This is a genomic window from Vibrio sp. Isolate34, assembly GCF_022397915.1.
Lineage (GTDB): Bacteria > Pseudomonadota > Gammaproteobacteria > Enterobacterales > Vibrionaceae > Vibrio.
In genome coordinates, this window is sequence record NZ_JAKEUO010000001.1 from 115,343 (window position 1) to 346,028 (window position 230,686).

At 44.4% G+C, this 230,686-nt stretch carries 197 protein-coding genes, 6 tRNA genes, 1 other RNA gene and 3 pseudogenes; 59 read left to right on the top strand and 148 right to left on the bottom strand.

Annotated elements, in window-relative coordinates:
- Positions 1-97: 97 nt before the first annotated feature.
- The 13 genes and pseudogenes from L1D22_RS00545 to L1D22_RS00600 form a co-directional block, all read right to left on the bottom strand.
- Complete coding sequence (locus L1D22_RS00545) at positions 98-475, bottom strand: hypothetical protein (RefSeq protein WP_239828357.1); 378 nt, start codon at positions 473-475, stop codon at positions 98-100.
- Positions 476-1,096: 621 nt separating this feature from the next.
- A pseudogene (locus L1D22_RS22365) lies at positions 1,097-1,206 on the bottom strand (endonuclease); the annotation flags it as partial.
- A gap of 416 nt (positions 1,207-1,622) precedes the next feature.
- Entirely contained in the window at positions 1,623-2,219 is a 597-nt protein-coding gene (locus tag L1D22_RS00550) for a hypothetical protein (protein WP_239828358.1), read from the bottom strand.
- 191 nt (positions 2,220-2,410) lie between these two features.
- Positions 2,411-2,719, bottom strand: a complete 309-nt coding sequence (locus tag L1D22_RS00555) for a hypothetical protein (RefSeq protein WP_102286390.1) — start codon at positions 2,717-2,719, stop codon at positions 2,411-2,413.
- A gap of 408 nt (positions 2,720-3,127) precedes the next feature.
- Entirely contained in the window at positions 3,128-3,733 is a 606-nt protein-coding gene (gene cas6f / locus L1D22_RS00560; RefSeq protein ID WP_239828359.1) for a type I-F CRISPR-associated endoribonuclease Cas6/Csy4, read from the bottom strand.
- 9 nt (positions 3,734-3,742) lie between these two features.
- Complete coding sequence (csy3, locus tag L1D22_RS00565) at positions 3,743-4,774, bottom strand: type I-F CRISPR-associated protein Csy3 (protein WP_239828360.1); 1,032 nt, start codon at positions 4,772-4,774, stop codon at positions 3,743-3,745.
- 6 nt (positions 4,775-4,780) lie between these two features.
- Entirely contained in the window at positions 4,781-6,868 is a 2,088-nt protein-coding gene (locus L1D22_RS00570; RefSeq protein WP_239828361.1) for a type I-F CRISPR-associated protein Csy2, read from the bottom strand.
- A 2-nt stretch (positions 6,869-6,870) separates the two neighbouring features.
- The gene (locus tag L1D22_RS00575; RefSeq protein ID WP_239828362.1) at positions 6,871-8,082 is read right to left on the bottom strand and encodes a TniQ family protein; all 1,212 of its coding nucleotides are present in this window, start codon (positions 8,080-8,082) and stop codon (positions 6,871-6,873) included.
- Positions 8,083-8,190: 108 nt separating this feature from the next.
- Positions 8,191-10,866, bottom strand: coding sequence for an SNF2-related protein (locus tag L1D22_RS00580; RefSeq protein ID WP_239828363.1), 2,676 nt, complete (start codon positions 10,864-10,866; stop codon positions 8,191-8,193).
- A 1-nt stretch (position 10,867) separates the two neighbouring features.
- A complete protein-coding gene (locus tag L1D22_RS00585) occupies positions 10,868-18,328 on the bottom strand; it encodes a hypothetical protein (protein WP_239828364.1) in 7,461 nt (2,486 codons plus the stop codon).
- A gap of 60 nt (positions 18,329-18,388) precedes the next feature.
- Positions 18,389-22,009 (bottom strand): DEAD/DEAH box helicase family protein, encoded by a 3,621-nt coding sequence (locus tag L1D22_RS00590; RefSeq protein ID WP_239828365.1) that lies wholly within the window; start codon positions 22,007-22,009, stop codon positions 18,389-18,391.
- Positions 22,010-22,057: 48 nt separating this feature from the next.
- Positions 22,058-23,230, bottom strand: a complete 1,173-nt coding sequence (locus L1D22_RS00595; RefSeq protein ID WP_239828366.1) for a restriction endonuclease subunit S — start codon at positions 23,228-23,230, stop codon at positions 22,058-22,060.
- Positions 23,230-24,837 carry a class I SAM-dependent DNA methyltransferase gene (locus L1D22_RS00600; RefSeq protein ID WP_239828367.1) on the bottom strand — a complete coding sequence of 536 codons (1,608 nt, stop codon included), beginning with the start codon at positions 24,835-24,837 and terminating at the stop codon, positions 23,230-23,232. Before L1D22_RS00600 ends, L1D22_RS00595 begins: the two co-directional genes overlap by 1 nt.
- A 201-nt stretch (positions 24,838-25,038) precedes the next feature.
- Between L1D22_RS00600 and L1D22_RS00605 the strand changes: the two genes are divergently transcribed.
- A complete protein-coding gene (locus L1D22_RS00605; protein WP_017100214.1) occupies positions 25,039-25,905 on the top strand; it encodes a GIY-YIG nuclease family protein in 867 nt (288 codons plus the stop codon).
- On the opposite strand, the gene L1D22_RS00610 is transcribed toward L1D22_RS00605, so the two are convergent.
- Both L1D22_RS00610 and L1D22_RS00615 read right to left on the bottom strand, forming a co-directional pair.
- Positions 25,902-27,284 carry a DEAD/DEAH box helicase family protein gene (locus L1D22_RS00610; RefSeq protein ID WP_239828368.1) on the bottom strand — a complete coding sequence of 461 codons (1,383 nt, stop codon included), beginning with the start codon at positions 27,282-27,284 and terminating at the stop codon, positions 25,902-25,904. The genes L1D22_RS00605 and L1D22_RS00610 overlap by 4 nt on opposite strands.
- On the bottom strand, positions 27,278-27,823 hold the full coding sequence (locus L1D22_RS00615; protein WP_239828369.1) for a hypothetical protein: 546 nt from the start codon (positions 27,821-27,823) through the stop codon (positions 27,278-27,280). The genes L1D22_RS00610 and L1D22_RS00615 overlap by 7 nt, the downstream gene beginning before the upstream one ends.
- Before the next feature lie 100 nt (positions 27,824-27,923).
- Between L1D22_RS00615 and L1D22_RS00620 the strand changes: the two genes are divergently transcribed.
- Positions 27,924-28,232: a helix-turn-helix transcriptional regulator gene (locus L1D22_RS00620; RefSeq protein ID WP_050634805.1), complete on the top strand. Its 309-nt coding sequence runs from the start codon at positions 27,924-27,926 to the stop codon at positions 28,230-28,232.
- A 3-nt stretch (positions 28,233-28,235) separates the two neighbouring features.
- Here L1D22_RS00620 and L1D22_RS00625 read toward each other — a convergent pair whose 3' ends face one another.
- The 5 genes from L1D22_RS00625 to L1D22_RS00645 form a co-directional block, all read right to left on the bottom strand.
- Positions 28,236-29,330: a TniB family NTP-binding protein gene (locus L1D22_RS00625; protein ID WP_239828605.1), complete on the bottom strand. Its 1,095-nt coding sequence runs from the start codon at positions 29,328-29,330 to the stop codon at positions 28,236-28,238.
- The gene (locus L1D22_RS00630; protein WP_239828370.1) at positions 29,299-31,164 is read right to left on the bottom strand and encodes a transposase family protein; all 1,866 of its coding nucleotides are present in this window, start codon (positions 31,162-31,164) and stop codon (positions 29,299-29,301) included. Before L1D22_RS00630 ends, L1D22_RS00625 begins: the two co-directional genes overlap by 32 nt.
- A 2-nt stretch (positions 31,165-31,166) precedes the next feature.
- Positions 31,167-31,790, bottom strand: a complete 624-nt coding sequence (locus tag L1D22_RS00635; RefSeq protein ID WP_019820394.1) for a TnsA endonuclease N-terminal domain-containing protein — start codon at positions 31,788-31,790, stop codon at positions 31,167-31,169.
- A gap of 138 nt (positions 31,791-31,928) precedes the next feature.
- An RNA gene (gene ffs, locus L1D22_RS00640) (signal recognition particle sRNA small type) lies at positions 31,929-32,025 on the bottom strand.
- A 250-nt stretch (positions 32,026-32,275) separates the two neighbouring features.
- Entirely contained in the window at positions 32,276-33,019 is a 744-nt protein-coding gene (locus L1D22_RS00645) for a hypothetical protein (protein WP_239828371.1), read from the bottom strand.
- A gap of 51 nt (positions 33,020-33,070) precedes the next feature.
- Here L1D22_RS00645 and L1D22_RS00650 point away from each other — a divergent pair, with 51 nt between their 5' ends.
- Complete coding sequence (locus tag L1D22_RS00650; RefSeq protein ID WP_017631048.1) at positions 33,071-33,373, top strand: MGMT family protein; 303 nt, start codon at positions 33,071-33,073, stop codon at positions 33,371-33,373.
- 59 nt (positions 33,374-33,432) lie between these two features.
- Here L1D22_RS00650 and L1D22_RS00655 read toward each other — a convergent pair whose 3' ends face one another.
- Positions 33,433-33,873, bottom strand: coding sequence for a YbaY family lipoprotein (locus L1D22_RS00655; RefSeq protein WP_239828372.1), 441 nt, complete (start codon positions 33,871-33,873; stop codon positions 33,433-33,435).
- A gap of 167 nt (positions 33,874-34,040) precedes the next feature.
- Here L1D22_RS00655 and tesB point away from each other — a divergent pair, with 167 nt between their 5' ends.
- Positions 34,041-34,901 (top strand): acyl-CoA thioesterase II, encoded by an 861-nt coding sequence (gene tesB / locus L1D22_RS00660; protein ID WP_026084268.1) that lies wholly within the window; start codon positions 34,041-34,043, stop codon positions 34,899-34,901.
- Positions 34,902-35,023: 122 nt separating this feature from the next.
- On the opposite strand, the gene L1D22_RS00665 is transcribed toward tesB, so the two are convergent.
- Positions 35,024-35,689, bottom strand: a complete 666-nt coding sequence (locus tag L1D22_RS00665) for a hypothetical protein (protein WP_048658196.1) — start codon at positions 35,687-35,689, stop codon at positions 35,024-35,026.
- Between the two features lie 65 nt (positions 35,690-35,754).
- Positions 35,755-36,228 (bottom strand): Lrp/AsnC family transcriptional regulator, encoded by a 474-nt coding sequence (locus L1D22_RS00670; protein WP_017631052.1) that lies wholly within the window; start codon positions 36,226-36,228, stop codon positions 35,755-35,757.
- A 129-nt stretch (positions 36,229-36,357) separates the two neighbouring features.
- On the opposite strand from L1D22_RS00670, the gene L1D22_RS00675 reads away from it, so the two are divergent.
- On the top strand, positions 36,358-37,425 hold the full coding sequence (locus tag L1D22_RS00675; RefSeq protein WP_239828373.1) for a PLP-dependent cysteine synthase family protein: 1,068 nt from the start codon (positions 36,358-36,360) through the stop codon (positions 37,423-37,425).
- An 84-nt stretch (positions 37,426-37,509) separates the two neighbouring features.
- Here L1D22_RS00675 and L1D22_RS00680 read toward each other — a convergent pair whose 3' ends face one another.
- The 7 genes from L1D22_RS00680 to L1D22_RS00710 all read right to left on the bottom strand — a co-directional run bounded on the left by L1D22_RS00680 (position 37,510) and on the right by L1D22_RS00710 (position 42,789).
- Positions 37,510-37,830 carry a DUF1244 domain-containing protein gene (locus L1D22_RS00680; RefSeq protein ID WP_239828374.1) on the bottom strand — a complete coding sequence of 107 codons (321 nt, stop codon included), beginning with the start codon at positions 37,828-37,830 and terminating at the stop codon, positions 37,510-37,512.
- A gap of 582 nt (positions 37,831-38,412) precedes the next feature.
- Entirely contained in the window at positions 38,413-38,811 is a 399-nt protein-coding gene (locus L1D22_RS00685) for a hypothetical protein (protein WP_239828375.1), read from the bottom strand.
- 464 nt (positions 38,812-39,275) lie between these two features.
- Positions 39,276-39,506 (bottom strand): hypothetical protein, encoded by a 231-nt coding sequence (locus L1D22_RS00690; protein WP_239828376.1) that lies wholly within the window; start codon positions 39,504-39,506, stop codon positions 39,276-39,278.
- Positions 39,507-39,539: 33 nt separating this feature from the next.
- Positions 39,540-39,785 (bottom strand): cyclic-phosphate processing receiver domain-containing protein, encoded by a 246-nt coding sequence (locus L1D22_RS00695; protein ID WP_239828377.1) that lies wholly within the window; start codon positions 39,783-39,785, stop codon positions 39,540-39,542.
- Positions 39,786-39,861: 76 nt separating this feature from the next.
- Complete coding sequence (locus L1D22_RS00700) at positions 39,862-40,584, bottom strand: Sir2 family NAD-dependent protein deacetylase (protein ID WP_239828378.1); 723 nt, start codon at positions 40,582-40,584, stop codon at positions 39,862-39,864.
- Positions 40,585-41,302: 718 nt separating this feature from the next.
- Positions 41,303-41,845, bottom strand: coding sequence for a hypothetical protein (locus tag L1D22_RS00705; protein WP_239828379.1), 543 nt, complete (start codon positions 41,843-41,845; stop codon positions 41,303-41,305).
- Positions 41,846-41,847: 2 nt separating this feature from the next.
- Positions 41,848-42,789, bottom strand: a complete 942-nt coding sequence (locus tag L1D22_RS00710; RefSeq protein WP_239828380.1) for a WYL domain-containing protein — start codon at positions 42,787-42,789, stop codon at positions 41,848-41,850.
- A 216-nt stretch (positions 42,790-43,005) separates the two neighbouring features.
- Here L1D22_RS00710 and L1D22_RS00715 point away from each other — a divergent pair, with 216 nt between their 5' ends.
- A complete protein-coding gene (locus L1D22_RS00715; RefSeq protein WP_239828381.1) occupies positions 43,006-43,317 on the top strand; it encodes a hypothetical protein in 312 nt (103 codons plus the stop codon).
- Positions 43,318-44,614: 1,297 nt separating this feature from the next.
- Here the strand turns inward: L1D22_RS00715 and ltrA are convergent.
- The 5 genes from ltrA to L1D22_RS00740 all read right to left on the bottom strand — a co-directional run bounded on the left by ltrA (position 44,615) and on the right by L1D22_RS00740 (position 50,291).
- Positions 44,615-46,087 (bottom strand): group II intron reverse transcriptase/maturase, encoded by a 1,473-nt coding sequence (gene ltrA / locus L1D22_RS00720; RefSeq protein WP_239828382.1) that lies wholly within the window; start codon positions 46,085-46,087, stop codon positions 44,615-44,617.
- Positions 46,088-46,751: 664 nt separating this feature from the next.
- Positions 46,752-46,994, bottom strand: a complete 243-nt coding sequence (locus L1D22_RS00725; RefSeq protein WP_239828383.1) for a hypothetical protein — start codon at positions 46,992-46,994, stop codon at positions 46,752-46,754.
- Positions 46,995-47,253: 259 nt separating this feature from the next.
- Positions 47,254-47,676, bottom strand: a complete 423-nt coding sequence (locus L1D22_RS00730; RefSeq protein WP_239828384.1) for a VOC family protein — start codon at positions 47,674-47,676, stop codon at positions 47,254-47,256.
- Between the two features lie 307 nt (positions 47,677-47,983).
- The gene (locus tag L1D22_RS00735; protein ID WP_239828385.1) at positions 47,984-48,613 is read right to left on the bottom strand and encodes a hypothetical protein; all 630 of its coding nucleotides are present in this window, start codon (positions 48,611-48,613) and stop codon (positions 47,984-47,986) included.
- On the bottom strand, positions 48,606-50,291 hold the full coding sequence (locus tag L1D22_RS00740) for a hypothetical protein (protein WP_239828386.1): 1,686 nt from the start codon (positions 50,289-50,291) through the stop codon (positions 48,606-48,608). Before L1D22_RS00740 ends, L1D22_RS00735 begins: the two co-directional genes overlap by 8 nt.
- A 1,731-nt stretch (positions 50,292-52,022) precedes the next feature.
- On the opposite strand from L1D22_RS00740, the gene L1D22_RS00745 reads away from it, so the two are divergent.
- Complete coding sequence (locus tag L1D22_RS00745) at positions 52,023-52,943, top strand: hypothetical protein (RefSeq protein WP_239828387.1); 921 nt, start codon at positions 52,023-52,025, stop codon at positions 52,941-52,943.
- Between the two features lie 850 nt (positions 52,944-53,793).
- The gene (locus L1D22_RS00750; RefSeq protein ID WP_239828388.1) at positions 53,794-54,180 is read left to right on the top strand and encodes a hypothetical protein; all 387 of its coding nucleotides are present in this window, start codon (positions 53,794-53,796) and stop codon (positions 54,178-54,180) included.
- 149 nt (positions 54,181-54,329) lie between these two features.
- On the opposite strand, the gene L1D22_RS00755 is transcribed toward L1D22_RS00750, so the two are convergent.
- Complete coding sequence (locus tag L1D22_RS00755) at positions 54,330-55,235, bottom strand: LysR family transcriptional regulator (RefSeq protein ID WP_239828389.1); 906 nt, start codon at positions 55,233-55,235, stop codon at positions 54,330-54,332.
- A 107-nt stretch (positions 55,236-55,342) separates the two neighbouring features.
- On the opposite strand from L1D22_RS00755, the gene dkgB reads away from it, so the two are divergent.
- Both dkgB and L1D22_RS00765 read left to right on the top strand, forming a co-directional pair.
- The gene (dkgB, locus tag L1D22_RS00760) at positions 55,343-56,143 is read left to right on the top strand and encodes a 2,5-didehydrogluconate reductase DkgB (RefSeq protein ID WP_239828390.1); all 801 of its coding nucleotides are present in this window, start codon (positions 55,343-55,345) and stop codon (positions 56,141-56,143) included.
- Between the two features lies 1 nt (position 56,144).
- The gene (locus L1D22_RS00765; RefSeq protein ID WP_239828391.1) at positions 56,145-56,729 is read left to right on the top strand and encodes an NAD(P)H-dependent oxidoreductase; all 585 of its coding nucleotides are present in this window, start codon (positions 56,145-56,147) and stop codon (positions 56,727-56,729) included.
- Positions 56,730-57,146: 417 nt separating this feature from the next.
- Here the strand turns inward: L1D22_RS00765 and L1D22_RS00770 are convergent, their stop codons facing one another.
- The 8 genes from L1D22_RS00770 to L1D22_RS00805 form a co-directional block, all read right to left on the bottom strand.
- Positions 57,147-58,517: a hypothetical protein gene (locus L1D22_RS00770; protein WP_239828392.1), complete on the bottom strand. Its 1,371-nt coding sequence runs from the start codon at positions 58,515-58,517 to the stop codon at positions 57,147-57,149.
- On the bottom strand, positions 58,514-60,163 hold the full coding sequence (locus L1D22_RS00775) for a VPA1262 family N-terminal domain-containing protein (protein ID WP_239828393.1): 1,650 nt from the start codon (positions 60,161-60,163) through the stop codon (positions 58,514-58,516). The genes L1D22_RS00770 and L1D22_RS00775 overlap by 4 nt, the downstream gene beginning before the upstream one ends.
- Positions 60,164-60,755: 592 nt before the next feature.
- The gene (locus tag L1D22_RS00780) at positions 60,756-61,163 is read right to left on the bottom strand and encodes a hypothetical protein (RefSeq protein ID WP_239828394.1); all 408 of its coding nucleotides are present in this window, start codon (positions 61,161-61,163) and stop codon (positions 60,756-60,758) included.
- A gap of 2 nt (positions 61,164-61,165) precedes the next feature.
- Positions 61,166-63,319, bottom strand: coding sequence for a site-specific integrase (locus tag L1D22_RS00785; protein WP_239828395.1), 2,154 nt, complete (start codon positions 63,317-63,319; stop codon positions 61,166-61,168).
- 2 nt (positions 63,320-63,321) lie between these two features.
- Complete coding sequence (locus tag L1D22_RS00790) at positions 63,322-65,061, bottom strand: hypothetical protein (RefSeq protein WP_239828396.1); 1,740 nt, start codon at positions 65,059-65,061, stop codon at positions 63,322-63,324.
- Positions 65,058-66,284 carry a site-specific integrase gene (locus L1D22_RS00795; RefSeq protein WP_239828397.1) on the bottom strand — a complete coding sequence of 409 codons (1,227 nt, stop codon included), beginning with the start codon at positions 66,282-66,284 and terminating at the stop codon, positions 65,058-65,060. Before L1D22_RS00795 ends, L1D22_RS00790 begins: the two co-directional genes overlap by 4 nt.
- A gap of 198 nt (positions 66,285-66,482) precedes the next feature.
- Positions 66,483-69,596, bottom strand: coding sequence for a vibriobactin export RND transporter permease subunit VexH (vexH, locus tag L1D22_RS00800; RefSeq protein WP_239828398.1), 3,114 nt, complete (start codon positions 69,594-69,596; stop codon positions 66,483-66,485).
- Positions 69,596-70,693 (bottom strand): efflux RND transporter periplasmic adaptor subunit, encoded by a 1,098-nt coding sequence (locus tag L1D22_RS00805; protein ID WP_239828399.1) that lies wholly within the window; start codon positions 70,691-70,693, stop codon positions 69,596-69,598. Before L1D22_RS00805 ends, vexH begins: the two co-directional genes overlap by 1 nt.
- Before the next feature lie 389 nt (positions 70,694-71,082).
- On the opposite strand from L1D22_RS00805, the gene L1D22_RS00810 reads away from it, so the two are divergent.
- From L1D22_RS00810 to L1D22_RS00835, 6 genes are all read left to right on the top strand, one after another.
- Positions 71,083-71,167 (top strand) — tRNA-Tyr (locus L1D22_RS00810).
- Positions 71,168-71,269: 102 nt separating this feature from the next.
- Positions 71,270-71,354: transfer RNA gene (locus L1D22_RS00815), tRNA-Tyr, on the top strand.
- Between the two features lie 103 nt (positions 71,355-71,457).
- Positions 71,458-71,542 (top strand) — tRNA-Tyr (locus L1D22_RS00820).
- Positions 71,543-71,644: 102 nt separating this feature from the next.
- Positions 71,645-71,729 (top strand) — tRNA-Tyr (locus L1D22_RS00825).
- Positions 71,730-71,831: 102 nt separating this feature from the next.
- Positions 71,832-71,916, top strand: a tRNA-Tyr gene (locus tag L1D22_RS00830).
- Positions 71,917-72,019: 103 nt separating this feature from the next.
- Positions 72,020-72,104: transfer RNA gene (locus L1D22_RS00835), tRNA-Tyr, on the top strand.
- 188 nt (positions 72,105-72,292) lie between these two features.
- Here L1D22_RS00835 and L1D22_RS00840 read toward each other — a convergent pair.
- Both L1D22_RS00840 and L1D22_RS00845 read right to left on the bottom strand, forming a co-directional pair.
- Positions 72,293-72,451 (bottom strand): hypothetical protein, encoded by a 159-nt coding sequence (locus L1D22_RS00840; protein WP_239828400.1) that lies wholly within the window; start codon positions 72,449-72,451, stop codon positions 72,293-72,295.
- A 211-nt stretch (positions 72,452-72,662) separates the two neighbouring features.
- Positions 72,663-73,574: a TIM44-like domain-containing protein gene (locus L1D22_RS00845; protein ID WP_239828401.1), complete on the bottom strand. Its 912-nt coding sequence runs from the start codon at positions 73,572-73,574 to the stop codon at positions 72,663-72,665.
- Between the two features lie 197 nt (positions 73,575-73,771).
- Here L1D22_RS00845 and L1D22_RS00850 point away from each other — a divergent pair, with 197 nt between their 5' ends.
- The 3 genes from L1D22_RS00850 (at position 73,772) to L1D22_RS00860 (ending at position 77,332) form a co-directional block, all read left to right on the top strand.
- A complete protein-coding gene (locus L1D22_RS00850; RefSeq protein ID WP_239828402.1) occupies positions 73,772-74,362 on the top strand; it encodes a TetR-like C-terminal domain-containing protein in 591 nt (196 codons plus the stop codon).
- Positions 74,363-74,379: 17 nt separating this feature from the next.
- Positions 74,380-76,254, top strand: coding sequence for an MFS transporter (locus L1D22_RS00855; RefSeq protein ID WP_239828403.1), 1,875 nt, complete (start codon positions 74,380-74,382; stop codon positions 76,252-76,254).
- Between the two features lie 157 nt (positions 76,255-76,411).
- Positions 76,412-77,332, top strand: a complete 921-nt coding sequence (locus L1D22_RS00860; protein ID WP_239828404.1) for a putative sulfate exporter family transporter — start codon at positions 76,412-76,414, stop codon at positions 77,330-77,332.
- 106 nt (positions 77,333-77,438) lie between these two features.
- Here the strand turns inward: L1D22_RS00860 and L1D22_RS00865 are convergent, their stop codons facing one another.
- Entirely contained in the window at positions 77,439-77,603 is a 165-nt protein-coding gene (locus L1D22_RS00865) for a hypothetical protein (RefSeq protein WP_008220662.1), read from the bottom strand.
- Between the two features lie 106 nt (positions 77,604-77,709).
- The gene (locus tag L1D22_RS00870; RefSeq protein ID WP_239828405.1) at positions 77,710-78,588 is read right to left on the bottom strand and encodes a LysR substrate-binding domain-containing protein; all 879 of its coding nucleotides are present in this window, start codon (positions 78,586-78,588) and stop codon (positions 77,710-77,712) included.
- A 194-nt stretch (positions 78,589-78,782) separates the two neighbouring features.
- Between L1D22_RS00870 and nagE the strand changes: the two genes are divergently transcribed.
- Positions 78,783-80,228 carry an N-acetylglucosamine-specific PTS transporter subunit IIBC gene (nagE, locus tag L1D22_RS00875; protein ID WP_239828606.1) on the top strand — a complete coding sequence of 482 codons (1,446 nt, stop codon included), beginning with the start codon at positions 78,783-78,785 and terminating at the stop codon, positions 80,226-80,228.
- Between the two features lie 110 nt (positions 80,229-80,338).
- Here nagE and menE read toward each other — a convergent pair whose 3' ends face one another.
- The 6 genes from menE to L1D22_RS00905 all read right to left on the bottom strand — a co-directional run bounded on the left by menE (position 80,339) and on the right by L1D22_RS00905 (position 87,710).
- Complete coding sequence (gene menE, locus L1D22_RS00880; RefSeq protein ID WP_239828406.1) at positions 80,339-81,769, bottom strand: o-succinylbenzoate--CoA ligase; 1,431 nt, start codon at positions 81,767-81,769, stop codon at positions 80,339-80,341.
- A 52-nt stretch (positions 81,770-81,821) separates the two neighbouring features.
- Positions 81,822-82,829: an o-succinylbenzoate synthase gene (gene menC, locus L1D22_RS00885; RefSeq protein WP_239828407.1), complete on the bottom strand. Its 1,008-nt coding sequence runs from the start codon at positions 82,827-82,829 to the stop codon at positions 81,822-81,824.
- Positions 82,830-82,902: 73 nt separating this feature from the next.
- Positions 82,903-83,769 carry a 1,4-dihydroxy-2-naphthoyl-CoA synthase gene (menB, locus tag L1D22_RS00890; protein ID WP_010439547.1) on the bottom strand — a complete coding sequence of 289 codons (867 nt, stop codon included), beginning with the start codon at positions 83,767-83,769 and terminating at the stop codon, positions 82,903-82,905.
- A gap of 102 nt (positions 83,770-83,871) precedes the next feature.
- The gene (menH, locus tag L1D22_RS00895; RefSeq protein WP_239828408.1) at positions 83,872-84,672 is read right to left on the bottom strand and encodes a 2-succinyl-6-hydroxy-2,4-cyclohexadiene-1-carboxylate synthase; all 801 of its coding nucleotides are present in this window, start codon (positions 84,670-84,672) and stop codon (positions 83,872-83,874) included.
- Positions 84,673-84,681: 9 nt separating this feature from the next.
- On the bottom strand, positions 84,682-86,406 hold the full coding sequence (gene menD / locus L1D22_RS00900; RefSeq protein ID WP_239828409.1) for a 2-succinyl-5-enolpyruvyl-6-hydroxy-3-cyclohexene-1-carboxylic-acid synthase: 1,725 nt from the start codon (positions 86,404-86,406) through the stop codon (positions 84,682-84,684).
- Positions 86,403-87,710, bottom strand: coding sequence for an isochorismate synthase MenF (locus tag L1D22_RS00905; protein WP_132762544.1), 1,308 nt, complete (start codon positions 87,708-87,710; stop codon positions 86,403-86,405). Before L1D22_RS00905 ends, menD begins: the two co-directional genes overlap by 4 nt.
- Positions 87,711-88,006: 296 nt before the next feature.
- Here L1D22_RS00905 and L1D22_RS00910 point away from each other — a divergent pair, with 296 nt between their 5' ends.
- The 3 genes from L1D22_RS00910 to L1D22_RS00920 all read left to right on the top strand — a co-directional run bounded on the left by L1D22_RS00910 (position 88,007) and on the right by L1D22_RS00920 (position 91,394).
- Positions 88,007-89,242: a pyridoxal phosphate-dependent aminotransferase gene (locus tag L1D22_RS00910; protein WP_107899290.1), complete on the top strand. Its 1,236-nt coding sequence runs from the start codon at positions 88,007-88,009 to the stop codon at positions 89,240-89,242.
- A gap of 168 nt (positions 89,243-89,410) precedes the next feature.
- Positions 89,411-89,995 carry a 5'-deoxynucleotidase gene (gene yfbR / locus L1D22_RS00915; RefSeq protein ID WP_017631686.1) on the top strand — a complete coding sequence of 195 codons (585 nt, stop codon included), beginning with the start codon at positions 89,411-89,413 and terminating at the stop codon, positions 89,993-89,995.
- A gap of 55 nt (positions 89,996-90,050) precedes the next feature.
- Positions 90,051-91,394 (top strand): anti-phage deoxyguanosine triphosphatase, encoded by a 1,344-nt coding sequence (locus tag L1D22_RS00920; RefSeq protein ID WP_239828410.1) that lies wholly within the window; start codon positions 90,051-90,053, stop codon positions 91,392-91,394.
- A gap of 26 nt (positions 91,395-91,420) precedes the next feature.
- Here L1D22_RS00920 and L1D22_RS00925 read toward each other — a convergent pair whose 3' ends face one another.
- A complete protein-coding gene (locus L1D22_RS00925) occupies positions 91,421-92,020 on the bottom strand; it encodes a DTW domain-containing protein (RefSeq protein ID WP_239828411.1) in 600 nt (199 codons plus the stop codon).
- A 9-nt stretch (positions 92,021-92,029) separates the two neighbouring features.
- On the opposite strand from L1D22_RS00925, the gene rrtA reads away from it, so the two are divergent.
- Positions 92,030-92,572, top strand: a complete 543-nt coding sequence (rrtA, locus tag L1D22_RS00930) for a rhombosortase (protein WP_239828412.1) — start codon at positions 92,030-92,032, stop codon at positions 92,570-92,572.
- On the opposite strand, the gene L1D22_RS00935 is transcribed toward rrtA, so the two are convergent.
- The 8 genes and pseudogenes from L1D22_RS00935 to L1D22_RS22370 all read right to left on the bottom strand — a co-directional run.
- The gene (locus tag L1D22_RS00935; RefSeq protein ID WP_239828413.1) at positions 92,569-92,868 is read right to left on the bottom strand and encodes a helix-hairpin-helix domain-containing protein; all 300 of its coding nucleotides are present in this window, start codon (positions 92,866-92,868) and stop codon (positions 92,569-92,571) included. The two genes, rrtA and L1D22_RS00935, sit on opposite strands and share 4 nt — an antisense overlap.
- A 180-nt stretch (positions 92,869-93,048) precedes the next feature.
- A complete protein-coding gene (ppiD, locus tag L1D22_RS00940; RefSeq protein ID WP_239828414.1) occupies positions 93,049-94,914 on the bottom strand; it encodes a peptidylprolyl isomerase in 1,866 nt (621 codons plus the stop codon).
- A gap of 219 nt (positions 94,915-95,133) precedes the next feature.
- The gene (locus L1D22_RS00945) at positions 95,134-95,427 is read right to left on the bottom strand and encodes an HU family DNA-binding protein (protein ID WP_012604504.1); all 294 of its coding nucleotides are present in this window, start codon (positions 95,425-95,427) and stop codon (positions 95,134-95,136) included.
- Between the two features lie 170 nt (positions 95,428-95,597).
- The gene (gene lon / locus L1D22_RS00950; protein WP_017060619.1) at positions 95,598-97,949 is read right to left on the bottom strand and encodes an endopeptidase La; all 2,352 of its coding nucleotides are present in this window, start codon (positions 97,947-97,949) and stop codon (positions 95,598-95,600) included.
- A 132-nt stretch (positions 97,950-98,081) separates the two neighbouring features.
- Entirely contained in the window at positions 98,082-99,362 is a 1,281-nt protein-coding gene (gene clpX, locus L1D22_RS00955) for an ATP-dependent protease ATP-binding subunit ClpX (RefSeq protein WP_239828415.1), read from the bottom strand.
- 81 nt (positions 99,363-99,443) lie between these two features.
- Complete coding sequence (gene clpP / locus L1D22_RS00960) at positions 99,444-100,070, bottom strand: ATP-dependent Clp endopeptidase proteolytic subunit ClpP (RefSeq protein ID WP_239828416.1); 627 nt, start codon at positions 100,068-100,070, stop codon at positions 99,444-99,446.
- Between the two features lie 105 nt (positions 100,071-100,175).
- Entirely contained in the window at positions 100,176-101,474 is a 1,299-nt protein-coding gene (gene tig / locus L1D22_RS00965; RefSeq protein WP_239828417.1) for a trigger factor, read from the bottom strand.
- Between the two features lie 294 nt (positions 101,475-101,768).
- Positions 101,769-101,951 (bottom strand): annotated as a pseudogene (locus L1D22_RS22370) (hypothetical protein); the annotation flags it as partial.
- A 162-nt stretch (positions 101,952-102,113) separates the two neighbouring features.
- Between L1D22_RS22370 and L1D22_RS00970 the strand changes: the two are divergent.
- The 3 genes from L1D22_RS00970 to L1D22_RS00980 all read left to right on the top strand — a co-directional run bounded on the left by L1D22_RS00970 (position 102,114) and on the right by L1D22_RS00980 (position 105,736).
- The gene (locus L1D22_RS00970; RefSeq protein ID WP_239828418.1) at positions 102,114-103,907 is read left to right on the top strand and encodes an ATP-binding protein; all 1,794 of its coding nucleotides are present in this window, start codon (positions 102,114-102,116) and stop codon (positions 103,905-103,907) included.
- Positions 103,908-104,056: 149 nt separating this feature from the next.
- Positions 104,057-105,403: a sigma-54 dependent transcriptional regulator gene (locus L1D22_RS00975; RefSeq protein ID WP_239828419.1), complete on the top strand. Its 1,347-nt coding sequence runs from the start codon at positions 104,057-104,059 to the stop codon at positions 105,401-105,403.
- A 150-nt stretch (positions 105,404-105,553) separates the two neighbouring features.
- Positions 105,554-105,736 (top strand): hypothetical protein, encoded by a 183-nt coding sequence (locus tag L1D22_RS00980; RefSeq protein ID WP_239828420.1) that lies wholly within the window; start codon positions 105,554-105,556, stop codon positions 105,734-105,736.
- 74 nt (positions 105,737-105,810) lie between these two features.
- Here the strand turns inward: L1D22_RS00980 and L1D22_RS00985 are convergent, their stop codons facing one another.
- The 13 genes from L1D22_RS00985 to prmB form a co-directional block, all read right to left on the bottom strand.
- Positions 105,811-107,172, bottom strand: coding sequence for a TRAP transporter large permease (locus L1D22_RS00985; protein ID WP_016767078.1), 1,362 nt, complete (start codon positions 107,170-107,172; stop codon positions 105,811-105,813).
- Between the two features lie 2 nt (positions 107,173-107,174).
- Positions 107,175-107,900, bottom strand: coding sequence for a TRAP transporter small permease (locus tag L1D22_RS00990; protein WP_029189592.1), 726 nt, complete (start codon positions 107,898-107,900; stop codon positions 107,175-107,177).
- 66 nt (positions 107,901-107,966) lie between these two features.
- Positions 107,967-108,962, bottom strand: coding sequence for a TRAP transporter substrate-binding protein (locus tag L1D22_RS00995; RefSeq protein WP_010439482.1), 996 nt, complete (start codon positions 108,960-108,962; stop codon positions 107,967-107,969).
- Between the two features lie 347 nt (positions 108,963-109,309).
- Entirely contained in the window at positions 109,310-110,677 is a 1,368-nt protein-coding gene (gene hflX / locus L1D22_RS01000) for a GTPase HflX (protein WP_239828421.1), read from the bottom strand.
- A 270-nt stretch (positions 110,678-110,947) separates the two neighbouring features.
- Entirely contained in the window at positions 110,948-112,060 is a 1,113-nt protein-coding gene (gene ugpC / locus L1D22_RS01005) for a sn-glycerol-3-phosphate ABC transporter ATP-binding protein UgpC (RefSeq protein WP_017066148.1), read from the bottom strand.
- Between the two features lie 6 nt (positions 112,061-112,066).
- Complete coding sequence (locus L1D22_RS01010; protein WP_048661487.1) at positions 112,067-112,924, bottom strand: carbohydrate ABC transporter permease; 858 nt, start codon at positions 112,922-112,924, stop codon at positions 112,067-112,069.
- Positions 112,921-113,859: a sugar ABC transporter permease gene (locus L1D22_RS01015; protein ID WP_239828422.1), complete on the bottom strand. Its 939-nt coding sequence runs from the start codon at positions 113,857-113,859 to the stop codon at positions 112,921-112,923. The genes L1D22_RS01010 and L1D22_RS01015 overlap by 4 nt, the downstream gene beginning before the upstream one ends.
- A 144-nt stretch (positions 113,860-114,003) precedes the next feature.
- Positions 114,004-115,251, bottom strand: a complete 1,248-nt coding sequence (locus L1D22_RS01020) for an ABC transporter substrate-binding protein (protein ID WP_239828423.1) — start codon at positions 115,249-115,251, stop codon at positions 114,004-114,006.
- A 110-nt stretch (positions 115,252-115,361) separates the two neighbouring features.
- Positions 115,362-116,807, bottom strand: coding sequence for an ATP-binding protein (locus L1D22_RS01025; protein ID WP_239828424.1), 1,446 nt, complete (start codon positions 116,805-116,807; stop codon positions 115,362-115,364).
- 13 nt (positions 116,808-116,820) lie between these two features.
- Positions 116,821-117,549 carry a response regulator transcription factor gene (locus tag L1D22_RS01030; RefSeq protein ID WP_239828425.1) on the bottom strand — a complete coding sequence of 243 codons (729 nt, stop codon included), beginning with the start codon at positions 117,547-117,549 and terminating at the stop codon, positions 116,821-116,823.
- Positions 117,550-117,700: 151 nt separating this feature from the next.
- Entirely contained in the window at positions 117,701-119,158 is a 1,458-nt protein-coding gene (locus tag L1D22_RS01035) for a YdiU family protein (RefSeq protein ID WP_239828426.1), read from the bottom strand.
- A 534-nt stretch (positions 119,159-119,692) separates the two neighbouring features.
- A complete protein-coding gene (locus L1D22_RS01040) occupies positions 119,693-120,334 on the bottom strand; it encodes a LysE family translocator (protein WP_239828427.1) in 642 nt (213 codons plus the stop codon).
- A gap of 225 nt (positions 120,335-120,559) precedes the next feature.
- Positions 120,560-121,492: a 50S ribosomal protein L3 N(5)-glutamine methyltransferase gene (gene prmB, locus L1D22_RS01045; protein WP_017633131.1), complete on the bottom strand. Its 933-nt coding sequence runs from the start codon at positions 121,490-121,492 to the stop codon at positions 120,560-120,562.
- Positions 121,493-121,554: 62 nt separating this feature from the next.
- On the opposite strand from prmB, the gene smrB reads away from it, so the two are divergent.
- Positions 121,555-122,085 carry an endonuclease SmrB gene (gene smrB, locus L1D22_RS01050; RefSeq protein ID WP_017633130.1) on the top strand — a complete coding sequence of 177 codons (531 nt, stop codon included), beginning with the start codon at positions 121,555-121,557 and terminating at the stop codon, positions 122,083-122,085.
- A 107-nt stretch (positions 122,086-122,192) separates the two neighbouring features.
- Here the strand turns inward: smrB and sixA are convergent, their stop codons facing one another.
- Entirely contained in the window at positions 122,193-122,657 is a 465-nt protein-coding gene (gene sixA, locus L1D22_RS01055) for a phosphohistidine phosphatase SixA (protein WP_239828428.1), read from the bottom strand.
- A 305-nt stretch (positions 122,658-122,962) separates the two neighbouring features.
- Here sixA and L1D22_RS01060 point away from each other — a divergent pair, with 305 nt between their 5' ends.
- A complete protein-coding gene (locus L1D22_RS01060) occupies positions 122,963-125,740 on the top strand; it encodes an insulinase family protein (protein WP_239828429.1) in 2,778 nt (925 codons plus the stop codon).
- A 194-nt stretch (positions 125,741-125,934) separates the two neighbouring features.
- Here L1D22_RS01060 and fadJ read toward each other — a convergent pair whose 3' ends face one another.
- Both fadJ and fadI read right to left on the bottom strand, forming a co-directional pair.
- The gene (fadJ, locus tag L1D22_RS01065) at positions 125,935-128,151 is read right to left on the bottom strand and encodes a fatty acid oxidation complex subunit alpha FadJ (protein WP_239828430.1); all 2,217 of its coding nucleotides are present in this window, start codon (positions 128,149-128,151) and stop codon (positions 125,935-125,937) included.
- Complete coding sequence (gene fadI / locus L1D22_RS01070) at positions 128,151-129,458, bottom strand: acetyl-CoA C-acyltransferase FadI (RefSeq protein WP_239828431.1); 1,308 nt, start codon at positions 129,456-129,458, stop codon at positions 128,151-128,153. Before fadI ends, fadJ begins: the two co-directional genes overlap by 1 nt.
- A gap of 559 nt (positions 129,459-130,017) precedes the next feature.
- Between fadI and L1D22_RS01075 the strand changes: the two genes are divergently transcribed.
- The 4 genes from L1D22_RS01075 to L1D22_RS01090 all read left to right on the top strand — a co-directional run bounded on the left by L1D22_RS01075 (position 130,018) and on the right by L1D22_RS01090 (position 134,500).
- The gene (locus tag L1D22_RS01075; RefSeq protein WP_239828607.1) at positions 130,018-130,566 is read left to right on the top strand and encodes a sigma-70 family RNA polymerase sigma factor; all 549 of its coding nucleotides are present in this window, start codon (positions 130,018-130,020) and stop codon (positions 130,564-130,566) included.
- Positions 130,559-131,287 carry a DUF3379 domain-containing protein gene (locus L1D22_RS01080; protein WP_239828432.1) on the top strand — a complete coding sequence of 243 codons (729 nt, stop codon included), beginning with the start codon at positions 130,559-130,561 and terminating at the stop codon, positions 131,285-131,287. Before L1D22_RS01075 ends, L1D22_RS01080 begins: the two co-directional genes overlap by 8 nt.
- A gap of 297 nt (positions 131,288-131,584) precedes the next feature.
- Positions 131,585-132,847, top strand: coding sequence for an outer membrane protein transport protein (locus L1D22_RS01085; RefSeq protein WP_239828433.1), 1,263 nt, complete (start codon positions 131,585-131,587; stop codon positions 132,845-132,847).
- Between the two features lie 324 nt (positions 132,848-133,171).
- A complete protein-coding gene (locus L1D22_RS01090) occupies positions 133,172-134,500 on the top strand; it encodes an outer membrane protein transport protein (protein ID WP_171349712.1) in 1,329 nt (442 codons plus the stop codon).
- Between the two features lie 96 nt (positions 134,501-134,596).
- On the opposite strand, the gene L1D22_RS01095 is transcribed toward L1D22_RS01090, so the two are convergent.
- The 61 genes and pseudogenes from L1D22_RS01095 to L1D22_RS01395 all read right to left on the bottom strand — a co-directional run bounded on the left by L1D22_RS01095 (position 134,597) and on the right by L1D22_RS01395 (position 195,777).
- Positions 134,597-135,379 (bottom strand): VacJ family lipoprotein, encoded by a 783-nt coding sequence (locus L1D22_RS01095; protein ID WP_239828434.1) that lies wholly within the window; start codon positions 135,377-135,379, stop codon positions 134,597-134,599.
- Positions 135,380-135,496: 117 nt separating this feature from the next.
- The gene (gene ccmI / locus L1D22_RS01100) at positions 135,497-136,717 is read right to left on the bottom strand and encodes a c-type cytochrome biogenesis protein CcmI (RefSeq protein WP_239828435.1); all 1,221 of its coding nucleotides are present in this window, start codon (positions 136,715-136,717) and stop codon (positions 135,497-135,499) included.
- The gene (locus L1D22_RS01105; protein ID WP_239828436.1) at positions 136,717-137,208 is read right to left on the bottom strand and encodes a cytochrome c-type biogenesis protein; all 492 of its coding nucleotides are present in this window, start codon (positions 137,206-137,208) and stop codon (positions 136,717-136,719) included. Before L1D22_RS01105 ends, ccmI begins: the two co-directional genes overlap by 1 nt.
- Positions 137,205-137,756, bottom strand: coding sequence for a DsbE family thiol:disulfide interchange protein (locus L1D22_RS01110; RefSeq protein ID WP_017631754.1), 552 nt, complete (start codon positions 137,754-137,756; stop codon positions 137,205-137,207). The genes L1D22_RS01105 and L1D22_RS01110 overlap by 4 nt, the downstream gene beginning before the upstream one ends.
- A 5-nt stretch (positions 137,757-137,761) precedes the next feature.
- Positions 137,762-139,732, bottom strand: a complete 1,971-nt coding sequence (locus L1D22_RS01115; protein WP_239828437.1) for a heme lyase CcmF/NrfE family subunit — start codon at positions 139,730-139,732, stop codon at positions 137,762-137,764.
- A complete protein-coding gene (ccmE, locus tag L1D22_RS01120) occupies positions 139,729-140,211 on the bottom strand; it encodes a cytochrome c maturation protein CcmE (protein ID WP_017060655.1) in 483 nt (160 codons plus the stop codon). The genes L1D22_RS01115 and ccmE overlap by 4 nt, the downstream gene beginning before the upstream one ends.
- Positions 140,208-140,414, bottom strand: a complete 207-nt coding sequence (ccmD, locus tag L1D22_RS01125; RefSeq protein ID WP_009848525.1) for a heme exporter protein CcmD — start codon at positions 140,412-140,414, stop codon at positions 140,208-140,210. The genes ccmE and ccmD overlap by 4 nt, the downstream gene beginning before the upstream one ends.
- A gap of 14 nt (positions 140,415-140,428) precedes the next feature.
- Positions 140,429-141,169: a heme ABC transporter permease gene (locus tag L1D22_RS01130; protein ID WP_017064107.1), complete on the bottom strand. Its 741-nt coding sequence runs from the start codon at positions 141,167-141,169 to the stop codon at positions 140,429-140,431.
- A gap of 148 nt (positions 141,170-141,317) precedes the next feature.
- Positions 141,318-141,986, bottom strand: coding sequence for a heme exporter protein CcmB (gene ccmB / locus L1D22_RS01135; RefSeq protein ID WP_004736228.1), 669 nt, complete (start codon positions 141,984-141,986; stop codon positions 141,318-141,320).
- Position 141,987: 1 nt separating this feature from the next.
- Positions 141,988-142,605 carry a cytochrome c biogenesis heme-transporting ATPase CcmA gene (gene ccmA, locus L1D22_RS01140; protein WP_171349718.1) on the bottom strand — a complete coding sequence of 206 codons (618 nt, stop codon included), beginning with the start codon at positions 142,603-142,605 and terminating at the stop codon, positions 141,988-141,990.
- Between the two features lie 278 nt (positions 142,606-142,883).
- On the bottom strand, positions 142,884-143,396 hold the full coding sequence (locus L1D22_RS01145) for a DUF2802 domain-containing protein (RefSeq protein ID WP_239828438.1): 513 nt from the start codon (positions 143,394-143,396) through the stop codon (positions 142,884-142,886).
- The gene (locus L1D22_RS01150; RefSeq protein WP_004739873.1) at positions 143,396-143,890 is read right to left on the bottom strand and encodes a chemotaxis protein CheW; all 495 of its coding nucleotides are present in this window, start codon (positions 143,888-143,890) and stop codon (positions 143,396-143,398) included. Before L1D22_RS01150 ends, L1D22_RS01145 begins: the two co-directional genes overlap by 1 nt.
- 70 nt (positions 143,891-143,960) lie before the next feature.
- Positions 143,961-145,107: pseudogene (locus L1D22_RS01155) on the bottom strand (chemotaxis protein CheW).
- The gene (locus tag L1D22_RS01160) at positions 145,094-145,876 is read right to left on the bottom strand and encodes a ParA family protein (RefSeq protein ID WP_239828439.1); all 783 of its coding nucleotides are present in this window, start codon (positions 145,874-145,876) and stop codon (positions 145,094-145,096) included. Before L1D22_RS01160 ends, L1D22_RS01155 begins: the two are co-directional and overlap by 14 nt.
- 10 nt (positions 145,877-145,886) lie before the next feature.
- A complete protein-coding gene (locus tag L1D22_RS01165) occupies positions 145,887-147,017 on the bottom strand; it encodes a chemotaxis response regulator protein-glutamate methylesterase (RefSeq protein ID WP_239828440.1) in 1,131 nt (376 codons plus the stop codon).
- Between the two features lie 13 nt (positions 147,018-147,030).
- On the bottom strand, positions 147,031-149,223 hold the full coding sequence (locus L1D22_RS01170; RefSeq protein WP_239828441.1) for a chemotaxis protein CheA: 2,193 nt from the start codon (positions 149,221-149,223) through the stop codon (positions 147,031-147,033).
- 9 nt (positions 149,224-149,232) lie between these two features.
- Positions 149,233-149,964: a protein phosphatase CheZ gene (locus tag L1D22_RS01175; RefSeq protein WP_239828442.1), complete on the bottom strand. Its 732-nt coding sequence runs from the start codon at positions 149,962-149,964 to the stop codon at positions 149,233-149,235.
- A 113-nt stretch (positions 149,965-150,077) separates the two neighbouring features.
- On the bottom strand, positions 150,078-150,446 hold the full coding sequence (cheY, locus tag L1D22_RS01180) for a chemotaxis response regulator CheY (protein ID WP_008218307.1): 369 nt from the start codon (positions 150,444-150,446) through the stop codon (positions 150,078-150,080).
- A 43-nt stretch (positions 150,447-150,489) separates the two neighbouring features.
- The gene (locus L1D22_RS01185) at positions 150,490-151,224 is read right to left on the bottom strand and encodes an RNA polymerase sigma factor FliA (protein WP_017631763.1); all 735 of its coding nucleotides are present in this window, start codon (positions 151,222-151,224) and stop codon (positions 150,490-150,492) included.
- Positions 151,217-152,104, bottom strand: coding sequence for a MinD/ParA family protein (locus L1D22_RS01190; RefSeq protein ID WP_017631764.1), 888 nt, complete (start codon positions 152,102-152,104; stop codon positions 151,217-151,219). The genes L1D22_RS01185 and L1D22_RS01190 overlap by 8 nt, the downstream gene beginning before the upstream one ends.
- A 13-nt stretch (positions 152,105-152,117) precedes the next feature.
- Complete coding sequence (gene flhF / locus L1D22_RS01195; RefSeq protein ID WP_239828443.1) at positions 152,118-153,629, bottom strand: flagellar biosynthesis protein FlhF; 1,512 nt, start codon at positions 153,627-153,629, stop codon at positions 152,118-152,120.
- 27 nt (positions 153,630-153,656) lie between these two features.
- On the bottom strand, positions 153,657-155,756 hold the full coding sequence (gene flhA, locus L1D22_RS01200) for a flagellar biosynthesis protein FlhA (RefSeq protein ID WP_239828444.1): 2,100 nt from the start codon (positions 155,754-155,756) through the stop codon (positions 153,657-153,659).
- A gap of 272 nt (positions 155,757-156,028) precedes the next feature.
- Positions 156,029-157,159 carry a flagellar biosynthesis protein FlhB gene (gene flhB, locus L1D22_RS01205; RefSeq protein WP_017631767.1) on the bottom strand — a complete coding sequence of 377 codons (1,131 nt, stop codon included), beginning with the start codon at positions 157,157-157,159 and terminating at the stop codon, positions 156,029-156,031.
- Between the two features lie 9 nt (positions 157,160-157,168).
- Positions 157,169-157,951: a flagellar biosynthetic protein FliR gene (gene fliR / locus L1D22_RS01210; protein WP_176681804.1), complete on the bottom strand. Its 783-nt coding sequence runs from the start codon at positions 157,949-157,951 to the stop codon at positions 157,169-157,171.
- Positions 157,952-157,957: 6 nt separating this feature from the next.
- Positions 157,958-158,227, bottom strand: coding sequence for a flagellar biosynthesis protein FliQ (gene fliQ, locus L1D22_RS01215; RefSeq protein ID WP_004739854.1), 270 nt, complete (start codon positions 158,225-158,227; stop codon positions 157,958-157,960).
- A 12-nt stretch (positions 158,228-158,239) separates the two neighbouring features.
- The gene (fliP, locus tag L1D22_RS01220; RefSeq protein ID WP_239828445.1) at positions 158,240-159,169 is read right to left on the bottom strand and encodes a flagellar type III secretion system pore protein FliP; all 930 of its coding nucleotides are present in this window, start codon (positions 159,167-159,169) and stop codon (positions 158,240-158,242) included.
- Positions 159,156-159,596 carry a flagellar biosynthetic protein FliO gene (fliO, locus tag L1D22_RS01225; protein ID WP_176681806.1) on the bottom strand — a complete coding sequence of 147 codons (441 nt, stop codon included), beginning with the start codon at positions 159,594-159,596 and terminating at the stop codon, positions 159,156-159,158. Before fliO ends, fliP begins: the two co-directional genes overlap by 14 nt.
- Entirely contained in the window at positions 159,596-160,006 is a 411-nt protein-coding gene (fliN, locus tag L1D22_RS01230) for a flagellar motor switch protein FliN (RefSeq protein ID WP_004739851.1), read from the bottom strand. The genes fliO and fliN overlap by 1 nt, the downstream gene beginning before the upstream one ends.
- Before the next feature lie 29 nt (positions 160,007-160,035).
- Positions 160,036-161,079 carry a flagellar motor switch protein FliM gene (gene fliM, locus L1D22_RS01235; protein ID WP_017631770.1) on the bottom strand — a complete coding sequence of 348 codons (1,044 nt, stop codon included), beginning with the start codon at positions 161,077-161,079 and terminating at the stop codon, positions 160,036-160,038.
- 7 nt (positions 161,080-161,086) lie between these two features.
- Complete coding sequence (gene fliL / locus L1D22_RS01240; RefSeq protein WP_239828446.1) at positions 161,087-161,575, bottom strand: flagellar basal body-associated protein FliL; 489 nt, start codon at positions 161,573-161,575, stop codon at positions 161,087-161,089.
- A gap of 53 nt (positions 161,576-161,628) precedes the next feature.
- Complete coding sequence (locus tag L1D22_RS01245) at positions 161,629-163,782, bottom strand: flagellar hook-length control protein FliK (RefSeq protein WP_239828447.1); 2,154 nt, start codon at positions 163,780-163,782, stop codon at positions 161,629-161,631.
- A gap of 184 nt (positions 163,783-163,966) precedes the next feature.
- On the bottom strand, positions 163,967-164,404 hold the full coding sequence (gene fliJ / locus L1D22_RS01250; protein WP_239828448.1) for a flagellar export protein FliJ: 438 nt from the start codon (positions 164,402-164,404) through the stop codon (positions 163,967-163,969).
- A 19-nt stretch (positions 164,405-164,423) separates the two neighbouring features.
- Positions 164,424-165,743, bottom strand: coding sequence for a flagellar protein export ATPase FliI (fliI, locus tag L1D22_RS01255; RefSeq protein ID WP_239828449.1), 1,320 nt, complete (start codon positions 165,741-165,743; stop codon positions 164,424-164,426).
- Complete coding sequence (gene fliH, locus L1D22_RS01260; RefSeq protein WP_239828450.1) at positions 165,743-166,543, bottom strand: flagellar assembly protein FliH; 801 nt, start codon at positions 166,541-166,543, stop codon at positions 165,743-165,745. The genes fliI and fliH overlap by 1 nt, the downstream gene beginning before the upstream one ends.
- Before the next feature lie 125 nt (positions 166,544-166,668).
- Positions 166,669-167,730 (bottom strand): flagellar motor switch protein FliG, encoded by a 1,062-nt coding sequence (gene fliG, locus L1D22_RS01265; protein ID WP_017060682.1) that lies wholly within the window; start codon positions 167,728-167,730, stop codon positions 166,669-166,671.
- Entirely contained in the window at positions 167,723-169,465 is a 1,743-nt protein-coding gene (gene fliF / locus L1D22_RS01270; RefSeq protein ID WP_239828451.1) for a flagellar basal-body MS-ring/collar protein FliF, read from the bottom strand. The genes fliG and fliF overlap by 8 nt, the downstream gene beginning before the upstream one ends.
- A 16-nt stretch (positions 169,466-169,481) precedes the next feature.
- Positions 169,482-169,793: a flagellar hook-basal body complex protein FliE gene (gene fliE, locus L1D22_RS01275; RefSeq protein WP_017060684.1), complete on the bottom strand. Its 312-nt coding sequence runs from the start codon at positions 169,791-169,793 to the stop codon at positions 169,482-169,484.
- Between the two features lie 132 nt (positions 169,794-169,925).
- A complete protein-coding gene (locus L1D22_RS01280; protein WP_176681814.1) occupies positions 169,926-171,335 on the bottom strand; it encodes a sigma-54 dependent transcriptional regulator in 1,410 nt (469 codons plus the stop codon).
- A gap of 33 nt (positions 171,336-171,368) precedes the next feature.
- Complete coding sequence (locus L1D22_RS01285) at positions 171,369-172,409, bottom strand: ATP-binding protein (RefSeq protein ID WP_017631777.1); 1,041 nt, start codon at positions 172,407-172,409, stop codon at positions 171,369-171,371.
- A 184-nt stretch (positions 172,410-172,593) separates the two neighbouring features.
- Positions 172,594-174,060 (bottom strand): sigma-54 dependent transcriptional regulator, encoded by a 1,467-nt coding sequence (locus L1D22_RS01290; protein ID WP_239828452.1) that lies wholly within the window; start codon positions 174,058-174,060, stop codon positions 172,594-172,596.
- A 228-nt stretch (positions 174,061-174,288) separates the two neighbouring features.
- Entirely contained in the window at positions 174,289-174,699 is a 411-nt protein-coding gene (gene fliS, locus L1D22_RS01295) for a flagellar export chaperone FliS (protein ID WP_004736194.1), read from the bottom strand.
- Between the two features lie 12 nt (positions 174,700-174,711).
- Complete coding sequence (locus tag L1D22_RS01300; RefSeq protein ID WP_132762574.1) at positions 174,712-175,017, bottom strand: flagellar protein FliT; 306 nt, start codon at positions 175,015-175,017, stop codon at positions 174,712-174,714.
- Between the two features lie 3 nt (positions 175,018-175,020).
- Positions 175,021-177,048, bottom strand: a complete 2,028-nt coding sequence (fliD, locus tag L1D22_RS01305) for a flagellar filament capping protein FliD (RefSeq protein WP_239828453.1) — start codon at positions 177,046-177,048, stop codon at positions 175,021-175,023.
- Between the two features lie 22 nt (positions 177,049-177,070).
- Complete coding sequence (flaG, locus tag L1D22_RS01310) at positions 177,071-177,496, bottom strand: flagellar protein FlaG (protein ID WP_239828454.1); 426 nt, start codon at positions 177,494-177,496, stop codon at positions 177,071-177,073.
- Positions 177,497-177,577: 81 nt separating this feature from the next.
- Positions 177,578-178,708, bottom strand: a complete 1,131-nt coding sequence (locus tag L1D22_RS01315; RefSeq protein ID WP_239828455.1) for a flagellin — start codon at positions 178,706-178,708, stop codon at positions 177,578-177,580.
- Between the two features lie 603 nt (positions 178,709-179,311).
- Positions 179,312-180,430 carry a flagellin gene (locus L1D22_RS01320; protein ID WP_239828456.1) on the bottom strand — a complete coding sequence of 373 codons (1,119 nt, stop codon included), beginning with the start codon at positions 180,428-180,430 and terminating at the stop codon, positions 179,312-179,314.
- The gene (locus L1D22_RS01325; protein ID WP_275664977.1) at positions 180,336-180,557 is read right to left on the bottom strand and encodes a hypothetical protein; all 222 of its coding nucleotides are present in this window, start codon (positions 180,555-180,557) and stop codon (positions 180,336-180,338) included. The genes L1D22_RS01320 and L1D22_RS01325 overlap by 95 nt, the downstream gene beginning before the upstream one ends.
- A gap of 662 nt (positions 180,558-181,219) precedes the next feature.
- A complete protein-coding gene (locus L1D22_RS01330) occupies positions 181,220-182,356 on the bottom strand; it encodes a flagellin (RefSeq protein ID WP_239828457.1) in 1,137 nt (378 codons plus the stop codon).
- A 421-nt stretch (positions 182,357-182,777) separates the two neighbouring features.
- Positions 182,778-183,968 carry a flagellar hook-associated protein FlgL gene (gene flgL, locus L1D22_RS01335; protein ID WP_239828458.1) on the bottom strand — a complete coding sequence of 397 codons (1,191 nt, stop codon included), beginning with the start codon at positions 183,966-183,968 and terminating at the stop codon, positions 182,778-182,780.
- Positions 183,969-183,977: 9 nt separating this feature from the next.
- Positions 183,978-185,858: a flagellar hook-associated protein FlgK gene (gene flgK / locus L1D22_RS01340; protein WP_239828459.1), complete on the bottom strand. Its 1,881-nt coding sequence runs from the start codon at positions 185,856-185,858 to the stop codon at positions 183,978-183,980.
- Positions 185,859-186,068: 210 nt separating this feature from the next.
- Positions 186,069-186,986 carry a flagellar assembly peptidoglycan hydrolase FlgJ gene (gene flgJ, locus L1D22_RS01345; protein WP_239828460.1) on the bottom strand — a complete coding sequence of 306 codons (918 nt, stop codon included), beginning with the start codon at positions 186,984-186,986 and terminating at the stop codon, positions 186,069-186,071.
- Positions 186,987-186,996: 10 nt separating this feature from the next.
- Entirely contained in the window at positions 186,997-188,088 is a 1,092-nt protein-coding gene (locus tag L1D22_RS01350) for a flagellar basal body P-ring protein FlgI (RefSeq protein ID WP_008218243.1), read from the bottom strand.
- A gap of 93 nt (positions 188,089-188,181) precedes the next feature.
- Entirely contained in the window at positions 188,182-188,958 is a 777-nt protein-coding gene (flgH, locus tag L1D22_RS01355) for a flagellar basal body L-ring protein FlgH (RefSeq protein WP_176681819.1), read from the bottom strand.
- An 88-nt stretch (positions 188,959-189,046) separates the two neighbouring features.
- Complete coding sequence (gene flgG, locus L1D22_RS01360) at positions 189,047-189,835, bottom strand: flagellar basal-body rod protein FlgG (protein ID WP_004739713.1); 789 nt, start codon at positions 189,833-189,835, stop codon at positions 189,047-189,049.
- 21 nt (positions 189,836-189,856) lie between these two features.
- Entirely contained in the window at positions 189,857-190,606 is a 750-nt protein-coding gene (flgF, locus tag L1D22_RS01365; RefSeq protein ID WP_017056855.1) for a flagellar basal-body rod protein FlgF, read from the bottom strand.
- A gap of 251 nt (positions 190,607-190,857) precedes the next feature.
- Complete coding sequence (gene flgE / locus L1D22_RS01370; RefSeq protein WP_176681820.1) at positions 190,858-192,162, bottom strand: flagellar hook protein FlgE; 1,305 nt, start codon at positions 192,160-192,162, stop codon at positions 190,858-190,860.
- A gap of 49 nt (positions 192,163-192,211) precedes the next feature.
- On the bottom strand, positions 192,212-192,925 hold the full coding sequence (flgD, locus tag L1D22_RS01375) for a flagellar hook assembly protein FlgD (RefSeq protein ID WP_010439286.1): 714 nt from the start codon (positions 192,923-192,925) through the stop codon (positions 192,212-192,214).
- A 17-nt stretch (positions 192,926-192,942) separates the two neighbouring features.
- A complete protein-coding gene (gene flgC / locus L1D22_RS01380) occupies positions 192,943-193,356 on the bottom strand; it encodes a flagellar basal body rod protein FlgC (RefSeq protein WP_017631739.1) in 414 nt (137 codons plus the stop codon).
- 4 nt (positions 193,357-193,360) lie between these two features.
- On the bottom strand, positions 193,361-193,756 hold the full coding sequence (flgB, locus tag L1D22_RS01385) for a flagellar basal body rod protein FlgB (protein ID WP_004736175.1): 396 nt from the start codon (positions 193,754-193,756) through the stop codon (positions 193,361-193,363).
- Positions 193,757-194,011: 255 nt separating this feature from the next.
- Positions 194,012-194,839, bottom strand: a complete 828-nt coding sequence (locus L1D22_RS01390) for a protein-glutamate O-methyltransferase (RefSeq protein WP_017631740.1) — start codon at positions 194,837-194,839, stop codon at positions 194,012-194,014.
- Between the two features lie 11 nt (positions 194,840-194,850).
- On the bottom strand, positions 194,851-195,777 hold the full coding sequence (locus L1D22_RS01395; RefSeq protein WP_017631741.1) for a chemotaxis protein CheV: 927 nt from the start codon (positions 195,775-195,777) through the stop codon (positions 194,851-194,853).
- 77 nt (positions 195,778-195,854) lie between these two features.
- Here L1D22_RS01395 and flgA point away from each other — a divergent pair, with 77 nt between their 5' ends.
- The 3 genes from flgA to flgN all read left to right on the top strand — a co-directional run bounded on the left by flgA (position 195,855) and on the right by flgN (position 197,589).
- Positions 195,855-196,601, top strand: a complete 747-nt coding sequence (gene flgA / locus L1D22_RS01400) for a flagellar basal body P-ring formation chaperone FlgA (protein ID WP_026084342.1) — start codon at positions 195,855-195,857, stop codon at positions 196,599-196,601.
- A 178-nt stretch (positions 196,602-196,779) separates the two neighbouring features.
- Positions 196,780-197,097, top strand: a complete 318-nt coding sequence (gene flgM, locus L1D22_RS01405) for a flagellar biosynthesis anti-sigma factor FlgM (protein WP_017631743.1) — start codon at positions 196,780-196,782, stop codon at positions 197,095-197,097.
- 66 nt (positions 197,098-197,163) lie between these two features.
- The gene (gene flgN / locus L1D22_RS01410; protein WP_017062264.1) at positions 197,164-197,589 is read left to right on the top strand and encodes a flagellar export chaperone FlgN; all 426 of its coding nucleotides are present in this window, start codon (positions 197,164-197,166) and stop codon (positions 197,587-197,589) included.
- Positions 197,590-197,848: 259 nt separating this feature from the next.
- Here the strand turns inward: flgN and flgP are convergent, their stop codons facing one another.
- A complete protein-coding gene (gene flgP, locus L1D22_RS01415; protein ID WP_016791311.1) occupies positions 197,849-198,280 on the bottom strand; it encodes a flagellar assembly lipoprotein FlgP in 432 nt (143 codons plus the stop codon).
- A 9-nt stretch (positions 198,281-198,289) separates the two neighbouring features.
- Positions 198,290-198,925: a FlgO family outer membrane protein gene (locus L1D22_RS01420; protein WP_017064137.1), complete on the bottom strand. Its 636-nt coding sequence runs from the start codon at positions 198,923-198,925 to the stop codon at positions 198,290-198,292.
- A 192-nt stretch (positions 198,926-199,117) separates the two neighbouring features.
- On the opposite strand from L1D22_RS01420, the gene L1D22_RS01425 reads away from it, so the two are divergent.
- Together L1D22_RS01425 and L1D22_RS01430 are read left to right on the top strand one after the other, a co-directional pair.
- Positions 199,118-200,251, top strand: a complete 1,134-nt coding sequence (locus tag L1D22_RS01425) for a flagellar assembly protein FlgT (RefSeq protein ID WP_239828461.1) — start codon at positions 199,118-199,120, stop codon at positions 200,249-200,251.
- Between the two features lie 139 nt (positions 200,252-200,390).
- Positions 200,391-200,897: a Fe3+-citrate ABC transporter substrate-binding protein gene (locus L1D22_RS01430; protein ID WP_239828462.1), complete on the top strand. Its 507-nt coding sequence runs from the start codon at positions 200,391-200,393 to the stop codon at positions 200,895-200,897.
- Positions 200,898-201,023: 126 nt separating this feature from the next.
- Here L1D22_RS01430 and L1D22_RS01435 read toward each other — a convergent pair whose 3' ends face one another.
- From L1D22_RS01435 to L1D22_RS01445, 3 genes are read right to left on the bottom strand one after another with little or no spacing between them, the layout of a single operon-like run.
- Positions 201,024-202,265, bottom strand: coding sequence for an NAD(P)/FAD-dependent oxidoreductase (locus tag L1D22_RS01435; protein ID WP_239828463.1), 1,242 nt, complete (start codon positions 202,263-202,265; stop codon positions 201,024-201,026).
- Between the two features lie 25 nt (positions 202,266-202,290).
- A complete protein-coding gene (locus tag L1D22_RS01440) occupies positions 202,291-203,364 on the bottom strand; it encodes a methyltransferase (RefSeq protein WP_239828464.1) in 1,074 nt (357 codons plus the stop codon).
- Positions 203,365-203,393: 29 nt separating this feature from the next.
- Positions 203,394-203,783, bottom strand: a complete 390-nt coding sequence (locus L1D22_RS01445) for a hypothetical protein (RefSeq protein ID WP_019824137.1) — start codon at positions 203,781-203,783, stop codon at positions 203,394-203,396.
- A gap of 72 nt (positions 203,784-203,855) precedes the next feature.
- On the opposite strand from L1D22_RS01445, the gene L1D22_RS01450 reads away from it, so the two are divergent.
- The 18 genes from L1D22_RS01450 to L1D22_RS01535 all read left to right on the top strand — a co-directional run bounded on the left by L1D22_RS01450 (position 203,856) and on the right by L1D22_RS01535 (position 220,025).
- Positions 203,856-204,602, top strand: a complete 747-nt coding sequence (locus tag L1D22_RS01450; protein WP_239828465.1) for a beta-ketoacyl synthase chain length factor — start codon at positions 203,856-203,858, stop codon at positions 204,600-204,602.
- The gene (locus L1D22_RS01455) at positions 204,602-205,372 is read left to right on the top strand and encodes a lysophospholipid acyltransferase family protein (protein WP_239828466.1); all 771 of its coding nucleotides are present in this window, start codon (positions 204,602-204,604) and stop codon (positions 205,370-205,372) included. The genes L1D22_RS01450 and L1D22_RS01455 overlap by 1 nt, the downstream gene beginning before the upstream one ends.
- Before the next feature lie 105 nt (positions 205,373-205,477).
- Positions 205,478-205,738, top strand: a complete 261-nt coding sequence (locus tag L1D22_RS01460) for a phosphopantetheine-binding protein (protein WP_239828467.1) — start codon at positions 205,478-205,480, stop codon at positions 205,736-205,738.
- Between the two features lie 10 nt (positions 205,739-205,748).
- Entirely contained in the window at positions 205,749-206,006 is a 258-nt protein-coding gene (locus tag L1D22_RS01465) for an acyl carrier protein (protein WP_004739745.1), read from the top strand.
- On the top strand, positions 206,006-206,563 hold the full coding sequence (locus L1D22_RS01470) for a septation protein IspZ (RefSeq protein WP_239828468.1): 558 nt from the start codon (positions 206,006-206,008) through the stop codon (positions 206,561-206,563). The genes L1D22_RS01465 and L1D22_RS01470 overlap by 1 nt, the downstream gene beginning before the upstream one ends.
- A gap of 6 nt (positions 206,564-206,569) precedes the next feature.
- Complete coding sequence (locus L1D22_RS01475; RefSeq protein WP_239828469.1) at positions 206,570-207,958, top strand: AMP-binding protein; 1,389 nt, start codon at positions 206,570-206,572, stop codon at positions 207,956-207,958.
- Between the two features lie 88 nt (positions 207,959-208,046).
- Positions 208,047-208,409, top strand: coding sequence for a 3-hydroxyacyl-ACP dehydratase (locus L1D22_RS01480; RefSeq protein ID WP_239828470.1), 363 nt, complete (start codon positions 208,047-208,049; stop codon positions 208,407-208,409).
- Positions 208,402-210,201: a glycosyltransferase family 2 protein gene (locus L1D22_RS01485; RefSeq protein ID WP_239828471.1), complete on the top strand. Its 1,800-nt coding sequence runs from the start codon at positions 208,402-208,404 to the stop codon at positions 210,199-210,201. The genes L1D22_RS01480 and L1D22_RS01485 overlap by 8 nt, the downstream gene beginning before the upstream one ends.
- On the top strand, positions 210,179-211,723 hold the full coding sequence (locus L1D22_RS01490) for an aromatic amino acid ammonia-lyase (protein WP_239828472.1): 1,545 nt from the start codon (positions 210,179-210,181) through the stop codon (positions 211,721-211,723). Before L1D22_RS01485 ends, L1D22_RS01490 begins: the two co-directional genes overlap by 23 nt.
- A 90-nt stretch (positions 211,724-211,813) precedes the next feature.
- The gene (locus L1D22_RS01495; protein ID WP_239828473.1) at positions 211,814-212,317 is read left to right on the top strand and encodes an acyl-CoA thioesterase; all 504 of its coding nucleotides are present in this window, start codon (positions 211,814-211,816) and stop codon (positions 212,315-212,317) included.
- A complete protein-coding gene (locus tag L1D22_RS01500; protein ID WP_239828474.1) occupies positions 212,304-212,984 on the top strand; it encodes an outer membrane lipoprotein carrier protein LolA in 681 nt (226 codons plus the stop codon). The genes L1D22_RS01495 and L1D22_RS01500 overlap by 14 nt, the downstream gene beginning before the upstream one ends.
- Positions 212,956-215,328, top strand: coding sequence for an MMPL family transporter (locus tag L1D22_RS01505; RefSeq protein WP_239828475.1), 2,373 nt, complete (start codon positions 212,956-212,958; stop codon positions 215,326-215,328). The genes L1D22_RS01500 and L1D22_RS01505 overlap by 29 nt, the downstream gene beginning before the upstream one ends.
- A complete protein-coding gene (locus tag L1D22_RS01510; RefSeq protein ID WP_239828476.1) occupies positions 215,325-215,948 on the top strand; it encodes a DUF3261 domain-containing protein in 624 nt (207 codons plus the stop codon). Before L1D22_RS01505 ends, L1D22_RS01510 begins: the two co-directional genes overlap by 4 nt.
- 5 nt (positions 215,949-215,953) lie before the next feature.
- Positions 215,954-217,153, top strand: a complete 1,200-nt coding sequence (locus L1D22_RS01515) for a beta-ketoacyl-[acyl-carrier-protein] synthase family protein (protein WP_239828477.1) — start codon at positions 215,954-215,956, stop codon at positions 217,151-217,153.
- A complete protein-coding gene (locus L1D22_RS01520) occupies positions 217,146-217,610 on the top strand; it encodes a hotdog family protein (protein WP_239828478.1) in 465 nt (154 codons plus the stop codon). Before L1D22_RS01515 ends, L1D22_RS01520 begins: the two co-directional genes overlap by 8 nt.
- Positions 217,607-218,332 (top strand): 3-ketoacyl-ACP reductase FabG2, encoded by a 726-nt coding sequence (locus tag L1D22_RS01525; RefSeq protein ID WP_239828479.1) that lies wholly within the window; start codon positions 217,607-217,609, stop codon positions 218,330-218,332. Before L1D22_RS01520 ends, L1D22_RS01525 begins: the two co-directional genes overlap by 4 nt.
- Entirely contained in the window at positions 218,329-219,552 is a 1,224-nt protein-coding gene (locus L1D22_RS01530; RefSeq protein ID WP_239828480.1) for a beta-ketoacyl-ACP synthase, read from the top strand. Before L1D22_RS01525 ends, L1D22_RS01530 begins: the two co-directional genes overlap by 4 nt.
- An 8-nt stretch (positions 219,553-219,560) precedes the next feature.
- On the top strand, positions 219,561-220,025 hold the full coding sequence (locus tag L1D22_RS01535; protein ID WP_102424520.1) for an Sbal_3080 family lipoprotein: 465 nt from the start codon (positions 219,561-219,563) through the stop codon (positions 220,023-220,025).
- A gap of 110 nt (positions 220,026-220,135) precedes the next feature.
- On the opposite strand, the gene gltX is transcribed toward L1D22_RS01535, so the two are convergent.
- The gene (gene gltX / locus L1D22_RS01540) at positions 220,136-221,563 is read right to left on the bottom strand and encodes a glutamate--tRNA ligase (protein ID WP_239828481.1); all 1,428 of its coding nucleotides are present in this window, start codon (positions 221,561-221,563) and stop codon (positions 220,136-220,138) included.
- Between the two features lie 301 nt (positions 221,564-221,864).
- Here gltX and L1D22_RS01545 point away from each other — a divergent pair, with 301 nt between their 5' ends.
- On the top strand, positions 221,865-224,678 hold the full coding sequence (locus tag L1D22_RS01545; RefSeq protein WP_239828482.1) for a heavy metal translocating P-type ATPase: 2,814 nt from the start codon (positions 221,865-221,867) through the stop codon (positions 224,676-224,678).
- Complete coding sequence (locus L1D22_RS01550; protein WP_017631063.1) at positions 224,668-225,108, top strand: DUF411 domain-containing protein; 441 nt, start codon at positions 224,668-224,670, stop codon at positions 225,106-225,108. Before L1D22_RS01545 ends, L1D22_RS01550 begins: the two co-directional genes overlap by 11 nt.
- 239 nt (positions 225,109-225,347) lie before the next feature.
- On the opposite strand, the gene L1D22_RS01555 is transcribed toward L1D22_RS01550, so the two are convergent.
- Both L1D22_RS01555 and L1D22_RS01560 read right to left on the bottom strand, forming a co-directional pair.
- On the bottom strand, positions 225,348-226,040 hold the full coding sequence (locus L1D22_RS01555; protein WP_239828483.1) for an oligogalacturonate-specific porin KdgM family protein: 693 nt from the start codon (positions 226,038-226,040) through the stop codon (positions 225,348-225,350).
- A gap of 536 nt (positions 226,041-226,576) precedes the next feature.
- On the bottom strand, positions 226,577-229,228 hold the full coding sequence (locus L1D22_RS01560) for a beta-N-acetylhexosaminidase (RefSeq protein WP_239828484.1): 2,652 nt from the start codon (positions 229,226-229,228) through the stop codon (positions 226,577-226,579).
- 404 nt (positions 229,229-229,632) lie between these two features.
- On the opposite strand from L1D22_RS01560, the gene L1D22_RS01565 reads away from it, so the two are divergent.
- Complete coding sequence (locus L1D22_RS01565; RefSeq protein WP_239828485.1) at positions 229,633-230,520, top strand: TraB/GumN family protein; 888 nt, start codon at positions 229,633-229,635, stop codon at positions 230,518-230,520.
- Positions 230,521-230,686: the final 166 nt, after the last annotated feature.

The window sequence follows — 230,686 nt, forward strand, 5'->3', positions numbered from 1 at the left end:
ATACGCCTGAGGTTTCCTTAAAGATCATTAATTAGCCGTAAATGATTATTTTCAGTATCATATTAAGAATATTATTTATGCCTTGATTTAATTTACTTTATTTTTCTAACAATGAAGCTACTTTGGAAAATGATGATTTATATTGAGGAAATCGTTCTATTCCAAATTTAACGAACTGCTCTTGAGTTATCATTCCATCCCAAAGTAAGAAAGCACGTGCTGTAAACCACTCTTGCTCTTCAGGAGTATCAATCGGTATACGTTGATATCCACTATCACTAGAGATAACGTCAACAACATGTTTGATTGATTGAGTAAAATTGGCTTGTTTCTGTGGATCCTCTAGATCTGCGAGGGCCTGTTCCATGTTCTGCACGCCAGTTACACTGGTTAAACTGTTTGAGGCAGGTAAGGAAGAACACGCTTGTAACGTCAAGAGTAATATAAATGCTATAGTTTTGTAAAATTTAACCATGAATAAATGTCTCTAGATAAGTTGGAGTTGTAAGTTAAAAGACCTACAAGCTTAAAATTGAGTTTTTACAATAATTGAAATTTAGTTAGCAATCTTTGTTCGCTCAACTTAGGAATAAATATAATCAAATAATTAAATAAAAAACACCGTTCAATTGTTATTATTAATGCAAACAAAATTCCCAAAAATATGAGCATACCGATTCTTTCCATGAATAGCTAGGCTGTATGATTCGTGTGGTAACACAGATGCTCTGGGTGAACAGTTGCCATAATACTACCTAATCACGGAGGCTGATTTATCAACTCAATCGGATGAGTTTGAGTAAGGTAAACTCAGGTTAACAGGATATAAATGAGTAAAAGATCTAACGTATAAAGGGGCATTTTTGATTCAGAATGATTTGTGCAGCAGCCTGTTGCACAAATAAATCTCATGATGGTTTCATGCGTTCTAAACACGTCTTGGGGCATTTCTTTGTTAAGGCTTTTCTAATCTAGCAATATTTGAATTACTTCTTATGTGACTCTTGCAGGCAATAAAACTTAGATTATCTAAAGATTGAAAAGAAATGTGTAAGTGCAAAAAAGCAACCCAATCCCACTGAGGCTCAAAGCTGTCAAAAGGTTGGGAGGTTAACTTTTTATGTTTAAGTTAGATGTGAGGTGAAAGCAGAAATCGAACGCCAAAATGGAGAAAATGCGAACAACAGCATCATTCTGTAAGCTCATGAACTTACAGATACTATGTCCGTGAGATGATTTCTTGGTTTGGTCGTACGTAGCATAAGCACTTTTGTTGTAAGCCTAAAATACAAATAGACTATGAGAGCTTTATAGTGCAGATAGCAAAAAGCCGCTCATTAAGAGCGGCTTTTTTAATGGTGATGCTTGCAACATAAGTCTGCATAGCTCAAACCGACAATCAATTACTTAAGATAATATTTGCAGCATAAGTTCGCATAACATTGCATCGAAAGTCTGCAAATTTGAACAACGACTATAATTCAACGTAGTAAATTTACCACGCTCCAATTAATCCTCTAGCGACATGATCGACATGTGTGTAACAAACTTTTAGACATTTATGAGTCAATAATGCATTCACCCTCAGAAGAGAATCAGCGAGATTTACACGAACGAAGGCATTAGTTGAACGAGCTATTTGTTAATAAAGCGATAAGCATTACATAGAATATAAACCGCAAAAAACGATTTCGTTTGGCCTTTTCATATTTTGTCATTGTATAACGATTTGGCTGAAAAGTTGGTGTTACCCAAGCCTTGAACTCGTTCTCTAAAGAAGATACAACTTCATCTGGCTCATCCAAGCCTTTACCTAAAAGATATTGTCGCCTCAGTAAGTCAGTTCTACAGTCGGCTATAGAATCTTGCGATGAATTTAACTCCTCTCTTTTTATAAATCTAAACTCTTCTACAACTACGTCCAAATATGGTCGCTTGAGGTCAGGGTGATTGACGAAAGAATCGCATGCAATGACATCCCCAAGAGTCATCCACTTCTCAAAATCGATACCATGGTTGTTCATATGAGCATCAATAATAGATTGGCGTAATCCTTTGTCAAAAGGTCTCAAATACCCTCGATTTTTTTTTGAAGAATCACCAAAACACAAGTCTATTTCGGCCAAACTATCTCTAAAAAATTCGCCTTCGTACTCTCGATCTCTCCACTTGAAAACAACATATTCGTCAGGGCGTTGTTGGTAACTTTTATTAGCCATACCTTTACTGCAAAGATTATTTTAGATAGTTACTCACTATACTTCTTCGAGGAAGGCAGGCCAGACTAGTATAATAAGCTTACAAAATTGGAAGGTGGCTCAAACACACAATGGGGCATTTTCGAGCTAGAAAATACCACGAGTTAAATGGCCAATAGACTCGCCTAAGGCTTTTCTGTGCTATAAATTCTTTAACTCTCATTCCAGTGAAACTCTGCATCAACAGTCATTGGGAGGCCATTTTTCATCGCGTCCCACAATACAGGAGCAAAGGTTTTAAGCGTTTCTATATTTGAGTCTTTATACTGATCACAGCTTGAGTCTTTACCAAGTTCTAGCCATTGCTTTACCGTATATGCATCAGCACCTTCATAGAGCCAGTCTCCTACATCTTTTTTGACTGACTCCTCTGTACCTGTTTTGATAAAGACATGCCGGCCTTCACCAGTTGCATGATAGTCAATCACTACAACCTTAAATAAGTTATGCTCTGCTTGCATGTTCTCTAAAAACTCCTGTTAAAAGAATCACTTTACCCATCAACACCAAGCCTATGTGTGAAGCAATTTAAAGTTTAGTATAACAAGATAAAGCTCTCACCAACTTTAAAAACAAAAAACCATCAAGCCTAAACATGATGGTTTTGATTATTAACTGCTTGTTCAGCAGGATGGTTGCTTTCTTCCTGGCCTATTCTTGGCTGCCTATGCGGCAGGACACTTGATTAGAAGCGACTAACGTTCTTCTTTCTTATTTCTAGCTGCCTATTCGGCAGGACACAGTAGAATATAGTCTCTAACCATCTGATTCTGCATGCTTAAAGTCACAATTCATCAAAATACCCTTTTTCTTATTGCGTCTATAAATCATTGCTTTTAAATGTCTAAAACATAACTTTCAAAAAAGGGTCAAAAACGTAACTCAGGTACCGTGCCTTTTCTTTCTTGATTGGTGGCTAAACCATAGCTATTAAAGTTTGCTGTACCGCGCTCACCGACAAACTCCTTTTGTACAAAAAAATTATAATCTTCCCCTGATGAACCGCTGGAGATTGGGATTCGATGAAAGCTGTCGATGATTCGCTCTTCATTAGTGACTGGTAATGATGATTCAACACCAGATAATTCGGATCTAGCCATGCTACGTTTGATTCGACGTTTCTTGGAGCCCAGAAAACTTTTCCCAATCGTTTGATTACGGGTAAACCTCACCTCAACCGCAATGTCAGGCACCTCACAAACACTGGAGATCTCAAACAAACCTTCATTTACCATCACAGAGAAATAGGGCTGAAAAGAGAGTCCAACCATCATCTCTTTATCTTCAGCAACAAAGGCAATGGTTTGGCCAACTGTAGATTCGTTCCAGTCCGGAAAACTCACACCTATTTTATTCATGGCTTGTCGGTTATTGACCATAAACAAGTGCATTTGGGATATACACCGTCCTGCCAATAATTCATGGTCGGCTTGTGCAGGCATGTAACGTATTAAGAAATAGTAACGCTTAGTCATATCTATCCCTTACTTCGCTTTAGAACAATTGAATAGGCCGCCTTTGATCAAGACAGATATGATGAAGTGCACATCATTTGGGATGGCTTGAGACGCTGTCATACTTTCAATCCAGTTCTCTGTATTTCTGAGTAGTTGATAGAAGTCATTTCCATGCGCTACATGTCGCCTTGCTATAACGTATTCTCGATCTGCCCCATATTCGTTCACTCTTAATGGTTTATCTGCGTTTTCATGCCACCAATCGTCAATCGATTGCAACGCTGCACCAATTTTCTGACCATGAAAAGCAGCAGTTTCTTTTCCGTTCAATAATTCTACGGTAGCTAACTGCTTAGTAGGAACACCATCTTCTCGGCTATCTAAAAACTCTTGGCTTGGGTAAACCTCATCTCCCCAACCAACTCCAATTTTAGCTTTTACATCCATATAGAAATATTCGGTTGGGTCAGAAAGGGCTCGCATCAAATAGGCTGTGAGTTTTTCTAGGCACGCAGTTGAAGTTTCATCCCAATGACCATACCAAGAAAGCTTCGTTGCGTTTTCTACAATCAGGGTTTCTGAATCACTGGTGGTCACTTCTATCGACAATTGTCGACACTCTCTGTTGCGCCAAAGCCAACTGCCAAGCAGGATATTCTTCGCGTATCGATGAGCTAACTCATGATATCCGTTAAGCTCTTTATAAGTTTTAGCCAGTAAAGAGAGTTTAGAGCGCACTTCATCATCACTGCAGATATCTGGAGTAAGAGAATTGGCTCGAATTCGAAGGGGGAATGCACAGTAGATATCATCGACACCTGGCTTTACGTAACACTCTTCGATGAACTGAGGATTGGAGTAAGCTAAATCTTGTGGAGCAACATTCTTTGCTACGAACTTGCCCCCTTTATACGCTTCTGCATAACCACCTTTTGGTGCGCGCAACCTAGTTCTATCAATTTCAAGGGGACACATCTCACCACTTTTAGATAGATAGTAGAAATATGCTTTGCCAGCAGAGAGTGATCGAACGTAATTCAGCTGAGTGCAAAGTTCCATAAACGATTAATCCCTATAGTTTTTTATAAGAATAGTTTCGCTGCTGCATTCTATCGACCAAAAGGCGTGGTTTAAAAAGTGATCTCTTCCACTAAAACGTACTTCTATTGGGTTTACTCGCTTAGCTAACCCTATCGCATTCTCTACATAGGCGTGACAACCGGTGATTGAGTTATACCGTTTAGTTGGACGCTCTAACAAATGGTAGCCGATGGAAACTGGCAAGTTATCAGCATCTTTAGTGATTAAACGTTCTAGATCATCAAAATCACTCGGCTGTTTTTCACTTGGATATAACCATAACCCGTATGCTGGTAACCCTTTTATGACATGGAAAAGCTCACTCCTGCTGGTAAACGTCTTAAGCCACTCAACCTGCGTCGAGAGCTGTGGTTGGTATAATGCCCCTCCGGCGAAAGCGACGGGAAGTGCCGTTTTAAGTGCGGACTTAAAATCTGAAATTCGGCTGTCACTATGGACTCTGATAACTAGGTCTATTTCTAGGTCTGCCAATCGTTCACTACGAATAGTTGGTCGCTTCGCGTTAGAAACCGTTCGTGCTTTAGCGACTGAGTTGGGTTCAGTAAGCTTGGCCGTCGGTTGAATGTTCTCACTTCGAACATAAAAAGAGAAACTCGAAAACTCAAACGGGGAATCACAATTAACTAGCTTATTAAACTCTCTTTGGTAATGGTGCATGAACCCCCAAATAGCCGCCAAAGAAGGAGCACCACACAGATATGGGCTACTCATTGCGACCGCGTCTTGCACTCTCATTGATGACAAATAGATATACTGCTCACCCGTTACCTTATCTTCATTGCCATTTGGTTTACTGAGCTGTTCAAGTATCCATACGATTTGGGCTTTGACGACCTGCATTAGCTTAGGATGATAGGCAAACTTGGCGGCATACTTGTTATTCTGAAACGCGAGATGTAAGCAACGGTTAAACTCACTAGCTAAAGAGCCCAGATCCGATTCTGGTTGGGTCAAAAAGGCTTGAGCTAAAGTGTCATCATGTTCCAATTGCTGTTGGTTGGGGTCAGCGTCAACGATATCTCTTAACTCAATTAATGGAAGCATCCACAGGGCAATCTGCTTTCGCAATATCTTACTTCTAACCTTACGAGCGCTCTCCCTTTGCTTCTGTGTTTTTGATGGCTCTGAACCAATTAGATGATTTAACACCTGACAGATTTTAGCGTTAGTTACCTGATAGTCATCAAAGTAATGGCCACTCTTTTTGCGACTTTCAGGTAACGTCCTACCCTGTGCTGATTTAACGTCTAGTGGATAGTTTAGGACTTTCATATGCCCACCTAAACTGCCACACAGATTCCCGATACTTGCCGGGTTTGGCAGTAACGAAGACACAAAGCTAAGCTTACTTTCTCGACTTCTCGATCTCACTTCTAACTCACTTTGGATGGCATGACTGACCACTGGGGTCACCGAAACATAATCATCCCCCCATGGAAACCGCAGTTGCTTGCTGTAAGTGCTGATGGTTTCGGGAAAACTATGTTCAGGAAGTTGTTCTTCTATTGTATGTTTTAAGCGAGCAAGTGACTTAGCACCTAAACCAAACTCTTTAAGTAAGTCGAGCCAAATAGGACTTTCTTGCAGGATAAGTGAAAGAATACATACGGGCTGTGATTGCCAACTAAAAGGATTCAATAACCACAATGTATGACGATACACCGCGGAGTTATGAGCCCACCCTAACCGTTGCTCTAATACTGCGCTTGAAATAAACGCATCGGTTGTAGCAAGAGGTTGTGCAACTATCCGCTGATTTTTAACTCGACAGTCTGGAAACTTGAGATTATGAGTGTGGAACCATTTGATCTCGTCAAGGGATGTGTCTAGGTTCTCAGCCGCTTTAAAATACCTTTTAGCTCGGGCAACATCCAACCAATCCGAGCATCTATCTAATTGATGGCTTGAACTGAGATTAAGCAAAATCGTTAACGCCTCTTTTTCAAACCCATCAACACAGACATCTTCCGTATAGGGCATGAACATCTTCTTTAGAGCAGCCTGCTTTACTGCCTCGTCTTCAATTGCTAATAAGTCACTTAATTTCGTCATAATTACCACTCAGGTAGATATACACTTAAACCATCACTTTCAGAGCTCATTCGAGTCAGCTTTGTTTCGATGACACTTCTTAAAGTAAACGCCGATTCATGACTCGCTATCTTTGTATGCATTCGCGGCCTGATCGCGGCTTTAATCTCACCAAACTCATACAACCGATACGCTTCATCCGTTGTGCAAGAAAGCAATGTAGAAGCTTCTAAGGGGCTGAGCAGTACATCACCGATATTTCCTTTCGCGCTTGAAGGCACTGTTGCCATCAGCTTTGTAAAGTAAGTTAACACCTGAGTAAGTACGATATTATGACTCAACTGCCGACTGGGTAACTGGCGACAATCTTTAAGCAGAGCACCAAAGGCTTCATTGAAAAACATTTTCTTCCAATCTTTTACTCGAACAAGTTCGGCCTTCTCTTTCAAGGCATCGAGGTCTTGCCACAATGCTGTTGGCCAAGCACCACAATATTCAATGAATAACTCAAAACTGAGGTCATCGATATCACCATAGCGATTTACATACCAGAGTAAAAAACCATAGCGCTCAGAGAGGGCCATTTCTGCCTTCAGCAATCCCAAGGGTTTTGAATCATTTCCTGACAACCATCGAGCGACCAAGGTCTCAGCCTCTGTAGCGTCTTCGACTGGCGAGTTTCGGAGTTCAAAACCACATTCACATTGGCTACTACTCTCGGTACTTTGGTATTCAAGCCTCGACTTACACTCAGGGCAGTGATGAATCAGTTTACAGCCATGATGCTCACAGGCTTGGTGAGAGATAAATTGCCACTGCTGATGAATGTAGGGAGCTTCGCCAATACATAGGGGGCAAATAGGCGTGAAGCGTTTGCGAAGAAAAGCATAAGGGTAGTCAACACCAAATCTATGAACAGCTTTGTATTGCGGAGAGAATTGAGCTTTTGAATGTGACAACGCTAGACGCAGTACACCAAAGTTGTTGAGCTTTAATTGGTTCTCAAGGTGGATAAGCACTCGCACCCGCATTTGGCTTGTGGTTTGAGCGTGGTAAATATTGACTCGGTTGAGCTCTAAGGGGAAAGCACCAGCAATCGCCTCATGCTGATCCATAGTGTCGAACCAGATGTCTTCGGCGAAATGAGAAAATCGCTCGTAACCTTGCTCTTGCGATAAACGCAACAAGAAGCTTTCGAGCGATTCGTCAGGGTAAAGTTGAATGTCCGTTTTCACATGCCACCGCTAAAACTTAGAATATCTAAGTTTTAGTATTGCCGAAAATCTCATTAGGTCAATTGAATCAGCGAAAAATTATCATTTAATTTGTTCAAAACATGAACATTACTCAACAAATGGCAAAAGCAAAGCTGTCAGCGTAAACGTAGGCTTTTCATAAGGTAAACTCATTGAAGCAAGTTGTTGTTCTAAATACGAATCATAACGGGGTATTTCCTCGTCAGCATCGAACACATAACTTGTATCCCAGCAAATCTCTCTCGTTGTTTTCGGCATATGGTCATACAACCCGATAAGCTGCAACATTAGAGCTTCATCTGAAAGAACCCTCAGGTCTTCGGTTCCAGTAACAGCTATCGCCGTAAATGACTGGTTACCATCATCACCAGTAATCAAGTCTTTTACCGTATAGACAAGCACTGGATTTTCAATCCCTTTAGCTACCGCAACACTTCCCTCAAACTCTTCTGCTTCGGCAATTGCTTTATTAAAGATCATGTGACCAATACCAAGAACATCAACATTCTTATCTTTGATTGAACGATCAAATGTCAGGCTCTCATAGCGTCTCTTTATACCATACTGGCTTCTCCAAGCACTCGGTGTTTTAAAGCTCATCAAACCGTCTTTATTTTCCAACAAATGCCCATTAAGCTTTAACATGCTCTCGAAAAATTGCTGCATATTGATTAGATCTAATTTTGGCACTTCGTCTAGGTTTTGGTATTCAAACTTATCAGCATTACCAACCAAATCTTTGACAACTTTAACAGCAGATTCCCCTCCAAACGTCCCAGACCTAGCATCGAACCATTCTCTCAACTGCCCAGAGCCTTGAGCAACACCTTCGGCAAACAGTTGATTGAAGAAACCTTTGTCTGTCATCCCCAGAATCAGTTGCAGAAGATCTTCAGGCTCATCCATAGCTGACCCTAATGAACGCATAACACTTTCGATCTTCGAGTTAAGCAAACTCCAAATTCGCGACTCTACAGTTTCAGGATTTCTAAGCGTATAAACTTCAACACCATGTTGTTGCCCATAACGGTTCAAACGACCCACTCGTTGATGCAAGCGCATTGGATTCCATGGAAGATCAACATGTACCATCGAAAAACAATTATCTTGCAAATCAATACCTTCGCCACCCGCTTCAGTACAGACGATGAATCTGACTTTCCCTTCTTTAAACTGACTTGCAGCCTCATACCTATCAAGTGACCAAGTGTAGGTATCTCCTTGTTCACTCAAAACATTATCTAAACGACCGTCTCCGTTAATAAAGCTACTGCAACCAAATCCAAATTTACTATTCAAGGTGTTGATAATGAGTGCTTGCGTAGATTTATATTCGGTAAAGAACACAACTGTTCTATCTTTAAACTCATCATCCAACAGTTCGATTAAAGTGCTGATCTTTGTCTCGGATTGAACCTTGCCAGACAACTCTTGCAACTCTTCTAGCATTGGGAGTTCATTTTCCATCAAAGAGACTTTAACTGATGTGCTAACGTACTCAGCTTCTAGCTCCACGTATCTATCATCAAGCTCAGGGGCTTCTAGATCTTCACCTAGATTAATCAGTTCCTGACCGATAACCTCTAAGAGCCGTTTGCTATCTCCAAGTCTATTAATACGCCTACTTATTGCAGAATGGATAGCAGATACGGAGCTCGCGGCCAATTTTTGCATCGCAATTAAAACAAGCTGCACAGCTCGCTGATCGACTTTTGCTAAAGATGACGCATAGGCTTGCCCAGTTAAAATAAAGTTTGTTAATTTGTCATAGAATGCTTGTTCTTCAGAAGAGTAGAAATAAGTCTTAGAGCTAACATTAACTGGCTTAAAAAGCGTATTACCATCCATGTCTGTCACAGACTGCTTATTATTTCTAATCACCACATCCTTAACGTATTGCTGTTGTAGATGAGCCTTTTTCTTCGGATCAAAACAATCTGGGCGCAGCAACTTTAATAGTGCAAAGAAACCATAATCTTTTCCTCGGTGAGGCGTCGCGGTAAAAAATAACTTTGACTGAAACTTGTTATGCTCGATTAGTGACTGAACGAAACGATAACCGAGTGTCGCACCAGAATCTTCTTGTGCATTGAGATGATGCGCTTCATCAACAATTAGCAAATCCCAATCTTCCGCCTTAAGCATCCTTTCATGCCTACCGTTAATATCCTTTCGCAGAGTTGGCAAAGAAGCTACGACAAAATCATGCGTATTCCAGTAATCTGAGCGCTCTGTATCCAGTTCTCCAGAGTACATCGTCAAACGAATATCAAACATGATTCGTAAACGCTCTTGCCACTGAGGAGCAAGAGAGGCCGGTGTTAATATCAGAATACGGCGCACTCGCTTCTTAGCAATTAACGGCCATAGAATCAGCCCAGCTTCAACGGTTTTACCCAAACCAACATCATCTGCGATAAGTTTATTAACCGGCCACTTTCTAAGTGTCTTATGGCAAACCCAAAGTTGGTGTGGTAGGAGGTTTATTCGGGATGTAGAAAATACTCCCCAGCTATCATTGATCGATCGAATTGCTAATGCCTGGCAACGGGCAACGACTTCTCTAAGATTATCCTTCTCCCCTTCAGACACGACATCAAGTGCTGTTTTCACTAGCTCTAGCTCTGTAATTGGCCGCTCTTCAAAGCCACTTTCAAATCGCACTAAAGCAGTATCGCCTCGTACCAGTTGTACTTCACCAATACCAAAGCGTTTGTGACGAACTGTGCTGCCATCTTTTAACTCAATATTTGATTCAATCATTTCAGTTCCACACACCAATTTCTAAGATGTTTTCAAGTAGCTTATCATCCCTCGCAAGCAAGCGAAGCGGTATATCAAACCCTCCATCGAAAGTGGCAAATTCTTCTCCCATGTGTAAACACAAGTAGCTATAAATCTTCTCTGAACTGTCCGCAGATGCCTTATCGAGATCTAAAGGATCATGTAATTTTTTACTCAAGATATCTCTCACACCTTGAGATGCAACAAAGCAATGTTTCTCAACCGATTCATCTGAATAGACACCATAGCGATATAGTTCTCGCAGTATAAAGTTAGCACCTATCCCCAATGTGGCTTTTAACTCTGGTGGAGCAAAACTACTACCGGCACCAGAGAGTTCAGCACTTGATGCTGGTTGTATTAGTGCTTTGATATTCGGCATTCCCTGTTCAGCCATCCAAAACAGTTCTATGTAATCCTCTAAGTGACTCGAGAATCGGTATAGAGGCAATATCTGAAGCCATGTTCTATACGTATCTGATGTAACGGCTTGTTCGAGATACTGATCCATAACATCAAACCATTTAGAGGGATCGTTCACATCTGAGAATACAGACCACCAACCTTTGTCCTCGAAGTGCTTAAGAGCTGCGCTATGTTGCTGTTCTGTAGTACGCCCAATCGTCTGACATGAACCCAAAAAGAATAATTTTAGCCATGCCGGCTTGTAAACATCTGGCTGCTCATCTAACTTAATCGACTCCCAATCAAAAACACCCGATGGGTAAAGTCGATTCTGGTAGTTGGTAAGTTCTACATCCCGGTTAGACACCCACCAATTATAGATCTTCATCAAGGCTTCTTTTGTCGATAAGCTCGATTGCCCCTCGGATTTCAACTGCTGGCTAACTCGACGTTCGACCTCTTTGTCTGAAACCAAACGTACGTTCCTAAACATATCTATTTGCTTTTTATTCCAACCCCATTTTTCGAGGTGCTTCACATCTATATCCCAGATCCAATTCGGTTTGGCGTGTGTCTTTATAAGCTCAGCGAGTTTGCCAGATAAATCTCCGCTTACAATGTACTCACAAAGCGCTCGTACCTTATTTGGGTTTTCCTTGAGATCATTACGACAGGCCCAGTCATGCAACATATCAACGTTGTATGGCGTGGTATCTCTACGACAGAATTCAAGCAGCTTCTTAGAGTTGGTGTATGACTCTGCTGCAATATATTCATCCGGAGTAAATTTGATTACTTTCTCCTCATCTGAATTTGCAGCTTGTTTATCAGTAAGTAATGTATGCTTTATCCCTCGATAAGAGCCATTGCGGGTTTGAATTTTTAACTCACCAAGCTTTTTACGGAAATCGTCCACCTGCTCATGTGTCGCCTTGTTATTTTTAAGAGCCTTTTCAAATTCAGGGTTAAAAACAGGCTGCAACTGCTCTGCTAAAGCTGGCGTAAGTTCACCATTATCAAGTGTCATGTCCAGCACTTGATTCAAGTCGAGCGTGGCTAATTCTACCTTAAGCTTATTAAGTTGCTTGCCGTAGGTGTTACAAACCAATTTATTTGTTTTGAGTAGTTCAGTAATAACCGGCAAGTGTTCTAAATGAGTTAAAACTTGTTCAAGTAAATCACTCGCTTCGTACTTGAGCGACTTGAGTGTCGTGAGCTTGGTTTTGTCTGAGTTTAGGCCTGTCGGAAAAACTGGGAACGAATAGTAGAAGTCCACAATTCCACCCTCGCCTTTAAAGAGGCGATAGGTATGATCAGCGGTTTTCTCTCCTTCGATCGGCAATGCCGGCCCACTGCCCCACATAGCCTTCCACAAACTGCCCCAGAAATCGATAAGGCTGACTCCTTCATCCAACTGGAGCTCAGTTCTCACAACTTGCCAGTTTGATTTTGTCTCTTGATATATCGCTTCTAATCTTGATTTTAATTCACGCCCCAACCTTTCAAACAAAGGGCCATTACTGGTTGAGGATACATGAAGATGGTTACGGCCCTTGTCGACTTGAAAATCTGCATTAATAGCGATTCCGATACCAAAATCCCCCATCAATGGTGCTAAATTCCAGAGCTTCGGAACTTTTTTACCTAGGGTAGTGAAGCCTTTCCCGCTAAGCCCAAAAACAAATCGTCCTGAATCAGTCTCAATTTGTAAAATTTTAATTAGTTGGTAGCCCTTCTTGGACGGAAGTTGAATATTACCTACTTTCAAACCTTTCATAGAAGACAGTTTGATCGGCTCCCAGGTAAATAACTCGCCATTAAAATCGATAGTATGAATTTTCTTGGCAAAAACAGAAACTAAACCCGCTCGTATCTTAAAGCTTTCGAGCACTCTGTTCGCATTAACTCCCTTATTCAAAGGAAGTGAAATGATAGTCGGTCGAATCGGCTTGTTTAGAGGCTCATTCCTGGCTTGCTCAAACAGTTCCTCGTGCTTAGGGCTCAGTACAGGTAGCAGTCCCCCTTCAATTTGCACAGCCAAGCGACCAGAAATAATATTAGGCGTATCAGAAATCAGTAGGCTGCTCTTGAAACCTAATCCAAATTTACCCGTCGCTGAGCCTTCTTTATCAGATTGATTTCTGACAAGCATCTTTTGCAAATCCATTTTGAAATTGCTACTTTTCGGCGATGACGAAATGTGTGATGAGCTATGCTGGTTAACCTCTCTCCCCCAATGCATAAAGGATAAAACTTCATCATTTACAGAAACCTTGAATACACCACGTCGATGTATTTCTTCCTTAGGATAACCAAGGTCTTCAAGCTCCAATACGGCATCATCGGCATTTTGGAATAGTTCAAATGGAACACTTGCTGGCTCGTACTGATCACCCAGTACCTTTTCTTTGATTGCTGTCAACAGCTCTGCTTTTGTACTCTCTTGTTCGATTTCCTCACCGATCTCAACTAAGACCCTATGTTTAGCATCTTGATCGTATAAGCAGTTACTTTCTGCACTTGCAACCAATAAGTCATTGTTTTCGGATAATAGGCTTTTAATTTTAGGAGCCTCTAAACGCAACTCTTTAAGTTGTTGCACAATCCCATCTAAAACAATCAACTTCGCAGCATGGATATCTAACTGCTCCGCACCGGAGAACTCATCCCAAATATGATCGAGAGTGATTCTTTGGAGGTAAATTTTCTCAAGAAATAGCTCTGCACTTCGTTTTAAGATTTTAAGTAGCTTTTCCTCGCTCATTTCATAAATGGACAATGTTCTCAATTGCACAGTTATCGGAGCAGAGTAAAACACTCGTGTTGCGCTCCAAACGAAGATTGAGTCAGCTTCTTCACTCAAGTGAACTTCAATGCGCTCTCCGAGAATAGAATCTTCCTCTATGGTCGACCCACTATCTGGTCGAATATCAAAATCGACCTTCGATACAAAGTTAGCTAGGGTGTCAGGTGTCCCTGCCTTTGGTCTCCAGTTTTCACCAATGGAGCCAATAAACTGCTCAATGCTTCTAGAGCCTATGTAACCCTCACACAGAGCTCTGATACCTGAATTCCCAGACATAAGAGCAAGAACCGAACCAATGGCGGTTTTGTTAGTGATGAAGGGTTCCCAGTCAGCGAAGTATCGCTTGATCTCCTCAAGAGAAGAAGTGTGATGACTAGTTTGATTTCTTGGCATATTGAAGTACTGCTCTAGCTCTTCCCCACTAATGCTAGACGGTTCAACGATCTTAAGTACATGCTTGATGGAAGCATAATCTTGTTCATGTAGCAGCGACGAATGAGTTATACCTTCCACACCAAAACACAACATTCGGCTTTCGACAAACTCATTGCTTTTTGAACGCAATGTGAGATTAGCAATAGATTTCAAAGGCTCAGCCTGGCGACAGATCATCGCTAATATAACCGCACGCAATTCCTGTATCGAATCAGGGCTTGAGATTGCCTTAACCAATGCCTCATGCAGAGCGACCAATTTAGTCGAATCGTCGACTGAGCTACTCAATTGACTTAACTCATCATCACTCAAGCTACCCTCTGGTGCGTTTTTAAAGCACTCAACAAGTAGTTCCCACCCTTTGTAGTCAAGCTGCCTAAATATTTGTGGATACTTACAAGCTTGTTGAAGCGCACTAGTAGTGACTCGGGCTTGACCTATAGCGTAGCCTTGTGAGCGACTGGCTGCCTTAATTGCTAGATTTGCAATATCAGCGTCACTCACTACCAACATATTTCGGATACTCTCAAAGCATGTTGAGCCATAAGTATCGAGTTCATCAACAAAACAAAACTCATTATTTACTTTGCTTAACACTGCAACCTTAGGCCAATCCTCTCGCTTAAAATCAAAAACCATACTTGGCGAAAGTACTTTGCCACCGCTGGTTAGCCATTTAGTTGTTGTAAGAGACTCTAACCTAGGATCGTTTGAGGCTAGCTTGCCAACCAAGGTCAAGATGTAGTCTTGAAATTGTGAAGGGTTTTCGTGTTTCAAAACCAACTCGATGATCTTTGAGTGGTCAAGCTTCTTAATATTATCTTTTTGTTGTCTCTGCACAGCTTGCGAGTGTGCAGAAACTATCCAGGTGATCTGATTTCTGATTTCGTCAGGGAGATCAATATTTGTTTCTAGGAAACAATTGTCATTGACTGAGTGATATTTTCCTTCCACGCAGCGATGAAGAGATAGTTTTCGCCATAACTCAGAATCTTCTATCTTCTCGAGGATAATCTCTGCGTCATGCTGGTCTAGCTTTAGCTCGTCAAATTCAAGGTATTGAATATCTTCACCTAATTCAGCAAGAACTGACTGGGCGTTCACTTCCTCTAGTTTGACAATTTTTTTCTCTTGCGGGGTAAGCTTTAAAGTCGCCGCCAACTCATGCGGGATAAGAGTCCAGCTTTGATCTAAACGCAATGAGTTTTTGTGAAGTCGCGACCACACCTCTTCATCTCCACCGATAGACCAAAGCTGCTTTGATAAGTTGTTATCACTCTTGCTACCGTGCATGAGGTATCGGATTGCAAGCTTTTGCTCAGAGCTAAGACTTTCCGAAACTTCCAGCTTTGAAATAAGATTCGAACGATACCTTGGAGCCTTCAATTCTGGCTTCGTAGCAAGCAACTCGAGTACAGGAACCGTGTTACAAGGCGCAACTCTCCCCTCGAATAGTTGTAGGTTTACTTTGCTATTGATGAATACAACTTTGCTATATTCCAACGCTTCAACGAGCACTCCTCCGAGGGAGAATGTTTTACCTGACGATAACGAGAATAATCGCTTTTGTTGAAATAGCTTTCTTAAGTTGGCAAGAGACTCTCGGTAAGGGCTTTGATTTCCAGCCACATACGCAGGGAACAGTTTCAACGAGTCGTGAAGCTGAAGAAGTCGAGCCTTCTCCTGCTCTCTGAAATTATTCAGAATAGAGTCTGTAGCCTTGGCTAACTGGTTATCATTTAACTCTTGCTTGCCAAGCTGGGTAAATACACTGTCTGCATCATCAAAGCTAAGAGAACCAGAGCTTCCGCTACTGTTGTCTAAAAATGACGGCAAAAACAACTTACTAGATTTGACCGATGCAAATACATTCCAAAGCGGCTGCTCTTCTTTATCTAGTTTCACAGCCCATCGTGACGAGCTACGGATATATCCGACAAACCTTCGAATAGCAGAACTATTTAGTGATAGCTTCGTGAGTGGTATTGACTTGAACGCAGACTGTGCTAGCTGAATCAGCACAGATTGACAGCGTTCTGAGTAAATCAATGTATCGCTTAATGTATGCATAAAGTCAGCCAGATAACCCAATAGCTTTTGAGATTCAAAGACTTCACTTTTCACTGACTCGAAAAGTCTAACGATCTCATGCTGTTGCCAGCAAGCATTCTTACTCGAGATAATGTTTGGCTTTTCATTTTCGACATATACGAAATCGTCAGCGCTTTCCATCAAGGCTGGCAAGGTTTGCCAGATACGCTCGTACTCACCAGCATTTGGTTTGGGTAGCTTTCGTACAGGGAGTGATATATCAACTAAATCCCAAGCTTTTGAACTACTCTGTAAACGGTAAACCCATTGGTATTTACTCGTTATCGGTCCGTGACAAGGGCTCCCCATACTATGTTGTAAAAATTGTTGGATCCCCCGAGTAAGGCTGTCAACTTGTTGTGTACTTAACTTCCACTTTGTGGCAGCTAGTGCGACAGTTGCAAGCAAAGACGGCAGGGTACCTTCGTTTGCAAGAAGGCGGTTCCACTCTTGAGTAATAGTTTTACTATCAATAATTGAAGGTTCTATCTGGCCTATCATTTTCCGGCCATGGATACCCACACGACCAGCATCGATAAAGAAATAGCCATGAAGTTGAACATCAAAGCTGATGTCACCCGCAATTTCCACTTCAAATATTTGCTTCTCTTTTGATGTATCTTCCTCACCAAGTGGCAAGAATACAGCCCAACCAACGGTTAGCATGGCGTGGTTGTCGCTAGGTTTACTGAGAATTACTGAAGCACAATGGGGCTCTGTTTTATCAGGCTTAACCATCTCCTCCCCTAACCTATTCCTTCCTCTACTTATAGGCCAAACTTCATTTTCTTTAAGGCTGTTAAACTTACTCGACTCTAGAACCGCCTCCGTACCAACAAAACTGACCTTAGACGCTGAATTATCTTCACCTAAATCTAGGTTTATCGAACCATTCCATTGAACGTTTCCTTTGATATTAGGGTACTGTATACGCCGTGAACTTGGGTCTAATCCTAAGGCACAATGAGTAGTAATAGATCTATCTGTCAGTGAAAAACTACACACTCTAATGGTATGTAAGCACTTCAGCATAGGTAGTAGCTTGCCAAGCTTCCTTGCTAACTTCGCATCTGTAAGAAAGCTAGGAACAGAATAGCCGTAATCTTCACTGCTACGAATGAAGTTAGTGACACTATCACCTCTTGCCTTAGAGATAGATGTGGAGCGCAAAGGGATCCATACAATGAAGTTCGAAGAGTCGTTGTCAAAACTATTGGTAATCACTTCAAGCTCTTTCTGAATCAATTTCACTTCATATTCAGAAAAGTCTTGCCATTGAGGTCTTTCATCATCCCAAGGGTTGAGTACATCTGCTTTGGGGTAAAGTCCAGTATATTCTTCCCAATCACTCCCAATAAAAAAGTACAACTCCCCAAAGTGAAATAGACTCTTCATACCTAAGCCAAATTTACCTACAGCATTGGCATCACTTGCCTTAGAACCTAATCCAAGAGTACGAATACCCTTTACATCTTTCTCTTCCAACTCAGCATCATTAACGAAAAAAATGGCGGGGTCTTTAAGTAGAGGATGAGTGGCATTGGTTATTCCTGGATGCCAACCCATAACCAAATTGCTAGCTTTCGCATCATCTGCATTTTGAACCATCTCTTTTAAAATGGGGAACCCACTTTCATATCGATCTCGCAGGTTGTCCGCAATTAAGTCAATATCAGCTAACGGATCATGTATAAGGTTTCTCATGTTGCCCCTGCTTACTAAGCTTTAAATTTTTAAGGTTCACCCACTTTTCGAGCTGTAGTTCTAAGCACTCTTACTCTCTTCAACTACTGCATTCGCATTCACCTTGCGAATCACTCCAAACAGCTCCACGACGGTGCCTTCATCGAAGAAGCCGTAGGCGCTTTCACCATGGTTATCAGTAAATGGTGGCTCGAAGAGTTGTGACATATCGAGAATGCCGTTATTAACTAAGTAGTCGATCACTTGATCGACGAATTGAATCTGTTCAGCGTTGTAAGACTCTGCATCAAGGAAGCTACTGAATGCTTCTTTGGCTGCATTCATGTCTAAACCTATGAGTTCACGGATAAATGTGCCTAGCGGCTTCTCTTGTAAGATCTTCTCACGGTAAGCTTCCACGTCACTCATACCGCTTGCATCCAGTAATAAGCCTTCTAGGACGTCTAAATCTGCTTGAGTGATGGATTTATTGCGCTTGAGCTTTTGAATCGTTAGCTGATCTTGGTGATCTTGAATATAGAGCTCAATTTTCTTGCGATACTGGGCTAAATCAACGCTTGGATTCTTGTACACGTTTGTCACGTCATGGACACCTTGAACTTCATCTTCAAAGTTGGTGTACACCATCTCTTTTTTATCTTTGTCCAACGCAAACATTAGATTTCGTAACTTACGACGTAGCTCTTCAAGCGTCACTAAGTGGATATCCTGCCAAAACTCTTGGGTCTGAATATCTTGAATAAGTTGCAGCTGCGCTTGTACTGCTGGAATCGTCGATTTCGCTTCAAGCTGCTCAGCAAATTCAACCACTCGTCCGCGGCTTGTTTCCGACAACATACCTTTCTCTAACAGATCCAATTGCATGGTTAACACCAAGCTATCGAAGCGGTGTGATAAGTGATTAAGTTGCTCATCAGAATTAAACGCTTCAGCTTCAGTTGGTAGCGCAGAGATTTGGCTCTCTAGCTCGGTAAACTTGGTGTCATCAATATTGTCCCAATGCTCTCTTTCTAAGAAGGGCTCTACCACTTGGCGCTTGGGTCTTACGATAAAGTTATCGAGATTCATGCCACTCACAAGGTGGTGCAACATGTCTAGTTGATAACGGTTTAGCTCTGTATAACGTTCACAGTCTTCTGGGTGTTGTTCGCGAAACACTTCATTAGTTAGCTTGTCATTGAGCAACGTACTAAGTAGAACGCGCTTCTCGAATACCTGTTGAGTCACGGGTTTTGCTACACCCACAGCTATGCCTTCGGGGTTAGCATCGAAATACTCAAAGTTCTGACAGTAATCGAAGACCTTGAAAGTCTTTTTGTCGTCATTAGGACCAAAGAGGTCTTTACACAAACGTGTGCCACGGCCAATCATCTGCGTGAATTTCACTTTAGAACGGATGACTTTGAAGAACACAAGGTTGACCACTTCTGGTACATCAATACCGGTATCCAACATATCTACAGAAATTGCGATACGGCAGGTTGGGTTCTTCGGGTCGAACTCATCAATTTTGTTTTCGTCGCCACCGAACTCATCGATTAGGCTTTGTGCGTAGGTTTCTTTGAAGGTGATGACGCGTGCGAGCTTGCCTGCCCATTTCGGATAGTTCTTGTTGAACATCTTCTCAAGGAAAACGGCGTGATCATTATTGGCTGCAAATACGATGGTTTTACCTATAACATCGCCACCTTCAACATGGATACCACCTCGATCATCTTTACTCATTAACTGAGCAAACATTTTTTCTGCGGTATCTTCGTTAAACAGAAACTTATTCACTTCTGATGGCAATACTTCGTCGCGATCTTCCAGTTCGGCTTTGTTTTCCCACTCTTCCTGTTCTTCGTCTGACAGATCTTTGTACTTCACGCCCTCACGTAAAAACTTAGTCGCAACAGAGATTTTGGTTGGTGGTACAAGGTAGCCTTGGTCATACGCTTTATCGTCTTCATAAGCGTAGGTTGGCATCCCTTTTTGTAGTTCGAAAATGCCATAGGTATCTTTTTCGACTTCATCTTTTGGTGTCGCGGTTAAGCCCACTAAGAAGCCGTCAAAATACTCAAAAATTTGGCGATACTTGGAATAGACTGAGCGGTGCGCTTCATCGACAATAATCAAATCAAAATGACCGACACCAAACGGACGTTCATCTGAACCACGGTCCAATAGATTCTTCATGGTTGGATAAGTAGAGAAGTACAAACGGCTGTCGATGTTGTTCTTACTTTGACCTGAATCCAAAATAGAGCAACTCACGCGAGGCAATAGCTTAACGAAGTTCTTCTTAGCTTGGGTAAGCAATGCGTTACGGTCAGCAAGGAACAGAACGTTCTTAACCCAATCGTTTTTCACCAACAAATCAACAAGGCTGATCACGGTACGCGTTTTACCCGTACCCGTTGCCATTACAAATAACCCTTTGCGCTCATGCTCTAGCTCAAAGTCTTGTAATAGTTTAGTAATGGCTGATTTTTGATAGTGACGGTTGGTGATCTCGTTATTAATAACAAGATTGCTGTTAGGCATACCATTTTCAAAGAAAGGTTTACGATCGGTACGGCGCTTCACCATAAGCTCAAGTTCGGCTTTGGTGTAAAAGCCTTGAACTTGACGCGGCGGGTAGAAATGATCATCCCACAAATGGGTATCATAGCCATTGGTGTAGAAGATAACTGGTCGCACACCACACGTTTTTTCTAAACAGTCAGCATAGAGCTTTGCTTGTTGTTGTCCGTCTTCTGCACGGCGATGAGTGCGTTTTGCTTCAACAACCGCTAACGCTGTACCGTCGTCTCCCCAGAGTACATAATCGACAAACCCAATCCCGTTAGGGTTAGCTTGCGAAATTGGTATACCTGATACAGGGTATTCACGGTCACGTTTATGTTCTAGCTTCCAGCCAGCTTCGTGTAGAAGTACATCGATAAGATAAGTTCGAGTTTCTTCCTCGTTATAGTCGTGCGCATCCGTGACTTTTTCAGCACTTTGCTTAGCTTGCTCTATCTGCTCAAGTAATGCTTGGTTTGCTGCTTTTAACGTTTCGTTCTCTTTAAGCTGCTGTAAGTAGGCTTCACGCTCGACTTTATCGTCTTGCTCTAGCTGCTTCTCTAGCTCTTTTACCCGTTTAATGCTGCTCAGTGCCTTGGTCGCTACGGTGGCATCAATCGACACTTGTTGTGGGATAAGCGCTTCATCAAATGGTTGAACGACAAATTGGTTACGATTCAACTCTCTGTTTGCAAAGGCGGGCGTATAGGTACGAATAAACCAATACAGCACATGGTGCAGCTCTTTCACCGCTTGTAGGGCATCACGCTGTGGCAGCGTGGTTTTACTGTGTACCGCTTCGTTACCCACTTGGATCACCAGCTTGAGCTTGGGAAACAAGTGAGTTTCTAAATTTTGCTTAAAGTCCTTATCATGAATAAGCGACATTAAAGTCGCATCATGACGTGGACGAGTAAGCCAATTATCAATATCAAATACGGATTCAACCATGAGTTCCAATGCATTGCGGGCATAGAAACCAGCAATGCGCGGATCAGTTTTGATGTTGCTTTCCGCATTTTGGGCACGAGTTTGAATCTCGGCACAACGCGTGGTGTACACATCGTTGCCATCGTTAAGGGCAACATCCATAAAGCCAAAGTTGCTAGTTGAACCGTTAACCGTATCTGACATTGAGTTTCCTTTTTACATCACAGCTCTTTAGGTAAAAGCTATTATTCGTTATAGGTTTAGCTCGCCTTTGAAGGCTTTTTGCATGAGGGCTTTAAAGTTAGATTCATGCAATGCTACTTCCGCTTTTTGATTTGCTAATAGCTCTCTAATGACTGTAATAGCCTTGGTGTACTCTTCTTGGCTTTTAAGGCTTGGTACGATAACTCTAATGTTCAACAAATCTGCCATATCGATTCGTTTTGTACCATGCGCAGCTGTCGAGATAATACCTAGTAAATGAGTATGCATGCTTGATAATGCCGCTAGCAAAAATTCACTGGTGATAGATTCAGACTTAACAGTTAACGCTTTTATATCTTGATTGATAGCAAGTTTTTTTCGAGTAATTGCCAACGGAACCGTATGTGCCAGAATCATTCCTCTAACGACAATAAGTATTGAATTTAAGGGGATACTTTTTAAATTAGTTTCAGTAAAAGTAATCTCATTAACATGATCAATGGCGTCATATAATTCTGGTACTTTCATATCCTTCGGAGAAACCCAAGGTACATCTCCAATCCAAAAGCTATCATTTGATTTAGATGGCGTAGCTCCACTCAGAACTGAAACAAGATCTTTGAGCTTCGTAACTTCAAAACCCTTCGGATTCATAACCGGATCACCAAACATATCGATAAACACTGACTGAGCGAGGCTGTTTAGCTCTTGCTCCATTTGCTGGCAGTCTTTACGTAGTTGATCGGCTTTTTCTAGCACCACTGCGATTTGCTTTTGGGTTTCTAGTGAGGGGAACGGAAAGTCAACTGTCTTAAGGTAGGTAGCTGAAATATTGGGTTGAGCACCGCCCACTCCATCTCTAATAAAGTCATTTTTCTTAGACTTCAAAAAGTAGTAAAGATAGTTAGTATCAACTTTTTCGTTCGGTACAAATGCAGCACATGCTTGGTTTGTTGCTGCTTCAATATCCAATATCGAACAAGCCCCAATAGTTGCACCATACATTGCCAGCAGCACAGTGTCCTTGGGAAACAGTTTTGCTGATGACTTATCCAAACCTAATTGAGTTATATACTCCGACGCTTGTTGAATTCTAACTTTGTGTAAATCGCCAGTTTTTATCCAAGGTATATCTCCATTATCGTAATAAGATTTTTCTCTACGACTGGGAGTACCGCCGGAGCTAATTTTGAACAAATCACCTAGAGTAACAATTTCCATTACAGTAATTTCTCCAACTCAACCACACCCTTAGCCATCTTATCCTGCAAGGCTTTAATACGCTTCAAGATGTCTTGCGGCGCATCGTATTGAACTTCCTCGTACACCACTTCTTTGTAGCGATTGAGGCTTAGGTCAAAGTCGTTACTAGTAATCGTATCGACAGGTACCATAAAGCTCTGTTCGGTCTTTTTGCGCAAGTATTCAGGGCTGTTGCTGTTTGGTGTGTTGTCTTCATTGGTGAGCGTGTTAAAGCGTTCAATAATATCGGCAATGTTGCTTTGCTCGTGAGTTGGTGTTTCGCCATCTTTAAAAAGCTGAGTACGCTTATCATCAAGTGAGTAACCATCCGCCTTCATGTCGTAGAACCAAACGTTATCTGTACCGCCACTGTTGGTTTTGGTGAAGATAAGAATCGCGGTACTTACCCCAGCGTAGGGCTTGAATACACCAGAAGGCAGTGAAATTACCGCTTCGAGTTTTTGTTTAGAAACGATTTGCTCACGAATCGCTTTATGCGCTTTAGTCGAACCAAATAGCACGCCATCAGGGATGATAACCGCCGCACGACCACCCACTTTGAGCATGCGAAGAATTAGGGCTAAGAACAGCAGTTCTGATTTCTCAGTTGGCTTTTTCTTTTTCACCTCGACTTTAATGTCGTTACCGTTTTCGTCTTTTTCAATTTTGTATGTAGGCTTAGGTTGTTTGACTACAGGGTTTTTACCTAACGCTCGCAGCAAATCTGGCGCGACAATGTCGAAATCAACAGAGCCTTTAAAAGGCGGGTTTGCAAGAATAAGGTTATAGGCTTCCGAGATATTCTCGTCACCTTGGTCTTGCAAACTGTCACGGTAATGGACGCTAGGGTTTTCAATACCGTGCAATAGCATGTTCATCGCACCAATACGAAGCATGTGTTTATCAAAGTCGAAGCCAGTAAACATTTCATTATTGAAGTGCTTGCGGTTATCAGGCTTGTTCACTTCTTTCGCGTGATGCTCTTCAACGTACTCTACCGCTGCCATCAAGAAGCCACACGTACCTGATGATGGGTCACAGATAGTGTCACCCACTTTTGGCTGCATCAACTCGACCATCATTTGGATGATGTTACGCGGGGTACGGAACTGACCGTTTACACCTGATTGTTGTAACTTGCTTAACAGATACTCGTACAGATCGCCTTTGGTGTCTTTGTCGTTCATGTCGATAGCACTAAGTAAATCCACTACCTGTGACAATAACTTCGAAGATGGGATCATAAAAATCGCATCTTTCATATGCTCGGCAAAGCTGCCTTCGTTTTGCAGGGCTTTAATCTTTGAGAACACACGATCGCGGACGATTTCCATCATCACGTCTGGATCTTTATCTTTGAAGCTGCTCCAGCGAAGGGCTTGCTCTTCAGGCAAGAAAGTTGGGTTGTTCAGCGGTAGACCTGTCGCTTGGCTACGACGTTCAGCCGTCTTTTGCAATTCATCTAAACGACGAATAAATAGCAGGTAGGAGATCTGCTCGATAACTGAGATTGGGTTAGCGACGCCGCCTGTCCAAAACATTTCCCAAACTTGGTCGATCTGATTACGAATTTTGCCTGTTAGCATGGTGATTCTCTTTGGTAAATTGTTACCTTCTTAACAAGAAGAAAACAACTTAGTGATGTGTAGGTCTATCGCGCGATTTTATCATACATAGCCAGCTATACGTTAATGTGCATCACATTGAATTGATCATAAATAAAAGTGCTATTTTTTATTCAGTTAGATAGTATCTAGCGCATCGATTGTTGTTAAAAGTGAATGATGATGACTAGAGGAACGCAACTCAAAATATACTTGGCGAACGGCTCTGTGACAGGTATTCGACATGCTGAAATTGTGAACTGGACGGGTCAGGCTATTGCGGTTCCTAGAGTACACATCAAAGAACTCTCTGAGTGGGAGGAAACTCAGCGGCCCGGAGTTTACTTTTTATTTGGTTACAACGCAGAGAGTGGCAATAGCCTTGTTTACGTTGGAGAAGCAGAACATATTCAAAAACGCTTATCACAACATTTAGCAGGAAAAGAGTTCTGGAATGAAGCCATTTGCTTTACCAATAAAGATGAAAACTTAACGAAAGCACACGTTAAGTATCTTGAAGCTCGTTTGATCGAAATTATCTTAGAGTCAAAACGATATGACCTCGATAATGAAAAGCAGCCACCGACATCTTCATTACCCAGAGGTGAAAGAGATGCCATGGAGACCTTTATTGACAACATTCGCACTGTTATCGGTTCTTTAGGGCACAAGCTGTTGGAATCGAAGGTGTCTCAAACGAATGCTCCCTTATCAAGCGAACCAGAGAGTATGGTGCTGCAGCTCAAGGTAAAAAAAGTCAATGCTAAGGCAATGCTTACGGATGAAGGCATTGTCGTTTTGAAAGGGTCTCAGGCACTAACAATAGCTCAGCCTAGTTTATCTAAAGGCTATACGAAGCTACGTAGTAACCTAGAAGATAAAGGGATTCTAGCGTCATCAGGAGACCGCCTAGTGGCAACCGAAGACATTCTATTTACTAGCGCCTCTCAAGCCGCCGCAGTGCTGCTTGGTTACCCTTGCAGCGGACCCGACTATTGGAGAAGTACTACGGGTAAAACACTGAAAGAAATTGAAGCGGAATCTATTTAGATAAATGCGGCGATAACTCGCTGTTTAAATTGGCCTAACCTCAGTTCATCAAATGCTAAAGTGAACCCTGCATTGTTTGAATTCATCATATCTGAAGTTTCTCCCCAACTGAGTAAGCTTGGTTGGGGTCGATTAGATTGAACGCTTTCCGATACAGGGCTTGATGGTAGGCGTTTTTCATCAATAGCACTCGGCACATTATTCTCTTGTTTAATGTACATGCAGCTATCAGGAATATCCTGCTCAATTCTTTCAGCAAACCCAATCAGACTTTCTTCAGCAAAGGTATACAACCACGCTTCTTGGTTGGGTGAATCATTGATTCTTAAAATTCGCCCGAGTACTTGCCTGAAGTAGAGTTCCGTTTTTACCGAACTCATATGGCAGCAAACCTGAAGCCTTGGAATATCCGTACCTTCACTTATCATCCCAACACTGACTATCCACTGAACCTTTGAGTGACGAAACGACTCAATTTCATTTAACGGATCATCATGGTGATAGGTCACTAAGCATGCTGATTGATTAAAGTGCTCAACCAGTCGCTTTTGAATGTCTTTAGCGTGCTTAATAGAAGATGCGACCACCAAGCCTCCAGCACTTGGGGAGTCTTGCCTTATCTGCGCTAGCTTTTGGCAACCACTATTCAATATGTAATTCATAGCGTCTTCGTTATGAATGACGCTTTGATAAGAGACATCGGATTGTTTCAGGCAATCAAGAATCGAAACGAAGTGTTGATTGTCACTACCAGCTTTAATGCTCAGGTGTTCATTATCTATCAAAACGATTTTAGGGCGGCGGCATACTTCGTCTTCAACAGCTTGTTGCAAACCGTATTGGTAATCGCAAACAACCTTACCCTCAGGGTCGGAATATTCAGCCATGACAATCGGTAGTCGATCAGAACGCCAAGGCGTGCCCGATAGCGCCAGAGTGTAACGAGCAAAGCCTTGGATCTTCGAGACAATTTCTAGCCCCCATGAGTTTGACCGCCCCTCATCATCAAACGAACAATGGTGGATCTCATCAAATACCACTAGTACTCGATACTTACTGACGGTGCTCCAAAAGTTTTCATCCAAAAAACGGATTGATTGGTAGGTGTAAGAGCCCCCAAGAGAACCCAAACCTCCATTAAAGGAACATTCGAGCTTCCATGAAAAGGTCTTTTGCATCCCTTCAGCAACAGTCAGAGAGGGCGAGAAGCACAGCACTAAGTCAATCATGCCTATTTCAAATAACCGACTCGCCACCTCGGCGGCCATAACGGTTTTACCCGCTCCAGGGGTTGCTTGACAGAAGAAGTGTGAATGCTTGTTTAAAGTGAATTTCTCGATAACTTGAGCTGCACACTCGGCTTGCCATGCTCTTAACATTGAGGAGCCTTGCTTTGCGCGACTTGCATCCAGTTGGTTAGTGCATTAATTCTGCCTAATAGCTTGGCTGAGCGTTCTCTTGCCGCATTAAATAGCGGCTGCATATCTTGCTTGTTGTTTGGGAAACGCGTTAACAACGATTGGTATTCCTCAATCTCGCCTAAAGTAATCGCCAACTCGCCTTCATGTTGCTTCTTCTCTTGCTCTAGTGCATTTAGAGAGCACTCTGGAGTTTGAGCAGCTATTGAATCGACTTTAGCTTTCCTATTTCTAGCCACTCTAGGCTCAATTGTGAGCGCTTTGAATTCGTTAGTTTGATGGTAGCGTTTGTCTCTACGAGCCCCGATGACAGAAAGCCAACCTTTCTCCTCAAGTGATAGAAGTTGCTTATAAACATACTTTCGAGCCTCGACCTTGCTCGGGAAGGTTGAAGCACTGTTTAGCAAAGCATCCCTAGCTTCTGTGACGGAGAAGTTATCCATCCCTTTCTCAATCAATAGGTTAAACATGTGAGGGTTAATTCTGGTTACTTTCTTCATGTGACTCTTACAGGCAATAAAACTTAGGATTGCTAAGTATACAAAAATCAGTAAAACTTAGACAATCTAAGTTATCTAAAGGTTGAAAAGAAATGTGTAAGTGCAAAAAGACAACCCCATCCCAGCGAGGCTCAAAGCTGCGCGTAAAAAAGCCAAGATCACCCAAAAAGATTTAGGGGTGAAAATTGGTATGGAGCAAAGTTCTGCTAGCGGTCGTATGAATCATTACGAGAAAGGCAGACATGTACCCGATATTGGTACGCTTGAACGTATGGCTGAAGAGTTAGATGTGCCGCTAAACTACTTTTTCTGTAGGAGCGAATTGAGCGCTGAGTTAGCGTGCGCCATTGATAAGATGAGTGATGAAGAGAAGGCGGTGTTGCTGGAGAACCTAAAGAGCGAGAAGTAATGCTTAAGCTTTAAGTCCATTTTTGCTCAATAACATGCTCAACGGAATTGCATCCGTAAATCGTGGGGCTAGTATCTTATCTTCTGAAGTAATGGCATTTAGGTTGTAAGACGATCCAGAGTCAATTTGATGAAGACGAAGCTCCTCTGCAGGACAATTAAAGGGATTATCCAAGTAGGGAAACTTAAATGAAAACGTGCGCGACAATATCTCTTTGTCTATCGTATCGACGTTCTCATTGAAACTCATAAGTAGTGCGTCTTTCAAGAAGTGCTTTAACGCTCGGCACTCCCCTCTACACATAATAAACAAAGGATATAACACTTCATTTGTTGTAAGCACTGGCGGTTCATCAAAGCCCATTCTCGCACTCAAACCAGCAATAAATTTAGCAAAGTGCTTTTTTTGCTCCAAGTCAAAATTATAAGATGTCGTTCCACTCGAATGGCTGTTAGCTTTCAACAGCTTGAAATAGTTAATCTTCCGTCTCCAACTTAATCGCGAATTCCATTGTGCCTCTGTCGCTATTACATCAGCATATGGCATACCAACCAGCACAAACGAGACTTTTGCTTCTTCACTTATATATTTGAACGTATTAGCAATAGCTTGCCTTTCTTCTGCTGTAGAAAACTCCACAAGCTCTTGAATTTCATTGACGATAATTAGCTCAACAGATTTACGTTTAAGTTGCTTTACAACAGCCTCACCAAGAGCAATTTCATTACGTCGTCGGGTACCTCTTCCACCTGACTTTCCATCTAAATCGACTAAAAACTGCGTAAGCGTGTTCTGTTCATTTATGCGGCTTGGCACTCTGGTGCTAAGAACAGGTTGTTTACTCCAAGTTGAACTAGGCGGGAAGCGTGATAGATAATTGTTAATCAAAGCCGTCTTTCCACTTCCGGCCTCACCAGTTAACAACAAAGACTCCGGTTCACCGCCAAGGGAGTGATTAAAACGAAGCTGATCGAAGATAGAGTAGATTTCAGTTATTGCAGGGTACTCGATAAAGCTGGTTTCAAAAGATCTTAGCTGCTCAAACTGGCTAGACGTTAAGTTCAAATTAATACCCCTCAATATCTTCAAAATCATCATCAGATAATTGCTCTGAGACATCGAACACTACCGTGGTTTCTTGTTTTACTGGAGTCGTATTGATTGAGCCTGGTCCGTCTGAGCCCACATCATTAAACTTTGCTAATTTCGAAGTATTGCCCGTTTTAGGCAAGCTAGCCTTATTGCTTTTTGCACCGCGGAATCTATCGGTTTCTTCCTGAATACGTTTCTTCATATACAGAAATGTATCCGCAAGCGCCTCATCATCAGCAAGCTGCTTAGTGTTAAGCCTGCGTACTTTTTGTATGCGCTCATGTTCAAAAAGGGACAGTCCTTTTGTATATCCACTGTTGTCTACCACTGGAACTTTTATGTACCTTTTTTCCGATTCTAGATAAACATGGATGTAGCTGATATCTGAAGGGTCTGTTTTGGTCTTAACAAACAGCTTTTTGCCATTGTTGGACGCCCAATATTTACGGTATTCAATAAGTTCGGAGGACTGATAGCGTAGGTTATGAAGCCTGATCCCTGCCACTCCAATAGTTCGGTGTCTAAGCAAACCTAGCTCAACTCTCAACTGCTCCTTCTCAGCACCAACGTAGTAGGAGGGAGTCCATTCCGATTGGTTCCACTTGTGGTATGGAATATCACGTTCTCTTGAATCTGGTGCCATGTGGTAATAATCGACAATCCATTTATGAAGTAATTCAAGAAATACAGAAACTCTAACCACCGCATCCTTCTTTGGGTTGTAATCTTGTAGTTGAGTAGGGTTGGTGAATGTTTTTCCAGGTAGTGAATTCACTAACCCTTTGTTCATCTGATCAAACAGTTTTTCTATCCCAGACTTTCGCCAAGGTTTAGCGGCTTGGCTGTATTGGATATCAGACACTAGAGGCCGTAACGAATCTTCCAAGCTTTGGCTCCAAAACTCGGCACCATTGTCGACAACTAAACAGTCAATCTTACCGTGGCAAGGCCATTCATTATCAATAGATGGATACCTTTGCTTTACCCAACTCTTATCTAGTAGCGAGTTCAATAGCGCCTTCCTGACAGAATCAAAACTAGGCTCTCTAAAGTTGATACTGCACCCAACGATACATTTACTGAAGCGGTCATATAGCATCGTCAGATAGGGTCGTCCCAAAGGAATATCTAGCTCGTCATCAATCAAAATTACTGGGACTGGTGTATGGTCAATTTCGACATACTCCATTGGTTTGGTCGAAACTACTTGCTGACCAACCGAGCGAAATTCTCGGTCTGCGTATCGTTTACCAAACCTTGCACTCGCTACCTCATAAGGAGGTAAGTCGTGTATTCGATTGTAAAAAGAACGTTCGGCAATTGGTTTTATTTTCCCCTCGACAATCCCACGATTTAATTGAATCACTCGACTCTTATAGTATCGATATGCTTCAGCAGCACTTAAGCGTTCACGAGTCAGGTATATGCTGTTAATTGCTTCATCAACTAAAGATTGAGAATCGAACTCTTTTTGTCGATTGCCTTTAAACGTATGCTTAGGAATAAGCGCACATGGGTCTTTACCCGCTTCAAAGTAAGATTTTTTCCAAGTTGCTAAAGTTCGCCAACTCGGGGGAATGAGTTGTAATTCCGATTCCACAAGAGTTAAGAGAGGGTTCAAGTTTTTCTCGGTCCATCCGCCTTTTAAACGCTTCTCTACGAACGCGATGATTTTGATACGACGGATAACTTCTTGCTGTACCTTCGGTGATTGAGAATCAATAGTTGAGGAGATTTCAATAGGTTCATGAATTAGCTCTATTGGAAGCGGCTGAGACTCACCTTCTGAAGCTTCAAACTCATCAAAGAACCCAAATATGTTATTAGAGTCCGATGGCATAGTTAGCACCAAACGTAAGTTTCGAGGCCAAAGCCAATATTGTTGACGTCTGTTTGAACTTGCCCCGAAGAGATCCAAGGAAGAGTAGAGATAAGTGTGTCCTGTTCCGATAATCCGAAATACAAAGACACCTCTTGTAGCTGCACCATTTGTTTACGTTGAATAAACGCTAACACTAACTTTTGAAACTCAGTAACAGTTCGCAATCCGGAATAACGATGCAGTAACTTAAAGTTATCTAACGTCGGTCCCATTCTAATTTGTTTCTCAGTAACCAAAACTAAGCGTCTGTTGAACTCATTCAACGCAACTCTTTGTTTCTCTTCAAATCTATTCCTGAAATCAGGTTTGAGAATCTGACTAGAGTGTTTTACTTCGAAGAGGGTTGACTGCTCGTTGTGATCTGTTACTAAAAAATCTGGGGTATATCGGCACTTACGACTATTGAATTGATAGTGGAAGCCAAAAGGTTGAGAGGTAAAACTTTTAATGTTTGCGTTATATTCGAGGTGAAAGCAGAAATCGAACTCCAAAATGGAGAGAGTGCGAACAACAGCATCATTCTTCAAGCTCATGAACTTACAGATGTTGTGTACGTGAGATGATTTCTTGGTTTGGTCGAACATAGCAAATCACTTTTGTTGTAAACCTACAACAAAAAATAGACTATGAAGACTTATGGTGCAAATATGAAGACTTATTATGCAGAAATGAAGAAAGCCTGCAATTTATGCGAACATATATTGCAGGCTTCATATGGGTGGAAGCCCCAGCCACATCCCGGCACACACATCGCCTGCTGCGGCTGCTCCCTTCCAGGCCTGACCGAGTTCACAAGTTAGTGTTGCGGGAGGACCAGAGCCTCCATAGATTCTTTTTCTAAGAGGCTTGCCTCAAAGAGTGATTGGATTATTAAGCATCGCAGCAACCATTGCAAGCACAAAGCGACTCTTTTTAAACAAATGTGGTTTAAGTGATTACCCTTTACCCAACACACAGCAAAACTGTCGGATAAAGCATCACCTTTGTCTTTGTTTCACAACACATTCATTCATTCAAGCTGCTAGTGCTTAGCTCTTCTCAGGAAAAACTAACCATTACCGAATCACAACTAGAGATCGGCGTCTTCGTTCTCTTCCGTGCGGATGATGTAGTCTGTCATCCATGCGGTGCCCAACAAACACAACCACACCACAAACACAGGGCTTGGCACTTCAATGCTTGGCGTTATCACCAGAGCAGCAAAGCCAACCGTGGGCAAAGTCCAACACAAGAGCTTGTTCCAGCGGAAAGTTTTCAATCGATTGAGCGTTTCCATCGATGCCATGATACCCGTGACACACAAGGCCACCAAAGCCGCATAAGGTAAGTCAGCTATCCATAATGGCAATATCAAACCCAATGACCACCAGCTATGTCGACTCGCGGGTTTCAGGTGATTCGCTGCCCACCAAATCACGACGATAGACAACGTCTGAAGTGTGGTGATCCAAGGTGCGCCATCAAGCTTTCCTGCCGATTGCGTGACCATAATCCCAACCTGTAAGGTGGTGACAATCAAACCTGAAATAATCACGACGGACAAACTGCTGCGTCTTGAGAAAACAACCATAAGCAGTGGGAATAGCACCCATGCACTGACTGAAAGCGTGATTGGCTGTAAAGGAAGGGTTAAACCGTAAGTCGTCATGGCAGCGAGCAAAGCTAAACCTGCAATACCACCCTGCGGCAGAATCCATAATGCAGGAATGACCATAGCAAGCACTGGGATGTCCCCTTCACTTAAACTGATTGCTCTAGCGCAAACAACGGCTAATAATGTTGTAATTAGAAATTGAAATGTCGAAAAAACCATAGCTCTCTCCTTCTACCGATCCGTGGTATTAATGAACTAGGAACATTTAGTATGGACCAATTTTTGAGCCAAATCTTTGCTGTGATTCACCAAATTCCATATGGGAAAGTAACAACTTATGGAGACATAGCACGTTTTTCAGGATTTCCGGGCTATGCACGGCATGTAGGAAAAGCGCTGGGGAATTTACCAGAAGGGAGCAAACTGCCTTGGTATCGTGTGATCAACAGTAAAGGCGAGATCTCTTTGAAGGGTGATTCGTTCGATCGTCAAAAGAAACATCTGGTTGAAGAAGGGATTGAAGTGAGTGACGCAGGAAAGGTCAAGCTCAGAATATACAAATGGCAGCCCTAGAGCTGCCATCTATCGAAAGACGTTAATTAAGATGCCTTAACAGTGGCATCCATTTCTAATTAACGAACACCAACCAAGCGTAGGTCTGCTTGTTGTGTATTTTCTACATCAGTAATTACTGACTTAATCGTGTCCGTTGTGAAACGCAGTTTACCATCAACATGAATCGATGCACGCATGTTGTAACGGTGGTTAAGTTGAATTTTGTTGTTGTCGTAGCTCAGCTCGAATGCGAACGGTACTTGCTTACCGTCAGTGGTGAATTCTTGAGTTGCGATAACTGTCGATGGTGCGTCAGCCAGTGAAATATCTTCTAGCGTTACGGTAACCACTGCATTCTCTGGCAATGCAATTCTTTCACGGTAGCTTACTGTTCCTGAAATCACTTGAGTGTTCTCTGCAGCCACTTCTTGAGAAGCGTTCGTTTCTGATGTTGCTTGGCAGCCAAAAAGTAGGCCAAACGATGCTAAAGACGTAATAAGAATTAGAGCCTTTTTCATATTCAATTTCTCTCAACATGTTTGCCGGACTCGGCAAATCTACCCACCAATTATAAGAGAGCTTTCATATTCTGTCTTGAAACCCTATGATTTATTGACAGATATCTGACTAATCTTAATGATTAACACCATAATCTGACATCCATTTACGAAGAGGAATGCTGGCGATGAGTCAACCTTTACAAGAATTACTAAGTTTACTTCAGCTAGAGAAACTGGAAGAAGGTTTATTCCGTGGGCAAAGTGAGAACCTTGGTCTGCCACAAGTTTACGGCGGTCAGGTATTGGGACAAGCGCTTTCGGCTGCTCGTTACACTGTTCAAGATGACCGTAGTGTTCACTCGTTCCACAGTTATTTTCTGTTTCCCGGCGATCCTGAAAAGCCAATTATTTACGATGTGGAAAATCTCAGAGATGGACGCAGCTTCAGCACACGCCGTGTTAAAGCGATTCAAAATGGCCGCCCTATTTTCTATCTCACGGCTTCTTACCATGGTGATGCACCAGGTTTTGAACACCAAAATGAAATGCCAAACATCCCTGGGCCAGAGAACTTTGCCTCTGAAACTGAGCTCGCGAGCCACATTGCGGAATTCTTACCAGAGAAACTACGTAAGACTTTCTGTGGCGAAAAGCCGATTGAGATGCGCCCAGTAACGGTTGTTAACCCACTGAAGCCTAAAAAGACCGAAGCAAAACAGTACCTTTGGGTGAGAGCGAATGGTGCGCTGCCAGATAACCAACTTATTCACCAATACCTGCTGGCTTACGCATCGGATTGGGGATTCTTGGTGACGGCGCTTCACCCACATGAAGTTTCTATCATGACGCCAAACTTCCAAGTCGCGACGATTGACCACTCAATCTGGTTCCACCGCCCATTCAAGATGGATGAGTGGTTGCTTTACGCGATTGAAAGCCCGACAGCAGCCAACACTCGCGGCCTAGTGCGCGGCGAGATCTATAACCAGAAAGGTGAGCTAGTAGCGACAGCCGTTCAAGAAGGTGTGATGCGCTTTACTAAGTAATGAGTAGGCGTTTTTTAGAGACACAACACACCCACACCAAATAATAAGGGGCTAGATATAATATCTAGCCCCTTTCTTTTAATGACATCAGCGGAGAACCGCTGTTCAAACGTCAATAAAGTCTATTCTGTTTCTAGCGTTGGCTCGAATTCACTTTGTACTCGCGTTTTAATGCCGTCTCCTGCGTCTCTAAGCAGGTTGAATGGTGACAGCACTACCCCTTTCACAGCACCTTCGGCTGCGCCCTGAGCGAGTGCTTTACTCTTGTCGGCCAGTAGATTTGCTTGATCCAAGATACCCGGCACTTCAGCTCTCAGCATTTCAGATTCAGCCACAACAACAGGGATAGTTTGTTCACGGTAAGACTTACTCTCCGCAAGCATTGGTGGCATCACATCGACACGATAGCGTTTCAATTCAGTCAGTGTTGGTGGGATAACCTCGGTTCTTACCTGCTCGACTTCGGTGCGAACGTTTTTCACTTCATCCAAAATCGCGGGAATTTTGCCATCAACAGACGAAACTGTTTGGTTAACTTGATCGATGGTCTTTCTCACTTCATCAACCGTGTCTAACACCTGAGGAGCCAACTCACTCACATGCTCAGCAAACGCTAACATCTCTTCGACTTTTAACCCTTTGGTGAGGCCCGATAAATCTTCGATAACTTGTGGGTAGGTGTCGACGATTTCACCGACTTTATTAGTGAATGAATAGATGGTGTAGCCCAAATAAAAAATGGAGACAGCTAACACCAATTGGATAGCGGTAGAGACTTTTGCAAACATGAATAACCCTTTTCTTTATCGCAGAGGCGATGTCTAAACTGAGACAAGATGTAGCGTAATGCTAACTATAGTGGCAATGCTGTTGTGTACTTTAATGGTTCCATCGCAAACGTCGAGGTCACATTTGAAATACCATCAATGCTATTCACCAAGCGCTTATAGAAATCATCAAAGCACTTCATGTCTTTAACCTGAACCTTCATCATATAATCATATTCGCCAGCCATGCGATAGAACTCCATCACTTCTGGAAAGTCCGACACAGTATTCACAAAGCGCCCATACCACTCATGAGAATGGTCGCTAGTTTTCACCAATACGAACGCGGTAAAGGAAAGATCTAACTTCTCAGGATTGAGCAACGCCACTCTCTTTTCGATGATGCCGTTCTCTTCAAGACGCTTGAGACGCTTCCAGCAAGGCGTTGTCGTGAGGTTAACGGCTTCAGAAATATCGTTCAGTGACAGCGTGCTGTCTTCCTGTAACAACCCTAATATTTTTTTATCTACGGCATCTATCACACTTTCACCAAATCGCATTTAAATAGAATAATTTTCTACATTTTAGTCAAAATAAAGCAAATATGGCAAAGTTTTTCTCTCCAGTTCTAGCTAAATTATAACCATACCAATTACAAAGAATTCCTACACAAGATCAGGAGAACGCTTATGTGCACTGACCATCAATGGATTAACAACGCGATTCGTAAAATTGAAGCCGACTACCAACGCTCAGCGGATACGCACCTTATCAAGCTAGACCTTCCAAGTATCGAAGGCATTGATGTTTACCTTAAAGATGAAAGCACACACCCTACCGGCTCTTTAAAGCACCGTTTAGCGCGTTCTCTGTTCTTATACGCTATCTGTAACGGTTGGGTTGGCCCAGAAACAACGATCATTGAATCTTCATCTGGTAGCACAGCGGTTTCTGAAGCTTACTTTGCTCGCCTACTTGGTCTTCCGTTTATTGCGGTAATGCCAAAATGCACAGCGAAGAAAAAAATTGAACAGATTGAATTCTACGGCGGCCAAGCACACCTTGTTAACCGCTCAGATGAAATTTACGATGAGTCTCGCCGCTTAGCCGAAGAGCTAAATGGTCACTACATGGATCAATTTACCTACGCTGAACGCGCAACTGACTGGCGTGGTAACAACAACATTGCGAACTCGATTTTCAATCAAATGCAGATGGAAGATCACCCCGTTCCTGCTTGGGTAGTAATGAGCCCAGGTACTGGCGGTACTTCGGCGACGATTGGCCGTTTCATTCGCTACCAACAACATGAAACTAAGCTTTGTGTCGTCGACCCTGAGAACTCTGTGTTTCATGAATACTTCCAAACAGGCAATGCGAATGTGAAAGGCAATACATTCAGCAAGATTGAAGGTATTGGTCGCCCACGAGCAGAGCCAAGCTTCATTCCTGCCGTGGTTGACGAAATGCGTAAAATCCCAGATGCAGCAAGTATTGCAACCACACATTGGTTATCTGATATTCTTGGCCGCAAGGTTGGCGCATCAACCGGTACCAACATGTACGGTGTACTTCAGCTAGCCAGTGAGATGAAAGCGCGTGGCGAGAAAGGTTCTATCGTGACTTTACTGTGTGACAGCGGTGAGCGTTACCTAGATACTTACTTCAATGACGAGTGGGTAAACCTGAATATCGGTGATCTACAACCTTATGTAGCGAAGCTAGAAGCTTTCTCACAAACAGGTGAGTTGGCTTAAATACAGAACAAGCACCCGTTCCAAATTAAAAAAGAGCCCTTGATGGGCTCTTTTTATATGTCATTCGTAACCAATGAAACAAGATTATTCTGGTTTTTGCTTCGCTTCAAATGCTGCCAGTTGTTCAGGCGTCGCTTTTGGCTGATGGTGTTGTTTCCACTCATCGTAAGTCATGCCATATACGCGCTCACGAGCGTCATCGATATCCAAATCTAAGCCTTGTTGCTCAGCTTCCGCTTTGTACCATTTGCTGAAACAGTTACGGCAGAAGCCAGCCAAGATCATCAGGTCGATGTTCTGCACATCTTTGTTGTTATCTAGGTGTGCTAACAGGCGACGAAAGGTTGCTGCATCCAGCTTATCTTGTTCTTCTTGAGAAAGATCTTTGTATTTAAATTCAGCCACTTTACTTTCCTTTATTCGATTTATTGTATTAATTAGTTGAGCTCTGTTTGTTATACAAAAAAAACACACTTAACTTAAAGTTAGACTTAAAAGTTAGAAACCCCTTACATAATGAGGGCTAGAAGCCATTTATCTAACTTTTACGTGTAGATCTAATTTTTCTGTAAGAGTTCAGGTGATAAATGAAAAAATTAGATCACCAAAAATTGGTGGTCTGTACTATATTTTTATCTAACTTTATATGTACTGGTTCATACTCAGTCTGACAAAATCGTGGTTCGATTTCACCTGTTCACACAATCATACACTAACCACTAAACTCATTTTTAGACAGTTCCGAGTTGCGTATTTACTAATTTAACAAAGCATAAATTAGATGAAGTATGGCAAAATTCGCTTAACCGACCGTCCAGTGCAAGTAGAGAAAATTGATAGTGTAGGTTACCTTGATACTTTGAATTGTTCATTCTAGCGTTCGAACCTTTTTCTGTAACTGTGGGCGATACACTCAGAAGCTTTATGAGTCCGTTTATTAAAGGGGATTAACTGATCCCCTTGCTCGCACTTTAACCAACAGCAGTATTACTCGATTTCCTCTAGCAATTTGTTTGCCGCAACTAAATCTCTAGAACCTTTAATAATTAAGCCACCAAAAAACATGAATATCGCACCTATATACATATAAAGGAATATTGTTCCAACGACAAAAAGCATGACACCCCAAGCCATGTAGTTTTTACTGGGATCACTCATCACAATATTCTTAGTGATATTTTTATAAGTTATCACCTTAAATACATTGTTTTTGATTTTTCCAACAGCTGCAAAGGTATCACCCTCTTCAATAAAAATGCTTTCTGACGATTTACACTCAATGTATTGTCCATTGATTGAAAATACAGCTATCTGATTTGAAGAATTTTCGCCTGAAGCTTCTGTTGAAAATCGTAAATTTTCCACGTTCCCTTTGATTGATTCCATTAGTTAAGCCTTTATGATTTAAATAGGTAGAGATTTTTAAGTTATTGATTAAATTATTTTTAACTCAAGAAAAAGAGCGAAAACCATACTCTTGTAACACTAACACCTTACCAACCTAAAACTGCAACGTAAACGTCCCGCGACCATTAATGCCTTTTCTCATATGGTTGGTCGGCTAACCGCTCATTCACTCAGACACTGCTTTGTCAGCATCACCTCGTAGCCGTTCAATTGACCTTGCGCGTCGCTAAGCACCTTCGAGATAGAACGTGCCAAAGGTAAAAATTCAATCTGTGAAGGTTTTGGACAATTATGAGTCAGTGATATTGCTAAATTAGCAATTCATGAATAACTACAGGTATGGAAAGTTGCTTAACTAATTGTCTAGTTTTTATGGTGCAGAACAAAGTTTGCGGATTCATCAACATTAATCGTAGCTATATTCCAACCGTTCAACCCTCGTTCTAATCACCGATACTGTAGCATCTCAGTTCCCATAGCATTTCAACCAAACAATCGGCTACAGAGTCAGAAAAGCCGACACTAAGAAATCGTTTGAAAGCTCGCCTTGTGTCATACGCTTTTGGGAAGCACTTCGCTATATAAAGCTCATGGGCACAAGCAGCCGCTTGCTCTCTGGTAAGGCCTGAAAGTTGTAACTTACGAATGGCTTGGTACAGTTCACTTCCGCGCATAATGCTTCTCGTATATTTAATACTAACCATACATTAGGTTTGTGCTTGAAATTCATTCAACTGGCTGTGAGCAGATGAAAGTAACTCTATGTTGACTATACCTAGTGACATCTTATGCCTCGCTGATGAGTTGGCGCTATGAACGTGAATAATTGGTGGTTTGAAACCTCGCAAAGCAACAGCTTCTTCGATCCACAACACTACATCATAACCAGTACCGTGCTCATCATCGCCTAAATCATGATCAAGACTGGCTTCAGTGACATCACCTTTATTCAAAAGCGCGATCGCCTCTTCTGACCAATAAACTCTATACCAACCTTCGGGGCCTGTCTCTCATCATCTAAATAGACCTTCATTTGCATCTACCACTGACTCCTAATTCTCGCCAGTTCTTGCATATAACTGGAACGATACTTGCCGCCTTGCCTCTCATGAACTTGTAACCAAAAGGAACTTTCCCCTTAATTTCAAGGGAAATAAGAATTTTCTCAGCCCTGAATGGCGCTTTATTGAGTAAGCTGGCGGCAGGCTGAACTGATAGAGAGCTTCCAACTCCAAGTACTTTGTAAGCAGACTTAATATGTTTCCTTGCCTCCTCTAAATACATCACTGGTTCGCCAAACCAAACAATATTAGGCCTCAATTGGCTATTTAATTCACAATGTTGACCAATCTCAATCTGCTTATCCCAGTCATAAGTAATTGAAGAATTAATGGTACTTTGGGCGCGATTTAACTGCCCATGTAGGTGAATAACTTTCGAACTGCCCGCTCTTTCATGCAAGTCATCGACATTCTGAGTAATGATGACCACGTCATAAACATCCTCTAACTCAGCTAGTGCTATGTGAGCTTTGTTAGGTTGTGCATTTTTGGCGGCAACCTTACGTTGATTGTAAAAGCTCAGCACTAGCTTAGGGTTACGCTCAAAGGCATCTTTCGTTGCTAGTTCATGAATAGGATAACTTTCCCACAAACCATCACCATCTCGAAAAGTGCGCAAACCACTTTCGGCACTTATACCTGCGCCTGTAAACACAACAATCTTTCTCTTTTCTGTGTTATTTACCATCATCTTCTCTCGTGATTAAACTGTTGAGACTAATAGTAAATAAGATATGCGACAGGTTTTGACGCATAGCGCAACAAAAAACAATAAACCATTGATATATTTGAATATAGTGAAAAATTTAGTTCACTTGCTTTGTACTCTTTTAGTACTTCAATCGTTTGATGTTGCGTATGCGCCCTCATCCAACCATTTAGTATGGCTCGACAACCATCAAGATAAACTTTCATAAAGTTATTCCTGAGAACTCAAAGTGTGTTTGCATCTGCGTATTTGGAAAATCTGAGTAAATCGTTCGTCCGACAACAGTTAACAAAACCTGCCATGTGGGAAATTGGTAAGAAGACACTTTGATCACCAAGCACTCATTAGACAGGTAGACTGCCTCACCATTAAAACACCTAGGCCCTTCTTTATGTATTGGGATGAGACCTAGTGGCTGAAACTGCGCTAATTCAAACTCCATAAGGTGGCTCATAAGCGCCAGCAAATTCTCTTTGCATGTGACTGATTCTAGTTTTTTGACCAAATGAGATAGAAATAAACACTCAATAACACAGTCACCTAGTTTTTCATAAAGCGAAATGATGCAATTGTGATCATGGACGATCTGATGCTGAATTGAACTGTAGTGTTCTGCTAAGCGAAAGGGGCAATTAGACATAAAACTCTCTCCTGTAAGTTAGAGAGAGTTTGCAGCAGGGATGCGACAAGAGTTGACGCTTTAAATGCTAGTCAGTTTTTTCGGGGGCAAAGGTAATGCTTGCTTACTATCAGAATAGAACTGCGTGCTTACTTCAGGTAGCAACAATGCTCTTCTGCCTGAATTGAACAGGCGAAATGGTTTTTCCGCAAAAGACGTCGATTTTAGGCTGGCACTATTATAGCTCGGTTGGTGCGCATAAATTAATAGTGATTCAATCGCTGATAACTTAATACTCTCTCCTTCGTAGTGGTCATATCGCTCTCTATTATCTTTGCTCCAAGCTTCCCACCCAGTAAAATTGCCACAAGAAGCAATGAAAATCTTGCATAGGTCAGCTTGGTTTTGAATCCAAGAATGCTCATTTAGTCGTTCGAAAATTGTTTTTCTATCTGACAACCCAATGTAAAGCAAACTATCAGTACCATAGACAGGATGACTGCCATAAACTTGGTAGAGACAATGCCCTTGAACCCCTTTAAGTTCCTCTAGTGCATTTGATGAGTATGGACCTTCCCAATAAGCATCAATAATAGGCACAGCTTTGTTTTCCGAATTACACATATTCAATCCTCATACCACGAGATACTATCTCTAAGGGTTTGTTTTATTTCTTCACGTAATGCCAAAGGCTCTACTACTGTTGCATGGTTACACACAGACAGCAGCCAATGGCGAAATTCATCGGTGTCATCCACGTTCGCATGGACGATAAAATCTTCACCTTTGGGTTCTATTAACTGGTCTTCACACAATGGTGTTTCATCTAGGATTTGTGCAAAAACTGGCGTTACCCATAGTTTAATCGCAAGTTTATTTGAGCGGCGGATGACTCCCATTTCACCCTGCTGAACGTATGTCTCTAGTGAGAAGTCTTCATCAACAATCGCAGGGAAGTAAGAGGACTCTGCACTGATTACGCGGTTGAACGACAATTGACGAATATCGCTGTAGCCATCAAATTTCCCGACCAAATAATTCCGCTCTCCACGCACGACAATACCAAATGGGTGAAACATGACTTGCTGCTCTTTGTTAGAAGACATGGAGCGATAAACAAGCCTGATACACTTCTCTTCAAACACGGCTTTATACATGACGTTTATCGTTTCAGCAGCTAGCTTAGAGGGTAGCAAAGGCATGCCTTTAGGGTGGATATATACTTTTTGCGGCCATAGCCCTCGAGACGTTTTGTTTTCATATCGAAGATAATATCTAGCACCGTTGAAGTGCGATTCCAAATTACTGAACAAGGATGGAGGAAAAACCTGCTCTAGATGCTTTTCAGCAAGGTTTAGGGTAATGGCGGTGCTTAAATCCATTCCCGTTAATCCTAAATCAAGTCCTTGCTCTCGCGACCATCCAATTGGTTTACCTGAGTCTGGTACAACTCCGTACTTATCAAGGCTTTTAAGAATGCGTTGAACGCTTCTTAGTGACAACATATTGCCTTCTGCTTCCAACTTTACTTGAATGTTCTGCGCTGTGACTTTTCCTTTCGTAGGCACTTTTGCGAGCACCGCTCTCTTGTTCTCAAAGCTTTCCATAAAAATTTAATTCAGTAATTACAAATGGATAAGGAATATATCCAATTATCCACCTGATGACGACAGAACCTGTCGTTACCGCTTTGTATATTATGAGCATCGTCACAAGCATTACTTTTTAAGCGATTCACCAGTTATGCGCTTTAATTCTAGAGATAAATTACGAGGAGATGCTTTATGAAGACTGCAGAGTTATTTGATGAGTGTGAACAAATTATGGCCTATGAACACTTTTATGGAACTTCAGATCACTTCTTTCGGGTTTTCGAGTTATCTAGCATGGTTGTTGGAGATGCGTATTATGGGCCATTTACCTTAAAACAGGTACAAAGATTATTGTGGGAGTTAAGTGAACTTAGCAATAGGTTTTCGATTATTCATAAGCCCCAAGAGTGCTACGGCTTTAAAGTGCTTGGCTTCTGTGTTGAGTTGGACAACGGGTTTTACGGGCAGGCCTTTTCGTATCGGATAGCACACTTCGCGAATTAAACTATAAAGCTGATTCAAACTAGTGTTTGTTCGTAGAATCGACACTATGTCATTTCGTCGAACACTCGATCTGACAAATTTGCTGATGAGTCACAACCAATCCATACACTGTGGCTTCTTCATATGTTGATGTTGTCATATGTTGATGTTGTCATATGTTGATGTTGAGAAGCTAGTCAGTTCTAACTTCGAATGGGGCAGAAACGAGTCAGACAAGCTTGAAGCTACAGTTATCACGTAAAATAGAAAATTGAGAATAATGTTTGCTGTCGGAAAGCCGCTTAGTAAAGCTTCCACCCCTGTTGGTTACCTGTCAATTTCACTGTGAAATCCGACAATAAAAAGCAACCTAAGTGTATGTTTTGTAATAATTAATCATAGGTGCAAAAGTTGTCGTTTTTTTTAGAAAACGCATTCCGAACTGAAGGCGGTCAATACCAGCTACTATTGACCGCTGGTCGCGCGTAATAGAGCTACTTTTTGTAGTTATGGTCGTGTCTGTGTTTTAGACAAGCTAAGCTAGATCCCTTTAGATTTACCACGTAAATGTATGGTTTATAAATACTTTAAGGGGAAGAGAAGTTCATTCCGCAGGNGTGCAAAAGTTGTCGTTTTTTTTAGAAAACGCATTCCGAACTGAAGGCGGTCAATACCAGCTACTATTGACCGCTGGTCGCGCGTAATAGAGCTACTTTTTGTAGTTATGGTCGTGTCTGTGTTTTAGACAAGCTAAGCTAGATCCCTTTAGATTTACCACGTAAATGTATGGTTTATAAATACTTTAAGGGGAAGAGAAGTTCATTCCGCAGGTTGCGATTCGCACACTGCGAAATGAGCGTCTAACTAGAAAAGGAGCAGATATGAGTTGTTGCAGAATCTGCAATCACTGAGCTTTCTCGTTGCTCGGGCAATTATTGCAACAGTTCAACTACCGAGGAATCCTCGATAGTTGCTTGATGAGCAATGTGCATATTTTGCACATTAGTTAGTTCTATTGCCGAAGCGACGAGATCAGAACCGGGTTGGAGCAGAGGTGATTTACGAAACAACCTGTTTCCGAAATTGTGCAAGACCCTCTTGCAGAATTGGTTACTAGAATTTGTCCAACAACCTGTTGGACAATTGGGAAACAGCTTGTTTCACAAATAAATCTCATGGTGGTTTCTTGCGCTCTAAACACATCTTGGTCGGGTAGACGACACTTGTTACCAAGTGCCGTCCCCCTAAGAACCCAGCGTGCAACTTTCACTGCACTAGGCTCAAGCCTTCACGAAGGCATCGTTTGATACCCAGCAACTTATAAAGCAGCGAGAGTAGGCTCCTTCCAAGAGTTGCGAGCTTGCCTTTTTGACTTTCTCTTAGCCAAGTATTCTTGGTGTTGAGGGTCATATGGTGTCGCTGCACTTCGGATTTTTACATGTCTCTCGATCGGTACTTTGGCTATTTGGAAGAGATTGAACTGGCAATCCATATCCATGATCTTCTGCCAACCATGAAAATGCCATTGGCCTTTTCGGTTGACGAAGTATTTAAGGGCCACCCAAGTTTTGGATTTTGTCGGATGACGCCTCACTGCCCAGTGCCATAATGCAAGAAATAGCTTATGACCAACATATCCGAATACCTGTTTAGCCACGCAATGGCGATAATAATTAGCCCAACCCCTTAATTTCGGATTTATCAGTTTGATAAGATCGTTTACAGAGGTTGTTGCATGCTTTTTGATGAGTTCGCGCAGATTACTCAAGAACAGCAATGTGTTAGATTTACTCGGTTTAATGAGCAATTTCCCTTTGTACTTTCTGTGATTGAACCCTAGAAAGTTAAAGCCGTTATCGATGTGTGTAATGTGCGTTTTTTCTTCGGATAATGTTAATCCTCTTTCCGCTAAAAAGTCAGCGATCAACGGTTTGATATCGCTCTCCAACACTTCCTTTGAAGCGCAGGTGACGACGAAATCGTCGGCGTATCCAATGAAATTGGCCCTACTACCCTTTTTGAGGGCCGTAGACTTAATATGCTGCTCAAGTCCAGCAAGAGTCATTAGCATCAAGGTTGGTGATATTATCCCACCTTGTGGTGTCCCCTCATCGGTGCGATAAAACAGACCTTTGTCCATAAAGCCAGATTTTAGCCATTGTTCCAACATTCTCTTATCAATAGCGATGTTATCAAGAAGCCATTGATGGCCGATCTTGTCGAAACAAGCTTTAATATCCCCTTCAAGTACCCATTTAGCTGATTTCTTTAATGCCAAACATTTGAAACACTGCCCAACTGCATCGGCAGTACTGCGATTTGGCCTAAATCCATAACTATTAGGGTCAGCAAGCATTTCCGATATAGGCTCTAATGCAAGAAGATGGAGGGCTTGTTGCGCTCTGTCAATCATGCATGGAATGCCTAATGGTCTGAGCTTGCCGTTCTTTTTAGGGATGTAGATACGCTTGAGCGGTTGGGCTTTGTACGCCTTTCGACTCAATTGATTAACTGCTTTTATGCGGCGTGCATCTGTGTTCCAGATGACACCATCTATTCCAGGCGTTTTACTACCTTTATTTTGAGATACTCGCCTGACTGCAAGAAGCTTAGCTGAGCGAGAATGAGTTAGTATCCACTGCAAGGCTTTCGCTTTACCGTGTTTATCTTCTCTAGTTGCCTTTGCGATACGCATCTGAAGCTTTAATACATGCGATTCAATAGGTTTCCAGTCGATAGACTGCCATTGAGCACTGTCAGGAGAGGCACTAATCTCTTTAGAAATCATCATTTGCGTTTCTCCTTAAATAAAGTTCTTCAAACTCTCTCGCAACGAAAGACCAGTCGGAAGTGGGCTCACTTTCGTGACCAGACACTAGTCTGTATCTGCATCGTTACAATGCAGCCTTCGCTTTCTCCGACCTCCTTTACCCGCATCGCTATCGGCCACAAAGGCTTTCCCATAGGGAGCGATACAGGCTTACCCTGTTCCGTATGTTACGTAAAATGTCAACTTAGATGCCCACTCTAGTGCGGAGAGTACTTTGATCACGAAAGGCCAATGCCCAACTCCTTTCCGACTCTCGTTGCCGTTTTGGCCACAGCGTATTAACCACTTCCGCTGCTTCATCATATGACGCACCTTTAATGGATTCACATACGTTCATCATATTGACTCCCTAGCACTTACCCGAATTGTGGTTTTCAGGAGGAACATCCTCTCACGATTTTGTTCCCACTCAGCCTAACGGCCAAGTTTCGTTACATTGTCAGATCCGCTACTTTATTCAGGATCTTAGGGTCATCTGGTGATACAGATGGTTCACTCTTGTCGTGGTGAACAACGCTTCATACGACTTCAGGTCGCACGGGCATTTATGTGCTAGTAGGTTACTTCCGCTAAAAAGAAAAGGCTCGAGCTTCGTTTCAGTGGCTATGGGGTGAAATGAGTTGGATCATTCCCAAGGTGCTTTTCGTTTGAAAAGCTTTTTGAAATCTTCTATTGCTGTTGGATCTGAGGCTGAATTCAGGAAGGCTACAAATCTTTCATAATCGGCATCTTTTAACACTATATGCTTTGCCTGATTGAGCATTTTCGTCCATTCTTCAGTATCGATATCACTCAGTTCATCTGCATGTGCAGTATAAGCTGTAAGGCCTTCTAATAGCTCTTCTTCGGTCAATTTTTTCTCGCTCATCGCATGCAGCCTTACTGAGGATTTAGGTTAGTTGCAGTATAGCAAAATCAGTCCGGATGCCGTTAGGTCGAATCGCTGAAACACACTTAATGGGGCAGAACCGAGCTAGGAGGCACTTTGTTAAAAAGTGCCACATTTAAAGCTTCAGCTATATGAAGCCTCTGGACAAAAACACGTTAGAGTATGAATTCTAACGTGCCAAATTGGATTAGAAAAAGTATCTTGAAAGCCTAAATGTTTTGTATGCGCTTTTCACAACTTACTCATACAAGTACATTTCATCTTCTACGTCAGACAAAAACTCTATTAATTCCCACTCGAAGCCAGCTTTGTCGAAAAAATACGCCCTTTTACGATATGTTTCTTCAGGAGCAAAAATACCTCTACGATATCCTTGTTCAACTAGGCGGCTCTCTGTAGCTTCAAGATCATCCACAACCAAGCCAATATGGTTTAGCCCGTAGTTTTTATACGTTTTTTGAAAATTTTGGGGAACAAGTGAGTCAAGATGAGGCTCTTGAAGCGCAAAATAGCTTTGCTTGTTGCCCACATGAACCCAACGATGTCTATCTGGAGGCTTAACATCTTTTCGTACATTAAAATCTGGAGCTACAATAACTAAAAATGCCAATGCAGCGTCAATATTTGGAACTGTAATATTTAAATGCTCGATCCTTGTCATATTCAAATATATCTTTTTTATCAATGAGCTAAAGTATCAACTCAAAACAACCTAACACCTCAACTTAACTTGAGGTCAAGCAAAAATTTACGCCATCGCATAACATTTAGTAGGGCAAAAGCACATTAACAGGATGTGAATGAGTGAAAGGTCTACCAAATAATGGGGCAGATCTGAGTTAAGGTGATCTACCCCGCCAGCACGAATTTGGACATAAGCTTGTCAGCGGACTTCCTAAATTAGTAAGTCATGGATAACTCATTGTATTGCAAAATTCGCTTACTAGAGTCCACCATCATTGTGCAGATCAATTAGGTTTTAGGATTACATGCAGGTTAGGGTTGAGGTTGTCAAACGTGGTTTTTGACCTGTATGTCTGGTACCCCTTTTGGCTAACACGTATATCGTATACACCATGCTCTAACGTAATCAGAGGAGCGTACTTATCTTTAATATTCATTATCTCAATTGTAGCGCTATGTGGTTGAGCTAGAATCTCGATTTGTACTCTGTTTGCGTCGAAGATATGAGGTACAGCTTTTTCATGAATACTTTCTACACCTCCAGGCACGTTAACGTATCTCACTGAAACAGCTTTACCATCTTTGTAGAACGCGAGGCCGTACTTGCCAGGAGTAAGGGGCATTGGCTTATGTGATGCTGGTAGTTTAACGTAGTTGAGGATGATGTATGTCTCATACTGCTTATCTATATCGGTCAGTACTAAATTAGTGGTCTTCTCATTCGGTAAAAACCTAATCGTATTAGCCTTTTGTGTTCTCTCGAAGTACCCAGTTGGTGCGGGTATGTATGAGGATACTTTCGAAACGACTTCGCTAACATAATCAGAGACAGTATCTCGTAATGTGGATGATTTAGCGTGACTAGCAGAGCTGAAAGAGCTAATTAAAATTAGTATGGTGATGTGCTTAGTCATTTTTAGCCCCTTCGCAAATTGCATTGATTACACCATCATTGAAGAACTCAGATAAGAACAATGTGAGGATTTCATTCGACAAGCCATCTGCTAGGCCAGCCGACATTAATAGGTCATTGTTAGACTTGAGGAAGTTCAGAATAAGTTCGGGATTCTTGCTCAAGAGAGCTTCGAATGTGGAAGAATTAAGCTCAGTTTGTATCTCGCCTTTTACTGCATCAGTTAGCTCGTTATAAGATTCTCGTATCCAATATTGGACGGCTGAGTTAGTTAGGCGTTTTTTCGGTCTTTGTAAGCAAGGTTTAATTGCTGGTGGCACAAAGCATTGCTCTAAAAGAGACATGGTCGCTGCAATATCCGTTGCCGATTCAACTAGTTTGTTATCAAAATCAGGGGACTTCGAACCACGGCGCTTTAGTTCTTTCGTCATTAATTGGTTTAGAACCTGAGCGGGTGGAACTGAATCCAGTTCATAGAAGAATTCGCGTTCTACTTGCTTTTTAAATAGGCACTTAATGATGACAAAGTATCGGTCATGGATCACCAGTCGAGAGTCTTCTTTCTTCTTGCGCTTTATTGAGTACGAGTAGCCATTATGCGTCGCAAGGTCATCGTTAGAATCTGAGTACGCCCAAGAAGGTAATCGGGCAAGATTAATCCCTATACGGCAGTCTTTTGCGAGTGATACTAATTCTAATGCATTATCGGGAATAAGTAGATTGAGTCTATTTTGTATCATCTTCTTGGTTTTATCTGCCATTGCCGAATTCTGTTCGTATATGCTTCTTCGTTCAATGAGAATATTATTAGAACTTAGGGCTTCTCTGTTATCGCGATCCAGCGAGGCGTGGATCTCGGTTGCTGAGAGTTTGCTATACAGGTGTGGTATCGCGTCGGTATCTACAAACTTGAGGTACTCTGGATATCTAGCCAAGTTGACAGTAGAAATTTTGATTGAGCAGTCCTTTGCGCCGTTTCTCATCCTTTCTCCAAGCCAAGATAAGACTGTATGCTCGTTGTTTGGGTTGGCAATATCCTTTGGATACCAATCTTTGAATTGGGGCAGATGAGTTATCTGCATATGCATAGCAAATGCTTCGGCGATGCGTTTTTGAAGCGTATCTTCCTTTTTTCGTAGTGCTACTAGCGTTTGTAGTGCCTTCTCTGAATCGGAGCTTTTTGGGAGGGTGCTTATCTTATGTCGAATGCCAATGATGGAATCAGACGACTTTAGCTTCTTCTCAAAGCGATCTCTAAATATAAGAAGTGATAGGGGGAACCAGATCCCTATAATGATGTAGAACAAGTATTGTCGGAAAGGGTTATCGGGCGTGTAAGGATACTGTGTATTTATTTGCTCTTTTGCTTGGTCTGTGAAATTTAGCTTAATGAATTCATTCTCAGAATTGGTATTGATTCCAACAATGTCAGTTCTAAAAGGAATTAGAGGATGTACCTCATGAGCAATAACGTATACCTGCTCTTGATGGATGAATCTAGCATCGCTGTGAAGAGAGTAGAGTGGGCTTCCAAAACTCCATGTTACATATGTTGCCAGAGCTAAGACCATAAGGTGGCTGCCATATTCGAGTTTTGACGATGTGCGTGGATGTCTCGATTTTATGCCTGTGGTGGCTAGTGCAAATCCAGTAAGTAACATGATTTTAATAGCGATCATTATCTATCCCTAATTATCCAGAATACATCTAGCTAACGTTTTCAGCTAACACCTTTTAATTACCTGCATAAAACCACAGTAATAATCCCTAATCAACTGTTACAAAAACCCATTGGTAACAATTTGTTCCTCCGTAGTGATGCGGAGAGTGTTACTGATCTACTTAGCAGTAATTTGCCCTCTGTTACTTGTTTTCGCATATTCAATTGACGGTCTTTGATTGTTTCCACTCTGACGAATACAATATCACTAATCGTTTTCACATCAAGGTAGTTCAGACTTGTATCACCACCTCTCTTAATGAATTGTCGTTGTCTTGCGCCTTCAGTGTAGTGGCTCAGGAAATTTGACTATATGGTTAAAGCTCTAGACATAGAAAAAGTAAGTTAAATTGTGAGTAACGAAGTCAGGTTCAATCCTGCTCTGGCTCACTTTGGGGCACAAACGAGTCAGACAAGCTTGAAGCTACAGTTATCACGTAAAATAGAAAATTGAGAATAATGTTTGCTGTCGGAAAGCCGCTTAGTAAAGCTTCCAACCCTGTTGGTTACCTGTCAATTTCACCGTGAAATCCGACAATAAAAAGTAACCTAAGTGTATGTTTTGTAATAATTAATCATAGGTGCAAAAGTTGTCGTTTTTTTTAGAAAACGCATTCCGAACTGAAGGCGGTCAATACCAGCTACTATTGACCGCTGGTCGCGCGTAATAGAGCTACTTTTTGTAGTTATGGTCGTGTCTGTGTTTTAGACAAGCTAAGCTAGATCCCTTTAGATTTACCACGTAAATGTATGGTTTATAAATACTTTAAGGGGAAGAGAAGTTCATTCCGCAGGNGTGCAAAAGTTGTCGTTTTTTTTAGAAAACGCATTCCGAACTGAAGGCGGTCAATACCAGCTACTATTGACCGCTGGTCGCGCGTAATAGAGCTACTTTTTGTAGTTATGGTCGTGTCTGTGTTTTAGACAAGCTAAGCTAGATCCCTTTAGATTTACCACGTAAATGTATGGTTTATAAATACTTTAAGGGGAAGAGAAGTTCATTCCGCAGGTTGCGATTCGCACACTGCGAAATGAGCGTCTAACTGGAAAAGGAGCAGATATGAGTTGTTGCAGAATCTGCAATCACTGAGCTTTCTCGTTGCTCGGGCAATTATTGCAACAGTTCAACTACCGAGGAATCCTCGATAGTTGCTTGATGAGCAATGTGCATATTTTGCACATTAGTTAGTTCTATTGCCGAAGCGACGAGATCAGAACCGGGTTGGAGCAGAGGTGATTTACGAAACAACCTGTTTCCGAAATTGTGCAAGGCCCTCTTGCATAATTGGTTACTAGAATTTGTCCAACAACCTGTTGGACAATTGGGAAACAGCTTGTTTCACAAATAAATCTCATGGTGGTTTCTTGCGCTCTAAACACATCTTGGGGCAGAAGTGCTTTAGAGTAGTTGCACTAAGGCGCTCTTGTCCCAAAACTACTTGAATGATGACAAGAGTTACCGTTTTCGTAACAAGGAATAGACTTGATCAATTAATGTTAGTCATATCGCCATCGTCATGATTACACTGAATCCCAAGGATGGTTCTATTCCCATCCTTGGGGTTCAGTCAGATCTTATACAGGTAGAGAGTCAAAAAGCTAAAAACCTCTGACATGAACAACACAACATCCATTTCGCATTTCTTGTATGATATGAGCCACTCTAACCGCCCCAAAAGATATACAGGAAATGACGAACCATAAGACCAAGCTTGCTTCTCTTTTGTTGTTACTACCAGCTTTGGCAATTGCTGAAACTGATATTATCGACATACCCTCAGAACAAAATTACCTATCGTCCTACATCTGGAAAATAGATGAGGATACAACATTTACCTTATCTCGATACTGTGACCCTAAATGGGAAAAGGGCATTTTCATTTCTTACAAAGAAAGCTACTGTAACAACTCCGTCTATGTTCGTAGCACTATGGCAAACGAGTCGAGAACTAGTTTTGGTCATAGCTATTCCGTGACGGTTTCTAATGGAAAACTTGGTGTGAGTACGAACACTGCTTTCAACAGGATTGATTACAAGAAAGAGAATGACTTAATTCGGTCCATGTTAGGTGAGTCGGATCCTATAGTTAGCGTTAGTGGTTATGGAAAGATACCTGATGATAAGCTGATTAAGCTTGAGGGGCTTAAACCTACTTACCACGGTGAGTACGATAAGTACCCAACATACAGAGTTAAAAAGTCCGTTAAGTTGGTTGGCTTCAATGATGCGTACAACGATATTCAAGGTGCAGCCAAAGCCGAGTTCGATGCTAAATACGATGCTCAAAACCAAGAAAGAGCGTTAATACTGATTCTGATAGCTATTGGGGCCTTTTGTGGTGTTTGGGGGATTTGGAAGTACATATTAAAGCCAAGTGTGAAAAAAGTTAGTAAAACAAGCAAAGAAGTGGCCGAAAAACTCGAGAAAAACAAGGTTAGTAAGATTGCCAAAGAAGAAGCAATTCGACAGACCGTTCGTACCACTATCGAGAACGACAATGCTGCGATTGCCGCACTGAAAACTCAGATAAAAGAAGCTCTAGATAACGACGACGCGAAGACCGCGAGGATTCTGATGGAAGCGCTAGAGAAGATGGAGTCTAAGGACTAATGTTTAGTAGATAGCCGCCAGATTTAGCGGCTATTTCTGATCTTAGAGCTTAAGCTTACAATTTGCGGGTGATGTCTTTCCGCTTGCCAGCAGGGATAAACATAACCAAATCTTCAGGTTTCGACCAAAGTGTTCTAGACCGATAGCGCCAAGGCGCTTTTGTCCCGAACCACTTTGAAACGAACAACAGAACATTTATTATAACTATTTATATTTGCAACACTTTCTTTTTGCCATCTTTCCTAAAAAAGCTTCAACTTCATTTGGATTTGTGACGTTCCCATGGAGGCTTCCAACACGATTTATATACTCATGTAGCCCACTACGGACTTGGTTAGCGGATAACTCAAATTTAGTTTCGGTAGCTTTCAACGCGTCTACCTTGTTCCATCCCCCCTTCATCAAAGTAACAACAAACTCAGCTATACGGTTATTCCGCATTGTCTGCTTCGACATCTTTTTACTCTGTGAACTGAAAGATGCAAATGACGATTTTTTTTCATTGTGTCGGCGTTTCGCCAAACTTGTACTCGCTGTGACCATGATTAACCATCGAATAAAATAAATTACAATATTATTACTTAACCCTTACGTATCCGTACGAAATCAAAACAAGATCATCGCTAGATAGACCTGTACCTTATCAATAATGATAAAGGAAACAACAGAGATCAAAAATATTCAAAGCAAGTAAAAGAATCGCTTAAGAAGATATCTAAATGGCTATTGTACCATAGCCATGAAACGCTCGACTAAAGTTGGGGGCAGCCCCTATAATCTAAACGGTCGCTGTATATCGCCTAGCAGCTTATATAGTACTGAATATTTGTATTAAGAGGGGCGTTTATAAATGTTTGAAAAAATTGAAGATCTGAAGTTTGTCAATTGGCAAGATTTTGGAGAGATTGCTGAGAGAAGTATCAACGATACTGCTTTTACTACGATCAAAGACTATGCACAAACTATAGGGTTCATATTAGGCACTCGTGCCACCCGAGCATCACAGGAACTAATGTCTTTGACTAAAATGTTTCCATTTTCAGTTATCAAAGGAAATCCAAATCAATACCCGTATAGAGTCCTTGAAGCTATCTTCTTTACTGTAATTGTTACGGCTGAAGAAAGGGACACTATACTCACTGCAACAGCTCAAAATGCAAGCCAGAAGGATAAACAGAAGGCATACAATATTTTAGAACCACTGCTCGTCGAACCACCAAAGTTCTTACTAAACTAAGTTGCTTTTGTCCCAAAGCATGGCGGCATAACACGTCTCTGGACATTTCTGTGTCAGTGACTTTTCTAAATTAGCAATTCATGAATAACTACAGATATGAAAAGTCACGTAATCTAATGTGTAGTTTTGGTGCAGCTGCTAAAGAACAGCTATATAAACTCATTATTCTCAATGTTAAGATGCCTTTTGAGAAACTCAATAAATGATGAAATGCGAAGAGATGTTACTGAGTTTTTGTAATAAATTGCATGAATAGGTTGATCAATTCTGAGAGATGCCCCCTTGAACAGTTCTACTAAACTGCCATTTTTCCTATCTCTATATGTCATAAAGTCAGATAAGCATGCTATACCTGCTCCACTTAAGGCTAAATGCCGAATTACTTCACCATTATCTGCTCGTAAGTTGCTCGTTGCTTTAAAGATCTTATCGTTTTCATCTATGAGAGGCCAATTTTTCAGAATTTCAGGCTTATTAAATCCCAATAGCCTATGGTTGGATAGCTCATCGATACGACTTGGTGTGCCAAATTCTTTCAGATACTCAGGACTGGCAACAATACGTATTCTGCTGCTGCCTATAAATACCGCTCTCAATGTTGAATCTTTAAGTTGGCCAATACGGATAGCGATATCCGTTTGTTTCCCGACCAAATCTATATTTTCTTCGCTTGTATTGAGTTCGATTTCAACTTCAGGATTAAGCGCTTGGTAGTGGTAAATGCAAGGAGCAAGTCCATGAATTGCGAAGGGAGTTGCTGCATTAATTCGTAAAAGACCTGAAGGCTTATCTTTTTGGACTCTCAATTTATCCTCAGCTAAATCAACTTCTTCGAGTATTCTTCGAACTCTTTTTAGGTACCCCCTTCCTTCCGATGTAACACTTACCTTACGTGTAGTACGACTCAACAAGGTCGTTTCTAGTTTTGTTTCTAACCTTGAAATAGTTCGGCTCACTGCAGCTGGTGTAATAGAAAGAATTTCTGATGCTCCCCGCACAGTTCCTGTATCTACAACAGCGACTAGTGCTTTCATCTCATCCAAAGTCGATTTCATTCATTACCTTTTGTAAATTCAAAATTGATTAATGTTAACTTTAGAGAATTAGTCATACCAAGTAAAGTTAGTACCAACAGCAACAACATAAATATTTTGGAGACGTTATGACTGTACCTTCGTTTGGTGTAGGCACTTTTCGCTTAGAGGGCGAAGTGGTAAAAAATTCAGTATTAAACTCATTAGAAGTTGGCTATCGTGTAATTGATACAGCTCAAATCTATGGTAATGAAGCTAGCATTGGAGAAGCATTAGTGGAGTCAACTATACCCAGAGAAGAGTTGTACATCACAACCAAAATCTGGGTAGACAACATGTCTAACGCTGAACTTATTCCAAGCCTCAAGGAAAGTCTAAAGAAGCTGAAAACGGACTATGTGGATTTAACACTCATTCACTGGCCTGGTGAAAATGAAAATATCGAAGAGTATATGCAGGCTCTGCTAGAGGCAATATCCCTTGGGCTAACCAAAGAAATTGGGGTGTCAAATTTCAATATTGAGCTGTTGCGCAAAGCCTTCGATGTGGTAGGCAAAGAAAATATTGCTACAAACCAAATTGAGCTAAGCCCGTACTTGCAAAACCCTAAATTAGTATCATATATGCAAGAAAACGGCATACAAGTGACCTCTTACATGACATTAGCCTATGGTGAAGTTTTAAAGGAACCTTTGATTATTGATATTGCAGGTAAGTATAAAGCGACACCAGCGCAAGTCGTGTTGGCGTGGGCACTTGCCAAGGAATTTGCCGTGATCCCTTCGTCAACCAAACGCGAAAATCTCATCAGCAACCTGCAAGCACAGCAACTCCGACTAACGATTGAAGACATGGATTTGATCGATGGTCTTGAACGCAATGGGCGTCAAGTGAACCCTGATGGTCTTGCACCAAAGTGGGACGACTAAAATGAGCAATGTATTGATCGTCAACGGCGGCAAAAAATTTGCTCACTCCGCAGGAGCACTCAACAATAGCTTAGTAGACGTCGCTGAAAGCTATTTGACCGAGTTGAACCATAACGTCAAAGTTACTGAGATTGACAATGGTTACGACATAGAAACTGAGATCGAAAAATGGTTATGGTCAGATGTTGTTATCCATCAAAATCCAGCATGGTGGATGGGGACACCATGGATTGTTAAAAAGTATATTGATGATGTTTTCACCCTTGGTCACGGTCGTTTGTATCAAAGCGATGGCAGAACAAGAAGTGATAGAAACAAACATTATGGCTCAGGAGGGTTGATTCAAGGCAAAAAGTATATGCTTTCGGTTACATGGAACGCTCCACAAGATGCGTTTACTGATCCTTCTCAGTTTTTTGAAGGAGTCGGCGTTGATGGTGTGTATTTACCATTACATAAAGCCCATCAATTTTTGGGAATGTCTCCTTTGAGTACCTTTATGTGTAATGATGTCATAAAAAACCCTCAGATCGAAAGCGACTTTGAAAGGTATAAAGCACACTTGAAGGAAGTATTTTCAGGCTAATTTCGCTCGATACTGTCATCTATTGGCTACGCAGGCTTAGCACGGGTTTATAAGCTACCCATCCTCTTATATGTCGAGAGGATGGGGGTGTTGGTAAATCAGAAAATTTGGTCAAATCACTAGATGTACTTTTGATAATAAAAAGTAGGTCAAACTTTAAGCCATATTCTGTGACAAATAGCGGTCGAAACACACTTCGGGGCAAAAACGTATTTGATATAGTCGATTCACATACCTTTGCAGAGTGAACAAGCAGAGGAAAATGACAAACTTTATTGTCCTCCGACAGCCCCGTGGGTTCATGGGGCGTTTACAGAACAGTAGGATAGGTAGAGTTTAGCAGGCATAAAAAGGCACCCAATTAACTAGCTGGATGCCATTGTATGGAGTGTGACCTTTAGAGCGGATTAACGTTGGTTAGTTAATGTAAGCCTGTATGTATTGATTGTTTTGGATTGTTTCTAGTGAATAGAACCGATCTACCATCAAATAAGGCTGAGATGGACTTCTGATTATTTCATTGGCTTGAAATACGGGTTGTAACAGAGACAGTTCTAAGTTCCAGTGACTTTTTAAATCTGTTTGGGATTCATACCATGCTTCTGAAATTATATTTAATCCCTCAAGTCTCTCATCAACGAACTTCTTTCTATCCTCAGTGGAGCAGCAGTCTAGAAAGTAGCGAACGATAGCATAATCTAAAGCAGATGCTTTTGTTTCAAATAAGTAAACATCGTCTTTCTTTGATATGTCAAACTTCCAATCAAACCAAATGTGGTATGCAGCTTTCCACGCAACCCTCTGATGCTCAATACTTGCGTTGTTGGCAAATGCTGTGAGGCATTGCGCAACGATTTTTCTGCATGGGTCGTTGAATTCAATACTGCGTAAGCCTATAGAACCTAAGTATTGAGTGATGGCATCAGAGTTCTTGCTCTTTGCTAGTGCTGAGCCAAGTAAATCTTGAATGTTGGGATATCTGGATGGGTATCTGGCCACAATATTCAAAACATGAGAGAAAAATTCTGAGCTTGCGGTTTTCTCTAGTAGAGAGGTAAAACTACAATCTTGATCTTGAGAAAAAGATTGCTCTTTGTGTTGAGAGAGAAGTGATGCGTAACAGCAAAATAGTAATGAATGGGACTTGGTTGAATGGGCTATATCAAGTGTTACATCAACACCTGCATGTGACATAAGCCCCCAAATCAAAGGTATATCTTTTTTATCTTCCAAACACTCTATAAGCTTTTCCTGTGAATGAACATAAAGAATAGCAAGTGCGTTAGAAAGAAGGTAGTTGATGGAATGTTTGAAATAAGGGGCACTGTGAAATGTCTTTTCATGCACTTTGGCCCAATCACCAGAGTTACCTAAACTCTGGAACTCCAAAATTAGTTTTTCTCTATGGTAATCGGAGATAAATGGTTCTTGAATATCACTTTTTAGTGACTGAATGATGTTCACTGAATCTTGAATCAGAGGTGCAATCTGTTTTGAGGTGCATAGTATGTTTCGCCAAAAACACATAGGACTAGATATTTTTTCAATTAGGAAAAAATATGATTCTAGCTTGTTTTTGGCTCGATTTTCATAGCTCAAAACAGAATCTGTCAACCACTTAATGAAGTCATTAGATGCTTGAGTTCTGACTTTATGTTGATGCCGACCTCTGCATAGCTCTCTTAAACCTAAGGGACACTCTGCTGCATTGAATTTATCGTATAAGTCGTAAGTATCGTTACTTTCAGCAATTAAAACATCACTTAGATAATTGTCGTATTCAATCATAATTTATCCGTGTTGCTCCAAATAAAACACTCTTCGGCCTCTAGGGACAACCAGAGCTCTTCAAACGCATCGGCAATCATTTGCCCATCGCTTACTTTTTGGAGAATATGATGTTCTTTGCCTAAGCTATTTACCGATGTGCCTAGGGACCAAGCTACAGGGCCATGCTCGTGGTTTGGAAAAATTATAAACCTATCATGGAATCGCCAACCAAACTCAGCATACGGTGTTCGTACTTGCAAATTAATACCACTTATAGTTTCTTTTGGTAGTTCATTAAAAAACTTATGCATGACTTTAGACTTGCTTTGTTGCTCTTTCTTTTGTGTACACACATCGGTGCTACAAATTGGGCATTTGGGAGAATCGGAGGACTCTTTTACCGATGATATAGCTCTCATAGGGGCATTTGAGCACTGGTTAAAGAATAAAGTATTAATAATATCCCATTCATCTAAGTAAGGGTCCCACAACCAGACACCTTCTGAACCATAGCTATTAATCAGGAATCGAATATCTTGTAATGCTCGATGTTGTTCTTGTAACTTGTTTATACCTTTGGGGTTATATTGGACAAATTCTTTTCTTCGTAGTAATTCTTTTTGCTCCGCTTGATAAAGTCTCCGATCTAACCATTTCGATTTTTTTGTTTTCTCACCAACCAAGTTTTTGTTAGTTGTATGAACAGGGATTTCGATAGGTTTGATACTGTCTTTTTGGGGGATTACCCTCGGATAGTTACTAGCGATTCTCATATCAAACATTGTTGAGCGAATAAATGATGACCAATGAGTGGCAAGTAGAATTAAATTATATTCTGAGTCCCAGACAGTTACTTTGTGAGGAGTTGCGTGTTTGAAAGGTATGATACTTTCAGAGCTCTTTTCATTTTTGTTATCGATAAAGTAGCTATCTATCGTTTTATCACGGCCTTTTTGCTCCGCTACAATAGTCAAAGCTCTAGGCGCAATATTGTCATGCCAAAAAAGGCTTACCTTTATATCTTCGCTGCCTTGTAATCCCTGAACATTGCCTTGAATACTTGTGACGGGTATCTGAATGATGATATTCCCTAATTTGTCCGACAATGTTGCAATTTTAATAGGGATAAATTTTTGAATTTTCTCAGATAACGTCTGTATTAATACAGGGTTGCTAACTAAGGGAATTAGTGCGTCTTTTGATTCATTTTTTAGTTCAATCAAGTAAGAGCCACTGTTGAAGTTATTTTTTATTATTGAGTTAAAAGGAATTGCTTCAAATGAATCGGCCGTAACAAACGTTGCTGGTGAATAACTATACTCTTCGGTAGGTACTGAATCCCCACAGCTATCCCAGCACCTTGATGTTAACACTCCCTCAACTACACTTTCAGCTTGCTCAATAGGAAGTAAATAACGCTTTATTCCGATGAACCAGCCTTGTAGTGTAGGCAGCTTTAGTTCCTTTCGATCACCTATATATGAAGGGGTGTTAAAGGTTGGTTCTTTTCGCTCCTCTGCAACTAGAATTGTATAAAGGTTTATGGGGGAAGCACATTTGTGAGTGATAGCAAAAACTTCTGTAACTTCCAAGCAATTATAGTTACCTAAAACTCCTTGTTTCAAAAGCTTTGCTAGCTCGTTAGTTGATGAACTGTCGAACATTTTATCTCACATATCTAAGGAAATTGCATACGGATTATGATTGTTTCACACATATGCAATCAGATTAAAGGCTTGTTAACCGAAATTGTGTTTAAAACCCGGTTAAATCCCTTATATTCAAGAAAAAGCCCTAGCAGATGATAACTGCTAGGGCTTTCACACTTATGCGAGCTTAGAATCGTTTACAGGCTGTTTTCGTTTTTAAGCGGTTTCTTGATTGACTGGGCTTCATTCAACTCACAAACCACATCAAACTCCATGCAGTGATAAAGGCTGGTCTGAATCTTTCCCCATAGGTCAGGGTGAATGTACGACTGGTAGCTAAAGAACTTAAGGCTATCTTTAAGCGTAAAACTGCGCTCGCCCAGAAACAGACCTCACCACTAGTCTTCCAAAGCCCCCCTCAGATAACTTTTGGTATGGCAACACAGATGAACAAGGTATAAACGACTTTCTACTCTAACGAAGAATGGGGCAGAAGCGTGTTAGCTAATTCACTCCTCCAGACCTGACATTACTCAAAACAGATCAGACTTTATTAAAACTGAGCAAAATTTATTGGCCGTCGACATTTGCCATTTCAGGCTTTTGATTACACCTTCAAATTCTTCACGCTCGTCGAATTTTTTCTTGTTTTGGTTTTGTAGCGATGTAACTCCCAAGTCATTTGGGCCACCTTATCAGCCATGACAACATGCTCCGACTCTAACTGCTCATTCTTAGTTTTGAGCCTTTCGTTTTGCTCCAACACTTCCTGATATTTATCCTTTGAAACCTTAGCTTTTGACTTATTTTCCTTCGCCTTAACCACACCTACTTTCTTTGGATCTGAAAGGTACTTTTCTTTTTCTTCAAGCACCCTCCCCAACAACTCAGCATGATTCTTCAAAGAGCCGTTAGACACACCCGCACGTTTTTCGACAGCGAACGGACTAATCTTTTTCCCTTCCTTCAAAAGTGCTTTAAAAGCGTTCTCTAGCTTTACAGCTACCGCTGCCATGCTTATACCTCTACTCTATATTTATCAAATTCAATGCCGTGATCTGACATCACCTTTTCAGCCGCCCTAATGTCACTAAGCTGAGTGGCTAAAGAGCTTTTATTAAACAAATTCATTTCTTTCATCTTTTCAATTTTAGCTATACAGCCCTCACGTCTTCTAACCCAATTCTCAGCTTCTCTTTTATTGACATTGAGGTTTTCACAATCTCGACCTACACACTTAGAAGACTCAAATAAGTGATTCATACTGCACGAGTCTCCTGCAAAGCAAGTACCAAAACCTGTTGATTTATTTGCGCCTTTTGTCTTACTGACCAGTTCATTAAACTCAGCAGAACTTTTCACTCCATCACCCTCAAAGGATTGTATGTATCCACCTGACTGCTCCTCAGGGTGCTCAATAATATCCTTCATGTAATCATGATGTTGTGCATTATATTGCTCTTCAATCTGCTTCTTGATTTCTGCTGGTTTTTGTATGCCCATGAGCGTCAAAACTTCTGAATGACTGGCATAAATGGCAGTCATAGATAAATTAATGTGCTTGAACTGGTGTTTTAATGATGCGAGTGATACCAAACCATGCCCAACAACAAAATGGGCAAATGTTCGTCTTAATGAGTGAGTTGAAAAGTGCCAATACAATTCTCCACTACCATTATCTTTGATAGGGTAATAGTTCTTTGGCACGACAGGATTTAATAAGTTATACAGCTCATCCATTTCATCTGGAACATAACGAATATCAATGTATTTGCTATAAAGCGCCCATAGACTCCTAAGGTTATTAGTATTCAATACTATATCTTTGTGCTGGCGCTTTATATTGTCACCCCTGCCACCTAAGCCATCAAATTTAAACCGAGGCGCGAGGTGAATATCCCCCGATTCTGAGCGATAGTGGTCATTGAGTACAGATAACACCAACAATGCTTTTTCACAAATTGGTGCACACGCCCACGTATCCTCACGCGCCAATTTTTCTAGCTTATTCGTCCATGACCGCATCGTACACAGTGTTATGCCATCAATATCGACCTCTTGGTATGAGGTACTGTCAATTTGTGTTAGTTCACTGTTTCTCATGCCTGTAAATGCTGAACACGCCCCAAAACATGCGCCTCGAATAACGTTAAACGCATTCACTGCCTGCCGTTCTGTAATGCCATTGCTTTTTGCATATTCCTTTACGTCAAACAACGGATTCTCTTTCTTATAAGCTTCTAGTACCGAGCGATGCGCTTGATTGCGATAAATCGCTTCAACCCCATCCTTTGCTTTTTCCATAAAATCATTAACGAGTTCACTTTCTGAGAGCTTGTTGAGTTGAGCCTTTTCTTTAATATCAACGCCAGTTGTCATCTCCTGATATAGCGCTTTTATTTCAGCGCCACTATCAATACTTGCCACCAATACGTTGTATTCACTCTCAACATCACCATCAAAATCACGGCCATTTAAGAGCTCTGTATACGCTGATTCCACGTCATTAATGATACGAGATAAATACTGCTCATAAATCACTGGAATTACTGTGGGGTGGTGCCCTTTGCCAGAGCCAGCAATTTTCTTTGCTAGACTTCTGGCTGTTTGCCCCTCTTGATATGGGATTTGAAAGCGATGAGATTCTGGAAAATACTGATTAACTTGTGTAAAGACACTCAAGGCATCGAGCTTATTTGTAATTGTTTTCTCTGCTTGGCCTTTCAGTGATTCGACCAATTGCGAAAAAACAATTTCATTGTTCAAGTAGCCAAAAGAGTCAATACTTGTGTCAAAAAACATTCTTAACGTGTGTTCAGTACAATGCTGTACTAGCCTTAAGCTCTCAATTTTACGAAAAGTATCAGCTCCTTCAACGTTCAATAACGCCCCTTTACCTCCCCATATTAACCAATACATTCTTTGTTTAAGTTCAATAAGTAATTTGGGATTATGCTTGGCACTTTGAAACGCTAGTTTGTAACTCCACTGACCTGCTTTTGTGGTATTAAATAAATCATTGAAATCCCACACATCATCCTCAAAGTAAGAGGCTGGGCTACCATCTTTGTTCACACTTACCACGGTACGGTTCGTCGGCATAGGGTAGTTTGTAGTGGTTGGTAACGAATACTTGTCAAATAAAGCGTGGTCGTGGCTAATACTGAACATAGTTACCCCTTAAAGACATCTGAAATGGAATCTTCATCCCACAGAGGATGACACCCTTGACGTTTGAGGTAGGCTTCTGCGGCCTTTAGGTTGCGTTTTTTAAAGCGTTTTTTGATTTCTACGATGGAAGATTGAACCTCACTGAAGTTTTTAATGAAATGCATTAAATCTTTATGAGCAATTAACGCCTCTTTGAACCTCAGTTCAAAGGAAAGAAAACGCCAAATATCATGAACCTCATCGACAACGGCGAAGTTACGACACATAAAGCATTTAATGACATATCCACATCCCAAATCCTTTACATCGTCTTCTTCTAGCAGCCCTACATCCACATTCGTCTTTTGGAATTCACGTTTCTGAGGTGTGTCCTCACCCTTACAGATACCACCATTGGATATATCATCAACAGTGTGCTTAGAAGCCGTTCGAAGTGCATCGGCCTCTTCAACGGATAAAACCTCACAATACTTAGCCTTTGTCTTTGCTATAGCAACCGTAGCGCCACCTGTCGGGTTTTGCGCGTAAGCGTATAATGTCGCGCCGCCTACCGCTAACTCTCTCCTTGCGATGGCCTTCGAGTTCTTGCCATATCTCGAATTATTCCAAGTGCTTTCTGATTGGTTACGTGAGCTTTCCATTGCTCCCATCCGACCGTATTGACTCTCTGCATACTGCTTAATCGAGGACTTTAACCGCTCACAATTCAGTTTAAAGTTTGGGTTGTTCGATACGGCTAGCTTCAACGTTGTAGAGCGCTCTATCAATCCTTTAGCGTATCGATACAAGCCCATGGAACTAGGTTTTTCACCGCTTCTGTGAACAAACAAGTAATGTTTATCCAACTTTAAATCTTCTGCGTTAAGTTTTGATAATTGAATGTGTTCTTCAAAAAAGGTTTTTGATGCAGCCCTTGGGGTAAATGAACGTGTTTCTTCTTTGTAACCACGAGTTTTCAAGCCCTTAACGGAGATGCGGTTTCCACCGATGTTATCGACTTTCCATTCATCTTCTAACACGAAGGTATTTAGAGCCTCTGTCTGACCTGCCGCCGTGTAATAGATGTATAGAAATACGGCATTACATATTAAGCTATCAAACGCCAACCTTCTTTGAAAATCGCTAATAGATTCGTCCAGATAACGCTTATTGAGCGCTTTTCTATCAGATAAAAGAGCGCGACCTATTTTTTTTAACTCTTTTTTGGTGTAGTTGCTCGAATCAAAAGAAGCAGAGTTAGTGTCAAGGTTTCGAAGTGCCTTGGGAATCACGCCCAAACCGAATTTCTTGAGCATCGAGCTGTATTTCGATGCCTCCCACCCGAGGGTTTTGGCCTTTTTAGGTTTGCCATGCAAGCCGACACCTGTTGTTCTTATTGAAAGCCACTGCGCTTGAATGTGGGCACTGGCGGATTCAGCGGATAACTCAACCTTTTGCTTTCCTTTCTTCTCATTAAAGGCGTGTGACAATATCGCTCTTATATCTCTAAAATACGCTACTTTCCCAGGCTCAGCCCATCCAGACTGGTCAAACTTGGAGATAAGAAAACGAACATGCTTCTTGGTGCTGTATTGCAGTAACTCTTCAAAATTACAGCTAGAATTAGTGCCGAGGCCATTTTTCCACACAAACTTCCATTGATGAATCGTTGCTAACGGGTTGTCCGATTGCATTTCATCCGTTGGGATAGAGCGATAAATGCGAGCATTTTCTGGCTTGTTAACATCTATATTATCGGTCATAAAATGTCATCCTCATCCAGTAAGTTCATCATTAATTCAGGCACTTGATTCTTAGTTGGATTGCCTTCCCAATGCGTTAAATAGTGCATGGTGACACTTAAATCTTTATGACCCGCTTCATCTTTGAGTAACTTCAATGCTTGGGAGGTTGTGATGTCATCCATGTTAACCAAAAGCTCAAACTTATTGGCGAGAAAAGTGACTCTTGTATCATGAAAAATATGGTCAAAATGCGGATTACTGTTCTCTTTTATCGCACTTCGCAATTTACTCCAGAGGGCGTCGATTGAGTTTGATTTTTCGTTTTCTTCTTTGAATCTATTGCCTTCTTTAGTGATGAAAATAGGGGCATCTTCATCACCGGTATTGTAAAAATACAACCTAGCACGCTCCTTATATCGCTCACTTTCACAGTATTTAGATAACTGCTCCATTAACCACACTGGCATTGAAATCACTCGGTTTGTACCAAACTTAGTTCGGCAACCGTGAGAATTACCAATCTTAATGTTGGTGAACGTTTTACCCCTAAACCCCTTGGGCACTTTCACATGGCGAGGTTTTAAGTCAGCAACTTCTATTGCTCTTAATCCTGAGTTGATAGCAGTTGCAACGAGTAACCTAAACTCACCTGAAACCCCTGCACGATGCCAGTTGTCTCTTATATGCTGAATATCCATGTCATTCATTGGTGTTAACGTGGTTTCCTGCTTCGGGCTGGTAATGGTTATGTCTGTAAGCATCTGACCATATTTGGTGTAACCAGTTACTTCAAAAGGGAGGTTTTCAACATAACCATGTCGCAGACAAAACACATAGAATCTTCGAATTACGGACAAGGTTGTTGAACCTACACTGCGCCTCATATTGCCGCTGTCAATTTGCTTATTTAAGTAAGCTCGGAACAGATAAATGGGATAACGTTCAAGCTCTTGATTTTCATCATTCCAGTTGAGATTGTTCTTCCCTAGAAACCTAAAGAAACGAAGTAAAGCATAAGAGGTAGGTTCAGTGTTCTTTATACCTTCAACGATACGACGACTCAGAATATAAGCGTTAGCATAAAACTCAGGCTCACCCTCTGAGGTAAACAGTAATTTCACACCATCGAAACGCATAGGTTTGTGAATAGAGAAATCAGGCTTACCTCCTGAGATATCTTCTTCAACATCCCCAATCTCTATCTCTTTACTTGTTGCAGTGAGATGGTAATAGTGATCCATAACAGCCTCTTTAAAATCAATCTAACTTTAAATTAGACTAACAATCTAATAAATTCAATTAAAAAGGGAGTGACTATTACTCCCTCACAACAACTTGTTAGATATGTTGGCTGTAAAAAAGCCTGCAATTCGCTAGGAGCAAACGCAGGCTTTTCAATATTGTTACACTATTCTATGCTCATTAGCCGTGCATGTTCATTAACCGTGACTGCTTCTGCCCACGTTGTCATGGCTCAGCTCTTTGTTAAGGAGCGCTTCTACGTGACCCGGAGAACGTGTTGTACCAGAAATCAGTCGATACATCGCAGGGATTACGAACAGAGTAACCAAAGTCGCAAAGCCCATACCGAAGAAGATAACCGTACCTACGGCCACTCGGCTTTCATAGCCCGCACCTGTTGAGGTAATCAATGGAATTGCACCTGCTAGCGTAGTAAATGCCGTCATCATGATTGGACGTAAACGTCGAGCCGAAGCATCAATGATCGCCTTTTCAAACTCGATACCACGGTCACGAAGTTGGTTCGCAAACTCTACGATCAAGATACCATTTTTGGTTACCATACCGATCAACATGATCATACCGATCTGACTGTATACGTTGAGCCCTTGACTCATCAGCACCAAGCCTAAGAAGCCACCAAAGATACCCATAGGTACGGTGAACATCACCACCAGCGGGTTAATAAAGCTCTCAAACTGCGCAGCCAATACCAAGTACGCCACCAACATCGCTAACGCAAACACTACTAAGATGCTCGATTGGTTCTCTTTGAAGTCTTTAGACTCGCCAGAGTAGCTCACTGAGATATCACCCGGTAGCTGCTCAATCGCTTGTTCATCAAGGAAGTCGAGAGCATCGCCCAGCGTGTAACCTTCCATTAGGTTAGCTTTGATGGTGACCGACTTCTGCTTATTATAGTGCGACAAACGAATCGATGATGCCACTTCTTCAATGTGCGTCAGTGTATCAAGCGTGACTAGCTCACCAGACTGAGTTCGCATGTAGATTTGGCTTAAGTCATTAGCATTGTTAAAGCTGTTTTCATCACCACGCAGGTAAACGTCGTACTCTTCACCACGGTCAACGAAGGTCGTTTCACTACGGCCGCCAAGCATGATCTCTAACGTGTCTGAAATATCAGAAACACTCACACCCAACTCTGCAGCACGCTGCTTGTCTACGGTAACCAATAGCTCTGGTGTTTTCTCAGAGTAATCGATGTCCGCACCTTCCATCATTGGCGAGTCTTCAGCCGCTTGCTTTAATAGTTCGCCCCACTTCTGAAGTTCAGTGTAATCAGAACCGCCCAGTACGAATTGAACGGGCTCACTTGAACCACCTTTGAAGCCTGGCATGAACGGGAATACACGTACATCTGGAATACCATTCAACGATTTACGAACTTCGTTCAAGGCTTCTTGTGCCGTCACATCACGCTCGTCCCAATCTTCTAGGATCATGATAACGAAGCCCGTTTGGTCACCCGCATTACCACCAAACGCTGGTGATTGAATGCTGAATGATTTCAAGAAACCTTGACCAAGCAACGGCATTAGGCGCTCTTCAACAATGTCCATGTTGGCAGACATACGGTTATAACTGGTTGCATCTGCACCACGCACGAACGCGAAGATAACACCACGGTCTTCTTGCGGAGTCAGTTGCGAAGGCACTTGTTGCATCAAACCATAACTACCGCCCATACACGCAATAATGATGATTGGAGCTGCCCAACGCCAGTTTAGAGCACGACGCAATACCGAGCGGTATCCAGATTCAAGTTTGCCAAATACGCGCTCGACAAACAGGTTAAAGCGATTTGGTTTCACGTTCGCTTTAAGGATCTTACTGCCTAGCACTGGCGTTAGCGTCAATGCGACTAGCGATGAGAAGATCACCGACATAGCGAGCAATACAGAGAACTCAGTAAATAGCAGGCCTACCATGCCGTCCATGAACGAGATTGGCAGGAATACCATCACCAATACAAGCGTCGTTGCGATTACCGCAAAACCTACTTCACGAGTACCTTTATAAGCCGCAAGCAATGGTGATTCGCCGCGCTCAATGTGGTGGAAAATGTTCTCTACTACCACAATCGCGTCATCTACCACCAAACCAATCGACAAGATAAGTGCCATCAGGGTAATCAAGTTAATAGAGAAACCGAAGTAATACGCAGCAATAAACGAAGAGATCAGAGATACAGGAACCGTTACCGCTGGGATCAGCGTTGCACGTGCTTGACCAATAAAGATGTAAAGCACAAGGATAACCAAGCCACCCGTGATAAAGAGTGTGCTGTATACCTCTGAGATAGAACGATCGATAAAGACTGTTGAGTCATAATCGACAGCCAGACGCGTACCGTCAGGCAAGAATTTTTGAATCGCTTCGACTTCTTTATGGACTAGGTCAGCAACCTCAAGTGGGTTCGCGTCTGACTGAGGCACAATGCCCATACTAACGTTAACAACGCCGTCACTCTTAAAGGTCGAGTTTTCGTTCTCTGCACCGATGTAAACATCCGCTACGTCTTTTAAGTAAATAGGCGTGTTATCAGAAGCACGTTTTACAACGAGGTATTCGAAGTCTTTAGCTTCAGTGTAAGAACGCGCAGTACGAACCGACATCACGATCGCATCGTTACGAACTTCACCACCCGGGCTTTCAATATTTTCGTTGTTCAGCGCCTGAGTAATATCAGAAGCAGTTACACCACGTCCGGCCATCTGAGCAGGTTTCAGCTTCACGTACATTACTTTGTACAAGCCACCCGAGATGTCCACTGAACTCACACCGGAGATCAAACTAAAGCGGTCAATCAACACACGCTCGGTGTAATCGGTTAACTGCGTTCGGTCCATCTCGGTTGAACTTAGGTTGATATAAACCGATGCTTCGCCACTACCATTGTTCTTATAAACGATCGGGTCGTCGGCTTCATCTGGCAGAGAACGTTGAGCACGAGCTACCGCATCACGAACATCACTGACACCCGTATTCAGGTCGTAACCCAGTTCGAAAGTAATGGTGATACGCGACATACTGTTACGCGTCGTGGACTCGATCTCATCGATGCCACTGATACCGGATAACTGGTCTTCAAGATTGGAGGTTATTTGGCTTTCAATGATGGTGGCCGACGCACCCTCGTAACGAGTACTGATCGAAACCACAGGGCTTTCAATATCTGGCATCTCACGCACGGCGAGCTTATTGAAAGAGACAATACCAAACACAACCAATAGCAGGCTCAATACAACAGCCGCTACTGGTCTCTTTACAGAAACATCAGATAACAACATTATTTAGCACCTTCTTGTGCTGCTGTATTTTCAACAAGATTAGCTGTATCGCCGTCAAGTTTAGCAGGGCGATTAACAGCAAGCTCTTGAACCAAAACACCGTCACGCATATTCACAATGCCTTGCACAACGATTTTCTGGCCAATCTCGATGCCCTTTTCGATCACGACTTCGTTATCGATACGAGCGCCAAGAAAAACTTCAGTACGAGTTGCTTTATTATCTTCACCAATCACGTAAACAAAACGTTTAGTGCCTGAGTATTCCAACGCTTGTACAGGGATGATTGGCGCTTCCACTGGTGGGAAGTCCATATCCGCTGCCACTAGCATGCCTGGCTTTAGATAATCATTGTTGTTGTCGAAGTGGATTCGAACTCGAAGGTTCAAGGTTTCAGCGTTAATACGAGAATCAATACCTACCACTGTGCCAGTAAACTGAGTGTCGCCCCATGCACTGGTGCGAGCGGTTACTTTCATACCTTTAGACAGTTTAGAAAGGTAGCGCTCCGGGATCTGCAGGTCTAATTGCATTACCGATAGGTCATCTAAGGTCACGAGTTCAGTACCGGCTGTCACCATTTTACCTCGGCTAAAGTCGATAAAACCAACAGTGCCCGAGAATGGCGCGCTGATGTGAAGATCTTTCAAGTTGGCATTTGCCGCAGCTAAACGAGCATTCGCAATCTCAACATTGGTTTTCTGTGCATCGATTTCCGTTTGAGTGATCGCGTTACGTTTCACTAGGCGTTGAAATTCCGCTAGCTTACGTTTCTCATCTTTTAAGTACGCTTGAGCTTCTGCAACGGCAGCTTTCGCTTTATCGTCGTCTAACTGAACCAACATTTGTCCTTTAGTGACATCTTGGTTCGCTTTAATGTTGATAGAGTCGACTCGGCCAGCCACTTCAGAAGTGACCATTACAGATTGTTCGGCTTCTAACTTACCGACCAAAGAAAGAGATTGGCTAACTTGGTGAATATCAACCTGCTCAGTAACAACAGTGACAGTGCTAGGGCCCATACGTTTAGCAAGTGCGGCTGGAGACGCCATAAGAATCGACAAGCTAAGCAGGGTTAAAACAGATTTATGCTTCATAATAATGGTCTGCAAGTAAGATTTATTATCTATAAATGAAATTAACCGTATTCTATCAACTGATGAATGCTGTAACGTCAAGAAGTGTAAATCTAGATTAAATTCCATTTACGTTTCATCACGTTTTGGACACATAGAACACAATACAGAAAGCCAATCACCTCAAGGTGTTACCTATTAATACGTAAACCTTAGTACAAATGTTCACTTCCCGAGCAATATGCGTACTTTTCGCCATCTTTGCCCAAAAAGGCAGCATTCAACACAAAACCATAAGAAAAACTCTTTACAGGTTTAACGTGTTTGCTATGATGCGCTCCGCACTTGAGAGATGCGTTGGGAAAAACATCTCTTTAGCCTATCCATTATGAGTTAGGAAAAAACACCCTGGAGGGGTTCCCGAGTGGCCAAAGGGAGCAGACTGTAAATCTGCCGGCACTGCCTTCGATGGTTCGAATCCGTCTCCCTCCACCATATTCTTCTTACCTCTTTTAAGAGTTAAGAGAACAACCTAGTTGATGGGCTTATGGGAAAACATCAATTTAGGCTTACTTTGTGAAAAGTAAGACACACCCTGGAGGGGTTCCCGAGTGGCCAAAGGGAGCAGACTGTAAATCTGCCGGCACTGCCTTCGATGGTTCGAATCCGTCTCCCTCCACCATATTCTTCTTACCTCTATTTAAGAGTTAAGAGAACAACCTGATTGATGGGCTTATGGGAAAACATCAATTTAGGCTTACTTTGTGAAGAGTAAGACACACCCTGGAGGGGTTCCCGAGTGGCCAAAGGGAGCAGACTGTAAATCTGCCGGCACTGCCTTCGATGGTTCGAATCCGTCTCCCTCCACCATATTCTTCTTACCTCTTTCGAGAGTTAAGAGAACAACCTGATTGATGGGCTTATGGGAAAACATCAATTTAGGCTTACTTTGTGAAAAGTAAGACACACCCTGGAGGGGTTCCCGAGTGGCCAAAGGGAGCAGACTGTAAATCTGCCGGCACTGCCTTCGATGGTTCGAATCCGTCTCCCTCCACCATATTCTTCTTACCTCTTTTAAGAGTTAAGAGAACAACCTGATTGATGGGCTTATGGGAAAACATCAATTTAGGCTTACTTTGTGAAAAGTAAGACACACCCTGGAGGGGTTCCCGAGTGGCCAAAGGGAGCAGACTGTAAATCTGCCGGCACTGCCTTCGATGGTTCGAATCCGTCTCCCTCCACCATATTTCTTCTTACCTCTTTTAAGAGTTAAGAGAACAACCTGATTGATGGGCTTATGGGAAAACATCAATTTAGGCTTACTTTGTGAAGAGTAAGACACACCCTGGAGGGGTTCCCGAGTGGCCAAAGGGAGCAGACTGTAAATCTGCCGGCACTGCCTTCGATGGTTCGAATCCGTCTCCCTCCACCATATTCTCCTTAATTGGAAAATCGAAAAGCCAACTCATTGAGTTGGCTTTTTTCGTTTCTGGACGCTTAATAGGTAAGCCCTGCCTTATCAAGGTTAGACTTGAAGCCGCTTCTGTCTTAGTTCAACACTTCAAGCTTCTATCCGTCGATGTCACAACAGGATTGGGTCTCTTGAAGATCACCGAGCGCTCAGTCTCTCCAGACTTCCATATGGCGTTCACATACCAAGTAAGCAGCGTAACCTAAGCAGTTTGTAGATACATACTCCTCACACTCATCCGCTATTTGTTGCTTCTGCTGTAGTGGCATTTCAGGTTCTAGTATCGGATCGAAAAACTCACTCGTCATGATTAACACCTCTATCTTAGTTAGATAGCCTCGATTGAGTATCGACAGAACCGCACATTCTGTCAGCTGAAGGCAGCCGCCCTTCTTAAAATTTACAGTTCCAAACAACCAGACACAAAAAAGCCCCTGCTGATTTCTCAGAAGGGGCTTTCTATTATTTGGCGTCATTCCGAATAACTACATCATATTGATGTTGAGTTAATTGTTGAAATTAACCTTGAATACCAACAATTAACCAAGGCGCATTGTTAGTAGTTAGATCGCGTTCTAAGTGCCAGATATCAGTGATATCTTCTTCGATGCCATCCGCTGTATCACGGTAACGACCACTAAACTGTAGGCTTAGTTGTGCTTTGCTACCATCGTGGTCAGCACGAACGATTTCAGCATCAACGTACATTACGTCTGTGTGCTGATCACCGTCTAGCTTGTTACGCTCAGCTTTTAGGTCTTCAAATAGGCTTGGAGACACGTACTCTTCAATCGTGTTTAGCTCGTTGTGGTTCCATGCACCTTGCAGTGTACGGTAGTGCTCACGAGAGCCGTTGATGAAGGCCGCTTGATCAAAGCCCGGTGGGTAGTTATGTGGAACATCGCTTTGTGCACCAAAACCAAAACCACCAGCAGTGCCTTGTGATTGAGGTTGTGCTTGCTCAAAGTTATGAACATTTGGCTGTTGCTGCTTTGGCTGTTCAAACTTGTTCTGACCCATGCCGCCGAATGCTGGCTGTTGACCACGTGCATTCTGCTGATTCATAGAGCCCTGCTTAGCGCCCAACATTCCTCGTAGGAATTTAAACGCTAGGAAAGCGATCAGACCCATAATCAGAATATCCATAAACTGGATACCTTCAAATGCGCCACCAAAGAACGCCGCTAATAGACCACCAGCAAGTAGACCACCTAGCAGACCGCCCATAAGGCCTTTCTTGCTAGAGTTCGCAGCTGTGTTCTTGCCCGTTTGATCTTGTCGGATCGAATTCGTATTTTGTTGTTTTGGTGCTGGAGCCGTTTTAAAGCTTTTGCCAAATGACTTACCACCACCAAACTTTTTCGCTTCCGCGATTGGCGTCACCGCGACTGTTACCAACAGGATCGCGACTAGTGAGAAAAATCGTTTCATTATTATCCTTTATAGGTTTCTTTATCTTTCGACACCTTAATCATACTCGTTAACAAAGAACAATGAAATATTCACGGTGTTTACACATGTATCATAATATTGCGGCTATTAATTGGTTACTTAATTAGCGGAAGGATTGACGACCATCGGGGACAGCATTAAAATATTGAACAATGTTCATTTACTAGAAGCTAATCATGGCACGCAGAAACGATCACACTCGAGAACAATTAGTTCAGCTGACTTTAAAAACAGTGACTGACTTTTTAGACCAGCACTCTTATCACGAGTTAAGCCTGCGTAAAATTGCGAATATGATTGGTTACGTTCCTAGTACGTTGGTGAATGTATTCGGTAACTACAACCTACTGCTTTTGCACGTTGTTGCTCAAACATTAGATGAACTGGCGTCTGAATCAGCGGCCGCAGTTGAACAATCGAGCAATCCTCAGCAAGCTCTATTCAACCTTGCATACTGCTACCACGACTTTGCACAAAAACACCCTCACCGTTGGCAGCTTATTTTTGAGCACAACATGAATGGTGAAAACCTTCCTGAATGGCAATCGAGTCGTATCGATAAAATGACCGGTATGCTTGAGCAACTTCTAGTCGCTATCGCTCCTGAACATACAGAAAGTGAAGTCGTTAAAGCCAGCCGTGTATTATGGTCTGGAGTACATGGAATTACTCTACTTAGCGTTGATGATAAGTTTTTTGCTTCTGAGCCTATCGATGGTAAAGAACTGATCAATAACCTAGTCTCAAACTACCTAACCAACTGGTAAGCATCCAAGGAAAGAGAATGAACAACAGCAGCCAATCTTCGCTGTTAACGCAAAAAAGGTTTCTACCCTACTTTATTACCCAATTTCTGGGAGCCTTTAATGACAACATATTCAAAAATGTTCTGTTACTGTTTGTTGCTTTCGCAAGCGTAGACACGCTGCCTATCTCCAGTAATTTATTCATAAACTTCGCCGCTGGCCTGTTTATTCTGCCCTTCTTCCTGTTTTCAGCTTTGGCCGGTGTGCTGGCTGATAAATACGAAAAATCTTGGTTTATCCGAAAAGTTAAGCTCCTTGAAGTGGTGATCATGTCACTGGGTGCGATCGGGTTTATCTATGAAAGCTACGGAATATTGCTACTACTGCTGTTTCTGATGGGGACACAAAGTGCCTTCTTTGGCCCAGTGAAGTACGCCCTACTTCCACAGCAACTAGAGACAAAAGAACTCGTTTCTGGCAATGCTCTGGTTGAGACTGGTACATTCCTAGCGATTCTGATTGGTACTCTTGGTGCTGGCATTATTGCTTCAGAAGAAGGCGCTAAGCTTATTGCTGCGGTGTGCATCGTGTCATTCGCGGTTCTTGGTTATGTATCCAGCTGCTTTATTCCTGAAGCGCCCAGTAACGCACCTGATTTGAAAGTGAAGTGGCAGCCAGTAAAGCTGACCCAAGCAACACTTGCGATTGCCAAAAAAGACCGCCCAACTTTCCAAGCGCTGATGTCTATCAGCTGGTTCTGGTTCCTTGGCGCAGCTTACCTCACTCAATTCCCAAACTTCACTAAGCTGCACTTAAATGGCACTGAAAGTTCGGTCGCTTTTTTATTGGCACTGTTCTCGGTAGGCATTGCCATCGGTTCTTTAGCGTGTGACAAGTTATCCAATCACCGAATTGAAATCGGCATCGTGCCAATGGGCAGCTTGGGGATTTCAGTATTTGGCCTATTAATGGCGATATCAATTCCTGAATCGCTGCCTGATTTCGGCTCATTCCACCAATTCGTCACCCACTCAGAACTTTGGCCACTGTTTGCTTACTTGTTACTGCTTGGGATGTCTGGCGGTATCTTTATTGTTCCTCTGTACTCCTTGATGCAGTTACGAGCAAAGCCAGATGAGCGAGCGCAAGTCATTGCCGGACTCAACATCTACAACTCACTGTTCATGGTGGGAAGTGCTGTACTGGGCATCGTTTGCCTGAGTGTGCTTGAGCTTTCCATTCCACAATTGTTTGTGTTGCTGGCGGCGGGTAACACTTTGGTGATGTTCTATCTGTTTTATCAGGTGCCTATCTATGCGTTCCGCTTTTTCACTTGGGTGGTGACTCACACCATGTATCGCGTGAAACATAAGAACCTGCATCACTTGCCTGAGAAAGGCGGCGCACTAATCGTCTGCAATCATGTGAGTTATATGGATGCACTGCTGCTGAGTGCGGTTTGCCCACGTTTGATTCGCTTTGTTATGGAAGAGGATTACGCTAAGTTACCGCCGATTCGACGCTTCTTGAAACGAGCTGGGGTTATTCCAATCTCCGCGACCAATCGTGGTTCTATTCGCAACGCTTTCAAAGAAGTGGAACAAGCGCTTCATGAAGGTCACATCGTGTGTATCTTCCCTGAAGGTAAGCTCACCTCTGATGGTGAAGTAGCAGAGTTCATGCGTGGCATGGAGCTGATTATTAGACGCTCTCCTGTCCCAGTGATTCCAATGGCACTCAAAGGCCTATGGGGCAGTTACTTTAGCCGCTTCAAAGGGCGAGCATGCAAAGGTTTGCCGAGCCGTTTCTGGACTAAGCTAGAGATTGAAGCTGGTGAGCCCATTCCGCCGAAGGAAGCGACGTGCGAGACACTTCGTCAATCGGTTGCTGAGCTCCGTGGATCGCTACGATAACTCGATGAACTCACGCTTTATTACGCCAAATTCATAGCCATGAACAAACGTTCAGTTTTTCTTAACGTTTGTTCAATTCATTTAGACTTACTTATCATTAAGTTAAGCGTATAGTCTTCGCTATGCTGCCATAACCAGAAATGACAAAAACAATATAATGAAAATGAATAAGTCCATTCCATTTTATCTTGCTGCTCTATTTTGCTTAACCCCATGGGTAAGCTCCCCTACTGCACTGGTTATCGGCTTTCTGCTTGCGAGCTTAGGCTTGGTGCCTGAGAACGTAGAGGTTGGCAAATTGACTAAAAAGCTTCTGGCCTACTCAATTGTCGGCTTGGGCTTTGGCATTCAGTTTGAGAAAGCGCTAGCGGTGACTGGTGACGGTATTGGTTTGATCATCACCACTATCATCGGCACGCTGGTTATTGGCTGGTTCTTAGCAAAACGCATGGGGCTAGACCGCACCACGGGTTATCTTATCTCTTCTGGCACCGCTATTTGTGGTGGTAGCGCCATCGCAGCTGTAGCTCCAGCCATCAAAGCAGAAGATGAACAGATTGGTTTGGCGTTGGCTACCGTCTTCGTATTGAACTCAGTGGCGCTGTTCTTATTCCCGATGATTGGCCATGCGCTTGAATTAAGCCAACAGACGTTCGGTACTTGGGCGGCAATCGCGATTCACGATACCTCTTCGGTTGTGGGTGCAGCATCAGCTTATGGTGAGGAAGCACTGACTACAGCGACAACACTTAAGCTAGCGCGTGCACTTTGGATCATCCCAATTGCTTTAGTTAGCGCAATGATCTTCAAGAGCGATCAAAAGAAGATTACCGTTCCCTACTTCATTTTCTTCTACTGTGCGGCTATCGCGGTGAGTGACTTATTACCACAGTTTGAGATGGTGTATCAGGGGATCTTTGATGTGTCTAAGCGTGCGTTGGTTGTGTGTCTGTTCTTGATTGGTTGCGGCATCTCTGTAGAGAAACTGAAAGCGGCCGGACCAAAGCCATTGATGTTTGGTATCTCGATGTGGGTGATGATTTCTACAGGTTCGTTAGCTTGGTTAACCCTCACTTAATCTACCTAAAACTTAGCCGCTCGTAAAAATAGCGAACAACAAAACAAAAAGGCAAAGCTCGTATGGGCTTTGCCTTTATCGTTTGTCATCTATATTGACCAAACTACTATTCAAACAGGGGCTTATCACTCTTCTTGCTCTCTCTTTTCATCAAAACCAATACCACAACTAACACAAACGCGGTGAGCTCAGCTAACGAGCGTGTCAGCCCTGACGATGTTATCGCTTGGCCTATCTGCAGTAATACCGCAATGATGAGCGCAATTTTCATAATAAGACCTTATTCTATAATCCGTTACTTATATGGCTTATTATGATGGATGGTTATAAAGATAATAAATTCTGTTTTGAACTATCTAATTGCTAAATTAACTAACCTAGTTCAACTGCCCTTCTAACCACTTAATAAAGGTTCTGACTTTAGGTCGCTTTTCAGTGCCTAATGGACAAATAAGGTCATACCCTTTGTCAGTCTCCATGCTCGGATAAGGCGTGATCAGCTCGCCTGTTTCTATGTATTGCTTAACAAAGTGATAGCGCCCCATCGCAACACCGATATTGCACAGAGCACTTTTAACGCCCATATCTCGGTGGCTTACACAATAAAACTGCTCGAACAGGTTCACATCCAAATTATTGTGCTTAATCCAGCGCTGCCACACGTCGGAGCCTAACGCATGAATAAAGTTAATCCTATGAAGCGAATCCAAACCATCATCAAAGATTTTGTGTTCTGCGGCATAACTCGGCGTACAAACCGGAATGTACTTTTCACCAAACAGGCGTTGTCGGTGCATGTCTTTAAGATCTTCCGCACCGTAATAGATCGCTATATCAAGGTGGTTTTGGTGAAAGTCTTGTTCCTCTTGCGAGAAGATATTGAGATTAAATTTAGGGTATCTTTTCTTAAAGTCAGCAAGCCTAGGTAACAGCCAGCTATTAGCAAACGCTGGGCTAGTACCAATGTTGATCTGCCCGTAGAGGTCGGTGTTGGTAATATCTTCAATCTCACCAAAAATCGAGCTTAACGACTTAGACAAAGTTCGTTGAAAGCGCTGACCTTCTTCGGTCAACTCAAGCTTGCGTGTGCCTCGTACAAACAAGTTAAAGCCAAGCTCACCTTCTAGTACCTTAATGCGATGACTCACCGCTCCTTGTGTTAAATGAAGCTTTTTAGCAGCCAGCGTAAAGCTCATTTTCTCTGCTGCGACATTAAAGGTATGAAGATTTCTAAGTAAAGACTGATGGTTTGCCATAAGCACTCATGCATTAAAAATTTTAATTCATAGTACTACCCGTTTCGTTTGTTTGCATCAAGAAATAAGTTTCTAATAGCTGCAGTTACTTAAAATACTGCATTGATCAATATTTGGTTGCAAATACTGGTGAGCAGAAACATTAAAAAAATTAATTTTAAAATTTAGGGGCACGTATGAATATACTTGGGTATATGCAAAAAGTAGGTAAGGCATTGATGGTTCCCGTAGCCACACTGCCAGCTGCCGCAATCCTTATGGGTATTGGCTACTGGTTGGATCCTGTTGGATGGGGTTCGGAAAGTATTTTGGCCGCATTCTTGATCAAATCTGGCGGTGCGATCATCGATAACATGGCCGTTCTCTTTGCAGTCGGGGTCGCATTTGGTTTAAGCCGAGACAAGAACGGTTCTGCTGCGCTATCTGGTTTTGTGATGTTCCTTGTCGTTACCACACTACTTGCACCGGGCTCTGTGGCTCAGCTAATCGGTGTCGAGTTAAGTGAAGTACCCGCCGCTTTTGACAAAATCAGTAACCAGTTTGTGGGTATCATCGTTGGTATCATTTCGGCTGAAATCTACAATCGCTTCTCGACCGTTGAGCTGCCTCAAGCTCTCGCATTCTTCAGCGGTAAACGCTTAGTTCCTATCCTGACTTCGGTTGCGGGTATGGCGCTTTCATTTGCTCTGCTTTATATCTGGCCAGCGGTTTACGACGCACTTATCGTCCTTGGTATCAAGCTAGAGAGCATGGGCGCAGTGGGTGCCGGTCTGTTTGGTTTCTTCAACCGTTTGTTCCTATCAGTTGGTATGCACCACGCTCTTTACCCTGTGTTCTGGTTCGACGTTGTCGGTATTAACGACATTCCAAATTTCCTAGGCGGCGCGCAATCTATCGCTAACGGTACGGGCATTCCGGGTAAAACAGGCATGTACCAAGCGGGCTTCTTCCCTATCATGATGTTTGGCCTACCAGCAGCAGCATTGGCGATGTATCACTGTTCTGATGCGAAAAACAAAAACCAAGTATTCGCAATCATGCTTGCGGCAGCTATGGCTTCATTCTTCACTGGTATCACAGAGCCACTAGAATTCAGCTTCATGTTCCTAGCACCCGTGTTGTTCCTACTGCACGCAGTATTAACAGGTCTATCGCTGTACATTGCAGCAAGCATGGAATGGATGGCAGGCTTCGGATTCTCAGCAGGGTTTGTTGACCTGATGCTGTCTAGCCAAAACCCACTAGCGGTTAACTGGTACATGCTACTGGTTCAAGGTGTGGTGTTCTTCGCGCTTTACTACGGTATTTTCCGCTTCGCTATCATCAAGTTCAACCTACGTACTCCAGGTCGTGGTGAAGAGATGGAAACAGAAAGCGAGACTGCATCTCCTGAAGCGTTAGTTAACCTAACTAACAACTACATCGAAGCGATTGGCGGTGCGGACAATATCCTTGAAGTTGATAACTGCATCACTCGCCTACGCCTGACAGTAAAAGACTCATCAATCGCCGACAGTGACAAACTGAAGAAACTAGGGGCAGCAGGTGTGGTTCCGGTGGGTAAAGGTGGGCTACAGGTTATCATCGGTTTAGGAAAAGTTGATAAGGTCGCAGAACAAATGAAAAAGGCACTCGCTTAAAACGACACCTTTAATGACAAGATAAAGTACTAAGAATTTGTGATGGCTTCACCACCATCACAACCCCCTGAAGCGCAATTACGACTAGTCACCGTGTATTGCGCTTCGTTTTATTTAGAACGAACCTCTTGTAACCACTGCGCTAATCCCGCTCTAGATACCTTAATACCCTGTTGGTCTTGCTCTGGCATGCGGTAGTACTCAATAGGAAACTTAAATCGCTCTAGGCTTCCTTGTAGCAGCTCTGCAAACCACTCGCTGGTTGGCACTTCATCACAGTCCACAATAGCAACTGGCCTAAAACCAAATTCGCTGTCTTCAACGGGTACGATAAAGGCTTGCTTAACCTCGGGCAGCTGATTGAGTGCACGCTCAATTTCTTCACAGTGAATGTTCTCACCGCCAGAAATAAATTGATTGTCGGCTCTGCCAATAATCGACACTTGCTCGCCATCCCACAAACCAAGATCTTTACTGTCAAACCAACCGTGCTCGTCCACCAATGGCGTTAATTGACCTTGATAGTAATAACCGGAAGCGAGGGTATCTCCTCCAATGTAGATGCGTTGGTTTTCAATTTTCAATTGACGATGATTAAGCACGAAACCAGCAGTGCTGCTTGCATCAACCGGTTTTGCAGTCACCGTTGAGGCCGCTTCTGTCATGCCGTAGCCAAGCCAAGTCTCGATCCCCATTTGCTGAGCTTCAAGACCAAGCGCTTCTGGAATATGACTTCCACCTAACAGCACATAAGTTAAAGTAAGTGCTTGCTTACCCTTTAATAACCTATGCAGTTGCGTAGCGACCAACGAAGCATGGCTACAGCCTTCGATGTCTGATTCAAGCTTACCAGAGCCTATTTTGATGCATCCACCAGCAGCCAGCCAACGATGAATAATTGCCAACCCTGACACATGGTACATAGGCAAGCTAAGCAGCCAAGTATCCGTAGCTTTAAATTGAAATTCATCCAACAATCCAACGGCAGAACATAGGTGTTGATCAAGTGTATGAGCCACTGCTTTCGGGTTTCCGGTAGATCCCGAAGTAAATACGATGCTTGCAAGGTTTTGAGGATTGAAACTAGAAGAATCTAAAGTTGCTATAGGCTTTTCATTACCATCTAGATCATTCAAACAAGGCAAGGAAAGTAGCTGGGTATTGAGGTCTGCAACGTCAGACAGATCTAATCCGCCACTTTCTAACAACCATAGATAACGTCTATCTGATGGGCTATACAGCGATTCAAGCTTTTGCATTAAACGAGCGGCAGGCTGAGGCATAGTAAACGCACAAACCACACCCAAATTAAGCGCCGCAAGATAAACGGGAATAACTTCAGCTTGGTTCTTACCAACAATGGTCAGCACATCGCCTTCTGAAAGGCCCTGAGCAGATAGCCGTTGTTGGTACTCACTCACTAACGCTGAAACTTGCATCCAAGTATAAATGCAATTATGAGTGACTAACGCTGTTTGATGTGGGTTCTGCTGCGCCCACTGTACCCAGAGCGGGTGATGATTAGATTGTGGGCGCATCATAAGATAACCAAGTTATAGATTGAAAACTGACTAAGCCAACCGAACAGTCAGCTTAAGAAGACCAAATCAGTTGTTGCTGCTCAAGAGTCGCAACAGGAAGTTGGCAGCCTGGCCATGACACTTCTAGCTGTTGTTGATACAAGCCAATTGTATCAAGCCCCGGAACTTCATTAGGTAAGTATTGCTGTGCAAATCGCGCAATCTGAGTTAAACCAAAGCTCGACTCGATGCTTGAACTTAAAACGGGCTTAATACCAAGTTGTTGTGCGCGTTCAATGATTGCCACACAACGCTCTACCGAGCCAATCAAGGTTGGTTTAATCACAACCGCTTTAACACCAGTCAGATCGCTGAGATCAAACTCAGGGCTTCTTACTGCTTCTTGCAAGGTTTCATCCCACGCAATCGCAACGCCGTGATCGATGGCAAATGCCAAACTGTCTTCTGGTTTTTGGCAAGGCTCTTCAATAAAACTAATACGCTGACGAAGTGACGGCGAGATGTACTTGATGAATTGCTTCGCTTTTTCTGGTTTCCACGCGCGGTTAGCATCAAGTCTTAGCGTTAAATCAGGAATCGATTCAAGGAATAAGCTCACCAATATGCCATCACGAATCGCTTCATAAAGGCCAACTTTTACTTTAGCGACTTTCTCACCTTCCATCTCATTAAGCACAGGAATAAGTTCATCAGGGTCACCGGTACACAAAGGTGCAGCTCGGTAGTTACCTTCCGCGTTGAGTCCGCCTCGCAGCTCCATCAATGCCATTGAAAAGCCAAACGCCACTGAGGGATATAACTCATCGAATGAGGTGTGAGGTTTGTTGTGACTCCAAAGCTCTAGCTCGTTTTGCAACTGAATACCGGCTTGCTCAGCATCTTCTTGGCTAAATCCCGGTAGAGGTGCAACTTCACCAAAACCAGTTTTTCCATCACACTCAAGTTGGATTATGTAGCCAACACGCTCGTTCAGCTTATTATCGCGCAGCACCACACCGCTATCCATAGGTAATTGATAACGGTAGAGTTTAGCGTGACGCTGGGAATTCATTGAATTCATAAGATTTCCTAAAAAACGGGAACATCAAAAAAAACGAGCCGCTATTTAGCGACTCATTTTGAAGAGGATAAAGCTATGGGTTACGCGGGAATTTGTCGAAATCAGGTCGACGTTTCTCGTTAAACGCATTGCGGCCTTCTTGGCCTTCCTCTGTCATGTAGAACATCATGGTGGCGTTACCCGCCAACTCTTGAAGACCGGCTTGGCCATCACAGTCAGCATTGAGTGCCGCTTTCAAGCAACGCAGCGCCATTGGGCTGTGTTGAAGCACTTCACGACACCAACGAACCGTTTCTTTTTCTAGATCAGCAACAGGTACGACTGTGTTTACTAGGCCCATGTCCAATGCTTCCTGAGCATCGTAGAAACGACATAAGAACCAGATTTCACGCGCTTTCTTTTGGCCAACGATACGAGCCATGTAAGAAGCGCCCCAGCCACCATCGAATGAACCCACTTTAGGACCAGTCTGGCCGAATTGTGCATTTTCAGCAGCAATAGTAAGGTCTGCCATCATATGAAGAACATGACCGCCACCCACAGCCCAGCCAGATACCGCTGCGATAACTGGTTTTGGACAAGTACGAATTTGACGTTGGAAATCAAGTACGTTCAAGTGGTGTGTACCTGAATCATCTTGATAGCCGCCGTAGTCACCACGGATACTTTGGTCACCACCAGAACAGAACGCCTTCTCACCAAGACCCGTCAAAATGATTACGCCAACTTTCTCGTCATAACGAGCATCAGCCAGTGCATTGATCATCTCTTTTACGGTTTGTGGACGGAACGCATTGTGTACTTGAGGACGAGCAATCGTGATTTTCGCAATACCGTCGTCAGACTTGTGGTACTGAATATCTTCAAATTGACTGCTTTCATCGCGCCAGTTAACGGCTGCGTAAAGTTCTTCTTCTGTGATGCCTACTGTTTTAGCCATGGTGATTCCCATTGTTCTATTAGAGACCACGACTAACGAATAGTCGTGACGATGTTGCTCTGCTTTTGATAGTGCTTGATACGAGAGAACCGCTCAGTCAGATTAACGACGACTGGCGATACATTGGATGATCAGGTTGGAAAACAACTCTGGTTGTTCGAAATGAACATTATGACCAGCGTAATCGACCTGACTATACTCAAAGCCACTATTCTCAGCTAGCTCCATGAATTTACGATCTTTTTCACCACACACATAATACAATTGATGCTCATGAGATTTCAATGTGGCACGTAAATCCGGTTGCTTAGCTAACGAAGTAGATAACAACATATTTGCTACGGATACTCCAAGGTTACCACTACGCTTTATGACCAAAGTTTGTCTTTGCTCATGATTTAGTGAAGAAAAGACGCTTTGTTGATACCAATCGTCTAAAACATCTTCAATCGACTGCTGCGCGAAGCGAACGGCCCATTGCGTATCATGGACTAACCTTTGTGCTCTTTCTTCATCACACTCCAAGCCAAAGTTGCCACCTTCGATGATGACTTTCACTAGGTTAAGTGTTTCAAAGCAAGGGCTTGTTACCCCATACATGGCAAGTCTTCCACCCATCGAATAGCCAATCATCACGATAGGATAATCGGCAGGAAGATCGTTGAGAGCCAGCTGAGATGTGATGCACTGAACTATCTTGGTACAGCAATGATCAAAACCTACAGGATCGATAAAGCGACTTTGTCCGTGTCCGGGCAGATCTATGCAAAGACGAGGAAAGTCCTCGAGGAAGGGGTGACATGCACTCCAATCATCCCCGCTTCCGAGTAAACCATGTAAAAAAACAAGCAAAGGTTTGTCAGAAGATTCTTGTACTGCTGGGTAATAATTGGAGTAAAGCATGTAAAGTCCTTAGGCTAATGCCTCGGTGAGCATTGAGCTGAATTGCTTCAGCAAAGTAGACGCTTGTTCGGGAGGCGTCTTAACTTCTACGAGCAAGGTACCCTGACCTTGTTCGAAATGTTGTTCGATGAGCGTTTGATAGCAATTCAAGGTTTCTGGCGCCGCATAACCAAGCTGGAATTGCGCAGCAGCATGTTCAAAATTGAAACCGTGAGGCATCTGGTATAGAGATTGTTTTTGTTGCTCAGGAACCGGCAACAAATCAAAGATTGCCCCGCCATCGTTATTGGTGACCACAATAACCATTGGCGTTGTGTTATGAGTGAGCAGCGCCAGTGAATTGAGGTCATACAACAAAGAGGTATCACCAATCAGCATCATCAAAGGATTCTGGTTGGCTTTTATCACGCCCGCAGCCGTTGCCACCAAGCCATCAATGCCCGATGCACCTCGGTTGCTGTACACTTGAGTCGCAGATATTGATGACAACATATCCACCAGCCTTACCATCAAGCTATTTCCCACAAACAGCTCTCTGCCCTTAAGTCTAGACGACAAGTCAACGGCAACGCTCAACTCTGTCAGTTGGTCGTTATTGGAGATTTGCGCTAACGCTAACTGCTGAACCGTATTCGCAACTTCCACTAAAGGCGTCGCCCAACCAGTATGTTCACCCAACAAGCTTGGTAAATGCTGCTCTGATAGCCATTGTTCGATGTTTGCGACGATATGAGTTTGAGGCAGATGGTCTTGATTAATACGGTGCGAATCTGGTGAAACCACAACGTATTGCAATGAGTTAAACAGAGCCGCTTGCGCCTTTATCCATTGGTTAAGGCGCTTAGAAACGATACGCTCGCCAAACTGAAGGATAAAATCACATTGGCGAAGCTGCGCTTTGACTGCATCACTTTGCATCCATAAATCATAGTGTTGCCAATCACTGTTAACACCTGATTGAGGGTCACAGAAGATAGGCCAGCCAAGAGCAGAAGCAAACTGCTTGGCTTTGGTTGCGGCTTCGTTATCGATAGAGCCAATAATCACCGCCCCTTTTCGTGCGACATAATCACTCGGCGCAACAGGCTGCACATTCAAATGATTGGCTAGATATGTATTGGAATAAAGGCTTGTTGATGCTCTCCACCCTGCCACACTCTTGGTGTAATCCGCATACATATCAGCGCTGCTGGCTGAATAAAGTGGCTCGGGGAACGGGCAGTTGATGTGAATAGCTCCGCCAACACTGTGTTGTTTCGCAAGTGCGTTATCAACCGATGTCAGAAGCCAATTCAAAGAAACTTGAGTTGTTGGGCTTGGAAGGTTTAGAGCCGTTTCAACATGGGAAGAAAAGATACCCTGCTGCTGAATCGCTTGGTTAGCGCCACAATCGACTAAATCGATAGGTCGATCAGAGGTCAGTAAAATCAGCTTCTCTCGTGTTAAACCAGACTCAGCGGTCGCTGGCAGAAGGTTAGCCACCGCAGTCCCCGAAGTCACAATAACCGCAACAGGCTTGTTGCTCGCCTTCGCCAAACCTAAAGCAAGAAAGCCAAGCCCACGCTCATCAAAGTGCGTGTGTAAAGTTAGCTTAGAGTTAGCTTCAGCTTCGAGTGTTAATGGTGTTGAGCGCGAGCCCGGTGCGATGCAAACATGTTCAACACCGGCGCGTGCAAGCTCTTCAAGTAATGTGTTACACCAAACTCTGTTTAATACAGCTTGGTCGTGATTCATGATGCCACACCCAATGGTGGGTGATCAGAAATCAGGCTAAGCAAGGTCGACATCTTCTTGTTCAGTTCTTGCCACTCATGTTCAGCTACCGATCCAGGCACGATCCCCGCGCCCGCAAACAGTTGTACTTGATCGTTTACAACTAATGCACTTCGAATTGCCACACAGAACTCCGCACGTTGATGGCTAATATAGCCTACTGAACCTGCATACCATCCTCTCGCAAACGGTTCGTGTTCCAGAATGAAGTCCATCGCCTCTTTACGCGGTAACCCAGCAACAGCTGCGGTTGGCTGCAAAGCAGCTAGCAACTGGACACCGTTAACACCGTTATTAAGCTGTGCGTGAATATTACGCTTGAGATGCTGCACCTTACGCAGACGCACTAGACGCGCTTCTTTCTCTACGTGTACCGATTGGGAATGAGGAGTCAGACGCTCAATGATGTCATCAACCACATATTGATTCTCATTGAGGTTTTTAGTGTCTTGTGAAAGCCAGTTCGCTAGCTCCATGTCTTCGGTAGCGTTTTCTCCGCGACCGATGGTTCCAGCAAGTGCTTCGGTGTCGAGCTCAGTGCCATGACGGCTATATAAGCGCTCTGGCGTTGAACCAATAAAGCTGTGTTTAGAATCCAACACCAACATAAAGTGAAAGCTGTGGTGGTTTTGCAGATAGCTAGCCTTGAGGAGTTGAGCCGCACAAATAGGCGCATCTAGCTGAAGCGTGGTTTTACGCGCTAAAACGACCTTCTTGTACTCTTCGTCGCTAATACCTTTCAGAACTTTCTCAACTAAACCGCCCCACTGTTCTCTTTCTGGAACGTGGTTAATCTCTTCGATATGAGCAGATAACGGCGCCAATATCGCCGCTTCAACAGAAAGCTTATTTAAGGCATTTATAGAAGCAACGCGATCAGGAGACAAGTTAACGGCCAACGACCAAGTATTGTCAAAGCGGATTAATTCAACCTGAGGAAGGAAGAAAAACGATTCCATGCAACGGCGATTCTTTGCAGTGTGCCCGTCAAATGAGCGCCCCCCCCAAATGCGTTGGTCTTCACCTAAAATCGCATACGCGGGTGCTGGGTCTGAAAATGTATGTAACTGCCCGAGCGCAACAACCTCTTCACGAGTGTCGCGTGACTGCCAGTAGAACTTAGGAAAGAGCGGTTGGGCATGAAGCCATTCAATAAATGCAAACGATGGTTTTTGCGTTAGAACTTCAACACAACGAACTTCGCTTGCTTGGGCATTTTGTACTCGCTCAATCAAGGCGGAGATAGTTTGCTGGAAATGTGACAAATCGACCTCGTTCACATCTAAATTGTTATTATATTAGTTTGATACTTTAAGGAGAGCACCCACTTAGATCAAGAATGTACTGTATCTTTTCAACATTCCTGTGATTTTAAGCGATCCTCCCCCTTTATTCATCTTAGCCAATAACCAAGAAAGCGATTAATTAAAATTTAGAAAACAGTGACAACAAAACGACCAAACGTGACACTGAAATGCGACATTCATCAGATTTTTATTCTATCAAACGTCATTTTGCGGTACTTTAATAAAGTATTTAAATTAATTTCAGGAAATCGGCAATGCAAAATATCGGGATGTCGTCAAAACTCAACAGCGTATGCTACGAAATCAGGGGGCCTGTACTCAAACATGCTAAGCGCATGGAAGAAGAAGGGCATAAAATACTAAAGCTTAATATTGGTAACCCCGCCCCATTTGGTTTTGACGCCCCTGATGAAATCCTTGTTGACGTAATACGTAACCTACCGACATCTCAAGGTTACTGCGACTCAAAAGGCATCTACTCAGCCCGTAAAGCGGTTGTTCAACACTACCAGAAAAAAGGCCTACGTAACCTTGACGTAGAAGACGTTTACATCGGTAACGGTGCGTCTGAGCTTATCGTTATGTCTATGCAGGCGCTACTGGATAATGGTGATGAAATCTTAGTTCCCGCTCCAGACTACCCACTATGGACAGCTTCAGTGGCACTTTCTGGCGGTACTCCGGTTCACTATATGTGTGATGAAGATGCCGACTGGTACCCAGACCTTGATGATATGCGCGCGAAGATCTCTCCAAAGACGCGCGGCATCGTTCTTATCAACCCGAACAACCCAACAGGTGCGGTTTACAGCCGTGATTTCCTACTGCAAGTTGTCGAAATTGCCCGTGAGCACGGCCTAATCATCTTTGCTGACGAAATCTACGATAAAGTACTTTACGACGGTGCAGTACATACATCTGTCGCAACGCTTGCCGAAGATGTACTAATGGTCACGTTCAACGGTCTGTCTAAAGCTTATCGTGTATGTGGTTTCCGTGGTGGTTGGATGTTCTTAACGGGTCCTAAACACCTAGCAAAAGGTTATGTCGAAGGACTAGAGATGCTTGCCTCGATGCGTTTGTGTGCCAACGTACCAATGCAGCACGCTATCCAAACGGCATTAGGCGGCTATCAAAGTATCAATGAGTTGATTCTTCCTGGTGGTCGACTGCTTGAGCAACGCGACCGCGCATGGGAATTGATTAACAAGATCCCTGGCGTTTCTTGTGTGAAACCAAAAGGCGCAATGTACCTGTTCCCTAAGATCGACACCAAGATGTACAACATCAAAGACGATCAGAAGTTCGTACTCGACTTCCTGAAACAAGAGAAAGTGTTATTGGTTCAAGGCACTGGCTTCAACTGGCCTAAGCCTGACCACTTCCGTATTGTGACTTTGCCACATATTGAAGATCTTGAAGTAGCGATTGGTCGCCTAGAGCGCTTCTTGCAAACTTACAGCCAAGACGATCTTATCGACGCTAAATAAACACAACGAAAGGTGGCTACAATTTGCTGTTTTAAAAGACTTTAACTTGTATTCATTCACTTCTATGCTTAAAAGGCTCCTGTTTAGGAGCCTTTTTTGTATCCGCTGTCTCGTGCAGTTTGTGGTAAACACAAGGTACGAGTGGAGCACTCTCTAGGTAGGACATTTATGAAACAGAGCCATTTCTTCGCCCATCTCGCACGCATGAAGCTTATCCAGCGCTGGCCTTTGATGCGCTCAGTCTCAAGCGAAAACATTTCAGAACACAGCCTACAGGTCGCTTTCGTCGCGCACGCCTTGGCACTTATCAAAAACAAGAAATTTGATGGTAAACTCAACCCAGAACACATTGCCCTGCTCGGTATGTACCATGACACCAGTGAGGTACTGACTGGGGACTTGCCAACCCCCGTCAAATACTACAACCCAGACATCGCCCAAGAGTATAAAAAGATAGAGGCCGCAGCAGAGCAAAGACTGCTTTCGATGCTGCCAGAAGAGTTTCAAGACGACTTCGCGCCCTTCTTAATTTCAGGAACAGCCAGTAAAGAAGAACAAAGCATCGTAAAACAGGCCGACACCATCTGTGCTTATCTCAAATGTTTGGAGGAACTCAGTGCGGGTAACCATGAGTATGAGCAAGCCAAGCGCCGACTGGAAGAGACACTCGAACAGCGTAAAAGCCCAGAAATGGACTACTTTCTCACCACATTTGCGCCAAGCTTTGAATTATCACTAGACGAGATAAGCTAGCTGGGTATAAGTTGTTTTTAATTAGCCAAATAAAATCAATTTGATAGGTGCTATTTTGAATTCTCAACTCGATCCACCCTTTGTACTCGAACAAGAATGGCAACATCGAAATGACGATGAACATAAAATAAGACGTGACGATCACCGCAGCCCGTACCAACGTGACCGCGCGCGCGTGCTTCACTCTGCTGCTTTTCGTCGCCTACAAGCTAAAACCCAAATTCATGGCACTACGGTGAACGACTTTCACCGTACACGCCTCACCCACTCGCTAGAGGCCGCACAGCTTGGCACCGGTATTGTCGCTCAGCTTAAGAAAAAGCAGCCCGAGTTTCGAGACCTGTTACCCTCAGACAGTTTGATTGATTCTTTGTGTTTGGCGCACGATATTGGTCACCCGCCCTATGGGCATGGTGGCGAAGTGGCGCTGAACTACATGATGCGCGACCACGGCGGCTTTGAGGGCAATGCACAAACATTTCGTATTGTCACTCAGCTAGAGCCTTACACTGAACATCATGGGATGAACCTGTCTCGACGCACGCTACTGGGATTAATTAAGTACCCTTCACTACTCAGCCAAGTCCAAGCGAGATTACAGTCTGAACCTGTAAAACATCAACGTCAGTTAAGAGCAAAAGACTGGATGCCAGCAAAAGGTATCTACGATCATGATGAAGAGCTGTTCAATTGGGTACTTGAGCCGCTCTCAGCTAACGACCAGAAGCTTCTCAAACAGAAAAGAAAAGCACACACCGAGCCTCTTGAGCACAATAAAACCAAGTACAAGTCACTCGACTGCTCCATCATGGAGTTGGCTGATGACATCGCCTATGGCGTACATGACTTAGAAGATGCGATTGTGCTTGGTTCAGTAACCAAACCACAGTGGGTTGAATCTGCTTATCCTCAATTGAAAGAGATGGCTGACCCTTGGATTTGCGAGCACCTAGATTCAATTACTGAAATGCTGTTTTCGGGAGAGCAATACCGCCGTAAAGACGCCATTGGCGGAATAGTTAATGCGCTGCTGACCAGTATCTCGATTAAGCGAGTTGATGAAGATTTTGAGAATGTACTTCTTGCCTACAATGCAGTACTTGAACCAAGCATGGATGCCACGCTTGATAAGCTGAAACACTTTGTCAGCGAGTTCGTGATTCAAGTGCCACAGGTTCAGGTGATCGAATACAAAGGTCAGCAGATCATTATGGATATGTTTGAGGCATTCAGCGCCGATCCTGAACGTTTGTTGCCACTACCAATCAAGAAGCAGTGGCTACTGCATGACGATGAATCGAGAAAGATGCGGGTGATCGCCGATTACATCTCATCGATGACCGATGATCTTGCGCAGAAAATGCATCAACAGCTGTTCTCAGCACATACCGAGTTTTAGCTGCTGATTCATTCGACTAAAGCAGCTTAATCTAGGTAGTTTTTCTCAAATACACCGGGCGGCATTTGATTGATTTGAAATTGAATCATTTGATCAAATGCCGTTAGCAGCGGACTGAAATCTCGGTCGCCCTCTAATAAATTCAACAAATGGTATCCGGCTTCTACCGTCGACAAGCTGTTTTCACTCGGCGCCTTACGAATTCGATAGTTACCTTTAAGATCTTTGGGTAGGTGAACGGTTTGCAACGCGTGCAAGTTACTCGACACCTGCCACATCTTGAATGCCTTCTTCCACGTCCCATCCAATAAAATCACACGCATTTTTTTGCTTGGGCGTGTTGCAGACTCAACAGACACAGAGTGCTCACTTGGGTACAAAATCACGTGTTGGTAACCCCCATCGGCCAGCAACTCGTTCAGTTTTGTATTATCTGAGAAGTCCTCCCCGACAAGCGTCACGCTGTTTTTTAGAGATAACGAGAGAATACGCGCGGTTCCCATCGGACGATGCTCTTCTGATGGGTGCTGAAGAATGATAAGCTCAACGTTCGACTCTAGTGGTGTAACCCACTGACAAATACAAGCTTTCAAAGCCTTGCTGCATTGGTGGCAATAACGAGACATGGATTTAATGTGTACCCTGTTTTAATTTTCACTTCACTTTTATGCGTCTTATTCCAACTAGAGCCTGTGCAGGCTTGGGTAGTTTGGGATAGCAATGCGATCGCCGATGGGCAATGGTGGCGGATCCTAACAGGAAACTTTTCACATACCAACTACCCGCACCTAGTGATGAATTTAGCAGGCTTGTGGATTATCAGCTATCTGTTTCAGCCGAGCAAAACACAGCTTGTTGTTGCTTTGCTTGTGATTAGTTTAGTCACGGGATTGGCGCTGTTGCTGACGAGCATTCAAATCTATGTGGGTTTGTCGGGAGCTTTACATGGGCTATTTGGCTTATTCGCGCTCAGAGAGGCGTTAAACGGCAGGAAATCAAGTTGGCTATTGGTATTAGGATTAGTCGCCAAGGTCGCTTGGGAGCAGCTTATTGGCCCTTCTAGTACGACTGGTGAACTAATTAACGCGAGAGTGGCCATTGAAGCCCACCTAGCAGGTGCACTGACAGGCGGGTCCATGGCTATCATTTCATTTTTAATAGGTAAAAAAGCGAACTAAAGCTGTATCCTTTCGCGATTCTTTTCAACCGTAGCTTCACCAATCCCTTTCACACTCACCAAGTCGTCAGCACTAGCAAACGCGCCGTGCTCAGTTCTATAGTCGACAATATCTTTGGCTTTCTTATCACCCACACCAACTAGTAGCGCAGAAAGCTCTTCAGCAGTCGCAGTATTAATGTTTACCGTAACCTCGATGCCATCATAAAGCTCAGCCTTAGTCGGGCTGTCTGCGAGTGCTGCAGGGTTTAAAAACATCAAAAGTAAAAGAAGTAGTGTTGAATATAGAGTGCGCATAAATCGTTCCTTTGTTCAAAAAACGTAACTTATGCATTTATCGCACTAGATAACACAATCACCAGATAAAAATAAAGCGGATCACCTAAGTGACCCGCTTCGTTATACATCTTATTTTCATCAGCTTGCTTGTTGGCTCACAAATTTGTTTCGGAGTTCAACTAGCCAGACAGTTGATGATTATTGACCTTGGCCTACAACGTAGTATTCAACGTCTGCGTTTTTACGTAGTACGTTTAATACGTTAGTCAGATCTTGCTGGTTACCAACACGCTCTAACTGAGCACCAATTTGAGTGCTGTATGCAGGGTTAATTTCAGCCGTTACTTTAGACAGCTCTACAACAACGATGTTGCCGTTTTGGTCTTTAGACTGGCCGAATACCACTTTGCCTTCTTCTGGCTTCGCTAGAGCAAATACAGAAGCCGCTAGTGGAGAGTTACGGTCAATAGTTTCAAGCTCAGTGAACTCAAGGTTGTTGTCCGCTAGTACTGCTTCGTTACCAGCTTTAAGATCATTGACTAGAGAAACACCTAGCTCAACCGCTTGTTGCTCTGCTTGTACCGCAGACAATGCAGCGACAACTTGATCTTTCACTTCAGCTAGAGGAAGAACAGTCTCGTCACGAGTCTCTTCTACACGAACAACAATCACGTGCTCAGGAGCCACTTCGATAACTTCAGAGTTTAGACCGTCTTCTTTCACTTCAGGGCTCAAGATTGCTTGCATTACTGCAGGCGTCATCAGAACTTCTGGAGCATCAGCTTGAGAGATGAAATCAGTCGTCGTAATTTTTGCATTAATCGCTTCAGCAGAATCGTCTAGAGAATCTGGGAATTCAAACGCTACTTTTTCAAGTTCAGTTTGTTGCTCGTAGAACTGATCAACGGCATGTTGGTCTAGAAGCTCTGTCTTAATCTCAGCCGCTACTTCTGCATAAGGCTGAGCTTGAGACGCTTTTAATTCGTCTAGCTTGATGATGTGGTAGCCGAAATCAGATTTAACTAGGCCAGTCGTATCACCAATATTCTCAAGAGCGAAAGCCGCGTCTTCGAATGCTGGGTCCATAACATCACGTTCGATCCAACCTAGGTCACCGCCAACGTCAGCACTGCCGAAGTCGTCAGATTTCTCTTCCGCTAGCGTAGCAAAATCAGCGCCTGCATTTAGTTCGTCTAGGATAGACTGAGCTTTCGCTTCGTCATCGCCTTGAACTAGGATGTGGCTAACTTTACGTTGCTCTTCAGTTGAGTATTTGTCTAGGTGCTCTTGGTAGTATTTCTGCGCTTCTTCATCGCTGACTTCAAGCTGAGACTTAAGTGCCTCAGCAGAAAGCTCAATGTAAGATACTTTAGCTTGCTCTGGACGAGTGTAAGCTGCTGGGTTCTCTTGATAATACTGTTCGATCTGTTCGTCAGTTAGCTCGATGTCTTTTGCGAGTTCGGCAACAGACAGTGTCACTGTGCGAATATCACGAGTTTGCGCAATCAGTTTGCTTTGCGTGTCGATTTCGCCTTGAAGAACAAATTCACTGCCTTGAAGTGCAGTCACAAGCTGGTTACGCATTAGGTCACGACGCATGTATTCAGCGAAGCTTTCTGCGCTGAAACCTGCACGACGTAGTGCTGATTGGTAAACTTCTTGGTCGAATTGACCAGCCGTTTGGAACTGAGGCATTTCTAGAATCATGGTGCGGATTTGAGAATCACTGATTCGTAGGCCTAGAGACTCTGCTTGCTGCTCAAGTAGAACGTCGTTGATCATACGATCAAGGACTGATTTACGGAAAGACTCTACGTATGCAGGGTCTGCAAGCATTTGAGCGAAGTAATCGCCAAGTTGAGATTGCATGCGATTACGTTCGTTTTGGTAAGCCTGTTCGAACTCACCACGAGCAATTTCTGTGTTGCCAACTTTAGCTGCTGCGTTGTTACCGCCACCGGTGATGTAGCTGCCTACACCTGCGAATACGAATGACAGGATAATCAACCCAAGGATAATTTTTACCGCGATGCTATTCACGCCTTCGCGTAATCGATCCATCATAATTTAAGTGCTCTCCGGATATGAAGCATTGGCTTCAAAATAAAAATCTATTCACGCGATATTATCAGAAAAAGAAATGCGCATCAGTAGGATGCGCATAATTTAAATAAGTTCAATGTGCTTTGCACACTTACTGTTTAAGAATGAAACATCATTTTTCAAACAGTAAACGCATTTTACAGCCTTCCCCTCGCAAAACCGAGGTTTCAGCCGTAGAAATTAGTTACATGCGTCTTTAAGTGCTTTACCCGCTTTGAAGCCAGGTACTTTAGCTTCTGCGATTTGGATCTCTTCACCCGTTTTTGGGTTACGACCTGTACGAGCAGCACGAGTACGAACACTGAAAGTACCAAAGCCAACAAGTGCAACTTGGTCGCCTGATTGTAGCGTTGTGCCAACTGCTTCGATGAATGCGTCTAGAGCGCGGCCAGCTGAAGCTTTAGAGATGTCTGCGTTTTCTGCGATTGATTCTACTAGTTGTGTTTTATTCACTGTTTTTCCCCTATGTGTCATCTGTGACTACTGCTTGATGACTGTGCGTTCCATTTTGGTTTTAATTTAGCCGCAAGCCTTATTGCAAAAGGGCTGCCGCTTTAGTCAAATAACTTAGCGTCCAAAAAAAACGCTGACAAGCCTTTTCGGGCCTATCAACGTAATTCTTTACTTATTTTTGCTATGCATCACTATTTTTTCACGTCAAACTCGACCCCTGACGGATCTCGTTCTAGCGCGACTTTCAGTACTTCATCAATCCATTGGACCGGGATCACCTTCAAGTCAGCGATTACGTTGTCTGGAATCTCTTCCAAATCACGCTCATTGTCCTTAGGAATCAGTACAGTTTTGATGCCGCCACGGTGTGCAGCAAGCAGTTTTTCTTTCAAGCCACCGATAGGTAAAACTTCACCACGAAGGGTAATTTCACCTGTCATACCGACCTCTGCTTTAACCGGGTTACCTGTTAAGCTAGAGACAAGTGCAGTACACATTGCGATACCCGCACTCGGGCCATCTTTCGGTGTAGCACCTTCTGGTACGTGAACGTGAATGTCGCGTTTTTCGTAGAAATCTGAGTTGATACCCAGTTTTTCAGCACGAGAGCGAACCACGGTCATTGCCGCTTGAATCGACTCTTTCATCACGTCGCCAAGTGAGCCAGTTTGCGTTAGCTTACCTTTACCCGGCATAGCCTCGGTCTCGATAGTCAGTAGATCACCACCCACTTGAGTCCACGCTAAGCCCGTTACTTGACCAATACGGTTGCTTTCATCCGCCTTACCGAAGTCGTGACGTTGAACGCCTAAGTACTCTTTCAGGTTATCAATGTTAACCGTTACAGATTTAAGATCGCTGTCTAGCAAGATATTCTTCACTGCTTTACGACAGATCTTAGAAATTTCACGCTCTAGACTACGTACACCCGCTTCACGCGTGTAGTAACGAATGATGCCGATGATTGCAGAGTCTTCAATCTCAATCTCATGAGGCTTAAGACCATTGCGTTGAACCTGCTTGTCCAATAAGTGGCTCTTAGCAATGTTCAGCTTCTCATCTTCTGTGTAACCCGATAGACGAATCACTTCCATACGATCCAGTAGAGGACCAGGAATGTCCATCGAGTTCGATGTTGCCACGAACATAACATCTGACAGATCGTAATCTACTTCTAGGTAGTGATCGTTAAATGCGTTGTTTTGCTCTGGGTCTAGTACTTCTAGAAGCGCTGAAGATGGGTCGCCACGCATATCAGAAGACATCTTATCGATCTCATCTAATAGGAACAGTGGGTTCTTAACACCAACTTTAGACATCTTCTGAATCAGTTTACCCGGAAGTGAACCGATGTACGTACGACGGTGACCACGAATCTCAGCTTCATCACGAACGCCACCAAGTGCCATACGCGTGTACTTACGACCCGTTGCCGCAGCAATCGAACGACCTAGAGAGGTTTTACCTACACCAGGAGGACCAACAAGACAAAGGATTGGGCCTTTAAGCTTGTTGATACGGTTCTGTACTGCCAAGTATTCAAGAATACGTTCTTTAACACGCTCTAAGCCGTAGTGATCTTCGTTTAAGATCTCTTCCGCTTTCGCTAGATTCTTTTTCACTTTTGAACGCTTAGCCCAAGGAACGCCCACCATCCAATCAATGTAGCTACGTACTACTGTTGCTTCAGCAGACATTGGCGACATCATTTTCAGTTTTTGCAGTTCTTGCTCGGTTTTTTCACGAGCTTCTTGAGGCATCTTAGAGTCTTCGATCTTCTTCTTCAGAGTCTCGAATTCATCAGGAGCATCGTCCATCTCGCCAAGTTCTTTCTGAATCGCTTTCATTTGCTCATTCAGGTAGTACTCACGCTGAGATTTTTCCATTTGCTTCTTAACGCGGCCGCGGATGCGTTTTTCAACTTGCAGGATGTCAATTTCTGACTCCATTTGGCCCATCAAGAATTCCAGACGTTCAGTCACATCTAAGATTTCTAGAACGTGCTGCTTGTCTACCAGTTTAAGTGGCATGTGCGCAGCAATCGTATCAGCAAGGCGAGCTGCCTCATCAATACCGTTCAGAGATGTTAGAACCTCTGGTGGAATCTTTTTGTTTAGCTTAATAAAGCCTTCGAATTGATTGATCGCGCTGCGAACAACCACTTCTTGTTCTTTTTCGTCAAGTTCTGAGGTTACAACGTATTCTGCGTCCGCTAAGAAAAACTCACTTTCTTTGAATTGGTGAATTTTTGCACGCTGCTGACCTTCGACAAGCACTTTAACAGTACCATCAGGGAGCTTTAGTAACTGAAGAATGGTAGCGACAGTACCTACTTTAAATAGGTCGTCAATTGAAGGCTCATCAGTATCCGCTTCTTTCTGCGCTACAAGTAGTACTTGTTTGTTAGCTTCCATTGCCGATTCAAGGCAAGTAATCGATTTTTCACGACCAACAAACAATGGAATAACCATGTGTGGGTAAACCACTACATCACGTAGAGGTAGCACGGGGATTTCGATACGCTCGGAACGTTCCAAGTTCATATATTTCTCTCTTCCGCTTTAACTTATAAAGCAGTATATGGGGCTTAAACGACTGGATTCAATGGAAGAATAAAAAAAAGGAGGTAATTGCTTACCTCCTTTTTCAATTTGAGTGACTTGTCTAAAAAAGACCTACTCTGCAACCGCTGTTTGGTTATCTGAGTTGCTGTAAATTAATAGTGGTTCTGACTCACCATTAATTACCGACTCATCAATCACAACCTTGCTTACATCAGTTGAAGATGGCAGTTCGTACATAGTTTCTAGTAGAACACCCTCCAAGATAGAACGTAGACCACGAGCACCCGTTTTACGGTTCATTGCTTTCTTAGCAATGGCACGTAAAGCGTCTTCACGGAATTCTAGCTCTGTATCCTCAAGCTCAAATAATGCAGCGTACTGTTTTGTCAGTGCATTCTTTGGCTCACAAAGGATTTGGATTAGCGCTTCTTCATCAAGCTCTGTCAGTGTTGTTGTAACAGGTAGACGACCGATGAATTCTGGAATTAGACCATACTTCACTAGATCTTCAGGTTCTACTTGAGTGAACAATTCACCGATAGTTTTGGTTTCGTCTTTTGAACGCACTTCTGCGCCGAAGCCGATACCTGAACCTGTTTCTACACGTTGCTCAATCACTTTATCTAGGCCTGCAAATGCACCACCACAGATAAATAGGATCTTAGACGTGTCCACTTGCAAGAATTCTTGCTGTGGATGCTTACGACCACCTTGAGGTGGAACTGAAGCAACTGTACCTTCAACAAGTTTTAGTAGAGCTTGCTGTACACCTTCACCAGACACGTCACGCGTGATTGATGGGTTTTCAGCTTTACGAGAAATCTTGTCGATTTCATCGATGTAAACAATGCCGCGTTCCGCTTTCGCTACGTCGTAATCACACTTCTGAAGCAACTTCTGGATGATGTTTTCAACATCTTCGCCCACGTAACCCGCTTCGGTTAGTGTTGTTGCGTCTGCCATTGTGAAAGGAACGTCTAGGAAACGAGCCAGTGTTTCAGCAAGCAGTGTTTTACCACTACCAGTAGGACCGATAAGAAGAATGTTACTCTTACCTAACTCTACGCCTTCAGCCGTTGTATCACCATTACGTAAACGCTTGTAGTGGTTATATACCGCAACTGCTAGCACTTTTTTCGCGTATTCCTGACCGATTACATAATCGTCAAGATGCTCACGAATCTCACGCGGCGTTGGCAGCGATTCAGATTCTTTCTTAGGAAGAACATCTTTAATTTCTTCACGAATAATGTCGTTACATAGATCGACACATTCATCACAAATGTAAACAGAAGGACCTGCGATTAACTTGCGAACTTCGTGTTGGCTTTTGCCACAGAAAGAGCAGTAAAGCAGTTTACCGCTACCACCCTCTTTGCTTTTATCTGTCATTCGCTAACCTCTTAGCCTTTACTCTCTATGCTTGAGTGTATATCAATTTGAATCACTTTGCGTTAAACAATTGCCCTGCAATTATTGACCGCGGTGATTAAGAACTGAATCCACTAAGCCGTATTCTACTGCTTGATCAGCAGACATGAAATTGTCACGATCAGTATCACGCTCAACAATTTCTAGAGGCTGACCAGTGTGCTCTGCCAATAGTTTGTTTAGCTTTTGTTTGATCGTTAGGATCTCTTGCGCATGAATTTGAATATCAGACGCTTGGCCTTGGAAACCGCCAAGTGGCTGGTGAATCATTACACGTGAGTTTGGAAGCACGTGACGCTTACCTGGGGTACCACCCGCTAGTAAGAATGCACCCATAGAGCAAGCTTGACCCATACATACTGTGCTCACGTTTGGCTTGATGAACTGCATTGTGTCGTAGATAGACATGCCTGCTGTTACGCTACCGCCAGGTGAGTTGATGTAAAGATAGATATCTTTGTCTGGGTTTTCTGATTCCAAGAAAAGCAGTTGAGCCACGACAAGATTTGCCATGTGGTCTTCCACTTGACCTGTTAAGAAAATGATACGTTCTTTTAATAGACGAGAATAAATATCGTAAGAACGTTCACCACGGGAAGTCTGTTCAACCACCATAGGAACTAGTGCGTCCATAATCGATGGCATTGTATTTTTTTCTTGGTAGCTCATATTCTTATGTCCCTAAAATAAATGGCCCGAATGATTAAATCATACGGACCATTGTTAGCAGAATTGTTGACCGTACGTCAACCTTCTACGTCAGATATTACTATATTAAGCAGGTTGCTGATTCATTAGCTCGTTGAAGCTAACTTCTTTATCAGAAACTTGAGCTTTAGCGATGATTGCATCAATAGCTTGCTCTTCTAGAGCAACGTTGCGCATGTTGTTCATCATTTGCTCGTTTTGCTCGTAGTAAGCAATAACTTCTGTTGGATCTTCGTATGCTGTAGCCATCTCTTCGATGATAGCTTTAACTTTCTCGTCGTCAGCTTTTAGCTCTTCAGTCTTGATTACTTCACCAAGAAGAAGACCTACAACTACGCGACGTTTAGCTTGCTCTTCGAACAGCTCACGTGGAAGTTGGTCAGCAGCTTCAGTGTTGCCACCGAAACGTTGAGCAGCTTGTTGACGTAGAACACCGATTTCTTGATCGATAAGAGCAGAAGGTACGTCGATGTTGTTTTCGTTAACTAGACCGTCGATAGCTTGCTCTTTGATGCGGTTCTTAACAGCTTGCTTAAGCTCACGCTCCATGTTCTTACGAACTTCAGCTTTAAGACCTTCAACACCGTCAGCAGCGCCGAACTTAGAAACGAATTCTTCGTCTAGTTCTGGAAGTTCACGAGCTTCAACTTTGTTCAGCTTGATAGAGAACTTAGCTGCTTTACCTTTTAGGTTTTCAGCGTGGTAATCTTCTGGGAAGTTTACGTCGATTTCGAATTCCATACCTGCTGTTTTACCAACGATACCGTCTTCGAAGCCAGGGATCATGCGACCAGCACCCATCTCTAGTGGGAAGTTCTCAGCTTTACCACCTTCGAACTCTTCACCGTCGATAGAACCAACGAAGTCGATAGTTGCACGAGAACCAGCGTCAGCTGCAGCTTCAACTTCAGTCCAAGTTGCTTGTTGCTTACGTAGAGTTTCGATCATCTCTTCAACGTCTGCGTCTTTAACTTCTACTGCTGGTTTCTCAACAGTGATGTTTTCTAGACCTTTCAGCTCAACTTCTGGGTAAACTTCAAAAGTTGCGTTGAATACTAGGTCAGCGCCTTCGTTGTTTTCAACTGGTGCGAAAGTTGGTGCGCCAGCTGGGTTGATTTTCTCTTTAACGATCGCTTCGATGAAGTGACGTTGCATTACTTCGCCCATCACGTCTTGACGTACTGCTTTGCCGTACATTTTAGCAACCATCTTCATTGGCACTTTGCCTTTACGGAAACCATCGAAACGACGGTTTTTCGCGATGTTGCGTAGTTCAGCTGTAACTGCATCTTCGATGTTAGCAGCAGGAACAGTAATATTAAGACGGCGCTCTAGGCCTTCTAGCGTTTCAACAGTAACTTGCATTATATAAACCTCAAAACTGGCTCAGTAATCTGAGCATATGAGCCGTAACTTAGCTTTAATTCAAAAGCCGACGTTGTTGGCTGCATCCTTGTGTAGTGCTCTATCCGAACACCTAATTTAAAATCGAGCATTGATGTCTGAATTGATTATTCAACCAAACACCAGACTAATCAGCGATATCTTCGTTCTTCACGCGCCAATTAAAACGCAACAAAGCTTGTTTTCAGAAACAAGAAAGGTATCTCCGATTAGCCTCAGGACAGAAATTTTAGACGCGACATTCTAGCGATCTGTTTAATCTCTGTCGAGCCGTTCACCTCTGCTTGATGATGAATGCTCTAAATTCGTCCAACTAAATGATACAAAAACGATCAAAACATCACTTAGCACAACAGAAATGGGGACAATAGCGACTTTTTCAAGGGAATCGAGGGCTTTTTTTCCTAAAAACCTTAAAAAGAGATCTTGCTCTTGTTTTACCCCTCAGAGTCGATAACTTTTTCAACAATCTCCGTTACAAAGCCTTAACCTAAACCTATCTACTGGCTCTCTATTTTCAGTAAAAACTACCGCTAATTACTGTGATGAATGAGAGAAAGCAGGCTTAGTATTGTTAGCCCGATTTAGCGGAGAACCACCATGTTTCAAGCTTTGAGAATTCGTATCCTGTTGTTGGTCACCTACAGCTTGCTGATGATCGTTGGCGGCCACTGGGTATGGAACACAAGCCATCAAAGTTTGTTAAATGGTCATCAATCTAACTTAGACCGCTTTTCCGTCCACGTTGCCAGCCAGTTAGACAAGTTCGCCCACATCCCAGAACTGCTTTCAAAAGATAAAGAGCTGATCGACGCCTTACATTCGCCAAGCAATTCTGCCCAAATAGAGTTGACCAACCGCTATCTAGAGCACGTCAACACAGTGATTCAGGCATCCGACACCTATTTACTGGATAGCATCGGCACCACTATCGCGGCCAGTAACTGGAACCTAAAGTACTCTTTTGTTGGGCGTAATTTTGCGTTTCGTCCCTATTACCAACAAGCCATTCAAGGGCATGAAAAACAGTACTTTGCCTTAGGCTCAACCTCTGGCAAGCGTGGTTACTATTATTCTTACCCTGTTTCCTATGCCGCTGAAATCATTGGTGTAATTGTGGTAAAAATGGATTTGTCTTTGATTGAAGCAAGCTGGCAAGGCAAACAGAGCTTTTTTGTCGCTGATGATAAAGACCAGATCATTTTTATGTCGAGCAATCCAGAGTGGCTATTCAAAAGTCTTCAACCTCTTGATGCTGCACAGCAAACTCGTATTCGGGAGAATCAACAATACCTCGATACTCAAATCGAGAGCCTGCATTTCTCCGGCGATCTAGAAAGTGCCACCAGCAGTATTCGCTCCTCGCACCCGTTAGTTAAAGAGAAGTTTTTCACCTCTTCACGCTTTTTACCTGATCCTGGGTTAACGGTCAGGGTCTTCTCTCCCACCCACTTGGTATGGTGGGACTTAGTCGCCTATATGGTGGTACTGAGTTTGGTCTTTGCGATTATTTATCTGGTCATCCAACTTAATCTACACCGTCAACACCGACGCGCTCAGATCGATAGGCTGCAGTCAGAAGCTAACCAGAAATTAGAGTTTCAAGTGCTCGAAAGAACCTCTGAGCTACACGTCGAGATCAAGCAACGTATCGAAACCGAGCGGGTACTCAGGCACACTCAAGACGAGCTCATCCAAGCGGCAAAATTGGCGGTATTAGGTCAGATGTCAGCGAGCATCAGCCACGAACTGAATAACCCGCTCGCTGCAATTCGTAGCTACGCTGATAATGGCCGACTATTTCTCGCCAAAGAGAAAACCGATCGTGTCGATGACAACTTATCGCGTATTTCAGCGCTCACCGATCGCATGGCGAAAATTAGCCACCAGCTTCGCTCCTTTGCTAAAAAGTCGACCGCGGAAGAGCTGCACATATTACAGATCCTCCCTGTATTGCATTCATCTCGGGAATTGATGAAGCCACAACTCAAGAGTGAACGAGTTAAGACTAATGAACTGCCTGAAACCTTTGACGCATGTGTGCTCGCCAATGCCATCCAGCTCGAACAGGTCATTATTAACCTACTCACCAACGCGATTCAGGCAATGGAAAGCCAAGACGACAAGCAGTTAGCTATCCTATTAGAGGTTAGAGAAACGGATGAAGCCAACACGCTACTGATCCACGTTGATGATAACGGTCCCGGTTTTACTTCCTCTTCGAGCGGAAACTTTTTCGAACCCTTCCATACGACTAAAAAGAACGGTCTTGGATTAGGGCTATCAATTTCTCAGCAGATAATCAGCGGGATTAACGGCAAGCTCACGACAGGAACCAGTCCACAAGGTGGCGCTCGATTTAGCATAGAGTTGCCCGTTATTGAGCAACAGTAAGACAAGAGCAAGAGCAACAAGAACAGCCAAGACAAAAAGAATAAAACCCAGCACACGAAGCAAAAATAACAGACTGAGATGAGTCCGTTCAAATACGGTCTAATAAACCAACTCAGCGATAATCAGTATAAAAGAGTAAAGGAATAACTATGTGTCACGTCTACTTCATTGATGATGAATCTGACCTAAGAATGGCAATTGAACAGAGCTTCGAGCTCGCGGATATTGATGCCGAATTCTTCCCCGATGCGGAGTCAGCATTGATCGCGATTCAAGAGAATGGATTGCCTCACGTGATCATCACTGATATCTGCTTGCCGGGTATCTCGGGGCACGACCTGCTCAACACCGTCATGCATAAAGACAAAGAGATTCCCGTCATCATGATCACTGGCCACGGTGATATCTCGATGGCGGTGCAAGCGATTCAAGACGGCGCCTATGATTTCATTGAAAAGCCGTTCGCCAATGAGCGTCTTATCGAAACAACCAAACGTGCCATCGAAAAGCGTCAACTGACCTTGGAAAACCTTGAACTTAAGCGTTCGCTCAAAGCCAGCAAAGCACTCGGTCCGAGAATCATTGGTGACACACAATCCATGACCGAACTACGTTCTATCATCACCCATGTTGCCGACACCAACGCCGACATCTTGTTATTTGGCGAGACAGGTACAGGTAAAGAACTGGTTGCGCGTTCTCTGCATGAACAAAGCAGCCGTCGAGAGCAAAACTTTGTCGCGGTCAATTGCGGCGCGGTGCCTGAAAACCTGATTGAAAGTGAACTCTATGGCCACGAGAAAGGTGCGTTTACTGGTGCTGAAAGTAAGCGTGTCGGTAAATTCGAGTTTGCTCAGGGCGGAACCCTATTTTTAGATGAAATCGAATCCATGCCGATGCAGGCACAAATTCGTTTGCTGCGTGTATTACAAGAACGTGTCATCGAAAGGGTTGGCTCAAACGGACTGGTGCCTCTGGATATTCGCGTAATTGCGGCAACCAAAGTCGACTTAAAGAAAGCGGCTGAAGAAGGCACCTTCCGCCAAGACCTTTATTACCGACTCAATGTCGTCACCCTAGACTTACCTCCATTGAGAAGCAGACAAGAAGACATCCCCGCCCTTTTCCACCACTTCCTATTGGTGGCGGCGGCTCGCTATGGCAAGACCGCCCCGGCACTTCCTCAAAAAGAACTTCATGCACTTTTAGCTCATGATTGGCCGGGAAATGTACGTGAACTACGTAACAGTGCTGAACGCTTCATCTTACTCGGAAAATTAGCTCAACTGGGTGATGGTGCGAACCCAGAAATCCACTCAGACACCAGCATTAGCCTTTCGGACCAAGTGGCTGAGTTTGAAAAATCGGTGATTGAGCGAGCGTTGATTGAAAATGAAGGGAGTATAAAATTAACTATGTCTCAGTTAAATGTCCCAAGAAAAACGCTTTACGACAAAATGCAGCGCTATCAAATCGACAAAGATAATTTTAAGTAAAACAATAGATTTCGAAGTGAAAAATTAAACTATGAAATAAAAGAATCAGCCACGAAACAAAACGCAGCTTAATCTGAATGTATATCGAAACTGGCAGAGATAAAGTTCCTCTTCCATAATTCATATGTCGACTTTAAGGATAAGTTGCATATGAACGAAAAAACGACCATTCCTGTCATTGTAGATACAGTGCTGATTGATGACCATTATGAAGTAGAACGAAGATCTGGGCGCGAGCGAAGAAAGAAAAAAGTACGCTGGAAAGGCTATGACAGACGTTTAAGCGGCACAATAAGGCGTGGGAAAAAGAAAGCGATAGATGAAAAGGTGTAACTCTTCATCTATCGCCGTTGTTTACATTGATAATAAAACCGTTCGTTAGACTCGCCGTGTAACTAAACCGTCCACTACTTGGTTATGATTTCCGGCCCCATCAAGGTGGTTGGTAACCATGTAGAAACCCAAGGCACGTAGGTTACGATAATCAAGAACAAGAACATCACGCCCACCCAAGGCAGTGCCGCTTTGACCACGTTCATCATCGACATCTTCGCGACCCCAGCGGTCACAAATAAGTTGAGCCCAACCGGCGGCGTTATCATCCCTATCTCCATGTTCACCACCATCATGATACCAAGGTGAATTGGGTCGATACCGAGTGCAATAGCGATTGGGAATACTAAAGGCGCAACAATGATCAACAAGCCTGATGGCTCCATGAACTGCCCGCCAATCAAGAGTAGAACGTTCACTACAATCAAGAAGGTGATAGGACCTAACCCTGCAGAAAGCATCGATTCTGTGATCATTTGAGGAATACGTTCTTCCGTCAGTACGTGCTTAAGAATCAGAGCATTGGCAATAATAAACAGCAGCATGATCGTTAGCTTGCCTGCATCGTAAAGTGTATCTTTGGTGTCTTTATGGAAGAAGGTTTGGAATACCTTAACCAGCGCTGGTTTTGTGTTGTTCTTATCCGCAAATGGGCCCATATCTTTATAGATGAAGTTGGCAATAAAGAACGCGTACACCGCTGCAACAGCCGCCGCTTCGGTCGGAGTAAAGATACCGCCGTAGATACCACCCAAAATGATGACAATCAGTAACAATCCCCAGCTCGCGTCTTTTGCGGCTGAGAACATCTCGCCCCAGCCCACAAATGGCTGTGCAGGAATCTTCTTAATACGCGCCGCAATGTAGATAGCAATCATCAACATCACGCCCGCCAACAGGCCTGGAATCACGCCACCTAAGAACATACGACCTACAGATACATCGGTCGCCGCTGCGTATACCACCATCACGATTGAAGGCGGAATCAAGATGCCCAGAGTACCCGCGTTACAGATAACCCCTGCAGCGAACTCTTTTGAGTAGCCGTTCTTGATCATACCCGCGATAACAATACTACCGATTGCAACTACCGTTGCCGGAGACGAACCAGACAGCGCCGCGAACATCATACATGCCACAACCGATGCCATCGCCAAACCGCCGCGGAACCAGCCCACCATCGCAATAGCAAAACGGATAATACGTTTTGCTACGCCACCTGTGGACATGAAGCTAGAGGCCAAGATAAAGAAAGGAATCGCTAAGAGTGTGTAGTGGCCAGCAAAAGCGTTAAACAGCGTTTGTGCGACTGAAGCTAATGACGCATCTGAATGCATCAATAAGAATATTACGCTCGATAAACCTAGGGAAATCGCAATTGGTACACCGACCAACATGAAAGCAATTACCATTAAAAATAGAAATAACATTGCCATGATTAGTCTTCCTTACCGTTAGATTTTGTATCCGACTCACTCGCCTTGTTTGGCTTCGTCGAATCCAATACCGCTGTCGCGTCTTCATCAGAACCCGCTAGCACGTCCGCTTTCAACGCATCCAATTCTTCTTCGGCTTCGTGCCCAGCAATCATGCGGTCGAGTTTGCCTGTTACTACTTGGTAAGCAACTTGAGCAAAACGGAACGTAAGCATTGCCATACCAATCGGCAGCGCCATGTAAGGAATAAAGCGTGGCAATTTCTCGTATCGCTCACCTTCATTCAGCCAATCAGCAAGAAACTGAAGCATCTCTGGCATTGGAATATCGTCGGTCTCGTACCATGCGCGATCGGTCGCGAATGGGTACCAATAGTTCCAAGAGCCGATAAGCAGTAAGATTGAAAATGCTAGACAGCTGGTCACCGCGATTAACGCATACACTTTGCGTAGCTTTTCAGGGGCAAGGTTGATAATGACATCAACACCAATGTGGAAGTGTTTTTTAACACCGTAAGATGCGCCGACCAACACCATCCATGCAAACATGAATACCGTCAGTTCCAATGCCCATAAGATGTTGTCATTGAATGCGTATCGAAATACCACATTGGCAAAAGTAAGTAGCGTCATTGCGCCAAGAAAGAAGGCTATTAAAGACTCTTCAATTAAATCGGTGACTCTTCCGACTTTGGAAAATAAAGACTGTTCCATTTGAGACTGTTCCATAATTGACTCCGCTTATAATTGTTTTAATAAAGGGCAGCGGTAGGGAGCCGCCACCCCATAGCGGTGTTATTGGTTTGAAGCTAATGCTGCATCGATAAGATCTGAACCGATGTCTTTTTCAAACTTCTTCCATACTGGTTGAAGTGCCGTTACCCATGCTTGACGCTGCTCAGGCGTCAACGTACGAACCTCACCACCAGCTTCGATGATGTTGTTTTTGTTCGCTAGGTTAACTTTTGAAGATTCCGCGTTACGCGTCTCAGACACTTCTTGAACGATAGTGCCAAGCTGCGTGCGTACATCTTCAGGTAGGTCTTTCCAGAAGTCGTTTGAGGTTACAACTAGGTAATCCAAGATGCCGTGATTGGTTTCAGTCACACCGTCTTGTACTTCGAAGAACTTCTTACCGTAGATGTTTGACCATGTATTTTCTTGGCCATCGATAACCTTAGTTTGTAGGCCACCGTACACTTCTTTGAAAGACATCTTCTGTGGGTTAGCGCCTAGCTGTTCAAACTGAGCAACCAATACATCTGATGCTTGAACACGGAATTTCAAACCTTCCGCATCTTCAGGGTTGATAAGAGGTTTGTTCGCCGACATCTGTTTCATGCCATTGTGCCAAAACGCTAGACCCTGTAGGCCACGACGTTTCATTGCATTCTTCAGTTTTTCACCAGATTCTGAGTTTTGGAAACGGTCAACAGCGTCTACATCTTCAAATAGGAACGGAAGGTCAAAAATGCGGTATTTCTTAGTGAACTTCTCAAATTTAGACAGCGAAGGTGCCGCCATTTGAACATCACCATTTAACAGGGCTTCCAGTACCTTATTATCATCGTAAAGCGTCGAGTTAGGGAAAACTTGCATACAAGCTTTACCATTCATTTCAGTGTTTACTCGCTCTTCTAGTAGAGAAGCGGCAATGCCTTTCGGGTGCTTATCGGTATTGGTTACGTGACTGAATTTAATCACGATTTCACCAGGGTCACAGTTTGCAGCAGCATTAAAACTTGTGAGCGCAAGAGCAGATACAGACAGCAGGGTAAGAGGCTTAAACATTATTATTCTCCTTAGTAAACAAAGCAGCCCTTCAATGGGAACTGCGTGCTTTCACTAAGGCAATTAGCGCGCCATATTGATACAAAACATTAACAAGCCTTTAACTACAAGGCTTCATCATAGTTGCCAACATGAGTCGCCAGCGCTTTGCAAAATTTAATGGGTGGAAAATGACACATAGAATATTTATAAATGGGTGAGAGTTGACCAAAGCATCAGTGATGAAATAAAGGTTAGGAGGAAAAATAAAGGCCACCACTTCGGTAAACAAAATGGCAGCCTTATATAGAGATTCTTTAGAGCTGGTTATCTTAATAGGATATTGAAATATTATCTGAAACAGATGATTACGAGTTCTGCATACGCTTTTTAAGTCTTGCTAAATCAATAGCACTTGAACGTACTGTCAGCTTAATGCACTCGTAGTCGTACTCTTCCTTCACCACACTCATGTTTGATCGGATCTCACCGATGATGCCTTGTCCAGAATAAGGAATCGTGATCTCTTCTTCGATCATGCCTTGTTCAGCCACACCCACAATGTACTTGTGCAGTTTAGTGATATCTAACGGGTCACGCGTTGACGTTAGCATCGCATCTGGGAATTCTTCAATCAGCTCTAACTGCTCTTCTTCGCTCAATCTATCGCACTTGTTCAGTACCAATAGTTTTTCGCTGCCTTCAACGCCCACTTGCGCTAATACTTCGTGTACCACGTCAAGCTGTGCACGGAATGAAACATCAGAAGCATCAACCACATAAAGCAGTAACGAAGCATCGTGCGCTTCTGCAAGTGTTGAGTGGAATGAAGCAACCAGATCGTGTGGTAGTTTCTTGATGAAACCCACTGTATCTGACACTAGGATACGCGGCTGAGTGATCGGCTGAAGAGCACGAACCGTGGTATCTAGAGTGGCGAAAAGCTTATCTTCACCGCTCACTTCGGTTGCAGTCATCGCGCGCATCATCGAAGATTTACCCGCGTTGGTGTAACCAACCAGAGCAACAGTGAAAAGCTCCGAACGCTGAGTGCGTCGGTTCTTCATTTCGTCTTGTACGCTAACCAGTTCACGTTTAAGCGCAGCAATTTGATCACGTACTTTACGACGGTCTAGTTCTAGTGAAGTTTCACCAGCACCCTGACCCATTTGACGTTCTTTATCACCATCGGCCGTTTCACGTAGTCGAGGCACAAGGTAGTTTAGGCGAGCGATTTCAACTTGCAGACGTGCAGTGCGAGTACGAGCATGGCGGCTGAAGATCTCGATGATGATGCCAGTACGGTCAAACACCTCGACACCCAAGTGAGCTTCTACATTACGCAGTTGAGATGGGCTCAAATCACAGTCGAATACCACTACGTCAGCAGTACCAAATTCCACGTCTTCAGATGGAAGATCATCAAAATCTAACTCATCGATACCAGCACGAAAATCAAAAGACTCATCGATAAAATCTTCATCTTCGGCTTCTTCAATCGAACCTTGGTAACCGGTTAAGTGTGCAATTTCTGCAAGCTTACCTGCGCCCAACACGTTTTGTCGTTGTGTTGAACTGTGGTGCTGTGATTGTGTACCGACCACTTTAAACCCTAGGGTTGTTACTAAGCGAGCAAGTTCGGCAAGAGACTCTTTTGCTTCGTCACCTTTGAAGTCCGGTGTCGTAATAGAAATAAGTAAAGCGTTACTAGCTGAGGGTTTTGCTGTTAGTTTCATGTATTCTTCTGTTTATGCACTAATGTGCAACCTAGTATTTGGTCTAAAGTAGCGCGATCCTACGCTGTTATCGGTCTGCTTTATAGAGCTAACGGAGGCTAATTAGCGATAATATTGCAGTTAATCCATTTATCTCGTTTATCCCTCTGTTTTCGTGAGGAAATAAAACAGGCTAAAACAACAAAAAAGACAGCATCACGTTACTTATTAGTAATTAGTGATACTGCCTTTGCTTAAGCTTAGTCTCTCAGTGAGCTACTGTCTCAAAAACTAAAAATCAATTCTTGCTTCAGTCTGAGCATCAAAGAATACCGCCTTTGATAAGTCAAAATGCAGCGGCGCCATTTGCCCAACTGACACCTCAAATTCTGGCGACAAGCGACACGCTACTTCTTGGTCGTTCACTTTCACCATCGCAATCGTATCTGGTCCTGTTGGTTCTAGCACTTCTAACTGCAAGTCCAGCTTGGTCGTTGCCGACACATCTTCACTTTCCTGCTCGGTGATGTGTTCAGGGCGTAGGCCAATCACCACTTCTTTGCCATCTTGCTCACGCATGCTTTGTGGCAAGCGAATGTGGTGTTCTTGCTCAGCCGTACCCGTTACTTTGATGATCGGATTCTGCTCGTCATCCAAGTCCACCATGGTCTTAATGAAGTTCATAGATGGTGAACCCATAAAGCCCGCAACAAACATATTGTTTGGCTTGGTGTAGATCTCTTGCGGTGTACCGAGTTGCTGCAGTTCTCCATCTTTCATTACTGCGATGCGATCAGCCAGAGTCATCGCCTCGATCTGATCATGAGTCACGTAAACAATGGTGGTGTTCAGCTTTTGGTGCAGACGTTTAATCTGATGACGCATTTCAACACGTAGCTTGGCATCCAAGTTAGAAAGCGGTTCATCAAACAAGTACAGCTTAGGACGACGCGCCAAAGCACGCCCCATCGCGACACGTTGACGCTGACCACCAGATAGCTGTGATGGTTTACGATCAAGCAGTTGTTCAATTTGTAGCATTTCAGCAACTCGATTCACTTCTGCATCGATTTCGTCTTGTGGCATCTTGCGGATCTTCAAGCCAAAGGCGATATTGCCGCGTACCGTCATGTTTGGGTAAAGTGCGTATGATTGGAATACCATCGCGATGTCGCGGTCTTTAGGTTCAACCTGAGCCACGTCAACACCATCAATCACGATTTCACCCGAGCTAATATTCTCTAGCCCAGCAATGGTGTTCATTAGGGTGGATTTTCCACACCCCGAAGGGCCGACAAGTATCAAAAACTCCCCCGAATCGATACTGATGTCGATGCCCTTTAACGTTTCGTTGTCCGCGTTGCGATAGGTTTTACGGATCTGTTTTAAATCTAATGTTGCCATGAGTAATTATCCTTTTACTGATCCTGCCGTTAGGCCACGAACAAAATATTTTCCTGCGAAGACATACACCAACAGCGTTGGCAGTGCGGCGATGATCGCGGCAGCCATATCGACGTTGTATTCTTTAACGCCCGTGCTGGTATTAACTAAGTTATTTAATGCTACGGTGATTGGTTGAGTCTCTGAGCCTGAATACACCACCCCGAACAGGAAATCGTTCCAGATTGCAGTGAACTGCCAGATCACCGTCACCATGATGATGGGTGTAGAGATCGGTAATAAGATCTTAAAGAAGATGGTAAAGAAGCCTGCACCATCCAGTTTTGCCGCTTTTATCAATTCATCAGGAATCGAAATGTAGAAGTTACGGAAAAACAGAGTCGTAAATGCCATGCCGTAGATAACATGCACAATCACCAAGCCGATGGTTGTGTTAGCCAAGCCCATCTTGCCAAGCATGGTCGCCATTGGCAGAAGCACCACTTGGAATGGGATGAAGCAACCAAACAACAACAAACTAAAGAACAGATTGGAGCCTCGGAACTGCCACTTAGTGACCACATAGCCATTGAATGCACCGAGCAATGTCGAAATCGCAACCGCAGGTATCACCATTTGGAATGAGTTCCAAAAGTAGCCTTTGATGCCTTCACATTTAACGCCCGTACACGCGGTATCCCACGCTTTATACCAAGCATCAAACACCCACTCTTTCGGCAAACTCATCAAGTTACCCGCCTTAATGTCTGGCAGAGTTTTGAATGAGGTCAGTACCATGACGAACAATGGCATTAAATAAACTAAGCAGAAGAAAAGCAGTGCTGAATAGATAAACATTCGAGCAAAGTTGATGTTATTCATCATGACTTTTTCTCCCTAAGTTCAGAGTAAAGATAAGGCACGAGAATCGCTAAAATACCCGCAAGCATCATCATGGCACTGGCAGCACCAAGGCCGATTTGTCCACGCGTAAAGGAGTGTGCGTACATGAATAGCGCAGGAAGATCCGATGAATAACCTGGGCCACCCGCTGTCATCGCAGTCACAAGGTCGAAACTCTTAATCGCAATGTGTGAGGTGATGATCACCGCGCTGAAAACCACAGGACGCAAGCAAGGCAGAATGATTTTGAGATAAATAGTGGGTAAGCTTGCCCCATCAATTTGAGCGGCTTTGATGATTGAAGAATCAATGCCACGAAGGCCGGCTAAGAACATCGCCATCACAAAGCCTGAAGACTGCCAAAGCGCCGCAATCACTAAGGTGTAGACCGACATTTCAGAGTCGACCAACCAATCGAATTTAAAGTCGGTAAAGCCCCAATCTTGCATCAGTTTTTCAATGCCAAGACCCGGATTGAGAATCCATTTCCAAGCGGTACCCGTCACGATGAATGACAAGGCCATTGGGTATAAATAGATGGTACGAATCGCGCCTTCTTGGCGGATGTTCTGGTCAAGCAATACCGCCAAACCCACGCCCAACAAGATAGCAATCGCCATGAACAGAAAACCAAACACACCGAGGTTGGTGATTGAGGTGATCCAGCGATCGTTGTCCATCAGCTTTTCATATTGAGCTAAACCAACAAAGTTGAAGCTCGGTAAAAATCGAGAATTCGTAAACGACAGCGCCGCCGTCCAGAATATATAGCCGTAGATACACACCACGGTCACTAACGCGGTAGGCGCCAGTACAATCTTGGGTAACCAATGTTGCAACCTGTCAGCAAAGCTAGGCTTGGGCACAGGCTGGCTCCTTGTCGGTTTTGGAGTCGACTCAGTCAAAACATGCTCCATAACTTATCCTTGTTGCACAATCGAGCCAATGGCTTGCCTCTCGGCACCACATCAGCATCACGCATATTAGAATTGGGAATGAAGAGCAGATAGGCTCCCTACGAGCCTACCCACCCTGGGGGTTTGGTGTTAAACCAAGTGAGATTAGATAGCCGCTTTCACTGCTTTCGCTAACTTAGCTGCCGCTTCTTTTGGATCGGCATCTTTCTCATTGAAGAAGTTGGTCACTACGTCATAGATAGCACCTTGAGCGTAGCTTGTCGTCGCTAGGCCGTGAGCCATACTCGGAACAAGATCGCCAGATTCCGCACTCGCTTTGAAGGTTGCCATTGAATCCAACGCACATTGGTCGAACTTAGACATGTCCATATCGAGACGTACAGGGATTGAGCCTTTGTTCAAGTTGAAGACTTCTTGGAAATCTTTGGTAAGAATGGTTTTCGCTAGATCTTGCTGCGCTTTTTGGTTCTCTTTATCGCTTAACTCAAAGAACGCAAAACTATCGATGTTGAAGGTAAATTGACCGTCAGTACCCGGAGCTGGTGCGCAGATGTAGTCTTTACCCGGCACTTTGCCTGCTGCGGTAAACTCACCTTTCGCCCAGTCACCCATGATTTGCATCGCCGCTTCGCCATTAATAACCATAGAGGTTGCGACGTTCCAATCACGACCTGGCGAGTTGCTGTCGATGTAGTCGCGCATCTTTTTAAACTTAGTGAATACTTCCACCATTTTATCGCCAGATAACACGTCCATATCTAGATCAACGAACGCTTTGTTGTAGTCTTCACTACCAAGTACATCAAGTGCCACAGCCTCGAAGACTGTTGCGTCTTGCCAAGGTTGACCGCCGTGCGCCAGAGGGATGAAACCTGCTGCTTTGATCTTATCTGCAGCAACAAAGAACTCATCTAAGGTAGTTGGAACCGTCACACCTGACTTTTCGAGCACTTCTGGGTTTGCCCAAAGCCAGTTAACACGGTGAACGTTCACAGGAACTGCTACGTACTCGCCGTCCCACTTCATTACTTTGGTGACAACAGCAGGCAGTAAATCATCCCACTTTTCTTGTTTCGCGGTTGCATCGAGAGACGTTAGAAAACCTAAACCACCCCACTCCTGAATATCATGACCTTTGATCTGCGCAGCAGATGGCGGGTTACCTGATACTGCTCGCGTTTTCAAAACGGTCATCGCACTTTCACCGCCGCCACCAGCCACTGCAAAGTCTTTCCATGTATGGCCTTGTTCTTCAATCATCTCTTTCAGTACTGCGGCAGATTTTGCTTCGCCACCGGCAGTCCACCAGTGAAGCACTTCCACTTCACCAGCTTGAGAAAATGTTGAGGCAGCAAGAAGAGATAGAGTAAGTAGGGTTTTATTGATTTTCATTATTATCTTCCATGTTTAGCGGACTCGACGTCCGGTTCAATAAAGAGTCTACTTATTTTGATTTTTAGGATTGAAACAAAAGGTAAGCCCAATGTAACACAATTGTTACATTACACTTCTAAGCCTCTAGGGATATAGACTTTGGCCTCTAAACCGCCTTGAGGGGAGTTGCGAATAATGAGATCTCCGCCGTGTCCGTGCAGGATATTTCGACAAATTCCTAGCCCTAAGCCGTGTCCTTGGTCGTCGGTCGCCAGCCTAAAGTATGGTTCAAACACCAACTCAAGTTTATCTTCTGGGATTCCTTTGCCTCGGTCCTGAATCGTCACGATGACCCATACAGAATCGCTGTTGATATCGACCTTAGCGGATGTGCCGTATTTCACCGCATTGTCGATAAGGTTGGTCAGCACACGTTTGATCGCTAATGGTTTGGCGACTAAAGGCTCAACCACGATGGGTTCAAACTCCACTAAAGTTTGATGCTGGTTATGTAATTCTATAACCGAAGCAACCATGTCATTAAGATCGATAATGGCGTTGTTTTCGTGAAGGTCTGTGTCTCTTACTGCTTGCAGAGCACCTTTGACCATCATCTCTAGCTCATCTAAATCCTTGTTGAACTTCTCTTTCTTAACTTCGCTTTCCAACAGCTCAGCTCTCAGCCTAAGCCGAGTTATGGGTGTCTTTAAATCATGAGAAATAGCAGAGAAAAGGTGTTCTCGATCGGCAACGTAGCGACGAATCCGCTGTTGCATGCGATTAAAAGCCCGAGTTGCGGTGACCAATTCAGTTGCCCCCTCTTCGTTAAGTGGTGGCTGCTGAATATCCATACTCATCTCATTGGCTGCCCTTGCTAATTTTTTTAGCGGGCGCACTTGGCGACGAATCATTAAGTAGGTCAACACCAATAGAATGAGTGTTGAAGAGAGCAAGAAGATCACCTGTTCACGACCAAGAATAGTGTCATCCAGTTTTACGTAAGGTGCAGGCAACAGTGCGGCAATGTAGACCCATTCATGACTGGCTAATTCAATCTGCACAACCAGTATTGGAGGGTTGAGAGGTTCTAAGGTTAATGTGTGATGCGCCCACGATCGAGGGAGATCGCTCAAGTAGATGTCATTTTTAAGTAATCGAAGATGCTCTGGACGAGAAAAATCGACGCGTACCGACTCCACTTTATTGAGCTTGTTACTCAACACACTTTCTATGGCTTCTATCGAGGCAGTTTTTAAGCGGGTATCGGGTATAGGCTCAACAATCAAAGCCTCTTTGTTGAAAGAGACAAAGAAGCGCGTACCGCCCATATTTCGAATTTGGTCTAACACGATATGGCGATATTTGACGGGCAAAGATTGAAAGAAGGTCACCGTTGAAGCAAACATGTTCGCCATGCTCGATGAGGCCGAACGAATCCCTTCCAATTCCTTATGTTTAGATTCGCTGTACCAAATAGAGGTTGCGATGCCTTGAGCAATGACCACTGCCAACAAGGTTAATAACAAGGTTCGAGCAACCAAGGAATTTGGCTTTAAACTTCTCAACCACTTCATAAGGACTTCTTACTCAGTGCTCATAATGCACAGGCACAGCCAGAATGTAGCCGTTGCCGCGCATGGTTTTGATGTAGTGAGGATACTTACCACTGTCGCCCAATCGGCTTCTCAGGCGACTTAGCTGCACATCAATACCACGTTCAAAAGGCAGCGCTTCGCGGCCTCTGGTTGCGAAAGAGATAGTATCTCGGTCTAACACTTCATTAGGGCGAGTAAGGAACAACATTAACAATGAGAAATCACTGCCCGACAAGTCCATCTCTTCTGAGCAATCATTGTGGGAAATTCGATGTGCGAGTGTGTCGAGCGTCCAATCACCAAAAATGATTTGCTTTGGCAGTGCATCATTGGGTTTGTCATCGACGACTTGAACGCGACGTAATAAAGCTTTGATACGCGCCATTAACTGGCGAGGGCTAAACGGCTTAGCGATATAGTCATCCGCACCTATTTCTAAGCCGATGATCTGGTCGGTTTCATCCGATACCGCAGTCAGCATGATGATAGGCACATTCGATTGTTTGCGGACGCGTTGGCACAAGGTAAAACCGTCGTCACCGGGTAGCATCACATCAAGAAGAATCAGGTCTGGGTAACCTTGGCTTTGCAGGTGAGTTTCGAGTTCAACACCGTCTCCAACTGAGGAGACATCGAAACCCGATTTTGTGAGGTACTCTTCCAGCAGCTCGCGGATTTCTTGATCATCATCCACCACGAGAATTCGAGTATTTGTTGGCATCGCCCAAACCTATTAAATTTACAACTTATTCACATAGTCTATAGGCAGGTTGAGCATTTGATTATTGATATGTTTGTAAAATTAGAAGAACAAACAGACAGAGATCACAACTAAGTGACCTCTGTCTACTCGTTTGATTTGACGTACTACTTTACGACGAGCAGCTGATCTCCATCGCTTTGCCCCACTCTGGTGGTAACGCGGCAAGATGTTCGTATTCAGGGTGTTCCGCATAAGGATCGGCCAACACCACCATTAATGCGTCAATATCACTGCTATCACCGCGCTCGGCTTTATCTATCGCCAGCTGTGCGAGGTAATTTCTGAGGATGTATTTAGGGTTTACCTGTCTCATCTTTTCGCAGCGCTCGACTACTGAGCTACCTTCAAGTTCACAACGTTGCAAATAGTTATCCAGCCACAGCTTTGCGGCCTCGCGATCGATAAATAAATCAATGACTTCCTGCGCAGGCAAAGTGTCTAGGTTCGACAGCGTTCTAAAGAACCTTGGATAATCGACTTTGTTTTGCGACATCAACTCGAACATAGATTCAAACAAGCGGCTGTCACCTTCATGTTTAGAAAGTAGCCCAAGCTTTCTACGCATCAACTGGCTGAAATAACCGTTCATTTGTGGCTCATACTGCTCTAACGCTGCCTGTAAATCAGCTTTCTCCACCAGCGGTGACAGAGAGTGAGCCAGAGCTGACAGGTTCCACAATCCAATTCTAGGTTGTTGATTAAAGGCATAACGACCTTGGTAGTCGGAGTGATTACAGATCAACCTCGGGTCATACTCATCGAGGAATGCAAACGGCCCATAGTCAAACGTCTGTCCAATAATCGACATGTTATCTGTATTCATCACCCCGTGGGCAAAGCCATTCGCTTGCCACAACGCAATCATCTCTGCGGTACGGTCAACAATCTGATTAAACATAGCAGCGTAGGGCTTGTCCTCATCAAGGCATTCAGGGAAGTGCCACTCGATGACTTTATCAGCCAGTAATTTATGCTCGGCCAACTGATTGGTATAAAACAGATGTTCAAAGTGACCGAAACGAATGTGTGATTCAGCAGCACGCACCAACAATGCGCCCCACTCTTGCTTCTCTCGATAAACCGGCGTGTCACTGGTCATCATAGCCAACGCACGTGTGGTTGGGATATTAAGCCCAGCCATCGCTTCACTACATAAATACTCACGAACAGTTGAGCGAATCACGGCGCGCCCATCTCCCATGCGTGAATATGGTGTTTTACCCGCACCTTTTAGGTGTAAGTCGAACGTTTCACCACTTTTAGCGACAACTTGTGCTAATAGCAAACCTCTGCCGTCACCTAAATCGGGGTTATAAGAACCAAATTGATGGCCTGCGTATTTCATTGCTACAGGTAAAAATTGCTCTGGTTCAACGTTGCCCGATAAAGTCTCAAGTAACTCCTCAGAGACGTCCTCAAATGACGGAAAGCCGAGTTCACTCGCAAGGTTTTGGTTCCATGCAAGCCATTGAACATTATTTAAAGGTGTAGGTTGAATTGGGGTATAGAACAGTCGAGGTAACGTCGTAAATCGATTGTTAAATGAAATAGAATCCCAGACAGACATGAGAGATACACTGTAGATAAAAGATAACATAAGATTATCACAGTTTGATAACAACTTCAGATCAGGTTAAACAACGAGTCTATTAAACAAATGGGGAATCAGACAAAGATACTATTATGGAAAAGAAAATGTTCAGAGAAAGAAGGTGTTCAAAGAAAAGCACAGCGAAGAAAAGGTTAAGTGGCTAGCCTGATGAGAAAAGCCACGTTTATGAGATAAAGAGTTCTGACTTTGAAGACTTTTTAACAAGTGATTTCATAATAAAAACTGAAAATATAGAGCCATTAAGCTGACTACATTAGAGCAAGAATACCCACTAGAGAAAGGGTAGAGAAAATCCAAGTGCGGCTGATAACGCCAAAGTTACTGTGTTGAATCATTTCTTGATGCTGCATATGTCTCTCCTTGAGAACGTGATGGTGTAACTACAATATATCGGCTTTTCGCTAAAAGCAGCAAGCATATTAATATTAACCTTTTATGACAGCATTAAGAATTTTCTGTAACTATTCAGCCCTCTGATAAATCAAAAAGTTATGCTCGGCTTGTCGTCGAAAGCAGCGCGCCTGCGCCAATAAACACGCCCCCTGTAACACGATTGAAAACCTTAGCTCTGCCTTTAGCAAACAGCCAGTTTGACGACTTCGCACCTAAATACGCGTACACCAATAGCCAAGACAACTCCATCACAGCAAAGGTTAAAGCAAACACTGCAAACTGGGGAAGCAGAGCGAGTGACGGGTCGATAAACTGAGGGAAAAGTGCGGTAAAAAACAAGATCGCTTTCGGGTTACTCGCGCCAACAATAAAACCACTTAAGTAGTGTTGCACCGCGCTTTCTTTAATAGGTTGAGAATCGGTTTGTTGATCGGATAGATTATCGTAATCTTGCTGGTTAGAACGTAAAGACTTCCAGCCAAGATAGATAAGATACGCAGCGCCAGTCCATTTTATGACATTAAATACCACTTCCGATGAAGCTATGATCACCCCTAAGCCTGTGAACGATAACGTTAAGATTCCGGTGATCGCCGTTAAGCTGCCTAGCGCAGTAAATATTGATAATTTAAAGCCCGATTGCACACCTTTGGTCATACACAATAAAGAACTTGGGCCCGGCGATGCCGTTAAAATCAGTACTGCCAACAAATAATAAATCCATGTATCGAAGCTCATCGCGAATTCTCCTTAACTCACTAAAACGGCTAAACATTAGCCACTAATATGTAATAGCTATTCATATTAGGCAACTAAATATTTAACATTATTTATTCTGCGTTGATTACTTAGACACAAATGACGGCAATAAAAAACGCCATGCATTGCTGCATGGCGTTTAAATTAAAACGTTTCAAATAGAACGTCTTACCAAGTACTAAGCTAAAAACTAGCCGTCATTACCTAGTCTTTGTATATAGAGAACTCGTCAGCGCAAGCCACTAGCTGCTCGCGAGTGATCATGAATACACCGTGACCACCGTTTGAGAATTCAATCCAAGTGAATGGAATCTCAGGGTACTGATCCATCATATGAACCATTGAGTTACCTACTTCACAGATCAGAATACCGTCATCAGTTAGGTAGTCTGGTGCGTTAGCTAGGATACGGCGAACCAATTTCAGACCGTCAGTACCTGCTGCTAGGCCAAGTTCTGGCTCATGAGTAAACTCATCTGGCAGACTGTTCATATCTTCTTCGTCCACGTAAGGCGGGTTAGATACGATCAGGTTGTATTTCTCTTTCGGCAGATCACGGAAAAGATCTGAACGGATTGGGAACACTTGTTGCTCCATGCCGTGATCTTGAACGTTCTGCTCAGCAACTTGAAGTGCGTCAGTAGAGATATCAATCGCGTCTACTTCAGCATCTGGGAATGCGTGCGCACAAGCGATAGCAATACAACCACTGCCCGTACACATATCCATGATGCGAACTGGCTCTTCAGTTAACCAAGGTTGGAATTGAGCTTCGATCAGCTCACCAATTGGAGAACGAGGCACAAGAACGCGCTCATCAACGAAGAACTCAAGGCCACAGAACCAAGCTTTGTTCGTCAGGTAAGCCGTTGGTGTACGATCATTAATACGCTTGATCACACGCTCAACGATACGCAGACGTTCGCTGCTCGTTAGACGAGAGTTCATTACATGCGAAGGAACATCAATCGGCAGATAAAGAGTAGGTAAGATAAGTTGTACTGCCTCATCCCACGCGTTATCAGTGCCGTGACCATAAAATAGGCCAGCTGCGTTAAAGCGGCTAACAGTCCAACGAATCACATCTTGAAGCGTGTGTAGTTCTGATACCGCTTCTTCTACAAAAATCTTATCCAAAATTGTCTCCGAAAAGCGCTACAATACTGCTAATTACGTTTCTAATTAGAATTCATAACCTGATGAGCAAAAAAGACACCGACTTCGATGACGATTTCGCCCTATTCAACGATGCAGTAAAGGGCGTTAAAAAGTTGCAACAGGATACCATAGTCCAGCAGCCAAAAAGAAATGCCAAGCAAAAAGAAATTACTCGAACGGCAAGACAAGCGAGTGATAGCGAGTTTTATTTCTCGGATGAGTTCATTCCGCACCTTAGCGAAGACGGCCCAACACGTTATGCGCGTGATGATGTCTCTAAATATGAGGTGAAGCGCCTACGTCGTGGTGTCTACGTGCCAGACGTGTATCTCGATATGCATGGTATGACTCAGCAAGAAGCCAAACGTGAGCTTGGCGCGATGATTGCGCACTGTGTAAAAGAGAGCGTGGCGTGTGCCTGCGTTCAACACGGCATTGGCAAACACATCCTTAAGCAGAAGGTGCCTTTGTGGTTAGCACAGCACCCAGACGTGATGGCTTTTCACCAAGCGCCATTAGAATTTGGCGGTAACGGTGCACTGTTGGTACTGCTCTCTATTCCTGAGAAGTAATGCTGGTTTGCAAATCGCTTCATCATCAAAAACAAAAAGGGCATCTCAAATCATTGAGATGCCCTTTTCACTTTACTCTTCCAATTAAAAGGTTGTCTTCACCTTCACTATGGATTGATATTCCAAAGTAACTCACCTTTCTGTGTTTCAAGGTTAAAGTCGATACAGGCTAAACCTGACGTTGGGAACATAGGCGGTGCCATGCCCGTTGCAAATTCCGCTGTTAAATAGCCAACTAAAGGTAAATGAGAAACAAATAAAATGGTCTCTAGTTTTTCTACTTCAGCCATCGCTAAGGTCAAATCAAACACATCGTCAGACATTCCATAAGGCGTAATGTCATCGCAAGTTTCAACTTTCTTTCCAGAAAACGCCTGAGAGATTTCCAACCATGTTTCTTGTGCCCTTAAATATGGGCTAACTAGCACTTTATCAAACTGGCTGACCCCTTGCTCATTTGCAGCTTGAGCCACCGCAAGAGAAGCCATTTTACCGCGCTTAGTTAACGCTCGGTCTGCATCCGAGTTCGCAAAATGTTCTGCTTCACCATGGCGCATAATGAATATTTTCATGTTCAATCCTGTCTATGTAACATGCCGAATGTCGATATATCCCATATATCAGCGATACGCTACTTAGGTTTGGCTCTCAACCCAGAGAAACCTCAGTCAATATAACTAATTATATCAAGTCACTTGCCAAAGAGTTCGACTTTCTTAACAATCTTATTAAAAGAAAATAAATCACTGATAAAAATCGATAAAAGTAATTTAGAAATCGCCAAATAGCTATTCATATCCCAAAATATGATCTCAAGGTTTGCACCCCGAATCATCGGGTACATAATTTAAAAACCACCTTCTCTGGAGATGCTCCTTTGCACTTAAGCCCAAACGATGAACATCAATACCGTTACATAACCTTAAATAACGGGTTACGCGTACTGTTAGTTCAGGACCAAAATGCTCAAAAAGCAGCAGCTGCGTTAGCCGTCAATGTTGGCCATTTCGATGACCCTTCTGACAGAGAGGGTTTAGCACACTACTTAGAGCATATGCTATTTTTGGGTACTGAAAAGTATCCAAAGGTCGGAGAGTTTCAAAGTTTTATCAGCCAACATGGTGGTAGTAACAATGCTTGGACCGGAACTGAACACACCTGCTTCTTTTTTGACGTCGAGTTAAATGCATTTGAAACCGCACTCGATCGCTTCAGCCAGTTTTTCACTGCTCCCCTGTTCAACGAAGAAGCATTAGATAAAGAACGCCAAGCCGTTGATTCAGAATATAAGATGAAACTCAACGACGATTCGCGACGCTTGTATCAAGTTACCAAAGAACTGGTGAACCACAATCACCCATTCTCGAAGTTTTCTGTCGGTAATATCGATACGTTGGGCGACAGAAACGGCGAGACGATTCGACAAGAGATCTTATCATTCCACCAGCAACAATATTCTGCAGACCTGATGACGCTGACGCTGTCTGGCAATCAATCCTTAGATGAGATGCAAGGCTGGGTTGAGGATCGCTTTAGCTCGATTACCAATCACAACTTGCAAGGCAAGAAGGTGGAGGTACCGATTGTTGGCGAATTAAGCACTGGCGTTCAAGTGTACGTCGAACCAATTAAAGAAGTGCGTAAACTCATCTTAACCTTCCCTATGCCAAGCATGGACGAGCACTATGGCGTTAAACCACTGTCGTTCTTTGCACACCTTTTAGGTTATGAAGGCGAAGGCAGTTTGATGATGCAGTTGAAAGAGAAAGGTTGGATTACTTCTCTCTCAGCTGGTGGCGGCGCAAGCGGCAGCAACTATCGTGATTTCACAGTCAGTTGTTCATTGACCATCGAAGGTTTAACCAAAACCGATAACATCATCCAAGCGGTATTCCAGTACATCAAGTTGATTGAACAACAGGGTATTGAAGAGTGGCGTTATCTAGAAAAGCGTGCCGTTTTAGAGTCAGCTTTCCGCTTTCAAGAACCCGCAAGACCACTTGATGTCGTGAGCCATTTGGTGATCAACATGCAGAACTACCAAGAACAAGACGTAGTGTATGGCGACTATAAGATGTCGCATTTCGATGACGAATTACAGCGTTCTTTGCTTCCCTACTTAACCGTCGACAACATGCGCGCGACCATTGTTGCCCAAGGTTTCGAGTATGACAGAGAAGCGAAATGGTACTTTACGCCCTACTCTGTGACACCTTTTAGCTCAGAGCAAACCCAATGCTTTATGTGCATCAACCCCGGCTGGCAGTTTGAGCTTCCAAGCAAAAACCCGTTTATTTGCTATGACTTAGATCCAGCAGAACTCGAAGGCGACGCTAAACACCCACAACTGTTAGAAGAATTGGATGGCTTTAAGCTATGGCACCTGCAAGACCACCAATTTCGAGTACCGAAAGGTGTGGTGTATATCGCTATTGATAGCCCGCACTCGGTCGCTAGCCCTAGGAACATCGTCAAAACACGCTTATGTGTAGAGATGTTCTTAGATTCACTCGAAAAAGATACCTATCTGGCTGAAATTGCTGGCATGGGTTACAACATGTATACCCATCAAGGTGGTGTCACACTGACCCTGTCTGGATTTAGCGAAAAGCAGCCACAACTGCTCAATATGATCCTTGAACGCTTCCAAGCACGCGACTTTAGTCCAACACGCTTCGAAACAATTAAGCATCAATTACTCAGAAACTGGAATAACGCCTCGCAAGATCGTCCGATTTCACAGCTGTTTAATGCGATGACTGGGATACTTCAGCCAAATAATCCTCCTTATGCGGTGTTAATTGAAGCTCTGGAAACGATAGAAGTCGATGAGCTCTCTTCTTTCGTTCAAGCAATCTTAGCGGAGCTGCATGTTGAAATGTTTGTGTATGGCGACTGGAAGAAAGCCGATGCACACAAAATGGCAGAAACGCTAAAAGATGCCCTACGCGTTCAAGATCAGGCTTACGAAGAGTCGCTGCGTCCGCTAATCATGCTGGGTGAAAACGGCAGCTTCCAACGTGAGGTGGTGTGCAACCAAGATGATTCGGCAATCGTTGTTTATTACCAGTGCCCGGATATCTCGCCTAAAAACATTGCGCTGTATTCACTGGCAAACCACTTAATGTCAGCCACTTTCTTCCATGAGATACGAACCAAGCAGCAGCTAGGTTACATGGTCGGCACAGGCAACATGCCGCTCAACCGACACCCAGGTATTGTGCTTTATGTGCAATCCCCCAATGCGGCTCCAGCCGACTTATTGGCCTCAATAGATGAGTTCCTTAATGCCTTTTATATGGTGTTATTGGAGCTTAATGACTACCAATGGCACAGCAGTAAACGTGGTCTCTGGAATCAGATTTCAACTCCTGACACGACATTGCGAGGTCGAGCTCAACGCTTATGGGTTGCGATTGGCAATAAGGATATGGCATTCAATCAGAGAGAGCGTGTGCTTGAAGAACTCAAGGGGCTAACTCGCTCTGACATGATGCGTTTTGTGGTTAGCCAACTGAAGCCACGCACGGCCAATCGTCTGATTATGCACGCTCACGGTAATGCTCATCAGGATGAAGAGAAGCTGTCGGCGGGTGTGGAGATTGGCTCGATAGATGAGTTTCAACTGCGCCCGAAAGATACTGAGCTCGGTTAATAATAATTTATAAGAATCAAAAGGTTGATGTGAGAGCATCAACCTTTTTTATTGGCTGAAGCACATCTCCCCCCGTCATTCCCGAGAAGAAAGAATGACTGAGTAGGGAATCTCATTCCTTTGGATACTCCCATTAAACAGAAAAGCCCGCATCAATTGCTTGATACGGGCTTGATAATTAGCGAACTAGAAAGTTACTTGTAAAAAGACTCATCCAAACCAGCACGTGTCAGTAGGCCATCACATGGTGCAAAACGATCACCGTACTTCTTAGCGAAGTCGTTCATCATCTCAACCAGTGACTTGATACCAATTTGATCCATGTAACGGAATGGACCACCCAGGAATGGAGGGAAACCGATACCGAAAATAGCACCAATATCGCCATCACGAGGGCTACGGATAATCCCGTCGTCTAGACAACGCACCGCTTCATTAAGCATTGGTAACACACAACGCATTGCGATGTCGTTATCACTTAACTTAGATTCAGGTTGCAGCTTAAGCAGCTTGTAAACTGACTTATCGACTTCCTTCTTCTTACCTTTGTAGGTATAGAAACCTTTACCACTCTTGCGGCCTTTACGGTTGTCATTCAGAAGAATATCGAACACATCTGGGCCTTGGAAACGGTCGCCTAACTCATTGACTAGAATAGGAATAATCTTAGCGCCGATATCCACGCCAACCTCATCTAGCAAGGTAATTGGGCCAACCGGGAAACCGAAGTCCAATAATGTGCTGTCGAGCTTTTCAATCGGCTCATTTGCCAATAGCAGATGTGCCGCTTCATTCATGTACGGAGCAAGAATACGGTTCACATAAAAACCTGCAGTGTCTTTAACTACAATCGGCGTTTTACCTTGCTTCTTCGCTAATGCCACTACAGTCGAGATAGTCTCTTCTGAGGTTGTTTCATGAGGAATAACTTCAACCAGCGGCATTTTCTCAGCAGGGCTGAAGTAGTGAAGACCGACCACGTTTTCCGGTCGTTGTGCTTTCTCTGCAATCTTATGGATTGGTAGCGAAGATGTGTTGGTCGCGAAGATAGTGTCTGGCTTAGCATTTTCTTCAATGTCTGCAACCATCGACTGCTTAAGATCGAGGTCTTCAAACACCGCTTCAATCACAACATCAGTGTGGTTAAAACTCGTAAAGTCGATACCACCAGACAGCTGAAGCATCTTACTTTCTAGGCCAGCACGGCTCAGAATACGACGCTTACGTTGCTTATCGAACAACTTGTAGTTGTAGTTAAGGGCATTCAAGACACCATCGTTTGATACATCTTTAATACGCACCGGCACTTTCGCTTTCGCCACGCTGACATGGCTGATACCTGCGCCCATAAGACCGCCCCCCAACACACCAACACGCTTAACCGCTTTCGGTTCTGCATCTGCACCGTGTTCTTTCTTCATTTCAGTGGTTGCAAAGAAGATTGAACGAAGGGCTTTTGATTCAGAGGTCATTACTAACTCAGAGAAACGCTTCGCTTCGTACTGAAGACCTTTTTCAAAGCCGTTTTCTAGACCATAACGAATCACATCGAGAATCGCGTCAGCTGCTGGGTAATTACCACGTGTTTTCTGATTGGTCTTCTTTGCAGCTTGTTCGAAAATCACTTTACGGCCAAGGCCATTGCGTGAGATCAGTTTCTCTTTAGTCGAAGCTTGGCTTTTAGATGCCAGACGTTTACCTTTTTTGCTGCCCGTATTCTTTTCAACAAAGCTTTTCGCTACTTCAAGCAAAATAGTATCTGGCACACAAGCGTCCACAACACCAAGCGATTTCGCTTTCTTAGCACGAAGCTGTTTACCGGTAAGAATAAGATCGAGCGACGGTAGCAAACCAATCAAACGAGGAAGACGCTGCGTACCACCAGAACCTGGTAGTAAGCCTAACTGTACTTCTGGCAGACCAAGACGCGTCTTATCGGAATCGGTACATACACGGTAGTCACACGCTAGTGCGAGCTCTAAACCGCCACCAAGACATGGGCCATGAATTGCGGCAACAACTGGGTAAGGAAGATCAGATAACGCTTGGAACATATCTTGACCTTGACGTGCTAGAGACTGTGCTTCATCAGCGGTTTTACACGCGTCAAGCATTCGAACATCAGCGCCAGCAATAAAGTTATCAGGCTTAAGAGAATGAACAATTAGCCCTTTAACGCGGCTTTGCTTCTCTTTTAACTGCTCAAAGATCGCTTTCATCTCTTCAGCAAAAGCCGCTTGGAGCGTGTTCATTTTCTCGCCCGGTACATCGATCGCTAGCCAAGCGATATCTTGGTCATCGATGTTAAGAGAGAATGCTGTCGCTTTCTTTTTGGTTGATTCAGTCGCAGACGTTGCATCTGGTTGAGCGACTGTTTCTTTTTCTGTTGTTGCATCAAGAGTCGTAGACATTATTCTACCTCCAAGATCATTGCTGCACCTAAACCGCCAGCCGCACAAGCTGTGTTCAGTGCCAAGCCGCCACCGCGACGTTTCAGTTCACGTAATGTTTGAGTCATCATGCGCGCACCAGTCGCAGCAAACGGGTGTCCGTAAGCAATTGAGCTACCCAGTACGTTGAACTTCTCCATATCAATCTCACCGATCGCTTTGTCGCGGCCAAGATTTTTCTGAGCAAACTCGTCACTTGCAAACATTTTCACATTCGCTAGAACTTGAGCTGCAAATGCTTCATGCATCTCGATAAGCGTAAGGTCCGATAGCTCTAAGCCAGTATTCTTCAATACTTGCGAGGTCGCGTACGTTGGTCCCATCAGCATATCCGTTTCAACACCAATCGCTGAGAACGCATAGCCACGAATATAACCCAGTACTTCTAACCCTAGCTCTTTCGCTTTGCCTTCACGCATCAACATGACTGCTGCGCCGCCATCTGTAAGAGGCGTCGCATTGGCTGCCGTTACACTGCCGTACTTTCTATCGAATGCAGGGCGCAGCTTCGCGTAACCTTCAACGGTTGAGTCGTGACGAATGTTGTTGTCTTCCGCCAGATACTTTTTGTAAGGCGCCGGGAATGCCGTCATTACTTCGTCTTTAATCTTGCCTTTTTTCCATGCTTGAGAAGCCAAAGAGTGAGAACGGTGAGCAAGTGCATCTTGAGCTTCGCGAGTAATCCCGTGAGTCTTCGCCATCTGCTCAGCAGTTTGTCCCATAGATAAACCAGTCGAGTATTCAGCAACGGCTGGCGGTACTGGCATAAGGTCTTTCACTGAAAGGGTTTTAAGAATCTTCAGCTTTTGACCCATGGTTTTGGTTTTGCTCAGCGCTAATAAGTTTGCCGCTAACTTTTTCGAAACACCGATTGGCAATACAGAAGACGAATCCGCACCACCCGCAATGCCGACATCAATCGTGCCCGCCATAATGCTCTCGGTCACGTTGACTGCCGCTTGGAAACTGGTCGCACACGCTCGTGTCACACTGTAGGCATCGGTATTGATGTCCATGCCTGTGCCCAACACGATTTCACGCGCGATGTTTGGTGCTTCTGGCATCTGAACAACTTGGCCAAAAACGACTTGTTCAATAAGCGCAGGATCGACATCAGTTCTTGCAAGCATTTCGCTCACAACCATTTTGCCTAAGTCGACCGCAGGCACTTGACTAAATTCTGTGCTCTGACGAGCGAATGGGGTTCGTAATCCAGCGACAACGGCAACACGTTCTCCAGAACGCGTTTTGACTTCCTGTTTGCCCATGGTTTCTCCTTAAAGTTAAGAGGTCTGACCTGAAGCATTGTAAAGAAGTTGTTAATTAAATCAAACGAGCGTTTAAATAAACGTGATACGAGTATCTCACTGTTTGAAAATATAACTGCACATTCAGGCGAACCTTTTTGGGGGTAAGGTTGTCGTAAGAGACTAAACTATTGTAAGTAAATACTGTTATCGCTTTGTAGGGATTGGTTTTCTTGAAGCAAAAAAAAACCACACAAAGCTGTGTGGTCGGAATGTGTATAAAGCAATTAACTTGACGCCAATTGAAATAATCAGTTTCCTGATTAGGAGAAAGTAAAGTCAGCCTTCAAAAGGAAGTGTCGTCTTGCTCAACATGCTAGCCACGAATGACTAACTAGACGACAAGGTGTACTATAACTTTTTCAGGGTCTTAGATTTTGAAGTAGATCAATTTTAATGTGATTTTACGAATTCCAGCCGCCGTTCGCTCTAAAGACGAAAAAGACTATAAACGAAGCACAACGTATAGAGGACAACTATACGCAGAGCAATTATGGAGGCTCGTGTGTCAATAATAAAAATGTTTGGAAAGAAAAAAGCCAAGCGTCCGGTCAACTCTGATATGGACAAACAAAGAAAATACGAAGCACTCGTGCGTGCCTATCATCGTGACCTCTTTCGCTACGCCTATTGGTTATGTAAAGACAAAAGCATTGCCGAAGATTTAGTGCAAGAGACTTGCCTTCGTGCATGGAAGTCACTCGATAGTCTACAAGATGAAAAAGCCGCAAAATCTTGGCTGATCACCATTTTGCGCCGCGAGAATGCTCGACGTTTTGAACGCAAACAGTTTGATCTGGTTGATATCGACGATCATGGTAACAATGCTAGTGTCAGTGATGACCCGCACCATCAACACCTGTGGTTGCAAGCTCAGATTATGAAACTTGAAATTGATTACCGTGAGCCTCTCTTCTTACAAGTGATTGGTGGTTTTAGTGGTGATGAGATCGCAGATATTCTCGAACTCAACAAAAACACGGTGATGACACGTTTATTCAGAGCTCGGAATCAGTTGAAAGAGATGCTGGATACAGAAGAGGCAGAGAGGGGGCAACATAATGGATGATTTGGAATTTCGTCGTCGTGTATTGTCGGAACCTAAACAGCGTACACAAGATATTATTGATGCGGCAACAAACAGCGAAGCCAATAGTAACTTCTTAGACGATGTACTATCGCTTGATAAACAGATCCACTCTGCGATGAACGTGGATGTGCCAGACGATCTTGCTGATCGCATTCTGTTCAATCAGACCTCAAGCGAAGAAAGCAAAGTGGTAAGGCCGACTTTTGCTCGACGAGCAATGGCGATGGCTGCCTCTGTAGCATTCGTTGCAGGCTTATTAGTTGGCCAAGTGAATTGGGGAAATGCATTCGTCTCTCCAGCACAAGCAAGCTTAGCGGATACAGCAATGAAGCACGTTGTTGATGAAAAGAGCTTTATTAGTGGACTTGATGAGCAAGTCACATCACAACAGATCAATGCCAAGATGAACCCGTTTGCTTTTCAGTTTGATGAAGCTTTTCCCTATCACGTTTACTACTTGAACCATTGTGGTTTTGGTAAGTCGAATGCCATGCACATGGTCTTCCAGGGGGAAAAAGGTAAAGTCACGCTGTTTTTAACTGGGATTCCAACAGACAAACCAGTCGACTTTGATGAGAAAGGCATGTCTGGTTCGGTAACTCCAATCGATGACAGTAGTCTGATCCTTGTCGGTGAAGATGGCGAGGACGTTTCTAACATCGCCGAAAAACTCACCAAAATGATCAAACCAATGGGCTGATTCGCTCTCAAAACCCCGTCATAAAAGGCCCAGCAATTATACTCTTGATATTGCTGGGCTTTATTTATAAATAAACACAGAAACCATTCACAAAACCAATAACTCTAGAGTTAAAACTCTAAAAATCAGCATTTCGCACCATTTTCGTGCCAGATAGGCGTCATTTCCATAATTTTCCACTCAAATTCCCCAATGGTCGGATTTGTATATCGTATACTTGCGAATAGGATCAGCCACCATTGAGCAATTGCTCAAATTAATCGCCCTGTAGAGGCGGATATATAAAGGAATAAATGAATGACTACCAACAACACGCGTCTGTTTAAAAAGTCTCTTTTAGCAGTAACAATTACACTGGCGTCTTCGCAAGCGATGGCAGCAGGTTTCCAAATTAACGCACAATCAGCTACCGGCATCGGCCGTGCTTTCGCTGGTGATGCAGTAATCGCAGATAACGCGTCAGTAATGGCACGTAACCCTGCAGCAATGGCACTGTTTGACAAAACTGAGCTTTCTCTTGGTTTTGAAACAATCACTTCAATGATTGAAGTGAAAGATACTAGCTACAATACGCTTGGTGGCGCAATGCCAGTCGATAGCGTTGATGATGTTGGTGATACTTCTGTAGCTCCAAACATTCACCTCATTATTCCTGTTAATGAAAAGTTTGCTTGGGGTGTGAACGCTTACTCTAACTTCGGTACTAAAACTGAGTTTTCAGATGATTACCTAGCTAGTGAATATGGCGGTTTAACAGATGTAATGAGCATCAACTTCGGTCTTGCAGGCTCTTACCGTCTAAACGATCAATGGAGCTTTGGTGCTGGTCTTGACCTGATCTACGGTGAAGGCACAATGAAGCGTACTGCTGGTGTCGGCTTTGGCCCAGCCGCAGGACAAAAACTACTTGACGTAGATGGTGCAACTGGTTGGGCTGTTGGCTTTAACGTAGGTACAGTTTACGAGCTAGATGAAAACAACCGTTTTGGTCTATCTTACCGTTACAGCCCTGAGTTCACCGCGGAAGATGACAACGGTCAAGAAATCACACTGCCTCTACCAGATATGGCAGAGTTCTCTGGTTTCCACAAAATTGAAGACACTAAATTCGCTGTTCACTACTCTGTTCAATGGATTGGTTGGAGTGCATTTGACTCAATTGATTTTGAGAAGCTAGATCCTACTCAATCGACACTGGCTTACGCATTGAGCGGCGGCACAGGTGCGTACCAGAAAGATTACAAATGGCAAGATGGTTGGCACTACGCTATTGGTGGTACATACTACTTGAACACTGATTGGACGCTTCGTGCTGGTTACATGTACGACACAAGTGCACAAGATTCTCTAACTTCTATCTCTGTACCAGATTCAGATCGTCAGTGGTTCTCTGCTGGTTTCACATACCACATTAATACCGATTCTAACGTAGACTTTGGTTTCACTTACCTACTAGGTGATGATACTAAAGTTGAAGAAAGCTTAGGCGCAACTTCTGTTAGCGCAACAACGCATGCTGATGCAATCCTACTAGGCCTGCAATATAGCCGCAGCTTCTAGCTTCTAGCTTCTAGCTTCTAGCTTCTAATATAAGCTAAGTTGTTAATCCCAAAGGGTCGCATTACGCGACCCTTTTTTATTGCCTAAACCACTGACCTACTTCAATTTAAGCTTACAACTGTAGCCTGCACGGCACATATATAGCTACAAGTGTACGCTCAAACTTCGCAACACAGTCGAAACATTCAGACTATTTACCTAATAATCAGTCACATTTGATCATTTAATCCCTAAAACACTGTTTTATTCGAATTTCGTTTTTAAAGTAATGACTCTAAAAGTAGAATCACGCCACTAAATACTTATGATTCAGCGAACATAATAATGAAAATGAATAAGACTCTTCTATCTGCTGCAGTGGCAGTTGGACTACTTTCGACTTCTACCGTAACTCAAGCGGCAGGTTTTCAACTAGCAGAATACTCAGCAACAGGTCTTGGCCGTGCATATGCTGGTGAAGCAGCAATGGCTGACGGTGCGGACGCACAATGGCGTAACCCTGCAATGTTGACTTACCTAGAAGGCACTCAGGTGTCTGTTGGTGGTATCTATGTTAACCCTAACATTGATGTTAAAGGTGAAGTCAACCACGCTCACCCTGCAATAGGTACAAGCCAAGCATCTTCAAACGATTTCGCAGATGACGCTATTATCCCGAACCTTTACATTTCTCACCGCTACAACGAGAAGTTTGCTATCGGTTTTGCATTTGGCACGAACTATGGCATGGAAACCAACCTAGGTGATGATTTCAATGCTTCTCACTTCGGTAACGAAGCAAGCGTTATCACTAAAGAAGCTAACCTAAACTTTGCTTATCAAATTGTTGAACAAGTAAGTGTTGGTGGTGGTATTCGATATATAATGGGCGAAGGTAGCTTTGGCGCGACTGCTCCTGCAAAGAATGCTGTTGGAGTAAATCCAAGTACTGGTGCACCAATCTCTGTCCCTGCTGGAACAACACTGAAATACATGGAAGGTGATGACACTGCATGGGGCTGGCAAGTAGGTACTGCATGGCAGATCAATGAGAACAACCGTATCGGTTTTGCCTACAAATCTGAGGTTGAACTCAAATTAGAAGGCCATGCTGAAGGTATGGGCTTTGGCATGATGACACCAGGTCAACGTGACAACGGTCATATGATGCTAGCGCTTCCTGCTACAGCAGAGCTTGCTAGTTTCCATCAACTAACAGAAGCATTGGCAGTCCATGCTAGCTTCAACTGGACTGATTGGAGTTCTTTCGAAAAACTACAAGCAGAATTAAACACATACGGCAGCCAAACAGTTAAAGTTGAAAATTGGGAAGATAACTACCGTCTAGCTCTAGGTGCGACTTACCAAGTTGACCCTAAACTAGCACTGCGTACAGGTGTAGCTTACGATACTTCTGCAGTAAGTGACAAAAACCGTACTATCACGATTCCAGAGACAGACCGTACTTGGTTAAGTATTGGTGCTGGTTACCAATGGTCTGAGCAACTTTCGCTAGATGCTGGCTTTACCTACATCATTGCTAAAGACGCGCCAATCACTGAATCACGCGGTTATGCATCTGACGACGCTGCAGAAGCAGTTGGTGGTCAATTTGTTGGTACAACAACAGGTAATGTTTGGTTAGTTGGTGTACAAGCTAACTACCGCTTCTAATCTGTTTGACTTAATTTAAAGTCATACGAATTAAAAAGGCTCGATGTTGTTTTCAACATCGAGCCTTTCTTTTACCTGTTATTCAAGGTCTTCTATTTAGTAATCTTCTAAATAGCCATCAATGAAATCTTCTTCATCAAGATCAACCTCTTCAGGTTCAATCTCCGCTTTAAAGTCACGACGTTGAATATAAACATCACGCGTTAAAGCGTATGGATCCGGAGAATCATCTAACAAGGCTTCTTGCGATACTAACTGAGCTCGGGTTTCCATCCCCTCAAATGCCCACTTGCCTAGGCTCGCCCAGAAATTCAAGAAGGACAAAGGTACATACAAACCATCGACGGTTTCAGTCACTTCACGTGTTGTTAATGGGCCATAACCCGGCACCATGAAGTACGGTCCGTTCCCTACTCCATAATGACCAATCGCATCAGAGAACGACTTGTCATCGTATTTGGTAATCCCAGCTTCGCTGGCGATATCGATTAAGCCTAGCAGGCCAAATGTCGAGTTAATCCAAAACCGGTTAAAGTGGTCGAGTGCTTTCTCACCATTACCCATGATGAGGTTATTCACCATGCTTGATGGTTCGTCTAAGTTGGCTAAAAAGTTGGAGATACCAGAACGCACCGGCACAGGGGTGTAGTCAACATAAGCGAGAGAAACAGGGCGAACCAAATAAGGGTCTAAATACTCGTAGTTAATATTCCACATCGCTCGGTTGAAACCTTCAAAAGGATCATTCGGGTGGGGTTCTTCGACGTATTCAGAGGTTTCAAGATTATCATTATTGCTATCATCTGGCGCGCTAGAACAGCCCACCGTTAAGCTTGCGATAAAGAGTAAACTTGAGAGTCTTAAAACACTGATAGACATATCACCTTTTCCATAAGGAATAATTAAAAGGCCAGCAATCGCTGGCCTCAATTGTTTGCGTAAGTCTATACCGTTTGTTTATAAATCGAAATAGCTAACACCTATGCAAGATGATGATTAATATTGCTTATTGATATTAATGGTCACAGGTTCACCCAATTCAACCACTTCACTCTCACCGTACCAATCACCATCGCGAGTTGAAACGTTACTATCTGTATCAAGCCTAGCTCTAACCATCAGAGTTTCAAGGCTAGACAGCTTCTGACCTTCCATCATGCTGTTGCCATCATCAAGCACAACGGTACGAGGGAAAGTACCCAATGGGTAGCGAGCAGCTGCAACAGGCATTGGTGAGCCATCAGCTCTATGTACTGAAACAACCAACACTGATTTTGGATCCGCGTTCACATCACCAGATAACTCAAGCGTTACTGCAACAGTCTTACCTTGGTCAACGCCCATGGCATTGCCCATTTTTTGCTGAGCACTTTCAATACTGCGTGACAACATTTCGTAACGACTGTCTTGTGGACCAATCATCTGTTGCATGATGCTCCAGTACTTCACAGCACCTGGGTAATCTTGACGTTCAAATGCGTCGAACGCTAGCAATGAGAACACACGAAGGTCAACGTAATCGTTTTGAATCAAACGGCTCAGAAGCAGACGAGCTTGGTTTTGGTCTGCTTCGTCAGGAGAAAGCATCAGCGCTTGTGCGAAACCTAACTGAACATCTTCATTCTTAGGCTCAAGCTTGTACGCTCGTTCCATAGAATCTTTTGCTGTTTCAGCGTCGCGGTTAGCCAAAGCAATACGACCTAATAGTAACCAACCCGTCGAATCTTCAGGTTGGTAGTGCAAGCGAGTACGCAGTGCTAGCGTCAAATCTTCTAGTTCGTCATCCGTTAGCGCACCACCTTCCGATGACATTAGCTTTTTAGACAATTCAGGAAGGTTCGAGCTCACTTCTTGCCAGTGTTGAACTTTGTCTAATGCACCGAACTTAAAGTACATACCATAAGTCACAACAACGACGAGAATGATCGACGGTACAACCACACCAACCGTTGAGATGTGAGTTTTCTTCATCTCTTCTTGCGCTGGTACATCATCAAGCAGAGATTGTTTCAAATCAGCGATCAGCTCTTGCTGGTTATCAACAAGGCCTTCTTCTGCTTCTACTTCTAGCTCAACTAGACGATCTTTATAGAATGCTTTGTTCAACTCGTCGCGCAGCATTTCGTCGTTGTTCGCCTTCTTTTTAATGAAAGGCAGAACAATTAAGAAAATTGCCGCTAGAGAAAGGATAATGGTAGAAATCCAAAATAGAGTCATTACTGTTTGTCTCCGTCGTTCTCTTCATCGAGTAACGCTTTTAAACGTGCTTCTTTGTCAGCATCCCAGTCTTTATCTGACTCTACTGCCGCTTTCGATTTTGACTTTCTGCTGCGTAAGATGATCAAACCAAATCCAAACACAACCACAGCAAACGGACCAATCCAAAGGATTGAAGTTGCTAGTGTCAGCGGTGGATTGTAAGTAACAAAGTTACCGTAGCGAGCGATCATGTAATCAATGATGTCTTGCTTCGACTTACCGTCCTTTGTCATCTCGTACACTTTTTGGCGTAGATCGACCGCCAGTTCAGCATTCGAATCACCAATGGTGTTGTTCTGACATTTAGGACAACGAAGCGTGTTGCTCAACTCTTTGAACTGCTGCTCTTGGTCGACGTTATCAAATTCATGAAATTCGATAGGTGCAGCAGAAACTGTCGCTGAAATCGCAAGCGCTGCGAATAGAGTAATCAGTGCCTTCTTGATCATTTCGCTTCCTCCAACAAGTCTTGATACATCGGCTCTAGCGTCGATGCCCAGTTGGTTGGATTCACGTCACCCACATGGCGGTAACGAACTACGCCGTTAGCGTCAATTAGGAAGGTCTCAGGAGCGCCATACACGCCAAGGTCTAGGCCTAGCATACCGTTACCATCAAAAAGGCTGATTAGATACGGGTTGCCTAGCTCGTTTAACCAACCAACCGCTTTGTTGCGATCATCTTTATAGTTAAGACCAATAATCTTAACGCCTTGATCAGCGAGCTTGTTCAGGTAAGAGTGCTCTGCATAACAAGTCGGGCACCAAGTCGCCCACACGTTAAGAAGCAGCGGCTCACCTTTAAAGATCGCTTGGTCATGTAACTTACCTGGTTGCTCTAGATCTTCTAGGTCAAACTCAGGAACAGGCTTACCAATCAATACGGATTCAAGCTTAGTCGGGTCATCGCCCGACTGGTTGCGCATTAATTGCGTTGCAAAGATTCCAGCTAGAACCATGAACGCAATCAAAGGAATGAATAAAATCTTCTTGTTCATTCGAATTAAGCCTCCTGCTCTTTAGCCGACTTTTTGGTTGGCTTACGGAAACGGTAACGACGGTCACTGATAGCGATAGCACCACCAATCGACATAATCAAAGAACCGGCCCAGATCCAACGTACAAACGGTTTGTAGTAGATACGAACAGCCCAAGACTTGTTGTCGTCCAAACGCTCACCCATTGCAATATAAAGGTCGCGTGTTACGCCACGGTCAATCGCAGCTTCAGTCATCATAGACTTAGCTGTGGTGTAGAAACGTTTTTCTGCGTGAAGCGTGTTTATGTATTTGCCTTCTTTGGTAATTTCAAAGTCAGCAATGTAACCATCGTAGTTTGGACCATCTTTGTCACGAACGCCTGTGAACAGGAAACTGTACTCTTCAAGTTGGTAGCTTTCGCCTGGTGCTAAGCGTACATCGCGTTCGATGCTGTAGTTTTGCACCATCGCGATACCAATCACTGTCACGGCTAGACCAATGTGACCACACATCATCGCCCAGTGGCTACGAGGTAGCTTAGTCAAACCTTTCATAAACGTATGACGGTGAGTCGCACGCTCATGCAGTTCAAAACCGTGCATGAAGATGATCCAGAATGCCATTACCCAACCAGCAAACGCAGTACCACTGAAGCGATCAGCCAATAGAGCAACCATTAGCGCGCTCAAGCCAAGTGAGAATACACCTGAAATCAGCATTGGCTTAACAAGCTTAGACAGGTTGTCGCGTTTCCAGCGGATCAGAGGACCGATACCAAGCAGGAACGAGAACGGAATCATTAACCAGAAGAACAACATGTCAAAGAATGGAGCACCGATAGATACCGAGCCCAAGCCTAACTGTTTGTGAACTAGAGGTAACAGCGTACCTACTAACACAACCACTAGAGCTGCAATCAATAAGATGTTGTTGCCAAGCAGCGCGTTTTCACGAGAAACCAGATCGAAATTACCACGAACACGCACCGAAGCGCCTTTAACAGCAAACAACAGCAGTGAACCACCAATAACGAAGACTAGGAAGCCAAGGATAAACATACCGCGAGCAGGATCCGACGCAAACGCGTGAACCGATACCAAGATGCCCGAACGAACTAAGAATGTACCTAGTAAGCTTAGCGAGAATGCAGAGATAGCTAGCAGTACTGTCCAAGCTTTAAATGTGCCACGCTTTTCGGTTACCGCAAGCGAGTGCATTAATGCAGTACCTGCCAACCAAGGCATGAATGAAGCGTTTTCTACTGGATCCCAGAACCACCAGCCACCCCAACCAAGTTCGTAGTAAGCCCACCAAGAACCTAGTGCGATACCTACAGTTAGGAATAACCAAGCAGCAATTGTCCAAGGACGAGACCAACGAGCCCATGCCGTATCTAAACGACCGCTCATTAGAGAGGCGATGGCAAAAGAGAATGCTACCGAGAAACCTACATAACCCATGTAAAGCATTGGCGGGTGAATGATCAAGCCCGGGTCTTGCAGTAGTGGGTTCAGGTCACGGCCATCAACAGGGAAGAAAGGCAATGTACGTAAGAACGGGTTAGACGTCACGATAATGAACAGCAAGAAGCCGACAGTAATCAAACCCATGATAGCCAATACGCGAGCCACAGACTCTTGAGGCATACCGCGGCTAAACGTCGCAACAGCAACCGTCCAACCCGCTTGGATTAGAACCCAAAGCAGCAATGAACCTTCGTGAGCGCCCCAAACCGCAGTAATTCGGTAGTACCAAGGCAGTTGGCTATTCGAGTTACTTGCTACGTATTGAATCGTAAAATCATTTGTGTAAAACGCGTAACACAAGATAAAGAACGAAATCGCTAAGAATCCGAACATACCCCACGACAATGGTCGTGCGCTGTTCATCAATAATGTGTTATTTCGAGCGGCTCCATACAATGGGAGCACGCTGAGCAGCAATGCTAATCCCAAGGATAGGATCATCGCAAAATGGCCGATCTCGGCTATCATTGAGCATTTCCTTCTTTTTGTTCAGTCGTGTATTGCAAAGGCTCATGGGTTTTCTTCATTGCTTCCGCAACTTCAGAAGGCATGTACTCTTCATCGTGCTTTGCCAACACCTCAAATGCTTCGATTGTCGTTGCATTTTTAAGGACACCCTGAGCAACAATACCTTGGCCTTCACGGAAAAGATCAGGAAGGATACCATCGTATAGAATTGTTACTTTAGGGCCTACATCCGCCAAATCGAAGCTTACACGTAGTGATTCATTGTCACGGCTTACAGAGCCGACTACGACCATGCCACCAATACGTAGGCGTTGACCAACTTCAGGTTTTTTACCGTCTTTGCCGTTTACCAGCTCAGTTGGCGTGTAGAACAGATCCATGTTCTGGTTAAGTGCGTAAACCATCAATCCAACAGTCGCACTGATACCAAAAAAGATCGCTAAGACAATGCCCAGCCTCTTTTTGCGTCTTGGGTTCATAGAGTGTTCTCCATATTTTTTGCTGCATCGATACGAGCTTGACGATCAATCTTAGCTTGTACTTCATTTAGTAATTGCTTACCACGACGAACGCTTACCACCAGTAAGATGATCATCGCGAGGAATGTGATTCCAAATGCACTCCATACATATGAGGCGTAGCCCCCCATGGCAAAGAAATCACTCAAAGATTCAAAATACATAATTACCTACCCTACTACGCTTTTTCGGCCGCAAGCTTGCGGACCCATGGACGGTGACTCTCTTTACTGATGATTTCGTTACGGAAACGAACCATAGTCACAGCGCCAAAGAAAAAGGCGAAGCCGAAGATGTTAAGAAGAAGCGGCCATAGCATGTCACTTGAAATAGAAGGCTTGTCGAACTTAGTGATCGTCGCGCCTTGGTGAAGTGTGTTCCACCACTCTACTGAAAAGTGAATGATAGGTAGGTTGATAACACCAACAATTGCCAAAATGCCTGCTGCTTTAGCGGCTGTTTTTTGGTCGTCAAACGCGTGGTGAAGTGCAATCACACCCAAGTACAAGAATAGAAGAATCAGCTCTGAGGTTAAACGTGCATCCCAAACCCACCAAGCACCCCACATTGGTTTACCCCAAACCGCACCTGTTAGCAGTGCAATGAAGGTAAATACAGCACCAATCGGTGCCATAGCCAGTGCCGCCATGTCTGATAGCCTTACCTGCCATACCAAGCCGATAAAGGCAGCAATCGCCATCGACATGTAAACGCCCATAGACCAGATTGCAGACGGAACATGGATGTAGATGATTCGGAAACTATCACCTTGTTGGTAATCTGAAGGCGCAAATGCAAGCCCCCACACGGTACCGACGGATAGACACAATAGCGCTAGGATCGAAAACCATGGCAGAAGTTTACCAGCAAGCTGATATGAGGTTTCTGCTTTGGCATAGGGATGGAGCCATTTCCACATGTTGTAATCTCACTCTTACTTCATATTGCTTACAGCTATTAAAGCTATAATTATAATAATTTATTTTATCTTGCTTTCAGTTTTGCTGACTCTATGAGTCCAATCGACACATTTGGTTCACATTAGCTATACGATAACGGAACCCTTATCAGTTCACACTCACTCTAAGTGCGGCACTGATCGCAAAAGGTGTCAGAGTCATCGCACCCATTAACATCGCACCAAGTACCGCCAACTGGCCGTTGTACGCAACGCCCAATGCCGCAGCGTCAATAGCTGACGTCGCGAAAATCAAAATGGGGATGTAAAGCGGCAGAATTAACAGGCTTAACAGGACTCCGCCCTTCTGTAACCCAACGGTCAACGCAACACCAATCGCACCAATGAAGCTCAATGCGGGTGTACCTACCAGCAAGGTCAACACAACTGAGAGCCATGTATCAAAATCTAAAGACAACAAAACAGCCAACAATGGGCTGATTAGAATTAATGGTAACCCGGTCAACAACCAGTGTGCTATGACCTTGGACAATACTACCAACTGCAACGGGATGGGCATGAGCATCATCTGTTCGAGGGCACCATCTTGAAAATCATCGCGGAAAAGGCGCTCTAAAGAGAGCAATGCAGAGAGTAAAGCGGCTACCCAAACAATGCCTGCAGCAATGCGCGCAAGTAGGTTGGGCTCAGGGCCGATACTTAAAGGGAAAAGCGTAATAACAATGATGAAAAACCACAGAGGGTTAAAGATATCCGCTTGACGTCGGAATGCGATAAGCAGTTCACGTCGGATAATCGTGGTCATAGAAGAGATCATATTACTCACCCAACTTTATTTTTCTTAGTTTCGGGCTATCAGCAAACATATCTTGGTGCGTGGTTAATAATACGATGCCACCGTTGTCTGCATGCTGAGAAAAAAGAGATTCGAGAACCTTCACGCCCTGCTTATCAATCGCAGTCAGCGGTTCATCGAGAATCCACAACATTTGTTTGCTCAACCAAAGACGAGCCAACGCCACTCGGCGCTGTTGACCTGCAGAAAGTTGCCCAGCAGGGACATCTTCTCTACCCGCAAGTCCGACTTGAGCCAGAGCATGGTAAAGGTCTTCTTTGCTCGAACCACCACTGTGAATAGATTGATAGAAACTTAGGTTCTCATAGGCACTCAGCTCGCGCTTCACGCCCGTTTGGTGACCAAGAAAAAGCAAATTTTGATGATAAACATCTCGACTCGATTCGATGGACTCACCATCCCAAGAGATAGTGCCGTCATCGCGATCACCTAGACCAGTAATAATCCTAAGGAGTGTCGTTTTCCCGGTACCGTTACGACCTTCAACCTGAACCAGTTCACCTGGTTTCAATTGAAAAGACAACGATTCAAACAGAACCCTGTCGTCACGAATAGCAGTTAAATTTGAGACTTCTAGCATAGGAAAATTTAGTCGAGTAATGAGAGGGCTATAGTAGCACACCAACATGGTGACAAAACAGGACTAGGCGTTTTCGATAGAACAAACTCCGTAAGAAACTGTTACCACCGCATCACAATTTACACATTTTAATCAACAAACAAGATATTGTCGTAGATACAAGCACTTATAAACATCGTTCTATATACAACAGACAGACATAAAAAAAGAAGCCGGAGCTTCTTTTAAGAGGAATGCGTGATAAACATCAAGTGCTCGATACGCAATAAGCGCTCAATTTATCGACGTCGAGGTGGGTCTCTGCGATCACGAGAAGACGCAGGTTGTTCATCAAATGATGAAGGATTGCTTCTTAGCGAAGGAATTTTCTCTTTACCAGCAAGCTTATTTTGCAGAGACATCATTAGCTCAGCTTCCGCTTTTGGCAATTCGCATTCTTCGATCAGTTCGTTAATCCCAGCACCAAGCTGAACCATTTTCGTTGCACGCGTGTACAAGCGTCCATCGGTATCCGCATGTTCCAACTCAACAATACGTTCATTCAAGTGTTTGATCAGATCTTGCTGCTCAGTCACTTTCTGACCAAGACCAACCACAACAGAGCGAACCTCAAGTAACTGCTTACTCGATTTTTGAAGCTCTTTGTCCAAGTTACGAACTTGAAGGCGTGACTGATCAAGCTGCTTTTGAATCGCACGTTTTACTTTGCTAATCAAAATCAGGATGAATAACGTAAAAACCCCGACTCCGACAATCAGAGCAACTGGGGTTAAAGGAAGCGCTTCAAACATTACAGGTGAGCCATCTCATCCCATTCGTCTTCGCTTAGTAGTTTGTTTAGATCTACTAAGATAAGCAGCTTGCCATCACGGTTGCTTACACCTTGGATGAACTTCGCGCTTTCATCAGTACCAACACTTGGTGTTGTGTCGATTTCAGAAGAACGTAGGTAAACCACTTCAGCAACGCTATCTACTAGGATACCAATGACTTGGCGCTCAGATTCAATAACGATGATACGAGTATTGTCTGTAATTTCACCTTGCATCAAGCCAAAGCGTGAACGAGTGTCGATAACAGTAACAACATTGCCACGCAGGTTAATAATACCTAGCACGTAGTCTGGAGCACCCGGTACCGGAGCAATTTCGCTGTAACGCAGTACTTCACGTACTTGCATTACATTGATGCCGTAAGTTTCTTCTTCTAGCTGGAATGTTACCCATTGAAGTACTTCGTCATTAGTTTGATCTTTTCTTACTTCAACTTCACTCATTTGAGACATAGATAATCCTCTTGCCGTCGTTACCGACCACTATTATTAACTTGATGCTTTTGTTGTACCAATCGTAGTACTAGCTCAATGCTTTTACATCTAGCCCTGCATTTAGCATGGCGATTAATGCTTCGACATGGATCAAAGCACACATTTTTTCTTTTACCATACCAGCGAGCCAAGGGCGTTTACCCGCCGTTTCTCGCCAGCGTACTTTATCTGTATTCAGCAACTCGGTGCCTTTGAGCTCAGTTCCCGCAAGGCCCCACAAGCTTTCTCCAAGCATCACTATATATTGATAGTTTTCTTTGTATTCGTCACCTGATAGTTTCTCAGACATCACCCATTTTGCGGTATCGACCACATCTAGCTGACTATCACGGTTAGTTTGCAACCCCAAATACCAAGTCGGTTTACCAATAATGTGATTGACCTCTTCAAGGCGGTGGATACCACCGAGTTCATCAAGCGGCACCGCAAAGGTCACACCATTCACATCAAAATACAGTACTTGAAAATCTTCTGTTCGAGTTTGGCTCTCCCAAGAAGTAAATTGATCAGCGCCTCCAGCTTGAGTTTCAAGTTCAACAACTGGCTCGATTGAAAGAGCTTCAAGCTCAGGTTCTATCACTTCAGCTTGTTCAGTTTTGACTAACTCAGCTTGACCGGCGAACTCAACTTCAATTTGTTGCTCTTCAATTGACGGTGATTCAGCCAAAGGCTCCACAGCAATTGATAAATCGGTTTCTGGAAGATTCCAATCTTGAATTTCTGGTTCTTCAAACACTTGAACAGATTCAACCGCGGCATCAAACATTTGCATGTCTGTTTGCTGAGCGATTTTCTGAGTGTTTTGATCCATCAACTCATCGAGATTCAGTTCGTCGACAACATTGGTTGCCTCTAATCGGCTTAGTAGCTTTTGAACATCCTCAAGATTAGGCACTTCAAACTCAGCTGCACGAATTTCCGCGTAACTTGAATGATGACTCGCCAATTGGCGCTCTGGCTCTGGCTCTGGCTCTGGCTCTGGCTCTGGCTCTGGCTCTGGCTCTGGCTCTGGCTCTGGCTCTGGCTCTGGCTCTGGCTCTGGCTCTGGCTCTGCCTCTGCCTCTTGCTCTTCCGCTTGCGATTCATCTTTAGATTCATCATCCAAAATAGTCATCCAGCGCTTGTTCACTCGATAGACTTGGTCGAGCCATTGTTGATTCTTTATTCGCGCTCATTTATCGCCAACCTTTCGAGATAAATAAGCAGTTGTTTGTAAGCAAATACACCACGACTACCCGATGCAAAATGAGAGGCTGGCAAGCGCTTCAGGCTTGCGTCTCTAAACTTGGTATCAATCGGCACAGCAGACGTCCAAACTTGGTTCGGATAATCCTCTTTGAGCTGCGTTAATGTTTGCAGTGAAGCCTTGGTTCGCTTGTCGTACATCGTCGGGACAATCGTCACCTTAAACGGTGTTTTGCGAGACTTCTGCATAATGGTTAGCGTGCGAATCATGCGCTCCAAACCTTTCATTGCCAGAAACTCCGTCTGTACCGGAATCAAAATACGGTCACTCGCCGCCAATGCGTTCACCATCATCACACCAAGAATTGGCGGACAGTCGATCAGCACGTAGTCGTAATCATCTTTCAACGCCGCTAATGCACGCTTCAAGATTAACCCCATGCCGCTTCGATTCCCCATCACACGGTCAAGTGTTGCCAACGACATGTGTGCAGGAATGATATCGATGCCTTCAACTTCGGTTTGCAACGTTAGTGGTCTTACTGTCTGCGCAGAAAACTCACGCAACTGGAACAGATCAAACAGGCTCGATTCCACCGTATCTGAGTCGTAACCCAGATAGGTGGTCAGTGATGCATGTGGGTCAGTATCAACCAACAGAACACGATGCCCTTTTAAGGCAAGTAAGCCTGCTAAGGTCACTGTCGTGGTTGTTTTACCAACACCACCTTTTTGGTTTGCAACACTCCAAACAATCATCTCGATTTACCTAAGCTAACCCAACTTCAACCAAGATCCTTTCCGCGATGCGGTCTAGAGGTAGGTCTTCAGTAGAAATGCCAGCTTTTGCTACAGCTTGAGGCATACCATATACAACACAGCTATCTTCGTCTTGTGCCCAAATTGTCGAGCCCGCAGTCTTCAACATACGCGAACCTTCTCGACCATCTGCGCCCATACCGGTCAGGATCATAGACAAGACTTTATCGCCGTAGATCTTCGCAGCAGAGCCGAATGTTACATCCACACATGGTTTGTAGTTCATGCGGTCGCCGCCATCGATAATTCTTAAGCGAGCAGAACCAGGGCGCCCATCAACCATCATCTGTTTGCCACCCGGCGCAAGATAAGCCACACCAGGCTTCAACACATCACCATCTTGAGCTTCACGCACTTCAATCTTACACAAGGTATTCAATCGGCTAGCAAAAGCAGCAGTGAAGGTTGCAGGCATATGCTGAACTAACACAATCGGATGTGGATAGTTGGCAGGGATACGGGTCAAAATCTTCTGCAGTGCAACCGGACCACCAGTCGATGTACCAATTGCCGTTAGCTGATACTTCTTACCCGAAGCTCTAAACTTAGCTGCTGATGCAACCGCAGGCTTCGCAGATGAAGTAGCAGCCGAAGTCGCTGCTGACATCGGTTGGCGTAATGGCGCTGATGTTGAAGTCGTTGCAGTAGCTCGCGGTGCAACAGGTGTACGACGCATGAATGCACGCTTAGCGGCAATCTGAATCACACGCTGTTGAAGCAATGCGACTGCGTCATCACGGTTACGAGCGATGTCTTCAAACTTCTTAGGTAAGAAATCCAGAGCACCGGCGTCTAACGCATCTAACGTTGCTTTCGCACCGTCATGCGTTAACGATGAAAACATCAAAATAGGCGTTGGAGACGCAGCCATAATTTCACGAACGGCTGTGATGCCGTCCATGACGGGCATTTCGATGTCCATCGTAATCACGTCAGGTCTTAGCTTCTTTGCTTTCTCGACCGCTTCTTTGCCGTTTACTGCTACATCGATGACTTCTAGGCGAGCCTCTGAGTTGATGATCTCGCTAACGCGACGACGAAAAAAGCTCGAATCATCAACGACTAATACTTTAATCGCCATATTTATCCTTAAATTAAATTCTTGACGCAGCTGCGTACTGCTTCAACAAGTCCGGCACATCTAGAATCAATGCAATGTGTCCGTCACTTGTGATTGTCGCGCCTGCCATTCCTGGCGTGCCTTGCAATAGTTTATCAAGTGGCTTGATGACTACTTCTTCTTGACCGATAAGCGTATCGACAACAAAACCAACACGTTGACTACCCAGTTGTACGATAACAACATGGCCGTGTCCTTTGCGTAGTTCAACAATACCCGCTTTAGGCGCAAGCCAGTTTTGCAAGTAGAACAACGGAATAGACTTGTCACGAACGATGATAGTCAGTTGACCATCAACCACGTTAGTGCGGCTTAAATCTAGGTGGAAGATCTCGTTTACAGATGCCAGTGGCAATGCAAATGGGTGACCCGCAACACCGACCATCAAGGTAGGTAGAATCGCTAGCGTCAGTGGAACCTTGATCGTGATCTTAGTGCCCTGTCCCATCTCTGAATCGATATCAATTGAGCCATTCAGTGTGTTGATCGCTGTTTTCACAACATCCATGCCTACACCACGGCCAGAGATATCAGAGATCTGCTCTTTGCTTGAGAAGCCAGGAGCGAAGATTAGGTTGAAACACTCTTTGTTTGATAAGCGAGACGCGGCGTCTTCATCCATCAGACCACGTTTAACCGCGATAGAGCGAAGCTTATCTGGGTCCATACCGCCACCGTCATCAACGATAGCCAGCTCAATGTGATCGCCTTCTTGAGAGGCAGACAGAATCACTTTACCCGTTCTCGATTTACCGGCAGCAACACGATCTTCCGGCATTTCAATACCGTGGTCGACAGAGTTTCTCACCAAGTGAATCAGGGGATCTGCAAGTGCTTCAACTAAGTTTTTATCAAGGTCCGTCTCTTCACCGCGCATCTCAAGAACAATGTCTTTCTTCAAGCTACGAGCAAGGTCACGGACAACTCGTGGGAAGCGACCAAATACTTTCTTGATCGGCTGCATACGAGTCTTCATTACCGCACCTTGTAGGTCTGCAGTAACAACATCTAAGTTAGAAACAGCTTTCGACATTTCTTCGTCGTTGCTGTTTAAGCCAAGGCTGACAAGTCGGTTACGAACCAATACCAATTCTCCTACCATGTTCATGATGGTATCGAGTGTTGATGTATCGACACGAACGGTTGCTTCAGCTTGTTGCTTCTTCGCTGGCGCTTTCACTTCAGCTTTTGCTGGAGCGCTCGGCTTCGGTTCAGCTTTAACCGCAATCGGGGCTGCAGGCGCAGCTTGTGGTGCAACTGGCGCAGGCTTAACTTCTGCAGGCTTAGTCGCGGCATCAAGCTCTTCAATTGAAGGCCCGTTACCTGAACCATGCAGTTGGTCTAGTAACTTCTCGAACTCTTCGTCCGTCATCAGATCATCGCCTTCAGACATCGCCGAAACAGGTGCTGCAGGAGGAGCTGGCGGTGGAGGAGGCGTTGAACTTGCCGCAGTCGGGCTCTTACCTGCACCGTGCAATTCATCTAATAACTTTTCAAATTCGTCGTCAGTAATATCACCGCTGTCTGCGACAGGCTGAGGTGCAGCTGGAGCTGGCGGCGGTGTGGGTGCAGAAGCCGATGTTGGTGAACCACCTTTACCATGAAGTTCATCAAGTAGGCGTTCAAACTCGTCTTCAGAGATATCATCAACAGAAGACGCGCTGATGCTTGCGCTTTCAACAGTAGGTTCCGGAGCTGTAACAGGCTCAGGCGCTGCAACAATAGGTTCAGGGATAACAGGTGCTGGTGCTTCTACTGGTGTAACTTCATCAGCAGACTCTGGTTTGCAGAGACGATGAAGCTCATCCAATAGAGATTGGTCAGCTGGTACTAGAGGTTCCTGATCTTGCACGGCTCGAAACTGTACATTAACTGTATCTAGCGCCTGCAGCATGGTATCCATCAAACCTGATGTTACGCTGCGTTGGCCGTTTCTTAGAATGTCGAATACATTCTCAGCACCATGACAAGTATCCACCAGCTCAGTCAATGCTAGGAAACCAGCACCACCTTTTACTGTATGGAAACCACGGAAAATAGCATTTAATAGGTCTTTGTCGTCAGGGTTATTCTCAAGCTCTACCAGTTGCTCTGATAGAAGTTCAAGGATCTCTCCTGCTTCGACTAAAAAGTCCTGAAGAATATCTTCGTCTAAATCGTAGCTCATACGTTACCTTTAAAATCCAAGACTGGATAACAAATCGTCGACTTCATCTTGAGATGCAACAGCGTCTTCGCGCTCTTCTGGGTTCATTATTGGACCTTCAGGCGCAATAGATGCTTTCTTCTCTGACTCTGGAGTTGGCTCTGTTTGATTCGCACCGAATACCGTGAGAATCTCGACCAAACGTCCTTCTACCTCATTCACCAAGGTGATAACTTTGCTAATTATCTGCCCAGTTAAATCTTGGAAATCCTGAGCCATCAAGATTTCAGTCAGTTGTCCACGTAGTTCAGTACTATCGCCTTCTACTTGGACAAGCAATCCATCAATGCGGTGACATAAAGCTTTAAATTTTGCCAGCTCAATGCGGCCATGCATCAGTTCATTCCATTGAGGCCTTACTTGAAGTAAACACTCGTGTAGGTTGTCTGCAATTGGCATACAGCGATCAACTGCGTCCATCGTCTTGTTTGCCGCAACTTCCGTTTTATCAATGACATACTGAAGGCGATCCCTTGCGTCAGGGATTTCGTCATTTGCGATAACGCTGATGCGCTCATCGAAATTAAATTGAGTCAAAGAGTCATGGAGGTCGCGTGTCAGACTTCCTATTTCTTGAAGCATTGGATTGTCTTGAAGACGAAAGTTATCTTCATAAATGCTTCTTACAAGAGAATCAGCATCTTGCTGCTCATCGTTCTCAAGCAGCTCTACTAATTTTTTTGCTTGTTCTAATGAAATCATCCTGAGTTCGGCCTTACTCCGCATATTTTGTGACGCTTCAGCTATAGAGATAAACGGGAAACTGAAAAGTTAATGTCCCTCTAGAAGCGCCTAAAACAGGTTATTATGAGTGCTTATAAGCGCTCAAAAATCTTATCTAGTTTCTCTTTCAGAGTTGCGGCAGTGAAAGGCTTCACAATGTAACCATTAACGCCCGCTTGCGCTGCTTCGATGATCTGCTCACGCTTCGCTTCAGCTGTGATCATAAGCACTGGAAGGTGCTTAAGTTCTGCGTCTGCGCGAATGTGTTTAAGCAGGTCAATACCTTGCATGCCCGGCATGTTCCAGTCAGTTACCACGAAATCAAATTCGCCTTTTTTCAGCATAGGTAACGCGGTCAAGCCATCATCTGCTTCTTGAGTGTTGTTGAAACCTAAGTCGCGAAGTAGGTTTTTAACAATTCGGCGCATCGTTGAAAAATCATCAACAATGAGAATTTTCATGTTTTTGTTCAAATTAGCCTCCACTGAATAAAAATCAGTGTTGTTAGTCGTTCTGTGTCCAAGCACTTAATTTAGTGCGCAGACGCTGCATAGATTGGCTCAATATCTGGCTGACACGAGATTCGCTGACACCTAATACTTCCCCAATCTCTTTTAAATTGAGTTCTTCGTCATAGTAAAGAGATAGGACTAGGCCCTCTCTTTCTGGAAGTTGTTTTATTGAATCGATCAAAGCTTGGCGGAATGACTCATCAGCAACCCCTTGAAAAGGCGCGTTATCTTGAGAGTCTTCGTTCGGAGATATTACATCATCTGAAACGCCTAAATCTTCGATCCCAACCAGTCTTGAGCAATTAATGTCAGTTAAAGCACTGTGGTACTGCTCTAAACTGAGTCCCATGTGCTTTGCCACTTCGGCATCGCTTGGGTCGCGGTTGAGTGTGCCCTCTAATTCCGCGATTGCACTACTGATTTCTCGATTGTTTTTATGAACCGATCTCGGCACCCAATCTCCTCGGCGAATGTCATCTAACATTGCTCCGCGAATTCGAATACCAGCATACGTCTCAAAGCTTGCGCCTTTGGTACCATCATAGTTTTGTTGCGCTTCAATCAAGCCGATCATGCCAGCTTGAATCAAGTCATCAACCAATACATTAGGCGGTAATCGCCCCAACAAGTGATGAGCGATACGTTTAACCAACACAGAGTACTTCTCAAAAAAAGCCTGTTGGCTATTGTGATTAGCGTGTTGGTCGTAAGTAAGCGCTTTATTCACCAAATGGTTCCTCTACAAATTCAGTACGATTCAGCAGCCTTTCAACAAAGAACTCCAAGTGTCCGCTTGGTGTTTTTGGTATTGGCCAGGTCAATGCTTTGTTAGCCAAAGAGCTGATTGCCAATGCAGCTGGAGAGCGAGGGAACGCATCGACTACGATCTTCTGTCTCTTGACTGATTGACGTACTTTATCATCTAAAGGAATACATGCTACGAGTTCGAGGCTCACATTCAAGAAGCGCTCTGTGACCAAAGTCAACTTTGCAAATAATTCTCGGCCTTCGCGGTAGCTTCTGACCATATTTGCAACAACTTTGAATCGCTGAACCTGATGTTCTCTGCTCAAAAGCTTAATCAACGCATATGCATCAGTGATTGAGGTGGGTTCATCACAAACCACAACCACGACATCTTGCGCTGCTCTTGAGAAGCTAATCACCATGTCCGAGATACCCGCAGCGGTATCAACTAACAAGATATCCATCTCGTCTTCAAGCGAACCAAATGCTCGAATCAAGCCCGCGTGTTGTGCGTGTGATAATTCCGTCATGCTCTGTGTGCCTGAAGTCGCTGGAATAATTTTAATTCCGTGCGGACCTTCGACAATCGCATCCTTAAGTTCACATTCACCTGCCAACACATGTCCAAGGTTTCGTTTAGAACGAATTCCCAGCATGATGTCGACGTTCGCAAGGCCTAAATCGGCATCCAGTACCATGACTTTTTTACCTTGGCGAGCCATACAAATAGCCATGCCTAAGGTCACGTTAGATTTACCAACGCCGCCTTTACCACCCGTTACAGCAATAACTTTTGTGAGTGAAGGCTTGGTTAAGCGACGGAGGCCGCTAGCTTGATCATGTATCATATTTTCGTTCATATTTATCCGCCGCCTAGAGCCCTTCAGAATCGCTGTTCCAGTAATGAGGTTCATTCTCTGTAGATTTTTCTAACAACTCATTGGCCTTAGCAATCATGTACTTTGGCTGAGCTATAACGATATCTTCAGGAACTCGTTGACCATTTGCTATGTAAGCAACTGGTAATGCATTTTGTATTACGACACTGATGAATTCACCTAGACTTAGGGATTCATCCAGCTTAGTCATGATGCACCCCGACAACGGGATTCTTCTAAAGTGTTCAATTGTTTCTTGTAGCACTTTGCGCTGCGCGGTTGCAGGCAACACAAGGTAACTATTAATAACGGAACCACTCTCTTGCATCAGTGTGTCTAACTGCTCAGATAGGCGAACATCTCGTTGTCCCATGCCTGCAGTATCGACCAGAATTAGGCGGCGATTACGTAACTGATATATTACATCGGCCAATTCACTAGAATCTTTAGCAACTCTTACAGGACAACCCATAATTCGACCATAAATCGATAACTGCTCATGTGCACCTATGCGATATGTATCAGTTGTCACTAGTGCAACATTGTCGGCGCCATATTCCATGGCAGCACGTGCTGCGAGCTTTGCAACCGTCGTTGTTTTACCTACGCCGGTAGGGCCAAGTAAAGCCACAATACCGCCGCGTTTTAAAATATCTTTTTGTGTCACAGAGATTTGGTCAGCAACCAGAGCCAACAACGCCTTCCAAGCTCGAGCTGGTTTGGTATCTTCCGGAATGTAGCAAGCCATTTGATCCGCAAGCTCAGCCGAAACCCCCATACGTTCAAGGCGTTTGATAAGCATGGCTCTGAGGGGTTCACGACGCTCAACTTCTTGCCACATTAATCCAGACACTTGATGCTCTAAAAGACGACGAATCGAGGTCATCTCTTCGCGCATCGTTTCCATTTCAGTATCTGAACCTTTGGACTGAGTATTCTCACGGCCGCGATCATAGCGAGTAGGATCCAGACGAGGAGTTGGGCGCTCAACTCGACGGTCTTCAGCAATCAGTTTGGACAAACCCGTTTCACGCGCAAATGCAGAATCGAGGTTACCGCTCGATTGCTGATTATTTTGTGACAAGTGACTGTTGCCTGATTGGCGATTCAGTAGGGCTGACAACGAATCTTCGTTTTCAGCACGATGTTGTGGCTCGTCGTCTGCACCATGACTGTACTGCTTAAGCATGTTGGCAAAGCGTTTAGTCATTGAGCGACCACCTTCAGCATTCGACTGAAGGCTAACCTTGTCATCGTCTAGCTGACGACGCCCTGATGGTGCAGCAGGAGCGGCCATCTGCGTGTATTGGCTTGGTGCAGGCTGCTGAGGTTTATTGAGTCTCTGAGGCGCTGTCGATGGGCTGGATTCGCCATCAATAGCGGCAACAATTTCCACGCCACCTGCGACCTTTTTGTTAGACATGATCACCGCTTCCGAACCAAGTTCTTCTTTCACTTGGAGCAGCGCAGTTCGCATATCTTTTGCAAAAAATCGTTTAATTTTCAATTCGATCGTCCGTTCTAATTAGGCGGCTTAATTACCAACAGCTTGTACTATGCGTATCTGCTTTTCGTCCGGTATCTCTTGGTAAGATAATACTCTCAAGCTTGGGATCGTGTTTTTCACGAACTTAGCCAGAGTGGAACGCAATACACCAGAAGTCAGTAACACCGCTGGCTCACCTTTCAGCTCTTGCTCTTGTGTGGCATGACTGAGGGAGGTCTGTAAACGTTCGGCTAAACCAGGTTCAATACCAGCAGATTCTCCGCCGGATGCCTGCATGGTTTGATGCAAGATTTGTTCCAGCTCAGGGATCAAGGTTATAACTGGCAATTCTGGTTCTATACCATTGATTTCCTGAACAATTAGTCGTTTCAATGAGATACGAACAGCCGCCGTTAGTATGTCAGGTTCTTGACTCTTACCTGAATACTCCGACAAAGTTTGGACTATTGTTCGAATATCACGAATTGGAATGGCTTCATTGAGTAGGTTCTGCAGAACTTTCACCACCACACCCAGTGGTAACTGATCCGGTACAAAGCCTTCCACCAATTTAGGTGTTGAACGGCTAAGCATCTCAAGCAGGTTCTGAACTTCTTCGTGACCAATCAACTGCGATGCGTTGTTGGTAAGCAATTGGCTGAGGTGTGTTGCCAGCACGGTCGATGAATCTACAACCGTGTAGCCGAGAGCTTGTGCATGTTCACGCTGCTCTTCACGAATCCATACCGCTTCTAACCCAAATGCTGGGTCGATCGTCGGTTCACCATCAATCATTCCGTACACTTGGCCCGGATTAATCGCGAGCTCCATATCTGGCTTAATCTCAGCCTCACCTACCGCAACCCCCATCAAAGTGATTCGATAGCTATTTGGCGTCAGCTCTAGGTTATCTCGGATATGTACCGCAGGAATCAAGAAACCAAAGTCTTGAGACAGCTTCTTACGCACACCTTTAACGCGCTCAAGCAATTCACCACCTTGGTCTCTGTCTACCAATGGAATCAAGCGGTAACCGACTTCTAGGCCAATGGTATCAACGGGTTGAACATCATCCCAAGAAAGCTCTTTCTGAGAACCTGTTTCTCCGCTGGCTTCAACTGCCGCGGGAAGGTTTGGCTCCAGAGCCTTCTTCTTCTGTTTCTTATCGATGTAGTACGCACTCGCACCCGCAACAATAGCTAAGCTTAAGAATGAGAAGTGCGGCATGCCCGGAACAATACCCATGATGCCAAGGATAGCGGCAGTGATCATCAGGGCTTTTGGGTTGTCGAACATCTGGAAGACAAGCTGTTGCCCCATGTCTTCATCGGTATTTTGACGCGTTACCATCATCGCGGCAGCGATAGAAAGTAATAGCGATGGGATTTGTGCAACCAGACCATCACCGATAGTCAGTAGCGTATAGATTTCGATTGCTTCGCCAAAACCAAGGTCAAACTGAGCCATACCAATGCTCAAGCCACCAATGATGTTGATGAATAAGATTAGGATACCAGCGATCGCATCGCCTTTAACAAACTTAGACGCACCGTCCATCGAACCGTAGAAGTCGGCTTCTTTGGTCACTTCAAAACGTCTCAGACGCGCCTGATCTTGGTCGATCAAACCTGCGTTCAAGTCGGCATCGATTGCCATCTGTTTACCCGGTAAGGCGTCCAAAGTGAAACGCGCACTGACTTCCGAGATACGGCCTGCACCTTTGGTTACAACCATGAAGTTGATGATCATCAGAATCAAGAACACCACTAGACCTACCGCGTAGTTACCACCGATAACCACATTACCAAAGGCTTCAATCACGTTACCAGCCGCGTCGCCACCTTCGTGACCATGCAGTAAAACCACACGTGTCGAAGCAACGTTCAAGGCTAATCGAAGTAATGTCGCAATCAGAAGGACTGTCGGGAACGCGGCGAAATCCAAAGGTCTGCGGGTATAAACTGAAACCAGTAACACAACCATAGACAATGCAATATTGAAGGTGAAGAACATATCCAGCAAGAACGCAGGAATGGGCAACACCACCATAGCAAGCGTTGCAAGTACCATAACAGGCGCACCAATCGCAGGCATGGCACGGTTAGGGATTTTCGGTAACTTGTCCGCAAAAGGCAGGGAGAATTTCATAAATCTAGACTGGTTCGCTATGTTGTAGCTATCTCACCAAGCTTATTGAGGCTCAGATCTAAGCTATGTTGCTATGTTTAATAAAAAACAGGTTTATAATGCACAGGTTGATAATACACAGGAGTAATAATGAACCCGTTATTATGTTCGGAATTGATATAGCAAACACTGTACCAACATCTTACGTCAAATTATCGCCATCACCTCTTAGAAAAGAGCAATAGCTGCCCCCCTATTATCAGGGTTCATCACGCTGAGCTCAAGCAATTGATCTAATGACGTAAATCAGGTGGGATCGGCATATTAGAATCTTGAAGTTTTGGCCTCTCTCCCCCACGCTTTCGATACTGTTTCAGTTGAAAAACATAGGCGAGTACTTGGGCAACCGCTGTAAACAGACCGTCAGGAATTTGTTGTTCGAGCTCAGTGGTGTGATAAAGCGCCCTCGCCAATGGCGGTGCTGGAACGATATAGATGTCATTTTCACGGGCAATTTCACGAATCTTCATTGCCATGTGGTCCACACCTTTGGCGACCACAATTGGCGCCTTATCTTGGTTCTGCTTATAGCGTAAAGCCACCGAGAAGTGCTCCGGGTTAGTGACGATCACGTCCGCTTGAGGTACATCAGCCATCATTCGACGCTGAGCCGCTTCCCTTTGCAACATACGAATTCGACCTTTCACCTCAGGTTTACCTTCAGTGTCTTTAAATTCGTCTTTCACTTCTTGCTTTGTCATCTTCAACTGATCGGCGTGTTGCCAGATCTGGAATGGGATATCGATAGCCACCACAATCAGCAGAGAACAACTGATCAACAGAATGAAGTTAAGCAAGATATCCAAGGCATGGAAAATGTTCTGCGGATACACATCCATACTCAGCTGCATTAAGTCATGTTGAGAAGCTTGAATTAGATAAATCGCCATGCCCGACACAAGGGCTACTTTCAAAATAGATTTGAGCAGTTCAACCCAGCTTTGTAGGCCAAACATACGCTTGATACCACTCAGAGGATTGAGCTTAGACGCCTTGGGCATCGCAGCTTGCATCGAAAAGTTAATCCCGCCTACACCTGCAGCGCCAATAACAGCCGCAACAAACAAGGTGATGAGAATTAAGAACAGCGGAAACAACAAGTTCACCAGTGCGCCACCAGCGATTTCCAGCAGCTTATTGGTGTCAAAGATTTCGTCGCGACTTAAAGAGAACAGACGCTGCATGGCCTCGAACAAAGCCTTCGCCATTGATTCGCCAAACCACATCAATGCAATCGCACCGACAATAAGTACCGACGCTGACGCTAGCTCTTTTGACCTTGCAACCTGCCCTTTCTCTTTGGCCTGTTGCAAGCGTCTGGGCGTGGCGTCTTCTGTGCGTTCTTGACCGTCTGACTCTGCCATTTCAGTCTCCTAGCAATCTAACCGGATTAGACGACATATCTGTTGCTCGCCTTGCATCCAGAACAGCTCATAGTGACTATACAAGCCACCAAGGATGTACCAACAAAGTAACAGACCCACGAGTAGCGCAAATGCAAAACCCAAAGAAAAGATGTTTAGCTGAGGTGCTGCACGCGTCATTACACCAAACGACAAGTTAATCGTCAGCAGCGCAATAATTCCCGACAGTGACATAGCCAATGCCGTTTTGAACATGATGCCGAGCCACAATGCGAGTTCTCTAAAATCAACAGAGGTCAGAGAACCACTGCCAATCGGTAAAGTTTTAAAACTGAATACCACTAGCTGCAACATCTTCAAGTGACCATCGGTCGCCAAGAAGAACATGGTCGCAAGTAGCATAAAGAGCTGTCCAAGTACTGGCGTGTTCTGACCGTTTGCAGGGTCGACCATAGAGGCGAAGCCCAAGCTCGATTGCATACCGAGTATCTGGCCGAGCATAACGAAGGTTTGAATCATGAACTGAGTGACAAAGCCCATCGCCACGCCAATCACGATTTGCTCAAAGACGGTTAGGAAACCTCGGAAAGAGAGCAGCTCAATCTCTTTCGGAACAGCGGGAATCGCAGGCATCACTGCGAAGGTAATCGCCAAACCTAAATACAGACGAATACGCGGCGACACAAAGCGTGCGCCGGTGACCGTCATCACCATCAGCATGGCTGAGATGCGAGTGTAGGGCCAAAAATAATTGGCTAACCACTCTAGTACAAGGCTCGTTGGGTATTCCATATCGATTTAATACAGAACTTGAGGCAAGCGTTCGATGAGTTCAAAAAAGAACTCCATCATCATCTGAGTCATCCAGTGTGCAAACAGCATCAAGGCCAATAAGGTCACGATCAAACGCGGCAGGAAACTCAATGTTTGTTCGTTGATAGAGGTCGCCGCTTGGAAGATAGCCACGACCAAACCGATCAGCAGGCTAGGAATAATAATGGCGCAGACCATGATTAATACCATCCAAAGTGCGTCTCGGAACAACTCTACGAATATTTCAGGATTCATGATTTCCCCCAGCTACAAGGCAAAACTGCCGGCGAGTGTGGAGAGTATCAAGTTCCAACCATCAACAAGAACGAACAGCATCAACTTAAACGGCAAGGATACAATCATCGGTGACAACATCATCATACCCATCGCCATCAATACCGACGCTACCACCAAGTCGATGATCAGAAACGGCAAGAACAGCATAAAGCCTATCTGGAAAGCCGTTTTCAATTCCGATGTGATAAACGCTGGGATCAGAACGGCCATCGAAACATCTTCAGGGTTGGTCACTTCCGCACCAGAGATCTCAACAAAGGTCTCTAGATCTTTAATTCGGGTCTGTTTCAGCATGAAGGACTTAATCGGGCCTTGGGCAACATCAAATGCCTGTCGCGCCGATATCTGTTCATTCAAATAGGGTTGAACCGCTTGCTCGTTAACCTGATTGATCACGGGTGACATGATGAAAAAGGTCAAGAATATCGCGATACCAATAATCACTTGGTTGGAAGGCGTTTGTTGCAAACCCATCGCCTGACGCAAGATAGACATCACCACCACAATACGGGTGAACGAGGTCATCAATATCACCATTGCAGGCAAGAAGCCGAGCATGGTCATTAACGCCAGAATTTGCAGGTTGATCGAGTAGTCTTCGCCGCCATTGGCGTTGGTTGTCATGGTGAAAGCAGGAATGCCGCCCCCATTACCCGTCAAGCTGCCAGTGGTCATGGTGGTCGATTTGGCTTGGTCTTGTTCCATCGTGCTGATGGTGACCGACTCTGAACCCGCGGTGTTGGCAGGGATTACAGTGCCGTCTTCAGCCTGTGCGAATACCGACACACTGAATACCAGGGTACAGAGAAGAGTAAGCTGAACCAGCAGCACTTTCACCGCGCGGAAAAATCCGGCTTGGCAAAAGTAAGATGAGTTCAAAAGTCCGTTATTTGTTTGCATCTTTTTTCATGAGCTGGGAAAGCTGACTTGAGAATGTACTTTTTTCCAGCATCTCCTGAGTAAGAGGTTTATCAAGCTTAGAGATCAGCTGAATAGATTGTGTGGTAATGCCCACTAAGAACTGCTCATCACCCGCTTGCACGATAGCGATGCGCTCTTTTGTGCCCACTGGGATTTGCCTAACAATAGCCAAACCTTGCTGATTGGACATCGCTGGCACTTGCATTCGTTTCAGTAGCCAAGCAATAAATAAGATGAAGGCTATAACGAAAATTAGCGACCCAAAGGTGGTCGCTAAATCAAGAGAAGGCGGCGTTGCAGCAAAAGCGATGGAAGGAGCAGTTAATAGCCCAACTCCCAAGGTTCCTCGTAACAACCCTGTCATTCCGAGAGAAGAGCCCGCTAGTCTTTGAGACAAAAGGCTCATTAACGCAGCTTCTTAATTCGTTCTGTTTGGCTAATTACGTCAGTCAAACGGATACCAAACTTGTCGTTTACTACAACCACTTCACCGTGAGCAATCAAGGTACCGTTTACCATCACATCCAGTGACTCACCGGCAATTCGATCAAGCTCAACAACCGAACCTTGGTTCAATTGAAGTAGGTTACGAATACTGATCTGAGAGCGACCCACTTCCATCGAAATGGTCACTGGGATATCCATAATGGTATCCAGCTTACGACGCTCATCTTCAGAAATCGGAGACGATGAATCGGTTAGCTCATCAAGTGGTGCCGCGAGCACATCATCAACATCAATTGACGGCGCTGAAGGGTCTTCACCAAGTGCTGCAGCCCATTCGTCTGCTAGCTTTTGATCTTCACTAGGTTCCATTACCAATTCCTATACTTTTATCTATTTTGCTATTCGTCATCATCGCTATTTTCTAGCTCAGACATTAAGTCTTTGCCTAGAAAGGCGAGATCAGTTTTGACCACATGTGGTCTTTGAATTTTTTCAGAAATCTGCACCGCGAGCTTTTCACCCGAACGACCCATTTTCACACGGTACGTCGGCAGTTCTTCAACAAACATGGTCGCGTGTTCAGGCATATTCATTGGAATCACATCACCTGGGCGCAACTCCATTAAGTCGCGCAAGGAGATGTCTTGCTCTAGAAGGTTGACACGGAAGTTAACAGGCACGTCCATGATTTCATCACGCAGTGCTGTGCTCCAACGAACGTCGGTTTCCATTTTATCTGATTGAACACCCGCATCCAGTAATTCACGGATCGGTTCTACCATTGAATAAGGCATTACAACGTGGAAGTCACCACCACCACCATCTACCTCGATGTGGAACGAACTCACGACGATCACTTCTGTTGGGCTCACAATATTCGCCATACTTGGGTTCACTTCAGAATCCAGGTATTCAAATTCAACCCCCATCACTGGAGACCAAGCTTCTTTGTAATCTTCAAAAACAATTTTCAGCAGCAGCTGGATAATACGTCTTTCAGTCGGCGTAAATTCACGACCTTCAATCTTGGCGTGGAAGCGACCATCACCACCAAAAAAGTTCTCTACGAGAATGAAAACAAGACGTGCTTCCATGGTGATCAGCGCCGTACCTTTTAACGGACGGAAACGCACCATGTTTAAACTGGTGGGTACATACAATGTGTTTTGGTATTCGCCAAACTTCATCATCTGTACGCCGTTGATCGACACTTCAGCCGTTTTACGTAACATATTAAACAAGCTGATACGCATATGACGTGCGAAGCGCTCGTTAATAAGTTCAAGGGTCGGCATTCGACCACGGACGATTCGATCTTGAGATGAGAAGTCGAAATTGACCGCGTTGTCATTTTCGGTTTCTAAGACGTCTTCAACTTCTTCAACATCGTCAACACCGTGTAATAGCGCATCAATTTCGTCTTGGCTTAATAAATCGGTCACAAATTACCTATTGAATTACGAAGTCAGTGAATAGCACTTTTTCAATCACAGGCTGGCCAACAGCTTGAGACAGACTGGCTTTAATATCTTCAGTCGCCTTGTCACGCAGTTCAACTCGCCCTGTTGGGGAACGCAGTTGGTCAACCGATGCCGAAGCGAACGTTGCTAGCAGTGTACTTTCGACAAGTGGAGAGTGGTAACGCGCGAGATCTTCATTCTTACTTCCGCGCACCATCAACTGTGCTTTTATCTGGACTAGGCGATCTTTTTTATCACCAGTCACATTGAACAAGAAAGGCTGAGGAATATTAACATACATAACAGGCTCAGCAGCGACCACAGCAGTAGCAGGTTGAGACTGAGATTCAGAAGCACCATCATCTGAGCCTAGGAAAAAGAACAGTGCACCACCAACGCCAAGCAGTAAAACGACTACGGCAATTATGATGATTAGGAGCTTACTTTTCTTTTTAGCTGGATCTAGTTCTGCGTTCATACTGTTCTTTAACTTCCTGTAACTTCCACTAACGAGCTGCTATAGGCCTGATATTAGGCATAATAACTAATTCCATCACGCTTTGATGCGACATTCAATTCAAGATTGCTGCCGCTATCAAGGTTTTCATCACCTTGAGCATCATTTGGGCGGCTAGAGCCGGATTGTTGCTCACCATTGTTGTATCTATCTTGCCCTTGACCTGAATTCTGTTGCTGAACAGACGAATCAGCGAGCTGCATACCTTGTTGAGCAAGCATTTCTCTTAAACGAGGTAAGGTTTGCTCTATCACATCCCTCGCCTGTTGGCTGTTCACTGTGAAATGAACGCTTGCCACATCATTATTCATGGTCATTCGAATCTTCATTTGCCCCAACTCTGGTGGGTCGAGGCGGATATCTAAGTTCTTAAGGTTCTTAGACATCATCATTTGCACTTTTTCCGCCACCTGCTCATTCGCGAGTTCTTTAGTCAGCTGTAAAGGTGCTTGTTGAGCAGCTTGAATCTCAGCTCGGGTTGGCGCAGAACCCGCCGTTGCAGCGCCTTGAACACCCGCTGCAGAAGCAATCTGTTGAGCAAATGTCGAATCTTTAGAGTCTTCTTTAGCACCCGCTTTTCCAAGACCAGACAGTGCCGCTGCTCCCGCTCCCGCTTTAAGTAACATGTCCGTTGAGCCGGCTTTGGTCGCGGCAGGTGCTGCATTCATCACCACCCCTTGCGCAGTTAAAGCAGGGTCTAACGCAGCTTGTTGTTGAGGTGAAGCAAGGTTAGCTTGTTGAGCCGCAGCCTGTTGGGCCGCGTGCGCATTATTGGCGTGCAACATTGTCGCCTTGTCTGAAACAGCATTGGCGGCAGTTTGAGACGAGGCCTGTGATGTCGCTTGCTGAGCAGCGGTCGCGACAGCTGCTGTCGATGCTACTGCCGCTAAGGCCTTAGCTTCATCCGAATCTGCGTTATCCCAATCAATCGCGGTTGGGTTACCTGAGGTGCCAGTTGCGTTCGGGGCTTGGCTTAGTACAGCAGTAGCTTGCTGTTGAACGTTGGCGAGCTGTTGATTCAGCACTTCTATGTTAGAGGTGGCTTTAGCTAAGGCAGCTTGCTCGTCAACCGACAACTTAGCGCCGCTTTGTTGCTTTTGTAGCAAACCGTCCACAACAGACTGCTCTGACTCAATTTGAGCATTCAATTGGTTCAGCGCTTTAGTATGAGCATCAACCTGTTTCGCTAGCTCGAGTTCAGCTGGTGAGAGTACTTGGCTTTGATCGGTAGTAACCGTGCTGGCCGCATTTTTCTGGTTCAGCTCTCGGCTCATGCTTGCTTCGATCTGCTCAGGGGTCACACCCTTGTCCATTAGCTGTCGGATTTCATCATCAGTCAGCTGAGAAACACCCTTACCGCCAGTAAGCACCGCAATTTCAGAGTCCACTTCAAGAGCGCTGTCTGTGTTTGCCGTATTATTTTGTTGTGTCGCCTGACCCGCAACGGAGGCACCTGCAATAGGAGCTGCCGCGATATTGCCTTGAGCTTGGTCTATCTGAGCTTGCTGAGGCAAGCCTTTGCCGTTCGGTGTCTTATTAAGCGTTTTGTTTGCCTCATCCAACTGACCAAGCAATTTATTGCCTTCGCTCATTGCTGCGTTGGCTTGAGAAGCATCTTTGGCTTGTAACTCTGCAGTTTGATCTTTTGAATATTGAGCAGCAGAAGCCGATTGAAGCTGTTCACCTTGAGATTGAGTTTTCTCAGCAGAGGTGTCATCACCCGCCATGTTCGATGAGGTTTTGTCTTTCGACTGTGACTCAGATTCAGGCGTTTGTTCAACACCTGACTTATTGGTCGTTGCATCTTCAACAGACGCCTTTTCAGCGCTTACTGTTGTACCAGCTTGTTTGGCTTGAGCCTCGCTAGTCGCATCTGTGCTCTTTGATTCAGCTGAATCACCTTGCGTTTTCCCCGCCGACTCACGGTTAGCCTTTTCAGAAGACACGCCACCTTCAGCCGAGGTTTGTTTGCCTTCAGATTTTGAAGCACTTTCTGCGTCTTTTACTGCAGCCTTGCTGTCACTTTCTTCAAAGCCGAGCGCTTCTTTAAACGACTCAAAAAAACCTTTTGAATCGCCGGTTTCTTCTACCTTTGAAGCGGCAGAACCGGTGTCCAACAACGATGACGTTTTGTTGGTCGCTGAATTTGAGGAAGGACTAACATTCATATATACAAGCTCTATCTACTAGCTTTGCTGCCACAAACTCGGCAACAAAAAGAAAGTCGGGCGCTTTTCATACCTTTGGCAGGCAAAAAAGGCGCAATTTTATATAAAACGGAGCAAGAAACATGCCTATAAGTTTCGATACTACAATCTAGCGAATATCACCGATGTCATTCGTGGCTTAGGATCACATCTTCTTTCGGCTATACAACAGCGTTGAGAACTCATCCATCTGTTTTTGTTCTCTTTGATCTTGCAGTCTGGCTTTCTCTTTCTGCTTTTTCTCCATCAACCACTCGTAAGATTTGCGTTTTTTACGCAGTTCCATCCAGTAGTTCTGGCAGTTATCGACCTGATTTTTAAAGTGATGCTCTGCTTCCCTCTGTTTAGAAAGCGTTTCATCCAATTGGGTTAAGAAGCGATTCAAGTGACCATATTGACTGGCGGTTAGCCCAGCCTTGCCACGATCGACCAATTGCTGACAGTAATCCAGTCGATACTTTTCAATCTGCGCGACCTGCTCGTAATAACCTTGTAGCTCTGCATTGGCTTTATTCAGCGCTAATACGGCTTGGTTTTCTTGGTCTTTGGCTTGATCGAGAAGAAACTCTAATGCGTTATCCATGACTAACCTTTCTCATTCGTTAGCCACCTAACACATGCTTCAACATGTTGACACACATGTCGTAAGGAACCGTTTCTTTCATCTTCTGCTGTAAGTACTCGTCCAGTTTCGGCTTCAAGGTGAAGGCGCTATCAATCGCAGGGTCAGTACCCGGTTTGTAAGCACCAATCGATACCAAGTCTTGGTTTTTGCGACAAATAGACAGCACTTGTCTGACCGCTTTCGACATCAAGACATGTTCTTCGGTGGTGATTTGAGGCATCACACGGCTGACGGATTTCTCAACATCAATCGCAGGGTAATGACCCGCATCTGCCATCTCACGCGACAACACAACGTGACCATCAAGAATCGCTCGCGATGCATCGGCAATTGGATCTTGTAAGTCATCTCCTTCGGTTAACACGGTAAAGAAAGCGGTGATCGAGCCTTGTTCATCGTTGCCGTTACCCGCACGTTCTACCAGCGCAGGAAGCTTAGCAAATACTGAAGGCGGATAACCTTTAGTTGCTGGCGGCTCGCCAACAGATAGTGCGATTTCACGCTGAGCTTGTGCAAAACGGGTCAGTGAGTCCATAAAGAGCAGAACATCTAAACCTTGGTCACGGAAGTATTCCGCCACCGTTAGCGCCGTTTGACAGCCCTTCAATCGCATCAATGGTGATGAATCGGCAGGCGCAGCAACCACTACCGACCGTTTACGACCGTCTTCACCGAGAATCTCTTCGATAAATTCTTTTACTTCACGTCCACGTTCACCGATTAGACCAACTACAACCACTTGCGCAGTTGTACCTCGGGTCATCATGCCTAATGTTACGGATTTACCGACACCAGAACCCGCAAACAGACCAATACGTTGCCCTTTACCTACCGTCAGCAAACCGTTAATCGCCTTTAAGCCAACATCAAGCGGCTCAGAGATTGGTTTACGTGCTAGAGGGTTAATAGGCTCTGCATTAAACGAAGCGCGTTGCTCGGTATAGATTGGGCCAAGTCCATCTAGAGGATTACCGACACCGTCAATGACACGACCAAGCAATTCCATCCCGACAGGAATGCCACTTTCAGAGGTCATTGGTGTGACGCGAGCACCGGGTAAGATCCCTGTGATTTGTTCACTCGGCATCAAAAATAGGTTATCGCCAGAGAAGCCAACCACTTCAGCTTCCATCTGACCAGACATAGTTTCAACCAAGCACAAGCTACCAATAGGCGCTTTACAGCCGGTTGCTTCAAGGGTTAAGCCAACAACGCGTACTAGCTTACCGGAAGCAACGGGGCGTGACTTTAGCCCTTCGATTTTGTATTGACTGAGACGATTTGCTAACTCAAGCATTACACATGGCCTTGATGACGATTGGCGCCGCAGAAGCTTTGAATCACATTCTTCACGCGCTCTTCCATTCGATAGTTGACGCTCGATTCACCCGCTTCGATTTGTACATCGCCACGGTTGAGTGCAGGCTCGGCAACTAACGTCCAATTGCGGCAATCCAATTCGGTTTCACCATACGCAGACCGAATAATCGCAACGTCTTCAGGGTTAAGCTTCAAGGTGATAGCGTGACCAGAGATTGGCAGTGACTCGACCGATTCTTTCACGGTATCTAAGATAATTTGTGGGTTGGTTTGAACTTCAACATGAACCACTTCTTTAACCATGGTTAACACCATGTCGACAAGTTGCTTCTCAACCTGAGCATTCATTAGCTCCAAAGGTTGAGCAAACTGGTTCGCAAGTCCCATAAAGATGGCGACTTGCTGTTGGATATACTCTTGACCAGCAGTCACGCCTTCAAGCTTACCAGCTTCATTACCTTCGGCATGGCCAGCGGCAAAACCTTCTTCTTTGCCCTTTTCGTAGCCCTGCTTGAAGCCCGCTTCTTGGCCTTGATGCAGGCCTTCTTGATAAGCGCCCTGCTTAATCAGTTCGATTTGCTCTTCGGTCAGAACAAGCTCTTCATCTTCAATGGCTTCTTCTACCGTAGGCATCCAACCCGGATCGTAGTTAAACGCCGTTTCTTTGGCTTGTTTACTCACATCAGAGGTGTAGTCAGGCAGCCCCCATTTCTGAGGTTGGGCAACCGTATTATCTTCTTCAGGGCGAAGGAAGCCGCGTTTTCTATCACCTGACATATCAGTACCTATCTATGAGTGAGTCAAACTGCATCGTAAATTCAAGCAGTTAAACTTAATTAATCTGTGGTTCGAGATTGGATAAAGAAAAGCCCCAACGGTGTGGGGCTTTTGAGGTTTCTGTATTAAAGGAACTCGTCGGCGCCACCAGACAGCATAATCTCGCCACTGTCGGCCATCTTCCTCGCGATACCCAAAATCTCTTTCTGCGCCGCTTCTACATCAGAGACTTTCACTGGCGGCATCGCCTCAATATCGTCTCTCATCATATCGGCAGCACGTTTAGACATGTTCTTGAAGATCTTCTCACGCAGACCTTCATCAGCACCTTTAAGCGCTTTCTGTAGAATGTCTTGTGGAACATCACGCAGCAGTCGTTGAACACCTTGGTCATCAACTTCAATAAGGTTTTCAAAGACAAACATAAGATCTTGAATCTGAGTTGCCATGTCTTCGTCTTGATCGCGGATTTGATCCATCAAGACACCTTCGACGTTGTTGTCCATGTAGTTCATGATCTCAGCCGCCGCTTTCAGGCCACCAATTTTGGCTGCTTGCGCACCAGCTTGACCCGCAAACTGTTTCTCCATGATTTCGTTCAGTTCAGCAAGTGCTGACGGTTGAACTTCTTCAAGGTTAGCAATACGCATCATCAGATCCAGACGAACACGCTCTGGGAACTGAGACAATATCTCTGCCGACTGATCAGCATCGAGATAAGACAATACAATCGTTTGAATCTGCGGGTGCTCGTTGATAATGATGCTCGCCACCTGACGAGGATCCATCCACTTAAGAGAATCCAAGCCTTTAGAGCCAGTTCCCAGAAGAATTTGGTCAACAAGGTTATTCGCCTTGTCTTCACCCAGAGCAGCCACCAGCGCATTACGCATGAAGTCTTCGCTGCCCATACCAATGTTGGTGTACTTCTGAATATCATCCAAGAAAGCACGGTGCACTGCGCCTACCTTCTCTTGTGATAAATCCGTTGCACGAGCCATCGCACTACCCACACGCTGAACCTGTTTAGGTTCTAGGTGACGAATAATACCAGCAGCATCTTCTTCATTTAAACTAAGCAACAAGATCGCAGCGCGCTCATCGCCTGAGATAGAGCCGATATCCACGCTAGAGACATCAAGCACTTCACCGCCTTCAGTTTGTTGTGGAACTATTTCGTTAGCCATCTACCATCCAATTTTTAACTACTTGAGCTGCTAGCTCTGGTTCATTCGCTACTAGTGCACGTACTGCTTTGAGCACGTCCTCGTCTTTATGAAGATTTGGCAAGTCGATACTTGAACCAAATTCGAACAACTCGCCACCTTCAATATCACCACCAATTAGGCTGGTCTCGCCGTCGGCACCAATTGGCATACCGTCAGGGCCATACATTTGTTCATCGTTGTCAGCTGCTGGGTTAAGCAGTTTCTTCATTGCAGGGCGAACAAGGACTAATACCACCACAATAATAACGAGCGCACTCGCAAACCAACGCACCCAATCATTGAAGTTTGGATGTTCCCAAATTGGCACATCAGCGACAACATCAGTGACTTGAGGTGCAAACTGCATGCTTAATACGTTGAGCAAATCACCACGAGTTTCATCAAAACCGACCGTACCAATCAGAACTTGGCGAATCGCATTGATCTCGCTCGCTGGAATTGGCGTATGAACCACTTCACCTGTATCTGGGTTCAATGATTGACGGTCTTTAATCGCAACAGAAACCGTCTGACGGTTCACCGTACCTGTCTGTTTACGCTCGTGACTGATGGTTGTATCAAGCTCGAAATTTCGGGTCGCTTCTTTGTGAACTGAACCTTGGCCCGTCAAAGAACCATCTTTCATCTGGGCAACGTCTTGCGGGATTGAGGCATCAGCAGGAGGCTGATTACTCAACGCGCCAGGAATGCCCGCCACAGTATTACCGTTATTATAATCTTCTAACGTGTATTCGCTTCGTGTTGCCGGAGTGTTCGGGTCAAAACGCTTTCTCGTTTGCTCCACAGCACTGAAATCGAGCTGAATATCAACCTGAGCGGTATAGTTACCAAACCCAAGAATCGGAATCAGGATAGAGTCAATTTTCTCACGCAGCGCTTGCTCTTGGTTGCGCTCTAACTCATGTTCTTTACGACGCGCCGCTGACATTGGATCCTGAGAACCTGAACTTAGCAGTCGACCGTGTTGATCGGTTACGGTAATGCGTGAAGTTTTCATTCCCGGAACGGCACTCGCCACCATATCCACAACAGAATCGACCTCTTGCTGCTTGAGGTTAGTTCCTGTTTTTAACGTTAGGAATACAGAAGCAGAGGCTTCTTGGTTATGGCGCACGAACACGCTTTGCTTCGGCAAGGCTAATAAAACCTGCGCTTTACGCACTTGCTTCATCTGCTCAATGGCTTTCGCAAGCTGCCTTTCTCGGCTTAACTTAAGGCGCTCTTGTTCTAAACGTTGTGATACACCGAAACCCATGTCTTGCATGAGGATGTCATCACCCGCGTTTCGCTCTTGGTTCAAACCCGCTCGTACCATATTCAGCTTCAACGAGTTGTACTCGCTAGCAGGAACAGAGATGGTATTGCCTTCAAGAGAGTACTCAATCTTTTGTAGATCTAAGTAATCAAGAACCGGGATTAACTCTTCTGTTTCGTAGGCCCCTAATGGACGCATTTCTGGCTCTTTAACCCAGAAAAACAGCATCACAATCAGCGCTACACAGATAGAGATAGAAAGGACTAAGACGACCTGACGAAGTAAATCAAGGTCACCTACGGCCATATCGAACTTCGATGAACTGCGCTCACCTAGATCGGGATTTTGCCCTTCGCCGTCTAGCTCAGAGCCTGCAATAAGTGCGTGGTCGTTGCTATCGTTTACGGTTAAATCTGTTGTTTGACTATTATCTGCCACTACTTAACTACCTAACTTATACCGGCATGTTCATCAGCTCTTTGTACGATTCGACCAATTTATTTCTAATTTGGATCGTCGCCTCAAAAGCCACACTAGATTTATTACGAGCAATCATCACGTCTGATAGAGACACGCTTTGGTCACCACTATCAAAACGAGCTTGAAGATCACCTGAGGTCTTCTGTAATGAGTTCACATTATTGATGGCATTAGTCAGCATGTTGCCAAAATCTGCACCGACCGCTTGCCCCGTTGCTGCGGGACGCGCGCTGGCAGCTTCGACCATCATTGCCTGCATTTCGCCTTGTAAACCATCTATTCTCATCTACTACCTCAGGAGTCAAAATTATGACCATCTATTTAGCTGTATTATTGACATAGCAATTAGCGTGCCACACATTAAATTGACTAGATATCGTATTACACTAGTCAGAAAGCTGACACTACTAATCTATCCTCAGTTTGGGATATCTATTCCAGCATCGCGCATTTTCGCCAACTTATAACGCAATGTACGAGGGCTAATACCGAGCTTTTCCGCCATATCTTTGCGTCGGCCATTGCACGCGATCAAGGTTTCAAGAATGATCGCATACTCTTGATCTCTAAGCTCATTACCGAGTCCTTCGCTACTAGCAGCCACTTTACTGATTGGATTGGCTTCAGCAATCGGCTTAATGTCTGGCGCCGCAACGTCATTACCTTCAACGATTTGTTGTAGGCTGCTTGCATCTTGCCAATCGACACCTTCAAGCAGAATGTGCTCACCAGAGATATTCTCTTGCTCGCTTAAGATTAACGCACGCTGTACCACGTTATCTAATTCACGAACATTGCCCGGCCACGGATAATTGACGAGTTTGCTGATCGCTTGCGCCGACATCACTGGCACTGGCATGCCAAGTTTGGTGCAGTGGCGCTCAACTAAGTGCTTGGCTAAAGGCTCAATATCGCCTTTGCGCTCACACAGTGGTGGCCAAGAAATTGGGAACACATTCAGTCGGTAGTATAAATCTTCACGGAAATTCCCTTCAGAAACATACTGTTTAAGATCTCGGTTACTGGTCGCTAACACACGAACATCTAACTTGATGCTCTTACGGCTACCTAAGCGCTCAACCTCGCGCTCTTGCAAGACACGCAGTAGTTTGGCTTGAAGGCTAAGATCCATTTCACTGATCTCATCCAACAAAATCGTGCCGCCTTGCGCTTGTTCGAACTTACCCGGACACGCTTGAATAGCGCCAGTAAATGCGCCTTTTTCATATCCAAATAGAGTCGCTTCCAACATATTGTCAGGAATTGCCGCACAGTTTATTGCGACAAACGGACCATCTTTGCGACTAGAGGCATTGTGAATATAACGAGACATCACTTCTTTACCTGAACCACTAGGTCCAAGCACCATGACATTAGCGTCTGTTTTCGCAACTTTATCGGCTAGCATCATTAGCTTAATGCTTTTCTCATCGGCAACGATGGCATCACCATTGTCGTCCGATTTTACGGGAGCGTAGCGGCTCACCATATTTAACAATACTTCCGGCGCAAATGGCTTCGCCATGTAATCGATCGCGCCCTCTTTCATTGCTGCAACGGCGTCTTCGATGTTAGCGTAAGCTGTCATCAACAACACTGGTAAGTTTGGCCAATGCTGCTTGATGTTTCTCAGTAGCGCCAAGCCGCCCATACCTGCCATTTGAACGTCAGACACAACAATATCAACGGAGTTGGATTTTAATTTGACCAGAGCATCTTCCGCACTATCCGCTTCCAGCCATTCATAGCCAGCCAGCGCGAGAGTGTCGACAAGGGCTTCGCGTAGACCTTCATCATCTTCGACGATTAACACTTTGCTTTGAGCCATAGGATTCTCCAGTGTAAATTCAGTTAAAACTTATTAGTCTTCAGTAGAAGCGCTTCTTTCTAGCGGCAAGCACATAGTAAAACATGCGCCATCACCTTCTTCTGAGATCAATTCCAGTCGGCCTTCATGCGCTCGACATACCATTTGTACAACCGCTAAACCTAAACCTGTCCCTTGAGAACGAGTGGTAAAGAATGGTTCCATAATTTTACCTTGAAGCTCTTTCGGTACACCGGGGCCACTGTCTTGTACTGATATCTTAAGCTCGCCGTTTACTGGTCTAAAAAACACATCAATCTGCGATTCCTTGCCAGCAATTTGGACCGCATTCAAAACCAGATTACTTAATGCTGATGCGATGGCGTTGGCGTTACCAAACATTTGAGTCTCTTCGCCTTCAACTTCTTGGCAGTAATCAATCTGGTTGGATTTCAGTGCCGCTTCCACCATAGGATGAAATTCGGTAATCAATTCAGCGACAGTAAATGGCTTAACCACCTTGTTGTCGCCACCTTTGGCAAACAACAGCATGTCATTCACTTGCTTCTCTAAGTCATGCAATCTATCCATAAGCTTAGATTGAAAACGTGTCTTTGTTGCCGGTGGCAGATTTGGCGCGGCAAGGTTGGATGCATACAACATCGCACTAGAAAGCGGCGTACGAACCTGATGGGCAAGCGAGGCCACCATTCTGCCTAATGACGACAAGCGTTGAAGATCACTAACGCGAGACTGTAAAAGACGAGTTTCTGTCAGGTCGGTAATCAAGATAAGTTGACCCGTGGTAGAAGCTGAAATCGCCAAACGTACTTTTCGTCCGTTTTTCAATGAGATCTCATGACCATCATCGTCTTTAGGGTCGAACGCACTTTGAATGACCGAAAACCACTTCTCGCCTACGAGCTCTACCCCAAGAATGCGGTGCGCTTCTGGGTTGGCTTCTCTCACTTCGCCATGTGTATCTAACAAGATGACCCCTGCTGGCATCACATCGAGCACTTGCTTATAGCGCTCTACCTGCTGCTCAACAGAATCTAGATGTGATTGATTTTCTGGTTCGTTAGATACGTGCATGTCAAAAATTTGCCTCAAATACTAAAACAGCCTGACACGTAAAACACGAATCAGGCTATTTGCTATATTTATCACATAGTTAAGCAAGCAACAACTCGACTATGGTTTATCAGTTCACTTAGCTAGCGTTACGAAACAGCTAAAATGTGCGTGCGAGTTTTCGTTTTCATCTAAAAACTGAGCACTAACGCTGCAAGTTATATTTACGCATTTTTTCAACCAAAGTGGTTCTGCGCATTCCAAGCATGTCAGCCGCACGAGCAACAATACCGCCCTGCGCTTCCAATGCTTGGTTGATCATATTCACTTCCATATCCGCGAGCAGCTCTTTCAGGTTTACCCCTTCTGGTGGTAGCTCTTGAGGTGCATTTGCGTTGTCAGCGATATCATCTTGCTGATCAAAGCTGAAATCTTCTGAGAACAAGTCAGCCAGTGCATCACGCTCTTGTTCTTCTTCGGACACAAAGCTATTAAACTCAGGCTGGAACTCAGGAATATCGCTGTATCGATACTTAGTTGGCAGATGGTTTACATCAACCAAGCTATTTGGATAGAGGATAACCATACGCTCAACTAGGTTCGCTAATTCACGAACGTTACCTGGCCAATAATGCTCCATCAAAGAGTTAATCGCGCGAGGTGTAAAGCAAATAGGCATGCTGCCTTCCGCTTCCATTCGTGTCATTAGCTCTTGAAGCAACAGCGGAATGTCTTCTTTGCGATCTTGCAGCGCCGGCATTTCAATCGGGAATACATTCAAACGGTAATAAAGATCTTCACGGAACGAGTCATCTTCGATCATATCTTCAAGGTTGCGGTGTGTTGCCGCAATCACGCGAACATCAGCTTGAATCGTGCTGTTGCCACCTACACGCTCAAAGCATCGTTCTTGTAAGACGCGTAGCAGCTTAACCTGCATCGCCATTGGCATATCGCCAATTTCATCAAGAAACAGTGTGCCACCTTCAGCCAATTCAAAGCGGCCTTTACGTGCAGTAATCGCACCCGTAAATGCGCCCTTCTCATGGCCGAACAGTTCGCTTTCTAATAAGTCTGGCGGAATTGCGCCACAGTTCACTGGCACGAAAGGCCCTGAACGACGTTTAGAGTGATAGTGAATGTTACGCGCTACGACTTCTTTACCCGTGCCTGATTCACCAAGAATCAGCACATTCGCTTCTGTCGAAGAGACTTGTTCAATTAAGTGACGTACTTCTTGAATGCCAGCACTTTGACCGACTAGGCTGCGAAACAGTGTGTTCTTACGTGCCGAAGAGACAACTTGAACCCCCTTACGGCCTAAGAAGTCTTTACAGTGTCTTAATGCATCACTTAGTTGCGGGTAGTTAAGAGGAAGTTCAAGTTCACCAACAAAGTTAGTGAGCTCGTCAACCGGGTGATTATTTTTGCCAATCACTAATAGTGGGATGTGATTGGCGTGAACAAGCTTTTCATTCAGTAATGCGTTGAAGCCTTTATTTTTAATTGAGCCAATGATGCAGCCGGCCCACTGTTGTGACCAGTCAACCTTGCGCGCTTGTTCAGAGCTGATTACTTCGCAGCTCTCTCCTACAAACTCTAATATTGTGCTTAAATTGTGACGATCTTGAGCGTTATCGTCGACGACAAGCAGTTTTGCCAAACCTTGCATAAGTAGGAATTATTGCCTTTATTTTGGTGCGATGCGGAAAAACAGTGAGCGACATAGTCCGTAAAACAGTGAGAAGTATCAATGATTATGGTCTACGTGGACAAATTTAGGAAATCAGCAACGAAAAAAGCCATTAGGCTATCTAATGGCTTCTATTTTATTTGATTAAAAAAATAAGGCAACCAACCAATTAAGGGATATGAGATTGGTTAAAACTGCAATTTTTCTTTAAATACCTACGTCAGCGGACGTCAAGTTGTGATATTCGTTCGGAATTTGGTCCCAAGCGCTCTTAATTTCACGAATAATATCGATAACATCATCAATAGGCTGTGGGTCATTTTTGTGATTTGCCGCAGAAATTTGCGTGATCATGAACTCATAAAGTTGATCTAGGTTTTTTGCAATATCGCCACCATCGTCCATAGATAGGCAACTACGTAGGCTAATAATGATATCTAGAGCCTTACCAAGTCGCTCACCTTTCACTGGGATGTTACCAGCTTGCATTGCCGCTTTGCCTTGAATCAGACGCTCGATAGCGCCTGCCATTAGCATTTGTACAATTTTATGCGGTGAGGCAGCTGTTAGCTGACTATCCACTGATACCTTTTTATATGCCTGTAAAGAACCGCGCATAGTAAACCTCTTCTATAAAAACTTTTTGTATTGTTGAACTGATTTAGCGCCGTGACGGTATTTGTGTAGGGTTTTACCTACTCGACTCGTCTCAGACTGCATCAATTCGACCAATTTTCTGGTTCTGGTAATGGCTTCAAACCATTCAGAACTTTGCTTAACGTCGGGGTGTGAGTCGATTAATTGAAGCACGTTTTGCAATAACTGTTCTCTGTTATCGACAAGCTGCGTTATTTCTTCAGCATTAATTTCACTAAATTCGAGCTTAGAGATAATTAGTTGATCTAGTTCACAAAGCTCTTGAAGCTGGCTATTCATCGATTAGCCCAACGCATTCATCATACTACCCAGCTGAGATTGCATCTTACTGGTCGCGTCTTGCATAGCTGTAAACTTAGAGTGGGTACGACTCTCCAAGCTATCCATGCGGCGATCGAGCGCGCTTTGGTCATCCGCTAAGCGGTAGTTTTGCTCGACTAAGCTCTTTTCTCTTGTACGAATCGAGCCTGTGATACCTGTGATACCTTGAATCGCGTCTTCGACTTTTTTAGCAAAACCGTTGTTGCCACCGAAGAACTCTCCCAGCTTATCGAAGTTGTTGTTCAGTTGGCGGTCGAGCATGTCGTAGTTGATCTCTAACGAACCTTGTCTTGTGGTCGTGATACCAAACTCGGTCAAAGACTTTAGGTTGTCCGGCGCGCCTTCAATGCTTGATGAGAACACACCTTTTAATCGTGAGTCAGCGTTACGCACGGTACTGTCACCAGACAACGGCCCTTTTTGGCCAGTCGTTGGGTCAACGCCCGCCAAGTTTTTAGACACTTGGTAAAACTGATTGTAAGAATTAACAAAAGCTTCAATGTCTTGGCGAACACTATTACGGTCGTACTCCACACCAATCTCTGCCGGCGGCTTATCTTTGGGGGTTTTTCCTTTTACCGTAATATCGATGCCTTCCACGGCATCTTCAATTACATTGTTGTTACTTGAGAGCTGAGCTACGCCATCCAAGACAACCATTGAATCTTGTCCGGCTTGAACTTCCGTCATACCACTGTAAGTATCAAAAGACTCTTGAGCCTGAGCTAGGTCAGCTTGTGCTTTATCGACCTTTTCTAAAAGCTCACGCTCTTCCGGATCGAGTTTGGCACGCTCAATCTTTTTGGCTTGTTCAGCGGTCAATTCGCCTTTTTGAACTTTCTCTGCCAGCTCTGCTTTTTCTTGTGAGATCTTTTCTTCGATACGAGTTTGTTCAGCCTCAAGCTTCTGCTGGGCTTCTTTTGGCGTCACGTAGGAATCTGTCAATGTACCTGAGGCAGCATTTGACCACCCCGGAACATCGGGGGCTTTCTCTATCGCTTTTTCATCAAGCTCAAGTTCTGGTGTGTAGTAAGAATCAAGAAGCGTACCTGAGGCAGTTTCTGTCCAACCTGGAATATTGTCTTCAGGCATGACAGATTTTGCCGCTTTAGCTGCGTCAAGGGCGGCTTGGCCGTCGGCGGCGGCTTGTTCGCCGTAGCTAAGACTTTGAGAGTCTTCGTCAGCAACGGAGGTAGAATCGGTTTGGGATGCAGGGATGACATTGCCGTCTTCATCGAGTGTTTCACTCGCATTAGGATCATCATTCGAAATCGCGTCATCAACGAGTTGTGCTGCTTTTCCTGCAGGAGTCAGAGCAAGAACGTCTTGAGCGGCAAGGCGAGCTTTCTCTAGCGCTTTAACACGCTCTTCTAGGGTTTTGTATTCGAGTTTTTTGAGAGGGTTGGCAGCATCAGATTCGACATTAATGCTGATCTGCTGATCGGAACCGGACTGGTTCGAGGCAACAATAAGTCGCGGGCCTTCAACATCATTAATAACAGATGCGCGAACGCCTGGGTTGCTATCTGCGCCATTTATGCTGCGAACGATATCGATCAGTTTCGATCTATCGCCAACTTGCACATCAAAGCTGTCATCACCAAGCGAAACCTGCAGCTTACCTGGGCCAAATTTCATGTCTTCTGATAGCACATCAGAAGCCACTTTATGGCTTTGGGCAAGCTGCAACACATCGATGGCATATTTGCCAGCGATCGCTTCGGTAGTCGCGGTTGCAGAGACAAGCGCTTCATCGGTACTTTCCACTGTTCGCACAGCAAAAGCTTTTTCCTGACGAAAGTTTGTCATCAGGTTTTTCATCGAATCAAGGGATTCTCTGAGTCTTCCATAGGCACTAATGCTGGTATCGATTCGCGTTCGTTCATTGTCGATTCGTTGCTGTTTAGGTACACGCTCCGAATCAACAATTTTGCTGACCATGGAATTGATATCCATGCCAGACGAAATCCCCATTGGGCCAAAACTCATTAAACCACCTCAATAATACGACTTAAACCTTCACCTCAAATATCCGACTATTCGAGTTTTGGGCTGCTAGGCGTCTTAGAATTTCAAGCATTTCTTCATCGGGTATTTGGCGAATAATATCACCGGTTGTGGTCTCATAAATGGTCACCACATCCCTACCTGACTCTTCATCAACCTTAAAGGCAACACCCTTATTGAGAGAGGAGATAAATTCGTTTACCTTCTCCACCATTTTGACTCGCTCTTCATCATTAAGCTCTTGTCTATGTTGAGCTAATTGAATCGCCGCTTCGGTAGCTTCCTCTTTCGATTTCTCTACCTTGTCATAAGGTGTTGCTTCTTTCAGTCGTGAAGTGCTCGACGCACTACTACCTTCATCGCTTGCAAGTTTAATGCCATTAGGTGAGCCATAAGGCTGGATGTTCGATGCGTTGGATGATATTTCCATAACACTCTCCCTCCCTCCTTTATGAGCCATACAGTAAAACTCTACCCAGAGTAGAGTTTACCGCTACTTACCGAAGTAAGTTTAGCCCAATAAGCTTAGAGCTGCTGATGGTGACTGTTTTGCTTGAGCTAGGATAGAAGTACTCGCCTGTTGTAGGATTTGAGACTTCGTCATTGCCGTTGTTTCTTTCGCGTAATCGGTATCTTTGATACGGCTCTTAGATGCATTAACGTTTTCGTTGATGTTGTCTAAGTTGCTGATTGCGTGGTCAAAACGATTTTGGAAAGCACCAAGAGATGCACGTTGGCTATCTACAGATTTTAGAGCACCATCAATGATAGATACTGCTTCATTTGCACCTGCAACCGATGTTACGTCGATGTCGTTAACAGTAACGTCTTTACCAGCACCGATACCTAGTTCACCAGCAAGGCTGCCACCGAACTCAACGTCACCTTCAACTTTTTGGCTTGATGCGAAAAGTTGCAGTTTACCGCCTTCGCCTACAGACGCTTTAACGTCTTGGCTTTGACCGTTGATGTAAGTTGCTAGCTCTTCGATGTCGTTACCTTCCTTCGCAGAAATAGACAACTCTTGCGCTTCGCCAAACTTATCGTTGTATTTGATTGTTAGATCAGCACCAGCACCTACACGCCAAGAAGCATCTTTGCCTTCTTCTACGCCATAGCTTTTGCCGCCCATGTCTTTAGTGTCAGTGCGCATGTTCCCCATAGAGAGCATTACTGCTTCACCAGAGTCAGCACCGATTTGGAAAGATTGGCTGCCGTAAGTACCGTTAAGAAGCTTGTTACCACCAAAAGAGGTCGTTTCAGCAATACGGTTAAGTTCTGTGTTTAGAGCAGAGACTTCTTCTTGGATCGCAACACGTTCAGATTTGCTGTTCGAACCGTTTGAAGATTGAAGAGAAAGGTCACGCATACGTTGCAGAATGTTGGTTGACTCATTCATTGCACCTTCAGCTGTCTGTGCAATAGAGATACCGTCATTCGCGTTTTTCACAGCCATATCTAGGCCACGGCTTTGCGACGTTAAGCGGTTAGAGATTTGTAGGCCTGCAGCATCATCTTTTGCGCTATTGATTTTATAGCCAGAAGACAAACGCTCCATTGATTTTTGAGTACCTTCAGCCGCGCTATTTAGGTAGCGCTGAGCCGTCATTGCAGACACATTTGTGCTTACATTAATCGCCATAGTTGATCTCCTTTAGGCATTTTTTAATGTACTTATGTGACTCTCACCTCACACAAATACATGTCAATTTTGTTTATGCACCAGTGTCTCTCTCACCTTACATTGGTACATATCATTTCTCTCAATCCCTTTAACGGCCCCTTAATTAGAAGCTTTAATAAAAAATGCGCTTTTTTTCATATTCTTTTCAACAACAAAGGAAAGTGTGATCGGGCTTCAATTAATAGAGCGACATTCGCTAAAGTTGCCCCATTATTTAAGTTAATGAGCGTGGTGTTGAATATAAAACCCCAAAAGATCCCTGATATCTCGTTCTACTCGATTCTTGGATGACGAAAGACTGCTTCGATGTAGTGAGCGAGGAAATCATCATTTCCCAATTCCCGTCATTCCCTACAGTGAGGAACGAACGTGATAGTGAATCTCGCTTTTTGCCTTTACCACTGTTCCAAATTTTCCACTTCGCCAAATTACAGGCAATAAAAAACCCAGCCGAAGCTGGGTTTGTTTAGCGCTCATCTCTCACCACGAGCTAATTTGTGGAAGCCTAACGTTGACGCTTTGTTTCAACAACGCTTATAGTCAACGTGGCCTTTCAATCGATTAACCTAGTAGGCTAAGTGCCGAGTTCGGTGCTTGCTTCGCTTGAGCAAGAATCGAGCTTGAAGCTTGAGAAAGGATCTGAGACTTAGTCATCTGAGTCGTTTCTTTCGCGAAGTCGGTATCTTTAATACGGCTCTTAGATGCGTTAACGTTCTCGTTAATGTTGTCTAAGTTGCTGATTGCGTGGTCGAAACGGTTTTGGAAAGCACCCAGCTCTGCACGGTGGCTATCTACGTACTTAAGTGCCGCATCGATGATTGCTACAGACTCTTGTGCGCCGCCAACAGACGTTACGTCGATAGTATCAACCGTAACTTCTTTACCCGCTTGAATGCCTAGCTCACCCGCAAGACCACCAGAGAAAGACACATCGCCGCTCACTTTGTTGTTGCCTGTGAACATTTGTAGCTTGCCGTCTTCAGTAACAGACGCTTTAACAGAATCTTGTTGACCGTTGATGTAAGTCGCTAGCTCTTCGATGTCGTCACCCGCTTTTGCGTTGATGTCGATTTCTTGTGCTTGACCAAAGTTGTCAGTGAATGACAATTTTAGGTCGTTAGAGCCCGCTTGAACGTTCCAATCTTTGTCTTTCGCGTTCTCAGTTTGGTAGCTCTTACCACCCATCTGAGCGTTATCAGAGCGCATGTCTTTCAGTTGAAGCATTACCGCTTCACCGTTATCCGCACCGATTTGGAATGACTTAGTACCGTGAGTACCGTTAAGTAGTTTGTTGCCACCAAAAGACGTCGTTTCCGCGATACGGTTTAGCTCGTCGTTCAGTGCTGTTACTTCTTCTTGAATCGCTACACGCTCAGATTTTGAGTTTGAGCCGTTTGAAGATTGTAGAGACAAGTCACGCATACGTTGCAGGATGTTTGTTGTCTCGTTCATTGCACCTTCAGCCGTTTGTGCAATCGAGATACCGTCGTTCGCGTTACGTACAGCAACATCAAGACCACGACTCTGAACGTTCAAACGGTTCGAGATTTGTAGGCCTGCAGCGTCATCTTTTGCGCTGTTGATTTTAGAACCTGAAGCTAGACGCTCCATTGATGTTTGTTGTGCGCTGTTTGCGTTGTTTAGGTAANCGGTTCGAGATTTGTAGGCCTGCAGCGTCATCTTTTGCGCTGTTGATTTTAGAACCTGAAGCTAGACGCTCCATTGATGTTTGTTGTGCGCTGTTTGCGTTGTTTAGGTAACGTTGCGCTGTCATCGCTGAAACGTTTGTATTTACATTCACTGCCATGGTGATTTCTCCAATTGATTTTCCGGTATAGCGGTTTCCGACGTCTCGGAAAACCAAAGTAGTTCTCTCAAAGTTACTTTTAATAACGGCGCGAAATTCAGAAGCTTTAGAAAAACTTTCAAAAAACCAAAAAAAAAATTACTAAATTAATATTTTTCAGACACTTAATAGTTACAGTTTTCTATAACAACTACAGACCTCAATTGATAAAAGATCTCGAACTGTTCAAAAAACAGACTGATCACAGTAGAAATAGGTCAACGTATAAAAATGATCGATCAGCAAAGATCTTCTATGCGGACAGATTTAGTACATTGAGGTCGGCTATTTTCCGCGGTAGCAGATAAAGTTAATTCAAGGTTGAGAACTGGAGTTGAGAAGCGGCCAGACGAACTAAGTAGATAGCGAAGAAACAGAAAGGTAAACGTCAGAAAGGAAAAAGCCCCTTTTCCTTTGAGAGAACCGGGGCTAGTTGGCGCGTCAGAGCCTGTGTGGAGATCATCGAGAAATGAACACATTTCCGACTCGCCGTTGCATTCTTACCGTAAAAATGGATAGCAGGTGAGAGATGAGAGAGCTAAACACCCAATAGTAAGTATGCTTGCCAGTTTCCCTTGCTGCATGGCTCACGTCTGAACACGAGCAGCAAGTTCAACCAATAACTATTGCAATAGTGACATTGCAGAGTTAGGCAATTGTTTTGCTTGAGCAAGTATTGAAGTACCCGCTTGTTGCAGAATTTGTGATTTAGTCATTTGCGTCGTCTCTTTCGCAAAGTCCGTATCTTTGATTCGGCTGTTTGAAGCGTCTACGTTCTCTTGTACGTTTGCCAAGTTATTAATACTGTGGCTTAGACGGTTCTGTTTCGCACCCAAATCAGCACGCTGTGAATCTACGTACTTCATTGCAGAATCAATCACACTGATTGCGTTCTGTGAGCCTGCAACGCTTGTTAGGCTGATATCTTGAACTGATGTAGCACGGCCTTCACTCTTAATACCTAGCTCAGATGCTAGACCACCAGAGATAGACATCGCACCATCTAGATCAGGTTCCGCTACGAATAGCTGTAAACGGCCATCATCGGTAACCGATGCGTTTACTAAATCAGATTGACCATTAATGTAAGTCGCTAGCTCTTCAATATCGTCACCCGCTTTAGTGTTGATATCTAGAACGATGTCTTCACCCGCTTTGGTTTTGAATTCAAACTTAAGATCGCTCGCTGTTGGCGGCACTTGCCAATCTTTATCTTTCGCGTTTTCTGAATCGAACGTAGTACCACCCATACGGTAATCATCTGCACGGATACTTGTCAGAGCCATGATCATCGCTTCACCAGAGTTAGAACCAATCTGGAATGAAGCTTCACCAAACGAACCGTTTAATAGACGACGACCACCAAACGATGTGGTTTCCGCGATACGGTTAAGCTCATCTTGAAGTGCCATTGACTCTTCGTTCAGTGCAGTACGCTCTGCTGGAGAGTTAGTGCCGTTTGACGATTGAATCGCTAGATCACGCATACGTTGTAGGACGTTGGTTGATTCGTTCATCGCGCCTTCAGCGGTTTGAGCAATCGAAATACCGTCGTTAGCATTACGCATTGCGACATCAAGACCACGCGATTGCGCTGTTAAGCGGTTAGAGATTTGCAGACCCGCTGCATCGTCTTTCGCGCTGTTGATCTTATGGCCAGATGACAAACGCTCCATAGAAGTCGCTAAGTCATTAGACGCTTTATTCAGGTAACGCTGCGCTGTCATTGCGGAAACGTTAGTACTTACATTAACTGCCATTTTGCTCTCCTTATGAGTTCGCAAGCTCTCTGCGAAGCGGCCAGCTTTACTCTCATATGGATAAGCACTGACCGTGTATTACTCGATAAACCCTATTCAGGATTTAAGATCTGTATTAATCATTTATAACCAATACAGATACAAGTTGTATGCCAAGTTTAATTTTGTATAAATAATTTTTTAATTAAATAAAAAATCAAAAACTTACACAAAATTAAACGCGATTATGATTATTTGTTCTTTGAGGGTGAAACAACGTATACCCTCCTGATTGCCGTTTTTTGCCGCTATCTTGAAAAACAAAATGTTTCGTACAAAAAAGCGGCAAACATTGGAGTCATTCGCACGTATGGCATAGCACATAAGGCAAAGAATCGACTCCGTGATGAACAGCAGTTCACCATTAAATACCGATTGATCATTAAATATAGTTAAACAAGGTCAGGTCTTTAGTTTTGCCAAACGCTTGTTGTGAAGCTTGGAGCGCTCGAGAGTTTTCATTGAACTCAATGATGGCTTTCGAATAATCCAAGTCTTCAAAGTTGCTTTTCGCTTTCGCCAAAGACAACTTAAAATCTTCATGTTGTTGTTCTTGAATATCCAAGGTACTCAAGCGGGCACCGACATCGGTTCTCGCCTTGGTTAAATGGATAAACGCAGCATGAAACTCTTCTGTTACTTGGTGCAATTTCGCCGTTGCCGATGCATCCGACACAGGGTTTTCTGCCTGTTCTGCCGCCTCTTTGAACGTATCAAAGATAGAGAATGTCTCTCTCGGCTCTAAGGTGATGGAATCACCCTTAGTGATCTGGCCTTTGATTTGAATATTCAGCCCTTCGTAGACAATGCCTGTCGATGGATCAAAATCTTCTGCCGCAACCACTGCGCCGTCTTTTTCAAGCTGATAAGCAAACTTACCCGTCTGCATGTCGACAAAAGTCACTTTATAAGTAGACCCATCTTCATCGCTGTTGGTCGCACGCCCGAGCAATAACTCAGACGCAGGTTCAAGCTCATATTGAGGTTCGTAATCACCGAACGGGTTGTCTATTTCCATAAACATCTTGCTGCCAGGATCATTCATCGCCATTTCAAAGCTGCTTGCCACACGCATCTTGCGTTGGTAGTCATCACCTTGATAGGTCACATTCCCTTCGTTATCTCGAAAGAAAGGCTGATTCTTCGGCTTAGTGCCCGCGAATGTATAGTTGCCCGACTCATCTTGAGAATTGGCCAAGTGTAGGAAGTTATTCGCTAGCTCTTGGATCTCACGCTTTTTCGCTAAACGGTCTTCAGGGGAAAGCGCACCGTTGATCATTTCCATCACGGTTCGCTTTGCTTCATCAGCAAAGCCTTCAGTGTTTGAGACTAATACCTCATGATGCTCAAGACGGTTTCTGACCAAAGTAATCGCATCAACATATTGCTTAAGCTGCTCTGATTGTTGACCGATGTTTTGCAAATAGTGCGTCGCTAACGGGTCATCACTCGGCGACTGCAGCTTCTTACCAGAAGCGAGTTGCGCTTGGTTGTGATGCACCTTGTTCTCTTGGCGGCGCAAGTCATTTTGTACTGACTGATAGTTGTGGAAGCTAGAAATACGATTCAACATTTATACTTCCTACCTCAGAGCCAAAATAGTATTAAAGGTGTCATTGGCTGCTTGCATGATGCGTGAAGAAGCCATGTACGCTTGCTGAAATTTCATCATATTTGCCGCTTCTTCATCGAGGTTAACCCCCGAGATCGAAGCAATACGTTCTTGAGCTGACTGCTTTTCTAGCGTTGCGATATCACTCAAGCGATTTGCCGTTGAAGACTTCAAGCCCATATTGGTATTCAAGTTATGGTAAAGGTCTAGAATCGTAGACTCACCATCGTTCAAGATCTTGCCCGTTTGAAGATCTTGCAGCTTACGTAAGTTGCCATTGTCACCTTCTGATGGGACAAGGTTTGCCGTAAATTTGTCGTTTGCCAACGCGCCTGCCGTTAACTCGAAGGTCGTGCCGTTAATCGTCACCGGCCCTTGTGGCGGATACGGTTGAGGCTGCATTAAGATATTGCCTTTTGGATCCGTCACAGCAAACTGCTCGCCCTTTGGTGACACAATCACTTCAAACTCACGCAGTTGGCCTGCCTCTAGGATTTTGAAGCCAGCGGTACCTTTGGCAAACGTTGTGGATGCTTCATAGCTTTGTGCAGCAATGTCTTTCGGATCTGTGGTTTCCATGTGAATCTGCGCGGCAAAATTACGCGTCGGACGCAGTAACAGCTTTTCACCAAGTTCAGGCGGATTACGAATTTCGACGCGCATACCATCAAGATAAAACGCGTTGCCACTCGAATCGGTCGTCACCTTAACGGTTTCGCCATTCGGCTTAGTCACGACATAATCACTGCCGTCATACTTAAGGCCGTATTCGCCACCTTTTAAGGCAGAGGTGTCATCGATATATACCGCAACATCGGCTTTTGACTGCCCACTAGCCGTAACACGAGATTTTGCCACCAGTTCTGAGTTCACATCGGTAAACAGGTCCTTACCCACGTTGCCGTTGAGATCCAAACCTTGCTCTTGAAGACTATTTACCTTGTACGAAAACGCCGTCGCCAAACGACCAAGCTCATCCATAATTGCTGGAATATGCTCGTCTCGCATGTCTAACATGGCACCGATTTTTCCGTCGATATCACTGCTGGTGATCGGTTTTAAAGACTTTCCTTCAACAATCGCCAAGCGACGCTGATGCGCATCGGGCAAGCCATCAACCATTTTCAGTTGGCTTGCTTCACTACCTGAAACCAAGGTGTGGCCATTGCCGATATGGACGTTAAATCCTTCGGCATTTGAGCGCGGCGTTACCGTTACTTTGGTGTAACCAGAAAGCTCATTAATCAGCTTTTCGTGCTGATCTCGCAGGTCGTTATGTGGCCCAGGAGTTCGCATCATTAAGCGTTGTACGTCACGGATCTCGTAAGCCAGTTGGTTAACTCGCTCGATACCCATGTCTAATTTTTTGTTCGTAGAATCAGACTGTTGGCGAACCGTTTCATGAAACTCATTCAACGTTTTACTTAATAGCCCAGCCTTTTCTAATACAACCTTTCGCGCACCAACATCATTCGGTGTATCGGCCAGTGTTTTAACCGAATCAAACCACTCGTTGAGGTTTTCAGGGATCTTCTTCGAAGCCACCGATGACAACATGCTCGACAGCATATCTAGGTTCGCTTCGGTATCACCTTTGTTGGCGGCATTGGTTGTCGATAGGTTAAGTTCATTGACGGCAAATTGATCCCAAGAGCGGCGAACATTTTCCACATGCACACCCATGCCGTAGGTTTGACCACCGTACTGGCGCGGGTCATTTACACCTTGAATCACAGATTGGCGGCTATAGCCCTCTGTGTTGGCGTTAGAAATGTTATGACCTGTGGTGTTTAGCTGTCTCTGAGCGGTAAGAACACTTTGTGCCCCTACATTCAGAAGATCCGACGCCATAATGCCCCCAAAAAACTTAACAAAATCAGGATGAACTGATTAACTACCAGTTTAAAAAGCAATATATGTGCCAATAGGGATAGATAAGAACTAAAGGACAATAATTTATTGAAGTGTAAGGAGATAACTTTGGGTAACGCGGCAGAGTTTGAGGTGATGGATAAGAAAAGAGCCTGCCAATGGCAAGCTCTCAATGTTCATTAAAGGTGATTAGTTCATCTCATCAATCTTGGCTTTAACGCGCAATACCTTATCAGCATAGTTAGGGTCAGTTGCGTAACCCGCTTGGTGAATACCTTTGATGAAATTCTCTGAGTTACCCTGGTGCTGCAATGCCGTTTCGTATCTTGGGTTTTCGTTCAAGAACTTCACATAGTCATTAAAGCTGTCTTCAAAGTTTGAGTAAGAACGGAAAGACGCCGACTCTTTAACAGCTGTTTTACCATGGAACTCAAGAGTTTGAGTCGCGACCTTATCGCCCTTCCAGCTTCTGTCCGCTTTGATGTTGAATAGGTTATTACTGTTACCTAGTGAGTTCTTAACCATTTTAGAACCCCAACCTGTCTCAAGTGCCGCTTGCGCCAATAGTAGAGATGAATCCACACCAAGCGCGCTTGCTGCTTTTTCAGCATAAGGCTTCATTGAGGTAACAAACGACTCTGGAGAATCGAAAGAGATGGGTTGTTTTACCGCTGACACAGATTGTACTTCAGATGCTCTATCTTCTGAGCGACCTGAGTATTGAGGTCTTTGCAGTGAAGTATCAAAGCCTTCATTACGAACCTTATCCTCTGTCGCGTCGCTTGCTTGGCCCGCGCTTAACTGCGCGACAATCATATCCGCAAGACCTAACGAACCTGAAGCACTCAGCTCACTCGCCATTTGGTCATCTTGCATCTGACGATAGAACTGTTCGTTCTGGCTGTTCAACATGTCTGACTTGAAGCTTGAGTTCGCATCACGCATCGACTTAAACAACATCGAAGTAAAAATCGATTCAAACTGTTTTGCCGCAGCGGTCAATGCTTCTTTTTCGCTGCCCTCTTCACCATTTACCGCCTGTTGACGAAGACGGTCAAGGCTGCCGATATCGTGAATAAAGCCGATGTCATTGTTATTCTTAATCATGCTTTATTCCTTAGATAATGATCAATTGGCCTTCAATCGCACCCGCTTGTTTCAGTGCTTGAAGGATTGCCATTAAATCAGAAGGCGCTGCGCCTACTTCGTTGACTGCGCGAACCAAATCATCCAGCGTTAAGCCCGGTTCAAACTTGAACATCTTGCCATCAGCTTCCGTTACTTCGATATCTGAATCAGGAACGACTACCGTTTGACCACCTGAAAATGCATTCGGCTGGCTTACATTGAGGTTTTCTTTGATAGCAACCGTCATACCACCGTGCGTTACCGCTGCCGCTTTTAGGCGAACGTGCTTGCCAACCACAATCGTACCTGTACGAGAGTTGACGATGATTTTTGCAGAGCCTTCAGCAGGGTCGAACTCGATGTTTTCGATAGCCGACAAGAATGCCACACGCTGGCTGATTTCACGCGGTGCACGAACTTTTACTGAAGTTGCGTCGACCGCTGAAGCCATTTGTGGACCTAGGAAATTATTAACCGCATCAGCCATACGCTGAGCCGTTGTGAAATCTGATTGGATTAGGTTGAAGGTGATGTAGTCACCACGACCGAATGGCGTTGGGATCTCTTGTTCAACCGTTGCACCGCTAGAGATGATGCCAACGTTGGGGTTGTTACCGACAATCTTAGAACCGTCGTTACCTTGTGCACTAAAACCACTTACCACCAAGTTACCTTGCGCTACCGCATACACTTGGCCATCAAGACCTTTTAGGAAGGTTTGTAGCAGCGTACCACCACGTAAGCTTTTTGCCGAACCGATAGAAGATACGGTTACGTCAACTTCCTGACCTTGCTTGGAGAAGGCTGGCAGTTCAGCAGTCACAATAACAGCCGCGACGTTTTTGGTTTTTGGTTTAGTGCCGGGCGGCAATTGGATGCCAAAATTTTGCAGCATTGCGTTAAATGTTTGATCGGTAAAGGGAGTTGTCTCACCAGTACCCGGCAAGCCTGTGACCAAACCATAACCGACAAGTTGGTTACTACGAACACCCGCCACTTTTGCCACGTCTTTAATACGCGCAGCATGAGCACTGGTGGCAAGAAATAGCATGCCGAATAGTACGAGTGTCAGTTTTTTCATTGAGTAACCTGTCTGTATTGCTTTAATTTATAATGAGTTAGCTTGAAATTAGATAATTACGAGAAAGTCAGTAAGCCGACACTCTCTCAAGCTCTACAGAGATACATTAAAGAATCGTGCCAAGAATCCAGGCTCTTGCATATCTTTTTGCACGCCAGTACCAGAGTATTGAATTCGTGCGTTAGAAACACGGTTTGAAGCGATGGTGTTTTCGAAGTCAATATCATCAGGACGGATGGTGCCGCTTAGGCGGATATACTCATCACCCGTGTTCAGTGTCATCCACTTTTCGCCACGAACCACTAGGTTACCATTGGCTAAGACTTCGATAACTTCAACGGTAATGTAGCCGCTGATGCTGTTACTTTGGTTGGCTGACGCATCACCCGCAAAGGTATTGGTGTTGCTCAGGTCATAAGAGAAGTTGTACTTGTCGATCGTCAGCTCTTGGCCGCCAACAGCTAGAGGCTCCATCGATGCATCGTTCGACTTAGACATGTCAGCATTAGCTTTTTTGGTCGCTCGAGTGTTCTCATCCAGCGCTACGGTAATAATGTCACCGATACCACGCGGTTTTGAGTCATCGTACATGCTGCCAATATGGTTAATATTAAACAGTGAGCCTGTTGCCGCTGCGTAATGCTCTGGTTTTTCTTTTGGATTGATTGGCGCCCATGCTGGGTCACCAGCAATAGGATCGGTTCTACCACGAAGCGTGTCGATAATGCCAGAGCTTTCTTCTGCCGACTTATCGCCTTCTACCGCATCAACCACTGTGGTCGCGTTCTCTTGCGCTGGTGTCTCAATTGGCTCCAATACAGAACAGCCAGTCATAGACAAAAACAGGGCTAAACAAAAAATACGTTTCATGGCGATATACTCTCAACAAGTCGTTGTAAATAGTAGACAGTGGCAAACACGTCGATTAATGCGAAACAAGTAAGCGGCAAATAACCAATTACAGCTGCTGGTTAACAAAGCTCATCATCTTGTCTACCGACGAGATAACTTTCGAGTTCATTTCATAAACACGTTGAGCTTCGATCATATTCACTAGCTCTTCGGTTACGTTTACGTTCGATGTTTCTAGCATCGACTGGCGGATGTTACCTAGGCCATCAAAACCCGGAACACCTTCTTGTGGGTCACCACTTGCACCTGTCGGCAAGTAAAGGTTTTGACCGACTGGCTCTAAACCGCCTGGGTTTACGAAGTCTGTAATTGTGATTTGACCTACGACTACGTTGTTTTGCTCACCACGAAGACGAACCGACACTTCACCGTCGTTACCAACCGTTACCGAGATCGCATCTTCTGGGATAACGATTTCAGGTTGCAAAGGGTAACCTTGACCCGATGTTACGATTGCGCCATCACCGTTCAGTGTGAACTGACCATTACGGCTGTAACCTGTTTCACCGTCTGGCATCTCAACTTGGAAGAAGCCGTCGCCTTCAATCATCATATCTAGGCTGTTCGACGTTGTTTGTGCGTTACCGTGCGTGTGAACCTTTTGAGTAGCCACTACTTTAGAACCGGCACCCAACATCAAACCACTTGGCAGCTCAGTGTTCTGAGACGATTGTCCCCCCGGCTGGTTGATATTCTGATAGAACAGGTCTTCAAATACCGCGCGGCTCTTTTTAAAACCAATGGTCGAGGCATTGGCAAGGTTGTTCGAAATCGTTGAGATATTGGTTTGTTGGGCGTCTAAACCTGTTTTACTTACCCATAATGCTGGATGCATAGCAATTTCCTTTAAATTCTATTAGCTCATACGAAGCAGTGAATCAGACGACTTGTCCATTTCCTCTGCTGTGCTCATCATCTTGACCTGCATTTCAAACTGACGTTGTAAGTCAATTAGGCTGGTCATTTCACCTACGGCATTTACGTTACTGCCTTCGATAGCACCTTTTAGCAACGTTACCGCTGCATCTGCTTCGTATGCCTGATCTGGGTTTTTCGAACGGAATAGACCATTCGTATCTTTAAACAAACTTTGGTTGTCTGGACGTACAAGCTTAATACGATCAACCACGGCCAATTCTTCAGCTGGAGCGCCTTGAGGAATAACTGAGATCGTACCGTCTGTACCAATTTCTACTTTACTGATTGGGATTGGCAGTGTGATTGGTGCGTCGTTTTCACCGAGCACTAAGTGACCACTTGCGTTGGTTAGTAAACCGTTTTGGTCAACCCTTAGGTTACCGTTACGTGTTAAACCTTCACGGCCAGTATTGTCCATCACTGAAATCCAACCATCACCTTGAATGGTGACATCTAGATCTCGGCCAGTAGTAACCACACTACCCTGAGCGAAATTATGACCCGGACGCTCTGTCATGCTGAAAACACGAGTAGGCATGCCTTCGCCATACGCTTGCATTGAACGTGCCTGTGCTAAATCAGCACGGAAACCCGTTGTACTTACGTTGGCAAGGTTGTTTGCACGTAGCTGCAAAGCTTGCATATTTTGCTTAGCGCCACTCATGGCAAGAAACAGTGCGCGATCCATAATTTTGCTCCAAAAATCATCTTCTGGGGCTAATAAAGCAAACACTGTGCCAATATTTTTAACTGTTATTTATCAATAATTTAAATAGAAAACGAACAAGAAAGGGGATCATCAAAGGATCATTCAGGAAGAATTGTTGCCAGTGGCATTACCGTGCGGCAATAGGGGCGGCAAATAAGAAGACAAACAACAATACCCAATTCAATAACATTGAATTGGGTATTCGCAGATGATTCAAACGCTTTAAACGATTAACGAATCTGAAGAATATTCTGTTGTAGCTGGTTGTGTACTTCTAGAGAACGCGAGTTCGCTTGGAAGTTACGTTGAGCAGAAATCAAATCAACCAGTTCTTGAGTCATATCGATGTTCGACTGCTCTAGAGAGCCGTTGTTGATGCTACCAAATGAACCTTTGTTCGATTCACCCCAGATTTTGTCACCAGAGTCGTTAGTAGAATCCCATTGAGTGCCGCCTTTCTTATCTAGACCTTGCTCATTTGGTACACGAACCAAGCCTACACGGCCAAGCATCACGTTTTCACCATTTGAGTAAGTACCTAGAACACTGCCGTACTCATCGAAATCGATTTTGGTTAAGAAACCTGTTGTCGCGCCATCTTCATCAAACTTAGTCAATTCAAACGGAGCAGCAAACTGAGTTGAAGAATCTAGACCAAACTTAAGCACTTGTGTTGGATCTGCACCGTTCAAATCAATTGGGTTCGCGCCAGCACCTAGTGGTTCCGAGTTAATCGGCTGACCATTGTTCAGGCTCGCTAACGTACCGTCATTGTTGAACTTCATTGTGTGACCAACATGACCTTGTGCATTCGTCGCATCACCACCAGTGATGTTGATTGGCTTTTCGCCATTCTCATCTGACATGGTGTAGTACGTTTGCCAAGTGTTTGGTTGAGTCTGATCTTTGAGGTAGTAAGTCGTTAACTTGTAAGACTGACCCATAGAATCGTATACCGTCGAAGACGTTGCACGGTTATAAGTATCAGCATCTTGGTAGTTAAATGCAGCCGGGTCTTTAAGATCACCGTTTGCAGGCAGGTTAACCCCTACTTCAATGTTTTCTGTCTGTTTTGGCTTACCAAACTCAGCAGGAATGTCGAGAGGCTTTGGCGCGTAAGAAAGAACTTCACCCGAGTTAGGATCAACATCGTAACCTAAAAGAAACTCATCGTTAGCGGTAACCATGTAGTTATCTTTGTTTAGGTGAAATGCACCATTACGCGTTAGTTCATTAATCTCTGGCACCATGCGATCTTTCGATACCGCAAAGAAACCTGTACCACTGACACGTAAGTCCATTGGGTTGTTTGTATAAATACTCGAACCTTCGTGGAACTGCTGCGCTACTTGGCTAGCTTGCGCACCGCCACCAGCAGTCGTTTTTGCGTTAGTGAACAACGAGCTTGAGTAAACATCACCGAACTCAGCACGAGACTCTTTAAAGCCAAATGTGTTTGCGTTCGCAATGTTGTTACTGGTTGTATTCAGGTCTAATTGTGCAGCGGATAGGCCGCTTAAAGCTACATATGACATTCCAATATTCTCCTAATCTATCTAGCTAGCATAGTCACTCAATAAAGAGCTACGCTTTACCAACTTCTAGTACTTCAGCAAGTCGTACTGGCGATGTGAAACCAGCCAGATTGAGTAGTACGTTGCCATCACCCTTACCAAGAAGCACACTGTTCACGTTCGCATAACTGGAAACTTGGAACTCTGTGTTCTCGCCATCCAGTAAACCCGACGCTTTCACGTTGTATTTACCGGCCGGCAATGGGTTACCGTCTTCGTCTTTTCCGTCCCATTCAACACGTGTGTCACCAGAAGGTTTAGAACCGATATCAAATGTGCGAACTAATTGGCCAACTTCGTTCTCAACACGGACCATTACATTGTCCATTGCCTGAGGAAGCTTAACCATTGCCGCCATACCTCCATCACCGGGTTTCACACCTGCCGCACCAGGAACCAATACATCACGGCCAACCAAAGAAGAGGCCTGCAGTGCTTGGTTAGAGGTCATTGATGAATTCAAGCTTTCAAACTGTGTATTCATTTTGCCAATGCCATCTACGGTCGCAAATGAAGCCATTTGCGCAATCATCTGGTCGTTGCTAACCGGCTTGAAAGGGTCTTGTTGTGCTAATTGCTTAGTCAACAAAGATAAGAAATCTTCTTGTTTAAGATCCTGCTTACCTGTTGTTTCGTCGGGCTTCTTAGCGCCATCTTGAAGACTCTTCAGCTGGTCAACATAGGACAAGCCGCTTTGACCAACATTGTTGTTGATTCCAGCCATGTGCTACCTCCTTATCCTTATTGACCCATCTGCAGCGTACGCAGCAGCATTTGTTTACTCGAGTCAGCAACCTGTACGTTCGTTTGGTACGCACGTGATGCCGAAATCATGTTTGCCATCTCTTCCATAACGTTTACGTTCGGCTTGTAGATGTAGCCTTCGTTGTTCGCTAATGGGTGATCCGGGTTGTACTCCGCGCTTAGCGGCTTATCGCTTTCAACAATACCTAATACTTTCACAGGCACAGTGTGGTCACTGTTGCGTGCTCGATTTAACTCAGCGCCGAACACTGCGTGGCGAGCTTTGTAAGTTTCTTCAGCAGAACTACTTACACTGTCCGCGTTCGCAAGGTTGCTCGAGGTCGTATTTAGACGAACAGATTCAGCACTCATCGCAGAACCAGTCACATTGAATACATTAAATAAGCTCATCTAATTATTCCCCTTTAATCGCTTTAGTTAAATTCTTGAACTTGCTTCCTAGGAAGTCGAGAGAGGCTTGATGCCTGATTTGGTTTTGCATGAAAAGGTTTCTTTCCAAATCCAAATCAACCGTGTTGCCATCTCCTGTATCAGGTTGTGTAGGAATTCGATACTTCGTTTCCCCGTTCACCGTTGTTGAGGCAGAAATGTGCCGACCATCTGTGCGGCTAAGACCAATGCTTGCCCCAGAACTTGCCGCTTGCAGCGATTTCTTAAAGTCTAATCCCTTTGCCTTATACCCAGGCGTGTTTGCTTGCGCGATATTGGTGGAAAGCACCTCAGCGTTACGCTCACGTACACCAACTGTGTGTTGGTGAATGCCTAAAGCATTGTCAAAAGAAATAGCCATGTAAACCTCAACTCAAGAACTGACTGTTATGAAATAACCAAAGCAATATATATACCAACTTTTAAAATAAAGCGGGCTATCAATACTTTTACAGGTTACTCGTGGGTAAACTTGCAATATACAAGCCAAAAAATAGAGTAAATTGGAATGTCACTCTGACTTAAAGATATAGGTTAAGCAGGAAAAAGAAAACCCAGCACTTGGCTGGGTTTTGAAGTTAGACAGTAACGCCGCACCTGATTCTGGTGCTAACCATTACTTTAATTTGTAGATGATGCCTGGATTACAGCGAACCATTTCAAAACGATCCGTTAAGCCTGTTAGTGATTCCGACGCACCCAATAACAGGTAACCACCAGGGTTGAGGCTGTTGGCCATCTGGTTAAGTACCTTTGACTTCATATCAGGTGAGAAGTAAATCAGCACGTTACGACAAAAAATGATGTCGAACTTGCCTAACAGTGCATAGCTGTCCATCAAGTTTTGAGGACGGAAGTTCACCATGCGCTTCACGTTGTCTTTCACTTTCATACGACCATCGCCCGCATCTTCAAAGAAGGTACGACGACGCTCTGGAGAAAGTCCGCGTCCCAATGCAAGGTTGTCGTACGCGCCCGTGCGGCACATATCCAACATACTTGCTGAGATGTCAGTTGCGGTAATCGATACATTTGGCAGCATACCCGGCTTACGAGCTTGAGTCTCAAGCACCGTCATTGCCATTGAGTACGGTTCTTGGCCTGAAGAGCTTGCCGCAGACCAAATCTTAATAGGACGTTTATTTGCCGCTATTTCCGGTAGAAGTTTATCCGCAAGCACAGCAAACGGGTAAGTATCTCGGAACCAAAGTGTCTCGTTCGTCGTCATAGCATCCACTGCTGCCACTCTCAACTCACGGTTTCGACCTGTCACTACATCTCTCAGCAAATCAGATAACGACGCTACATTGAACTTCGTTACTAATGGGCTTAGACGGCTGCGCACTAAGTACTGTTTGCTGTCACCTAATACAATGCCACATTGAGATTCTAAGAAACGGCTGAAATCGCGATACTCTTGATCACTTATTGTTATAGCAGTCATTAATGTCTCTTTTAGTTAGTTAACGCAGCTTTAACCGCTGCACCAAGCTCATCAGGGTTGAATTTCGCGATGAAGGAGTTAGCCCCTACGCGCTCAACCATGGCTTGGTTAAATACACCACTCAATGATGAGTGTAAAATTACGTATAAATCTTTCAATTCTGCGTGACGACGAATCTCAGCAGTCAGCGTGTATCCATCCATTTCTGGCATTTCGATATCTGAAATCACCAATGAAATCTGATCGTAAATACTGCCCTCGGCTGACATCTGCATCAGCTTCTCGTAGGCTTCTTTACCATCTTTCACTGAGATAACTTCAAAACCAATCGACTCGATAGCACGTTGAACCTGCTTACGAGCAACCGTCGAATCATCAGCAATCAAGATACGGCGAACCAATTCTTTCTCTTGTTCTACTTCTGCGATTTCTTCAGCAATTTTGCTGTCCATTGTTTCATCAACAGGTGAAATCTCAGCAAGAATCTTTTCAACATCCAGAATTTCGACTAATTCATTATCAATGTTGGTTACCGCTGTCAGGTAGTTGGCTTTACCTGCGCCATCTGGCGGCGGAAGAATCGATTCCCAGTGCATGTTAATAATGCGCTCAACTGAACTTACCAAGAAACCTTGAATGGTTCGGTTAAACTCAGAGATAACCACAAAACACTTTTCAACATCCGTTGTAGGACGGCCACCAATCGCTAAGCTCAAATCAATCACAGAGATCGTTTGGCCACGAATGTGTGCGACACCTTTAACCAGTGGGTTCAAGTTTGGCATCTTCGTCAGCTTAGGGCATTGAAGCACTTCTTTTACTTTAAAAACATTAATGCCGTAACGCTGACGCCCCATTAGGCGAAAGGTTAGTAATTCTAATCGGTTTTGACCGACGAGTTGCGTACGCTGATTCACCGAATCAAGAATACCCGTCATGAGCTCATCTCCATATCAAACTTTTTTGTATAAAAAGTGTTAGTCTACTGCAGGCTACGAACCACCAGAGAAACGGAATGACGTATTATAAAACAAATTTGCCACCTCTTTCCATAGCAATGTGTAGAGCTACTTTTAAAACTGTCGCTAAGTTTATCGGCATTTTATCAATATTGTTTAGTTTTTTTGTGCAAGCTGCGACCCCAGAACAAATTGAGATGATTCAGTCTGCGGCGGAGCAACACATCCTTGATACGGTAGAACAGCCACGAGGCGGCGAACTCTTTGTTAATTCAGCAAATGTTGACTCAAGAATCAAAGCGACAGACTGCCCAATCCCTCTCGAGACAAGTGCCTCAACCACCACAAATACCCGCAGCAGTATTACGGTTTTAGTGCAATGTGTTCCTGATGAGTGGCGAGTTTATGTGCCGGTACGCCTTTCGATGTCGGTGCCGCTTGTGACGACAACCAGAGCACTCGCGAGAGGCGAAATTGTTGGTCAATACGATGTGACCACCGCGATGATTTCTCTTAACAAGTTTCGTCGTCAAGGTTTCACCGCTCCAGAGCAAGTCGTCGGTGCCAAGGTTAAAAAGAACCTAAGACCGGGTGACGTTGTCGAAAGAGGTGATATTTGTGTCGTATGTCGAAACGAGAAGGTTATCATACAGGCGGTAAAAGGTGGCATGACCATTACCACCAAAGGCACTGCACTTACCGATGGCTCGATGGGCGATCAAGTAAGAGTGAAAAATGATAAATCACAGCGTATAATTGAAGGAATTGTTACCAGCATGTCTGAAGTCACGGTTTACTTTTAACTCTTTACTTCTAAATTGACGGTATCGTTAGTAATTTTACTCTCAACTCTAGCGCTGAAAATCACAGCAGCAGTGTTTGGTCCCTTTTCGACTATTGAGCTAAAAATTGCTAAAGTATTCGAACCCTTGGTCGATATTGACTGTACAGGTTCCCATTTTTGAAGAAAAAGGCTTAACTATGGCAGGCATTGATAATATTCGTTCAGGGCAAACCCTAACGACCACCAACCGATCAGCAGTACGCTCTGATTCTAGCTCTGAGGCATCTCGTTCTGATGTATCAACTAAATCACCAGCAAGCAAAGATGCGGTTTCTCTAAGCCAACAAGGCAAAGCGATTGGTCAACTCCATCAAGACATGGCAGCACAGCCAAGCTTTGATTCTGTGAAAGTAGCAGCGATCAAAGAAGCAATTGCGAACGGTTCATACACGGTTGATCCAGAAAAACTGGCTGACAACATGATCAAGTTCGAAAACGAATTAAAAGGTCTTTAAGCCAACACTCACTTTTGATTGAAGTGATTGTCTTAAAGCATACGAGGTTATGAATAGGTTTACGTTATGGCGGCACTAGCAGATTTAGTTAATTTTCAACTTCAAAATGCCAAAGCCTTATCTGAATTATTAAGTTCAGAGAAAACCGCGATCACGAGCCGACAATCCAATGATATTGAGCGAATCGCCAAAGAAAAAGTGGTTCTTGTCGAACAGCTAAGATCAACCGATCAACGCATCGCGACCCATACCAATATCTCAGAACTGACCGAGAATCCTGAACTTGCTCAGTTAGTCACAAAGATCCAGTCGATAGTGCACGATTGCCAACAAGCGAACCTTGTTAATGGCGAAGCCTTGAATCGAGCACACCTTAGCTTCAAAAAACTCAGCAATATGATGCAGCAAAGCCACGGTAAAATTGGCATGACCTACAATGCCGGTGGTCAAACGCATACTATTTCCACGCTGGGAACCAACGTAAAAGCCTAGTTAAGTTAACTCTTCCTCTTCAGTAATACCCCTTGTTAGCCGTTTACCTGCATCTGTATCTCAGACTATTCCTGTCGCTATGTATCTATCAAAACTCCTGATCAGCCTTTGAACGCCCTGACAAAATCGATAAACAAAAAAGCGGCAAGTATTTTCATACTTGCCGCTTTCTCATTGATATGAGTTATTAGTTGCCGATACGCCATCTGGAAAGCGAGTGACAGCCAATATCACTGAATATTCAATTCAAACACCGAAACTAGAACAGTGTTTGTTGTCTCTTCTCAGGTACAGCCTGAACTTCACCGTAGTTACGGAGCTGATCCATCTTACGGATGTCTAACTGAAGCTCGGTCACGTAGCTATCACCCACAGGGTAACTGCGCACCACTTCTGCGCCACGGATAACACCATCAACCGCACCTGACGTACGCTCTGTACCAAGCCGTTGATCTTCAAGTTCTGCTCGACCGCTTACTCGCATGCCGTAAACCTGTTCAGCAAGCTCACGATAAGCATCGATCTTAGAGGCTCTCATCGCGCGGATACGTCTCTCTTCGTCGTTACGACCTTTCTGCTCACTGATACTCGCATAGCCAACAGCCACTAAGAAATCATCAGGTCTCATGCTCTGCAATGGCTGACAGCCAACAAGCAATAAAGCGGCAACAACAAACATTAACTTCTTCATCTCGAACTCCTAAGGGCGAAGAATAACAGTATAAGGCTGACTGATCGTTGGATCGGAACGAATGATCACGCCATCTTGAGTTCGAATACTGTTGAGAGTATCTAGGTCACGGCCAATACGGTCTGCAGGTAAGAAGCCTTGTGCCGTCGCCACTACAATTCGAGTTTGCATGCCAACAACGCGAGCATTTACTAGTACACCGCCTTCTTGGCGAAGCATGGTGCCTGTCAGTACATACTGTACGTCTTGCTCTTGAGCTAAGTCTTTCCAATCGCGGCTCAACGCAAAGTCACCTTGGTGAGTCACTTGGATAGAGCCAGTAGTTTTAAAATCAACCACCTTGAAGCCACGACGCTGAAACTGATGAATGAAGCCTTCTGATACCGAGTTGCCTAGCCAGTTCGTTGTGTCCATGTGCTGCAGGTCCACAAACGAAGTAATTGCTATTGGCGTTCTCGCTGAAATACTTGTATTCGAAATGATCAAATCTTCAGTCATACTTTCCACAAAAAAATCCATGGTATGACGAGGGCTGTCCATCAACATAAACTGACTGCCTGAATATTCAGACTTGCCGTTATAGATCGGCGAATAAGCGCATGATGTCAGTAACATGACACTCATTACTACGAGCCATTTTTTCATTCTCTAATCTCCAGATAGTTTTAGTGCCACCTGTTCCAATATGTTCTCACCATTATTCTTTTCAATGGATTACAATGTTGGAACAGTCTTTGCTTTTCATTAATGGTTCAGATTAAGAAAAACGCACTTAAGTCAGCTTCAAGCTTATAGTTATTTGTTAAGCAATATTTATACCCAACTGGTAACGAATAGATGAAAAAAATAATTTCTTACTTATTTTCAATAAGTTCACTGATAACCATAAGCTTCAGTGCTCATGCCTCTTGGTATGAGGTTACCGGTACAGCAGCCATCGTATCGTCAGAGGAAACGGCAAGGGTCCATGCTCTGGAAGACGCGGTATATAAAGCGATCCAGTTTTCAGGAGCCGACATTGGTAGCATTGCCAACCTCACGCCCTACCTCGACGCAAACAAAAAAGAGTTTCAATTTACCAATCATGAAGTGCGCTACATCTTGGTAGAAAAAGAGAAAAAACGCAGTGGCAATATAATGATCACCGCAAGGATCGATATCTATCCTTCGGCAAATGCTTGCCATGAGAGCCAATATAAGAAGACATTTTTGGTCGGCAACATCGATGTGGCATCGCCTCAACAAGCTGTAATGGGCAGAATCTATAACATCGGTGATGATTTTGGTCATGTCGTAGATCGACAGCTGGCGCAAGAGTCTCGCAGCTTTGTTTCCGTTGGCACGACCAATTACGACATCGACAAACGTCGACCTGAAGTGATCAAGATGATCGCCCAAGACACTGGCGCACAATACATCATTGGTGGCGACATTACCGATTTAACCGCGACCATCGAGTCCAAACTGTTGAAAGACGACATCATCAATCGCCAGTTTGCGTTAGAGATGCAAGTCTTCGATGGTAAAACAGGACATCAGGTTTACAACCGTAGCTATCGTGAAGTGGCAAAGTGGCCATTTGCTAAGACCAGTGAAGTCGACACCCGCAGTGCCCGTTTCTGGGCATCAACCTACGGCAGCATGATGCTGCGTGTTAGCCGTAATATTATGTTGGACTTAGAATCGGAAGTGTCATGTAAGATCACCCTTCCAGAGGTTGCGGCGGTCTACGGCAATACAGTGACCATTGATTTAGGCCGAATGCATGGGGTTCAGCAAGGTGACAAGCTGCAGTTGTGGCACACAGGTTCGTTTATCGACCAACGCGGTTTGCCACGCAACAAGGTTTCTCAAAGTGATATCACCCTAACGGTTTCTCGCGTTTACGAAAACGAAGCGGAACTCACGATTGATCAGCCAAGCCTTGCGGGAAGCATTCAAATTGGTGATGTGATGCAGAAAATCATGTAGTTAGAGACACGCTCGTCTCAGAGTTTCTAATAAAGCCTTAGCACTTTTGTTAAGGCTTTATTTTTTTCATGGTGATTAGTTTCGGTTTTAACGTATTTGTCGTAACCTTATTAATAACATAATCATCACTTAGCAAACTATGAGTCAGAATAATCTAATTGGTGCTACCGGTTACCGCTTTATCTCGAAAGGTAAAACCGCTTTTAAGATCCACATCCATACTCCCGAAGATACGGTGCTGCATCGGTCGGTCGGTTTTGTTCGTATGGGTGAAGGCAAAGCACTAAAGAAAACCATTAAATTAAGAGATGAACTGGGCAGACAGCTTTGGGGTAAATTTTGGCCCAAAGTCCTCAAAGAGCCCTACCTAATGACGCGCCTGCCTCATAGTTTAGAACCCAAAATTGTATTCAAGCCAAATCCAACTCAGAGTGATCCTGAGCACCGCGACGAGTGCTACATCGCTAAGTGGCGCGTCTTCTCTGAGAATGGTGATTACAAATACAAAACTAAGGTGTGCTCAATCAGAAAGCACGGTCGACTTGCCGCGTATAGCCAAACCAAACGCGCACTGCTTGATGCTCACAAAGATGTGATTGATTTGCTCGTTTTTATGGGACGATTGAACAGCATCGACCTAAAGTAGCTTTCACTCGATTGAATTGAATTCCCATACTTTCAGATACAAAAACAGCCGCAATTGCGGCTGTTTTTACTTTTAGGCTAGTTAACTTAGCGCTTTAGCATGTTGTCCATACGCTAAATCGACTACCTAGCTTCGGCATATCTCAGCCAGTGTCGCCAATCGGCGCTTAGACTCTTTCACATAAGGGTTGGCTTGATCCCATGCGTAACCCGCCAGAATTGAGCACACCATCTGCTTAATCTTCGGGTTTGGATCTTGATAGAAAATCACATCTTGCAAGGTACCTGAGTACCATCCTTCAACATACGTTCTAAAGGTGTTTACGCCAACCATCAACGGATCGGCATAATCGCGCTCCCAATCAACCTTCTCACCGTTAAGCTGCTTTTCCACACACTCAACCGCAAATTGAGCCGACTTCATCGCAATCGTCACGCCCGATGAGAACACAGGATCAAGGAACTCACCCGCATTACCAAGCAATGCGTATTTGTCTGTCGCAAGATGCTTCACGTTAGCTGAATAACCACCGATTTCACCTGCAGGATTTGGGTACTCAGCGTTGGCCAGTATTTCAGCCAAACCCGGCTCTTCCATTGCCAATTGCTTAATCGCGGCAATCTTGTCTTGTGGGTAAGATTCAAAGAACTTAGGCTCCCCGACTACACCAAACGAAGACACTCCGTTACTAAACGGGATCAACCAATACCAAACGTCAGGATTGGTCGGGTGCACCGAGATCAGAATTTTGTTTCGATCATATTCAAGGTCGCTCTCCGTCGCAGAAATATGGTCGTTAATGTGCGTAAAAATAGCTTTGCGTGGAGGAAGCGATGATGGCTCTTCCAAATCAAGCATCTTAGGCAGCACGCGACCAAAACCACTGCCGTCCAGCACATACTGAGCCTCTAGCTGATAGCGTTCTCCATCAAGCACTTGTACGTCTAAAATGGTGCTGTCTTCAGTGAAGTTAATGCCCATCAACTCATGTTGATAATCAATGGCAACACCTTGTGCCTCGGCAGTGTCTGCTAACACCTTATCAAAGTCGCCGCGCTGAACCTGAAACGTGGTTCCTGGCCCAGTAGAGAACTTATCTTCAAAATTAAACGCGGTGTACACGCCATTTTTGCGAAAGGCAGCGCCATCTTTGTATTGGAAGTTAGCGTTGATTACTGCGTCAGTCATCCCAGCCTGTTCAATCACTTCCATACAAGCGGGTAATAGGCTTTCACCAATAGAAAAGCGCGGGAAAACGCTCTTTTCAATCATTCGAACATCGATGCCTTTTATATGAAGCAAAGACGCAGCAATAGACCCTGATGGTCCAGCGCCGATGATCACAACTTGAGTTGACAGTTTTTTCATTAATTTAAGCCATGTTTGTTATTTTTTATTGCGCGCCAGCTTTCAATTCAAGCAGTGTATGACCAAGACCGATATCGTCGGTACGTGTCACCACTTCAAAGCCAGCTTCTTCAACGATCTCTAGGAAGTCTTCACTGCGGTAAAAACGGCTGTTGCCATTGGCCAAGCAGGTAAAGTAGAGAGACGTCGCGTTTAAGCTATAGGAAGCCGCATCGTATTTCTGTGCATCCCAAAACAGTTCAAGGATATAGACAGTCGCTTCTTCTGACATATGAGAGCGAACACGCTTTAATATGCTCAGAATCTCCATTGGCGAGAAGCAATCAAGGAATTGGCTCATCCACCACACATCAGCCCCTGTTGGCAACGCTTGCTGTTTGTCGAGCATGTTGGCAGGGAATGGCGTCACTCTGTTTTGATGACCATGTTGTTTAGCGTTTGCCATTGCCATTTCTAGCTGCAGCGGAAGATCGACAATGGTGACTTCAACGTCCGCATCGTGGTTGCAGCATTGCATCGCCCACTTACCCGTGTTGCCGCCGATATCCACCAGCGACTTAGGTTTCTTGCTGAAGACCTTCTCGAGCAATACAGGGAACGAGCGATCCGAATAGAAGTGATCAAACTTGAACCAACTCTCTTTTGCTTTTTCTGGCAATTGAGACAAGCCTTGGTAAATGGTTTCCCAATCACCCAACTCTTTCAAGCCTGCAGGTGTGCCTTCTTCAATCGCTTCTGTTAGATGCATCATCGCGGCATAACAAACATCGGCTGTGAAATCCATGTTTGCGTTCGTCATACCATCGTGCAGAAGGTAGAAACCAAGGTTAGCCATTTTGTAGTTAGGCTTTTCCCAAGTCACAATATGAGCACTTAACGCCATATCGAGCAGGACTTTCACGCCGTACTCAGAGACACCGGTCGATTCAGAGATAGTCTCTGCTGGTAAACCATCACTGCCCGCATCATCTAAGGCTTTTAAAATACCTAAATCACGAAGTGTACGAGCAGTATGAAAAACAATCGGAGCGAAAGACAATTTTTGAGCTTCTGTTTTTGCTTCTAATGCATTGAATGGATCTAATTTATATTCCGACACGAAAAACCTAACTTTAAAATAATAGAGGGTTACTCTGCAGCCATTTGTGCAAGCTTACGTTTAATATCAACGTTTAAGTTATTAACCCAGCGGTTGTAATTACGGTGTATTTCACCATCGTCATACTTCAAATTCTCTGATTCAACGTAAAGAATAGAGTAAAACTTGTCGCTATAAGGAATTTCAACCACAGCATGGTGTGAGCGAACATACAGCTCTGCACGGATCAAGCCCGGTTTTATTTCTGAAACCAACCAGCCTCGATTCTCAGCCGACTCATAAATAGCTGATTTCACCTGTTTACTTTGAAGATTAAGTGCAACTGGAGTATCCTCAACATTCATTACAGGTTGGACACGTCCACACCCTGCAAGAACGAATATGAATAACATTGAAACGGCTATTTTTAGTAATTTCATTTAAATTCCTTATCTGTGTTTATTTATAAGCACGCATAGTATTTAGTTAGACCCAAAGCAAATCAATACTCTATGTCAAATCAATCCAAATTAATGTCGTTTAATATTGAGAAATGGTCTGCAAATTCAGCGGGGCTCAATTCTATTGCTGAATGGCAAGCGTGGAGCACTAATTTAGATTGGCCACAAGATGGCTCAACTGAATTTAAAGCTATTCCTCCAATGATGCGCCGCCGAATGAGTGTGCAAAGCAAACTTGCTGTCCAAACCGCGTTAACCCTATTAAAAGACACCTCGATTGATTATCTGGTCTTTGCTAGCCGACATGGTGAGTTGCATCGAACCGCCACTTTGATTCAGTCGATATTAGAAGGTGACGATGCCTCACCAATGGCGTTTTCACAGTCCGTGCATAATACAGCCGCAGGGTTAACTACCATCGCAGCGAAAGCACCAATCCCTCTGACCTCTATCGCGGCCGGCCAAGATACTTTCCACAACGCTTTGATTGAAGCCTATCTTTACCTGAATCAATATCCATCGCATCGTGTGTTAGTTATCGATTTCGACCAGCCTTTACCTGAGCTCTATCAAGAGTTCGAAGCTCAAAATTATGCCGACTATGCGCTAGGGTTAGTGCTCACCTCCGGAAGTGATTACTCAATATCAAGATCTGTAGCTAACGAAAGCTCAGCCACTCCTTTACCACAAGGCTTGCAGGCGCTACAAAATATCCTTCTAGGTTCACAGAGCTGGACCATAGCAGGTAAGCATCAAGATTGGACTTGGATAAACAACGCGAAAGCCGGAGAACTATAATGAGCAAGGTCGACCAATATTGGCGAGTATTCGCGACAGGCCTCTGCTTTACCATCTTCGGCTTGGGAGGCCTAGTTCTCAGCTTCTTGATCTTGCCATCTATCGCGCTCATCACTCCTAACACCATTCAGCGAGAGCTCAGAGCTCAACGATTGATTCGCTTCTCATTCAATGCCTTCTGCCAGATCATGAAATTCACAGGCGCGATTGATTACCGAATTGATGGCGCGGAACTACTGCGAGAAGATCGCAACTGCATCATCGTCGCCAATCACCCAAGTTTGATTGACTATGTACTGATCGCCTCGCAACTTCCCCAATGTGATTGCCTCGTTAAAGCGGCCATTTGGGAAAACCCGTTTATGAAGAGGATCGTCAAAGCCGCTGGATATATTCCCAACCAAGCACCTGACGATCTTTTAGAACGCTGTGAAGAACGTTTTTCTCGTGGAAACGTACTGCTTGTTTTTCCCGAAGGAACTCGCACAACACCCGGAATTGAACCATCCTTACAACGTGGTGCAGCGCAAATCGCGACTCGAACACAAACCGATTTACGCGTGATTCATATTACAGTTTCTCCGACATTTTTAACGAAAGAAAAAAAATGGTATCAAGTTCCTGCTACGAAACCCTTTTTTCATGTCGCGGTGAAAGGTAAAATAGAAGTCGCACCATTTATTGAAGGCTCAAATAATTTAACTTCGGCAGCAAGACGCCTTAATCGTCATCTTGCACAAACAATTTTCCCTTCCGAAGAAAACATTTAGCGTATCAATAACATAACAGGCGATATCGGCATTTCGAAAATACCTCATATAATGTAGAATCGCCCCCTTAAAGCAGCATGTAGACAAAGCATTAAGTAGGCCAAAGTGGAAACATTACACAACGAACTGAAACAACTGATCATCGACGCATTAAATCTTGAAGACATGAGCATTGATGAGATTGAAACGGAAGCTCCACTGTTTGGTGATGGACTAGGACTAGATTCTATTGATGCACTAGAACTTGGCCTTGCTATCAAGAAGAAGTACAACATCGTAATTGATGCTGATGATTCAAACACTCGCGAGCATTTTGCATCGGTTGCAAACCTAGCGTATTACATCTCATCTCAAACGAACAACTAGACAGATCTTTATGACACAAGCGAACCAACAAGAAGTATACAACCAAGTTAAAGATGCGCTGATTGAGCTGTTCGAGCTTGATGCTGAAGATATCACGCCGGAAGCTCATCTTTATCTTGATCTAGACCTAGACAGCATTGACGCGGTTGATTTGGTCGTTCATCTACAGAACGTAACAGGTAAGAAGATCAAGCCTGAAGAGTTCAAAGCAGTACGCACCGTTAATGACGTTGTAGAGTCTGTGGTTGAACTATTGAAGGACGCATAATGCGTCCTCTGCTGACTTTGCTGTCGGCAATCATACTTTTCACATATCCAATAGCGGTTTACTTTGGACTCAACAAGTTTGGCCTGCAAACCGTGGGTATCGTGTTGGCCGTTATCTTTGCTGTTCGCATTTTTACCGGCGGCCAGGCAAAAATCAAAGAGCTAAAACACCTAGCTTGGATCAGTGGAAGTGCTGGTATTGTTCTGCTGACATTAGGTTTAGCCTTTAAGCAGCATGGCTGGCTAACCTATTATCCCGTTATCGTTAATGTTTGTATGCTGGCTGTATTTGCTTCAAGCCTATGGCAACCACAAACGATTATCGAACGTCTTGCTCGCCTTCAAGAGCCTGATCTTCCACAAAGTGGCATTGATTACACCAGAAAAGTCACCAAAGTCTGGTGCTTGTTCTTCGTTATCAACGGCTCTATTGCTTTTTACACCTGCTTCCAACCGCTAGAAGTATGGACCCTCTACAATGGCTTACTCAGCTATCTGTTTGCAGGGGTGCTCTTTGCCGGGGAATGGATAGTGAGACAACGCATTCGTCAGAGTTAAATTGTTATGACCCAAACCGTATCTTACACCTCGTTGTCTGAACTTCTCAGCCAGAACAGAGCCCCTGAATCTATTGTCTGCTTTGACGACAATAGTGAGATTACGTGGCAAGCCTTTAACGACGACTTATCTCAACTCGTGCACCTTTTATCTTCATCCCCTTTTCAACGAGTTGCGATTTGCACCCAAGATAGCTACCTATTTTCGATAGCATTTTTGGCGTGTGCAGCAGCTAACAAACACATCATTTTACCGGGTAACTACCAACCTTGTGCACTTGCGGAGTTAAATGAACAGTTTGATTGCCTGCTAGTTGATGACTCAATTGGCGAAGTTGAGGTGAGTGACGTTCGCAATATCCAAACCTTATTGGACTCAAGCACCGAACTACAAAAGCCTCTAACCGATGCTCTTACGACCATTGATTTGGCAACAGTCCCATTAACTCTGTTTACTTCAGGTTCAAGCGGTACGCCAAAAGCGATAGATAAAACGTTAGAACACCTAGATATTGAGACTGCTCAGTTAAACAAAAACTGGGGCGAATTACTCAAGAATAACCGAGTCCAAAGTACGGTCTCGCACCAACATATCTATGGTTTACTGTTTAGAATCTTATGGCCGCTATGCTCTGGTGTGCCATTTGCTCGAAACAACCTAGAATACCCTGAACAAATTCTGTCTCATGCCAATAAAAACTGTGTGCTCATCAGCAGCCCAGCGCTACTGAAGCGATTAAAGCATGAGACCAACAAGGTACAACTTGTAGGAATCTTCTCTTCGGGTGGCCCATTGCCTACCGAGTCGGCTCACCAGTCACGAGAGCTACTTGGTCATTTACCTATCGAGGTGTTTGGCAGCACAGAGACCGGAGGCATCGCCTTTCGACAGCAAGAAATCGCTCAAACCCCTTGGCAGCTTTTTGACTGTATTGAGGCAAGTCTCAACAGTGAGAATTGCATTAAGTTATTGTCGCCCTACATCGATAAGAATAACTGGTACCAAACCGCTGATGAATGTGAAATGGTCTCGGAGAATCAATTCATATTGAAGGGCCGAACTGACCGAGTGATCAAGATAGAAGAAAAACGAGTATCACTGGTTGAAGTGGAGAAGCGACTGGAGCAACTGCCTTGGATAGGCGAATGTGTGGTGATTCCATTTGAGGAGCCTGAGCGATTAATCTTAGCCTCGGTTTTGGTATTATCAGATGAGGGCCAAGCGACGTTGTCGACCATGAGTAAAGGTAAATTCTGGTTGATGCTGCGCACAGAACTCAGAAAGTGGTTAGAACCAATCGCAATCCCGAGAAAATACCGCGTTGTCGATGAGATCCCCCTCAACAGCCAAGGTAAGCGATTAACATCTCACATAGAACAGCTAATAAAATCATAGAAACCGCTGATCGTATTTTACACTGAGATTATCTTTTTATATTTTTGTCAAAGAACCAATATTTGCCCAAGGATTCTAAGCACGCCCTATGGATAAAAGAAAACCAAACATCATTGCTGTAGACACGGTAGAAAATGAATCGACCCTGACACTTCATGTTAGCGGAGATATCACCGATTTTAAGGGGCACTTCAAGAGCTTCCCTATTCTACCGGGCGTCACGCAAATTGATTGGGCACTTCACTACGCAGTCCAAGAGTTAGGCATTCCTGGTTTCTTTAAAGGTATGGAAGTCATTAAGTTCCAAGAGCCTATCCTGCCTGACGCTACAATCCAGCTATCACTCAAATGGGATGCTGACAAAGACAAGCTGAGCTTTAGTTACACCTCGAACAACGGTGAACAGACCCACTCTTCAGGCAAAATGAAGCTGGGAGAAAAAAGTGAATAGCGCTCCCGTCGAGGCGACTTCTCAACACCCAACAGAAGAAAGCAGCTACAAGGCTTGCTTCCTTATCCCGTGCTTTAACCATGGCGCAACCATGCCTGCTGTGATCTCGTCGCTCCATCACTTTGAGTTGCCGATCATCATCGTCGACGATGGCAGTGAACTGACCACAAAACAGTTTCTGGCGCCTCTTGCAGAGCACTCACACGTAACCTTGGTGACACTTGAGCAGAACCAAGGCAAAGGCGGTGCAGTAAAGGCCGGTATCAAAAAAGCACACGAACTCGGCTTTAGCCACGCCATTCAAATTGATGCTGACGGACAACACGACCTTGAAGCCTTACCAACATTAATTGAGGCCTCACAAGCTAAGCCACAACGTCTGATATCAGGCCAGCCTGTCTACGACGAGAGTGTGCCCAAGGCGAGACTGTACGGGCGCTACGCGACACACATTTGGGTATGGATAGAAACCCTTTCTTTATCAATTAAAGACAGCATGTGTGGCTTTCGAGCGTACCCTATCAACCAAACACAAGCGGTACTTAGCAAATACGATGTTGGCTCTAGAATGGACTTCGATATCGAAATTCTAGTTCGCCTGTATTGGGAAGGCTGCGACATAGACTTCGTTGAAACTCGAGTCATCTATCCTGAAAACGGCATCTCTCATTTCGATGCATTGTGGGATAACATCAAAATCAGTTGGATGCATACGCGCCTGTTCTTCGGCATGTTGCCAAGAGCACCAAAGCTGATTGCTCGCCATTTCAAATCCGATTCTGCTGAAAGTTACCAAGCTTCATCGACGGATTCAGAACTGCAAACTTCAGAGCAACCGCACTGGTCTCGCACCCAAGAACGCGGCACCGTGTTAGGTATAAAACTGTTATTAGCCATTTATACCTTGTTAGGTCGCGGTGTGTTCAACCTTATTCTGCGTGCCGTCATGCGTTACTACCACTTAACGGGCAAGCGCGCGCGAAACGCTTCTGAGCAATACTTGTTTCAGTTGAAGGCCTATGCGGAACAGCAAAATATTGAGTTACCCGGCGAACTAACCAGCTACAACCATCTGCTTTCGTTTGGGCATACCATGCTCGACAAGCTTGCGGCATGGAAAGGCGATTTCTCAGTAGAGAACCTCACCATCCATGGCCAAGACCAGTTCGAGAGCATGGTGGCAAATAAGCAAGGTGTGCTGATTTTAGGCTCACACCTAGGTAACATTGAATTGTGTCGGGCTTTAGGCCGCAGACACTCGAACATCAAAATCAATGCACTGGTGTTCACTGAGCACGCTGAGCGTTTTAACTCGGTTATGAAAGCCGTGAACCCGCAGTCTGACTTAAACTTGATTCAAGTGACCTCGATGGGGCCTGATACGGCTATCTTATTGCAGCAAAAGTTGGAGCAAGGTGAGTGGATCGTGATTGTCGGGGATAGAACTTCCACCAGCAAAGAGAGCCGCTCGGTATGGGCAGAGTTCTTGGGTAAGGAAGCGCCGTTCCCTCAAGGACCATTTATGTTAGCCTCGGTTCTCAAAGCACCCGTATTTTTGCTGTTTGGCTTACGTGACAACTCACAAGCAAAGCCGCACTTTAATGTCCATTTCGAGCATTTTAGCGACAGAATCGAACTACCTAGAAAGACACGCGAACAATCTTTAAAGCAAGTCGTGCAGAAATACGCAGATCGACTTCAGCACTACACACTGCAAGCACCGCTTCAGTGGTACAACTTTTTTAATTTTTGGACATTGAGCAAGCACCATGACGAAAAAGAATCCAAATAGCATCACCTTTGGTGCCGAACGCCTCACTATCGAGGATGTTGTCGCTATCTCACAAGGCGCTAAAGCCTCGATGAACTCAAGTGAAGCATTCACATCTAAGATCGACCGTGGTGTCGCTTTCTTAGAACGCCTACTGAAAGAAGAAGGCGTGATTTACGGCGTCACAACGGGTTACGGAGACTCTTGTACGGTTGCGATTCCGCCAAGCCTTGTTGATGAACTTCCTCTTCACCTAACACGCTTCCACGGTTGTGGCTTAGGTGAAATACTGTCTCACGAGCAAGCTCGAGCAGTTCTTGCAACTCGTCTTTGTTCGCTATCACAAGGCGTCTCTGGTGTGACTCACGATCTACTTAACCAGATCGTAACCCTGATCAACCAAGACATCTCACCGCGTATTCCTCAAGAAGGATCGGTGGGTGCCAGTGGCGATTTAACACCTCTGTCTTACCTAGCAGCCGCGCTAATTGGTGAGCGTGATGTCATCTACAAAGGCGAAGTGCGCCCAACCAGTGACGTCTACAAAGAGCTAGGCATTAGCCCTATCAAGCTTAAGCCAAAAGAAGGCTTGGCATTAATGAATGGCACATCAGTAATGACAGCGCTGGCTTGTATTGCCTACAAACGTGCGGAATACCTAGCTCAGTTATCGACTAAAATCACGGCAATGGTGTCTGTGGGTATGCAAGGCAACGATTTCCATTTCGATGAAGCTTTGTTTGCAGTGAAGCCTCATCCGGGTCAACAGCAAGTTGCGGCATGGCTACGTGATGACTTACAAGCGGATCGCCCGCCACGTAACAGTGATCGCCTGCAAGATCGTTACTCGCTACGCTGTGCTCCACATGTTATCGGTGTGGTTCAAGACTCTCTACCTTGGCTTCGCCAGATGATCGAGAACGAGCTAAACAGCGCCAACGATAACCCAATTATCGATGGCGACAATGAGCGAGTACTGCACGGTGGACACTTCTACGGTGGTCATATCGCAATGGCAATGGATACACTAAAAACTGCCGTAGCCAACCTTGCTGACCTGCTTGATCGCCAAATAGCCCAGCTGATGGATTACAAGTTCAACAACGGCTTACCATTCAACCTAACGGGTGCTGAAGGCGAACGTAAGCCAATCAACCACGGCTTTAAAGCAGTACAGATCGGCGTGTCAGCTTGGACAGCAGAAGCATTGAAACACACGATGCCTGCAAGTGTGTTCTCTCGCTCAACTGAGTGTCACAACCAAGACAAAGTAAGCATGGGCACCATTGCTGCTCGTGACTGTTTACGCGTTCTTGAACTGACAGAACAAGTCGCGGCAGCGTCACTTCTGGCTGGTACGCAAGCGCTTGAACTTCGTAAACGCCACAATGAACTTGATGAGCACCACATGAGTGAGAACCTCAAGTACATTCGCGACGAAGTACTGAAAGAGTTTGAGTTTATAGTCGAGGACCGCCCGCTTGAAGGCGATCTACGCCACTTTATTTCTCGTATTCAAAATCAGCACTGGTCACTTTACTAAAAGAACTTTACTCATAGAGTAGTTAACCTCATAAAGTAGCTAAGTTCATATAGTAACCAACCCTTTACGCAATATTGTTGAGAGCGATTTATGTCTGAAATCCTTCATCCATTACAATCTGAGGTGACACTTATCACCTCATTCCAAGATGCCGATCCAATGGGCGTGATCTATCACGGCAACTACTTCCGATTTTTTGAAGAAGTAAGACGCATCATGATGGATAAGATTGAGTACAACTACCATGAGATGAAGGATTCAGGTTACATGTGGCCTATCATCGATACCCGCGTAAAATACATTAAGGCGATACCGTTTAATCACAAGATTAAGGTCACGGCGAAGCTCACCGAGTGGGAAAACCGCCTGCGCGTCGATTATGAAATTCATGATGCTCTAACAGGCGCTCGCATGACACGTGCTCACACAATGCAGGTTGCGGTAACCATTGAAGAGCAAGAGATGTGCTTTGCTTCACCGAAAGTGTTTACCGACAAGGTAGAACACTGGCACCAGTTTGGCTGCTTACCTCTCGCAGCTGATCATCAATCTCTGGCCTCTAACCCACAACAGGTGAACCATGAATCTGTTTAAACGCAGCCGTAAACACATCAATATCGCGCTACTTGGACTTACTGTGATGATGACAAGCGGCCTGGTAAGCGCCAAAGAAAACTCTGCTGCTGTCAGCTCTATTTCAGAGTTGCAGACGGTACTCAGCGAAAACAGTATTGTTCGTGGTGAGTTTACTCAAACGCGCAATATGGAGATGTTTGCCCAACCTCTGACGTCGCACGGTACATTCCTGTTAGACAAATCAAGTGGCCTACTTTGGACGCAAACCACACCGTTTCCGGTGAACTTGGTGCTCACCGATAACAAGTTGAGCCAAAAGTTTGCCGACCAACCCGCTAAAATCATCACCGATAAAGAAAACCCAATGGCGTTTTATTTCAGCCATATTTTCCTATCAGTGTTCCACGGTGATACACAAAAACTTCAAGAACAATTCTCTCTGTCGTTCGAGGCTGCAAAAATGCAGAGCCCAGATGAAAATACAGAAGTATGGACACTGACTCTAAAGCCTAAAAATGCGCCAATGAACGCGGTATTTGAATCCATCACACTGCAAGGCAACAATGATATTGAACGTATTGAGCTGAGAGAAATTCGTGGAGACAGCACGGTGATCGAATTCAACCAGCTAAGCCATCAACCGGAAGTATTATCAGATGCCGAAGCGCAACAATTTCAACTCTAAGCTTGCCCTTGTCTGGCTAATTGTCGTGGTGCTGTTTAGCGGACTGTTGATCAAACAGTTCGCTTTTTCTTCGTCGGTACCGATTGAAAGCAACATCATGAAATTGCTGCCAGAAAACCAACAAGATCCCATGGTCGAACAAGCCTTTCAGCAAATTTCCAACTCGATGAGTGAGCAAGTGGTGTTCATCTTGAGTGGCTCTGATATTAAGAGCACCATGACTGCAACCCAAGCCTTTGAGAAATCACTCAATCAAAACGCCTTTTCTGACAGTTCAGTACTCTTCAAACATGTTCAAGGCAAGATCAACGCCAGCACACAAAGCCAATGGAGTGACTTCTATTTTCGTCACCGCGCTCAACTACTGACCGAACAACAGAAAGAAGCACTGACTCATGCACCAGAATCACGTGCTCAATATGTGATTCAATCCTTGTACAACCCTTTTTCAGGCGTGACAGCGACCGAGTTAACCTTAGACCCGTTCTTGTTATTTCGTGACTATATAAGCGAGGTTGGCATCCGCTCGAGTAATTTTGGGATTAAAGAGGGTTATCTAACCGCACAATCACAAGATAAATCACACATTCTTGTTACCGCGACGTTAGCTGGCTCTCCTTATAGCTTAGCGATTCAAGAACAACTTCCAGCATTAGATACTTTAGAACGAGAAGTTGAGAAGCAATTTGACGTCAAAGTTCAGCATACTGGTGTGGTTTTCTACGCAAATTACGGAACCCAAAGTGCGAAGTCTGAAATCAGCACCATTGGCTTAGGTTCCTTGGCGGGCGTGATTCTATTAGTGTGGCTGACGTTTCGTAGCGCGCTGCCGCTTGCTTTGTCCTTACTTTCTATCAGCACAGGATTATTGGTCGCACTGGCGAGTACCGTCGCCATCTTCGGTAAGGTCCATTTATTTAGCTTGGTGTTTGGCGCAAGCTTAATTGGCGTATCCATCGATTACTCTTTTCACTACCTCACTGATCGTTTGTCAGCGGGAAGCCAGTGGCATAGTGATAAAGGTCTAAAGCATATCTTCATTGCGATAACTCTAGGTTTAATCACCAGCTTGATCGGCTATCTGGGACTACTGGTTGCGCCATTCCCAGGTCTACAGCAACTCGCTTTGTTCTCATCTATTGGGCTTATTGCAGCGTATGCCGGTGTGGTGTGTTGGTACCCAGTATTGGCATTCAAACCAAGCCAAGAGCGAGCGCTTCCGTTGGCTAGCCTTTGGCACACATGGCTAAACTTGTGGAGTAAACCCAAATTTAGAATCAGCTTACCATTGGTAGTGACTGTGGTGAGTTTGGCGTCAATCACTCAAGTTAGTTACGACGACGATATCCGCCAACTACAAGCAATGCCCGAACAACTCAAACAACAAGAGCAAGCCATCTCAGAAATATCTGGCCTAGGTAGCGCTCAGAATATGCTATTGGTGACGGCGAACAACAATCAGGCGTTACTGAACAAATTAGCCTTGATCAGCTCGGAATTAGATTTGTTGGTCGATCAGCAAGTTATCTCAGGCTATCGCAGCGTCAATCAGCATCTGCCAAGTGAGCAAGAGCAACACAACAACTATCAGTTGGTTAAGCAGCTCTACGCTAACCAAAGCACGACCTTGCAAACCACACTCGGTTGGTCGAGCTTCCCAGAGCTACCAAAATACCACCCCATCACACTGGAAGAGTTTTTGGCATCTCCGGTATCTGAGCCGATTCGCCCACTTTGGTTGCAACCAATCAATAACCAAGCGGCGTCGGTTATCATGATCAAAGAGGTTACTAATTCTGAGCTATTCTCGAAGTGGTTAGATTCAAGCTTTGCTCAACAACAAGGTGTGAAATACCTCAATAAAGCAGATGAAATCTCATCTCTGTTCGCTGAGTACCGCGTTAAGATTACCGAGTTGTTATTGATAGCATTAGCGGCTATTGGCATGGTGTTAGGTTGGCGTTACGGTGTGAAGCAAAGTCTGTTGATGCTGTTGCCGTCATTGATTGCCGGAGTGGCAGGTTTGGCGATCACGGGCATTTTAGGCTCAACGTTAAACCTGTTTAATCTGCTAGGCTTGATTCTGATTTTAGGGATTGGTATCGACTATACCTTGTTCTTTGCTGAGCAGAAGAAGTCACTAAGCACCTTATTAGCGATTACTTTGTCAGGCCTCACGACATTGCTTTCATTCGGCTTGCTATCGTTAAGCCAGACTCACGCCATTCATAGCTTCGGTATTACCGTGTTAACCGGTATTTTTGTGGCGTGGCTGCTTTCCCCACTCGCAATCAACAGCGAACAGGCCACAGAAAAAACCAAACCTCGCGAGGCCTTTAGATGAACAACACAATCAAGATAGCACTCACCGTCGTGCTAAGCTTACTACTCAACGCCTGTTCAATGGTTTCTCAACAACCGACAGGTGCAAGTGTCGCAATCGATCAAGAGACAGAATTAGCCTTACCTCTTCCTGCGGATCTTGGATACTCATTGACAGCGAGCCAGTTGATCAGCGCAACATGGCAAGACGCTACCCAGCAGCTGCCTGTTCAAGTTGAAGTCACCCCCGAGAAGGTCGTTTTAGCGGGTTTTTCCTCTTGGGGAACGCGCATCCTATCGCTGCAATACCAAAACCAAGCCATTGAAACACAAGTTCTATCTGGTCTTGGGGCTTCACTGCCGCAGCCCGAACAGGTGCTATTTAATTTAATGCTCACCTTATGGCCAACAGAAGCGTGGGCTCAGTCTCTGCAAAATATCGGCTGGCACTTGGTCGACACAGACAACAGCCGCACCGTGTTTGATGACAACCAGCAGGCAATCATTCGAATTGATTATCAAGCCGCCCCCGGTGCACACAAAACGGCAGGCAATATTGTTTTCAAACATTTGACCCAAGGCTACACCATCACTATACAAACGTTGAACTCAACGATTGTCGATAACCCAAGTAAGAGCTAAACACTATGCCTATTTATATCCAAGACTGTGGTTTCCACTCAGCGTTAGGCTCAAGTATTGCTGACATTCATGGCTGCCTCAAAGACGAACGTGAATCAAACATGGTTGAAGTGAGCGATATGCTGAACGACGGCAAGCACACTGTCGTTGGCAAAATCGCAAGTGAGCTACCAGACATACCACTAGCTCAAGCGCAATATACCACTCGCAACAATCAGCTGGCACTGTCGGCTCTTAATCAAATTGAAGACTCTATCGAGCAGGCAAAATCTCAATTTGGCGCAGATAGAATTGCAGTGGTTATCGGCACCAGTACTTCGGGAATTTCGGACGGTGAGGCCGCTTTTAAGCACAAACTCGACCAAGGTTCTTTTCCCGAACATTATCACTACTCAAAACAAGAGCTAGGGAACACTTCCGAGTTCGTTAGCCAATACTGCTCATTAACCGGGCCGAACTACGTAATCTCAACCGCCTGCTCATCAAGTGGCCGTGTATTTCTCACTGCCCAACGTTTGCTAGATTCAGACATGGCTGATGCTGTGTTAGTCGGTGGTGTGGATACCTTATGTAAACTGACACTCAATGGTTTTCATGGTCTTGAAGCCCTTTCAACTAAACATTGTAAACCATTCAGTGCCACTAGAGATGGCATCAACATAGGTGAAGCAGCGGCGTTTATGTTGCTCAGCAAAGCAAAACTGAATGCTACCAATACAAACCCGAACACACCAAACATTGCCTTATTAGGCTGTGGGGATAGCTCTGATGCACACCATATTTCAGCTCCCCACCCTGAGGGAAATGGCGCCGAGCAAGCGATGAGAAAAGCTTTATATTCTGCACAGTTACAAGCAGGAGACATTGGTTATATCAATGCTCACGGAACTGCAACACCACTCAATGATTCAATGGAAAGCAAAGCCATTCACCGCATTTTTGCAAACAAGGTTCCCGTTAGTTCTACCAAGCCATTGACCGGGCATACTCTAGGCGCAGCAAGTGCGATTGAGGCTGCAATTGCGTGGCATATTTTGAAATATGACTTACCGCTTCCCTTACAAAAATGTCAGGATAAAGCTGAAGATATTGAGATTGATTTGGTAAACTGTTCGCAGAAACTTAAAGTAAAGAACATCTTAAGCAACTCGTTTGCTTTTGGTGGCAACAACATTAGCCTGATTTTTGGTGTAGTAAATGACTGATATCCCTTCTGTAGACCAACTTCTCCCTCACGATGATCCGATGATACTAATCGATCGTGCTATCAGCGTAGAGGCGTTGTCGATCCACTGTCAGGTCGATATCGGTGACCATAACCTGTTCTTTAATGACGAATCTCAAACAGTACCAGCATATGTTGGCATCGAGTTTATGGCGCAGTCTGTAGCGGCATGGTCTGGATATCACGCACTTAAAAACGGCACCACGCCCCCAATCGGATTCTTACTCGGTTCTCGTCGCTATAAATCACTGTGTGATGAGTTTACTCAAGGTCAGACCCTTGATATCCATGCTGAACAACTGATGGAAGACAGCGGTATGGCCGTGTTTACCGCAAGAGTCGAAGACCAAGGCGAGTTGGTGGCTCAATGCCAACTAAACGTCTACGTGCCGACCGAACAAAAATTACAAGAAATGAAAACTAGGAGCTCATCATGACCCGTCAGGTTTTAGTCACTGGTGCCAGCAAAGGCATTGGTAAAGCGATCGCTATTCAACTCGCGAAAGACGGTTTTGAAATCGCCGTTCATTACATGGGAGACAAACAGGGAGCTGAAGAGACTCTACAGTCGATCACCGAACTGGGTGGCGTAGGACATCTTATCCAATTTGATATCAGCAACCGCAGCGAATGTCGCGAAAAGCTAGAGTCTGATATTGCAGAGCATGGTGCTTACTACGGTGTGGTAAACAACGCGGGTATTACTCGTGACACAGCATTCCCTGCTATGACGGAAGAAGAGTGGGATGGCGTGATCCATACCAACCTCGACAGCTTCTACAACGTACTTCACCCGTGCGTGATGCCAATGGTTCAAAAACGCAAAGGCGGTCGAATCGTTACTCTGGCGTCGGTATCCGGTATCATGGGTAACCGCGGTCAAACCAACTATGCCGCAGCAAAAGCGGGCGTGATTGGCGCGACCAAGTCTCTGGCTTTAGAGCTAGCGAAACGTAAAATCACGGTAAACTGTGTCGCTCCGGGTTTAATCGATACTGGCATGGTTGATGAGCACGTGAAAGAGCATGCTCTCCCTCAAGTGCCATTGCGACGTATGGGTGAGCCAGAAGAAGTAGCAGGATTAGTGAGTTACCTAATGTCTGATATTGCAGGCTACGTAACTCGCCAAGTGATTTCAGTTAATGGAGGCTTAGTATGACCCGCCGCGTTGTTGTAACTGGTATGTCTGGCGTTACTGCGTTTGGTAACGACTGGCAACAGATAGAGCCAAAGCTAAAAGCCTGTGAAAATGCGACCCAATACATGCCAAGCTTTGAGCAATATGATGGCCTCAACACGAAACTTGCCGCGCCTATTGATGACTTCCAACTGCCTAAACACTACAAGCGTAAACAAGTGCGTGGCATGGGCCGAGTGTCACGCCTAGCAACCGTTGCTACCGAGAATGCATTGGAGCAAGCCGGCTTAATTGGCCACGACATTTTGACCAATGGTGAGACGGGTATCGCTTACGGTTCTTCTACTGGCAGTACTGATGCCGTTGGCGCGTTCGGTGTGATGCTGAATGAAAAGTCGACACGAGCAATCACAGCAACCACTTACGTTCAAATGATGCCGCACACAGCCGCGGTAAACGTAGGTCTGTTTTTTGGTCTACGAGGCCGTGTGATCCCTACTAGCAGCGCTTGTACTTCTGGAAGCCAAGCGATTGGTTACGCCTATGAGGCGATCAAACATGGCTACCAAACCGTCATGGTTGCCGGTGGCGGTGAAGAGCTGTGCCCTACTGAGTCTGCCGTTTTCGATACCCTTTTTGCTACCAGTTTAAAAAACGACACTCCCAAGAAATCCCCCAGCCCATATGACAGCGAGCGTGATGGCTTGGTTATCGGTGAAGGTGCCGGCACGCTTATTCTCGAAGAGTATGAACATGCCGTTGCTCGCGGCGCGAAGATCTACGCAGAGATCATTGGTTTCGCTAGCAACTGCGATGCGGCTCATGTGACCCAACCTCAGATGGAAACCATGCAAATCTGTATGGAAAAAGCACTGAGAGATGCACAACTTCCAGCCGAGAAGATTGGCTATGTTTCTGCGCACGGCACTGCGACCGAAAAAGGCGATATTGCAGAGAGTAACGCAACAGCGAATATCTTTGGTGAAGTGCCAATCAGCTCATTGAAAAGCTACTTTGGTCATACGCTTGGCGCGTGTGGTGCAATTGAAGCTTGGCTCAGCCTAGAGATGATGCACAGCGGTTGGTTCAGCCCAACCCTAAACCTTGAGAATGTCGATGAGCAATGCGGCAAGCTCGATTACATCACTGGCTCAGGTCGCGAATTGGATGTTGAATATCTGATGAGCAACAACTTTGCCTTTGGCGGCATCAACACTTCAATCATCTTCAAGAAAATCTAGGATACGTAATGAAAAACTGGTTAGCCGTTGCTGCTGTCACTTTACTCGCAGGTTGTAGTGCTCCTAAATATTCAGGAAACGCACTGCCAGAAGCGAACAACATTAAAAACATCACCATCGTAGAAGACACCAAGACGCGCACTGTGTTTCTTGATTCGATGCTCGATTGGTGTTTGAACAATCAAGTTAAATGTAAAGTTGTCGCAGACGGCTCTGAACACAAGCCTGAAGAAGTCACGCTAGATTACGTATCTCGTTGGAGCTGGGATTTGAGAACCTTTGTGGCAGACGCAAAGATCTCAGCTTATCAAGATCAACAGCGCGTTGGTAACGTAGAGTTTAAGGCGCCGAATAGCGGCAACTTTTCCAAGTTTGGTGACGATATGGAACGCATCAAAGCGATGATGGATATCTTGTTCGATAAGAAATCAGCCGCGCAAGCAACCCAAATGATTGCCGACGACCAGCTATAGCAAAGTTATTTAGACAATAAACGAAATCGTTTAGACAATAAATTTTGAGACAAATAAAAAGGGTCAGTAACCAAGTTACTGACCCTTTTTTGAATCTAACAACTGCTCAATTAAGCGTTAGCTTCACGCTCTGCGATGAACTCAAGAGCCATCTTGATGCGAGCGATTACGCGCTCTTTACCAACAAGCTCCATAACTGCATCAACAGAAGGAGACTGACCGCCACCTGTTACTGCTACGCGAAGTGGCATACCGATTTTACCCATGCCGATCTCTAACTCTTCACATACTGCAGCAATCACACCATCTTTGATGTTTGCTGTCGTGAACTCTTCAAGAGCTTCAACCTTAGCAAGAGCAAGCTCTAGTGGACCTTTAGCTACACCACGTAGGTGCTTCTTCGCTGCGCCCGCTTCAAACTCAGAGAAATCTTCGTAGAAGTAACGAGACTGCTCAGCAAGTTCGATAAGCGTGTTACAACGCTCGCCAACTAGCTTGATCACTTCAGTGATCGCTGGACCATTTGTTGTATCGATCTTCTGTGCGTCTAGGTGCCATTGTAGGTACTTTGCAACGTACTCAGGCTCAGAAGTCTTGATGTAGTGGTTGTTCAACCAAAGTAGCTTTTCAGTGTTGAATGCTGATGCAGACTTGCTGATTGCGTTCAGGCTGAAGAATTCAATCATCTCTTCTTGAGAGAAGATCTCTTGGTCACCGTGAGACCAACCTAAACGAACAAGGTAGTTGTTTAGTGCATTTGGTAGGTAACCTTCGTCGCGGTATTGCATTACAGAAACAGCACCGTGACGCTTAGAAAGTTTCGCACCGTCATCACCAAGAATCATTGCACAGTGAGCGAACGTTGGAACTGGCGCGCCTAGTGCTTCATAGATGTTGATTTGACGAGGTGTGTTGTTGATGTGGTCTTCACCACGAACAACGTGTGTAATACCCATGTCCCAATCATCCACTACTACTACGAAGTTGTAAGTAGGAGCGCCGTCTGTACGACGAATGATTAGGTCATCAAGTTGGCTGTTAGCGATTTCGATGCGACCACGGATTTGGTCATCAAATACTACACTGCCTTCTTTAGGGTTACGGAAACGGATAACGCACGCATCACCTTCTTTTGCTGCTTCATTTGCTGCAACAATTTTAGGGTGGTTAGCATCGTAACGAGCCATTTCTTTGTTTTCTTCTTGCTCTGCACGAATTTCATCAAGCAGTTCTTTAGACGCGTAGCATTTGAATGCTTTGTCTTCAGCAAGTAGCTTATCAACCATTTCGTTGTAACGGTCAAAACGCTTAGATTGGTAGTAAGGACCTTCATCCCATTCCATACCCATCCATTGCATGCCTTCTAGAATTGCATCAACCGCTTCTTGAGAGTTACGCTCAAGGTCTGTGTCTTCGATACGTAGAACGAATTCACCGCCTTGGTTTTTAGCGAATAGCCAAGAGTAAAGTGCAGTACGTGCACCACCAACGTGAAGATAGCCAGTTGGGCTAGGAGCAAAACGAGTTTTAACCGTCATTTAAATACCTTGATTATGTAGGTGATTCTTTTAGTGGCGCCGATTACAAAACCTGTAATGACCAAATATCACTAAATTTTGGGCGCTATTTTATCACCCCCGCTTAAATCTACAATCAGTAGTGAATGATTAATGTGCTGTTGTTGTACGAAAGCGATTATAGAAAGCTGAATTCCGCCTTCAAAGTAGCAAAACTATTACCTTAACCAATAGATTATAGCCGCGGATCCTTTATTCCCCTCTTTCATTCCCAAATTGAATCCACCAGCTAATGCACCACTAAGATCAAATTCTTGAATTTATGTTTGACCTTACCCTTACGGGAAGGTTTATGTTAGGCGTAGATGAGAATTGGAGTATCGATATGAACCACTACACAACCGCGCTCAACGGCTTAAATTGCATGGGTTGTGCGAAGAAAGTCCGCACACTGTTTGCTGATCTCGACAACACGACGATCAATGATATATCGCCGACCTACATCGATATTTCGACTCCATTTAGTTATGTTCAACTCAACGAACAGTTAGCGACACTTGGCTACAGCATGGGTAACAGGCTGCACCTTTCGCTATACGGCCTCAACTGCGGTAAGTGTGTGAGTAAACTGACTCAAGCGCTTGAACAAACCGAGCAAGCATCAAACCTAGAAGTCAGCAAACAAGAATTAGCACTGGTCACTCTACTTTCTAAATCCGAGGTGATTGAGTTAGTCGAAAGTGTGGGTTATCACGCAGCCCCGTACGCTGAATCTAATGACCTCTCACCGAGTTCAGATTTAGAAGAAGATAAAAAACCGGCGCCTACAGAATCGACGCCAACTGACCCCGTTGCGAGTCAATATACTTATCACCTTGTTCTTGAGGGAATGACGTGTGCGAGTTGTGTCTCTTCAATCGAACAAGCACTGAAAAATAACGAATTCGTCGACCAAGCTCAGATCAACCTCGCTGAACAGACAGCTTTAGTTTTCACCTCTAAGACACGTGACATCATCGAAAATGATCTAATAGCGTCCGTTAAAGCCGCAGGTTATGGCGCCGAGTTTGTAGATGATGCGGCAACACAACAACAAAAACAGCAAGAGCAACAACTTCGCACTCAACGAGCCTTCCTTAGAAACTCAGTCAGCGCGCTAGTTATCGGTGCTCCACTGATGGCGTGGGGTCTGTTTGGTGGCAGCATGACCATTGCCACTTTTAACGATCAACTGGCTTGGGGATTAGTCGGTGTGATCTGTTTAGTGCTGTTGGCCACTTCAGGTCGTAGCTTCTTCACCAATGCTTGGCAATCACTGATACACAAGCGCGCGACCATGGATACGTTAGTTGCTTTGGGTACAGGCGCAGCGTGGTTCTACTCAATGCTGGTTGTACTGATTCCATCATGGTTCCCTGAAGCCTCTCGCCATGTCTACTTTGAGGCGAGTGCGATGATTGTAGGTTTAATTTCTTTGGGGCATTACATTGAAGCCAAAGCCAAAGCGCGCACCACCAAATCTTTACAAGCACTGATTAACTTACAGCCACAAAAAGCGGTAATTATCGTCGATAGCAAAGAACAAACCATCGCTGTCGAGGCCATTCAGCTAGGCATGCAAGTACGCGTCAAACCGGGTGAGAAAGTGCCAGTTGATGGTGTTGTGGTATCGGGCGAGTCTTACATCGATGAATCGATGTTGACTGGCGAACCGCTTCCCAACGTTAAATCGTTGAGTGATGGCGTTTCTGCAGGCACCATTAATGGTGATGGCAGCTTGATCATTGAAGCAACTGGGATTGGCTCAAGCACCATGTTGGCTCGAATCATTCAAATGGTACGCCAAGCACAAAGCAGCAAACCTGCGATTGCGAAACTAGCCGACTCTATCTCTGCTGTTTTCGTTCCAGCTGTGGTTGCGATCGCAGCTGTTGCCGCCCTAGTTTGGTTTTTTGTTGGTCCGCAACCAAGTGCAAGCTACATGCTTGTCGTATCAACGACTGTGCTTATCATCGCTTGTCCGTGTGCCTTAGGCCTAGCGACTCCGCTCTCTATTACTGTCGGTGTAGGTAAAGCCGCTGAATTTGGCGTTCTGATCAAAGACGCTGATGTGTTGCAATCAGCAAGCAAAATCGATGCTGTCGTGTTTGATAAAACAGGTACGTTAACTCAAGGCAAACCAAGCGTTCAGCAGGCGTTTTATCACAACCTATCAGAACAAGAGCTGCTGGCTTACGCCTATTCGGTTGAAGTCGGTTCAGAACACCCACTTGCGAAAGCCGTTTGCCAGTATGCCGAAAACCTAGAAGTTTCAGCACTCCCACACAGCGAATTTGAGAACCGCCGCGGCCTTGGAGTACAAGCCAACATTAACGGCAAACACGTTCAAGTCGGCTCGCTTAAATACCTAACCCAACTCAATGTTGATACTGAAATTGGCGCAGACTTTATCGAGCTTTGTCGTACACAAGCGTGGACGCCAATCTTCGTAGTCATTGATCAAAAACTGGAAGGCATCTTAGGCATTTCAGACGCATTAAAAATGGATAGCAAACAGGCTATAGCTCAACTGAAATCTGCCGGAATTCACACCGTGCTATTAACGGGCGACAACGATTCAGTTGCTCAAGCGATTGGTAAAAACGTCGGTATCGACGAAGTGATTTCAGAAGTGCTTCCAGAACAGAAAGCTCAACACATTGTTCAACTGCAACAGCAATACAAGAGCGTTGCCATGGTCGGAGATGGCATTAACGATGCACCAGCACTTGCGCAAGCAGATATAGGTATCGCAATGGGCAGTGGCAGTGATGTTGCGATTGAAAGTGCACAAATGACACTCCTCAACTCGTCGCCACTGTCTGTAAGTAACGCGATAGAACTGTCCCAAGCGACCGTGAGAAACATGAAGCAAAACCTATTTGGAGCCTTCATCTATAACTCGCTTGGCATCCCTATTGCGGCCGGTGTGCTCTACCCGTTTTTTGGATTTCTGCTTAGCCCAGTAGTTGCAGGAGCAGCTATGGCGATGTCGTCAATTACTGTCGTAAGCAATGCCAACAGGCTGAGATTGTTCAAACCAACTCATTCTAATATCAATAAAAACCATATTCATGAGGTTAACCATGATTCGTAAAGTTATGACTCTTACTGCACTCGCTGCAATTTCAGGACAGGCTTTGGCTACTGATGTTCTAAACCACAAATCTCCATACTGCGGCTGCTGCACAGAATGGACAGAGCATATGCGTGATGCCGGGTTCGATGTAACAGAGAAGCTCCACGATGATATGAACCCTATCAAGCAAAAGTTAGGCGTAACGCAAGAGCTGGCTTCTTGCCACACCGCAGAGATCGACGGCTATGTATTCGAAGGTCACATTCCCGCAGAAGACGTAAAAGCCTTTTTAGAAAACCCACCACGTAATGCGATTGGTTTGGCGGTTCCGGGTATGCCAATGGGCTCACCGGGTATGGAATATGGCGATAAGAAAGACGAGTACTCTGTGTACGCGTTTAATGATAAAGGTCAGGTGTTTGAGTACCGTCACTACAAAGGTAACTAGAGTACCAATTCACCTAAAGTAGAATTGAAAGCATAAAAATAGAGCCTAGTATTAAGCAAACCCAAGACTGTGGTTTACTTACTAGGCTCTTTGCTTTTGGACAGTAAAGCAAATCTTGTCGCGACACTAACCGGGCTGTTAGTGTCGCTTGATCCCCTCGCTCATTCACGAAGGAAGTGCTTTGGCAAAAAAGCTATTTCGCGAATAGTCTCATTGACTAAACCGCCAAATAAATCAGCTTAGAAGCCGTAAGAAGCACCGAATACGAATGCGTTGTTCTGCTTAGAATTGCCGTTTGCGAAGTCTACGCCGTTAGCTTGGCTACGGAACTCGAAGTAAGGCTGTACGCCTTGACGAGTCCATGTTGCACGTAACTCGTGGTCCATCGCTTCAGCTTCGATCATGTAAACGTTGTTGTAGCTAAGTGCTAGATCTTCGTTCACTGTGTATGCAATGCGGTTATCCATGCGGTAGTCAGTTTTGTCATCGTTAGAAGTATCATCGATGTGTGCACGAGTACGGTTGCTGATAGAGATACCGTTATCGAAGTTGTAGCCGATCTTAACTAATGGACGGAACTGAATGCTTTCACCCGCAGAGAATAGGTGTTGGTAACCAGCAGCAACCCATAGGTTGTCAGTGATATTGAAAGATTGCTCACCACCTACAGTGATACCAGGAGTAGTATTACCTGCACCGCCGTTTTCAGACTCAAGTTTACCCAGTTGGATACCATCAAACTCAGAGTAAACCGTGAAGCCGCCTAGAGAGTTGTCAAACGTGTGACCAGCTTCTAGCGTAGAAGTCATGTCAGAACCGTGGATACGGCCATCGTCGTGAATTTGGATGTTACCTGTTACGTAAGAAGAACCAGCAAAAGCACTAGAAGCGAAAGCAAGAGAAAGAGCACTTAGAGCGATAATTTTTTTCATAGTAAACTGCCTTAGTTTGATTTTTTCAGCGGCATATCTTCGGTACATCATTCACCTTCACCGCTTGAATAATTGGTCGCCTCCCTGGCATGAAATCTATGTTGCTCGAATTAATTTTCGTTTCAAAATAAAAGAACAGACAGAGTGATCTCTCTCACTATCAAAAAAGAACAAGTTATTTAAAGCATTAAAATCAAACACTTAAAAATATAAAAATTGATAAAAAACTCAAGATGGAAAAATGTACAGATCGGGATCACATTATTTTACGGTGCAAAATTAGATTCGGTTAATTGAATCACACCTGATTTAGAGTTTTTTATGAGGGACTTATTTTTTGAAGAGAATAATGAGAGGCGCGTCACTTTTGCAATGAAGCTCACCTTATGTGCATTGTTGACGTTATAAACCAAGACGGTTTCTATATGTTCCCGTTTTAGATGAGGACCTAATTCGCAACAAACAAAAAGAGCTCCCACTTTTAACCTTAAGTAAGGTAATCGCTAAGGAGCTCTTCTATTAATGTTGCTTATCGATTATTTAACTGACGTTACTCGACTTACTTTCTCGCCACTTTCAGAGATAGAGCGGATGTACGTTTCACCAGAAACCGATGGACGTTGCTGCTCATCATACGTTAGCCAGTTTTCACCATCAGCAGAGTATTGCAGCTCTACGCCTGGGAATTGAACGTTCATCGCTAGCTTACCGTCAACAACCTTCGCACCTGGAACTGGTAGTCGGTAGTCAATGCCCGCTTTTTCTAGCTTAGCTAGCTCACGTTGACCAAGAATATTCGCGAAGCGATTAAAGTCGCTGTTCAACGCTTGCTTATTCACTAAGTTAGTTTCTTGAGAGTATTCAACACCAACCTTGTAGTCGTTTTCCCACTCAGCTCGGTGCCATGCGCGCTCTGCTGCTGCCAATACGCGAGGGAACACCATGTATTCATATTGCTCGTCAGTACGTACTGTTTCTGACCAAAGTTGAGCTGACAGACCGTAGAAAGGTTTCGCTTCAATTTCACCTTTACCAGAGAAGCCATTACCGTCACGGTCTAATGACGTTTCTGCGTTTTGTGGCATGTTTTCTGGTGCGAAGCCAAACATCTTGCGAGTATCGGTTGCACGCGTTGCCCAGTAGTAACCGCGCTCTGCTGCATCAACTTCGTATGGCATATCCATGTATACGTAGTCTGGGTTAGAGACGATTACGTCATACCCTTTTGCTGACCAATCGTATACTGATGAAGTGCCGCCCCAGTAAAGAACGTCCCAGAAGTTTACGCGAGTGCTTTCAGTTGCAAATGCTTTCTCGCCTTCGCTGTATTTCAGGCCATCTTGCCATGCTTGGAAGTGAGGAATGCCTTTGTCAGCAACAATCTTAGATACTTGCTCCGCAAAGTGACTTGGCAAATGACCGAAGTCGCTTACCGTTCCATCAGCGATCAAAGACTGACACTGAGGAGACTGCTGGAATGGCTTATCTTGCTTAGACAAATCGATGTTGCCTTTCCAAGTCACTTTATCTTCTGCATTAATATCTTGTAAGCCAGCGCCTAACTTGATGTTTTTCGCTTCATCGCCGCCGAAGTGCCAAGTCGTTAGTGGAACACCCGCTTCTTGGTGCATTGCCGCCACTTCAGAGATCACTTTATCGACAAAGTGAGTTGAAGACTCCATACATGGGTTAATGAAGCTTTGCTTATCGTAGAACTGAACCGTGGTTACGTTCGATGTATCTTGTGGATCCATCAAGCGGTATTCATTTGCTTCCGCTTCTTTACCTTCCGCCATGAGACGAGTGTAACGCGCTTCCATCGACACCACAGCAGAACGAGCGTGTGCTGGCATATCAATTTCTGGAATTACTTCGATGCTGCGCGCTTTTGCGTAGCTTAAGATCTCGACGTAATCCGCTTTACTAAAGAAACCAGAGCCAAAGTTGTCTGTTGTTGGACCTGACCCTAGCTGAGGCAGTAAACAGCTTTGCTCTTCCAAATCAAAACAACGATTAGACCCTACATCCGTTAGCTCTGGTAAACCTGGAATTTCTAAACGCCAGCCTTCATCATCTGTTAGGTGAAGGTGCAGTTTATTCATCTTGTATGCCGCCATTTGGTCTAGCGTTGCTAAGATGGCATCTTTTGAGTGGAAGTTTCGAGCTACATCCACCATCACACCACGGTAATCAAAGCGCGGTGCATCTTTGATCGACAGTTGTGGTAATGATTCAGCGTTCTGACTGTCTATTAGGCCAAAAATAGACTGAACTGCGTAGAAAGCACCTGTTTTATCAAACGCTTTAATCGCAATCCCCTCTTCCGAGATGCTTAGTTCATAAGCGCCAGGTTTCGCCAAATCACCCGTAAACTGAGTAGGAACAACGGTAACACTTACTGGAAGGTCACCACTCACATCTACGTTTACCACATCTGCACGTTCTTCGATTGCAGCGAACTGATCAGCATCGAATGCGTCTTTTGGTAGGGCAATACCACCAGCAATGCTCACAGATCCTTCACCCGCTTCTACCGACATTGGCGTTGGTAGTAGCGTTGTTGATACATCTTGAGTTGCGAGATCAGCATTCTTTTCAAAACGCGTCACCGCTGTCGCCATTACGTTATTGTCATCAGGTGTACGTTTAAGGTTGTTACCCTCTAGACCCGTTACGAATGACGCGACATCTTCCGTATTCAATGAAGCAATCATCTTTGGTTCTGCGTTTGGCGCCGTTACGAATGCACCCGGCATAAAGTCAGTTTCAAACAGTTGCCAGTATTCACTTGTTAGCGGAAGAATCACTTCTTCACCCGCCGCAAAACCATCGAACTTTTCTGTTGGTTCTAGCTTGTGTAAGTCGCCGGTTACGCGAGTGATTTTAAACTGCTCATTATCAACATCTAAGATAAGGCGAATACTGTGGAAGTAGATGGTCCAATCTTTTGAATCAATCGCTTCACCATCGTTAGTTAACGTCATGTTCACTTTATTACATGATGCCCACTCTGCGCCTAAGTCCTGACAAGCCATGCCTTCGTTTGCACCGTGGTTCGTCAAGATTTCATATTGCACATCAAGGTTATCAGCCAGTGCATTCACTACTTTTTGTTCTGGTGCTTGCGTTACTGCACAACCCGTTAGGCCAGCCAATACCGCTACAGATAGTAAGTTTCTCTTCAACATCGTATTCACCCATAAATTAAAAATTGAGTAAGAAGCAAAATGGAGCGCTTCGAAAGTTAGATAAACTATATGGGCTTATTTTTTACCGTGAATTAAATCGAGCTAATAAAGTGATCGGCTTCAAATCTCAAAAATATTGATAAATTTAATTTAAATAAAATCATCAAGTTACAAGCAACGGCACTTCCGTCATTTTAATTTTGACGTAAAATTTGAGAAATGAATCACAATCTTTTTTACCGATTTCATAAAATCGTGTCATTGGTAGAGAGAAAAGTTTTAGAGTTTGCTCGTGTTGTTATACTTTTCGTACAAACAACGTGACATTGTTCTCAAAAAAAACCGTTAAAAAACTCCGTCAAAATCTTTTTTAACGAGCTTATGTCTTTCTAAAGGAGCTTTCTTTGCGCACATTCTTGTACCTTACGCTACTCACACTTGCCTTTTCAGCAAAGCAAGCTGTCGCCGAACCTCTTTATTGGCAAGCTAAAAAGGATGATCTGACCCTCACCATTTTAGGTTCTGTGCATGTTGGAGACGAGAGCATGTACCCGCTTCCTGCACAGATTACAGACGCGTTAAAAGAGAGCGACGGATTAATTGTCGAGACGGATATAAGAAAGACAGAAGGCGTGGTGTACCCTACCACCACAATCACTACAGCCGATGTATTAAGCGAAGATCAACAACAGTTATTAACGAGCATTTCTAAGTCTTTGGGTATGTCGACACAACAACTACTGAGCTCCCCGCCTTGGGCGACATCTCTGTCGATACAAATGCAGCAGTTAAAAAACCTTGGTTACGGCTCAGCGGGCGGTGTAGACGCAACACTTGCCTATAAAGCGACGATACAAGACGTTCCAGTGATCAGCTTAGAGCCACTACAATTTCAAATAGACCTCATCGCAGGACAAAAAGATTCTGGTAAAGAGTGGCTAGTGACAAGCATTGAAGAATTTGATCAAACAGACCGTGTGGTTCATTGCTTAATTGAGAGCTGGAAAGCAGGTGATGTCACCAAACTTGAGGAATTTGCAAAGCTGTCTGAAATGCCATCTGAACTTGAAAAAGCATTTCTAACGGATCGCAACGTTGATTGGGCAAACAAACTATCTGTCAAAGATTGGAAACTCGATTCGAAAGGACACTACGTGCTGGTCGTCGGTACGTTACACCTGATTGGCGAAGGCAACCTTTTGCAGTTGTTAGAAGAGAAAGGGTTCAATGTCACTCAACAATCACAAAGCCAACAGGCCCAGTGTCAATTTGAGGTTAGTGTCGACAGCTAGCTCAATTCGATATCATAGTCTTGACGGAATATAACCATTACCTAAATAACAGAACCCGTACTTTTTCTTCCCTTTCGCTCTTGAACTGAACGGTTTATGAGTCGAAAAAACAGGGCTAAGGGAAAAATCCGTTTTCCGCATAGCCCTATTTTGCTGCTTACTCAGT

What these genes read in the sequence shown, in the direction of transcription:
- L1D22_RS00990 (WP_029189592.1), bottom strand. Translation starts at nt 107,900, where the DNA reads ATGGAACAGTCTCAAATGGAACAGTCTTTATTTTCCAAAGTCGGAAGA.
- fadJ (WP_239828430.1), bottom strand. Translation starts at nt 128,151, where the DNA reads ATGTCTACGACTCTTGATGCAACAACAGAAAAAGAAACAGTCGCTCAA.
- fliO (WP_176681806.1), bottom strand. Translation starts at nt 159,596, where the DNA reads ATGAGCCTTTTGTCTCAAAGACTAGCGGGCTCTTCTCTCGGAATGACA.
- clpP (WP_239828416.1), bottom strand. Translation starts at nt 100,070, where the DNA reads ATGAGCTACCAAGAAAAAAATACAATGCCATCGATTATGGACGCACTA.
- L1D22_RS01090 (WP_171349712.1), top strand. Translation starts at nt 133,172, where the DNA reads ATGAAAATGAATAAGACTCTTCTATCTGCTGCAGTGGCAGTTGGACTA.
- cas6f (WP_239828359.1), bottom strand. Translation starts at nt 3,733, where the DNA reads ATGACTAAGCGTTACTATTTCTTAATACGTTACATGCCTGCACAAGCC.
- L1D22_RS00945 (WP_012604504.1), bottom strand. Translation starts at nt 95,427, where the DNA reads ATGACACATAGGGGAAAAACAGTGAATAAAACACAACTAGTAGAATCA.
- ltrA (WP_239828382.1), bottom strand. Translation starts at nt 46,087, where the DNA reads ATGATGATTTCTAAAGAGATTAGTGCCTCTCCTGACAGTGCTCAATGG.
- L1D22_RS01110 (WP_017631754.1), bottom strand. Translation starts at nt 137,756, where the DNA reads ATGAACAAGAAGATTTTATTCATTCCTTTGATTGCGTTCATGGTTCTA.
- L1D22_RS00685 (WP_239828375.1), bottom strand. Translation starts at nt 38,811, where the DNA reads ATGGAATCAATCAAAGGGAACGTGGAAAATTTACGATTTTCAACAGAA.
- L1D22_RS00705 (WP_239828379.1), bottom strand. Translation starts at nt 41,845, where the DNA reads ATGTGTAATTCGGAAAACAAAGCTGTGCCTATTATTGATGCTTATTGG.
- L1D22_RS00610 (WP_239828368.1), bottom strand. Translation starts at nt 27,284, where the DNA reads ATGTTAAGAGCATGGCAAGCCGAGTGTGCAGCTCAAGTTATCGAGAAA.
- L1D22_RS01245 (WP_239828447.1), bottom strand. Translation starts at nt 163,782, where the DNA reads ATGAATGTTAGTCCTTCCTCAAATTCAGCGACCAACAAAACGTCATCG.
- L1D22_RS01330 (WP_239828457.1), bottom strand. Translation starts at nt 182,356, where the DNA reads ATGGCAGTTAATGTAAGTACTAACGTTTCCGCAATGACAGCGCAGCGT.
- hflX (WP_239828421.1), bottom strand. Translation starts at nt 110,677, where the DNA reads ATGAAACTAACAGCAAAACCCTCAGCTAGTAACGCTTTACTTATTTCT.
- menC (WP_239828407.1), bottom strand. Translation starts at nt 82,829, where the DNA reads ATGAATTCAATGAATTCCCAGCGTCACGCTAAACTCTACCGTTATCAA.
- fliE (WP_017060684.1), bottom strand. Translation starts at nt 169,793, where the DNA reads ATGAGAATAGATGGTTTACAAGGCGAAATGCAGGCAATGATGGTCGAA.
- flgB (WP_004736175.1), bottom strand. Translation starts at nt 193,756, where the DNA reads ATGGCTATTTCTTTTGACAATGCTTTAGGCATTCACCAACACACAGTT.
- L1D22_RS01390 (WP_017631740.1), bottom strand. Translation starts at nt 194,839, where the DNA reads ATGACTGCTATAACAATAAGTGATCAAGAGTATCGCGATTTCAGCCGT.
- fliH (WP_239828450.1), bottom strand. Translation starts at nt 166,543, where the DNA reads ATGTCAGGTGATAGAAAACGCGGCTTCCTTCGCCCTGAAGAAGATAAT.
- L1D22_RS01150 (WP_004739873.1), bottom strand. Translation starts at nt 143,890, where the DNA reads ATGTCTCAAATGAGTGAAGTTGAAGTAAGAAAAGATCAAACTAATGAC.
- L1D22_RS01495 (WP_239828473.1), top strand. Translation starts at nt 211,814, where the DNA reads ATGTCTGAAATCCTTCATCCATTACAATCTGAGGTGACACTTATCACC.
- fliP (WP_239828445.1), bottom strand. Translation starts at nt 159,169, where the DNA reads ATGCAAACAAATAACGGACTTTTGAACTCATCTTACTTTTGCCAAGCC.
- fliJ (WP_239828448.1), bottom strand. Translation starts at nt 164,404, where the DNA reads ATGGATAACGCATTAGAGTTTCTTCTCGATCAAGCCAAAGACCAAGAA.
- fliG (WP_017060682.1), bottom strand. Translation starts at nt 167,730, where the DNA reads ATGGCTAACGAAATAGTTCCACAACAAACTGAAGGCGGTGAAGTGCTT.
- L1D22_RS01455 (WP_239828466.1), top strand. Translation starts at nt 204,602, where the DNA reads ATGAGCAAGGTCGACCAATATTGGCGAGTATTCGCGACAGGCCTCTGC.
- L1D22_RS00790 (WP_239828396.1), bottom strand. Translation starts at nt 65,061, where the DNA reads ATGACCGATAATATAGATGTTAACAAGCCAGAAAATGCTCGCATTTAT.
- L1D22_RS01175 (WP_239828442.1), bottom strand. Translation starts at nt 149,964, where the DNA reads ATGATTTCATTAGAACAAGCAAAAAAATTAGTAGAGCTGCTTGAGAAC.
- L1D22_RS00605 (WP_017100214.1), top strand. Translation starts at nt 25,039, where the DNA reads ATGACTAGAGGAACGCAACTCAAAATATACTTGGCGAACGGCTCTGTG.
- L1D22_RS00635 (WP_019820394.1), bottom strand. Translation starts at nt 31,790, where the DNA reads ATGTTCGACCAAACCAAGAAATCATCTCACGTACACAACATCTGTAAG.
- L1D22_RS00655 (WP_239828372.1), bottom strand. Translation starts at nt 33,873, where the DNA reads ATGAAAAAGGCTCTAATTCTTATTACGTCTTTAGCATCGTTTGGCCTA.
- flgJ (WP_239828460.1), bottom strand. Translation starts at nt 186,986, where the DNA reads ATGATTAAGAATAACAATGACATCGGCTTTATTCACGATATCGGCAGC.
- L1D22_RS00550 (WP_239828358.1), bottom strand. Translation starts at nt 2,219, where the DNA reads ATGGCTAATAAAAGTTACCAACAACGCCCTGACGAATATGTTGTTTTC.
- L1D22_RS00730 (WP_239828384.1), bottom strand. Translation starts at nt 47,676, where the DNA reads ATGACAAGGATCGAGCATTTAAATATTACAGTTCCAAATATTGACGCT.
- ccmI (WP_239828435.1), bottom strand. Translation starts at nt 136,717, where the DNA reads ATGACTCTATTTTGGATTTCTACCATTATCCTTTCTCTAGCGGCAATT.
- L1D22_RS00555 (WP_102286390.1), bottom strand. Translation starts at nt 2,719, where the DNA reads ATGCAAGCAGAGCATAACTTATTTAAGGTTGTAGTGATTGACTATCAT.
- L1D22_RS00645 (WP_239828371.1), bottom strand. Translation starts at nt 33,019, where the DNA reads ATGGTTTTTTCGACATTTCAATTTCTAATTACAACATTATTAGCCGTT.
- flgL (WP_239828458.1), bottom strand. Translation starts at nt 183,968, where the DNA reads ATGTTGAATCGTATTTCTAGCTTCCACAACTATCAGTCAGTACAAAAT.
- ppiD (WP_239828414.1), bottom strand. Translation starts at nt 94,914, where the DNA reads ATGATGGATCGATTACGCGAAGGCGTGAATAGCATCGCGGTAAAAATT.
- menB (WP_010439547.1), bottom strand. Translation starts at nt 83,769, where the DNA reads ATGGCTAAAACAGTAGGCATCACAGAAGAAGAACTTTACGCAGCCGTT.
- flhB (WP_017631767.1), bottom strand. Translation starts at nt 157,159, where the DNA reads ATGGCAGAGTCAGACGGTCAAGAACGCACAGAAGACGCCACGCCCAGA.
- L1D22_RS01190 (WP_017631764.1), bottom strand. Translation starts at nt 152,104, where the DNA reads ATGAACGAAAATATGATACATGATCAAGCTAGCGGCCTCCGTCGCTTA.
- L1D22_RS01500 (WP_239828474.1), top strand. Translation starts at nt 212,304, where the DNA reads ATGAATCTGTTTAAACGCAGCCGTAAACACATCAATATCGCGCTACTT.
- L1D22_RS01535 (WP_102424520.1), top strand. Translation starts at nt 219,561, where the DNA reads ATGAAAAACTGGTTAGCCGTTGCTGCTGTCACTTTACTCGCAGGTTGT.
- flgP (WP_016791311.1), bottom strand. Translation starts at nt 198,280, where the DNA reads ATGAAGAAGTTAATGTTTGTTGTTGCCGCTTTATTGCTTGTTGGCTGT.
- fliN (WP_004739851.1), bottom strand. Translation starts at nt 160,006, where the DNA reads ATGGAACCTAGTGAAGATCAAAAGCTAGCAGACGAATGGGCTGCAGCA.
- flgC (WP_017631739.1), bottom strand. Translation starts at nt 193,356, where the DNA reads ATGAGCTTATTTAATGTATTCAATGTGACTGGTTCTGCGATGAGTGCT.
- L1D22_RS01165 (WP_239828440.1), bottom strand. Translation starts at nt 147,017, where the DNA reads ATGGCGATTAAAGTATTAGTCGTTGATGATTCGAGCTTTTTTCGTCGT.
- L1D22_RS01040 (WP_239828427.1), bottom strand. Translation starts at nt 120,334, where the DNA reads ATGAGCTTCGATACATGGATTTATTATTTGTTGGCAGTACTGATTTTA.
- L1D22_RS00795 (WP_239828397.1), bottom strand. Translation starts at nt 66,284, where the DNA reads ATGGATCACTATTACCATCTCACTGCAACAAGTAAAGAGATAGAGATT.
- flgK (WP_239828459.1), bottom strand. Translation starts at nt 185,858, where the DNA reads ATGGCGTCGGATCTTCTGAATGTAGGGGCACAAAGTGTTCTTACCGCT.
- ccmD (WP_009848525.1), bottom strand. Translation starts at nt 140,414, where the DNA reads ATGTATTTTGAATCTTTGAGTGATTTCTTTGCCATGGGGGGCTACGCC.
- L1D22_RS01030 (WP_239828425.1), bottom strand. Translation starts at nt 117,549, where the DNA reads ATGCCAACAAATACTCGAATTCTCGTGGTGGATGATGATCAAGAAATC.
- L1D22_RS00670 (WP_017631052.1), bottom strand. Translation starts at nt 36,228, where the DNA reads ATGCGATTTGGTGAAAGTGTGATAGATGCCGTAGATAAAAAAATATTA.
- L1D22_RS00690 (WP_239828376.1), bottom strand. Translation starts at nt 39,506, where the DNA reads ATGCGCGGAAGTGAACTGTACCAAGCCATTCGTAAGTTACAACTTTCA.
- L1D22_RS00570 (WP_239828361.1), bottom strand. Translation starts at nt 6,868, where the DNA reads ATGACGAAATTAAGTGACTTATTAGCAATTGAAGACGAGGCAGTAAAG.
- L1D22_RS00980 (WP_239828420.1), top strand. Translation starts at nt 105,554, where the DNA reads ATGAACGAAAAAACGACCATTCCTGTCATTGTAGATACAGTGCTGATT.
- L1D22_RS01010 (WP_048661487.1), bottom strand. Translation starts at nt 112,924, where the DNA reads ATGATGAATAACATCAACTTTGCTCGAATGTTTATCTATTCAGCACTG.
- flaG (WP_239828454.1), bottom strand. Translation starts at nt 177,496, where the DNA reads ATGGAAATATCATCCAACGCATCGAACATCCAGCCTTATGGCTCACCT.
- L1D22_RS00625 (WP_239828605.1), bottom strand. Translation starts at nt 29,330, where the DNA reads ATGATGATTTTGAAGATATTGAGGGGTATTAATTTGAACTTAACGTCT.
- L1D22_RS00545 (WP_239828357.1), bottom strand. Translation starts at nt 475, where the DNA reads ATGGTTAAATTTTACAAAACTATAGCATTTATATTACTCTTGACGTTA.
- L1D22_RS01395 (WP_017631741.1), bottom strand. Translation starts at nt 195,777, where the DNA reads ATGACGGGTATTCTTGATTCGGTGAATCAGCGTACGCAACTCGTCGGT.
- L1D22_RS01290 (WP_239828452.1), bottom strand. Translation starts at nt 174,060, where the DNA reads ATGCAAGGTTTGGCAAAACTGCTTGTCGTCGACGATAACGCTCAAGAT.
- L1D22_RS01505 (WP_239828475.1), top strand. Translation starts at nt 212,956, where the DNA reads ATGCCGAAGCGCAACAATTTCAACTCTAAGCTTGCCCTTGTCTGGCTA.
- flgH (WP_176681819.1), bottom strand. Translation starts at nt 188,958, where the DNA reads ATGAAACGTATTTTTTGTTTAGCCCTGTTTTTGTCTATGACTGGCTGT.
- L1D22_RS01350 (WP_008218243.1), bottom strand. Translation starts at nt 188,088, where the DNA reads ATGAAAAAACTGACACTCGTACTATTCGGCATGCTATTTCTTGCCACC.
- L1D22_RS01420 (WP_017064137.1), bottom strand. Translation starts at nt 198,925, where the DNA reads ATGAAAAAATGGCTCGTAGTAATGAGTGTCATGTTACTGACATCATGC.
- flgA (WP_026084342.1), top strand. Translation starts at nt 195,855, where the DNA reads ATGACGTATTATAAAACAAATTTGCCACCTCTTTCCATAGCAATGTGT.
- L1D22_RS00650 (WP_017631048.1), top strand. Translation starts at nt 33,071, where the DNA reads ATGGACCAATTTTTGAGCCAAATCTTTGCTGTGATTCACCAAATTCCA.
- dkgB (WP_239828390.1), top strand. Translation starts at nt 55,343, where the DNA reads ATGACTGTACCTTCGTTTGGTGTAGGCACTTTTCGCTTAGAGGGCGAA.
- flgE (WP_176681820.1), bottom strand. Translation starts at nt 192,162, where the DNA reads ATGTCATATGTAGCTTTAAGCGGCCTATCCGCTGCACAATTAGACCTG.
- nagE (WP_239828606.1), top strand. Translation starts at nt 78,783, where the DNA reads ATGCAAAAAGTAGGTAAGGCATTGATGGTTCCCGTAGCCACACTGCCA.
- L1D22_RS01450 (WP_239828465.1), top strand. Translation starts at nt 203,856, where the DNA reads ATGTCAAATCAATCCAAATTAATGTCGTTTAATATTGAGAAATGGTCT.
- L1D22_RS00765 (WP_239828391.1), top strand. Translation starts at nt 56,145, where the DNA reads ATGAGCAATGTATTGATCGTCAACGGCGGCAAAAAATTTGCTCACTCC.
- L1D22_RS00600 (WP_239828367.1), bottom strand. Translation starts at nt 24,837, where the DNA reads ATGCTAACAGGCAAAATTCGTAATCAGATCGACCAAGTTTGGGAAATG.
- L1D22_RS01545 (WP_239828482.1), top strand. Translation starts at nt 221,865, where the DNA reads ATGTTTGACCTTACCCTTACGGGAAGGTTTATGTTAGGCGTAGATGAG.
- L1D22_RS00975 (WP_239828419.1), top strand. Translation starts at nt 104,057, where the DNA reads ATGTGTCACGTCTACTTCATTGATGATGAATCTGACCTAAGAATGGCA.
- ugpC (WP_017066148.1), bottom strand. Translation starts at nt 112,060, where the DNA reads ATGGCAACATTAGATTTAAAACAGATCCGTAAAACCTATCGCAACGCG.
- L1D22_RS00580 (WP_239828363.1), bottom strand. Translation starts at nt 10,866, where the DNA reads ATGATTGAATCAAATATTGAGTTAAAAGATGGCAGCACAGTTCGTCAC.
- L1D22_RS00675 (WP_239828373.1), top strand. Translation starts at nt 36,358, where the DNA reads ATGTGCACTGACCATCAATGGATTAACAACGCGATTCGTAAAATTGAA.
- L1D22_RS00840 (WP_239828400.1), bottom strand. Translation starts at nt 72,451, where the DNA reads ATGACGAGTGAGTTTTTCGATCCGATACTAGAACCTGAAATGCCACTA.
- L1D22_RS01160 (WP_239828439.1), bottom strand. Translation starts at nt 145,876, where the DNA reads ATGATTGTTTGGAGTGTTGCAAACCAAAAAGGTGGTGTTGGTAAAACA.
- fadI (WP_239828431.1), bottom strand. Translation starts at nt 129,458, where the DNA reads ATGGGCAAACAGGAAGTCAAAACGCGTTCTGGAGAACGTGTTGCCGTT.
- L1D22_RS01115 (WP_239828437.1), bottom strand. Translation starts at nt 139,732, where the DNA reads ATGATAGCCGAGATCGGCCATTTTGCGATGATCCTATCCTTGGGATTA.
- L1D22_RS01435 (WP_239828463.1), bottom strand. Translation starts at nt 202,265, where the DNA reads ATGAAAAAACTGTCAACTCAAGTTGTGATCATCGGCGCTGGACCATCA.
- L1D22_RS01475 (WP_239828469.1), top strand. Translation starts at nt 206,570, where the DNA reads ATGACCCAAACCGTATCTTACACCTCGTTGTCTGAACTTCTCAGCCAG.
- L1D22_RS00725 (WP_239828383.1), bottom strand. Translation starts at nt 46,994, where the DNA reads ATGAGCGAGAAAAAATTGACCGAAGAAGAGCTATTAGAAGGCCTTACA.
- L1D22_RS00935 (WP_239828413.1), bottom strand. Translation starts at nt 92,868, where the DNA reads ATGCGCACTCTATATTCAACACTACTTCTTTTACTTTTGATGTTTTTA.
- L1D22_RS00865 (WP_008220662.1), bottom strand. Translation starts at nt 77,603, where the DNA reads ATGAAAATTGCGCTCATCATTGCGGTATTACTGCAGATAGGCCAAGCG.
- L1D22_RS01105 (WP_239828436.1), bottom strand. Translation starts at nt 137,208, where the DNA reads ATGATCAAGAAGGCACTGATTACTCTATTCGCAGCGCTTGCGATTTCA.
- L1D22_RS01285 (WP_017631777.1), bottom strand. Translation starts at nt 172,409, where the DNA reads ATGCACGTATCTAACGAACCAGAAAATCAATCACATCTAGATTCTGTT.
- L1D22_RS01490 (WP_239828472.1), top strand. Translation starts at nt 210,179, where the DNA reads ATGACGAAAAAGAATCCAAATAGCATCACCTTTGGTGCCGAACGCCTC.
- L1D22_RS00755 (WP_239828389.1), bottom strand. Translation starts at nt 55,235, where the DNA reads ATGAAATCGACTTTGGATGAGATGAAAGCACTAGTCGCTGTTGTAGAT.
- L1D22_RS01425 (WP_239828461.1), top strand. Translation starts at nt 199,118, where the DNA reads ATGAAAAAAATAATTTCTTACTTATTTTCAATAAGTTCACTGATAACC.
- L1D22_RS00745 (WP_239828387.1), top strand. Translation starts at nt 52,023, where the DNA reads ATGACGAACCATAAGACCAAGCTTGCTTCTCTTTTGTTGTTACTACCA.
- L1D22_RS01020 (WP_239828423.1), bottom strand. Translation starts at nt 115,251, where the DNA reads ATGAAAATCAATAAAACCCTACTTACTCTATCTCTTCTTGCTGCCTCA.
- L1D22_RS01280 (WP_176681814.1), bottom strand. Translation starts at nt 171,335, where the DNA reads ATGGCTCAAAGCAAAGTGTTAATCGTCGAAGATGATGAAGGTCTACGC.
- L1D22_RS01095 (WP_239828434.1), bottom strand. Translation starts at nt 135,379, where the DNA reads ATGTCTATCAGTGTTTTAAGACTCTCAAGTTTACTCTTTATCGCAAGC.
- fliL (WP_239828446.1), bottom strand. Translation starts at nt 161,575, where the DNA reads ATGAACGCAGAACTAGATCCAGCTAAAAAGAAAAGTAAGCTCCTAATC.
- L1D22_RS01015 (WP_239828422.1), bottom strand. Translation starts at nt 113,859, where the DNA reads ATGGAGCATGTTTTGACTGAGTCGACTCCAAAACCGACAAGGAGCCAG.
- gltX (WP_239828481.1), bottom strand. Translation starts at nt 221,563, where the DNA reads ATGACGGTTAAAACTCGTTTTGCTCCTAGCCCAACTGGCTATCTTCAC.
- L1D22_RS01085 (WP_239828433.1), top strand. Translation starts at nt 131,585, where the DNA reads ATGACTACCAACAACACGCGTCTGTTTAAAAAGTCTCTTTTAGCAGTA.
- ccmB (WP_004736228.1), bottom strand. Translation starts at nt 141,986, where the DNA reads ATGATCTCTTCTATGACCACGATTATCCGACGTGAACTGCTTATCGCA.
- flhA (WP_239828444.1), bottom strand. Translation starts at nt 155,756, where the DNA reads ATGAAATTCTCCCTGCCTTTTGCGGACAAGTTACCGAAAATCCCTAAC.
- flgM (WP_017631743.1), top strand. Translation starts at nt 196,780, where the DNA reads ATGGCAGGCATTGATAATATTCGTTCAGGGCAAACCCTAACGACCACC.
- L1D22_RS00700 (WP_239828378.1), bottom strand. Translation starts at nt 40,584, where the DNA reads ATGATGGTAAATAACACAGAAAAGAGAAAGATTGTTGTGTTTACAGGC.
- L1D22_RS01465 (WP_004739745.1), top strand. Translation starts at nt 205,749, where the DNA reads ATGACACAAGCGAACCAACAAGAAGTATACAACCAAGTTAAAGATGCG.
- L1D22_RS00850 (WP_239828402.1), top strand. Translation starts at nt 73,772, where the DNA reads ATGGCACGCAGAAACGATCACACTCGAGAACAATTAGTTCAGCTGACT.
- L1D22_RS01080 (WP_239828432.1), top strand. Translation starts at nt 130,559, where the DNA reads ATGGATGATTTGGAATTTCGTCGTCGTGTATTGTCGGAACCTAAACAG.
- L1D22_RS01145 (WP_239828438.1), bottom strand. Translation starts at nt 143,396, where the DNA reads ATGTTTGAAGCGCTTCCTTTAACCCCAGTTGCTCTGATTGTCGGAGTC.
- L1D22_RS00590 (WP_239828365.1), bottom strand. Translation starts at nt 22,009, where the DNA reads ATGTCAGATACGGTTAACGGTTCAACTAGCAACTTTGGCTTTATGGAT.
- fliQ (WP_004739854.1), bottom strand. Translation starts at nt 158,227, where the DNA reads ATGAATCCTGAAATATTCGTAGAGTTGTTCCGAGACGCACTTTGGATG.
- fliS (WP_004736194.1), bottom strand. Translation starts at nt 174,699, where the DNA reads ATGCGCGGTTCTTTACAGGCATATAAAAAGGTATCAGTGGATAGTCAG.
- L1D22_RS01520 (WP_239828478.1), top strand. Translation starts at nt 217,146, where the DNA reads ATGACTGATATCCCTTCTGTAGACCAACTTCTCCCTCACGATGATCCG.
- L1D22_RS00615 (WP_239828369.1), bottom strand. Translation starts at nt 27,823, where the DNA reads ATGAAGAAAGTAACCAGAATTAACCCTCACATGTTTAACCTATTGATT.
- ccmA (WP_171349718.1), bottom strand. Translation starts at nt 142,605, where the DNA reads ATGCTAGAAGTCTCAAATTTAACTGCTATTCGTGACGACAGGGTTCTG.
- L1D22_RS01025 (WP_239828424.1), bottom strand. Translation starts at nt 116,807, where the DNA reads ATGAAGTGGTTGAGAAGTTTAAAGCCAAATTCCTTGGTTGCTCGAACC.
- cheY (WP_008218307.1), bottom strand. Translation starts at nt 150,446, where the DNA reads ATGAAAATTCTCATTGTTGATGATTTTTCAACGATGCGCCGAATTGTT.
- fliD (WP_239828453.1), bottom strand. Translation starts at nt 177,048, where the DNA reads ATGAGTTTTGGCCCAATGGGGATTTCGTCTGGCATGGATATCAATTCC.
- L1D22_RS01430 (WP_239828462.1), top strand. Translation starts at nt 200,391, where the DNA reads ATGAGTCAGAATAATCTAATTGGTGCTACCGGTTACCGCTTTATCTCG.
- L1D22_RS01075 (WP_239828607.1), top strand. Translation starts at nt 130,018, where the DNA reads ATGTTTGGAAAGAAAAAAGCCAAGCGTCCGGTCAACTCTGATATGGAC.
- lon (WP_017060619.1), bottom strand. Translation starts at nt 97,949, where the DNA reads ATGAACTTGGAACGTTCCGAGCGTATCGAAATCCCCGTGCTACCTCTA.
- vexH (WP_239828398.1), bottom strand. Translation starts at nt 69,596, where the DNA reads ATGTTGTTATCTGATGTTTCTGTAAAGAGACCAGTAGCGGCTGTTGTA.
- L1D22_RS00925 (WP_239828411.1), bottom strand. Translation starts at nt 92,020, where the DNA reads ATGTCTCGTTATTGCCACCAATGCAGCAAGGCTTTGAAAGCTTGTATT.
- L1D22_RS01550 (WP_017631063.1), top strand. Translation starts at nt 224,668, where the DNA reads ATGATTCGTAAAGTTATGACTCTTACTGCACTCGCTGCAATTTCAGGA.
- L1D22_RS00735 (WP_239828385.1), bottom strand. Translation starts at nt 48,613, where the DNA reads ATGACTAAGCACATCACCATACTAATTTTAATTAGCTCTTTCAGCTCT.
- menH (WP_239828408.1), bottom strand. Translation starts at nt 84,672, where the DNA reads ATGCTTTACTCCAATTATTACCCAGCAGTACAAGAATCTTCTGACAAA.
- fliI (WP_239828449.1), bottom strand. Translation starts at nt 165,743, where the DNA reads ATGCTTGAGTTAGCAAATCGTCTCAGTCAATACAAAATCGAAGGGCTA.
- L1D22_RS00805 (WP_239828399.1), bottom strand. Translation starts at nt 70,693, where the DNA reads ATGAAGCATAAATCTGTTTTAACCCTGCTTAGCTTGTCGATTCTTATG.
- tig (WP_239828417.1), bottom strand. Translation starts at nt 101,474, where the DNA reads ATGCAAGTTACTGTTGAAACGCTAGAAGGCCTAGAGCGCCGTCTTAAT.
- flgN (WP_017062264.1), top strand. Translation starts at nt 197,164, where the DNA reads ATGGCGGCACTAGCAGATTTAGTTAATTTTCAACTTCAAAATGCCAAA.
- L1D22_RS01560 (WP_239828484.1), bottom strand. Translation starts at nt 229,228, where the DNA reads ATGTTGAAGAGAAACTTACTATCTGTAGCGGTATTGGCTGGCCTAACG.
- L1D22_RS00845 (WP_239828401.1), bottom strand. Translation starts at nt 73,574, where the DNA reads ATGAAACGATTTTTCTCACTAGTCGCGATCCTGTTGGTAACAGTCGCG.
- L1D22_RS00770 (WP_239828392.1), bottom strand. Translation starts at nt 58,517, where the DNA reads ATGATTGAATACGACAATTATCTAAGTGATGTTTTAATTGCTGAAAGT.
- L1D22_RS00870 (WP_239828405.1), bottom strand. Translation starts at nt 78,588, where the DNA reads ATGGCAAACCATCAGTCTTTACTTAGAAATCTTCATACCTTTAATGTC.
- L1D22_RS00910 (WP_107899290.1), top strand. Translation starts at nt 88,007, where the DNA reads ATGCAAAATATCGGGATGTCGTCAAAACTCAACAGCGTATGCTACGAA.
- flgG (WP_004739713.1), bottom strand. Translation starts at nt 189,835, where the DNA reads ATGCATCCAGCATTATGGGTAAGTAAAACAGGTTTAGACGCCCAACAA.
- L1D22_RS01315 (WP_239828455.1), bottom strand. Translation starts at nt 178,708, where the DNA reads ATGGCGATTAATGTAAGCACAAATGTGTCTGCAATGACGGCTCAGCGC.
- L1D22_RS01445 (WP_019824137.1), bottom strand. Translation starts at nt 203,783, where the DNA reads ATGAAATTACTAAAAATAGCCGTTTCAATGTTATTCATATTCGTTCTT.
- L1D22_RS00985 (WP_016767078.1), bottom strand. Translation starts at nt 107,172, where the DNA reads ATGGCAATGTTATTTCTATTTTTAATGGTAATTGCTTTCATGTTGGTC.
- L1D22_RS00595 (WP_239828366.1), bottom strand. Translation starts at nt 23,230, where the DNA reads ATGGAAATTGTTACTCTAGGTGATTTGTTCAAAATTAGCTCCGGCGGT.
- L1D22_RS01170 (WP_239828441.1), bottom strand. Translation starts at nt 149,223, where the DNA reads ATGAGCTACGATTTAGACGAAGATATTCTTCAGGACTTTTTAGTCGAA.
- L1D22_RS00785 (WP_239828395.1), bottom strand. Translation starts at nt 63,319, where the DNA reads ATGTTCAGTATTAGCCACGACCACGCTTTATTTGACAAGTATTCGTTA.
- L1D22_RS01130 (WP_017064107.1), bottom strand. Translation starts at nt 141,169, where the DNA reads ATGTGGAAATGGCTCCATCCCTATGCCAAAGCAGAAACCTCATATCAG.
- L1D22_RS00995 (WP_010439482.1), bottom strand. Translation starts at nt 108,962, where the DNA reads ATGTTTAAGCCTCTTACCCTGCTGTCTGTATCTGCTCTTGCGCTCACA.
- L1D22_RS00585 (WP_239828364.1), bottom strand. Translation starts at nt 18,328, where the DNA reads ATGAGAAACCTTATACATGATCCGTTAGCTGATATTGACTTAATTGCG.
- menD (WP_239828409.1), bottom strand. Translation starts at nt 86,406, where the DNA reads ATGAATCACGACCAAGCTGTATTAAACAGAGTTTGGTGTAACACATTA.
- L1D22_RS01480 (WP_239828470.1), top strand. Translation starts at nt 208,047, where the DNA reads ATGGATAAAAGAAAACCAAACATCATTGCTGTAGACACGGTAGAAAAT.
- L1D22_RS01300 (WP_132762574.1), bottom strand. Translation starts at nt 175,017, where the DNA reads ATGAATAGCCAGCTTCAAGAGCTTTGTGAACTAGATCAACTAATTATC.
- L1D22_RS01530 (WP_239828480.1), top strand. Translation starts at nt 218,329, where the DNA reads ATGACCCGCCGCGTTGTTGTAACTGGTATGTCTGGCGTTACTGCGTTT.
- tesB (WP_026084268.1), top strand. Translation starts at nt 34,041, where the DNA reads ATGAGTCAACCTTTACAAGAATTACTAAGTTTACTTCAGCTAGAGAAA.
- L1D22_RS01510 (WP_239828476.1), top strand. Translation starts at nt 215,325, where the DNA reads ATGAACAACACAATCAAGATAGCACTCACCGTCGTGCTAAGCTTACTA.
- flgF (WP_017056855.1), bottom strand. Translation starts at nt 190,606, where the DNA reads ATGGATCGCGCACTGTTTCTTGCCATGAGTGGCGCTAAGCAAAATATG.
- flgD (WP_010439286.1), bottom strand. Translation starts at nt 192,925, where the DNA reads ATGGCTGGAATCAACAACAATGTTGGTCAAAGCGGCTTGTCCTATGTT.
- L1D22_RS00775 (WP_239828393.1), bottom strand. Translation starts at nt 60,163, where the DNA reads ATGTTCGACAGTTCATCAACTAACGAGCTAGCAAAGCTTTTGAAACAA.
- L1D22_RS01525 (WP_239828479.1), top strand. Translation starts at nt 217,607, where the DNA reads ATGACCCGTCAGGTTTTAGTCACTGGTGCCAGCAAAGGCATTGGTAAA.
- L1D22_RS00860 (WP_239828404.1), top strand. Translation starts at nt 76,412, where the DNA reads ATGAAAATGAATAAGTCCATTCCATTTTATCTTGCTGCTCTATTTTGC.
- sixA (WP_239828428.1), bottom strand. Translation starts at nt 122,657, where the DNA reads ATGAAAATATTCATTATGCGCCATGGTGAAGCAGAACATTTTGCGAAC.
- L1D22_RS00970 (WP_239828418.1), top strand. Translation starts at nt 102,114, where the DNA reads ATGTTTCAAGCTTTGAGAATTCGTATCCTGTTGTTGGTCACCTACAGC.
- L1D22_RS01515 (WP_239828477.1), top strand. Translation starts at nt 215,954, where the DNA reads ATGCCTATTTATATCCAAGACTGTGGTTTCCACTCAGCGTTAGGCTCA.
- L1D22_RS00740 (WP_239828386.1), bottom strand. Translation starts at nt 50,291, where the DNA reads ATGATCGCTATTAAAATCATGTTACTTACTGGATTTGCACTAGCCACC.
- csy3 (WP_239828360.1), bottom strand. Translation starts at nt 4,774, where the DNA reads ATGGAACTTTGCACTCAGCTGAATTACGTTCGATCACTCTCTGCTGGC.
- L1D22_RS00855 (WP_239828403.1), top strand. Translation starts at nt 74,380, where the DNA reads ATGAACAACAGCAGCCAATCTTCGCTGTTAACGCAAAAAAGGTTTCTA.
- fliR (WP_176681804.1), bottom strand. Translation starts at nt 157,951, where the DNA reads ATGGAATACCCAACGAGCCTTGTACTAGAGTGGTTAGCCAATTATTTT.
- L1D22_RS00750 (WP_239828388.1), top strand. Translation starts at nt 53,794, where the DNA reads ATGTTTGAAAAAATTGAAGATCTGAAGTTTGTCAATTGGCAAGATTTT.
- ccmE (WP_017060655.1), bottom strand. Translation starts at nt 140,211, where the DNA reads ATGAACCCAAGACGCAAAAAGAGGCTGGGCATTGTCTTAGCGATCTTT.
- L1D22_RS01470 (WP_239828468.1), top strand. Translation starts at nt 206,006, where the DNA reads ATGCGTCCTCTGCTGACTTTGCTGTCGGCAATCATACTTTTCACATAT.
- L1D22_RS00665 (WP_048658196.1), bottom strand. Translation starts at nt 35,689, where the DNA reads ATGTTTGCAAAAGTCTCTACCGCTATCCAATTGGTGTTAGCTGTCTCC.
- clpX (WP_239828415.1), bottom strand. Translation starts at nt 99,362, where the DNA reads ATGACAGATAAAAGCAAAGAGGGTGGTAGCGGTAAACTGCTTTACTGC.
- L1D22_RS01555 (WP_239828483.1), bottom strand. Translation starts at nt 226,040, where the DNA reads ATGAAAAAAATTATCGCTCTAAGTGCTCTTTCTCTTGCTTTCGCTTCT.
- smrB (WP_017633130.1), top strand. Translation starts at nt 121,555, where the DNA reads ATGAGCAAAAAAGACACCGACTTCGATGACGATTTCGCCCTATTCAAC.
- yfbR (WP_017631686.1), top strand. Translation starts at nt 89,411, where the DNA reads ATGAAACAGAGCCATTTCTTCGCCCATCTCGCACGCATGAAGCTTATC.
- L1D22_RS00630 (WP_239828370.1), bottom strand. Translation starts at nt 31,164, where the DNA reads ATGCCATCGGACTCTAATAACATATTTGGGTTCTTTGATGAGTTTGAA.
- menE (WP_239828406.1), bottom strand. Translation starts at nt 81,769, where the DNA reads ATGATGCGCCCACAATCTAATCATCACCCGCTCTGGGTACAGTGGGCG.
- L1D22_RS00715 (WP_239828381.1), top strand. Translation starts at nt 43,006, where the DNA reads ATGAAGACTGCAGAGTTATTTGATGAGTGTGAACAAATTATGGCCTAT.
- L1D22_RS00780 (WP_239828394.1), bottom strand. Translation starts at nt 61,163, where the DNA reads ATGGCAGCGGTAGCTGTAAAGCTAGAGAACGCTTTTAAAGCACTTTTG.
- L1D22_RS01035 (WP_239828426.1), bottom strand. Translation starts at nt 119,158, where the DNA reads ATGTCTGTCTGGGATTCTATTTCATTTAACAATCGATTTACGACGTTA.